Genomic DNA, 226,423 nt, shown 5'->3' with positions numbered 1-226,423 from the left:
GTATACAGCCCCTCTGGAAGAGAGGGAGATGATTCATGGTTACTCAGAAGATCTCGAAGGCGCCATTGAATGAGCAGGACATTGCGATCGTTCGCATTGCGCCCGAGGCAAGTTTCAAGAACAAGGCTTATGACGCTTTGAAAGAAGCCATCCTCAAAATGGACATCTACGCCAGCCCCGAGCCCGTCATGCTCGATGAGCGCGCACTGTCCGAGCATCTGGGTGTCAGCCGCACCCCGATCCGCGAAGCGATCGCGATGCTGGAGCAGGATGGTTTCGTGAAGACAGTTCCACGCCGTGGCATTGTTGTTGTGCGCAAGACCAAGGCCGAAATCGTAGACATGATCCGGGCATGGGCTGCGCTCGAGAGCATGGCCGCGCGCCTCATCACCACGACGGCGCGCAAGAAAGACATTTCCGCGCTGCGCAACTTCTTCAAGGACTTCAACAAGGACCGGCTGCCGCAGGATCACATCGAAGAGTATTCGAAAGCGAACATCGCGTTCCATCAGGCGCTGATCTCGCTGAGTGAATCCCCTGTTCTGGTCGACATGACCAACGACATCCTGCTGCATGTGCGCGGCTACCGGCAGTTGACGATCGGGCGGGTGGAACGCACTGCGGTGTCCCTGCCGGAACATCTTGCCATCATTGAAGCGCTCGAGGAGCGCGACACCGAGCTCGCTGAAAAGCGCGCCCGCGACCACACGCTTGGGCTTGCGACCTACGTCGAAACCCATGGACAGGAAATCTTCACGTAGACCAAATGATCAAAAAAAGAGACCAGGGAGGCCACCGATGCTGACGGCAGCGAGCAAGTTAGAGGCGACGACTGCGAATGATGCAGAGCAGGAATTGACAGATGGTTTTCATCTGATCATCGACGCACTCAAACTTAACGGCCTCAATACCATCTACGGCGTGCCTGGGATTCCGATCACCGACTTCGGCCGGATGGCCCAGGCAGAAGGCATTCGTGTTCTTTCATTCCGTCATGAACAGAATGCCGGTTACGCTGCGTCGATTGCGGGTTTTCTGACGAAGAAGCCGGGCGTCTGCCTCACAGTGTCAGCGCCGGGCTTCCTCAACGGCCTCACTGCGCTTGCACACGCCACGACCAATTGCTTCCCGATGATTCTGATTTCCGGTTCGTCGGAACGCGAAATCGTTGATCTTCAGCAGGGCGACTACGAAGAAATGGATCAGCTTGCGGTTGCAAAGCCGCTGTGCAAGGCCGCGTTCCGTGTGCTGCATGCGCAGGACATCGGGATCGGTGTCGCGCGCGCGATCCGCGCGGCGGTCTCGGGTCGTCCGGGCGGTGTCTATCTCGATCTGCCGGCGAAGCTGTTCGGGCAGGTCATGAATGCGGACGCCGGCAAGAAGTCGCTGGTGAAAGTGATCGATGCTGCGCCGGCCCAAATTCCGTCACCTGAATCCGTGAAGCGCGCACTCGATGTGCTGAAATCGGCGAAGAAGCCGCTCATCATTCTCGGCAAGGGTGCAGCTTACGCTCAGGCTGATGATGAAATCCGCGCATTGATCGAAAAGAGCGGCGTTCCGTTCCTGCCGATGAGCATGGCGAAGGGGCTTCTGCCTGATACTCATCCGCAGTGCGCCGGTGCGGCGCGCTCGACCGTGCTGAAGGATTCCGATGTCGTCATGCTGATCGGAGCACGCCTCAACTGGCTGCTGTCGCACGGCAAGGGCAAGACATGGGGCGACGCGCCGAAGAAGTTCATCCAGATCGACATCGAGCCCAAGGAAATGGACTCCAACGTCGAGATCGTTGCGCCTGTGGTGGGCGATATCGGCTCGTGTGTCTCAGCTCTCTTGCAGGGCATGGGCGGTAACTGGGCGGCACCGTCTGCGGACTGGACCAAAACTGTACAAACCAAGCGCGACGATAACATCGCCAAGATGGCACCGCGCCTGATGAACAACAACTCGCCGATGGACTACCACGGCGCGCTGGGTGTCCTGCGCACCATCATCAAGGAGCGTCCCGACGCAATCCTTGTTAACGAAGGCGCAAACACGCTCGATCTGGCGCGCGGCATCATCGACATGTATCAGCCGCGCAAGCGTATCGATGTCGGCACCTGGGGCATCATGGGCATCGGCATGGGCTACTCGATCGCTGCTGCGATTGAGACCGGCAAGCCGGTGCTTGCGGTCGAGGGTGACAGCGCATTCGGCTTCTCGGGGATGGAGGTCGAGACGATCTGCCGTTACAAGCTGCCAGTCTGTGTTGTCATCTTCAACAATGACGGCATCTATCGTGGCACCGACGTCAATCCCTCGGGCGGTCCGGATGTAGCGCCGACGGTATTCGTGAAGGGCGCGCGTTACGATAAAATGATGGAGGCTTTCGGCGGAGTCGGGGTCAACGCGACGACCCCTGATGAGTTGAAGCGCGCGGTCAATGCGGCGATGGATTCTGGCAAGCCGACACTCATCAATGCCGTGATCGATCCTGCTGCGGGCAGCGAGAGCGGGCGCATCGGCAATCTCAATCCGCAAAGCGTCTTGAAGAAGAAATGATGAACTCACACGGCTGGAAGCCTATTGCTTCCAGCCGATTTTTAGTCCTCGCACTCGGCGTCAGAAGGCGTCCGACCGATACGGAGTATTAAACGATGACACAGGCGCTGAAGGGCGTTCGGATTCTCGATTTCACCCATGTTCAGTCAGGTCCGACATGCACGCAGTTGCTGGCATGGTTCGGCGCTGACGTGATCAAGGTGGAGCGTCCCGGCGTCGGTGACATCACCCGCGGCCAGCTCATGGATGTTCCGAACGCGGACAGCCTCTATTTCACAATGCTCAATCACAACAAGCGTTCAATCACGCTCGACACCAAAAACCCGAAGGGCAAGGAAGTCCTCACCGAGCTGATGAAGAAGTGCGACGTGCTGGTCGAGAATTTCGGACCTGGCGTGCTCGATCGCATGGGCTTTCCCTGGGAGACCATCCAGAAGATCAATCCGAAGCTCATTGTGGCGTCGATCAAGGGTTTCGGCCCCGGCCCGTATGAGGACTGCAAGGTCTACGAGAACGTTGCCCAGTGCACCGGCGGTGCGGCATCGACCACAGGTTTCCGTGATGGTCTTCCCCTGGTGACGGGCGCGCAGATCGGCGACAGCGGCACCGGCCTGCATCTGGCGCTCGGTATTGTGACTGCGCTCTATCAACGCACCGTGACCGGCAAAGGGCAGAAGGTCACGGCAGCGATGCAGGATGGTGTGCTCAACCTCGCCCGCGTGAAACTGCGCGATCAGCAGCGGCTCGCTCATGGCCCGCTCAAGGAATACAGCCAGTTTGGTGAAGGCATTCCGTTTGGTGACGCGGTGCCGCGCGCCGGCAACGACTCTGGCGGTGGCCAGCCCGGCCGCATTCTGAAGTGCAAGGGCTGGGAGACCGATCCGAACGCTTATCTCTATTTCATCACTCAGGCTCCAGTCTGGGAAAAGATCTGCGACGTGATCGGCGAGCCTGGCTGGAAGACGCATCCGGATTACGCCAAGCCAGCGGCGCGTTTGCCGCGCCTGAACGAGATTTTCGGGCGTATCGAACAGTGGACCATGACCAAGACCAAGTTCGAGGCGATGGAAATCCTCAACAAGGACGACATCCCGTGTGGCCCGATCCTGTCGATGAAGGAAATCTCCGAGGACAAATCTCTCTATGCCACCGGTACGCTCGTCGAGGTCGATCATCCGACCCGCGGCAAGTACATCTCGGTCGGGAATCCGATCAAACTGTCGGACAGCCCGACGGTGGTGACGCGCTCGCCGCTGCTGGGTGAGCACACCGATGAGATCCTGAAGCAGGTGCTGGGCTTCAACGACAATCAGGTTGCGGAGACCCATAATTCGGGTGCTCTCTCGCCACCCCGCAAGGTCGAAGCAGCCGAGTAAGTTATCTACAACTTGCGAGGAAAAGGCCGGCGTATTCCGCCGGCCTTTTTTATGGTTCCTGGCTACCTTTCAGCGCAGCGTCGCTGTGTGGGAAAGTTGAGGCATTTTGTCGCGTGGAAAGCCGATATTGCGATGCAATGCAGCAAATGCTGCTATGCAAAATCTCACATTGAACCTGGCATCTGGTATACCTAAATTGATTGTGACGCAGCGCAATATCAACGCTGAAATCATCGGTTTCGAAAGGTCCTCCAATGTCCAAGACTGCCTCTGTCGGGTTCGCTTCTTCAAACGGGCTGTTTCGTCAGATCATTGCTTTCGTTGACCATTTTCTAATGAAGAGCGCTCAGATTTCCGTGAAGAATGGAGATCTGCCGAGGTTTGGGCTCTGAGCATTAAGCTACTGAGAGTTCGCGGATAATCCGCAGGTTCCATCTCTGAGAATGTCATAAAAGGCCCCGGTTTTCCGGGGCTTTTTTGTTGTGCTGGCCATAAGTCAATGCCGCAACGCCGCACAGCGCTGTCTAGAATAACCCTTGTGCTCTGGCATATCGCATACAACGATACGCCTCAGGCAGCCGCTGTCGGTCTTCAATGGAACAGCGCGCCTTGGGAGAGGGACCATGGCTGATACCGTTCTTGCGGTGTCCACGCGGCTGCGCCGAAAGGCGGGCGACGAAGCCATGGCTGTTGGCGTGAATTTCCCCAGGACCATTTTTGCTGACCTGTTGCCGCAGCGTGGCTGTGAAGTTGCCATGCAGCGTGCATCGGAACCAGACATGACTACTCTTCACAAACATTCCTGGAGGCAACCTAACAGACGTCACTAGGGATCGATTATCCGCAGACTGCCCGCGAGGCAGATCTTGGGAATTAAGCCGCCGTTGAGCGGCATAAAACAACGGGTGGGAGAAACGCAATGAAGTGGTCGTCTTATCGAACATTGGGTGTTGCACTGGGTGTTGCAGCTTCGCTGGGGGTGGGGTTCGCATTCAGCCCTGCTTCAGCGGCATGGGAGCCGACGCGGCCCGTTGAGATCGTCGTCCCTGCAGGTACTGGGGGCGGCGCTGACCAGATGGCCCGCACCATTCAGGGCATCATCACCAAGCACAATCTCATGAAGCAGCCGCTGGTGGTGGTGAACAAGGCTGGCGGCGCCGGCGGCGAAGGGTTCCTTGATGTCAAAGGTTCGGCAGGCAACCCGCACAAGCTGGTGATTACCCTGTCCAACCTTTTCACAACGCCATTGGGAACCGGCATTCCATTCAGCCACAAGGATCTCACGCCGGTTGCGATGATGGCGCTCGATGAATTCATCCTCTGGGTGAACGCGGACAGCCCCTACAAGTCCGTGAAGGACTACATCGAGGCCGTGAAGGCGAAGCCCGGTGAGTTCAAGATGGGCGGCACCGGATCGAAGCAGGAAGACCAGATCATCACGGTGGCGATCGAGAAGGCATCCAACACCAAGTTCACCTACATCCCATATCGCGGCGGTGGTGAAGTCGCCGTCCAGCTCGTTGGCAAACACGTGGACTCCACGGTCAATAATCCGATCGAAGCAGTCGCACAGTGGCGCGGCGGAGCTGTTCGCCCGCTGTGCGTGTTCGACGCCAAGCCGCTTCCCTACAAGGACGCTGTCGCCGATGGAAAATCATGGGGCGACATTCCGACCTGCAAGTCGCAAGGGCTCGATGTCGAGTACGTCATGCTGCGCGGCTTCTTCACATCGCCAAGAGCGACCAAGGAACAGGTCGATTATTACGTAGACGTGTTCAAGAAGGTTCGTGAAACACCCGAATGGCAGAGCCTGATGAAGGATGGCGCCTTCAATCAGACCATGATGGTTGGCCCTGAGTATTCGGCGTGGGTCGATAACGAACAGAAGCGGCACCAGGCGTTGATGAAGGACGCCGGCTTTCTGGCTGCGCCGCAATAACGTCAACAACGATGCTGCCGGCGGATCATGTTCCGCCGGCAAAGCTTCAGCGTGGGGAAAAAGATGAGCGAGCATTCTTCCGGTGTTGGCCAGCGCGGACCGTCGCATCGATGGACAGAGTTCGGCGTTGGCGTGTTCTGCATTCTGTTCGGCGTGATCACGATTATCGGCAGCATGAAGGCTGGAGCGGGGTGGGGGGCGGACGGTCCCAAATCCGGATTCTTTCCCTTCTATGTCGGCATCATCATTGTGCTGGCGAGTTGCGTGAACTGCATCCAGCTTCTGATGGAGCCGGACGATGGCCAGCTTTTTGCCGATTGGGCGCAGCTTCGCCAGGTTCTCTGCGTTCTCGTTCCGACCACCATCTACGCTTTGATGATTCCTTATCTCGGCATCTATGTCTCGTCGATCATCCTCATTGCCCTGTTTATGAAGTGGCTGGGCAAATATCCATGGACCACCACGGCCGCCGTGGCACTCGGCACGCCGTTCGCGGTCTACATGTTCTTCGAAAAATGGTTCCTCATTCCGCTGCCAAAAGGCCCGCTGGAAGAGTTGCTTGGTCTCTAAATTCCCGCTGCGGCTGAGGACATTGACATGGAAGAAATTGCAAATCTGTTTCACGGCTTCGCGACGGTACTGCAGCCGTTCAACATCCTGGTCATGGTGATCGGGATCGTTCTCGGCGTGGTGATCGGAGTTCTGCCCGGTCTCGGTGGTGCGAACGGTGTGGCGATCCTGCTGCCGCTGACATTCAGCATGTCTCCGACATCGGCGATCATCATGCTGTCGTGCATCTATTGGGGCGCGCTGTTCGGAGGCGCCATTACGTCGGTGCTGTTCAATATACCCGGCGAGCCCTGGTCCGTTGCCACGACATTCGACGGTCATCCGATGGCGCAGAAGGGCAAGGCCGGCGAGGCGCTCACCGCGGCATTCACGTCGTCATTCGTCGGTGCACTGTTTGCCGTGATCATGATCACGCTGGTTGCGCCGCTGGTTGCGAAATTTGCCCTTCAATTTGGCCCGGCGGAAAAATTCGCGGTGTTCTTCATCGCATTCTGCAGTTTTATCGGCATGGGCAAGGAGCCGCCGTTCAAAACAATTGTCGCCATGATGATTGGCTTCGCGCTGGCTGCTGTTGGCCTTGACAGCATAACGGGACAACTTCGCCTGACCTTCGGTTTCTCCGAGATGCTCAGCGGGTTCGACTTCCTGATCGCAGTCATCGGCCTCTTTGGTATCGGCGAAATCCTTCTCACCATGGAGGAGGGGCTCAACTTCAGGGGCAAGCCTGCGAAGATCAATGCGCGGGTGGTGTGGGATACGTGGAAGGAACTCCCGCGCTATTGGGCGACATCACTGCGCTCGTGCCTCATCGGCGTGTGGATGGGCGTTTCTCCGGCCGGCGCGACGCCTGCATCGTTCATGAGTTATGGCATCGCCAAGCGCATGTCCAAGCAGGGCAAGAATTTCGGCAAGGGTGAAATCGAAGGCGTGGTCGCGCCCGAAACTGCCGCGCATGCGGCAGGCACGGCTGCGCTGCTGCCGATGCTGTCGCTCGGCGTTCCGGGCTCGCCGACGGCAGCGGTGCTGCTCGGCGGCCTGCTGATCTGGGGATTGCAGCCTGGGCCTCTGCTGTTTGTCGAGCAGAAGGAATTCGTTTGGGGACTGATTGCCAGCATGTATCTCGGTAACTTCGTCGGGCTGCTTGTGGTGCTGACCTGCGTGCCGCTGTTCGCTGCGATCCTGCGTATTCCGTTCAGCATCATCGCGCCGGTCATTCTCGTCCTCTGCGCCATCGGTGCGTACACCGTGCACAACAACACCTTCGACGTCGTGATGATGATGGTATTCGGCGTGGTCGGTTACGTGATGAAGAAGTGCAACTATCCGATGGCGCCGCTGGTTCTTGCCATCGTGCTGGGCGACAAGGCGGAGGAGGCCTTCCGCCAAGCACTGCTTGGATCGCAGGGCAGCCTCGGCGTCTTCTTCTCCAACGGTCTTGTCGGATCGATCATGACGCTGGGATTGATTGCGCTGTTCTGGCCCCTGATCTCGAACGGGTGGGCGCGACTGTTGTCGCGCGCGCCGAAAACGGCAATGTAAGTAAGGAGAAGGGAGGGACTGCGTTCCGGATCAGTCACGTCCGCTGCATCCTCTCCCTGACATGTTATTCTCCTATCGAATGGCTCCGGCGCTTGCCGGGGCCATTTTTTTCGAAATCCATGATCAAAGTGCATAGCTAAAAAGTCGCAGGTTCCTTCGAATACCTCTTGCATTCTGGCATATCATATACCAGCCTCCGCGCCGTAGCGTCTGCCGAACTTTAACTGAGCAAGGGCGCACTCGGAGGAACGATGACGGATACTGTTCATACGGCGGCCCCGGCGGCTGCACGCGTCAGCGATACGTATCGCTGGGTCCAGTTGGCGATCGGCGTTGGCGCCATGGTGATGATCGCGAACTATCAATACGGCTGGACGTTCTTCGTCCCCGATATTCAAAAACAATTCGGATGGGATCGCGCATCGATCCAGTGGGCGTTCACGCTGTTCGTGCTGTTCGAAACGTGGTTGGTCCCGATCGAAGGCTGGTTCGTCGACAAGTATGGTCCGCGCATCGTTGTTCTCGTCGGCGGCGTTCTGTGCGCGGTTGGCTGGGCGATCAATGCGAAGGCGACCTCGCTCAACGGTTTCTATCTTGGCATGATCATCGCGGGTATCGGCGCCGGCGCCGTCTACGGCACCTGCGTCGGCAATGCACTGAAGTGGTTTCCCGACAAGCGCGGTCTGGCGGCCGGTATTACCGCTGCTGGGTTCGGCGCAGGCTCGGCGCTCACCGTTGCGCCGATTCAGGCCATGATCAAGAACGATGGTTTCCAGCACACGTTCCTTTACTTCGGTCTGGGGCAGGGCATCGTCATCATCATTCTGTCGTTCTTCCTGTTTGCACCGAAAGCAGGTCAGGTGCCGCCGCCGGTGATAAATGCAGCGCTTCAGCAGACGCGCCGCAACTACGCGCCGACCGAAGTTCTCCGCCATCCGATTTTCTGGCTGATGTACTTCATGTTCGTCATCGTCGGCGCAGGCGGATTGATGGTCACCGCCAATCTCAAGCCGATCGCGGTTGACTGGAAGGTCGACAGCGTCCCGGTCACGCTGATGGCGATGACGATGACTGCGGTGACGTTCGCTGCGACCATCGATCGCGTGCTCAACGGCCTGACACGGCCGTTCTTCGGATGGATCTCCGACATGATCGGCCGCGAGAACACCATGTTCATTGCGTTCGGCATGGAAGGCATCGGCATCTACCTGCTGTACCTCTGGGGCCACGATCCGCTCTGGTTCGTGCTGCTGTCGGGCTTCGTGTTCTTCGCCTGGGGTGAGATCTACTCGCTCTTCCCCTCGACCTGCACGGACACGTTCGGATCGAAGTTCGCGACCACCAATGCGGGCCTGCTGTACACCGCGAAAGGAACGGCAGCGCTGCTCGTCCCCGTCGCGAACTACATGCAGCAAAGCTCGGGCACGTGGGACATGGTCTTCATCGTGGCGGCCGGTGCGAACATTCTCGCCTCGCTGCTTGCCATCATCGTGCTGAAGCCATGGCGCAAGGTCGTGGTCGCCAAATCACAGCACATGGCCTGATACGATCGGCGAAGACAGCCTCAACAAGCGCGCTCATCTGCGGGATGGGCGCGCTTTTTCTTTTTCCGACCCGATTGACTCCCATGGAGCGGCTAGGCAATCTCTGGTATACATAATACAAGAAGGTAAAACTGATCTCATAAGCCCTGAAAACAGGGTGTTTTTGGCCTCGGCCATGACGGGAGGAATCCGATGAATATCCACGAATACCAGGGCAAGGCAGTCCTGAAGAGTTTTGGAGTCACCGTGTCGGCGGGCGCGCCGGCGTTCACTGTCGATGAAGCGATTGCCGCTGCGAAGTCGCTGCCGGGTCCGGTCTATGTCGTGAAATCGCAGATCCATGCCGGCGGCCGCGGCAAGGGCAAGTTCAAGGGATTGCCGGCGGACGCGAAGGGCGGCGTGCGGCTGGCGAAGTCGATCGATGAGGTCGCAAGCTTCGCCAAGGAAATGCTCGGACGTACGCTTGTAACCGAGCAGACCGGGCCGGCAGGCAAGCAGGTCAATCGGCTTTACATCGAGGACGGCTCGGAGATCGCGAAGGAATTCTATCTCTCGATGCTGGTCGATCGCGAAACCTCGCGGATCGCATTCGTGGTGTCCACCGAAGGCGGCATGGACATCGAGAAGGTGGCGCACGATACGCCGGAAAAGATCGTGACGTTCTCCATCGATCCTGCGACCGGTGTGATGGCGCATCACGGCCGCAAGGTTGCGCAAGTCCTCGGCCTGAGTGGCGATCTGGCCAAGCAGGCCGAAAAACTCACGGCGCAGCTCTACAACGCCTTCCTGTCGACCGATATGGCGATGCTGGAGATCAATCCGCTGGTGGTGACGAAGCAGGGCGACCTGCGTTGTCTCGACGCCAAGATCAATTTCGATTCCAACGCGCTGTACCGTCACCCTGAACTGATGAAGCTGCGCGACCTCACCGAAGAGGACGAGAAGGAAATCGAGGCGTCGAAGTACGACCTGAACTACATCGCGCTCGAAGGCACCATCGGCTGCATGGTCAATGGCGCCGGACTCGCGATGGCGACCATGGACATCATCAAGCTCTACGGCGCCACGCCGGCGAACTTCCTCGATGTCGGCGGCGGTGCGACCAAGGAAAAGGTCGCCGCAGCTTTCAAGATCATCACCTCCGATCCGAACGTGAAGGGCATCCTGGTCAATATCTTCGGCGGCATCATGCGCTGCGATGTCGTCGCCGAAGGCGTGGTGGCCGCGGTGCGCGAGGTCGGCCTCGGCGTGCCGCTGGTGGTGCGGCTGGAAGGGACCAATGTTGAACTCGGCAAGAAGGTCATTGCCGAGTCCGGACTGAATGTCGTTGCCGCGGACGATCTTGACGACGCCGCGCAGAAAATCGTTCGCGCCACACGGAAGGAAGCCGCGTAATGGCCATTCTTATCGACAGCAATACCAAGGTGATTTGCCAAGGTTTTACGGGCAAAAACGGCACCTTCCATTCCGAACAGGCGGCGCTCTACGGCACGCAGATGGTGGGCGGCACCTCGCCCGGCAAGGGTGGCTCCACGCATCTCGGCCTGCCGGTGTTCGAGACGGTGGCGCAGGCGCGTGAGGCCACCGGCGCGGACGCCAGCGTGATCTATGTTCCGCCGCCGGGCGCTGCGGATGCGATCTGCGAGGCGATCGACGCCGAAGTGCCGCTGATCGTCTGCATCACCGAAGGCATTCCGGTGACCGATATGGTGCGCGTCAAGCGCGCGCTTGAAGGTTCGAGTTCGCGGCTGATCGGTCCGAATTGTCCCGGCGTGATGACGGCGGGTGAATGCAAGATCGGCATCATGCCCGGAAATATTTTCAAGAAGGGCAACGTCGGAATCGTGTCGCGCTCCGGCACGCTGACCTACGAGGCGGTGTATCAGACATCCGCCGAAGGTCTCGGCCAAACCACCGCGGTCGGCATCGGCGGCGATCCTGTGAAGGGTACCGACTTCATCTCGATGCTCGAACTGTTTCTTGCCGACCCGGACACCAAGTCGATCGTGATGATCGGCGAGATCGGCGGTTCGTCGGAAGAAGATGCCGCTCAGTTCATCAAGGACGAAGCGAAGCGCGGCCGCAAGAAGCCGATGGTCGGTTTCATTGCCGGACGCACCGCGCCTCCGGGCCGCCGCATGGGCCATGCCGGAGCGATCATCTCCGGCGGCAAGGGTGATGCCGAATCCAAGATCGCCGCGATGGAAGCGGCCGGCATCCGTGTCTCGCCGTCGCCGGCGCGCCTCGGCAAGACTCTGGTGGATGTGCTGAAGGGGTAAGCGTTCGCGCGAGTGATCGCGCGACGACGGACCCCTGATCTTTTTCATCCGTTGCGATTCATCAAAATGCCCGGGCTCGTCCCGGGCATTTTTGTTTGCGATTGATCCCGCTGTGTCATTGAGAGCGCAGCGAAGTGATCCAGGTAAATCATCATCACGCGAAGACTGGATTGCTTCGTCGCTCCGCTCCTCGCAATGACGAGGAAACGCATCGCATCTGTTGATTTCGCATCATTCTTCCACTTCTAGCAGACGAGAGACGATTGCTGTGCGCCTTCAACGTCTTGGCATCGGATCACAGCGCGCATCGCTGCATAAGGCGAAGTGGTGGCGAACCCCGCCGCAAAGGGCGGAGTGGTGACCGCATGATGGCCGCCGTTTCGTCCGCGAAAACCGGCCGGGTCCGCCGGTGGGATACCACCGCAATTAGGAATTCGTTCCGATTGACTCTTGGCATAATGTATACCAATCTCAGCCCATCAGAGAGGACATGGCTGTCCTCCAGCATGAACCGTCCACGGGGAAGGTCATCCCCACCAGCGAGGAGGTTGTGATGAGAGTCGGAGACATCCTGAACAGGAAGAGCACCCGTATCGCCACCGTCCGCATGAACGAAACCGTCGCCACTGCCGCGCGGCTGCTGCGCAACGACAATGTCGGCGCGCTTGTCGTGAAGGACGTCTGCCGCACCGAGGGCAATGTTGCCGTCGGCATGTTCTCGGAACGCGACGTGGTGCGCGCCGTCTCCGAGCACGGGCAGGCCGGCCTTGCCATGAAGGTTTCCGCGCTGATCTCGGTTCAGAAGCTGGTGTCGTGCCAGTCCACCGACTCGATCGAACACGTGCGCGAACTGATGATCGACAATCACATCCGGCATGTGCCGGTGATCGACGACCACACACTGATCGGCGTGATCAGCATCCGCGATATCAACGCCGTGGATGGCCTTATTGCAATTCCCGAACTCGAAGCGACCCAACCTGCGTTTGTTGTCTGACGGTTCTCCCTGCAGAGCGCGATCACATGATCTCCCCGGTGGTGTGATTGCGCTCTGATCTTTTTTCGCTTCGCGATATTTCGGGAAACACCATGAAGATCTGTATTTACGGCGCGGGCGCGATCGGAGGTTATCTCGGCGTGCAGCTCGCGCGGGCGGGCGCTGACGTCAGCCTGGTGGCGCGCGGCGCGCATCTCGCAGCGATGAAGGCCAACGGATTGAAGCTCCTGATCGGCGACGAGGAGCGGGTGGTTCATCCGCGCTGCACCGACAATCCCGCCGAGCTCGGTCCGCAGGATTTCGTCATCATCTGCCTCAAGGCCCATTCGATCACCGGCGTGATCGAGGCCATGCAGCCGCTGCTCGGGCCGAAAACCCGCATCGTCACCGCGGTGAACGGCATTCCGTACTGGTACTTCTACAAGCACGGCAACGAGTGCGAAGGCTCGGCGCTGGAGAGCATCGATCCCGGCGGCCGTCAGTGGAAAGAACTTGGACCGGAGCGCGCCATCGGCTGCGTGGTCTATCCCGCGACCGAGATCGAAGCGCCCGGCGTCATCCGCCATGTCTATGGCGACCGCTTCCCGCTCGGCGAGCCCTCCGGCGAGAAGAGCGCCGATGTCGAGGCGCTGTCGGCGATGTTCGTCAAGGCCGGGCTCCAGGCGCCTGTGCTCGAGAACATCCGCGACGAAATCTGGCTCAAGCTGTGGGGCAACGTCTGCTTCAACCCGATCAGCGCGCTGACCCATGCCACGCTCGATGTGATCGGCAGCGATCCGGGCACGCGGGCGGTTGCGAAGTCCATGATGGTGGAAGCCCAGACCATCGCCGAGAAATTCGGCATCAGATTCCGCGTCGATGTCGAACGCCGCATCGAAGGCGCGCGCAAGGTCGGCGCGCACAAGACCTCGATGCTGCAGGATCTCGAACGCAGCCGGCCGATGGAAATCGATCCGCTGGTCACGGTGGTTCAGGAGATGGGCACACTGTCGAAAATCCCGACGCCATCGATCGACATTGTGCTGGCGCTGGTGGCGCAGCGCGCCAAGATCGCGGAACTTTATTGAGCGTGTAAGAGCCAACTCTCTGTGGTCGTCCCGGCGAAGGCCGGGACCCATACTCCCTGAAGTTAGCTGTGATGCGCGATGCGTTTTCTATCGTGAAGCCGGTGGTTATGGGTCCCGGCCTTCGCCGGGACGACGATGAAGGTTTGGAGGTTTTACCGTGACGAGTTGGGTTCGCTTTCGCCATCAGGATCAGATCGGGTTCGGCACGCTGTCGGATCAGAACATCACCGTGCATCACGGCGACATGTTCGACAGCCCGAAGGCGAACGGCAAAACGCTCGCGCTGGCCGATGTCGAGCTACTCGCGCCCACCACGCCGTCGAAGATCGTGGCGCTGTGGAACAACTTTCACGCGCTGGCGGCGAAGCTTGAAAAGCCCGAGCCGCCGGAGCCGCTCTATCTTTTGAAGGCGCCGACCACAGCGGCTTCACCCAATGCGGTGGTGCGGAAGCCCGCCTGGTACGACGGCAAGGTGGTCTATGAGGGCGAACTCGCCATCGTGATCGGGAAGGTTTGCCGCGCGGTTTCGGTCGAAGAGGCCGACGATTTCATCCTGGGCTACACCTGCGTCAACGACATCACCGCCGCGGACATTCTCAACAAGGACCCGACCTTTCAGCAATGGGCGCGCGCCAAGGGCTTCGACGACTTCTGCCCGTTCGGCCCGGCCATCGTGACCGGTATCGACCCTGCGTCGCTCACGGTGCGCACCGTTCTCAACGGCGCTGAGCGGCAGTCCTACAAGATCTCGGACATGATCTTCTCGGCGCAGGAGCTGGTCAGCAAGATCTCGCACGACATGACGCTGCTGCCCGGCGACATCATCGCCTGCGGCACGTCGCTCGGCGTCGGCGTGATGAAGGAGGCGGTGAATTCCATCACCGTCGCCATCGACGGCGTCGGCGAGCTGACCAACGAATTCAGGAACTAGCCGTCATTGCGAGGAGCGGAGCGACGAAGCAATCCATACTTTCTTTTGAAGAGTGGATTGCTTCGCTTCGCTCGCAATGACGTTGCGGGATATCACCGCGAATTCTCAGGTTCGTTCTTCGTCATCTTGGTGCCGGTGAGTTCGGCGAACGCCGGGCCGAGACCCGCCATGCGCACGAGAAGCGCGAGATCGTTCTTCTGAGTGCCGTTGAGTTGCGAATAGAATGCGCGCGTTGCGGTCTTCAGGCGGGCGATGGCGTCGCTTTCGGTGTCGAACGAATCGTCGCGATCCTTCTTCAGCCGCTTCTGATAGTCCTCGATCTGCAGCGTGACCTCGCGCATCGCGCTTTCCACCGGCTGCCAGTATTTTTGCTGCGCAGGCGTCAGGTTGAGCCGCTTCTTGATGCCGGCGATCTGGGTGTCGTTCAGGAACAGCCGCGACGGCTTCTCGGATTTCGCGGTCAGCCGGCGCGGCAGCGTCACCGGCGCGTTGAGCCAGGCGCGCGCGGTCTCGACCATGTCATTCGGCAAACCGGCGTCCGTGCTCTCGGCAGGGGCAGGCGAGGCGATCACGCGGTCCTGCTTCATCATCGCGTTGGAGACCGGATACCGAGCCTCGAACACAGGCTCGTCCGGCGTCAGCGAGGCCGATGCCTGCTGGAAGAACAACTGGTCGCCGAGCAGCCATCCACCCACGGCGGCAAGGGTGCCTGCGCCGCATATCAGCACGAGATATGTTGTCCTGATCGCCAATGGGTTTCTCGATCGCGGGTTTCCGGTCGCGGAAAGCCGTCAAGTCTGCCGCAAAATGTTGAACAATTGTGGCTTTCCGAGGCTCCGTCCCAGCAGGCCTTAGCGCCTCCTTGCCAATATCGGGTAAATTAGCCCATTGGGGCCACTTTCGCAGCGCAAGACAGGGCAGCCCGGATCGGTTAAAGGGAGCGCAGTAGCGACAGGTTCCCCCGTTTCGGGATCATCACCTCGTCCCGGAGAACATCAATGAGCGACAAGAAACAGGACGCCGTCAGCGCAATGGCGCAGTACGACGCAGAAGGCCGCGCGGTGCGCGCCAATATGGAAAAACTGCGCGCGCTGCGGCTCGCCAAGGAGGCTGCGGAAGCGGCATCGGCGCCCCCGCCCAAGGCGAAACGGGCAGCAGCGGCGAAGCCCGCCAAGAAGGAAGCTCCGGCGAAGCTGTCCGACTGGCTCGCCAATCAGCAGAAGGGCGGATTCCGCACCTGAGGAGCATGATCCTGAAAAGCGGGAACCGGTTTTCGGATCAGCTCATGCCCCCACAGCAAGCGGCATGACGGGAGAGCGCCATTGACGACGGTCTACGATTTCTCGGCTGCGACGCTGGACGGCGAAGATCGTCCGCTCAGGACCTATGAGGGGCAGGTGCTGCTGATCGTCAACACCGCGAGCGCGTGCGGGTTCACGCCCCAATACGCGCAGCTCGAGGAGCTGCAACGCACGCTCGGCCCGCGCGGCTTTTCGGTGCTGGGTTTTCCGTGCAACCAGTTCGGCGGGCAGGAGCCGGGCAGCGCGCAGGAGATCGCGGCGTTCTGCTCGCAGAAATACGACGTGACGTTTCCGATGTTCGCCAAAATCGATGTCAACGGCGACAAGGCGCTGCCGCTGTTCGATCATCTCAAGCGCGAGAAGCCGGGGCTGCTCGGCGCCTCGATCAAATGGAATTTCACGAAATTCCTTGTCGACCGCGCCGGCAAGGTCGTCGCGCGGTACGGCTCGACCACCTCGCCCAGCGCGCTGAGCCGCGATATCGAAAAGCTCCTGTCAACCGGGACGCTGTGATTTAAGACCGCTGTAACTTCAGAATAACAAGAAACAGGATACGACGATGAGCGAATTGCCCGACCGCCTCTCCACCGACCCCCGCAGCCCGTATTACAACGCCGAGGTTCTCTCGCGCGATGTCGGCATCCGCTTCAAGGGCGTCGAAAAGAACAACGTGGAGGAGTACTGTGTCAGCGAGGGATGGGTGCGCGTGACCGCAGGCTCGTCCAAGGACCGCTACGGCAATCCGCTGACCATCAAGCTGACCGGCCCGGTCGAGCCGTATTTCCGCGACGAGCAGTAAGTTCGATTCTGCCGCTGCCCCTTTGCGGGCGGCGGCTAATGGCGGCGCGCGTTGGCCGCTTCGGCGCGCTGCCGTGCCGTCTCGAAAGCCGCTGCGGATTCGTCGTGCCGCTCAAGCTTCTGCAGGCTGAGGCCGATGGCCGCCCAACTGTCGATCAGGCCGGGCATCAGCGCCACCGCGCGCTGATACGCCGCCAGCGCGTCTTCATAACGGGCGAGGCCGGACAGCGCGTTGCCTCTGTTGTGATGGGCCAGCGCATAGTTCGGCTGGAGCGCGGTCGCCTTGTCGAAATCGGCCAGCGCAGCCTCAAAGTTTTTCAGATCGTTGTAGACCGTGCCGCGATTGCTCAGGGTTTCGGCGTCGTCGGGATTGATCGCGAGCGCCTGCGTGAACTGCGTCAGCGCTTCGTCGGAACGGCCCAGCGCCTTGAGCGCGAGCCCATGGTTGTAGAGTGCGACATGAGCGCCCGGATTGAGCTTCACCGAGGACCGCAGGAACCGCTCGGCTTCGTCGTATTTTCCGGTGCCGACAAGAATGGCGCCGAGCACACTGAGCGCCAGCGGATGATCGGACGTCCTGCGCACCAGCTTGCGAAGGGTCTTCTCGGCCTCGCGCGTGCGCCCGGCCTGAAGAAACGAGATCGCTTCACTGAACAGGATGTCGGTCGAGGCGGCCACTGTCGATCTCGCTGGAATTGATGTGGAGTTGATGTCGGCCGGTGCCGCCGGGTCCGCCGCGAACCGCGGCAGGCCGGCGCTTATGGTTGGACGATATAGTATCCGCCGACGACGAGGATGAGCGCGAGCACCACGATGATGCCGAGGACGGCAGCGATGATCGCTCCCAGTCCGTGCGAATCCAGCCAGTTCTGAAGTGCTCTGCCCGCTCTCATGGCGGTCTTCTAGACCAATTTGCGCGGAGATGGAAACCGGGGTGCGGCAAAAAGGACCGGACGGTTACCGGGCCTTCTTGTTGTCCACGACTTCGGTGACTGGCCGGTCGGTGCCCCGGACGGTTTCCTCGCGCCAGTTGCCCTGGCCGTCCTCGAACTGGATGACCTCGGTCCGGCCGGGCACCCGCTGTTCCGCCGCGGCGCGGGTGGCGGCCGCGCGCGCCGCCTCGTGGGTCGGAAAGGTCTCCGAAAACACGTTGTTGAACTTGTACGCCCAGCCGCCGTCGTGCTCGACTATCTCGTAGACCACCTTGACCATGCTGGCACCTCAAGTTTGCGGCTGGCGAAAACAAGACCCTTAACTTGATATCTGGCGTCGCCGATTTCAACGCCTTGGCTGCACCGGGTTCCAGCCCGGATGGCTAGCCGAGCCCGCCCAGGACACCTTCGACGATCTTGCGTTCCTCAGGCGTGAGCGGCGTTTGCGGCGCAATCGGATCGCCCACGGCATAGCCCTGCATCTCGAGCCCCGCCTTGATGCAGGCGGCGAGATTGAACCGCGCGAACACCTCGTTGACCCGCCACAGCTTGCGCTGAAGCGCGATCGCTTCGTCCCAGCGTCCCGCCTTGCACAGGTCGTAGAGCTTCACGCTTTCGCGCGGCACGATGCAGGCCGGTCCCGCCATCCAGCCGACGCCGCCGATCAGCATCACGGCAGCGGGAATATGCGCCGATGCCGCGAACACTTTCATCTTGTCGCCGCAGCGGTTGATGATGGAGAGCAGGCGCCCGGTGTTGTTCGAGGCATCCTTGATGTACTGGATGCGCGGATGCTCGGCGAGGCGCGCGATCACGTCGAGGGTGAGATCGGAGCGCTGGAAGTTCGGATTGGTGTAGATCACCACCGGAATGTCGACGGCGTCCGCGATGGCGCGGAAATACGCCTCGACCTGCGCGTCCTTCACCGGGAAGTACGCTTCGAGAATGGCGAGAATGCCGTCCACGCCGAGCGCCTGATAGGCCTTCGCCTGCGCGACCGCGTCCGCTGTCGATGTCGAGGCAACGCCAGCGATCACCGGCACGCGCCTGGCTGTGGCCTCCACCGTCGCCTTCACCACGATGGCGCGCTGTTCGCGGCCGAGATAGGCGAACTCGCCGGTGGAGCCGAGCGGCGTCAGCCCGTGAACACCGGCCTTGATCATGTCGTCGCAGAGCCTGCCCAGAACATCGGTCTTGATGCTGCCGTCGGTTGCGGTGGGCGAGACGAGGTAGGGAAACACACCGTGCAAGTCTTTTGGCAGGTCTTTTGGCAAGTCTCTTGGCAAGTCTGTTCGCTGGTCGGTCATTGCGGGCTTCGCTCTCTTTGGGGGCGTTAACGATTGATGGCCTGTTTTCAACGTTTCGATTGAACTTCGCAACCCTCGCACAGCATGATGTGGACGCGCTGCGTGCATGCGACACAAGATGTCGGTCAGCCATCTGACCAGCGTGGTATGAATCGCTGATTCGGGCGCGTTTCGTTCCACCCGCGTTCCAAACCTTAAGATCGCGCAAGGTCTCGGCTGGTTACCCCGTCACGTTATGAGACAGTTTGCGCCGGATGCGCGGAAACGTGCACGATGCAGCAAGGCTTTGAGGAGGTCGGACATGGTGAGATTCCTGATTGGCGCTGCGCTGCTGACGCTGATGCCGCACGGAGCGATGGCGCAGGACGTGCCCGGCATCGAAATCTGCACCGCCGAGAAAACCATGGAGCGCCGCACCGGCTGTCTTCAAAGCAATGTGAATTTCCTGAAAGCCTCGCTGACCAAGGCCTCGCTGGAGAGCCAGCAGAAGATCGACGCCGCCAACCGGCAGATCGACGCGCTCAAGGCCGCGGTGACGGGGCTGCAGGCCACCGTCGCGCAATTGCAGGGGCAGGTGCAGGCGCTCAGCAAGCAGCCGAACGGCGCAGCCAAGGACGCGCCGAAGGAAGCGCCAAAGGCGCCCGGCGCGAAGTGACACGGGCCGCCGCTAGATATTCAATGTCGTCCCCGCGAAGGCGGGGACCCATAACCACCGGGCGGAACGTTCGGGAGAAATTTTTCAACCATCCCGTGCAAACTCGACGTCAGGGAGTATGGGTCCCCGCCTTCGCGGGGACGACGTGTGGTGGGTTCATGCCATGAGCTCTGCTTCTTCATCAAAATCGAAGCGTCCCACGCGAAAAAAACCCGCCGCCTTCGTCTATGTGCTCGGCAGCTTTCACAAGGGCCGTTACATCTCCTACGTCGGCTGGACCAATGACGTGACGCAGCGGCTTGCGAAGCATAACAACGGCACCGGCGCGCGCTCGACACGCGGCCGGGCCTGGATGCTGCTGCACACCGAACCGTTCCAGACGCGCAACGAAGCCATGAGCCGCGAATGGCACCTCAAGCGCGACCGGGCCTTCCGGAAGAAGCTGATGGACGCGGTGAGGGCGGGGCAGAGCGCGTCTTCACCTCGCCCCGTTCTTACGGGGAGAGGTCGGATTGCGAAGCAATCCGGGTGAGGGGCGCTTTCGCGAAATCGTGATTATTTGCAATATGCCCCTCACCCCAACCCTCTCCCCGCAGGCGGGGAGAGGGAGCGCGTCCGCGAGATTCTCGGAAACTGTAAATGACCCCGGCCACCCCATCTCCCATCGTCATCGATGCCGCGCGCACCCGCGCTAGCCTGCCGTTCGACCGCCTGATCCCGGCGCTGCGCGAGGCATTCACCGAGGGTGCGGACGTGCCGCTGCGCCACCATCATTTCATGCCGCAGCCCGACGGCTCGACCGCGACCATTCTCATCATGCCGGCATGGCAGCGCGCCTTCATCGGCATCAAGATCGTCACGATCTTTCCGGAGAACGGCAAGCGAGCGCTGCCGGGGCTGTTTTCGAGTTATCTGCTCTGCGACGGGGAGACCGGGCAGCATATCGCGCTGATCGACGGCAACGAGATCACGTCGCGGCGCACCGCGGGCATCGGCGCACTCGGCGCGGACTTTCTCGCACGCAAGGATGCGACGAAATTGCTGGTGGCCGGCTCAGGCCGGATCGCGAGCCTCACAGCGGATGCGTTTCGCGCGGTGCGGCCGATCGAGACCGTCGCGGTGTGGAATATCAATGAGGCAGGCGCGGCGCGGCTGGTGTTCGATCTCCGCGCCAGAGGCATCGACGCCCATGTCGCGACCGATCTGGAGCGCGCGGTGAGCGAGGCGGATATCGTGAGCTGCGCGACGCTCGCGCACAAGCCGATCATCAAGGGTGAATGGCTGAAGCCCGGCGTGCATCTCGATCTGGTCGGCAGCTTCACGCCGTTCATGCGCGAGGCCGACGACGAGGTGTTCCGGCGCGGGCGCGTCTGGCTCGACACCTACGACGCGCTGAAGGAAAGCGGCGAACTGCTCGACCCGATCCGCGACGGCGTGATCGCGGCCGAGGATATTCGGGGTTCGCTCAATGAGCTGTGCAAGGGCGAGCGCAAGGGCAGGACCAGCGATAGCGAGATCACCGTGTTCAAGGCGGTCGGCAATGCGCTGTCAGATATTGCGGCAGCCGGGCTGGTGTATCGGGATTTTTCTGCGAAGGAATGACGTTCTTCACCTCTCCCCGTTCTTACGGGGAGAGGTCGGATCACCATTAGCGCGTTTACGCGCGTCTTCGACGCGCTATGGTGATCCGGGTGAGGGCATCTTTTTGGTGCACGATAAACCTGGCCCCTCACCCCACCCTCTCCCCGCAAGCGGGGAGAGGGAGCAGATCGTGCCCGGACTTCGACAACTCACCCCTGCATCCACGCACTGGTCATCGCTGAATCCGCGCGATAGGTTTCGCGCGTCAAAATCAAAAACACTGTCCGGGAGGTCTTCATGTCTAACGTCCGTGTCATCGCAACCGGTCTCGAGTTTCCCGAAGGGCCGGTGGTGATGCCCGATGGCTCCGTGGTGCTGGTGGAAATCCGCCGCCAGACCCTGACGCGGGTTTATCCCGACGGGCGCAAGGAGATCATTGCGAAAATTCCCGGCGGGCCGAACGGCGCGGCGCTCGGCCCCGACGGCAAGATGTACATCTGCAACAACGGCGGCTTCTCCTGGGCGCCGGGTCCGGGCGGCAACATCATGCCGGGCGCGCCGCGTCCGTCGGAATATATCGGCGGCTCGTTGCAGCGTGTCGATCTCTCAAACGGCAAGGTCGAGACGCTGTTCACCCATTGCGGCGAACGGCAGCTCAAGGGACCCAACGACCTCGTGTTCGACAGGGAGGGCGGGCTCTGGTTCACCGATCTCGGCAAGCGCCGCGCGCATGATCTCGATGTCGGCGCCGTCTACTACATGAAGAAGGGCGGCACAGAACTTGTCGAGGCTGTGCCGCACATGCTGCCCGCCAACGGCATCGGCCTCTCGCCGGACGAGAAGACCGTCTATGTCGCCGAGACGCCGACGGCACGGCTGTGGGCGTTCGCCATCGGTGCGCCGGGACAGATCGCGCCGGTTGAGCCGATCTATCGCGGCGAAATGGGCAGGCCGATTTCCGGCCTCGGCGGCTATCAGATGTACGACTCGCTCGGTGTCGAAGCCTCCGGCAACGTCTGCGTCGCGACGCTGATCTCCGGCTGCATCTCGGTGATCGCGCCGGATGGCAAGCTGGTCGAGCAGGTGCCGACAGGCGACAATGTCACCACCAACATCGCCTTCGGCGGGCCGGAGCTGAAGACCGCGTACATCACGCTGTCCGGCAGGGGCGAACTGGTGGCGATGGACTGGCCGCGCGGCGGCCTGCCGCTGAATTTTCTGAATAAGTAATTTTGTCATTGCGAGGAGCGTAAGCGACGAAGCAATCCAGCTTTTGTAGACCTTAAGATGGATTGCTTCGCTTCGCTCGCAATGACGAATCCGGTTGATCGAGGAATACACATGACCTGGCTTTCTCCCGTCACACTCAGTGGCCCGCACGCAACGCTCGAGCCGCTGTCGCGCGATCACAAGGATGGCCTGGTGGAGGCCGTGAAGGACGGCGAGTTGTGGAAGCTCTGGTACACCTCGATCCCGTCGCCGGAGGCGATGCCGTCCGAGATCGAGCGTCGTCTCGGTTTGCAGGCGGCGGGATCGATGCTGCCGTTCACGGTGAAGGATGCCGATAGCAAGGTCGCCGGCATGACGACCTACATGAATGTCGATGCCGCCAACCGGCGGGTCGAGATCGGCTCGACATGGTATGCAAAGCGTGTCCAGCGGACTGCGCTGAATACCCAGTGCAAGCTGCTGCTGCTCACCCATGCGTTCGAGAAGCTGAACTGCATCGCGGTCGAGTTCCGCACGCATTTCTTCAATCATCAGTCGCGGCGCGGCATCGAGCGGCTGGGCGCGAAGCTCGACGGCGTGCTGCGCAGTCACCAGATCGCACCGAACGGCACCCTGCGTGACACTGTCGTGTACAGCATCACCGCTTCGGAATGGCCGACGGTGAAAGCGCACCTGACCTATCAGTTGCACGAGAAGACGCGGTAACGCGCGGCCGTCGCCACACCGTCATTGCGGAGAGCGCAAGCGACGAAGCAATCCAGTTTGATGAGTGGATTGCTTCGCGTCGCTCGCAATGACGCGGAGCGCCCTCGTAGATGCCGTTTCGGTTCCGGAATTAACCTGCGCGGCGGCCATTAAGGTTTAAACGCAGGTTTCGTTGCGCGCGCAAACCGTCGGACTAACGTCGGATTGCGGACAATTGCCCCATGTCCGTTAACGACAAGACGGGGTCGTCGGCCGGTATACTGCGATCGGCGGCCCTCGCCATGAGGCAACCATGTCCGAGGCTGTATTCGTTCTTGTTCTGGTGTTCGTGGCCGGTTTTGGCATCGGCTACGGTGTGCGATCCCAGATGGTCATCCTGCGCCGAGCCAAGGCCCGCCGCAGGATGTGACGTGCCCGCCGCGCGGAAGCGTGACGCGCCCGCGGCGCCGGCGTGCAGCGCAAGCGAACCGATGAATTCAGGTGACGCCGAGGAACCGGCGGATCTCGTCGAGAAAGATCGGCAAGCCCGGATCCTGTTGGAGCGGGATATGATTTTTGCCCGGCAGCGTGACGAGGCGTGCGCCGGGGATACCTGCTGCAAGCTCCCGGCCTGACGCAATCGGCACCCTTCGGTCATCGCGGACATGCATGACAAGGGTGGGCACCTTGATTTGCGGCAGCAGATCGCGGACATCGAAGTTGATCACCGTTTCCAGATATCTGACGGCGCATTCAGCTGACGCGCTGACCCGCTGGGCTTCGTTGAAGGCGTCCATCTGTTCCCTCGTCGCAGTGGGGATCATCGACGCTGTGAAGAGTTGCCGGAAGGTTGGCTCGTTCGCGCCCCAGCCGAGTTTCATCAGGACCTTCATTGCGTCGAACTGCTCGCGTGCGGCGGGCGTCACGTTCGGGCTCTTGTAGACGCCGGCGGCAAATCCTCCATAAAGGATCAGATGCGAAACCCGTTCCGGATGCCGGATCGCGAAGGCGATCGCCACCGCGCACCCCTGAGACAATGCAAGAATCGGAAACCGCTCGAGTCCCGCCGCGTCAGCAACACTCTCCATGTCGCTCACCCAGTGATCCAGCGAGATGTTGCCGACGTCCCAATCCGACAGCCCGTTGCCTCGCGCGTCGAAACGGACCAGCGAAAAGCTCGAGGCCAGTTCGAGCAGGAGACCGCGGAAGATCGGCAGCTCCCAGTCGTATTCGAGATGCCCCAGCCAGTGTGCCGTGCGCAGCAATGGCGGGCCGTTGCCGACCTTCGCGAAAGCCAGCCGGACGCCGTCCGCCGCCTTGCAGTAGCGGATCTCCTGTTGAAGATTCGCGCCGGTCAGAATACGCGCGGCCTTGGATGCGCCGTCATGGAGATCGATCGCAAAGACCTCGATCGGCCGTGCGATGTTCTTCAGGTTCTGGCGGCCCATTTCGCGGAACTGAAGCCTGAGCTTGCCTTCGATCTGATCGAGCACCTGCCGGGAAATACAGACGCCGCCCCTCGGCGCGATACTCTCCAGCCGCGCCGCGACATTGACGCCATCGCCGAAGATTTCGCCGCCGTCCTCGATGACATCGCCGATGTTGATGCCGATGCGGAATTCGAGCCGGCTCTCCTCGGGCACGTTCACGTTCCGTGTAATCATCGCGCGCTGGATTTCGATCGCGCAGCGCACGGCTTCAACCGCACTGGCAAATTCCGCCAGCAGGCCGTCACCGGCGGTGTTGATGATGCGGCCGCGATGTTTCCTGATCCGCCGGTCGATCAGGTCGTGGCGGTGCGCCTTCAACTGTGCGTGGGTGCCTTCCTCGTCGGCGCCCATCAACCGGCTATAGCCGGCGACGTCCGCGGCGAGAATGGCTGTCAGGCGGCGATCGACGTGCTTCTTGGTCACGCGGCACCTCGCATCCGAGGCGGGCAGTCTAGGCGGCTCAGGGTGCGGTGGCCAGCATGGCGTCGCGCTTCATTCTGACCCGGTGGCAAAGGCCTTGTTCCCGCGCGGGCGCGCTCAGCATTCCGCGTCGTCCCCGCGAAAGCGGGGACCCATAATCACCTAATTCACGTTAAAGCGAGATGCCTGCGCCGCCGTTTCAGCGCCAAGCCAGAACGATGGGCTGGGGTGTCTGGGTCCCCGCTTTCGCGGGGACGACCAGTTGAGGAATGGTGCGTCGTTCGAGAACGCACGCCATTCAGCAAACAGAGACCGCGCTCAGACTTCCCGGCGGCTCAGGAACGCGAGGCGCTCGAACAGGTGCACGTCCTGCTCGTTCTTGAGCAGGGCGCCGTGCAGCGGCGGGATCAGCTTGCGCGGGTCGCGTTCGCGGAGCTGTTCCACCGTCATTTCCTCGTTGAGCAGCAGCTTGAGCCAGTCGAGCAGTTCCGAGGTCGATGGCTTCTTCTTCAGACCCGGCACGTCGCGCACCTCGAAGAAGATCTTCATCGCTTCCTGAACGAGGCGCTTCTTGATGTCGGGGAAGTGCACTTCCACGATGGCGTTCATGGTGTCGATGTCGGGGAACTTGATGTAGTGGAAGAAGCAGCGGCGCAGGAACGCGTCGGGCAGTTCCTTCTCGTTGTTCGAGGTGATCATGATGATCGGGCGCTGCTTCGCCTTGATCGTTTCGCCGGTCTCGTAGACATGGAATTCCATGCGGTCGAGTTCGAGCAGAAGGTCGTTCGGGAATTCGATGTCGGCCTTGTCGATTTCGTCGATCAGCAGGACCGGGCGCTTCTCGCTGGTGAAGGCGTCCCACAGCTTGCCGCGCTTGATGTAGTTGGAAATGTCGGAGACACGCGGATCGCCGAGCTGGCTGTCGCGCAGACGCGACACCGCGTCGTATTCGTAAAGGCCCTGCTGCGCCTTGGTGGTGGACTTGATGTGCCAGGTCAGCAGCGGCGCATCGAGCGCGCGCGCGACTTCTTCCGCGAGCACGGTCTTGCCGGTGCCGGGTTCGCCCTTCACCAGCAGCGGACGTTCGAGCACAATCGCTGCGTTGACCGCGACCTTCAGATCGTCGGTGGCGACGTAGTTTTTGGTACCGGTAAATTTCATCGACGTTTGCCTTGGTGAGTTTGTCTGAGTTCGTTTGTTCTGCTTCGCGTGATGCCGCGGGAAATCTCTTCAAACAAGAAGCGACCGCTTTATCGGCGGCCGCTTCCAGGAGCCTTTAAAACGTCATGCGCGCCGGATCAACGACAGGATGACCAGCACGACGATGCCGCCGATCGCTCCGTTGATGATCTCGCCGATCATGCCGGCGCCGAGCCGGATGCCGAGCTGCGGCAGCAGCCAGCCCGCGACCACCGCGCCGACGATGCCGACGACGATGTTGCCGAGAAGTCCGAAGCCCGCGCCCTTGACGATCAGGCCGGCCAGCCAGCCCGCGATCGCACCGACGATAATCCAAGCAATAATGCCCATGGACCAAACCCCTTGTTTAAAACGCTGCGACTCCCGCTGCGGGGTGTCGCGCGTCCCCGGTCAACGCCGCGAACTGTCTCCGGCCGGAGCAGTCCGGGAGGCGTCAAACAACAGTTTAAATGAAATGGCACACCAATCCAGACCGTGCCAGTGCTGTTTTCGAACGCAAGCCTGCCTTGCAGGGCGGTTTTCCGGGTGGGCGCAGGCAGACGAATGGCCCGCAACCCTGTAGTTTCATCACTCTAATCCCGTCACGAGGGCGACGCCCGCCCTTGACGGAAGCGGCTTCGGAGGCGATCTAAGTCCCATGTTTCTGCAATTCTTCACATCGCTGCGCGACGCGCAGGTTCCGGTCACGCTGCGTGAATATCTGACGCTGATGGAGGCGCTCGACGCCAACCTCGCGGATCAGAGCGTGGAGCATTTCTATTATCTGTCGCGCGCCTCGCTGGTGAAGGACGAGCGCAACCTCGACAAGTTCGACCGCGTGTTCGGCACCGTGTTCAAGGGGCTCGAGAGCCTGCTCGACGCCATGGAGAAGGCGGAGATTCCCGCCGAGTGGCTGCGCAAGGCCGCCGAGAAATATCTCACCGAGGAAGAGAAGAAGCAGATCGAGGCCATGGGCTGGGACAAGCTCATGGAGACTCTCAAGAAGCGTCTTGAAGAACAGAAGAAGCGCCATGAGGGCGGCAGCAAGTGGATCGGCACCGGCGGCACATCTCCCTTTGGTGCGGACGGCTACAATCCCGAAGGCATCCGCATCGGCCAGGAGAAGAACCGCAACTTCCGCGCGGTGAAGGTCTGGGACAAGCGCGAGTTCAAGGATCTCGACGGCAACGTCGAACTCGGTATCCGCAACATCAAGGTGGCGCTGCGCCGCCTGCGCAAGTTCGCGCGCACCGGTGCGCCTGACGAACTCGATCTCGACACCACGATCAAGGAAACCGCCAACCACGGTTATCTCGATGTCCACATGCGCCCCGAGCGGCGCAATGCGGTGAAGGTCCTGATCTTCTTCGACATCGGCGGATCGATGGACGGTCACATCGCGCAGGTCGAGGAACTGTTCTCAGCGGCGAAGACCGAGTTCAAGCACATGGAGTATTTCTACTTCCACAACTGCCTCTATGAAGGCGTCTGGAAGCAGAACAAGCGGCGCTTCTCCGATCGCACGCCGACCTGGGATATCCTTCACAAGTACCCGCACGACTACAAGGTCGTGTTTGTCGGCGATGCGTCGATGAGCCCATATGAAATTGTCGTCCCCGGCGGCTCCGTCGAACATGTCAACGAGGAGGCCGGGTCGGTCTGGCTCGAGCGCGTGACGCGGACCTATCCGCACGCGGTCTGGCTCAATCCCGTCGCGCGCAAGCACTGGGACTATTCGGAGTCCACCACCATCATCCGCAAGCTGTTCGCGGAGCGCATGTTCCCGCTGACCCTCGAAGGACTAGAGGGCGCGATGAAGGAATTGACGCGGTAGGCGCAAAGGTGAAGAAGGCCGGTTTGCTCGTCATTGCGAGGAGCGCAGCGACGAAGCAATCCATCTTTTTCGGGTGGCTGCCTCGCATGGATTGCTTCGCTTCGCTCGCAATGACGGGCCGTGAGCGATCATCGAAATTCAGATCAGCGTATCGTAGAGATCATCCCAGCCCGGATTCAGTGCTTGGATCAGTTGGATTTTGTCGTTCCGGCTTCCAGCCTTGATCTGCTTTTCACGGACAATCGCTGCTTCCATTGTGTCGTGATGTTCGTACCAGACCAGCCGCTTGCAACCGTACTTCTTTGTGAAACCGTCAATTAGTCCTTCGCGATGTTCATGGGCGCGGCGGGGCAAGTCCGACGTTACGCCAGTGTAAATTGTCCCGTTGTGCTGGTTGGCCACGATGTAGACGCAGGGTTGTTTCATCAGCGCGTCCTGTCATACGTTGACGGCAGGTGCAGAGTATCGTCATTGCGAGCGCGCCGAAGCAATCCATTCCGGCCTTCTCATGAGAAAAGATGGATTGCTTCGTCGCTGCGCTCCTCGCAATGACGGAGAGAGACGCTAGCTTTTAGAACTGATTAGCGGCACATTGCGGGTAAGACACTTCGTAAAGGACCGCCCCCAAATGCCCTCCACCATCACCCGCGGCTACAAGAAACTCCTCGACGAGGCCAACGCCCAGATCGAGACCATCAACGCGGCGGAAGCCGTCGAGCGTTTTCCGCAAGGCGGCGTGGGACAGAGCGAAGTCGTGATCGTGGACCTGCGCGATCCGCGCGAGATCGAGCGCGAGGGCCGCATCCCCGGCGCGTTTCACTGTCCGCGCGGCATGCTCGAATTCTGGATCGATCCGGAAAGCCCTTACGCCAAGCCGGTCTTTCAGGAAAACAAGAAGTTCGTGTTTCAATGCGCGTCAGGCTGGCGCTCGGCGCTGGCGGCCAAGACCGCGCAGGACATGGGCCTCTCTCCCGTGGCGCATCTCGGCGGCGGCTTCACCGGATGGAAGGCCGCCGGCGGTCCGATCGAGAAGGTCGAGCCGAAGAAGTAAGATTGAATTCGTCATTGCGAGCGAAGCGAAGCAATCCAGAAGCAAAAGCAAGCCTGGATTGCTTCGTCGCTGCGCTCCTCGCAATGACGCTGTGTGAAGCGATAGCTTGCAGGAAATTGGAGATACAATGCCCGCCACCGATCCTCTCGTCTCCACCGAATGGCTTGCCGCGCATCTGAACGATCCGCAAGTGAAGGTTCTCGATGCGACGTTCAAGTTGCCCGGCATCCTGCCGCTGCCGAAGGACGACTATCTGGCGCAGCACATTCCGGGCGCTGTGTTCTTCGACGTCGATGCGGTGTCGGATCACTCATCGTCGCTGCCGCATATGTTTCCGTCCGCCGAGCAGTTCGGTCGCGATGTCGGCGCGCTCGGCATTTCCAACGATGACACCGTGGTGCTGTACGATGCGGGCGGATGGGTCGCCGCCCCGCGCGGGTGGTGGATGTTCCTGTCGTTCGGCCACAACAACGTTCGCGTGCTCGACGGCGGCCTGAAGAAGTGGCTGGCGGAAGGCCGCGCGGTCGAGGGTGGCGAGGCCAAACCGAAGCCCGCGTCATTCAAGGCGGCGCTCGATGCCAGGCGTGTGCGCAGCATCCAGCAGTTGATCGGCAATCTGGAGAGTAGGGCCGAGCAGGTGATCGATGCGCGGCCGAGCGCGCGCTTTGAGGGCAGCGTGCCCGAGCCGCGTCCCGGCTTGCGCGGCGGGCATATTCCGGGCGCGCGCAGCGTTCCCTATGCGGGACTGTTCGATGCCAGCACAGGCGCGATGAAGCCGCTCGATGATTTGCGGGCGGCGTTCACCGGCGCGGGCGTGGATCTCGCCAAACCCATCGTCACGAGCTGCGGCTCCGGCGTATCGGCAGGCGTGCTGACGCTGGCGCTCTATCGCCTCGGCATTGCCGACACCGCGCTCTATGACGGATCATGGGCGGAGTGGGGCGAGCAGGGCGGCCCGCCGGTGGCGACAGGGCCGGTGTAACCAGCCTTAGCCGCCGAACAGCGGAAATGCTTTTTGCTGTTGGCGCAGCTGTTCGGCCCGCGCGCGTTCCTCGGCGCGGGCGCGTGCGATCTGACGCCGGTGTGCGATGGCGAGCGTGTTGACGCGGCGGGTTTTCTTCGCCGCAGGCCGGGGGATCGTCGCGGAGGCCGTCGCTTCCGTCGATCGCTCGACAGACGCGACCGTCTCGGTCGATCGCGGCTCGGACGCTTCGGTTACCGAAGATTTGGTCTCTGAGGATATGGCCTCGGTCGGCTTCGGATCAGCCAGTCCGGGTTCGGATTTTGCGTCGACGGCTTTCGCTTCGGAGATCCGGAGCTCGGAGGCCTTCACGCCCGCCGGCGCGGCTTCCTGAGGCTTCACGTCCGGAACCTTCGCTTCGGTGGCGCTGGCTTCGGAGGTCTGGGTATCCGAGGGCTTGGCATCCGCGGCCGGCGCTTCCGCTGCCGGAGCTTCCGCTGCCGGAGCTTCTGTGCTGGCCTTTGCGCTCAGAGCTGCGGACGTCTCCGGGGCCGGAGCGGGTTCGGCCGGTGCCTGTTCGGCTTCCCTGAGTGTGTCGCCGGCGTCCTGCTTTACGGTTTCGGCCGGTGGCAGTTCGCGCGGAATGTCGCGGATGATGGCCTGCTGGCGGATGGTCCGGTCCGGGGATGGCTTCGCCGTCAGCGCCTCGACCCGCAGCATCGCCAGTGTCGGTCCGCTGAGTTCGAACTGCGGCGCCAGCATCGGCTGCTGCGCCAGCCGCCACGACGGCATGCTCGCGAATTCCTCGTGCGCCGCGCGCAGCAGCGCGGCCGCGCCGAGGCCGAAGATCAGAATCGAGATCGCCAGCACGGTCGTCGCAAACAGGATTCGAAATCCGGGGAGCATTGTGACGTGTCCTGCCTTCGGCGGTGGAGGCGCGAAGGTCTCGAGCCAAAACGAAACGCATGTGAACGCTGGAGAAGCGAAAACTGAACGCCGGAAGCGCGGCTGAAGGCCACGAATCAAGCCTCCGGGAAGGATACCGCAGGCCATGAATTTGCCTGAAAAAACTTCGGCCGGGGCTGGGGATGGCGTCACATTGGCGGGAACCTGTTGCCCGGCTGCAATCTCGCGAAAAAGTCAGCCGTTTTCGGGCACTTTTTTCAACGATTGTCTTGAATGCGCCGCTATCCTGCGCGAATTGCCGTTAACGATACGGTGGCGGGTTCGCGCTATATAAGGGGCATGATGTTCAATCGCGTTTCCAAGGGTTTTTCTGCCAAGTCCTTCACGACGGCTTTTGCGGTTTCCGCGGTGGCCGGTCTGGCAGGTGCATCTGTTGCACTGGCGCAGTCCTATCCGCCGCCTCCGGGCTATTCGCAGCCGCTCCAGCCAGCGCCCTACGCGCGGGACGACCGCAGCGTGCCGGATTTCGACCGCCTCGATGGCGATGACCGTGGCACGGCGCTGTCGCCTCCGGGCTACCAGCAGCAGCCGAATTACCAGCAGCCGCCCGCTCCGCAGCAGCAGAGCTACCAGCAGCAGCCGGGCCTCGACCCGCGCGGCCCGGTGATGTCGCCGGACGATCCGCGTTACGGCCGCCCGACCGCTTACACCCCGCCGGCGCCCGGTTATTCCGATCGCGGCCCCGCGCCGATCTACAGCGACCGCGGTCCGCCGCAGGGCACCGATTTTACCGACCGCCCGCGTCCGCCCGGCGTGGTCGATGGCGCGCCGACGGGTGCGCTCGATCTGCAGGCGCCCGGCACGGCGCAGGGCGCCAACGGCCGCTCCGTGATGTCGGCATTGCCGCCTGAAGAGCAGCCCGAAACCGGCCCGCGCAAGGAATTGCCGCCGAACCTGCGGCGCACCGAGGTCAATTATCCGACCAAGGAGCCGCCGGGCACCATCATCGTCGATACGCCGAACACGCATCTCTATTACATTCTCGGCAATGGCCGCGCGATCCGCTACGGCGTGCGCGTCGGCCGCGACGGCTTCACCTGGACCGGCGTGCAGAAGATCACCCGCAAGGCGGAATGGCCGGACTGGCATCCGCCGACGGAAATGATCGAGCGCCAGCCTTACCTGCCGCGCTTCATGGCCGGCGGTGACGGTAATCCGCTCGGCGCGCGTGCGATGTATCTCGGCTCGACCGTGTACCGCATCCACGGCACCAACCAGCCGTCGACCATCGGCCAGTTCGTGTCGTCTGGCTGCATCGGCATGCTGAACGAGGATGTCACGGATCTGTTCGAGCGCACCAAGGTCGGCACCCGCGTTGTGGTGCTGCCGGGCGGCAAACCGCCGGCCTTGCCGCAGCCTCAGCCGGTCACCGCGTCTGCCCAGCCGCAGCCGTATCAGGGCGGACCCGCTCCCGCGCCGATGGCGAACGGTGCGCCTCCGCAGCGCCCGACCGCGTCGATGGGCGTGGCCAATCAGGGACCGACGGCTGTGCCGCCGCTGCCCGCGCCGGTCACGATCCGCTAAATCAGGATTTTCAGATCACATGAAAATGCCCGCGCATGTCGCGGGCATTTTTGTTTGGGCTCGCAGTGTCGAAGAAGCCTATCGACAGAGTTCCACGCTGTTGCCCGCGCGCTACAGTAACGACCTTCGACTCTCCCTAAGGTGCAGCCAGATTTTGTTGGATGTTTTTGAGGAATTTCATGAAAATGCTTTTGGCCGCCGCTGCGGTTGCCGCTCTTGGCGCAACCGGCGCACACGCTGCTGACATCGCGGCGCGCTCCTATACAAAAGCGCCTCCATTGGCGGCTGTCTCAAGCTGGACGGGCTTCTACGCCGGCCTCAACGTCGGCTATGGCTTTAACGATCCGGTTGCGACCTTTGCGCCCAATGACCCTGTATCCGCGAACGTATTCAACTTTTCCAATCCAAACCCGGCGGCTTCGGTTGCATACGACGTCAAAGGCGTTCTTGGCGGCGCGCAGGCTGGTTACAACTGGCAGGTCTCGCCCAATTGGCTGATTGGTCTGGAAGCGGATTTTCAGGGCAGTGACATCAAGGGATCGGCGGCCACGCCCTACGCGCTCATCGGTCGACCCGGGCAGGTTAACGCCGAGCAGAATGTTGAATGGTTCGGAACGCTGCGCGCGCGCGCTGGATGGCTCGCGACTGACAAACTCCTCGTTTACGGAACGGGCGGCCTGGCTTACGGCTCGGTCCACGCAAACTCGACCCTCAGCAACACGATAGGCTATACCGCAACGGGCGGTGGCTTCGGTGCCGCATGTCCTCCTGCTTCGGGAGCTTGCTACACGGGACCAACGACAAAAGTGATGACCGGGTACACCGCTGGTGGCGGCTTTGAATACGCGGCCTGGCGAAATGTTTCTTTCAAAGCTGAGTATCTCTACGTCAATCTTGGAAGCAGCAGTATCACTTCGGCTGCCCCCGGCGTTCCGGGTAACGCAATTTCATCTTACAACACGCACTTCAGCGATCTTGACTTCCATGTCGTGCGCATCGGCGCGAACTATCACTTCTGATTTTTTGATCCGTTAAACAAAAGCCCGGCCAAGACCTTAAGGTTTTGCCGGGCTTTTTATTGCGCATGACATGCAACCTTTGCAAATTTGCGATCTTGATGGAGTGACAACGACCGAGGAAGGAACCCGCATGGCCAAGAACAAGAGCACGATCTGCGTCTGGTACGACAAGGATGCGGAAGAGGCCGCGACGTTTTATGCGAGCGTATTTCCGGACAGCAAAGTCAACGCCGTGCACAAGGCGCCGACCGATTATCCCTCCGGCAAGAAGGGCGACACCATCACGGTGGATTTCACCGTGGCGGGCATTCCCTATATCGGCCTGAACGGCGGGCCGATCTTCAAACACAACGAAGCGTTCTCGATCTGCATCGCAACCGACGATCAGGCGGAGACGGACAAGTACTGGAACGCCATCGTCGGCAACGGCGGCCAGGAAAGCGCCTGCGGCTGGTGCAAGGACAAATGGGGCATCTCGTGGCAGATCACGCCCCGCGTCCTGACGGACGCGATGGCCAAAGGCGGCGAGGAAGCCAGGCGCGCATTCACCGCGATGATGGACATGAAGAAGATCGACGTGGCCGCGATCGAGGCCGCGATCCGCGGGTGAAGGCTCATCCATTCGTCATTGCGACGAGCCATATCTTCTCCCTCTCCCCGCCTGCGGGGAGAGGGTTGGGGTGAGGGGCAAGCTGTCCACATCACGGATGCGTCCGCCCCTCACCCGGATCGTTTCACGATCCGACCTCTCCCCGTAAACGGGGAGAGGTGAACACTACGTCATCACCCGCACCGGCGCGCCGCTGAGCCACGCGGCGATGTCCTCGACCATGTCGCCATAGTAGCGCCGGTAGTTGTTCTCGGTGACGTAGCCGAGATGCGGCGTCAGGACGACATTGCCGAGCTTGCGCAGGGGATGATCGATCGGCAACGGCTCCACTGAAAACGTATCGAGGCCCGCACCGGCGATCGCCTTGCGCTGGAGCGCGTCGAGCAGCGCGGCTTCATCCACGATCGGGCCGCGTGCGGTGTTGACCAGATAGCTGGTCAGTTTCATGCGTGCGAGATCGTCGCGCGTGATGAGCCCGCGCGTGCGCTTGCTCAGGATGACGTGAATGGTGACGATATCGGCAGCGGCGAATAGCTCGTCCTTGCTGGCGTAGGCGACGCCCGCCGCGGCGCAGGCCTCCGGCGTCAGGTTCTGGCTCCAGGCGATCACGTTCATGCCGAGCGCCTTGGCGATCGTGGCGACCTTCGTGCCGAGCTTGCCGAGCCCGACGACGCCGAGCGTCATGCCCTCGACGTCCTGCCCCATGGTGGTCTGCCATTGCTCGCCGGCGTGCATGCGCGCGTTCTCGAAGCCGATCTTGCGGGTCAGTTCCAGCATCAGTCCGATGGTCAGTCCCGCTGTGGCGTTGCCGACGCCGCCGGTGCCGCACACCGTGACGCCGCGCTCTTTCGCGGCCTCAAGGTCGAACGAAGCGTTGCGCATGCCGGAGGTCAGCAGCAGTTTCAGCTTCGGCAGCGCGGTCAGCATCTCGCGCGGAAACGGCGTGCGCTCACGCATGGCGCAGACGATCTCGAAATCCTGCAACGCGCGCACGGCTTCGTCCTGTGAGGCAAACGGCTTGTCGAACACGGTGATGTCGATCTGGTCCTTGAGCGATGACCAGTCCGCAAACTTGAGCGCGATGTTCTGGTAGTCGTCGAGAATGGCGCAGCGCAGGGGCATTTGTTTGCTCTCTTTGTTATGTCCGCAAGAAATCGCGATGCACTCCCTCTCCCCGTTTGCGGGGAGAGGGTTGGGGTGAGGGGCGCACGCGCGGCTTGCCCCTTACTCGGATCGTTTCACGATCCGACCTCTCCCTGCAAGCGGGGAGAGGTGACGCATGTCGTAAGCGGCGCGCAGTCGTCATCCTTCGAGGCTCGCAAGTGCTCGCACCTCAGGATGACGAACGATTGTCTTGGAAATTTTACTTCGCGGTCTTGCCGAGTTTCCGCGCGCAGGCCGGACCCGGGCCGCGCATATAGTGCTGTTCCGGGTGGTAGGGGTCGAAGGCCGCCTTGATGAAGGTGCGCCAGAACTCGGCGATCTCGGCCAGCAGTCCCTTGGATGGGGCCGTGCGGGGTGCGGACATTTCCGCGATATGGATCGGTGTGCTGTGCGTCGTCATGGCTTCTGCTCGACGATCTGTAGTGCTGATTCTTGACGCCTGAATATTGGTCGCGGCGCGTCTGTCCGCGGTTCGAACCGGTAAGTTGCGCGGATTCGATTAAAAAGCCGTTTTCGTCGCGGCAAGGGCCTCAGATCGCTGGAAAATTCTCTCGGCAGCCTTTCCAAAACCCTACCTTTGGAGGGCCGCGCCGGTTGCCCTTTGCGGTTCCCGCCGCTACATCAACGGCAGCAAATTTCCCCGCACAACGAAGGTTTTCCGGAACCGTCAAAGGATCACGATGGCTCGCCAGTTCGTCTACTTCATGCAGGGTCTGACCAAGGCCTACCCGACCCGCAAGGTGCTCGATAACGTGCATCTGTCGTTCTATCCCGACGCCAAGATCGGCGTGCTCGGCGTCAACGGCTCGGGCAAATCGACGCTGCTGCGGATCATGGCCGGCATCGACAAGGACTATAACGGCGAAGCCTGGGTCGCCGAGGGCGCGCGGGTCGGCTACCTCGAACAGGAGCCGCAGCTCGACGCCACCAAGACCGTGCGCGAGAACGTCATGGAAGGCGTCGCCAAGCAGAAGGCGATCCTCGATCGCTACAACGAACTGGCGATGAACTACTCGGACGAGACCGCCGACGAGATGACCAAATTGCAGGACGAGATCGAGGCCGCGGGCCTGTGGGATCTCGACAGCAAGGTCGATCAGGCGATGGACGCGCTGCGCTGCCCGCCGGACGATGCCGATGTCACCAAGCTCTCGGGCGGTGAGCGCCGCCGCGTCGCGCTGTGCCGCCTGCTGCTCGACCAGCCGGACCTGCTGCTGCTGGACGAACCGACCAACCATCTCGACGCCGAGTCCGTGTCGTGGCTGGAAGGCCATCTGCGCAACTATCCCGGTGCGATCCTGATCGTGACCCACGACCGCTACTTCCTCGACAACGTCACGGGCTGGATTCTCGAACTCGACCGCGGCCGCGGCATTCCCTACGAGGGCAACTATTCGCAGTGGCTGGTCCAGAAGCAGAAGCGCCTGGAGCAGGAAGGCCGCGAGGACGCCGCGCATCAGAAGACGCTCGCCCGCGAGCAGGAGTGGATCGCCTCATCCCCGAAGGCACGTCAGGCCAAATCCAAGGCGCGCTATCAGCGCTATGAGGACCTGCTCAAGCAGGCCAGCGAGAAGCAGACCCAGACCGCGCAGATCATCATTCCGGTGGCCGAGCGTCTCGGCAACAACGTGGTGGACTTCGAGGGACTCAGCAAAGGCTTCAACGATCGCCTTCTGATCGACAATCTCACCTTCAAGCTGCCGCCGGGCGGCATCGTCGGCGTGATCGGCGCCAACGGCGCGGGCAAGACCACGCTGTTCAAGATGATCACCGGACAGGAAAAGCCGGATGCCGGCACCATTACGGTCGGTGAGACCGTGCATCTCGGCTACGTCGATCAGTCACGCGACGCGCTCGACGGCAAGAAGACCGTGTGGGAGGAAATTTCCGGCGGCAACGACCAGATCCTGCTCGGCAAGAAGGAAGTGAACTCGCGCGGTTACTGCTCGGCGTTCAACTTCAAGGGCGCGGACCAGCAGAAGAAAGTCGGCGCGCTGTCCGGCGGTGAACGCAACCGCGTGCATCTCGCCAAGATGCTGAAGTCCGGCGCCAACGTCCTGCTGCTGGACGAGCCGACCAACGATCTCGATGTCGATACGCTCCGCGCGCTGGAAGAGGCGCTGGAGGATTTCGCCGGCTGCGCCGTGATCATTAGCCACGATCGCTGGTTCCTCGACCGCATCGCGACGCATATCCTCGCCTTCGAGGGCGACAGCCATGTCGAATGGTTCGAAGGCAACTTCCAGGACTACGAGAAAGACAAGATGCGCCGTTTGGGTCAGGATTCGGTGATCCCGCATCGCGTGAAATACAAGAAACTGACGCGGTAGCGCAGCAAGGGTGGCCGGGGGCAAATGGGGGACGACGACAAGGCACTGACGTCTGAGGAAATCAGCGCGTCCGCGCCGGTCACATTCCATCAGAGCGAATGCACGATCGATGCGCAGGAGCGCGCCGCACTGGCCATCGATGTCGCTTACGTTCAGTGGCGTGCGGACTTTCGGCGCACGGTGATCGCCGCCGGCGTGCTGAACCGGCCATGGCGCAGCGTGTTCGAGGCCGACATGATGTTCAGCATCGTGGCGCATCGCTGGCTGGCCGAGCGTCCGATCACGCACAAGGAGCTCGCGACCTATTTCGAGATCTTCGTGACCGAAGCGACAGTCTCGCGACATCTCGATGACATGGAAGAAAGCGGCATGATCGTGCGTCAGACCGATCCCGATGACCGCCGCCGGATCTTTCTGCTGCCGACGCGGCGGCTGGAGACCATCGGCCACGGTTATCTCCAGGCGAGAATCCGTCTCATGCGCGAACACGGTTTTGTCTGGGTGGGACGCAACGAAGCCGCCAGCGATCTCGCTTGAACCGGCGCTGAAGGGCAGACGTCGCGCTCGGGTAATCTGGCCATCGCTGGCCGGGTGACGTAGAAAGGTCATCCGAAAGCGTGGAGCGTCACGATGGCCGACTGGGATGCGCAGCAATACCTCAAATTCGAGGACGAGCGGACGCGGGCGGCCCGCGACCTGCTGGCGCAGATTCCGGTTCAGGACGCGCGGGGTGTTGTGGACATCGGCTGCGGGCCCGGAAACTCCACCGAGCTTCTTGCCAGGCGCTGGCCGCAGGCGAAGATCACCGGCATCGATACCTCCGCGGACATGCTGCGTCAGGCCCGCGAGCGGCTGCCGCAGCACACCTTCATCGAAGCCAATATCTCGCACTGGGCGCCGCCGGCCGGCACCGACGTGCTGTTCGCCAACGCGATCTTCCAGTGGGTGCCGAACCACATCAAGCAGCTGATGCGTCTTGCCATGGCGTTGCCGGACGGCGGCGCGATGGCCGTCCAGATGCCGGACAATATGGACGAGCCGTCGCATGTGCTGATGCGCGAGGTTGCGCGCCTGCCGCAATTCCATACCCAACTCGCGCATGCGCTGGAGGCGAGGGGCGAACTGCCGGGCCCCGGCGTTTATTACGACGCGCTGCGTCCGCTCTGCAGCCGCATCGATATCTGGCACACCGTCTATTACCATGTGCTCGATGACGCCGCCGCGATCGTCGAATGGGTCAAGGGCACGGGATTGCGTCCGTTCCTCGATCCGCTGGAGATCCCGGAGCGAAAGGAATTCCTTGAGGCCTATACGGCGCGCATCGCCGCAAGCTATCTGCCGCAGGCCGACGGCAAGGTGCTGCTGCGGTTTCCGCGGATTTTCATCGTGGTGGTGAAATAGCGCCGCAGCCTGACAAATCTGACGCGATGATGTCGAACGGGAAAATCCGCTGCGGTGAAAAGCCGCTGGAGCGCGCCTCGACAGAATCTGACATGTTCCTTAGCTGAGTACCGTCTGAAAACGGCCAGCCGGAGCACACATGTCCCTTACGCCCGATACACCCATGCCGCCACGAGGCGATACCTCGTTGCGTCCGATTCCGATGCTGATCTTCGGATCACGCTGGCTGCAATTGCCGCTCTATGTCGGTCTGATTGTGGCCCAGGGCGTTTACGTCATTCTCTTTCTGAAAGAACTCCTGCACCTCATCACCCATTCGTTCGATTTCTCCGAGCAGCAGATCATGCTCGTGGTTCTGGGTCTGATCGACGTGGTGATGATCTCCAACCTTCTGGTGATGGTGATCGTCGGCGGCTACGAGACCTTCGTGTCGCGGCTGCATCTCAAGGGCCATCCGGACGAGCCGGAATGGCTCAGCCACGTCAACGCCAGCGTGCTCAAGATCAAGCTTGCGATGGCGATCATCGGCATCTCCTCGATCCACCTGCTGCGCACCTTCATCGAGGCGGGCAATCTTGGCGGCGCTGGCCGCACCACCAATTACACCGAAGCCGGCGTGATGTGGCAGACCATCATCCACGGCATGTTCATCCTCTCCGCCATCGGCATCGCCTATGTCGACCGGATTTCGAACGGGCCGGTGCTCGCGCCGAACGGCGAAGCGGCGCATAACGGACACGGGGCGAAGGGCCATCACGGGCATTGATACCGTCACGCGAAAGCCGTCATTGCGAGCGACGGATGAACATGGAATTTCTCCTTCTTCCGTCATTGTGAGCGAAGCGAAGCAAATCCATATCGGACCCGCAGCGATGATCGATAAAAGACTGGATTGCTTCGTCGCTGCGCTCCTCGCAATGACGTTGTTTCTGATTCCGCATTCTTCACGCGCCGCCGACGCCGGCTTCACGAACTTCGTCGCCTCGCTCTGGCCCGAGGCGCAGAAAGCCGGTGTCTCGCGCGCGGTGTTCGAGCGCGAGACGCGCGGGCTGGAGCCGGACTACAAATTGCCGGATCTGCTGCTGCCTGGCCGGCCATCGACCGGCGCGCCGTCGCAGGCCGAATTCGTGCAGGTGCCGGCGGACTATCTGAAGGAGGCGAGCATCGCGCGGCTCGCCGCGCATGGCCGCACCCTGATGCAGCAGCATGCGGCGACGCTGAAAGCCATCGAGCAGCGCTTCGGTGTCCCCGGCACGATCATTCTGGCGATCTGGGGCCGCGAGACCGATTACGGCCGCTACGCGCTGCCGTATGACGGGCTGCGGGTGCTGGCGACGCAGGCCTATGTCGGGCGGCGCAAGGATCAGTACCGGGGCGAATTCATCGAGGCACTGAAGCTGATCCAGAACGGCGACGTGACGCGCAAGGATCTGCGGACCTCATGGGGTGGCGCAATGGGGCTGACGCAATTCCTGCCGTCGGAACTTCACAAGCACGGCGTCGATTTCGACGGCGACGGCCATATCAACATCTGGACCTCGGTGCCGGATGCGCTCGCTTCCGCCGCGCAGCAGCTGAAAAACAAGGGCTGGCAGCCGGGCCTGCGTTGGGCGTACGAGGTCCGTGCGCCGGCCAATGCCGACTGCGCGCAGGGCGTGCCGGAGGTGACCAAGCCGATCTCGCAATGGTTGCGCGAAGGCTTTGTGCCGGTGCGGGGCCTGCGCCTCTCCGCCGCCGAACAGGCGCAGGACGCATCGCTGCTGCAGCCGGAGGGCATCTATGGCCCGGCATTCCTGACCACGAAGAACTACTTCGTTATCAAGGAATACAATTTCTCCGATCTCTACGTGCTGTTCGTCGGTCATCTCGCTGACCGCATGGCGGGCGGGCAGCCGTTCGCCACGCCGTGGTCCGCGTCGACACAGTTGCGCAGCACCGATGTGGAAGCGATGCAGAAGCATCTGACGCGGATCGGCCTCTACAGCTCGAAACTTGACGGCAAGGCGGGGATGCAGACCCGCGCGGCGCTCGGCGCCTATCAAAAGCGGGCCGGGCTGAAGGTCGATTGCTGGCCGAGTGCGGACGTGCTGCGCGCGATGAGCGCGGGGCGATGACTCGTCATTGCGAGCGAAGCGAAGCAATCCACTCTTAAGAAGACAAGCTGGATTGCTTCGTCGCTGCGCTCCTCGCAATGACGGAGCTTCTTCAAAAAAACCCGGCCGCGAGGCCGGGTTTTGAAACTCATGTCTCACGACACAATCGTGAGAAGTTTCAGATCAATCGCAAACCTGAACGCGGCGAACACGCCAGCCGTAGCCGTCCCAGAAACGCTCGCGCACGAGGCGGCAGGCGGGTTCTTCGACGTACACGGGGCCCGGGGCGTAGCCGTAGCCGTAAGCCGGGCGGCTGTTGGCAATCGCGGCACCGGCGATTGCGCCGCCGAGAATGCCAAGGCCAACGCCGGCGGCAACAGCGCCGCCATCACGCGCCTGAGCGGCAGGCATCGCGGTTGCAAGCGAACCAGCGATCGTCGCGACCGCGAGGAACGCTGAAAGAACCTTCTTCATGTTTATCTCTCCTCAGATCACGCCAGAGCCCGGCGCAAGGCGATTGGTCTGCAAGAATCCAATGACGGACCTCAAGATAGCCCGATTTGGCCCCTGTTAGAAAGTACCGGCGTCATCCCCCACCGGCGATTCAGCATTGTCCCGGCGCCAATATAGCGGATTCTGGCGCGCGGGCCGTTAACAAAAAACGCTCCGGAGCGGCTTTTGCCGTCCGGAGTGTACCTTTCTTCCAAGCCCGGACGGCCAAAAAATGGCCGCCCGATGAACGATTGCGTCAGTTACAAACTTGGACGCGGCGGACGCGCCAGCCGTAACCGTCCCAGAAGCGCTCGCGCTGCCAATAGCAGGGGGCGCCGCCGTAATAGACGGGGCCGGCGCCGTAATAGCCGTAGCCTGGGCCGTAGTAACCGCCGCTGTTGGCAATGGCCGCGCCTGCGATGGCGCCGCCGAGAATGCCGAGGCCCACGCCGGCTGCGATACGTCCGCCGCGCGCTTCGGCCGGTGCCGGGGCTGCGAGGGCGGTGACGGCGACAGTGGCGGCAGCGGCAACTGCCAAGACGATCTTCCTAGCGCCGATCTTCTGCATGGCTTTCACCTTTCATCGTTGTGACCCTTAGATAACGGGTCCCGGCGATGAAGGTTTCACAGTTGCGTTGAACGGGAACTGAATGGAGGAGCCGGATTTCCGCCATCATCAGGCGCGGGCTTAAGAAAAACGGCGCCTCGCAAAAAGCGAAGCGCCGCCGGAATTTTCGAAAGCCGCGCGGAAAAAAGCCGCGTGGCCTGTGATCAGAACAGCGAAGCGTACTGCTGCAGACCCGCCTTCTGAACGAGGCCCATCGCGGTGCGCTTCTGGTCCTCATCGAGGCTGGCGAACAGCGCCGACGCGGCCGGCGCAAAGCGGCGAACGGCGGCTTCGTTGACCTGCGGCTCGCGTGCGAGAACGCGCAGCGCGTTGGCGACGGCGGGCCAGTACTTTGCCTGCTCGGCGCGCAGCTTCAGCGCCGCGCGATAGCGCATGATGGCGACTTCGCTCATCGCCGACTGGAACATCGAAACTTTCTTCTGAGGCGCAGCGGCTTCAGAGCCGACGGACGCAGTGAAGTCCTGGGCGGAAGCGGGGGCACTTACGGCAATTGCCAACGTGGCAACAACAGATGCAATCGCGATTGGCAATTTTCGCATGTTTCTCACTTCAAAATGGTGTGGATGATGGCGGGGACGTACGTGCCATATGTGACCAAAATGCGATGAGTTGGGTTAACAAACCCGGAAAATGGGGCGCTACCCTTTGTTAAGGTTTAGGGGGCGGATTTGTTCCGCAAAAACAACGCTGTTTTTGGCCCCGTAACATTCGCTCACGAAAGGTGAAGCGGGTTCCGTGGTTAATTCAGGAACCGCAATGGGCCCGAATCTGCCGATAAATGCTGGATAATCCGCATATCCGCGATTCGATGCAGTTTAGTTCAGCGCGGCGCGCCGATCGTTTCGGCGAACACTTCGAGCGCGCGAAATGCAAAGGCCCGCATGTTGGCGATGCGATTGCTGTCGCCGGTCTCGAGCGTAATGGCGCGCGCGAGCGGTCCCGCAACCGCCATGCACGAATGCCCTGCGGCGTCGCCGTAGCGGTTGCCGGACGGACCCGTCGCGCCGGTTTCGCTCAGGCCCCATGTCGTGTTGAGAAGTTCGCGCGCCCGGTTCGCGAGCAGGGTGGCATAAGGCTCGGTCGCGCCGCGATTGCCGATGGCCTCCATCTCATCTTTTGTGATGTTCACCAGCGCCGCGCGCGCACGCGGCGTGTAGATCACGCCGCCGCCGCGGTAGTAGGCCGATGCGCCGGGTACCGCGAGCAGCGCCGCCGAAATCAATCCGCCGGTGGAGGACTCCGCGATGGCGATGGTTTCCTTTCGCGCGATCAGGGATGCGGCGATTTTTTCCGCGAGCGGCAGCAGCTTGTCCATAACGGGACTTTCAGTATGAGGGCGACGTAAGGGGTACGAGAGGAGAGTCCTGATGCAAGATGATGTCTGTCTCTCCGCTCGTCCCCGCGAAAGCGGGGACCCAGAGATTGAGTACTGGATTCCCGCTTCCGCGGGAATGAGCCGATACTTGTATCGGCGCAGATCAGAGCTGCGTCTTGTAACGCGCTTCGACAGCGTCCTGACTTTCCGGCGTGCCCTGACCGGTCTGTTCGTGAATGACCTCGGAGATGCTCGGCTGCGCCGAGCGGGCGACACGCGAATCCGGCGACCAGAGCTTCGAGCGCATCAGCGCCTTGCCGCAGTGGAAATAGACTTCGCGCACGGCGATATCGAGTACGGCGCGCGGCAGCTTGCCGAACTCGATCATGGTGGCGAGCAGGTCTGCATCCGCCGAGAGCTTTGCATTGCCGCCGACGCGCAGCGTTTCGTCGAGGCCGGGCACGAAGAAGATCAACTGCACATAGCCGCTGCCGGACAGCACGTTGCGGAAGCTGTCGATGCGGTTGTTGCCGGGGCGATCCGGCATCAGGAGGCGCGTTTCGCCTTCGACATGCACGAAGCCGGGATTGCCGCCGCGCGGGGAGGCATCGACGGTGCCGTCGGGACCTGATGTTGCGAGTACGCAGAACGGTGACATGCCGATGAAGTGCGCGGCGTGGCGGTCGATGCGCGGAAGCTGTTTCGCAATCACCCGCTCGGTCGGCGCGGCGTAGATGGTGCCGAGGTCGTCAGGTCCGATATGCGTCACGCCAACCCTCCTTCGAATGCTAAGGATTTCTACTCCAACCGGCGGCAAGGTGCATTGTCCGCAGGAATGTTTTGCCGGTCAAAGGGTCCCAAAGAGTCCTGTGTTGTTGCTGTATTACTACATGTCTCGTGGCTCGGCGGTGCTAGGATAAGGCATATTTTTGATGGAATTTTGGGGCGCTGGATGAAGTTTCTCATCAAGGGAGTGCTCGCGGGCACGGTCATTTCACTGCTTGCGCTCGGGGGACACAGTGCGGCACGTGCTGCCGATCTTCCTGTGAAAGCGCCTCCGGTGCCGGCGGTTTATAGCTGGACCGGCTTCTACATCGGCGGTAGCGCCGGATACGGCTGGCGCGACAACCGCGCAACCACTTTCAATCAGGCCGATCCGCTCGTCACGCTCGTCACATGCGGCGGAGTTTTGGGTGGCACCTGCGCTCCCCCAACGTCTTCCAGTCTTAGCGGCGGTGTGTTCGGCATCCAGGCCGGCTACAATTGGCAATTCAATTCTCGCTGGGTGCTGGGGGTCGAAACCGACATCAACTTCACGAGCATCAGCGGCTCGGCGACAAGCGGGCGCTACAACCTCGGGCTTGTAACCGCGCAGAACAATATCGAACAAAATATCGAGTGGTTCGGAACGGTTAGAGCGCGACTGGGCTTTTTGGCGACTGATCGCTTCTTGGTCTACGGGACCGGCGGGTTTGCCTATGCGCAGGTCAGAGAGGGATCGACTGTGACTGCGCTCACCGAACAGGGCGCATTTGGCTTAGGGTCAGCATACGGCTGCCAGGCCATCACGAACTCCGCGCCGACATGTTTTCTGGGTGATTCATCCCGGACAGCCACCGGCTGGACGGCGGGCGGCGGCATCGAGTATGCGCTCTGGGACAACTTCACCCTGAAAGCTGAGTATCTTTACGTGAACCTTGGCCGCGGCTCCGTGAACGTGGTTGCGCTGGACAATTCCGTGTTTGGACCGGGAATTCCCAAGGCCTCCTTTACGGCGGCATTCGACAGACCCGATATCAACATCGTCCGTGTTGGCTTCAACTACAAGTTCGGCGCGCTCTAGCGCCGCGTGTGCGTTTACTCGCCAGTTCGCTATTCCGTCGATGAAACCGAGATTAGACTCATTCCAGACTAAGCCTGCGGCCAGTTTGGAATAGCTTAAAAGTGGCTGTTTTCCTTTTGCATCGGGGGCTCCGGTTTAATACCTGTTGGTCAACAGTCCTTACAGGTTCTCCAGACATCCATGATTGTTTGTTCCTGCAACGTCCTGACTGACCACGACGTGCGTAACGTTGTGACCCAGGCCAAGGATTTCCCGCGCACGGCCGGGCAGGTCTACGGCTGCCTGGGTTGCAGCGCCGAATGCGGCCGTTGCGCCCGAACCATCAAGAAAATCATGGACGAAGCGCTGGGCGCCTGCGCCAAGGCTTGCTGCTCTGGATGCCCCCACAGCCAGCATGAAGCGGCCAACGAGGACCAGCAGCCGGTTGTCCTTCTAGCCCAGGCCGCCTGCTAAACACCTTCAGACATTCAAATTTCCCCAGCCGATCCCGGTCCCCTCGGCCCGGGGTTGTAGTTGCCTGTAATCTCATTTAGAACGCTTCTAAATTGAATTGGGACTGTCAAGCGACGGTTCCGCAAGGGAGTGCAATATGAAGGGCGACCCCAAGGTCATCGACTATCTCAACAAAGGGCTGCGCAGCGAACTGACTGCGATCAACCAGTACTGGCTGCATTTCCGGCTGCTCAATCATTGGGGCCTGAAGAGCATGGCCAAGCATTGGCGCAAGGAGTCCATCGAGGAGATGCACCATGCCGACCGCTTCACCGACCGCATCCTGTTTCTCGACGGCTTCCCCAACATGCAGGTGCTGGATCCGCTGAGGATCGGCCAGAACGTCAAGGAAATCCTGGAATGCGATCTCGCCGCGGAAGTCGGCGCGCGCACGCTCTATCAGGAGGCGGCGACCTACTGCCACAGCATCAAGGACTACGTCTCGCGTGACCTGTTCGAGAGCATCATGAAGGACGAGGAGCATCACATCGACTTCCTCGAAACCCAGCTTGATCTCGTCGAGCGCATCGGAATCCAGCTTTACGAACAGAAGCATGTCGGCGATATCGGCGACGACAATCCGCCCGAAGGGGAGGGGCACTGATCGCTCCTGCCTCGATCCAATTGAAGACAAAGGCCCGGACCGCTTGATTGCGGCTCCGGGCTTTTCTTTTTGCGCTTCACCTCACCGCAAAATGCTCTAGCCTCGGCAACAACAAGAACATCCGGGAGAAACGCGATGACCTATGACTGGCCTGCGATTGTTGGTGACCTCGACTCGCTGCTGAAGCTGCGTTCGATCCCGTTCGGCATGAAGATGTTCGCGCGGCGCGAGGACATGGAAGCGATCCCGAAGATTCGCCGGCCGCAATCGGTGCACACGCTGGATCAGATCGTGGCGCAGGCGGCGCGGATCGGCTGGACGGTCGGCATCACCAGCGACGATCTGGTCGGCGCGCAATGCCGCGCGGTGGTCGGCCTCGGCGGTGCCAAGACCGAGGCGTGGCAATCCGGCCAGCACATGACCGGCGTCTGGTTTTCGACGCAGCAGGATGCGCAGGCGCATCAGGAAGCGATGCATTGCGTGCCGGACGGAAAATACGATGCGCTCGCGGTCGGGCCGCTGTCGTCGGGCAAGCTCGATCCGCCCGACATCGCGCTGTTCTACGCAACACCCGGCGCGATGATCTATTTCATCAACGGATTGCAGTGGTCGGGCTACAAGCGGTTCGACTGGAGCGTGGTCGGCGAATCCGCCTGTGCGGATTCATGGGGCCGCGCACTGACGACGCGCCTGCCGAGCCTGTCGATCCCGTGTTTCGCCGAGCGCCGCTACGGCGGCGTGCTCGACGAGGAAATGCTGATGGCGACTCCGCCGGAATATCTCGTCAGCGCCATCGCCGGGATGAAGGCGCTGTCGAAGAACGGTTTCCGCTATCCGTTCGCGCAGTATGGTGTGCAGCAGGACGTGCGCGCCGGCATGGCGGTGAGCTATCCGGGCAGGGCGTAGGGCGCATCTGAAGACCAACACTCGTCATTGCGAGGAGCCGTTAGCGCGTCTTCGACGCGCTTTGGCGACGAAGCAATCCAGCTCTTTCCTGTAGCTATGGATTGCTTCGCTCCGCTCGCAATGACGATCGGGAGACGCCTGCGTTCCTCACGACCCGTCAGCCGGCACGAAGCATGTGATCTCGATGTTGCCGCGGATCGTCACGTACCAGACCACGGCGCCGCCGGTAGGATTGCCGCCGGTGCGGATGATCGCTTTCTCCGGCACCATCCACCACTGCCCCTCGATCGGCACCCAGTAGCTGCCCTCGCGCACATCGTAGTCGGTGCGATGCCCGTCCGATACGTCGCAGCACGGCACGCCGGCCGGACTGCGCGCATCCTTGAACCATTTGCGGATGTGTTCGGGGACATCGCCGAATTGTCCGCGATCGACCGCGAGAGCCGAAGCAGCAGACAGCGTCAGCGGAATTATCAGGGCAAGGCGAGCAGGCCACCTCATGCGATCCTCCGCGATCAGAATCGTCCAGGTGAGTTTCCGACTTCGGGTTGAAGGCGTCCAGACAAACCCGCGCGAGCCGCGGTGTTCCTCCCGTGCGTAGTTGAGGCACGACGCAGCGCAGCATCGCTCACGCCTTCGCGCTGCGCTTCTTTTTCGTTTCAGGTTGCGGGGCAGGTGGCGTCAGCGGGCAACCGGCAAAGGCGGCTTCAAGCGCGGCAGGGGCGCCGTCGAGCCTGAATTCGGCGGTGGTGCGCCCCGCGGCAAGCGAGCGTATCCGGATGACGAGCACGTTCGACATCGAAAGTTCATTGGCGAACGTGGTCACCGCCGCGCGGTCTTCGATTACGACGGTGCGGTACTCCTGAAGGAAGCGCGCGGCGACATTGTCGTGGCCGGGCTTTTCGTCGAAGCGATAGCCGAGCGTCGAGTTCGGATCGGTGCCGACCTTGAAATCGAAGGCGAAGCGCACCATCGGCTTGCCGTCGAAACAGGTGAGCTGCATCGAGGCCGGCTGGGCGTAATCGGCAAAACTGTTCGAGGCGTTGTTGATGATCAGCATCGCGCTCGGCACCGGAACGCCGGTGATGCGATCGACCTGTTTTTCGATTTTCCAGTTGCCGGACGCCGTCGTGACCGGGGTCGCGACATAAGGATCGCGCGTGTAACACGCGCCCAACCCGGCGCACAGCAAGACGGCTATCATGGCGAACGCGATACGGCGCACAACGCAATCCCCGGCCCGCCCTTATCCTGCAACCGGGGCGGGTAGGGCGCAAGCGGCTTTATGCGGGGCGCGTTTCCTCGATCCGGATCACAGCGGCGGCAAGGCCGACGGCAACCGAGAGCGCGAGGCACCAGAAGCCGACATAGACATACATCACCGCGGCGACCGCGCAGCCGAGCGCAAAGAAGCAGATCGCAAGCGCGAGACGGCTGAAGCGGGTTCGTACCTGCGGCCGCTCTTCGGGCTTCGTGCCGGTGAGGAGGTCGACGGCATCGAGCGTGACCTGCACGGTGGAGCCGGTCATCATGGTGGACGGCGGCAGGCTGGCCAAATGCACACGCTGGACCGCGTTCTGCATCGCCATGGCGGCGACGCCGGCAAAGCCGGTCAGCAGCGCCATCGGGGTGTTGGCATCGGGAAACGGTCCGAACCGGACGGCGAGAAGAAAGAAGGCCAGCAGAAGCACGACCTTCACACCGAGCAGGATCTGCATCGCGGGGAGTTTGTGCGCGCGCAGCGCAATGCCCGCGAGCCGCGCCAGCGCGATCACCAGAATGAACTCGGGCAGCGCCAGAATCTTGCCGACGATGCCATGGCTGCCATGGACCAGCGCCGCGCCGAGCGTGACGAAATTTCCGGTGACATGTGCGGTGAACAGCCCCGCGAGACCGAGGAAGCCCGCGGTATCGACGAAACCGCCGTTGAACGACAGCAGGGCCGCAACGGTCAGGGAGCGAGCGACGGGACTACTCATGTGCGGATCCGGTTTGTGTACGGTCATTATCCAGACCGTTCACCGGCCCGCAAGGTGCCGCATCGCTTTGCCATGGCCGGGCGGTCACATCGGAATGCAGTGATTTGATCCCGGTCAAGGACGACGCGGCGGCGCGTGATACTTTGAAACACCGGATCGAAGCGGGGTGACGATGAGTGACGGCTGGCGTCTGTTTCTGATTTCGGCGGCGGTTCTGGGCGGGGCTTCTGCGCTTGAGAAGCTTTTCGTGCCAGGCATTGTGCCGGTTGCCTTCGCGGACGAACCGCAGCCGCTCTGGGCGGTGGAGACGGCCTTTGTCTTCCGCGCCATCGAGCTGATCGCCGCGGGCATCGCAATCATCTCTTTCACGCTGGCGATGACGGCGTCGATGAAGAGGCGACGGGACGGACCTTAAAAGTCATCCTGCGTGTCCCGGTTAGGCGTGCGCCGGTCTAGGTTTCATCATCTGCAACGAACAAACCAACCTCTTCGCGCACCGCGTCGATCGGCTGGATGGCCGCCGACCAGAAATCCCACTCCGGAGCGAACAGATCGGCGGTGGTGTCTTCACCGCGCGCCCAGGCATAGAAGAATTCCTCCGGCTCGAACGCACCGGTGGCGGAGCCCGCAACATCGTTGAGCGGAATGCCGAGGTGCCAGCTCAGGATCACCGGCAGCACATGCCCCGCCATCGCGTGAGCGCGATGCATGGTCGCCGTCAATGTCGACGTCAGCAGTTCGCCGCGCGGCGATGTGTCGTAACCGGCGAGGACGTGCGTAGAATCGTGCGGCACGGCGAACTCGAAGTTCAGTGCCGTCGGCTCGCCCGGATAGGCGTAGCCATTGGCCTGATAGAACGTCGCGAACGCATGGCCGAAGGTGGTCTCCGGCAGACGCGCCAGCGCATGGAAGCGTGTCGCAAGCGCGGGATCGGGCTCGGCATCGTAAGGCTGCAGCCACGGCGCCATCTCGGCAGCGGCCCAAGCGCGGCCGGTTATGCTCTCGAGATTGGCGTGGAGCATGTGGGTCTTGGCGTCTTTCAGATCGCCGAGCGCGATCCGCGCGAGATCGTGGACGAACTCGTCCTTGACGTTGAGGGAGTCCGCAAGTTTCACAACCCCGCTCAGCTTTGCGGGATTGATCGAGCCGCCAACGAACGCCATGACCGCGGCGAAGCTCACGGCTTGTGCGGCAAGGGCAGGATCGTCGGCGAGCTCAGCCTGCCGATAGGGGCTGAGCGGTGTCAGTCCGGCGAGGCCGAACTGCGGCTCGAGATGAAAAATGTAACGCGTGGCCGCGGCGATGGTCTCATGGTCGATTTCGGTCGGCAGTCCCTCGGTGGCGGCAATGCCGAGCATCACGGCGAGGGTGCTGCGGGCCTGATCCAGCGTCGCGGGAATGTGCATGGGCCCGCCGCGTTCCTATCTGAACTGCGTTCGGCAGAGCGGACTGAGCTTTCTGACGTTCTTCTGCATGCAGGCCGTGATGCGCTTCACGTCCGGGACGAACTCCCGGCAGTATTTCATCGCGTCCTTGCGGCAGGCACGGCGTTGCTCCGGCGTTCCCGCGGCCTGCGCCGATGAGGCGGCAATCAGCGCGATGGCCGCACAGGCAGCGAGGGCTTTAACGAGCGGTCGGGTCATGATCAGGTTCCTGGTGAGGGAACCGTAACCTGATCATTCCCGCCCATCAAACGGTAAACCCGATTGCGCGAATTCTAACTTTCCGCCTGGGCGCCACTCCGGTGCCCACGCTAGTGATGCGCAGGCACCTCGGCCCCGTCCGCCGAATACTGCCGGATCTTGTTGCGCAAGGTGCGCACCGAGACGCCGAGAATGCGGGCCGCATGGGTGCGATTGCCGTCGCAGCGCGCGAGCGTTTGCAGAACGAGTTCGCGTTCGATTTCCTGGACAGTGGCGCCGATGAGCAGCGGGACCACCTGGCCCGGTGCCACGGCCGGCGCATCGGGTAATACTTCCGGTGCGCGTACGTGCATTTCCTGGGTCATCGAGACCTCCTGACCACTGCTGCACCTGTCAGGGACGCAGACTATATCCAAGGTTCTCCGATCTCAGCCCGTTCAAAGGGTGGGCCGATATGGTTAACAGGACCTTAATTTCCGGGGTAACCCGTTCATGGAACTCACGAATTGGAACCGGATGGAACCGCCGGGGATCGTTTGGGAAAATCGGATCGGTGGCGCAGCACGCCTAAAATTTGCGCGCCCTACAGCCGGAAAATAAAGTGAAGTGCAGGCCCGCAGGGCGTGAAAGGGAAGAAGCTCCATGTGCCGCAACATCAAGACGCTGTTCAACTTCGAGCCGCCCGCCACTGAAGACGAAATTCATGCGTCGGCCTTGCAGTTCGTGCGCAAGCTCTCCGGGTTCAATGCGCCGTCGAAGGCGAATGAAGAAGCGTTCAATCGCGCCGTCGCCGAGGTGTCCGCCAGCGCACGCAAGCTGCTGACGTCGCTGCACACCCATGCGCCGGCGCGGGATCGTGAGGTCGAAGCAGAGAAGGCGCGGGAGCGGAGCCGGGCGCGGTTCGGCTAAACGCAAAACGGGCCAGCGCGAGCCGGCCCGTTTTCTTTTGCGTTGCGAAGTGCTTCAGGAGCGCGGCATTGCGATCGGCACGAACCTTGGATCGCTGGCGCGGCGGTCGATTGCCGCGACCCGCAGCAGGGCTTCAAGCTTCAATAAAAAGATTTCCGCCAACATTGTCATAATCCTTCCGATCGACCGTATGGCAGTTGGACGCCGACTCACCGCCGGGCGTTCAATGTCTGAAATAAAAGCTATGCCTCGCTGTTCACGTTCGCAATGGTCTTGCTGCCAGATCGCGACAAGTTAACCTTACGCAAGATCGCGCCCGCCCGGAGGCATTCGATGAAACATGTCGTCACGGCGCTGCTGTTGGCTATCTCGCTGGCCGGAGCGGTGTCCGTCGCGGAAGCCGACACCTCGGACCGCTTCGCCATGGGCGGCTGGATCGAGAAATTCCAGCCCGCCATCGATCATGCGAATGCCAGCGGCGAACTGTTTCGCATCCGCGGTCACTGCCAGTCGAACTGCACGCTGTTTCTCGGCGTCCGCAACGTCTGTGTCGAGCGCAGCGCGCGGCTGTTGTTTCACGCCGGTCACGGGCGCGGCCCCAACAGGTATGTCATCAACGCCGGTTCGACCCAGCGGATGCTGAATGCCTACAACGCCAAGCTGCGGCAGTACGTCGTCGCGCAAGGATATCTTGCGAGGCTGGAGTTCAGCACCATCTCCGGCGCACGGATCATCGACGAATTCGGCTACAGGGAATGTCCGCGCGGCGGCTGATGCCGCGCGTTACGCCGCGCGCCGCGCCAAAAAGCCCCAGTCCCACGGCAACTGCTTCGAGCCGCGCGGCTTGCGCAGGCCGTCCACCGACCAGGGATAATACACCTTGGCGATCCGGGTCATCTCAAAGCCGGTGCCCGAGACGGTGGAGACCAACTCGTCGCGCTCGTAGAATTTCTGCCAGACGCCGTCACGATGGACGAGGCCGCCCGCCTTGATCTTGTCTGCCGATGCGCCGAGCTTGTTGACCATCAATTGCGATTCCATCGACGGCACCACCACCAGCGCAAAGCCCGACGGCTTGGTGACATCGGCCATGGTCGACCACAGCGCGTCGCGCTTGGCCTGACGCGGCGAGGTGATGACATTCAGGCAGACCGTGAGATCGGCGACGGTGCCGAGGACCTTCGCCGACCGGGTGACATCCATCGCGAGCCACTTCGCATTCGGAATGTCCGCGCACCGCTTCTTCGCACGCGCGACGATGCGCGGCGCGAAATCGATACCGGTGATCCGCTCGAAGCGATGCCCGAATTTCTTGACGAAGCTGCCGACGCCGCAGCCGAGATCGACCAGTTCAAGATTCTTTCGCGAGCGGCAGGCTGCGGCGACGAAACGCGGCATCTGGCCACTCGTCTCGTCGGTGACGATATCGCACACCAGCGACTCGAACTTGGCCGCGTGCAGATCCCATTCAACTCGATTCACAGGAACCTCCCGTCGGTCATTGTGACGCCCGAATCGATTAAACAACAGAAATCCGCGCGGCGATACGCGTTGCGGGGCCGAATCTGTTGATCGATTTTCCGCTATAAGAGTTCCGCTTGCGCCATTAGCGTTTTGCGAATCCGCGTCATGGGCTAAACTTGATTCGGTTTTACCGATTCATTCGCGACATTCCTGCTCACACCTGTTGCCCAACATCCGGAGAACTCATCATGCGTCTGTCATCTGCCATTCGCGCCGCGCTGATCGCTGTGACGGCGCTCATCGGAGCCGGCCTCTCATCCGCTCATGCCGACAGCGGCACCGTCTCGCTCGTCATCTACAAGGCCGGATGGTTCATCGGTGGTTCGGGCGGCAGCGGCACGCTTAACTTCCGCGGCAGGAGCTATGCACTGTCCACCGGCGGCATCGATTATGGGCTGGTGTTCGGCGGATCGAAGACGGTGCTGCGCGGCCGGGTGAGCAACATCAACCGTCCGTCGGACGTCGCGGGTGTCTATGGCGCGGCGGGCGCCGGCATTGCGGTTGGCGGCGGCGCGCGCGCCATCGTGCTGACCAACCAGAAGGGCGCGGTGCTCGAACTGTCCGGCCGCCAGGTCGGGCTGATGGCGAACGCCGACCTCAGCGGACTTGCGATCACGTTGAAGTAAGCGCGCACCTGCGGCGCTCGCTGAATCATAAAGGCCGGGCACATGCCCGGCCTTTTTGCTTGATCAATGAACTATGGCCACAGGGAGCAGCGGAATACGGTGCCGCTACTTCTTGTCCTTGCGATGCTTCTTTTTCTTTTTGTGATGATCGTCGTCGTCATCGCCGTCATCATCATCTTGCACGCCAGCCGCTATGGCTGCGGCATAACGCGCGGCGGCTTCCTGCTCCTCGCGCTCCTTCGCTTCGCGCTCGCGCTTTTGGCGGTGCTCTTCCCACGCGTCGAAAATCGTTTCCAGCCATGGAAGAATTTCCTCGAACGAGGGCAGGCGGCCGGGCGGACCCTGCTCGCCGCGCGGGCCTTGCGCACCCACGGGGCCCTGCTTGCCCTGCGGACCTTGTTCGCCGCGCGCGCCTTGTGCGCCGGGCTTGCCTGCCGGTCCGGCTTCGCCGCGCTTGCCCTGCGGTCCTGCTTTGCCCGGCATCCCCGGCTTGCCGCGCGGACCTTCCGGCCCGGGCCGGCCCGGATGTCCTTGCGGTCCCGGCTTTCCGGGTTTTCCCTGCGGGCCTTGCGGTCCGCTCCGAGGTTGCCGTGTGGTCGCGTCGTTAGCCACGTCTGCACTCCAAGTTATTTGCTACAAGTGATTTGCTACGCTGTCTTTCTAGCAGCGTTTTCATGACTGCCATAATTCAGCGGAAGGCGCGGCCGATGGATCCGCCGGCGCTAGCCGTCTCCGCCTGCCGCAACAGTGGCTTGCGTGGTCTGTCGCGCCGATACGCGGGATCTGCTCCATGCATCATGACCCAGCATCCCGACCGCCATCGCGGCGACGAACACGATCACCGGCAGGCTGAGGCCAGCGAGATTGACCAGCGCCGGGCCGGGGCAGAGCCCGACCAGCCCCCAGCCGATCCCGAACAGTACCGCACCGGTGACCAGCGGCGCATCGATGTCCTTGCGCGTCGGCCAGAGAGATTGCGCGCCAAACACCGGCGCGCCCCGCCGCCGTGCGAGCACAAAGCCGATGCTCGAGACCGTGACCGCACCGGCCATCACGAAAGCCAGCGTCGCGTCCCACGCGCCGAAGATGTCGAGGAAGCCGAGCACTTTCGCTGTATCCGTCATGCCGGAGATCAAAAGGCCGGCGCCGAAAATGAGTCCGCAGACGAAACTCACGAGAACGAGCGGCATCGCATCAGCCTCCGATCATGTGGCGCGCGATGGCGACGGTGGCGATGGCTGCCGCCATGAAGATCGCGGTGGCGACAAGCGAGCGCGCGGACAGCCGCGCGACGCCGCAGACGCCGTGACCCGAGGTGCAGCCGCCGCCCATGCGGCTGCTGAAGCCGACCAGCAGGCCCGCAACGACAATCACGATCAGGCTCGCGGGCATTGCGGGCGAGGGAAGCGGCGTGCCGGTGGCGAGTGCCGCGGTCAGCGGCGCTGCGATCAGCCCCGCGATGAAAGCGAGCCGCCAGCCGCGATCGCTTGTCGCGGACGCAAGAAGCCCGCCGAAGATGCCGCTGATGCCCGCGATGCGTCCGGACAGCAGCATCAGCATGGCTGCGGCGAGCCCGATCAGCGCGCCGCCGATCAATCCGGAAAGAGGCGTGAGGTTGTGCATGGGCGGAGCCTATCACAATCAGCGACAGGATCGTAGCCCGTATGCAGCGCAGCGGAATACGGGGCAAGCGGCGCGATCCATCCCGGATTGCGCTTCGCTGCATCCGGGCTACGCTTGCTTATCGAATCTCTGAAAAGCGAACCTTGTAAGAGGGCGCGCACGTGTGACTATACTGACCAATCACAAGGGGCGCTGCCGGTTGTTGGGCGCACAAAGTTGGTTGACGGCGAACGTTGACCTCGACGGACTATCCATTACGTTGAAGTAGGACTGAGACATAGAAGGTATTCATGTCATCGCTTATTCAAGTCATAGATCACATTGCCGAGGAAGCTCGAAAACAAATAGATCCGAGCCTTAAGGTCGACGACTTCTTTGAACTTTTTGTGTCCGATCTTATCACTCGCGAATTTACCTTGGATTGGGACGATATTGAATCGGGGATAGTCGATGGAGAGGGTGATGGTCAAATCGACGCCATTTACATCTTAGTAGACGGGCTTCTAGTTCGGGAGAAGAAGGAATTTGACGCTGAAGATGCGCGTCGCAATGCGAATGTTCGGGTAATCGTTCATCAAACGAAAAACAGCAATTCTTTTTCGGAAAACTCCTTTGCCAAAATGAGGACTACTGTTTGTGACTTGTTTGATCTCGACAAAAAGATACCACAACTGAAAAAAGTCTATAACGCTTCGGTCGTGGCGCAGGCGGATTTGTTTCGTACCATCTATCTTGGAATGCAGGGTAAAAATCCGATTGTTCAATTTGATATTGTGTTTGCAAGTAAAGGTGAAAAAGCAACCGCGAGTCCCAAGATTCACAGCGATAGAGATGCCGTTATAAGTTTTTTGAAGGCGGGATATTTCAAATCTGATTCAGACGTGCGGTTGCTGGGCGCGCGTGAACTGATTGATTTGGCCAATCGGCCAAGGTTCATAAACAAGAAAATGACTTTCGCAGCCGCTCCAGCTTCTGATGGAGCAACTGATGGTTGGGTTGGTCTTGTTCAAATGAATGAGTTTTTTAGCCTCATAACCGGTGATGATAAAAAGCTTTTGACATCCATCTTCGAAGAGAATGTACGCGACTTCGAAGGCGACTCGGGGGTCAATAAAGAAATCGCTGAAACACTGAGCAAAGTTACAGATAAAGTCGATTTTTGGTGGCTCAATAATGGGATCACTTTGCTTTGTGATGAGATACAGCCCCATACGCAACGAGAATTTTCCTTAGATAGGCCGCTCATCGTGAACGGCCTTCAAACGGCAAATAAAATTTGGCAACATTTTCAGTTGCAAGGCGAGGTGGCGGACACTCGGCACGTTCTCGTTAGGTTAATCAAGTCGCAAGATGAGGATGTTCGCGATCGGATCATCCGAGCAACGAATAGGCAGACGCCGATCGGCCCATCGCAACTTAGAGCGACCGAGCAGCTTCATCGTGACATCGAGGGCTTTTTTAAATCTCGCGGTAAATTCTACGAGCGCCGCAAAAACCAATACAAAAATGCTGGCAGACCAAAGTCAGAAATATTTTCTATAAATGAACTTGCGCAGGCTGTGATCGCGATAGCTCTTGGTAAGCCAAACGATGCGCGAGCACGGCCCAGTTCACTTCTGAACACTCCGGAAGGCTATAAGGCAGTATTTCCAGATAGTGCCGATCTAAAGTTCTTCGCATTTTGCGCGGAATTGATAGGAAAAACTGAAGCTTATTTGACTTCGAAAACAGCCAGCAGAAAGGACCGCAATAATCTAAAGTACTATGTGGCTTATTTGGTGCCTCGTCTCGTGATAGGGAGAGAGCAGCTTGCAAGAAAGGACTTGGTTGGCCTTCTTGAGAAGTCGATGGATGCAGCACTGGCTGTTGCGTACGCCGAGTGTAAGAAAATATTCGAGAAATTAGGCGGGGACGATGATGCGTCGCGGGGGAGTGACTTCATCACGATGATAAAAACTTCTCTTCCCACCATTTTGAAATCAAATGCAAAGCTAAAAATCAAAAAAATAACGAAGAAATAAATTTCCTCGTTACGGGCACCCCGATATTTGATCGGGGTGCCCGTAGTCGGCAATCAAAACGCCTTGTTGCTCTCTTTCACCGCTTCCGCCTCGACATAGACCTGTCCGCCCATCTTGACGAACTTCTCGCTCATCTGCGCCATGCCGTCGGCGATCACGCCCGAGATCGTCATGCCGACGCCGGGGAGCTTGCCGTCGAGATTGAGCGCGGCTTTCTCGTTGTCGCCGAGTGTCGCTGCGTAATCGCGTACGTCCTGCGTGATCTTCATCGAGCAGAACTTCGGTCCGCACATCGAGCAGAAATGCGCGACCTTGTGGGCTTCCTTCGGCAGCGTCTCGTCGTGATAGCTGCGTGCGGTGTCCGGATCGAGGCCGAGGTTGAACTGGTCCTCCCAGCGGAAGTCGAAGCGCGCGCGCGACAGCGCATCGTCGCGGAGCTGCGCCGCCGGATGACCCTTGGCGAGATCGGAGGCGTGTGCCGCGATCTTGTAGGTGATCACGCCGACCTTGACGTCGTCGCGGTTGGGCAGACCGAGATGCTCCTTCGGCGTGACGTAGCAGAGCATCGCGCAGCCGAACCATCCGATCATCGCGGCGCCGATGCCCGAGGTGATGTGGTCGTAGCCCGGCGCGATGTCGGTGGTCAGCGGCCCGAGTGTGTAGAACGGCGCTTCGCCGCATTCCTTGAGCTGCTTGTCCATGTTGATCTTGATCTTGTGCATCGGCACATGGCCGGGGCCTTCGATCATCACCTGGCAGCCCTTGTCCCATGCGATCTTGGTGAGTTCGCCGAGCGTTTCGAGTTCGGCGAACTGCGCGCGGTCGTTGGCGTCGGCGATCGAGCCGGGACGTAGGCCGTCGCCCAAAGAAAATGAAACGTCATACTTGCGCATCAGGTCGCAGATTTCCTCGAAGTGCGTGTAGAGGAAGCTCTCCTTGTGATGGGCGAGGCACCACTTCGCCATGATCGAGCCGCCGCGCGAGACGATGCCGGTGACGCGGTTGGCGGTGAGATGGATGTAAGGCAGGCGCACGCCGGCATGGATGGTGAAATAATCCACGCCCTGTTCGCACTGTTCGATCAGCGTGTCCTTGTACAGCTCCCAGGTCAGCTTGACCGGATCGCCGTCGCACTTCTCCAGTGCCTGATAGATCGGCACGGTGCCGATCGGAATCGGCGCGTTGCGCAGAATCCATTCGCGGGTGGTGTGGATGTTGCGGCCGGTGGAGAGGTCCATCACGGTGTCCGCGCCCCAGCGGATCGCCCACACCATCTTGTCGACTTCTTCCTCGACCGACGACGTCACGGCGCTGTTGCCGATGTTGGCGTTGATCTTGGTCAGGAAGTTGCGGCCGATGATCATCGGCTCCAGTTCGGCGTGGTTGATGTTGCACGGGATGATCGCGCGGCCGCGCGCGATTTCGCTGCGCACGAATTCCGGCGTGATGAAGGCCGGAATGTCGGCGCCGAAGCTCTCGCCGTCCTTGAGTGCCGCTTCCGCACGCTCAAGCTGCTGCTTGCGCCCGAGGTTCTCGCGCGCCGCGACATAGATCATCTCCTTGGTGATGATCCCCTTGCGGGCGAATTCAAGCTGCGTGATCGGCGCGTCGCCGACGCCGCGGATCGGCTTGTGGTGCGCCTTGAAGGCGGCGGCCGCATGGGAGGCGCCGACATTGCCGTTGTCTTCCGGCTTGATCTGGCGGCCTTCATACTCCTCGACGCCGCCGCGTTCCTTCACCCATGCAAGGCGATGGCGCGCCAGGCCGGCGTTGACGTCGATGATAACGTTCGGGTCGGTGTAGGGGCCGGAGGTGTCGTATACGGGCAGATTGGGTTCACCCGCGCCCTCGGACAGAATGATCTCGCGCAGGGGGACGCGCAGGTCCGCTGCCTCGTCGGGCGTCACATAGATCTTGCGCGACGACGTCAGACCGCCGGTGGTGACGGCGGGCTTGATGTCGGCCGTGTTGATTTGTTTGTTCATGGCGTCCTCCTTTGAGGTGTGTTTGTCGATCCTGGGTCGTCATTGCGAGCGAAGCGAAGCAATCCATTCTTATGAAGAACGGATGGATTGCTTCGTCGCTTGCGCTCCTCGCAATGACGGTTGTTTCCTGTTCGCATCACGCCAACTCCGCGGCCGCGTCGAGCCAGGCGCGCACGCGCGCGTCCGGATCGGCGTTCTGGGTGACGTCGCTGACGACGGCGATGGAGTTCGCGCCCGCGGCAAAAATCATTTCGGCCTGTTCGAGCTTGATGCCGCCGATGGCGACCAGCGGAATGTCGCCGATCAGCAATTTCCATGCTGTGATGCGCTCAACGCCCTGCGGCGCGAACCTCATCTTCTTCAGCGTGGTCTCGTAGATCGGGCCGAGCGCGATGTAGTCGGGCTTGTAGGCCAGCGCGTTGTCGAGCTCGGCTTCGTCATGAGTGGAGAGGCCAAGCGTCAAGCCCGCGCGGCGGATCGCATGCACATCGGCGGTGTCGAGGTCTTCCTGGCCGAGATGCAGATGCTGTGCGCCGGCGTCGATGGCGGCGCGCCAATAGTCATTCACCACCAGTTTGGTCGGCGTGCCCTTGGTGACGGCGAGGGCTTCGCGGACGATGGCGAGCGCCGCTGCGTCGTCGAGATTCTTCGCCCGCAACTGCACGGTGCCGACGCCGAGCTTTGTCAGCCGCGCGACCCACGCGACGCTGTCGACCACGGGATAGAAACGATCAGGATACGGCATGCCAGAACGGTGTCCCAATGACAGGGGTTGAAGGAGAAGCGAAATCGCGTGCGCCCATCAGGCCCGCTTGGTATCCCGCGCGGCCGGCTTCGGCGGCGAGGCGGAAGGCGTTGCCCATGGCGACCGGATCGTCGGCCTTGGCGATGGCGGTGTTGAGCAGCACGGCGTCATAGCCAAGCTCGAAGGCCTGAGCGGCGTGCGACGGCGCGCCGATGCCGGCGTCGACCACAAGCGTGATGTCGGGCAGGCGGGCGCGCAGCAGCTTCAGCGCGTCGCGGTTGGTGATTCCGCGTGCGCTGCCGATGGGAGAGGCCCAGGGCATCACAACCTTGCATCCGGCATCGACCAGACGCGAGGCGACACTCAAATCTTCGGTGCAGTAGGGGAACACCTCGAAGCCGTCCTTGATCAGAATGGAGGCCGCTTCGACAAGGCCGACCACGTCGGGCTGCAGCGTCTCGTCGTCGGCGATGACTTCCAGCTTGATCCACGGGGTGTTGAACAGTTCGCGCGCGAGTTTCGCTGTGGTCACAGCCTCACGCACGCTCTTGCAGCCGGCGGTGTTCGGCAGCACCGTGACTTTCAGTTCGCGGATCAGCGACCAGAACTGGTCGCCGGTCTTGCCGCCCGCGGTTTCGCGGCGCACGGATACCGTGACGATTTCGCTGCCTGCGGCGCGAATCGCGTCCTGCATGATCTTCGGCGAGGGATACAGCGCGCTGCCGATCAGCAGGCGCGAGGAGAATTCGCGGTCGTAGAATTTCAGCATGGGGCGTACCTCGCGCGACTCCCTCCCCCCTTACGGGGGAGGGTTGGGGAGGGGGGTGAGCTGCAAGGACGGTAGTTGTGATACCCCCACCCCCGACCCCTCCCCACAAGGGGGAGGGGAGCAGATGGTGCGAGCCTTCGCGGAGACGACGTGGAGTGATTTTTCATTTCAGCCTCCCTGCCGCGGCGTGAGGATTTCAACCGCGTCGTTGTCGTTGAGCGGCGTCTCGGCCCAGCGTGCGCGCGGCACCACGTCGTAGTTCACGGCGACCGCGAGGTGGGTGCCTTCATAGTCGAGCTCGGCCAGCAGCGCGTCGACGCGCGTAGCCTTGGTCTCGACGCGTTCGCCGTTGACGATCAGGAACATTGCATCACCTCGTTGTCGATGGCGCCGCGCTCGACATAGGCCAGCGTCAGTTCCGCAAGAGCAGGGGCCAGCAGGAAGCCGTGGCGATAGAGCCCGTTGACGGAAATGCGCTTCGCGTCGATCGCGATACGCGGCAGGTTGTCAGGGAAAGCCGGGCGCAGGCCCGCGCCGAATTCGAGAATGCGCGCTTCGCCGAACGCCGGATGCACCGCATAGGCCGCCGTGAGCAGTTCAAGCGCCGAACGCACGCTGACGCCGGTGTCTTCGGCTTCGACAGTGGTTGCGCCGATCATGAAGCGGTTGCCGTCGCGCGGGATGATGTAGAGCGGCCAGCGCGGATGTATCAGCCGAACCGGACGCGACAGTTGCACCTCCGGCGTCTCGATGATCACCATCTCGCCCTTGACGCCGCGCAGATCGCGCGTGCCGGATTCTCTGGCAGCAAGTCCGCGGCAATCGATGACGATACCGTTTTTGATTTCTTGGGCGATCTTGTCGGGTTCGCAGTCGCTTTCGAATTTGATCGCGGCGCCGGCCTCGGTCAGTTTCGCATGCAGCTTCGGCAGCACGGTGCGCGGCTCGACATGGCCTTCGCCGGGAAAGAACAGCGCCTCGCGGAAACGTCCGTCGAGGGATGGTTCGAGGCTCGCAATGCCGGAGGCATCGAGGCGCTCATGATCGGTTGTCAGCCTGGCAAAGCGCTCGAAATCGGTGCGGTCGCGGGGATGTGACACCACCAGCGAGCCGTTGAACGGCGTCTCCGGAAGCTGTTCGCGCCACAGATCGAGCGAACGGATGCCGAGGCGGGTGATGACCGGTTCGGAAGCTTCGCGCTCGCACCACGGCGCCAGCATGCCGCCGGCCCAGTGGCTGGTCGCCTGCATCATGGCGGCGTCGCCGCGCTCGTGCAGCGTGACGTCGTAACCGGCGCGCGCGAACAGCAATGCCTGCCATGAGCCGGCAATGCCCGCACCGATAATATTGATGGAAGATTCCCCTTGCGGAGATTTGACGCTCTGTAACATCCCTGTCCCTTCGCCGGCATGACCCGGATCAGGTTCAAAGGGTCACCGCGCATTGTGCGGTATCTCAGCTCCACGCCGGAGCCCCCCTCGGAACATCAATACGATAGACCTGATGATCCTGCGTTTCAATGGCTGGACCCGCGATGTGGCATGGCTTTTCCGCATCGTGGAAACGCGTTTTCGCATTTCGCATCGCGAAGGCAGCGCCGAGCGGCGGGCGAGTAAGGGTTCGTTGACCTTGCGGTGACGCAATTCGAGGCCGTTTTGTGCCTGTTCCGGGCAAGATCGGCAGCCCGAGTTTACCCGGAATTATGCCGCCGGTGGTTAGGTCGCGGAAACAGGTTCCGCGCTTCAGGATCAATAATGAGTATCGCCGGTCTCGATCACATCGGGCACAAGCCGGGCACGGCCGAAAGGATCTTCGGCCAGGTGCCGGCATGGCTGTGGTTCGGCGCCGGGCTTTTCCTGCTGATGGTGATCGGCGGCAACCGGTCGCTGCAGGACGCCGACACCTACTGGCAGATCGTGGTCGGGCAATCGATCATCGATCATCGCGCGCTGCCGCATACTGATGTGTATTCGTTCACGAGATTCGGCGCACCGTGGATGTCGTCGTCCTGGCTGGCGCAGGTTCTCTATGCCGCATCATACGCGGCGGCAGGCTGGGCTGGGCCGGTCATCCTTGCAGCGCTTGGAACGGCGGCGGCGTTCGCGCTGCTGGTTCACATCCTGTGCCGGTATTTTTCGGCGGTGCATGCGATCATCGTGGCGATGGCCGCGGTGCTGATGTCCGCGCATCATTTCGTCGCGCGCCCGCATTTGCTGGCGCTGCCGGTGATGGTGGCGTGGGTTTACGGTCTAGTGAAGGCCAGCGATGCGCGCAGGGCGCCGTCACTCTGGCTGCTGCCGCTCATTATACTGTGGGCGAACCTGCACGGCGGCTTCGTGCTTGGGCTCGCCTTGATTGCGCCGTTTGCGCTCGATGCGCTGTGGAACGCGCAATCGCCGCAGAGATTTTCGTTGGCGCTGCGATGGGCGGCATTCGGCATCTGTGCGCTGGTTGCAAGCTGGATCACGCCCTACGGCTGGAACTCGCTGCTGGCCGCGCGCCAGATTCTCGATCTCGGTCCCGCGATGCCGCTGATCGCCGAATGGCAGGCTGCCGACTTCAGCAGTCTCGGCGTCTTCGAGATTTGCCTCTTTGCCGCCGTGGCCGGTGCGCTCTGGCGCGGCATCGTGCTGTCGCCGCCCCGCATCCTGCTGGTGCTCGGCCTGCTGCACATGGCGCTTTCGCACAATCGCAATATCGAAGTGTTCGCGCTGCTGACGCCGCTGGTGGTCGCCGGTCCGCTCGCTGCGCAACTCGGAAGAGCTGAAGCTGTTGCGCGGACGAGAAGCTGGATTGGCGTTGTCGCTGTTGTTCTCGGTGTCGTGGGGGCGACCACGGCCTTTGTCGTGAGCCATACCTTCACGCCAATGGCCGCCCAGACGCCGGCTGCCGCGGTCGATGCGCTGAAGGCGCGCAAGGCATCGCGAATTCTCCACAACGCCGGCTTCGGCGGCTATCTTATCACACAGGGCATTCCGACCTTCTTCGACGGACGCGGCGAACTTTATGGCGCGCCGTTCCTCGTCAAGACGTTCGATGCGCTCGCGCTCCGGGACGTCGACGGATTTCTCGGCCTGCTCGACCGTTACAGGATCGACGCGACGCTGCTGACGCCGGACACGCCCGCGGCCGGACTTCTCGACCGGCTCGATGGCTGGCAGCGCATCCATACCGACGGCATCGCCGTCGTCCACGTGCGCAAGTCCGGCACGGCCAATCCAGCAATCAAACCGGAGGGCGCTGCGCGATGACCGCACAGGCAATCGACGCAGCACCGGCGGAGCGCTGCACGCTGCCGATATGGGTCGGCCTTATCGTCTATGCCGTGCTGCTGAGCACCGGCAACCGGCTGCTGATCGATCCCGATACATTCTGGCAGGTCGCGGTCGGGCAGTGGATGGTCGATCACCGCACGGTGCCGGTGACAGATGTGTATTCGTTCACGATGCAGGGTGAGCCATGGATGTCGACGCAGTGGCTGGCGCAGGTGATCTTCAGCCAGGTCCATGGATGGTTCGGCTGGGCGGGGCTCGTCGCGCTGACGGCGCTGGCGATCGCCGTGACGTATATGCTGCTGACGCGCTTTCTGGTCCGCTATTTCGGCGACACGCCGGTGATGATCCTGCTTCCGGTCTCGTTCCTCATCGGACTGCCGCATTTCTACGCGCGGCCGCATGCTCTGGCGTTGCCGGTGATGGTGGCATGGGTTGCCGGATTGCTCTCGGCCGCTGAGCGGCGGCAAGCGCCGCCGTTCGTCTTGGTCTTGCTGATAACGCTGTGGGCGAACCTGCATGGCGGTTTCGTTCTCGGTCTCATGCTGATCGGCCCGATCGCGCTGGATGCGGTGCTGAACGCCGAAGCCCCGGCGCGGCTACGGCTGTTGCTGCGCTGGTTCGTGTTCGGGCTTGTCGCGCTCGCGGCGAGTTGCCTCACACCCTATGGCTGGAATTCGCTGCTGGCGGCGCGCGCCATTCTCAATCTCGGCGAGGCGCTGACCCTGATCCGCGAATGGGCCCCGGCCGATTTCAGTTTCCTCGGCCCGCTGGAAGCGGGCGCGCTGCTGATCATCGTGCTTGCGTTTCTCAAGGGTGTGAAGCTGCCCTTGATGCGCACGGTGCTGTTTGTCGGCCTGCTGTATATGGCGCTGGCGCATATCCGCAACGCGGACGTGTTTGCACTTCTCGGGCCGATGGTGGTTGCCGCGCCGCTGGCCGCGCAGTTCGGCGGACGCAGCGACGCCGGCCTGACCTTTCCGCAGTCTCCAGGACTCGCGGCAGCGCTCACGGTGGTGCTGATGCTCGGGATGACAGTGGCGGCGCTTGCCATGGGGCAATATCGCCCGGCAGCGAACATGTCGCCGGTCGCGGCGGTGCAGGCATTGAAGCAGTATCACGTGCAGCGGGTGTTCAACGATTATGATTTCGGCGGTTACCTGATCTCGCAGGGTGTCGCACCGTACATTGATGGCCGGACTGAACTGTACGGCGAGAAATTCGTGGTGGAGCACAGTGCGGCAAGAGGCTTGCGCAATCCGGCAAGCTTCTTCGACCTGCTGGAGCGCCACAAGATCGACGCGACCCTGCTGCGCAGAAAGACGCCGGCCGCGCTGCTGCTCGATCAGATCGATGGGTGGCGCAAGGTGTTCGCCGACGACGATGTGGTCGTCCATGTCCGCGATGCAGCCGCGCGCCACACCGTCCAGCCCAACGTCAAGCCGCCGGAAGGCGCAGCGCGATGACGACGCAGGCCAGCGGCGTTCCGGCAAGGTGGTTGTCGTTGCCGCTGGTGACGGGCGTCTGCATCTACGCGGGATTGCTTACGCTCGGCAACCGGATGCTGGCCGATCCCGACACGTTCTGGCAGATCAAGGTCGGCCAGTGGATTCTCGATAACGGGGCTGTTCCGCAAGCCGACATCTTTTCCTTCACAATGCAGGGCCAGCCCTGGATCTCGACGCAGTGGCTGGCACAGGCCTGTTACGCGCTTGCTTTCTCGACCGCGGGCTGGGCCGGGCCCGTCGTCCTGACCGCTGCGTCGATCGCGGCGGCATTTGCACTGCTTGCGTGGTTTCTCGAACGGCGTCTGGATACGTCCGTCGTGCTCGTTCTTCTGATGGCCGCGCTCGCGATTGCGTCGCCGCACTTTCTGGTGCGGCCGCACGCCCTCGCCATGCCGGTAATGGTGGCCTGGGTTGCGGGCCTGATTGCAGCGGCCGACCGCGGCGTTGCGCCGTCACTCTGGCTGCTGCCGCTGATGACCCTCTGGGCCAATCTTCACGGCAGTTTTGTCTTCGGTCTCGTGCTGGTCGGGGCGATTGCGCTCGACGCCATGATGAACGTAGAGCGTCCTGCACGCGCTCCGTTGCTGATGCGCTGGTTCGTGTTTGGTTTGATCGCGCTGGCGGCGAGTTGCATCACGCCCTATGGCTGGAATTCGCTGCTCGCGGCCCGCAACATTCTCAATCTCGGCGCGGCGTTGTCGATGATTACCGAATGGCGGCCCGCCGACTTCACGCGCTTCGGCGCTTTCGAGGGCGTTCTGCTGCTTGGGCTGGGAGCGATCCTGTTCAAAGGATTGAAGCTCCCCTTGATGCGGATCGTGCTGACGCTTGGGCTGCTTCACATGGCGCTGGCGAGCGCGCGCAATGCCGCCGTGCTGGCGTTGCTGCTGCCGATCGTGCTGGCTGCGCCACTGGCGGCGCGTTTCGGACAGGCGGCGATACTGCTGGCGAATGGCACACGGCCAAGGTCGATGGTTGCAGTGGCGGGGCTGGTGCCGGTTATCGCGATAACAGCATTTGTGATAGCGACCGGCCGATATGCGCCGCCGTCCGGTATTGCGCCGGCCGTCGCCGCATTGAAGGATCGTGGCGTATCGCGGGTACTGAACGATTACGACTTCGGCGGCTACTTGATCTGGTCGGGAGTGCCGGTTGCGATTGACGGGCGAACCGAACTGTACGGCGAACGCTTCATGGTCGATCTCGATCGCGCCATGATGCTGAAGAATCCGGACGTGCTGTTCGACATGCTCAAGTCAGAACGCATCGACGCGACGCTGCTGTGGCGGCGAACCCCGGCCGCGCAACTGTTCGATCATGTGGATGGCTGGAAGAAGGTTTTCGCCGACGACAACGTCGTGGCGCATGTGCGCGATCCATCGGTGCGCCACTTGGCCGAGCCAGAAATAAAGCCGGCTTCAAACTGAAGCCGGCTCTACATTCTAGTCAGGCGGCCTTGCGTCAGTGACGATGACGCCGATGCTTGCGCGGAATTTCCTGCGCGTTCGCGTCGAACAGTGTGATGCCTTCCGGCGCGGCGTTGGCCGCCTGCCGTTGTAACAATCCCTGCCGCTTCGCTGCATAGTAGTAGCCGCCCGCATAATAGGCCACCGCGCGGTTGTGGTTGCCGCCCGCCGCCTGATAGGCGCCGGCGAGATACTTCACGGCGTAGGTGAGATTGGTGTCCGGATCGAGCAGGCCCTGCGCGGTGCCGGTGTAGCCAAGGCCGCGCGCGGTCGCGAGCTTGATCTGCATCATGCCGTAGTTGCCCTTGCTGACAGCGCGCGGATTGTAGCGGCTCTCGCGCACGATCACGCGATGCACCAGTTCCGCAGGAACGCCGTTTGCGGCAGCGTGGCTCGCAACCATCGATTCGTAGTTGGCGCGCTGTGCGCTGGCGGGATGAATCAGCATCATCGCCGCGGCTGCGGCGAGCAGGACTCGTTTCATGATGTAAATCCTCAGCGATGAATTCTTGGAGATGGGTTCAGCGCGGGCATCTGTGCCGGCGCGACGGCTGGCCCGGCTCAACGGCAACGGGCGCGAGCGGTTCCAATGCGGAGCAAATGTGGAGAGAACGTGTCCTAAGAATTAACGCGGGAACTCGCGGAAATTAATGCACTGATATGAGCGGCTTGCAGCTATGCGAATGCGCGGGCGAGCTATGCGTCGGCGTTCACTGCAGGTTCGGCAGCGATGTCACGGCGACGCTGATCGAACCTTCCGCTTCGGCGATGATGCGCAGTGTGTTGGAGTCGAACGCAATGCTGCCAAGGCGCACGCTCGACACCGATGCCTCGACGCGAATGCCGTCATCGTTCTTGCGGAAGTCTGCGACGATCCCGGAAATCTTCTGCTGCGCGTTGGCGGCGAATGTTTTCAGATCGATGGTGGCGCGCTGCTCGAGCGCGCGTTGCAGGTAGGGGACCGCAGGCCGCGCGGCTGCGCCCAGCAGTCCGAAAGCGGAATCGGATTCGACGGCGAGTTCGAGATCGGTCAGCCGCAGAATCTGCTGCGCCTGATCCAGGACGGGACGGCCCCAGATGTGGATCGTCGCTTCGCCGCCGAGGCCAAGCCAGCTTTTCTTCTCTTTCGCGTTGACGAGCAGCGATATCAGCAGCCGCTGACCGGCGGCTGAGACGCTTGCGCTTTTCACCGTGACATCGACCGAACCGCTGCCGTCCTCGGGGAAGGTGCGGCCCTTCAACTGCGTTTCAACGATCTTGTTGACCTCGGTGAAGGGCAGATCGATCGGCACGCCGATGGCGACGCGGCCGCGATCGGGCGGCGGAACGATGTCGAGATTGGCGGGGAAGGGGCAATCCGGTTTGGTCTCGGTCGGAAGAACGCGCGTCTCCGCCTGCAAGCCGAGCATGAAGTTCACCGAGTTGGGATCGATACGCGGCTGCGCGGCCATCGCACGAACCGGGCGCATCTCCAGCCAGAGCGTCGGCATTCCGGCTGCAGCCGGTGGCAACGGAATCGAGCGGCAGAGTTTCGCCCATTCGCGCCGCGCATTCTGTTCGAGCGAGCGGTCGTTGCGCAGCCGCGCCTGCAACTGCGCCATCTGCTCGTTGACCGTCTTGTCGATCATCGGCTTGACCTGCGCGGGCACCGCGACTTTGGCGCCTGCGATGGTGAGACTGCTTTCGCCGAGCGTGACTTGCGCGGTCAACTTCGGATCGATCCGCCATTCCCGCAGGACTTCAGGGCGCGAGGTGATCGCGACATTGCCGTGGATCGCGGCATTGGCATTCAGCTGTTTGATATTCACGCTGCCGAGCTGCTTGACGGCGTTGCTGCCGAGAACATTTCCCAGCGCGTTGCCGAGTGCGGTGCCGCTTGCTGCGGACAATGAGCCAAGCACGGTCAGCTTGCCATCGAGTGGCGTCGACAGGGACAGCGCGTTCTGCACGCCGCTGGCGGCAATCGGCCCGCGCGCCACCGTCCAGTTGATGTCGGCATTCTGGAGAATCTGGCTGACCGGATTGTCCGCCTTGCCGCCGACATTGCGCGGCGCGGCGCGATCGAGCCCGTCGCGGAGCGCCGCGATCGAGATGGAAATCGGCGTCAGGATTTCGGAATTGCGCGAGACCGGCGGTAGCGGCGGCAGTTTTGTCAGCACGGGCTTCTGAACTTCAGCCGGCCAGAATTTGTTCATCGCATAGAGACTGGCGGCGAACGATGCGACAAGCACCGCCAACCCGAGCAGGATGAATTTCAAGCGCATAACGACTCCGGCAGCATCACGACAGCGATGCTACAGGCGGTGTCCGCGGCACGCCACCCCACGTATCAGAGGAGGCCGGATCGACTTACCGCAACAACTCTTTCGGAAGCGGCTTGTCCTTTGGTGTTTGCGGCAGCTTTTTCTGCAAGGCAGGGACTGCGGGCTGGCCTGGACGCGGCACCGCGGAGGGCACCTGCGGAATGCCGAGACGGTTCGGCACGCCGAGCCGGTTGAGAATTCCTGCCGGGCCTTGCAATCCAGGTGCGCTTGGCGAAGCCGTCGGCCGCTGGAATCCGCCCGGCACTCCGGGCTGTTGAATGCCGGGCCGCGCAAGTCCCGGCTGGTTCGGAAGCGGTGGCCCAGAACCGAGCTGACCCGGCGCACCGGGCGTGCGCTGGAATCCATTTGGTGGTGCACCGGGCGGCCGTTGCAGTCCGCCCTGGTTCGGCAAGCCGGGCCGTCCCGGCTGACCGGTGCCCGGCTGCAAATTGCCGCGTTGCCCCGGCGGGTTTTGCAGACCCGGCTGGCCGGGTTGATTCACGCCCGGACGATTAGGCTGCCCCGGCTGATTGCGTAGTCCCGGCCGGTTAGGCTGTCCCGGCCTGTTGTTCAGGCCTGGCTGGTTGATACCGCCGCGTTGACCCGGTTGATTCAGGCCGGGGCGTTGGCCGGGCTGGTTAAGCCCGCCGCGCTGCGGAGCGTTCGGATTGAAGCCGGGCCGTCCGAAAGCCGGCGGACGATTCGGATTCTGCATGCGGAAATTGCGCTGCTGCAAGACGATGTTGCGTCCGATGCCCTGCATGGTGTGAACGCGCTGCATGAAGCCGCGATCGCGCGCGATCATCTGCGCGGACATCACCATCGGCATCGCCGACATGCGCATGCCGAAGCCCGGCACCATCGTGCCGCGCACGGTGAATCCGCTCGCGGCCTGTGTCAGCATGCCGAGCGGTGCGCCGTCGCGCGCCCTGACTTCGATGCGGCCGACCTTGCCGTCGGCGTCGGGATAAAGCTTGATCCCCACATTGTTGGCATTGGCTGCCGTGGCAGTTGCGCCTTCGGGCACTTCGACGACGCCGGTCGTGCCGCGAATGCCGAGCGTTGCTGTCGGCGTCTCAATCTTCATGTCGCCGGTCTTGGCGACGGCGGCTGCGACGAAGGCCATGGTGCCGCGCGTGACATTGAGAAGCGCGGCGTTGTCCTTAGCCCCTTCCTGATAGACGAAATTGTCCACGACAACGCGTGAACTGGCGGAGAGATTGAGCGTGGTGTCATCGCTGAACGTGACGCCGAGCGTCGAGTTCTTGCCGGTCTGAAGAATATCGCCCTTGAAGATGTCGTCTTGCAGTTTCAGCGGACCGGTCATGCCGTTGCGGGTGACCGTGGCCGTGCCCTTCAGCGTGGCGACGTTTCCAGCCGGTTCTTCGGTGTCGGTTGCAGGCTGATCGGCGGATGGTGGCTGGCCCGCTTGCGCAGGCGGTGCGGACGAATCCGCCGGTGCGGGTGCGGGGCTCGCCGGTTGTGCGGGAGTTGCCTGTGCGAGCTGGATGATTGGTTCTGCATGGGCGGGCACAACGGCGAGGCCGCACAGCATCGATGCAACGAGCAGGGCAGAGCGCATCAAGATATTCACCTGCTCGAGGAGCAATCTGAAAGGCCGCACAATGGCATCATTTTTGACAGCCCTCGCAGGACGATGCAACGCCACGCGCTCTGGCAGCGGGATTTTTCATTGCAATTGTGATGCGAAAGAGGTCGAGGTTCAAACCCCGCGCGTCATCGCTCGGGCGCGATCCGGCCGCCGGCGACGCGCCAGGCCTCGATGCCGCCCTGGATATGGCGGGCGGTGGTGAGCCCGGCTTCCTGCGCGGCCTGCACAGCCATCGCGGAGCGTTCGCCGAACGCGCAATAGAACAGCAACTGATTGCTGGTGGTGGTGCCGAGCTGGTGAAGAATGCCGCCGGGTTTCACATTATCTTCGAGGGCGGGGTAGGGCGCATGCAGCGAGCCCGGAATAACGCCGTGCTTCTCGCGCTCGCGGCGTTCGCGCAGGTCGATGAGCACGACGTCGGACCGGCCCGCGATTTCTTGGGCTTGCGACGCTGTCAGCGCCCAGCCGCGCCGCGCGACTTCGTCCTGCGCCAAACCCATGTGCAGGTTGGCCGGCACCGCCACGTCCATCATCTTCGGATTCGGCAGGTGCAGGCTGTTCATCAGGTCGACATACTGTTCCATCGACTTGACCTGAAGCCGCGGGTTACAGGCTTTTTCCTCGCCGATGGTCGAAACCGTGTCGCCCTTGTAGTCGTGCGCCGGAAAGATCAGCGTTTGGTCGGGCAGCTTCAGCAGCCGGCCGAAGATCGACTCGTATTGCGCGCGCGGGTCGCCGTTCTGGAAGTCGGTGCGTCCGGTGCCGCGAATGAGCAGCGTGTCGCCGGTGAAAACGCGATCGGGCAGGATGAAGCTGTAGGAATCATCGGTGTGGCCCGGCGTGTAGAGCACATCGAGGCTGAGGCCCTCGATGTCGATCTTGTCGCCGTCGGAGACGCGCATCGAGACGACATCGACGCCGCTCTGCTCGCCCATCACGGTAATGCAATGGGTCTTGTCGCGCAGTGCGCCGAGGCCGGTGATGTGGTCGGCATGGATATGCGTATCGACCGCCTTGATCAGCTTGAGATCGAGGTCGTGCAGAAGCTGGATGTAACGGTCAACCTTTTCCAGCACCGGATCGATGATCAGTGCTTCGCCGCCGCGGCGGCTCGCAAGAAGATAGGTGTAAGTGCTGGAAACGCTGTCGAAGAGCTGACGGAAAATCATGGAACCATGATTGCAGATTCCTGTGAGCGATCAAGGGTGGACCGCGTCACTCAATCTGATGATTCGCTTGGCGGACAATATCTCTAGAACATGCCCAGCACGATCGCGCCGACCAGAATAAACGACGCATACGCTGCAACGACGCTCAGAGGTCCGACGATGGTCATGGGGAATCTCCCTTGGCTCAACGCTGGGTCATGTAACGCGGACGCTACCAAGACGTTCCCCATTCAAAAAAGTCAGACCTGCTGACGGATCATCGGCCGGGCGCGTCAACATGGTTAAAAAACCTTGAATAACAATGCGTTGAAGAGTCCTTAATTATCTTCAGTGAACTTGCGCGGATGACGCGTGGAGTGAGTTGGTTCGTCGTCGGCTCCCTTGTCCTTGTTGCGCTGGCGGGTTGCGGCCGCGGTTTCATGACCGCCGAACGCGAACCCTGGCGGGCTGAGGCGGAGAAGGCGTGCCTGAAATCCGGTGCGGTCAAGGAGACTGCCGATCTCGTCCGCATCGATCCGATTTCCGGCCCTGGCGCGTGCGGTGCTGAATTCCCGCTGAAAGTGGCGGCACTCGGCGAGCCGATGAGCAGCCTCGGTTACGCCGACGACCTGCGTCCGCCCGGCAGCATCGGCAATCAGCCGCGCTGGCCGGCATCGCAACCGCAGTCTCCGTCCTATCAGCCGTCTTACTCGTCGTCGCAGCCGCCATCATATCCGTCGTCTTATCCATCGCAGCAGCCGTATCCGGCAGCGCGTTCGCCGTCGTATCCAGAGCAGGCCGGGGCGCCGATGCGATTGAATGCGCCGGGAACAGAGCCGCCTGACGAGGAAGATCTGGCGGCGGCTCCCGACTCTGCGGCGCCGACAATCAGCCGCCCGCAAACCCGTGCGCCCTATGCGGCGCAGCCGTATCCCCCCGCGAGCCAGCCTTACACGCCGCCGCGCTTCGGCCCATCTCAGGGCTCGCCGGTGAACAGGTTCGGCGCGGTCGCCGTGAAGCCGGCTGCGACGCTGGCGTGCCCGATCGTATCCGCGCTTGACCGCTGGCTGGCGGACGCGGTTCAGCCAGCCGCCCAGCGCTGGTTCGGCTCGCCGGTCGCGGAGATCAAGCAGATTTCGGCCTACTCATGCCGCGGCATGAACGGCAATTCGCGCGCGCATATTTCAGAGCACGCGTTCGGCAACGCGCTCGACATCGCCTCGTTCACGCTGGCGGACGGCCGTCGCATCTCGGTCAAGGATGGCTGGAAGGGATTGCCGGAAGAGCAGGGCTTCCTGCGCGACGTGCAGGCCGCCGCATGTCAGACGTTCAACACCGTGCTGGCGCCGGGATCGAACGTCTATCACTACGATCATATTCACGTCGATCTGATGCGCCGCGCGAGCGGGCGCATCATCTGCCAGCCGGCGGCGGTGTCCGGCGAGGAGATCGCCCAGCGCGCCGCGCCGCGCGGTTATGCGCTGCGCGATGGCGGCGTTACCGGTTCGATCGGGCAGCGTGTGAAGCGGATGTTCGCGCGTGGTCCGCTGTCGAAGGAAGATCGCGACTCGATCGAAGACGAATCCCGCGTCCGGGAGCGCTGATTATTTCTGGCGGGCGCGGTAAGCGGCAAGGAAAACCCGCGTCGCACTGTCGACCACCGTTGCGATCTGCTCTTTGGTCGGGGCTGGCTTGACCTGAAAGACGTAAGGCTGAAACAGCGTCGCCTGGCACATCATGATGAATTGGGCGGCGGCCAGATAGCAGTCGTCGATTGCGAGTTCCTTTGCCTTGACCCGTGCTCCGAGATAGTCCGCGAGGAGCCGCATCGTGTGCGCGATGACATGGTCGTAAAAGCGGCGGCCGACATCGGGCATCCGTTCCGCGATAGCCATTACGGTTCGGACCGCTGAGCCACCATCGGGCCGGCAGATGATTTCGATGTAAGCGCGGCCGAATGCTTTCAGGCTGGTTTCGGCATCCAGCGTGGGGTCGAAATTGAACGCCTTCTTGCCATGATCGAGGCTTTCCTGCTCGACGATGGCCTCGAACAGCCGATTCTTGTCGTTGAAGTAGACATAGAGCGTTCCCTTGGAAACGCCGGCGGCCCGCGCGATCTCGTTCATGCTAGCGCCGTCGAAACCCAGATCCATGAAAACACGCCGCGCACCATCCATGATCTGATGGCGTTTCGCGCTGTCCTCGTCACCGGAGGCGACCGTGAGATGGGTCTGTGAAACCATTCGTTTAGTCTGTTCTTTCGTTTCGCTGTGGATCGCGCCGCCGGAAAGGATGCGGGAACCCGGATCGAGGTATCCAAGTATCGATTCAAATTTACAATTGACCGAACCGTTCGGTCAATGATAATTTTGTCGCAGGTTGGGTGCTGTCAGCGGTGCCCGATGTTTGCCGCATGCGTTTGAGTTTGAAAATTTAAGGAGGCCGTGATGGCCGTGCCTGCCCGAGACCAGGTTGCAAGGGTCGTTCACCCTGAGCCTGACGCATCTGACACCGATGCATCGCACGCCGTTCCGGCGGCGGAGATCGAGCAGCGTTCACGTCCTGCGGAACAGCCGGCTCCCGAAGCGCCGGTGGCGGATGGATCGGATGATGCCGTCGGGCAATCCGCCAAACCGAAATCCAAAACCCGCAAGAGAGTTCTGGTCGGCGTCGGCGCGGTTGCCGCGCTTGCCGGCATCTATTTCGGCTACCACTACATGGTCATCGGCCGTTACATGGTGACCACCGACGACGCCTATGTCCGCGCCAACAACTCCACCATGGGCGCGAAGATCGCCGGGCACATCTCGAAGGTGATGGTCGGCGACAATGCGCGCGTCGGCGCCGGCAATGTCGTTTTCACGATTGATGACGGTGACTATCAGCTCGCTGTCGAAAGCGCGCGCGCCAAGGTTGCGACCCAGGAAGCCACCATCGAACGTATCGGACGGCAGGTCGCGGCGCAGCAAAGCCAGGTCGATCAGGCAAAGGCGCAACTGGTTTCCGCCGAGGCCGGGATCAAGCGCGCACAATCTGATTTCGAACGTCAGGAATCGCTGAGCACGAAGGGCTTCGCCTCGAAGGCGACCTTCGACGTCTCGCAGGCGGGACGCGATCAGGCCGTCGCCGCCGTGCAGGCTGCACGGGCCACGCTAGAGGCTGCGGAAACGCAGGTCGATGTCATCAAGTCGCAGAAGGCCGAAGCCGAGGGCCAGTTGCAGGAACTGCGCGCGGCGCTTGCGAAAGCCGTGCGCGATCTGTCGTTCACCATTGTGCGCGCGCCGGTCGACGGTATTTTCTCCAACCGCATCGTCAATGTCGGCGATTATGTGCAGCCTGGACAGCGGCTCGCCAATGTCGTGCCGATCGATGATGTCTACATCGACGCCAACTACAAGGAAACGCAGCTTGGCCGCCTGAAGCCGGGACAGCCGGTGTCGATCACTGTCGACGCGGTGTCGGGACGCACCATCAAGGGCGTCGTCGACAGCCTCGCGCCTGCCTCAGGCTCGGTGTTCACGCTGCTGCCGCCGGACAATGCCACCGGCAATTTCACCAAGGTGGTTCAGCGTGTGCCGGTTCGCATCCGCGTGCCGTTCTCGGTGGCGCGTGAAAACCTTCTGCGGCCCGGTATGTCGGTGATCACCACGGTGAACACCAAGCCAAATCCGGACCACGTCGATCCGATCACCGCACGATAACCGCGTGCGAGGTTCCGCATCGCGGGCCTCAAGGAAAGAGTGATGGCGTCAAACACCGCATCACCAACCATGAACGGCGCCCCGGCCGCGCCGGCTCCTGCGGAAACGATCAGCACCCGCCGGCTGATCGCGTTCCTCATCATGGTGTTCGGGATGTTCATGTCGATCCTGGACATCCAGATCGTCTCGGCATCGTTGAATGAAATCCAGGCCGGCCTGTCGGCCAGCACCAGTGAAGTCGCATGGGTGCAGACCTCGTACCTGATCGCCGAAGTTATCGCGATCCCGCTTTCGGGATTCCTCTCGCGGGCGTTCGGCACGCGACTGCTGTTCGCGATTTCCGCCGCGGGTTTCACCTTTGCGAGCTTCATGTGCGGCCTGACCTCGACCATCGAACAGATGATCCTGTGGCGCGCGATCCAGGGCTTCGTCGGCGCGGGCATGATCCCGACCGTGTTTGCGTCGGCCTACACGGTATTTCCGCGCAGCAAGTTTCATATCGTCGGTCCGATCATCGGTCTGGTCGCGACGCTGGCACCCACCATCGGCCCGACTGTCGGCGGCTACATCACCGACCTGATGTCGTGGCACTGGCTGTTCTTCATCAATGTCGTGCCCGGCATCGGCATCACCATCGGCGTTTTGGCGCTGGTGGATTTCGACAAGCCGAACTTTGCGCTGCTCGAGCATTTCGACTGGTGGGGCCTGATCTCGATGGCCGGCTTCCTCGGTTCGCTCGAATACGTGCTGGAAGAGGGGCCTCGCAACGACTGGCTGCAGGATGAGTCGATCTTCTTCTTTGCGATCGTTTGCGTTGTGTCCGCCGTAGTCTTCTTCTATCGCGCGCTGACGCAGAAAGAGCCGATCGTCGATATCCGCGCCTTCACCGACCGCAACTTCGCGCTTGGCTGCATGTTCTCGTTCTGCGTGGGCATCGGACTTTATGGCCTGACCTACATCTATCCGCGCTATCTCGCCGAAGTGCGCGGCTACAGCGCGCTGATGATCGGCGAGACGATGTTTGTTTCGGGTGCGGCAATGTTCGTCAGCGCGCCGATTATCGGGCGGCTGATGACCAAGGTCGATCTGCGCCTGATGATCGCCGCCGGGCTGGTTATTTTTGCAATCAGCTCCTGGATGATGACCGGCATCACCCGCGATTACGATTTCTATGAACTGCTGGTGCCGCAGATCCTGCGCGGCGTCGGCATCATGATGGCGATGGTGCCGGTCAACAATATCGCGCTCGGCACGCTGGCGCCCGCGCGGTTGAAGAACGCCTCGGGTCTGTTCAATCTGACACGCAATCTCGGCGGTGCTGTCGGACTAGCCGTCATCAATACGGTGCTCGATCACCGGACCGATCTGCATATCTCGCGGCTGCATGACCGGGTCACCTGGGGCAATTCGATGGCGGTCGAGACGCTCAACATGCTGACCCAGAAATTCCAGGGCGCGGGCAACGCCTCGCTGATGGCGCTGAAGCAATTGTCGATGATCGTGCACCGGCAGGCGGTTGTCATGAGCTTCGGCGACGCCTTCTTCATCCTCACATGCTTCTATCTGGCGCTCAGCGTGCTGGTGTTCTTCGTCAAGAAGCCGAACATGATGGGCCCGCCGCCGGACGCGCATTGAAGTCCGGCCGTGGCCATGGCACATCAGTCACGGACATGGCAAAGGCAAGCGCGGGCACATGAGCTTCATCAGCGGCGTCGGATTGACGTCTTTCGGAAAACACGAAGGCCGCTCGACGCTCGATCTGATGACCGAAGCGGCTGAGGCCGCGCTGTCGGATGCCGGCCTCAGGCGCGCGAACATCGACGGTCTGTTGACCGGGTACTCCACCACCATGCCGCACCTGATGCTGGCAACCGTGTTCGCCGAACACTTCGGTGTGCAGCCGTCCTATGCCCACGCCATTCAGGTCGGCGGTGCCACGGGTCTGGCTATGGCGATGCTGGCGCATGAACTGGTCGAGGCGGGAGTCGCAAAAACCATTCTCGTCGTGGCAGGCGAGAACCGACTGACCGGACAGGCGCGCGACTCGGCGATGAGCACGCTGGCGCAGGTCGGTCATCCTGACTACGAAGTGCCGCTCGGCCCGACCATCCCGGCCTATTATGGATTGCTCGCCTCGCGTTACATGCACGACAACGGGCTGACGCAGGCCGACATGGCGGAATTCGCGGTGCTGATGCGCAATCATGCGATGCTGCATCCCGGCGCGCAATTCCATGATCCGATCACGGTTGCCGATGTGCTGGCGTCGCGCGAAATATCCTCGCCGCTGAAGCTGCTCGATTGCTGCCCGGTGTCGGACGGCGGCGCGGCCTTTATCGTCAGCCGCGAGCCGACCGGCGATCGTCATGTCCGCATCATGGGTTGCGGGCAGGCGCATCTGCATCAGCACGTCACGGCGGCGAAATCGTTGTCCGATGTCGGTGCAGCAGTTGCGCTGAAGCGGGCGCAGGCAAAGGCAGGCTTGGATCCGCGCAGCATCAAGTATGCCGGCATCTATGACAGCTTCACCATCACGCTGGCGATCCTGATCGAGGAGCTCGGCCTCGCGCAACGCGGCGAGTCCGCCGCGCGTGCGCGCAACGGCGATTTCGGCGTCAAGGGCGCGCTGCCGCTCAATACCCATGGCGGACTGTTGAGTTACGGTCACTGCGGTTGCGGCGGTGCGATGGCGCATCTGGTCGAGACGCAATTGCAGATGACGGGACGGGCAGGGAAACGGCAGGTGCGCGACGCCTCGCTGGCGCTGCTGCACGGCGACGGCGGCGTGATGTCGTCCCATGTCAGCATGTTTCTGGAGCGCGTGCGATGAGCGAGGCGACAGAACTCAGGGGCTGGACCGACGGCGCCGATGCGATTCTTTATCAGTTGTGCGGCGCGTGCCGTCATCTCTGGTATTTCCGCCGCGCATTCTGTCCGTCCTGCGGAAATGCTTCGCCGCATGTCCACAAGGCGAGCGGGAACGGTGTGCTCTACGCCGCGACGGTGGTGCGCCGTGCGGCAACGCCGGAGGCGAAAGCTCATGTGCCGTATGCGATCCTGCTGGTCGATATGGCGGAAGGCTTTCGCATGATGGCGCATGGCGACATTGATCTGAGCATCGGCGATAACGTCACCGCGGAATTCAGGCCATTTACGAACTTGCGCACCCCGTATTTCGTCAAGGCGTGAGCATGTGCGGCGTGTCGCCGCGCCGACATTGCCGGATTTTAAGCGGCCGGTACAAAATTTGCCGCAATTATTGCCCAAAACATCATCAGCGGCTTACGCAACGTAAGTCTGCATGACTCGAACACGGGAGGATCGCATGGATTTGAAGTTTGCGTTTATCGCGACCCCGCGAGTCATGCGCATTCGCGCCTCGGCGTCCGGATACCCCATCGGTTAACCCCGCGGTCCTCCGCGCAAGGTTGCCGGCTGCCATCGGTTTTCCGATGGCCTGTCCGAGGTCGTCCGGTTCGCGTTGTCGCGGACCCTGCTGACCAGCTTCCACAACCTGTTTCTTTGACACGTGACGATTGCCTGCGGCGTGGCCGCTGCGTCGTCCAAAATTTCTGGAGTCGGCTTGCGCCCGCGCAGCCGAAACATGCCATGACTCTGTCTCGTAATAAAAAGTCCGCCTTACGCGCGGTGCTTCCGTTCGTCTTCCGCCACTGGACTCATCAGCCGGTGCGCCTCTCCGTGGTTGCCGGTGGCCTGATCGCCGCAGCGGCGGCGGATGTGTTCATGCCGCTGTTCGCCGGAAAGCTGGTGGACGCCATCGCGCTGACCGATCCGGCTGCCGCAAAGCGCGGCGCGATGATTGCCTTCGGTGCCATCGTCGCACTCGGCCTTGCGGCGATGATTACGCGCTTCATCGGTTTGAAGGCGATCATTCCGTTCACGCTGCGCATCATGTCGGATGTGGCGCAGAATGCCTTCGTGCGAATCCAGCGCTTCTCGACCGACTGGCACGCCAACAGCTTTGCCGGTTCGACCGTGCGGAAGATCACGCGCGGCATGTGGGCGCTCGACCTGCTCAACGACACCATCCTGATGGCGCTGATCCCGTCGCTGGTGGTGCTGCTCGGCTCGACCATCCTTGTCGGCTGGCACTGGCCGGTGCTGGGTGCGGTGATTGCCCTGATGACAGTGATCTATGTGGGCATGACGGTTGCGCTGACCACCAACTACATCGCGCCGGCGGCGCAACTGTCCAACGCGCTCGACACAAAAGTGGGCGGCACGCTGGCGGATGCGCTGACCTGCAATGCGGTGGTGAAGTCGTTCGGTGCAGAAGCACGGGAGGACGAGCGTCTCGGTGGCGTGCTCGGCAAGTGGCGTCGCCGCGCGACCCGGACATGGTCGCGCTACACCTATGTCGGCACGGCGCAGCATGCCGTGCTGGTGTTGATGAGCGTGACTGTGATCGGCGGCGTGCTGCTGCTGTGGGCCGCGGGCCGTGCGACGCCGGGTGAGGTGGCCTATGTGGTGACGACCTACTTCGTCATTCACGGCTATCTCGGCGACATCGGCCAGCACATCAGCCATCTCCAGCGTTCGGTGAACGACATGGAGGAACTGGTGGCGATGCACGACGAGGTGATCGGCATTGCCGATGCGCCCGACGCGAGGCCGATCAAGGTCGCTGGCGGCGGCATCGTGTTCGACGATGTGACGTTCCACTATCGTGGACACGACACGCCGCTGTACGACCGGCTTGCGGTCAGCATCAGGCCCGGCGAGCGCGTCGGTCTGGTCGGCCGCTCCGGCTCCGGCAAGACGACCTTCGTCAAGCTGGTGCAGCGGCTGTACGACGCAACCGGCGGCCGCATCCTGATCGACGGTCAGGATGTCGCGAAGGCCACGCAGCAGTCGCTGCGCAGCCAGATCGCCATCGTTCAGCAGGAGCCGACCCTGTTCCATCGCTCGCTCGCGGAAAACATCGCCTACGGGCGGCCGGGCGCGAGCATGGCGCAGATCGAGGAAGCGGCGCGTCTTGCCAATGCGCATGACTTCATCATGCGGCTGCCGAAGCGCTACGAGACGCTGGTGGGTGAGCGCGGCGTGAAACTGTCGGGGGGCGAACGTCAGCGTGTGGCGCTGGCGCGTGCCTTCCTCGCGGACGCGCCGATCCTGATCCTGGACGAGGCCACGTCAAGTCTCGACTCGGAATCGGAAGCCTTGATTCAGGAGGCGATGGACCGCCTGATCCAGGGCCGCACCGCGATCGTGATCGCGCATCGTCTGTCGACCGTGCGCAGCCTCGACCGCATCCTCGTGTTCGACCGGGGCCGGATCGCGGAAGAGGGGACGCATGCATCGCTCGCGCGGCGTCCCGGCGGCATCTACCGTTCGCTGTTCGAGCGGCAGGTGCTTGAACTCGACCGCATGTCGGCGGCCGAATAAGCCCTCGTCGCACAACAATACGAGGCCGGAATCGCGAGATTCCGGCTTCGTTATTTCGCCCGTGTGGGTCTGTTAGACCAGTGACATTTACGGCACGCGGGTGACGTGGTCGGCAATCGCGCGCGCAGAGTCCTCGGCGTGAGTCAGGATCATGAAATGCGACGCGCCTTCGGTCGTCACCAGCGAAGCGCCCTTGATGTAAATGCTCAGCAGTTCGTTGGCGCGCTTCACGGCCGGATGGCTTTCTCCGCCTCGCAGGACCATGACGGGGATGTCGACACCGGCAAGCTCCGAGGGAAATAGCGGGAAAGCATATGCGCTCGCCCAATCGAGAATGTTGACGTGTGTCGTCTCCATTGCATAGGCGCGGACACGGGACGGCCATGACGCGAAGGTGCCGCTGCCCCCGTAGAAGTCGATCATCGATGAAATTGCTTCTCTGTCTCCGCCGCGGAAGGCCGCGAAATAGGCATCGGACATTTCCCGGAACGTGCGGTAGTGCCGGTACTCCCCGATTTCGCGCAGGATGTTGACCGCCGGAGCCTCCATGATCGTCAGGCTCTGGAGCGGCACCTTTCCGCGGAGCGCGACAGCAAGTGATGCGAGGCCGCCAAACGAATGACCGACCAGGTGAACCGGGCCGCCCGTCCGCCGGATGACGGCTTCGATCACTTCGGCCTCATGAGAGATCGAGGGATCGCGTGTGGTGCGGCGCTCAGTGGTTCCGCCATAGCCGAGCAGGCTCGTGGTCACACAGTGAAAATGGCCGTTCAGTGCGGAGATCACCGGCCGCCAGGCGGCGCCGGTGCTGCACGATCCCGGCACGAACACGACAGTCGGTCCATCGCCGCTTTCGTCATAGTCAATATCGTCAATGAGCTGTTCGGCTATCATCTGGTTTTCCTGACATCAGTTATATCGCGCGGGGCGACGAGACGGGCTGCTGATCACGTGAAAGCTTCGCAGCCCGTCCCCTTTTTCAGCGCTTGTTGATGACGATCTCGAGGTATTCGCTGGGCACGACCACGGTGTGATCCCCCGAGCGATTGAACTGGGCGAGAAGCGCTCTGATATCGCGCTCGAGAGCCGATTGCGCCGTCCCCTCCAGTGCCGCGAACGCCTTGAGCACAGGCCCGTAGTAGGTCCTGAAGATCTCCAGCCAATGGTCCGCCGAGCGATATCGGAAAACGAAATTCCGCTGCGCGGTCACGATCGACGACGCGTGCGGTTCGAACATCTCCTTGATCCGCTCCCGCGTGCCCCACAGCGCTGGCGACCTGACGCCGGCCGGCGGCGGCACGTGCTTGCCGATGGTCTTGAACAACTGGCCGATGAAGCCATCGGGTGTCCAGTTCGCGAGACCGATTTTGCCGCCCGGCTTGCAGGCACGAACCATCTCGCTCGCGGCGAGGTCATGGTCGGGGGTGAACATCACTCCAAAGGTCGAGACCACCACGTCGAAGCTGTCATCCGGAAACGGCAAGGCCTCCGCATCGGCCTCACGGATCGTGAGGTTGAGCCGATCGGCCGCTGCCCGCTCCCTGGCGCGCTCGAGCAGCGCGGCCACATAGTCGGTCGAGGTGACGTCGCACCAGCGGCGCGCGGCGGCGAGCGACACGTTGCCGTTCCCGGCTGCGACATCAAGCACCGTTTGCCCTGCGCGTATGTCGAGTGCTTCACACAACTGCTCGCCGACGATCTGTAGAGTGGTGCCGACAACGGCGTAGTCGCCGGACGACCAGGCTCCTTGCTGGCGGGCCTTGACCGCCGTAAAGTCGATCGCTGGCTTGCTAACGGTATCGACGGAAGTCAGCATGGTTCTTCTCCGATTGTCCTGGGATAGCCCCGCGAGCGGAGCATTGGATCCGGCCATCTGCGCCATTTCCTCGACATACCGTAGCGGCCGTACATGGAGACGAGCGTGGTAGCCGGCGTGGAAAAGCACGTGGAATTGGGGCGCGCCGGCCGCGGTGATTTGTCGCTGCATGTGCAGTTGCTTGGCGCTCTGACGATCTCCCGAAACGGCGCTGCGCTGAAGTTGCCGGCGTCGCGCAAGGTGCGCGCGCTTCTCGCCTATCTGGCGCTGGCTCCGCATGCTGTGCCGCGAAGCCAGCTTTGCGAATTGCTGTGGGACGTCCCGAACGATCCGCGCGGCGAGCTGCGCTGGTGTCTCAGCAAACTGCGTGGCGTGGTTGACCAGCCGGATCGGCCGCGCGTTGTGACCGATGGAGATACTGTCGCGTTCGATCTGACGGATTGTCTCATCGACGCGGTCGAGATCACACGGGCGACACAGGAGGGACTGGAGACGCTGCGGCCTGAGCGGCTGCGGTCGCTGTTGTCCCTGTGCCATGGTGAATTTCTCGATGGCTTCGAGATTGACCGAAACCCCGCGTTCAATGCCTGGCTCACCGCGCAGCGCCGCCAGTTTCGCAGCCGCCACGCCGCCTTGCTTGAACGGCTCGTTGAAAGCGAAGCCGGTGATGACGTGTTCGGATATCTCGAGAAATGGCTGGAGCTCGCGCCGTTCGATCTGCGCGTTCATGAAAATCTCCTGAGCGCGTTCGCCCGCCGTGGCCGGATTCGTGAAGGGGAAGACCATCTGTCGGCGACAGCGCGGCTGTTTGAAGCCGAAGGTCTCGACTGTGCGCCGATCCGGGAGGCCTGGCGCGCTGCGCGTGCGCACGGAGAATTGCCGAAGCTTCACGTTCAGGCGGTTGAGCCGGCGGTTGTCGTGTCAACTGGCGCTGGTGTGACACCTGCCGAGAGCATCATCACATCACCTCGCCGTGCGTCCATCGCCGTGATGCCGTTTCTCGAACGGAGCGCTGAGGCGCCGATCACTCCCGGAGGACCTGCCGGTGGCCTCGCCCACGACCTGATTACAAGGCTCGCGAAGCTGCGAAGTCTTTTTGTCATTGCGCAGGGCTCCGTCTTCGCCCTGAACGAGCGGCACGTCGGGCCGGAAGAAGCCGGCCGCATGCTCAACGTCGACTATGTCGTCAGCGGATCGTTGCAGCGCCGGGACAATCGCCTCGCCGTTACGGTCGAGCTGGCCGAGACCCGCACCGCCCGCGTGGTCTGGGCAGAAGTCTTCGATCAGAAGGTGGACGACGCCTTCCTTGTCCTTGGCGAAATCGGTGACCGGATTGTCGCGTCCATCGCCAACGAGATCGAGATGATCGAGCGCAACCGCGCGATGCTGAAGCCGCCCAACTCGCTGGATGCGTGGGAGGCCTATCATCGCGGCCTGTGGCACATGTACCGATTCAACAAAGGCGACAACGAGCGGGCTCAACAGTTTTTCCAGACGGCGGTGCATCTCGATCCCACCTTCTCGCGGGCATATGGCGGCTTGTCCTTCACGCATTTCCAGAACGCGTTTCAGGGGTGGACCCAGCGCGAGCCGGAGGTGGAGCGCGCGTTCGATGCTGCCGGGCAGAGCCTGATGGCCGACGACCGCGATCCCGGGGCGCACTGGGCCATGGGCCGCGCACTGTGGCTGCGCGGCCATCAGGACCAGTCGCTGATCGAGCTGGAGCAGGCGATCGATCTCAGTCCGAACTTTGCCCTCGGCCACTACACGCTCGCATTCGTGCATTCGCAGGGTGGCGATCCGCGCGCGGCCGTCAGGTTCTCCGACCATTCGCGTCACCTGAGTCCGTTCGATCCCTTGCTGTTCGGCATGCTCGGCGCGCGGGCGATGGCGCTGGTGCGGCTCAAGCAGTTTGACGAAGCCGCCGAGTGGGGCGTCAAGGCGGCCGCCCGTCCCAATGCGCACGTGCATATTCTGGCGATTGCTGCCTATTGCCTCGCGCTGGCAGGCCGCCTTGAAGAGGCGCGTACTCAAATGGCTGCGATCCGCAAACGATTTCCCGGATACCGCGTCGATGATTTTCTGACCGCCATGCAGTTCGCGCCGGAGAGCGCCGAACTGTTCCGGCAAGGGGCACGGCGCATCGGCTGATCTGCGGCTCAGCGCAGTTTGACGGTCTTGCGGCTGACCGCGTTGTGATCCTGGAAGTCGTCGCCGTCGTTCAACGAGGGGACCAGATGCGGTGCGACGGTGTAGACGGCGTAGCCGCTTCTCGTTCGTTTGGCCTGATAGAGCGCCTGATCGGCGCGGGCGAGCAATTCGTCCGGCGTGAGTTGCTCGCTTGTCAGCAGCGCGATGCCGACACTGGTGCCGATCTCAATGGTGTAGCCGTTGATGTTATAATAGCTTCCAATGTCCTCGACGATGCGTGACGCCAGTCCGGTGGCCTGTTCGCGCTCCGCGACGCCGGTCTGCACCAGCACGAATTCGTCGCCGCCCAGCCGCACCAGGAGATCGCTTGAGCGCGTCAGGCGTGTCAGCCGCCGTGCGACCTCTCTGAGAATTGCGTCGCCAGCTGGATGGCCATAAAGATCGTTCGCCGCCTTGAAGCGATCGAGGTCGAGGCTGTGCACGGCGAGGCCATAGCCGTTGCGCTGTGCATCCGCGATGATGGTTTCGAGGTTTTCGGCGAGGCCGAGCCGGTTTGCGAGGCCGGTGAGGGCGTCGAGTTGCGCGAGGCCCGCGAACTTTCGCTTGAGGGTCAATTGGCTGACCGCCGTCGCATAGGCATGCTTGACGATATCGAACGCGCCGAAGAGGAACATGAACGTGATGAGCCCGAGGCAGATATAGATCAGGCCGCCGTTCAATATGCAGGCGATGCTTGGTGGAATGGCGACGATGAAGATATTCAGCAGTGCCAGCCGCGGGCGATACGCCACGCGTGTCACCGTGCCTGCGGCATAGGTGAAAATGACTCCGCTGATCAGCATGTGAACGGTCGGGTCCGGGAGCATGAAGCAGCGAACGCCCATCGCACTGACCGTCACAGCGGTCGCGATGCTGCGGATCGCGAACCGGCGCTCCCAGATCATGGCTGCGTCGCGCGAAAGCGGTCGTCCGGCGGCGGCTCGATGATAGCGGCGGATCATCCAGATGCGTTCCAAGGAAATCAGCACCGCAATGACTGTCAGCGCCAGAATGTACGGATCACGCGTCTGTGCGAAGATGGTCGCGCCGATGACGCACTGGCTCAGCAAGAAGACGACAATCGACGGCGTTGCACTGAAGAGATCGTTGATGATCTCGACATAGATGCCATCCGGAAGCCGGTGAGGCCGGAGCAATTGCAGCGGTGAAATGGCCATCGGACGCAATTCTTCCTGCAGCCCCGTTATCGAGGCCCGGCGCCACTCTTATCCGCACCCGGTAAAATGAAGGGTCCGCGGAAGGCTCAAAATTGAGGGAACTGGAACCTGGTTCCAAAATTGGCGAGGGGTCCGGCGTATTCCGCCGAACCCCTCCTTCTTTCGCATGATCCTATCGGGATCATGCGATCAATATCAGCCAGCCTGTAAGCCGGGTTCTGTAGGGCCTGAATGGTTCGCACCACGCAGACGTGACGGCCATTCCTCTGGGACGCAAGTTGCGTTGCGCCTCGAGCAACCTACCCGGACAGCGGGCTTGACATCGCCCCGCGGAGTTATCGCCCGAGAGCGAACTTTCCACTGTGCCGTCCCTATTCGGTTTTGCTCCCGGTGGGGTTTGCCATGCCGTCTCTATTGCTAGAAACGCGGTGCGCTCTTACCGCACCTTTTCACCCTTACCTTCACGGAGTGAAGGCGGTTCGTTCTCTGTGGCACTTTCCCTGGGGTCGCCCCCGCCGGGTGTTATCCGGCACCGTATGTCGATGGAGCCCGGACTTTCCTCCCCGGCGACCTTTCGATCCTTGCCGGAGCGGCCGTCCAGCCGACTGACAGATGAGGACATGAGCGTTCCCGGCAGTCGCGTCAAGTCAAATGCGGTGCGGCGGACCTCTCAAATAATTTATGCTGAAGATGTCGTTCGGGCCTCGGTCCGTTCGTCTAGGGTTACGGCGAATGGCGCCGGTCAAACGGAGTGACCCACATGCAGTATTTGTTGCTGATCTATCGAAACGAAGCAGATGAGGCCAAACGGAGCGAGGCTGAAGCCAAGGCAATGACCGACGAATACGGCGCGTTCACGCAATCCATTATCCAGAGCGGGAACTTCAAGGGCGGCGACCGGCTGCACCCGACGTCGATGGCGACCACGGTGCGCGTGCGTGACGGAAAAACCCTGACCACCGACGGCCCGTTTGCGGAAACCCACGAGCAACTCGGCGGATACTACATTGTTGACGCGAAGGATATCGACGCGGCGCTGGCGATTGCAGCCCGAATCCCGGGTGCCCGGGTCGGTTCGATCGAAGTCCGGCCGATCTACATGTACAACAGCTAGCAGGCGGTGCCGGTTCTGATTGGCGAGGCGATGGAGACCTCGGACATCGAAAACATATTCCGCAACGAGGCGGGTCGCGCGCTTGCGACGCTGATCCGCCTCGTCGGAAGTTTCGATCTCGCCGAGGATGTGTTGCAGGAAGCGTTTGCGGCTGCGCTGGAACGCTGGGCGGAGAACGGCGTGCCGTCAAATCCGCGCGCGTGGCTTATCACGACCGGCCGCAACAAGGCCGTCGACCGCATCCGACGCGAGACCGCGTTTCGTGCGAAGCAGGGCCAGATCGTTCAGGAGACGGAGCTGCTTGGAGCCGATGTTGCGGACGGCGATGGTGTGACGGACGCCGTCGATGACGACGCGCTGCGGCTGATCTTCACCTGCTGCCATCCTTCGTTCGCTATCGAGACGCAGGTCGCGCTAACTCTGCGCACGATCTGCGGGCTAACCACGGCGGAAGTCGCCCGCGCGTTTCTTGTTAACGAGGACGCGATGGCGCAGCGCCTGACCCGCGCGAAACAGAAGATTCGCCTCGCCGGAATTCCCTATGAAGTGCCGCAGCACGATGCGCTGGGCGCGCGGCTGCGCGGCGTGCTCACCGTGGTTTATCTTGTTTTCAACGAAGGCTATGCCGCGACCGCAGGCGAGAAGCTGATGCGGCCTGACCTCGCGCGGGAAGCGATACGGCTCTGTCGTCTGCTCGACGTCTTGATGCCGGGGCGAAGCGAGATTCATGGCCTGCTCTCGCTGATGCTTCTGCACGACGCGCGGCGTACCAGCCGCGAGACGGCAGAGGGCGATATCGTGCTGCTGGAGCATCAGGATCGCACGCTGTGGGATCATGTCCAGATTGCGGAAGGGCTGCGGCTGGTCGAGGAATCGCTGTCGTCGCCGGGCCGTCCTGATCCTTATGTCGTGCAGGCTGCCGTTGCGGCGCTTCACGCGCGCGCGCCGAGTTTTGCCGAGACCGACTGGCCGCAGATCGCAGGGCTCTATGAAGTGCTGGTGCGGATTGCGCCTTCACCGGTGGTCGCGCTCAACCACGCCGCGGCCATATCGATGGTCGATGGACCGGCCAAGGCGCTGGTGCTGGTCGACACGCTTGCCGCGCGTGGTGAACTCGACGGCTATGGCCTGCTGCCCGCTGTCCGTGCGGACTTGTTGCGGCGGCTGAAACGTGTCGACGAAGCGCGCGCTTCCTATATGCAGGCACTTGAGGCGACCAGTCTCGAACCGTTGCGGCGTCTGTATCTTCGGCGCCTCTCTGAACTGAACTAGGGCCGTCGCTCAGCTCACAAGCGCTTCTTTCGGCATGAGCGCGAGCAGATCGTTCAATGTGGTCAATGTTGACTGATCGGCGATGCCGTCGATCCGCTCCGGCCGGAAGTGCCGCTGGAAAGCTGTAACAACATCCATGGTGGCGGCGTCATAGAGTCCGTTCAGCGGCACGCCGTAACCGAAGCTCGCCAGCAGCTTTTGCAGGTCGAGGACGTCGTCGCCGGATTGTCCGAGCATGGTCTGCACGCCGCGGACGATCGGCGCGGGTTCGACCCAGAGGCCGACGCCGGAATCCGCCAGCAGCCGCCACGGAAATTTCTCGCCGGGATCCTTCTTGCGGCCCGGCGCGACGTCCGAATGTCCGAGAATGCGATGCTTCGGAATATCGCGGCGGATCATGATGCCTTTGCACAGGGCGATCACCGCCGCGGTCTGCCGCAGCGGGAAATCGGTGTAGCCGAGGTCGTGACCGGGATTGACGATCTCGATCCCGATCGAAAGGGAATTGATATCGGTTTCGTTGCCCCATGACGACGCGCCCGCATGCCATGCGCGATCCGATTCGCGCACGCACTGCACGATGTTGCCGTCCTCGAGCACGACATAATGAGCGGAGACCTCCGTTCCCGTCGTGCACAGCCGGACGATCGCGCTCGCGGCATCGGCCATCCCGGTGTAGTGCAGCACGATCATGTTCGGCGACAGCAAGCCCTTGCGGTCGCCGTAGTTCGGCGATGGCGTGACATTCGAGACGACAGACGAATCCGGCACGAAGTTCGGCATTTCAGCAGGTTCCCCCAGGTGAACAATCGGGACGCTGACGCTTCGAACCAAATCCAGCAGACTCAAACGATCCTCGCGGCATAGAGGTACTCAAAACGGGGCGAGAGAAGGGCGGTAGTCGGCTAGTGATAGGGTAATGCACACCCGGCGCAATCGGGCCGGTTCCATAGCCCCCAGAACATTGCGCATGGCCGGGTTGCTCGCCGGCGCTGGGAAAACACCTTCTTCAAAGGCAATCCTCTGCGTCAACCATTCCTTAACGATAACTGCCGCCAATGAAGGGTGGAGAGTCGCGCCGGAAGGGTGCGGCTGTGGTCCTTAAATGCGCAAAAAGCCCCGCGAAAAGCTCGATGGCTGGCCAGAAAATCCCATGCGGAACCTCGAATTTAAGGCGGGTCATCGCCAGCGCCTCCGCGTTCAGGTCGATCTGGATGCCGGAAAGGGCCAATCTGGGGCTGTACGGCCGCGATCTCGCGGATCGGCCCGGATATTCCGGCCGGCATGCGGCCGTCTTTCACCGGCAGGCGTTTGAAATGTCGCCCGACGATGCACCTGTACGCCACGTTCCGGTTCTCGGCCGCGAAGCGGTTGAGGCGCTCGCGCCGCGCGACGGAGGCGTTTACGTGGACGCGACGTTCGGAGCCGGCGGTTACAGCCGCGCGATCCTGAAAGTTCCCGGCACCCGCGTGATCGGCATCGATCGCGACCGCACCGCAATCGCCGGCGGCTTCGATCTCGTGGACTCCTTGGGCGGGCGGCTGACGCTGGTCGAGGATCGCTTTTCCAATCTGGCGGATGTCTGCGCGTCACAGGGCATCACCTCCGTCGATGGCGTAGTGATGGATGTCGGGGTCTCATCCATGCAACTCGACCAGTCCGAGCGCGGCTTCTCGTTCCGCCTCAACGGCCCGCTCGACATGCGGATGGGCCAGGACGGGCCGACCGCGGCCGATGTGGTCGCGAAGGCGTCCGAAACCGACCTCGCCAATATCATTTATATCTTCGGCGAGGAGCGGCATTCGCGCGCTGTCGCCCGCGCCATCGTCGCGGCCCGGAAAGAAGCGCCAATTACAACGACACGCGCGCTGGCCGACATCGTCTCGCGCGTGGTCCGCTCCAAGCCGAATGAAATTCATCCCGCGACGCGGACGTTCCAGGCGCTGCGCATCTTCGTCAACGAAGAGCTGGACGAGTTGCACGCGGCGCTGGTTGCGGCCGAGAAGATGCTCAAACCTGGCGGCCGGCTGGCGGTGGTGTCTTTCCATTCGCTCGAAGACCGCATCGTCAAGAATTTCCTCAACGAGCGCGGCAAGCGCGGCGGCGGCTCACGCCACCTGCCCGACGTCAAGCAGGCGCTGCCGAGCTTTGAAATTCTCACCAAGCGCCCGATCGTGGCGGACGATGAGGAAGTCGCGGACAATCCGCGTGCACGCTCTGCGAAGCTGCGCGCCGCCGCACGTACCGATGCGCCCGCGCAGTCCGAGACCGCGTCATTCGACTGGCCGCAACTCGCCGATGTGATGAGGGGAGGCTGACATGCGGTTCGTCCACCTCTTCGTAATCTGCGCATTGGTCTTCGGCGCGGCTTACGTCTACCGCATCAAGATGGAATCGACGGTGCGGACTGAAAGCGTCTTGCGGCTGCGTGCCGACATCCGCAAGGAGCGCGACGCCATTGCCAGCCTCAAGGCGGAATGGGCCAAGCTCGAATCGCCGAAGCGATTGCAGGAGCTGGCCTCGCGTCACCTGTCGCTGCGTTCGATTGAAGCCACACAATATGACTCGCTGAAAAACCTGCCGCCGCGTCCGCCGAGTTTCGTCAAGCCGGGCGATCCCGATCCGATCGGGACCATGATCGAAAGTGTCGATCTGGAAGCGCTCGCCAAGGCTGCGTCGGAAGATGAATCGCTCACCGGTTCGATTCCCAAACCGGAGGGCGCGCAGTGACCGAGCAAATCACACGGCCTCCGGAACCCTGGCGGCAGCGGCTGATCCGCACCCTGCTTTACGGAAAGAACGTGGACCGCTCGGCCAAGGCGCGCGCGCGCGTCGGCCTTGCGATCATCGCTTTCGCCGCGGTTTACGCGATCATTGCCGGCCGCCTCGTCATGTTCGCGATCGGCGGCGATGGTCACGGCACGCGGCGCACGGCCTCGCAGGATGCCGTCGCCACGGCCCGGCCCGATATCCTTGATCGCAACGGGATGATCCTCGCCACCGACGTGAAGACGCCGTCGCTGTTCGGTGAGCCTCGCCGCATCATCGACAAGGACGAGGCCATCGAGCTTCTCACCGGAACGCTGCCGGACCTTGACGCGGGCGAAGTGCGTGACCGTCTCTCGTCCAAAAAAGGCTTCGTTTGGCTGAAGCGCGAAATTACGCCAACGCAGCAGAAGGAAATCTATCGTCTGGGTCTGCCCGGCGTCGGGTTCCTGCGGGAGAACAAGCGCGTGTATCCGAGCGGCCCCGTGGTGTCGCATCTGATCGGCCATGTGAACATCGACAACCAGGGCATTGCCGGGATCGAAAAGTGGCTGGACAGCAACGGCCTTGCCGATCTGCACCGGGCCGGCTTCGCCACCGACCGGCAACAGGAACCTGTGCGGCTCGCGGTCGATCTGCGCGTCGAACATGCGCTGCGCGATGAACTGCTCAAGGCCAAGGACAAGTTCAAGGCGAAGGCGGCCGCGGGTCTCGTCTCGAACGTGAACACCGGTGAAATCATCGCGATGGTCTCGGTGCCGGATTACGATCCCAACAATCCGCGCGAAGCCAACGATCCGACCCGCATCAACCGCCTGACGACCGGCGTGTTTGAAATGGGTTCGACCTTCAAGTCGCTGACACTTGCGATGGCGCTGGATTCCGGCCGCGCCACCGTCAACACGCTCTACGACGCGCGTGCGCCGCTGACCTACGGCAAGTTCAAGATTCATGACACCCACAATCTGGGGCGTGCGGTGCCGATGTGGGAGGTGTTCACTGAATCGTCGAACGTCGGCGCGGCGCGTGTCGCGCTGTCGATGGGCGTTGAGGCGCACAAGGCGTTCCTGCGCAAACTGGGACAGCTCTCGCGGCTTCGCACCGAACTGCCCGAAAGCGCGGAGCCGCTGGTGCCGAAACGCTGGGGCGAACTGAACACCATCACCATCGCGTTCGGACACGGCATGGCCGTGGCGCCGTTGCAGGCTGTGATGGGCATCAACGCGCTGGTCAATGGCGGCTATCTGATCCCGCCGACATTCCTGAAGCGATCGCGCGAGGATGCCATGCAACTCGCCAAGCAGGTCGTGAAGCCGGAGACCAGCGCCAGCATGCGCTACATGATGCGGCTGAATGCGGAGCGGGGCACAGCGCGCAAGGCCGACGTCAAAGGTTATTATGTCGGCGGCAAGACAGGCACCTCGGAAAAGGTCGTCAACGGCCGCTATTCCAAGAAGCAGGTGCTGAATTCCTTCACGGCCATCATGCCGGCGGACAATCCGCAGTATCAACTGCTGATCATGCTTGACGAGCCGCAGCCGCTGCCCGAAACCCACGGCTTCATCACCTCGGGCTGGAACACGGTCCCGACCGGCGGCAAGGTCATCGAGCGAATCGCCCCGCTGCTCGGGATGGTGCCGCGGTTCGATCTGCCGCCGTCCGACCGCCTTATTCTTGCGGCATCGAAGGAAAGCCGCTAACCGCTCACGGGTTCTTGTGTGGACGTATTCCGCAACGCGGGCGCCGGTTTTGCGGTTAGAATACGCTGTGCTTTCAAGTCCGGGGTGAGATGAGGTTACGCGACCTTTTTAGCGGAGATGCCGTGGTCGGCGCGCAACATGCCGATGTTGCGGTCGCGGGCATTGCCATGGACAGCCGGGCGGTGAAGCGGGGCGATGTTTTCTTCGCGCTGGCCGGTGTCAAGACCGATGGTGCGCGCTTCATCGATCAGGCGGTTGCGTCCGGCGCTGTCGCTGTCGTCAGCGACCGTATTCCGGAGGGCGACGGTCGCGTTGCATTTATTGCCGTGCCGAATCCGCGCCGCGCGCTGGCGCTGGCCGCGGCGAGATTCTACCCACGTCAGCCCGCGACCATTGCGGCGGTCACCGGCACCAGCGGCAAGACCTCCGTCGCCGTATTCACGCGGCAGATCTGGCAGCGTCTCGGTTATGCAGCCGCGAGCATCGGGACCATTGGCCTCGTGTCGCCGAAGCGCAATGTCTACGGCTCGCTGACCACGCCCGATCCGATCGCGTTGCATCGGTCACTCGACGAGATCGCGGGCGAGGGCGTGACCCATCTGGCGTTCGAGGCGTCGTCGCATGGTCTCGACCAGCATCGCCTCGACGGAGTGCGGGTGAGTGCGGGCGCCTTTACGAACCTGTCGCGTGACCACATGGATTATCATCCGACTGTCGAGCATTATCTCGCTGCCAAGCTGCGGCTGTTCACGGATCTGGTCGTCGATGGCGGCGCGGCGATCATCGCCGCCGATCACGACCATTCGCAGGCGGTGATTGATGCCGCGCGCATCCGCAAGCTGCGGATCATCACGGTCGGCCGCAAAGGCGAGGGCATCAAGCTCATTGATGCGGCTGTCGATGGCTTTGCGCAGAAGCTGACGCTGGAGCATGACGGCAAGCGCACTCAGGTGCGGCTGCCGCTGGTCGGAGAATTCCAGATCGAGAACGCGCTGGTTGCGGCTGGACTTGTGATTGCCGCCGGCGGCGATGCGGAGCGTGTGTTCGCGGCACTTGAGCATCTTGAAGGAGCGCCGGGGCGCCTCGAACTGGTCGGCGAGCGTAACGGTGCGCCAGTGTTTGTCGACTACGCACACAAGCCCGATGCGCTGGCGAAAGCGCTCGAAGCTCTGCGTCCCTATACGAAGCGCAAGCTCGTGGTGGTGTTCGGCGCGGGCGGTGACCGCGACGCTGGCAAGCGTCCGCTGATGGGCGCGATCGCCGCTGAGAACGCAGATACTGTCATCATTACCGATGATAATCCCCGATCGGAGGACCCCGCCTCGATCCGGGCCGCCATCATGGCGGCTGCGAAAGGCGCCAAGGATATCGCCGACCGCAATGAGGCGATCCGCGCCGCCGTCGCAGGCCTGCAACAGGGCGATGCGCTGCTGATCGCGGGCAAGGGTCACGAGACCGGACAGATTGTTGGAGATAAAGTGTTGCCGTTCAGCGATCACGACGCCGCCATGGCGGCACTGGCGGAGCACGCCGCATGAGCACGCCACTGTGGACAAGCACGGCGATGGCGAAGGCGATGCAGGCCTCGACGCGCGGCGCATTGCCCGATGCGATCACCGGCATCTCGATCGATAGCCGCACACTGACGCCGGGCGAGGCTTACTTCGCCATCAAGGGCGACGTACACGACGGGCACGATTTCGTTGAGGCGGCGCTGAAGAACGGCGCGGGGCTCGCCGTGGTCTCGAAGGCGCATGCGGACAAGTTCGCCGCGGATGCGCGGTTGCTCGTGGTGGACGATGTGCTCGCCGGGCTGGGGGACCTCGGCTGCGCGGCACGGGCCCGGCTCGGCGGAAAAGTCATCGCGGTGACCGGATCGGTCGGCAAGACCTCGACCAAGGAAGCGTTGCGCGCGGTGCTCGGCGCGCAGGGCGAGACCCATGCATCGGTTGCGTCCTTCAACAATCACTGGGGCGTGCCGCTGACGCTGGCGCGTTGCCCGGCGTCGTCCCGGTTTGCGATCTTCGAGATCGGCATGAACCATGCGGGAGAAATCGAGCCGCTGGTGAAGATGGTGCGCCCGCATGTGGCGATCATCACCACCGTTGAGCCGGTGCATCTGGAATTCTTTTCCGGGATCGAGGCGATTGCCGACGCCAAGGCTGAAATCTTCTTAGGCGTCGAGCCGGGTGGAGCCGTTGTGCTCAATCGCGACAATCCGCAATTTGCGCGCCTGACCAAGAGCGCCAAGGCAGCGAAGATCGAACGCATCGTTTCGTTCGGGAGTGACGAAAAAGCCGATGCGCGGCTGATCGACGTCTCGCTGCATCCCGCATGCTCGGCGGTGCACGCCAGCATTCTTGGCCAGGATATTACCTACAAGATCGGTATGCCAGGACGGCACATGGCGATGAACTCGCTGGCGGTGCTTGTCGCAGCCTCGCTCGCGGGTGCCGATCTCGCACTCTCCGCACTGGCGCTGGCGCAGCTCAAGCCCGCCACCGGGCGCGGTGTGCGCGAGGTGCTTGCCCTCACGGAGGGCACCGCCACACTGATCGATGAAAGCTACAACGCCAATCCGGCTTCGATGAAGGCTGCGATCAATGTCCTCGGTCAGGCCGAGGTCGGCCCGCGCGGACGGCGAATCGCGGTGCTCGGCGACATGCTGGAACTCGGCGTCACCGGACCGGATCTGCACCGCGGCCTCGCCGACGCCATCAAGGCGAATAATATCGATGCGGTATTTTGCTGTGGTCCGCTGATGCTCAATCTCTGGGAGGCTCTTCCTTCCGCCAAGAAGGGCGGCTATGCCGATCATTCCGCCGCGCTCGAACAGCAGGTTGTCGCCGCTGTCGGCGCCGGCGACGCCATTATGGTCAAGGGTTCGCTTGGTTCTCGTATGAAATTGATTGTGACTGCGTTGCAGAAGCGTTTTCCAGAAAAGGCCGCGCTCGACGGCGCCACACACTAAGGCAATTGGAATGTTTTATTGGCTCACTGAATTGGCCGGCACCATCCCCGGCATCAATGTGTTCCGCTACATCACCTTCCGCACCGGCGGCGCGATGGTCACCGGTGCGCTGTTCGTGTTCATGTTCGGGCCCTGGATTATCGACCAGCTTCGTCTGGCGCAGGGCAAGGGTCAGCCGATCCGTGCAGACGGTCCGCCGACGCATCTGGTGACCAAGAAGGGCACGCCCACCATGGGCGGGCTGATGATCCTGTCGGGACTGATCGTCTCGACACTGCTGTGGGCCAACCTGCGCAATGCGTATGTCTGGATCGTGCTGCTGGTCACGCTCGGCTTCGGCTTTGTCGGTTTCTATGACGACTACCTGAAAGTCTCCAAGCAGACCGACAAGGGATTCTCCGGACGCTCGCGCCTCGCGGTCGAAGGATTGATCGCGCTGATCGCGTGCACCTGCATCGTCTGGTTCGGCCGCGACGCGACCGTCACGGCTGTATCGATCCCCTTCATCAAGGAATTCCTGCTCAACATCGGCTGGTTCTATGTGATGTTCGGCATGTTCATTATCGTCGGCGCCGGCAACGCGGTGAACCTCACCGACGGCCTTGATGGTCTCGCGATCGTGCCGGTGATGATCGCGGCCGCGAGCTTCGGCATGATCGCCTATCTCGTCGGCAACGCGGTGTTCGCGGAGTATCTGCAAATCCGTTACGTCCCCGGCACCGGCGAACTCGCTGTGCTCTGCGGTGCCGTGCTCGGCGCGGGCCTCGGATTCCTCTGGTTCAATGCGCCGCCGGCCTCGATCTTCATGGGCGACACAGGATCGCTCGCGCTCGGCGGCATGCTCGGCGCGATCGCGGTCGCCACGAAGCATGAAATCGTGCTGGCGGTGATCGGCGGGCTGTTCGTGGTCGAGGCGCTGTCCGTCATCGTGCAGGTGGCGTCTTTCAAGCTGACCGGCAAGCGTTTCTTCCGGATGGCGCCGATCCATCATCACTACGAGCAGAAGGGCTGGACCGAACCGCAGATTGTGATCCGCTTCTGGATCGTTTCCGTGATGCTGGCGCTCGCCGGTCTCTCCACGCTCAAGCTGCGGTGAACGCGTGACGCCTGTCACTTCCTTCAAGGGCAAGACGGTTGCCGTGTTCGGCCTCGGCGGATCGGGGCTTGCAAGCTGTCATGCGCTGAAGGCGGGTGGCGCGGAGGTGATCGCCTGTGACGACACACTGGCGAAGATGGCGGAAGCGGCGAGGGCCGGTTTCATCACCGCGGATCTGCGGACGGTCTCCTGGGCGAATTTCGCAGCGCTGGTGCTGACGCCGGGCGTGCCGCTGACCCATCCCCAGCCGCACTGGACCGTGGTCGCCGCGAAGCAGGCTGGCGTCGAAGTGATCGGCGACATCGAACTGTTCTGCCGCGAGCGCAAGCGCCATGCGCCCGATGCGCCGTTCGTCGCCATCACCGGCACCAACGGCAAGTCCACCACCACGGCGCTGGTCGCGCACCTGATGCGCGAGGCAGGCTACGACACCCAGATGGGCGGTAACATCGGCACCGCGATCCTGTCGCTGGAGCCGCCTGCGACGGGTCGCGTTCATGTGATCGAGATGTCGTCGTACCAGATCGATCTCACGCCGTCCCTCGATCCGAGCGTTGGCATCCTGCTCAATGTCACCGAAGATCATATCGACCGTCACGGCAGCATCGAACATTACGCCGCAGTGAAGGAGCGGCTGGTGGCGGGCGTGCAGCGGAACGGCACCTCGATCGTCGGTGTCGACGATCACTGGTGCGCGGCGATTGCCGACCGCGTGGCGCAGGCGGGCAAGAATGTTGTCCGCGTGTCGGTGAAGCATCCGGTGGCCGACGGCATTTGTCTCGAAGGCGACACCATTGTTCGCGTCGACAGCGGAGCCCGGTCGCGGATCGCGAGCATCAATGAGATCGGTTCGCTGCGCGGACTACATAACGCGCAGAACGCGGCGTGTGCGTCGGCCGCGGTGCTGGCGCTCGGCGTCAGTCACGAGATGTTGCAGCAGGGACTGCGCAGCTTTCCGGGCCTTGCGCACCGCATGGAGCAGATCGGGCGCCAGGGCAAGGTGCTGTTCGTCAACGACTCCAAGGGCACCAATGCCGACGCCGCGGCTCGCGCATTGTCGTCGTTCAAGGACATTTTCTGGATTGCCGGCGGCAAGCCGAAGACCGGCGGCATCGAATCCTTGCGCGAATTCTTTCCGCGCGTCCGCAAGGCCTATCTGATCGGCGAGGCGGCGCACGAGTTTGCGGCGACGCTGGGCGATGTGCCGCACGAAATCAGCAAGACCCTTGAGGAAGCGGTGCCGCATGCTGCACGCGATGCGCAAGCGTCTGGTGTGGGAGAGCCGGTTGTCTTGCTGTCCCCGGCCTGCGCCTCTTTCGACCAGTTTCCGAATTTCGAGAAGCGGGGCGACCGTTTCCGCGAAGTCGCCAACGCGCTGCCGGGCGGCCTGACGCCTCCCTGAGGCAAGCCTCCCGTTATCCCGTTGCACTTTGACGAGATTTTTTCTCGTATTTGCCCATCCTTAACCCTCCGGAAACCATGATGCGGGAGTAATACCCCGTTAACCTCTGGCAAGATGGCGGACGGCCCATGATCTCCCGCGAACAACGCACACCCTTGAGCGAATGGTGGTGGACGGTGGACCGGCTGCTGGTGGCTGCGTTCATCACGCTCATGCTCGGCGGCGTTATCCTGTCGCTGGCCGCGAGTCCGCCGGTGGCGGCACGCATCGGCCTCGATCCGTTTCACTTCTTTAACCGGCACGTGCTGTTTCTGGTGCCGTCACTGATCGTGATGCTCGGCGTGTCGTTCCTGTCGCCGCGTCAGGTGCGCCGCACCGCGCTGGTCGTGTTTACGGTCAGCATCCTGCTGGTCCTGGCGACGCTGCTGTTCGGGCCGGAGGTGAAGGGCGCCAAGCGCTGGATCACCATCCTCGGCATCAACATTCAGGCCTCGGAATCCCTGAAGCCGGCTTTCGTCGTTCTCGTCGCGTGGCTGTTCGCGGAATCCGCCAAGCGGCCCGAAATGCCGGCGACGTCGATGGCGCTCGGCTTGCTGCTGATGACAGTCACGCTGCTGGTGCTGGAGCCGGACTTCGGCCAGACCATGCTGATCCTGATGGTGTGGGGCACGCTGTTCTTTATCGCCGGCATGCGGATGATCTGGGTGTTCGGGCTGATGGGCGCGGGCGCGGTCGGATTGTTCGGCGCCTACATGATGGTGCCGCACGTGGCAGGCCGCATCAAACGCTTCATGGACCCTGCGTCGGGTGACACCTTTCAGGTCGACACGGCGATGGAAGCTTTCACCCATGGCGGCTGGTTCGGGCAGGGGCCGGGGGAAGGCACGGTGAAACGCATTCTTCCCGATAGCCATACCGACTTCGTGTTCGCCGTGGCGGCCGAGGAATTCGGCATCATCCTGTGCCTCGCGCTGCTGGCGCTGTTCGCTTTCATCGTGATCCGCGCGCTGTCGCGGGCCTATGCCAGTGAGGATATGTTCGCGCGCTTTGCCGCTGCGGGCCTTGCGATCATGTTCGGTATCCAGGCGTCGATCAACATGGCGGTGAACCTGCACCTGATGCCGGCCAAGGGCATGACCCTGCCGTTCATTTCCTATGGCGGCTCGTCGATGATCTCGCTGGCCTACGGCGTCGGCATGCTGCTCGCGCTGACGCGGCAGCGTCCGCGCGTCGAAATGGAATCGATCGGCGCTGCCAACGCCGCGCACGGCTTCGCCTGACGAGGCGATTATGCCCAACAGACCTTTGATTATGCTGGCGGCGGGCGGAACCGGCGGGCACCTGTTTCCCGCCGAGGCGCTCGGCGTGGCGCTGATGAAGCGCGGCGCGCGCGTGCGGCTGATGACGGACTCGCGCGCGGTGCGCTACGGCGGAATGTTCACTCCCGACATGATGGATGTGGTGCCGAGCGAAACCGTCCGTGGGCGCACGCCGTGGGCGCTCGCGCGCACCGGCGCAATGCTCGCGGCCGGCGGCGCTATGTCGCTTGCGCTGCTGTTGCGGCAGAAGCCGAAAGCCGTGATCGGGTTCGGCGGCTATCCGACACTGCCACCTTTGATCGCGGCGAAACTGCTCGGCATCCCGACGATCATTCACGATTCCAACGCCGTGCTCGGCCGCGCCAATCGCTTGCTGTCGACGCGGGTCAGCGCGATCGCGACATCGCTGCCTGGTGTGCTCGACCGCGATCCGGCGCTGGCTGGAAAAGCGACGGTCACCGGCACGCCGATGCGGCCTGCCATCCTCGCTGCCGCTGCGGTGCCTTACGCTTCGCCGGATCCAACGGGGCCGTTGCGTCTGCTCGTTGTCGGCGGCAGTCAGGGCGCGCGCATCATGGCGGACATCGTGCCGCCTGCGATTGAGAAACTTGAGCCGGCGCTGTGGCGCAGGCTCAGTCTTGTGCAGCAGGTGCGCGAGGAAGACATGACGCGCGTGCGCGCGGTCTATGATCGTCTCAAGATCGAGGCCGAACTGGCGCCGTTCTTCGCCGATCTGCCAGCGCGGCTCGCAGCAACGCATCTGGTGATCTCGCGTTCGGGCGCTGGCACTGTGGCCGAACTCGGAGCGATCGGTCGTCCGTCAATTCTGGTGCCGCTCCCCGGCGCAATCGATCAGGACCAGTTCGCTAACGCCGGCGTGCTGGAGAAAGCAGGCGGCGCGATCCGGATTCCGCAAAACGAATTCACGCCGGATCGTCTGGCGTCGGAAATCTCTACGCTTGCGGCCGATCCGGCGCGGCTGACCACGATGGCGACCAGCGCGCGTTCGGTCGGACGCCTCGATGCCGCGGAACGGCTCGCCGATCTCGCCGCGAAGATTGCGGGAATTTAGCTAAAGCTTCACGTGTTCAACCAGGTAATCCAGAAAGGCCCGCACCCGCGCCGGCAGTTGTCCGCCATGGCCGACGAACACCGCATGGATCGGTTCGAGATCGCCCGGATTGAAGTCTTCGAGCACCGGCACAAGGCGGCCCGCCTTGATATCCGCATCGACATGAAAACGGGCGAGCCGGGAGAGACCTGCGCCTGCAACGGTCAGCCGTTGCATGGCCTCGCCGTCGGAGACCAGTGCGGTGCCGACCGGTGGCACCGAGACGATGCCGCCGCTGCTGTCACGAAACGGCCAGCCGTCGATCTGCTTTGAAAAGCAGAAGCCGAGCATATTGTGCTTGGCAAGATCGGCGGGCGTGCGCGGCGTGCCGTGGTCCGCGAGATAGCCGGGCGCTGCGACCACGACCATCCGGCTCTCGCCGAGCTTGCGCGCGAGCAGACGGGACTCGCGCAGCGGGCCGACGCGGATGGCGATGTCCGCGCGCTCTTCCATCAGGTCCACCACCGTATCGGTCAGTGCCACGTCGACGCTGACGCCGGGATGCAATTTGAGAAATCCGGGCAGCAGCGGCAGCAGCCAGTGGAGCCCGAACGGCACGCTGGTGTTGACGCGGACGCGGCCGCGCGGGGTTGCGCCGATTGCGGCTTCCCGCTCCGCCGTATTGATGTCGTCGAGAATGCGGATGCTGCGGTCGTAATAGGCCGTGCCTTCCGGGGTCAGTTGCAGCTTGCGGGTCGACCGGTTGATAAGGCGCACGCCGAGCCGGGTTTCCAGCCGCGCCACCAGCTTGCTCACGGCCGACGGAGTCATCCGGAAAGCGCGCGCGGCGGCCGAAAAGCCGCCCAGTTCCACCACACGGGCGAACACTTCCATTTCGCCGGATCGGTTGACGTCCTGACGTACCATTGTGACTTTGTTTCACAAATATTGTTACTTACGGCAGTCTAGTTCACGAATGGCTTTGCGTCCACTTCTCCGAAGTCGCCGGCGGTTGGCCGGATTCGCCTGAGGGATGCTCCATGCCACTCGCACTTTATGCGCTTACCGCCGGCGCTTTCGGAATCGGCGTCACTGAATTCGTCATTATGGGTCTGCTGATCCAGGTCGGCGCCGATCTCGGCGTCTCCATTCCGGCTGCGGGCCTGCTGATCTCGGGTTATGCGCTCGGCGTCGTGGTTGGTGCCCCGATCATGACCATCGCCACCGCCCGCTGGCCACGGAAGACGGCGCTGCTGGTGCTGATGGCAGTCTTCACCATCGGCAATCTGGCCTGCGCGCTTGCCCCGAACTACTGGACCCTGATGGCCGCACGTGTGCTGACGGCCTTCGCGCATGGCACCTTCTTCGGCGTGGGCTCGGTGGTCGCGACTTCATTGGTCGCCTCCGACAAGAAGGCATCGGCCATTGCGATCATGTTCACGGGCCTGACCGTTGCCACCATTCTCGGTGTGCCGTTCGGGACATGGCTCGGCCAGCATTTCGGCTGGCGCGCGACATTCTGGGCCGTCACGCTGGTCGGCGTGGTTGCTTTTGCGATCATCGCGCTGCTGGTACCTGCCAGCAAGGAGGCGCCTGAAGCCTTCAATCTCAGGGAAGACTTTGCGGTTCTCAAGCGCGGTCCCGTGCTTGCAGGACTGCTCACCACCGTTCTTGGATGGGTTGGTGTGTTTGCTGTCTTCACCTATCTCGCGCCGCTGCTGACCAAGGTCACCGGCTTCACGGATGCTGCTGTGTCGCCGATGCTGCTGTGTCGCCGATGCTGCTGGTGGTCGGCATCGGATTGCTGATCGGAAACCTGCTCGGTGGACGGTTCGCCGACAAGCGGCTCATGCCTACTGTATTTGGCAGTCTGTTCGCGCTCTCGGTTGTGCTCGCACTGATGACATTCGCGGTTCACAACAAGATTGCAGTGGTTGCCTTTGCCGCTCTGTTCGGCGTCGCCGCATTTGCGACCGCACCGCCGCTCCAGATGTGGGTACTGGACAAGGCGCATGGTGCCGGGCAATCGCTGGCGTCGAGCTTCAACATCGCCGCTTTCAATCTCGGCAACGCCATCGGAGCGTGGCTCGGCGGGACTATTATCGACCACGGGCCGGGCCTTGAGTCGGTGCCGTGGATCGCGGCGCTGGTGCCGCTGGCTGGTCTCGTGCTCGCAATGGCGAGCTATCGGGCCGAAATGCGGCGCGCCAGGCTGGTTCCAGCGGTTGTCTGCCCAGCGGCCGCCGAGTAGCGGACGGGTTGGGCCTTTCCGGCCTGATTTGAAAAGAATCGTGTATTTTTCCGAGCTGGCCGGGCTTGTCCCGGCCAGCTTCGTCTGTTTGAAGGGGCGCTCACGAGACATCCTGGCGGGTGAAGCCCCGCCGACGACTGAAAGAAGCATTGATGAGACTGCCGCGCGAGATCGGACCCATTCACTTCGTCGGTATAGGTGGCATCGGCATGAGCGGCATCGCCGAGGTGCTGTGCAATCTCGGCTATACCGTACAGGGTTCGGACGCCTCGGAGAACGCCAACGTCACCCGGCTTCGCGACAAGGGCGTCAAGATCAGCATCGGCCACAAGGCCGAGAACGTGAACGGCGCGGACGTGATGGTGGTGTCCACCGCGATCAAGCGCGACAATCCCGAACTGATGGCCGCGCGCGGATTGCGCATTCCGGTGGTGCGCCGCGCCGAAATGCTCGCCGAGCTCATGCGGCTCAAGAGCTGCATCGCCATCGCGGGCACCCATGGCAAGACCACCACGACCTCGATGGTCGCGACGCTGCTCGATGCCGGTGCTCTCGATCCAACCGTCATCAACGGCGGCATCATCAACGCCTATGGCACCAATGCGCGGCTTGGGGCCGGCGAGTGGATGGTGGTGGAAGCCGACGAGAGCGACGGCACGTTCCTCAAGCTGCCCGCCGACGTCGCCATCGTCACCAATGTCGATCCCGAACACCTCGATCACTTCAAGACCTTCGATGCCGTGCAGGACGCGTTCAAGGCCTTCGTGGAGGGTGTGCCGTTCTATGGCTTCGCGGTGATGTGCATCGATCATCCGGTGGTGCAAACGCTGGTCGGCAAGATCGAAGACCGCCGCATCATTACCTATGGCGAGAACCCGCAGTCCGACGCGCGGCTGGTCGATCTCGTGCCGTTCAGCGGAGGTTCGAAGTTCAAGGTGGCGTTCCGCCACCGCAAGACCGATGCCACGCACGAGATTTCGGATCTGGTGCTGCCGATGCCGGGCCGTCACAACGCGCTGAATGCGACGGCGGCGATCGCCGTCGCGCACGAGATCGGCATTTCCGATGAGGCTATCCGCAAGGCGCTGGCGGGCTTCGGCGGCGTGAAACGCCGCTTCACCCGCACCGGCGAATGGAACGGCGTCACCATCATCGACGATTATGGCCATCATCCAGTGGAGATCGCCGCGGTGCTCAAGGCCGCCCGGGATTCCACCAAGGGCAAAGTGATCGCCGTGGTGCAGCCACATCGCTACACCCGGCTTCAGTCATTGTTCGAGGAGTTCTGCACCTGCTTCAACGACGCGGATACGGTCATCGTCGCGGACATCTATGCGGCGGGTGAAGATCCGATCCCCGGCATTGATCGCGACGCGTTCGTGCTCGGACTGCGTGCCCACGGTCATCGTGAAGTGATTCCGCTGCCAGGCGTCGACAAGCTCGCGTCGGTCGTGCGCGATGTCGCAAGGCCGGACGACTTCGTCGTCTGTCTCGGCGCGGGCAACATCACGCAATGGGCTTATGCTCTGCCGGGCGAATTGCAGGCGTTGAAATAACGCGAGATGCCGATGGCCGTTCTCAGCGACGAGTCCTGGCGCCGGCACGCCAATCCATGGAGCGTGTGGACGCGTTATGCTGCGTTCCCGGTGCTGGTCGCGGCAATCTGGAGCCGTCTGTGGCTGGGCTGGTGGGCCGTCGTTCCGGTCGCAATCGTTGTTGCATGGCTGATCTGGAATCCCCGCGCGTTTCCACCTCCGGCTTCCACGAACAACTGGGCTTCGAAAGCGGTGCTTGGCGAGCGTATCTGGGTCGGACTGAGGCGTGGCGAGGTGCCCCCGCAGCATCGCATCGCCCCTCGCGTTGCAACTCTTTTTTCGGCGACAGGCGCGCTTGCGCTGATCTGGGGCCTCGTCGCTTTCAATGCGCCCGTAACTGTTTTGGCGATGCTACTGGTGATCGCCGCCAAGACGTGGTTTGTCGATCGCATGGTATGGTTGTTTGACGATATGAAAGACACCAAGCCGGAGTATCGTTCTTGGCTGTACTGACTTTTCCCGACATCAGCGCCGATCTGAAGTCTGCGATGCCCGATCTGCGCGGGCGTCTGCTGGCGAATGAATCCCTCGCACCTCTCACATGGTTTCGCGTCGGCGGCCCTGCGCAGATTCTGTTCACCCCCGCTGATGAAGACGATCTCGCCTATTTCCTGTCGAAACTGCCGGAGGACATTTCTGTCTACACGGTCGGCGTTGGCTCGAACCTGATCGTGCGTGACGGCGGCGTGAGCGGTGTGGTTATCCGTCTCTCGCCGCGTGGCTTTGGCGAGGTCAAGGCAGAGGGCGATACGGTGCGCGCGGGAACGGCTGCGCTCGACAAACGCGTCGCGGAAGCTGCCGCAGCAGCCAATATCGGCGGGCTCGAGTTCTACTTCGGGATTCCGGGGTCGATCGGCGGAGCGCTGCGCATGAACGCAGGCGCCAATGGCGGCGAGACCAAGGATGTTTTGGTCGAGGCGAGGGGCATTACGCGCGCAGGCGAGAAGGTCACGTTCTCAAATGCCGACATGAAGTTCGTCTATCGCAATTCAGGCGTCGACACGTCGGTCATCTTCACCTCGGCGCTGTACCGGGGCCGCGTGACAGATCCCGAGACCATCCGCGCGCGCATGGCCGAAGTGCAGAACCACCGGGAAACCGCGCAGCCGATCCGCGAGAAGACCGGCGGTTCGACATTCAAGAACCCGCCGGGCCACAGCGCGTGGAAACTGATCGATGCGGCGGGGATGCGCGGCTATCGGGTCGGCGGCGCGCAGGTGTCCGAGATGCACTGCAATTTTCTGATCAACACCGGTGACGCGACCGGTCACGACATTGAGACGCTGGGCGAGACCGTGCGCGCGCGGGTGATGGAGAATTCAGGTATCGATCTGCATTGGGAGATCAAGCGGATCGGCGTCGCGCTGCCCTAGTTCAGAGGACGCGGCGTGATCGCTTCGGGCAGCGACAGGAGCTGCGCCAGAGGCGCCGGCGAGACCCTGAATGCGCCGTTGAAAGGATATTCCTGCAGCGCGATGATTCCCAGTGTGACGATCACCGCGCTTGAAAACACGGTCATCGAAGCAGCGAATGCGCGCGGGCGTTCGAGGTGAACGAGGGCGATCGCCACCTGCGTGAACAGCGCCAGCAGGATCACGACGAGCCATTTCAGGTCGTTCGTGTGGTCCGACGAGATGGCCACGCGCTCGTTTCGCGTTGTGCCGATGCGCAGTGCGGAGCCAAGCATTGCGGATTGGACGGCAGAGCCCGACGCTTTTCCGATCGATGGGACACTTACTTCGTGCAGCAGGTCGTCGTATGCGGCCCCCGTGATCGGCGACGTCTGGCCCCTGTCGAGCGTCGGCCACTCGTCGGTGACGACCGATGTGACATACACTTTGATGGCTCTGCGAATGGACTGCATGTCCGAGACCGACGCCACGCTCAGCGTATGAAGGTTGTGTATTTCACCGGCTTCCGTTTCGACGGCGCGATGGGCGCGGCGGTTGCGTTCGCTGACATCGTTGGCGAGGAAGCCGGTCAGGAGCGCGAACAGGATTGCAACCGAACCGAAGAATGGCGCGACCACGCCGGTCAGCGATTGCACGTGCCGGGCCAAAGGGCTGCGAAAAGAGATCAGCGCCAGAAACAGCGAGAAGCCGAAATAAAGCACGATAAGGACGGCGAAAATTCCGATGGCGGACAGGTCGAGCCAGGCTCGGATCATGAAAATAGCCTTCTTGTTGAGCCCCGCTGCCGGCTCCAATTGCTGTGTCGCGGCGACAATACCTGAATTGCTGCGGCTTGGTCATCGGCTCAAATCAGCGTAGGTAGGCGTATCGGGAGAGATCATGAATCAATTCAAACACGTCGCAGTGCTGATGGGCGGATGGTCGTCGGAGCGGGAAGTCTCGCTGCGCTCTGGCAAGGCTTGCGCCGATGCGCTGGAGCGCAAGGGCTACCAGGTCACGCGCATCGACGTGAAGCGCAACATCGCGACCGTTCTCGAGCAGTTGAAGCCGGATGCGGCGCTGGTGATGTTGCACGGCAAGCCCGGCGAGGACGGCACCATACAGGGCGTGCTCGAAACGCTCGGGATTCCCTATTCGCACTCCGGCGTGCTGTCGTCGTCGCTGGCGATGCAGAAGGATCTCGCCAAGACGGTGATGGCGACAGCGGGGGTGCCGGTGCCGGAAGGGCTGACGCTGACCCGCGCCGAAGTGGCCAAGGGGCACGCCATGGCGCCGCCTTATGTCATTAAGCCGGTGGCGGACGGCTCCAGCGTCGGGGTTTTCATCGTCACCGAGGCCCATGCCCACCCTCCGCAGGAGCTGTTCCGGGAGGACTGGCCCCATGGCGACCAGCTTCTGGTCGAGAAATACATCGCGGGGAAGGAACTCACCTGTGCCGTCATTAACGGCGAGCCGACCGGGGTGATCGAGATCGTACCTTTAATCAAATTCTACGATTACGAGGCAAAGTACTCTCCGGGCGCATCAAAACACATCCTGCCTGCACCTATTTTACCTTTTGTTTACCAGGAAGTCCGAAGGTTAACGCTGGCGGCGCATGTGGCGCTTGGCTGCCGGGGCGTAAGCCGTGCGGATTTCCGTTACGACGATCGCATCGAGGGAACAGGGGGACTGACCTGCCTCGAGGTAAATACCCAACCCGGCATGACCGAGACGTCACTTGTTCCAGAGCTTGCGGCTCACGCAGGCGTAACATTTGACGAGTTGGTGCAATGGATGGTGGAGGACGCCTCTCTCGATCGGTGAGATCGCAGAGGCCCCAATCTAATCCTCAGACGAGGGGCGCTTCAGCAGCCCAGCGTCCGCGCGCCCGCGCGCAGGGTGCGGCCCGCCGTGGCGGTAATGCACCCGTCACCCGATACGAAGAACCGCATTGGATCGCTGCGCTCGAGCGCCGTCGTCCGCGCGGTTTCGGACTTTTCGCAACCGCGGTGGTGCTGATCGGCGCTGCCGTGCTGGGCGTGGTCAAAGGCGGTCACACTGACGAGGTGCTCGGCGCGCTGAGCGACGCCCGCAACGCTGCGGCCAATTCCGTCGGCTTCCGAATCACCAGCGTCGCGATCACCGGCCGCAAACAGCTCACGCAGGACGAAATCCTCGCCGTCGGCGGCGTCAATGGCCGCTCGTCGCTCCTGTTCCTCGATGCCGCGACTGCGCGCGACAAGCTGAAGGCCGATCCGTGGATCTCTGACGCCACCGTGCAGAAGCTTTATCCGGGCCGCCTGCAGATCGACATCACCGAGCGCTCGCCCTTCGCGCTGTGGCAGGAAAACGGACGCGTCTCCGTGATTTCGGCCGACGGCACTGTGCTTGAGCCCTATGTGGCGCGGCGTTTCGTGTCGCTGCCGCTGGTGGTGGGCAAGGGGGCGGAAACCCGCGCCAGGGATTTCCTCGGGCTGTTGGCGCAATACCCGCAGGTGCGGTCGCAGGTGAAGGCGATTGTGTTTGTCGGTGAGCGGCGATGGAATCTGCGGCTCGCCGACGGCGTTGATGTTCGCCTGCCGGAATTCGAGGTTGAGAAGGCGCTGGCAACCCTGTCCAAGATGGACAAGGAGACCGGCCTGTTCTCGCGCGACATCACCGCCATCGACATGAGGCTGCCGGATCGCCTGACCGTTCGCCTGTCGGAGGACGCGGCGAAGGCGCGCAACGACCTGCTCAAGGACAAGAAAACACCGAAGAAGGCTGGAAGCGCATGACCAGTCTCGATGGCGTTCAGACCCCGAAGACCCGCCAGATGCCGCCGAACAAGACGGCGCTGGTCGCGGCGCTCGACATCGGCACCAGCAAGATCGCCTGTCTGATCGCGCGGCTGAAGCCATGCCCGCCGAGCGATGCGCTGCGCGGCCGGACCCATGCCGTCGAACTGATCGGGCTGAGCCACATCCAGTCGCGCGGGGTCAAGGCCGGCGCCGTGGTCGATCTCAATGAGTGCGAACAGGCTGTGCGTCAGGCCGTGGCGCTGGCGGAGCGGATGGCCAAGGTCCGCGTCGAATCGGTGCTGCTGTCGGTCTCCGCCGGCCGCCTGCAAGGCGCTATGGTCGAGGCCTCCTCGGAATTGCGCGGCGGCGCGGTAACACCCGCCGACATGAGCCGTGTCATCAGCGCCGGAATGCATCATGCGACGCCGCGGGGGCGCACCGTGCTCCATGTCCTGCCGGCCACTTACTCGCTGGACGGCGTCAGGGGCGTCCGCGATCCCAGCGGTATGGTCGCCCGCCACTTCGGCATCGACATGAATGTCATCACCGCTGACGCTACGGTGGCAAAAAACCTGATGCTGGTGGTCGAGCGTTGTCATCTCAACGTCGAAGCCATGGCCTGCGCACCTTACACGGCCGGATTAGCGGTCCTGACCGACGATGAAGCCGATCTTGGCGCTGCCGTGGTCGAGATGGGCGCGGGCACCACGACGATCGCGACCTATTCGAGCGGCCAGTGCGTCCATGCCAGCGGGTTTGCGGTCGGCGGGCAGCATGTGACGATGGATTTGGCGCGCGGGTTAGGTGCGTGCATTGCGGATGCCGAGCGAATCAAGACGTTATATGGCACCGTGCTGACCGGCGGTTCTGACGCGCGCGAAGTCATGAGTGTGCCGACGGTGAGCGGTCACGACGGTGACGCGCCGCAGATTGTTTCCCGCGCCACGATCGCGAACATCGTGAAGCAGCGGGTCGAGGAGATTTTTGAGATGGTCCGGGACCGGCTCGCGGATTCCCCTTTTGCGGCAGAGCCGCGGGCGCGAGTGGTGCTGACCGGCGGTGCATCGCAGCTCACCGGCATTCCGGATCTCGCCAGCCGCATTCTCGGCCGCGAGGTCCGCATCGGCCGTCCGCTCGGCTTCGGCCGGCTGCCCAACGAGGCCAAGAGCGCATCGTTCGCGGTGCCGGCCGGTCTCCTAGTCTACCCGCAATTCGCACATCTTGAACACGTCGAACCGCGGCACACGCGGCAGCTCATGACAGGGACCAACGGCTATTTCGGAAAGGTCGGCAGATGGCTTCGAGAGGGCTTCTGATGATCTCAACACCGGATCGGATCAATCCATCAACCGCTTTGGCGTGCAGCCCAAGCCCCCACGCGCGCGCATAATCGAGAGGCAACCATGACCATCAATCTCACACCCCCGGATGTTCGCGAGCTGAGGCCACGCATCACCGTGTTCGGCGTCGGCGGCGCGGGCGGTAACGCTGTCAACAACATGATCTCCGCCGGTTTGCAGGGGGTCGATTTCGTCGTCGCCAACACCGACGCGCAGGCCCTCACCATGTCGAAGGCCGAACGTATCGTGCAGATGGGCACGCAGGTCACCCAGGGTCTCGGCGCGGGTTCGCAGCCGGACGTTGGCGCCGCGGCTGCCCAGGAGGTCATCGATGAGATCAAGGATCATCTCTCGGGCGCGAACATGGTGTTCGTCACCGCGGGCATGGGCGGCGGCACCGGCACCGGCGCGGCACCCGTGATTGCAGCCACCGCGCGCGAGATGGGCATCCTCACCGTCGGCGTCGTCACCAAGCCTTTCCACTTTGAGGGCCAGCGCCGCATGCGCACCGCGGAGTCCGGGATCGCCGAACTCCAGAAGGTCGTCGATACGCTGCTGATCATCCCGAACCAGAACCTGTTCCGCGTGGCCAACGAGAAGACCACGTTCGCCGACGCCTTCGCGATGGCCGACCAGGTGCTCTACTCGGGCGTTGCCTGCATCACCGACCTGATGGTCAAGGAAGGCCTCATCAACCTCGACTTCGCCGACGTCCGCGCCGTGATGCGCGAAATGGGCAAAGCGATGATGGGTACCGGCGAATCGACGGGCGAGAAGCGTGCGCTGACCGCGGCGGAAGCTGCGATCGCCAACCCGCTGATCGACGACAGCTCGATGCGCGGCGCACGCGGGCTTCTGATCTCGATCACTGGCGGCAAGGACCTGACGCTGTTCGAAGTCGACGAAGCCGCAACCCGCATCCGTGAAGAAGTCGACAACGACGCCAACATCATTGTCGGCGCGACGTTCGACGAGAGCCTCGACGGCATCATCCGCGTGTCGGTGGTCGCCACGGGCATCGACACTGTCGCCGCCAGCCGCGCCGCGCCGGCGCCGGTGGTCACTTCGGGCGCGCCCGAAAGCCGCCTGGCCGAGCTGACCGCGCGTCTGCGTGCCGACAATCAGCGCATGCAGGAGCGTGCCCAGCAGCAGAAGGCCGCCGCGGCACCTGCGCCGGTGCGTGCCACCGCCGACCAGATCGACCGCGCGGCGCTCGCCGCCATCGCGGAAGCCGTGTCTCCGACCGAGCGTCCGGCTCCGGCGCCGATGCAGCCCGCCGCCTATGGCGACGTCAGCGTGCGTCCGATTCCGCCGAAGCCCTCGCTGTTCCCGGATCACGATGAGCCGATGAACCTTCAGGAGGCCGCGCCGCCTGCGTCCTTCATTCCGCAGCCTGCCGAGCGTATGCCGCTCCGTGCGCCGCGTATGCCGCAGTTCGAGGAATTGCCGGTTCCGGCGCAGAACCAGATCCGGCAGGCGCGCGGCGAGACCGCCGAGGAGCATCCGCCGCAGAAGCGTGCTTCGCTGCTGCAGCGCCTGGCCAATGTCGGCCTCGGCCGTCGTGACGAGGAAACCGAAGCCCCGATCGCCGCCCGTGCGTCCGGCCCGGCCATGCCGTCAATGCCGCCGCTGCCGGAGCGCAAGCCGCAACGTCCGGTTCCGGCTGAGTTCGGCGGACCCGGTGGACCGGTATCTGAGTATGCTCGCCGTCCGGCACCTCAGGGCCTTGATTCGCACGGCCGTCCGGCTCCGGCCGCGCCGCAGGGCGGCGGGGAAGACCATCTGGATATCCCCGCCTTTTTGCGGCGTCAGGCCAACTGACGATTGTTACAATCGCTGAACGCAATAATGCCCCGGTCACAAGCCGGGGCATTATTCATGAGGCGCCGTCGTAGGCGACGGAATGTAAATTAAATATTTGTTTTTCCTGATAAAATTATTTGGTTACAGGCTGCCCTGAACCGGGGTGAAAGCCGTCCCCGCGACCGGGAAAATGGCCAGACCGGCGGCGTGATTGCGGCGAGTTTGGGGTAACAATCTGTAAACAAGCGTGAGTGGCGCTCTTTGTTGCAGAGGTTAAGGTTCTCGCACTTGGGGACGATCCACGGTCGCACCGCCGGCTCAACAGGCGAAACCAGTTCGGTTACAGCGACTTGGGATGACTAAAACTTTGGGCAATCGGGAATGAAATCGAGTCGGCAGACAACGCTCCGGTCGCAGGTCACCGTGACGGGCATCGGCGTTCATTCTGGATCTCCGGTCAGTGTGACGATCGGACCAGCCGAAATCAATTCAGGTTTTATCTTCACCCGCGCTGATCGTGAAGTGACCGCCATCGCGGCCTCCGTCATCGCCACCGATTTCGCGACCGTGCTGGGAGACGACCAGGGTCCGCTCGTTTCCACCGCCGAACATGTTCTGGCCGCGCTGCGCGGCATGGGCGTCGATAACGCCACCATCGAAGTCGACGGGCCTGAAGTGCCGATCATGGACGGCAGCGCCGCTCCCTTCGTGGATGCGATTGATAGAGCCGGTATCGTTCAGCAGAACGCAGCTCGCCGTTTCATCGAAGTTTTGAAGCCCGTAAAGGTCGAGATGGGCGAATCGTTCGGCGAACTCCGCCCCCATGCCGGCGGGTTCCGCGCCGAGCTGGAAATCGACTTTGCCAATTCTTCAATCGGCCGACAGGCTTACGCCTTCGACCTCGACGCCGGCAGCTTCCGCCGCGATATCTGCCGCGCCCGGACCTTCGGCTGCGTCGGCGACGTCAACAAGCTCTGGAGCGCGGGCTACGCCCTCGGCGCTTCGCTTGAGAATTCCGTCGTGTTCGACGACACGCGCGTGCTGAACACCGAAGGCCTGCGCTACGCCGACGAATGCGTCCGTCACAAGGTTCTCGACGTGGTGGGCGATCTGGCGCTGGCCGGCCTGCCGCTGATCGGCCTCTATCGTTCGGTGCGTGGTGGCCACAAGCTCAACCATGCCGTGCTCACCGCGCTGATGGCCGACCGTCACGCCTGGCGGATCGTGGAAGCTGTCGAGCCGGTGCTGGAACGCCCGGCCGTTGCCCGCCGCGCCGCGCGGGGCCACGCCGATGTCGCGGGCGGCATGGTCGCCGTAGCCTACGGCCCGGACGTCTCCTGAGCGTTTGCCGTTTGCGCGCTGACGGTTTCGGAACTTCCGGTCTAACCAGTTCGTCGTTTGACGAGGGTACCGTTTAACCAAGCCATTGTTGAACTGCCGAAATCCGCCTTAATCCCGGCGAATTGTCCTCCTATCCGGTTGGTTAAGGCCCGTTTTTCAGTTACATAGGCGCGCTGGACAAGCCTTGGGGATTGCTTCGGGATTGTTTTTTGCCGCGATGGCGGCCGCAGGCTGGTCAGCGACCCAAACCACGTCGGATTCATATTCAGGTCGGCCCAAACGTATGACGCTCGAACTGCGCAATAGTCCCGACCCGTCCCTGATGAGCCGTATCGGCCGTCGGGCACGCCTTGCGTTCGGCCTGATGGTTCTGGCCGTGCCACTCAGCGGCTGCGGCACCGGCGCCCTGTGGGACAAGTATTTCGCCAAGGAAGAAACCTTCGTCGATGAACCGGCGGACAAGCTCTACAACGAGGGCTTGTACCTGATGAACAAGAAGGGTGACCGCAAGTCGGCGATGAAGAAGTTCGAAGAGGTCGACCGCCAGCATCCGTATTCGGAATGGGCGCGTAAATCTCTGCTGATGTCGGCCTACGCCGCTTACGAGAATGGCGACTACGACGAGTGCATTTCGTCCGCCAACCGTTATGTCGCATTGCATCCGGGCAGCCCGGACGCCGCCTATGCGCAGTATCTGATCGCCGCCTCGAACTTCGACCAGATTCCGGACGTTTCGCGCGATCAGGGCCGCACCGAGAAGTCCATCGCTGCGCTTGAGGAAGTGATCCGCAAGTATCCGACCTCGGAATACGCCAGCAGCGCCAAGCGGAAGATCGAAGCCGCCCGCGACCAGCTCGCCGGCAAGGAAATGACCGTCGGCCGCTACTATATGGACAAGAAGGACTACACGGCGGCGATCAACCGCTTCAAGGTGGTGGTGACTCAGTACCAGACCACGCGCCACGTCGAAGAGGCGCTGGCGCGTCTGACCGAGGCCTATATGGCGATCGGCATTGTCGGCGAGGCGCAGACCGCCGCCGCCGTGCTTGGCCACAACTTTCCTGACAGCCGCTGGTACAAAGACGCCTACAATCTTGTAAAGTCCGGCGGTGTCGAACCGGCCGCCAACAAGGATTCGTGGATGACCCGCGCATTCAAGAAGGTTGGCCTCGGCTGATTTTCTTGTTGCAGGACTAACCCCGCATGCTGGCCCGGCTTTCGATCCGCGACATCGTCCTGATCGAGCGGCTCGATATCGATTTCCTCAAAGGTCTGGCTGTCCTCACCGGTGAAACCGGCGCGGGCAAATCCATCCTGTTGGACGCATTCGCGCTGGCGCTTGGCGGGCGCGGCGATGCGAGTCTGGTGCGCAACGGCGCCGAGCAGGGCCAGGTGACGGCCGTGTTTGATGTGCCGAAGAAGCATCCCGCCAGCGCCATCCTCCGCGAGAACGGCTTTGAGGATACCGGCGAGATGATCCTGCGGCGGGTGCAACTCTCCGACGGACGCACCCGCGCGTTCCTCAACGATCAGGCGATCAGCGTGCAGACCCTGAAGGCGGTCGGGACCACACTGGTGGAAATCCACGGCCAGCATGACGAGCGGGCGCTTGTGGATACCGCCACGCATCGGCGGCTGCTCGATGCTTTCGCGGCCCTCGAGAAAGACGTGAGCGCCGTCGAAGCACTCTGGGATGCGCGCCGCACCGCGCGCACGGCGCTGGACGAGCATCGCGCCGGGATGGAACGCGCTGCCCGCGAGGCGGACTATCTGCGCCACGCCTCGGATGAATTGAAGAAACTCAATCCCCTGGAAGGCGAGGAGACCTCGCTGGCGGAACGCCGCACCGTGATGATGCAGGGCGAGAAAATCGCCGAGGATTTGCGCGAGGCGCAGGCCGCGGTCGGCGGCCCGCAGTCGCCGGTCTCGTCGCTGGCGGCTGCCGTGCGCCGGCTGGAGCGCCGTGCGGGAACCGCGCCCGCGCTGATCGAGCCCGCGGTGAAGGCGATGGACGCCGCGATCAACGCGCTGGAAGAAGCCGACCAGCATCTCCATGCGGCGCTGATCGCCGCCGACTTCGATCCGCTCGAACTTGAACGCATCGAAGAGCGGCTGTTTGCATTGCGCGGAGCCGCGCGAAAATACTCGACACCGGTCGATGGGCTGGCGGCGCTGGCGCAGCGTTATGCGTCGGACGTCGCGCTGATCGATGCTGGTGCGGACCAATTGAAGGTTCTGGAAAAGGCGGCCTCCGCCGCCGACAAGGCTTATGACGCGGCTGCGCAGAAGCTTTCAGCCGCGCGCAGCAAGGCCGCCGAGAAGCTGAACAAGGCCGTCAACTCCGAACTCGGGCCGCTCAAGCTCGACCGTGCGAAATTCTCGACGCAAATTGAATCTGATCCGGCCTCACCCGGCCCGCAGGGCTTCGACCGCGTCGAATTCTGGGTGCAGACCAATCCGGGCACCAAGCCGGGCCCGCTGATGAAGGTCGCGTCCGGCGGCGAGCTGTCACGCTTCCTGCTGGCGCTGAAAGTCGTGCTTTCGGACCGTGGTTCGGCGCCGACGCTGGTGTTCGACGAAATTGATACCGGTGTGGGCGGCGCCGTGGCCGACGCCATCGGCGCGCGGCTGGCGCGGCTCGCCGAAAAGGTTCAGGTGATGGCCGTGACCCACGCACCACAGGTGGCGGCGCGGGCGGATCAGCACCTGCTGATTTCCAAGGATGCGCTCGACAAGGGTAAACGCGTTGCCACGCGGGTCGCGCTGCTTGCCAAGGATCATCGCCGGGAGGAAATCGCGCGGATGCTCGCTGGGGCGGAGATCACCGCCGAGGCGCGTGCTGCCGCCGAACGGCTGCTCAAAGCCGCGGGTTAGAGCGTTTTCGAGTGGGAATTGGAAACCGGATCGCGTGAAAAATGCGTCAAAACAAAAGGCTCTAGTGCTTCGATCCTCGCCGCGGGCACGCCGGAACAGCAATGCCTAAAGTTAAAACCGACAAGACCCCCGTTGCGCTCCTGACGCGGAAGCAGGCAAGTGCCGAGCATGCGCGGCTGGCAACGGATATTGCCGCGCACGACAAGCGCTACTACCAGCAGGACCGGCCGAGCATCACCGACGCCGAATACGACGACTTGCGCCGGCGTTATAACGCGATCGAAGAGCGCTTCCCGGAATTGCGCACGCTGGAGTCGCTGTCGCTAAAGGTGGGCGCGGCACCGAGCGGTCGATTCAAAAAGGTGCGCCACGCGGTGCCGATGCTGTCGCTCGACAATGCGTTCGCCGAGCAGGACGTCACCGATTTCGTCGGCCGCATCCGCCGTTTTCTCAAGCTCGGCGACACCGAGGCCATTTCGTTCAGCGCCGAGCCGAAGATCGACGGCCTGTCGATGTCACTGCGTTACCAGGACGGTGAACTTATCACCGCCGCGACCCGCGGAGACGGCGCGGAAGGCGAGGATGTCACCGCCAATATCCGCACGCTGCACGACGTGCCGCACAAACTGAAAGGCCGCAACATTCCGGCGGTCTGCGAGGTGCGTGGCGAGGTCTATATGACCAAGGCCGCCTTTCTGAAGCTTAACGAGCGGCAGAAAGAGGCGGGCGAGACGATCTTCGCCAATCCGCGCAATTCGGCCGCCGGTTCGCTGCGCCAGAAGGATCCGGCGGTTACCGCCTCGCGCCCGCTCGGCTTCTTCGCCTATGCCTGGGGCGAGATGAGCGACATGCCGGCTGATACGCAATCGGGCATGATCAAGTGGTTCGAGCATTGCGGCTTCAAGACCAATCCGCTGACGAAGGTCTGCCGCTCGGTGGAGGAACTGCTTGCGTTTCATAGGAAGATCGAAACGCAGCGCTCGCATCTCGACTATGACATCGACGGCGTGGTCTACAAGGTGGACCGGCTCGATTGGCAGGAACGCCTCGGCTTCGTCTCGCGTACGCCGCGCTGGGCGATCGCGCACAAGTTTCCGGCCGAGCGCGCCACGACCGTGCTCAAGGACATCGAAATCCAGGTCGGCCGCACCGGCGCGCTGACGCCTGTCGGCAAGCTCGAACCCGTCGGTGTCGGCGGCGTCATCGTGCAGAACGTGACGCTGCACAACGAGGACTACATCAAGGGGATTGGCGGCAAGGGCGAGGTGCTGCGCGAGGGGCGCGACATCCGCATCGGCGACACCGTCATCATCCAGCGCGCGGGCGACGTGATCCCGCAGGTTGTCGATGTGGTAATGGACAAGCGGCCGAAGGGCGCGAAGGAATATCACTTCCCGAAAAAGTGTCCGTGCCCGTTACACACTGAAGTGGTCCGCGAAGAGACGGCGACCGGCGAGGAAGGATCTCGCACACGCTGCACCGGCGAATTCGCCTGTCCGTTCCAGAAGATCCAGCACCTGATGCTGTTCGTGTCGCGCCGCGCGTTCGATATCGAGGGCTTTGGCGAAAAGCAGATCGAGTATTTCTTCGAGCAGGGCTGGGTGAAGGAGCCCGCCGACATCTTCACCCTGGAGGCGCGCAACAGGACGCTCAAGCTTGAGGAGATCGAAGGCTACGGCGAAACCTCGGTGCGCAACCTGTTCGACGCCATCAACGAGCGGCGTGACATCGGCCTCGACCGTTTCATCTATGCGCTCGGCATCCGCCATGTCGGCGAAACTACCGCGCTGGCGCTGGCGCGGGGTTACGGCTCATGGGAGGCTTTTCACGACGCCTGCGTGAAAGTCGCCAAGGGCGATGAGCAGGCCGTCGGGGAGATGGACGACCTCGACCAGATCGGCGACACGGTGATCCAGGCGGTGGCGGCATATTTCGGCGAGAGCCACAATCGCGGCATTGTCGAGCGGTTGACCAAGCAGGTAAAGATCCGCGACGCCGAGAAGCCGAAGAAGGACACCGCCATCGCGGGCAAGACGGTGGTCTTCACTGGCTCACTGGAGAAATTCACCCGCGATGAAGCCAAGGCCACCGCAGAACGTCTCGGCGCCAAGGCGTCCGGCTCGGTGTCGAAGAAAACCGACTATGTCGTCGCCGGGCCGGGCGCTGGCTCGAAACTCGCCGAGGCCAAGAAGCTCGGCGTCAAGGTGCTGACCGAAGACGAGTGGCTGGCGCTGGTGGGTGGTGCTTAACCCCACCTCTCCCGTGGGAGAGGTCGACTTCGCGGCAGCGAAGTCGGGTGAGGGCGTAGAATCTCTCGATAGATCCAGAGCCCCTCACCCCAACCCTCTCCCCGCCGGGGAGAGGGAGTAACAGCATCGACGTGGCGAAGCCTCGATCTAAAGGGAAGTGGTTGCCCTAGATCAGTCCCGTCTCTTCGCCTTCCGCCTCGATGATTTTTTCAGTTGTCACCGGGACGTGCGTTCGTGGCACGAGCAACACGATCACGACGGCGCATGACGCCGAGATGATCAGGATCGCGATATTGAGCGGCAGCGGTGTCGCGAACTGACCGCCGAGGAACGCCCCGAGCTGCGAGCAGAGCGAACCGAAGCCCATTTGCAGAAATCCCATCGCGCCGGCTGCCGTGCCCGCAGCTTGCGGACGAATGCTGATGGCGCCGGCGGACGCGTTGGCCATCGCAAACGCATTGCCGAACATCACGATCATATGGGTGCCGAACAGCCATGACGGCATCTGGTTGAGGCCGGTGACGCCCCAGATGACATTGAGGATCGATCCGCCGATTTGGAGCGCGATCCCGAGCCAGATCATGCGGTCGATTCCGTGACAGGGCGAGAGGCGCACCGAGACCAGATTGCCAAGCAGGTAGGCCAGGCCCGACGTTGCAAACCACAAGCCGTACTCTGCGGTGGAGCGGTGCATCTGGTTGACGACGATATAGGGGCCGCCGCCCGCGAAGGTGAAGATGATCGCTGACGCCAGCATCTGGCACAGCACATAACCGATGAACACACGGCTCGCCGACAGTGCACGGACGTCCTTGAAGAACCCACTGTCCTCAGCCGGTCCCCGTGCGGGGCGAGTCTCCGGCAGACCCAGCGCGATGCCGGCCGCGATCGCGACCGATGTTGCCGCCATGAAATAGAAAATCGCGCGCCAGCCGAAGCTGGTTTCCAGCAAACCGCCGATCAGCGGGCTGAGAAGCTGCGCAATCATCATCACCGCGATGACGAGGCTGATCATCCCGCCAACGCGTTCGCGCGGATAGAGATCGCGGATGATCGCGCGGCTCATCACCATGCCGGTGGCGCCGCCCAGGGCCTGCAGGAAACGCCCGGCAATCAGTTGCGGCAGGGTCTGCGCGAACATGCAGATGACGGTCGCAATCACCGCAAGGCCGAGCCCCGCCAGCAGCACCGGCCGCCGCCCGAAGCGATCCGACAATGACCCGGTCACGAGTTGCGAGATCGCCAGCCCAACCATGAACAGCGAGACATTGAGCTGCACGGCGGAGACGTCGCTGTTCAGTGTCTTTGCGAGGATCGGCAGCGCCGGCACAAGGATGTAGAGCGAGACCGGCGCGAGGCCGTTCATCGCCACCAGCATCAGCAGCAGTTTCCACGAGGTTGGGTTTGCCGCTTTCACGGCCGCGGTCCTTGGATCGGTCACGTTGTCCGGATCTTTTTGGTTGTCGTCAGCGTGTAGCTTCCGTCATCTCTCGTGTGTCATGGGTTCGGTTGCCGCGTCGAGCCACACTTTTGTCGCCTCGTCGACCAGCGGGCGGATCTCCTGCCGCACCCGCGCGTGATAATCGTTGAGCCAGCGCAGTTCCTGTTTGCTGATGCGGTTGGCGTTGATCAGCCGCCGGTCGATGGGCGCAAGCGTCAGCGTCTCGAACGCGTTCATCGGCTTTTCGGCGCCCTCGATCTTCGCCTCGACCACCAGTTCGAGGTTCTCGATGCGGATGCCGAAGGCATCGGTCTTGTAGTAACCGGGCTCGTTGGACAGGATCATGCCGCGCTTCAGTGGCGTGGTGCCGAGCTTGGAAATGCGTGCCGGGCCTTCATGCACCGACAGGTAGCTGCCGACGCCGTGACCGGTGCCGTGATCGAAGTCGATGCCGGCGTGCCACAAAAACTGCCGCGCGAAAGCGTCGATCTGCGCTCCGGTGACGCCGTCGGGAAACACCGCACGGGAAATCGCGATATGTCCGCGCAGCACGCGGGTGAAGCGGTCGCGCATCTCGTCCGTTGGCTCGCCGACAGCGATGGTGCGGGTGACGTCGGTGGTGCCGTCCTCATACTGCGCGCCGGAATCGATCAGCAGCAGGTCGCCCGGTGCGATGCGGCGGTTGGACTTGCGGGTCACGCGATAATGCACAATGGCCCCGTTCGGGCCAGTGCCGGAAATGGTCGGGAACGACACGTCCTTCAGCGCGCCGGTTTCGCGGCGGAAGGTTTCCAGGGCTTCGACGGCGTCGATCTCGGTGAGTTTGCCGGATGGTGCTTCCTTGTCGATCCACGCCAGAAACCGGACCAGCGCTGCGCCGTCGCGTTTATGCGCTGCGCGAGTGCCCGTCATCTCGGCGGCGTTCTTCACGGCCTTCAGCATGGCGACCGGATCGGTCACACGCACCGGCTTGCCGCCTTCGGCGACAATCATCCGGCTCAGTGCATCGGCGGCCGTTGCGGCATCGAGACCGATGTCGGCCTTGGCGCGTGCCAGTTCGGCAAGCCGGGGCATCAGCGCATCGGGCTCCTCGACACCCGCATTCTTTTCGAGGTGATCGCGTACGCTGTTCGACAGTTTGCGGTGATCGATGAAGATCGTCGGCCTGCCGTCTTTTGGCACCAGCGCGTAGGACAGCGGCAGCGGCGTGTGCGCGACGTCCGCACCGCGGATGTTGAAGGTCCATCCCACCGCGTGAGAATCCGACAAGACCAGCGCGTCGACATTGAGCTTGGCGATTTCGTTGCGGATGCGCGCAAGCTTGTCGCTCTCGCTCTCCCCGGCGAACTGGGCAGGGTGGACTTTCACCGCCCCGAGCGGCGCGGCGGGACGGTCAGTCCAGATCGAATCCACCGGATTGCTGTCCACCGCGATCAGCTCCGCCCCGGCCTTTTCGCAGACCCTGGCAAGGCGTTCGGCTGCCGCCGAAGTGTGCAGCCAGGGATCAAATCCAAGGCGGTCACCCGGTGACAGGTTCGCGGTGAGCCAGGTTTCCGGCGGCGGTTCGATCAGGGATTCGATGGTCCAGGCTTTCGTATCGACCTGCTTCGCGGCCTGGATCGTGTAGCGCCCGTCCACAAAAACGGCAGCCTTTCCCGTCAGGACGGCGGCCAACCCGGCCGAGCCCGTGAAGCCCGTCAGCCATGCCAGCCGCTCGTCGGAGGGCGGCACATACTCGTTTTGCTGGCTATCGGCGCGGGGAATCACGAACCCTGTCAGTTGCCGGCGCAGCAATTCCTCGCGGAATGCCGACAGACGCGCGGTCAGCGCGACGCCGCCTTCGGGCTCGTCGAATGACTGGAACTGGGCTTCGAACATCTGGCGACCTTAGAATTCCGGGGCGGGGGCGGCAATGCGCTGCCCCTCAATGGTGGCATGACTTGTGCTTGACACAGAATTAACCCCGCATCCAACGACGGCTGTGGGGACTAACAGGTGACGGGGAACGATTTGGCGACTGCAACTGTTGAGGTTACTGCGCCGCCAGGAAGCGCGAAGGGGTGTGTTTTTCAACTCAATGAAGAGGGGATAGGGCATGCCAGCATTTATGTTTGAGAAGATTTCGCCGCCGTTACATCAGGCGAGCGGCATTCCAGCGGTCACGATCAAGGAGCCGCGCGGGGTCATCGTCCAGATGCTTGATCGCCTGACGGAAAGCCGGTTGCGGCGCGAGGCACGGCGGGCACGATTTGAAGCTGGCTATACCGAGGCCGACATCACACCGCATCGGATGAAACGGGAATAACGTCTGCAAGTCGGCGAGACTTAGCGCCGTTGCATCAAGAGGCTGCTCCAGCCGTCGATCTGGATTGGCTTGAGCAGCTTCAAGCCTGCGCCGCGGTAGGCGGCGACCACGCTGTTCGCCTGATGCGGCAGCAATCCCGACAGGATCACGAATGCACGCGGCGCCAGATGCCGCGCCATGTCGGGCGCAAGCCGCCGTAGCGGGTTGGCGAGGATGTTTGCCATCACCAGACCGAAGGGGCCATTCGCCGCGAAGTGAGGTGAATGGAAGCCTGTCGCATGGACGGCCTCGACCCAGTTTCCGACGCCGTTGAGATGCGCGTTCTCATCCGCCACGATCACCGAACGGAAGTCGATATCGCTGGCCAGAATCCGCCGGCGCAGCGCCTTCGCTGCGGCGATGGCGAGCACGCCGGTTCCCGAGCCGAGGTCGAGAATCCGCTTGGGGGTTCGCTGGCTCAGCACCTGATCGAGCAGCAGGAGGCATCCACGTGTGGTGCCGTGGTGGCCGGTCCCGAAGGCCAGCGCGGCTTCGATCTCGATCCCGAGCTTGTTGGGGGGCACCCGGTCGCGGTCATGGCTGCCATGGACCACGAATCGCCCGGCGCTGACCGGCACCAGATCTGCGAGGCTCGCCTTGACCCAGTCCTTGGTCTCGACCGTACCGAAGACGATCGACCGGGCCGCCGCGTCTCCCGCAGTCTCTGTGACCAGCGCCCGGATGAAGTCCTCGTCCGGAGCTTCGGCGAAATGCATGGTGATGTCCCAGCGGCCGCCCGGCGCCTCGAAGGCAGCGATGGCGAGGTCATGGCTGGGGTAGCGCTCGGTGATGGCATCCACGATGCGGCTGGCCGTGCGTTCGTCGCCGATGGCGAAGGTGGCCTGCGTCGCGGGCGAGGGGGAGGATGAGGTCACGGGCGGGTCCAGCGGGCTGAGGATCGTGATTGCATCGCCCATTTTCCCACGCTCTGTCCACCGGTTACGCACCGAACATACCGGGGTTCTTCACACTTTGTTAACCAGAGTTTTCCACACGTTAGTAAAGCTTTAACCAGGCGGAAATCCACTGATTATCCACAGGGTTATCTACAGCTTTTCAACAGCCGGTGGGCGCTCTTTCCCCAGCCCTTCAAGAGAAGATTCCCTGATGGTCCCGGAGGATAACGGCTGCCGCGTTGTGTCCCGGCGCGCCGGTGACGCCGCCGCCCGGATGGGCTCCTGATCCGCAGTGATAGAGACCCTTGAGCGGCCCGCGGTAGTCGGCATGGCCGAGCATGGGGCGAGCGGAGAACAACTGATTGAGCGACAGCGCGCCGTGGAAAATGTCGCCGCCGAGCAGTCCGAATTCCCGTTCCAGATCGAGCGGCGACAGCACCTGCCGCTCGATGACGCTGCGGGCAAATCCCGGAGCGTAGCGATCCACGGTGGCGATCATCAGGTCGGCAACCTCGTCGCGATGATCGTCCCAGGACCGGCCGCCCGGAAGCTGAGGCGCGACATGCTGGCAGAACAGGCTGGCGACATGCTTGCCGGACGGGGCCAGCGAGTCATCGAGCGTGGAGGGGATCAGCACCTCGACCACCGGTTCGCGGCTCCAGCCGTGCTGGCGCGCGTCGAGCCAGGCGCGGTCCATGTAGGCGAGGCTCGGCGCGAGGATGATGCCCGCGGTGAGGTGGTCGCCGGGGCCGGGCAGCGCCTTGAACGAGGGCAGCGCCGACAGCGCCACATTCATCCGGAAGGTGCCGGAGCCGTTGCGCCAGTTCGCGATGCGGTCGAGGAACGGCTTTGGCAACGCGTCCGCCGGGACCAGCCTGGTGTAGAGCAGCTTCGGATTGAGGCCGGAGACAACATAGCGCGCGCGGACCGTTTCGCCGTTGTCGAGGACCGTTCCGACGGCACGGTCGTTCTCGACGATCACCTCCCGCACGCCGGCGCCGGTCTGGATCTCCGCACCGTGGGCGCGCGCCGCCGCAGCCATCGCTTGCGTGATCGCCCCCATTCCGCCGATGGCATGGCCCCACAATCCCTTCCGGCCGTTCACCTCGCCGAACGCGTGATGCAGCATGACGTAGGCCGAGCCCGCCGCGTAGGGGCTGGCATAGTTGCCGACAATGGCGTCGAAGCCGAACAGCGCCTTGACCAGATCGCTCTCAAAACGGTCATCGAGCATGTCGCCTGCGGACCGCGTGAACAGGTCGAGCAGGGTTCGCTGGCTCTCCAGCGTCAGTCCGCGCAGGATGTTGGCGCTGCTGAAAGCATTGAAGGCCTCACGGATCGCCTGCACGCCGAAGCCTTCGACGATGTTTGGGGGCGCGCGGAGCACGAAGGCGCGCAGCACGTCGGCAATGGTTTCCAGTTCCCGGTTGAAATCGTCGATCTGCAACGCGTCGCGTTCGCTGAATTTGGCGATCGACTGATGCGTGCGGCCGTCGCCGGTCAACAGATAGCGACCGTCCGGCGCGGGCAGGAAGTTCTGCGCGCGCCGCTCCACAATCCGCAAGCCATGATGGTGCAGCCGCAGGTCCGCGATGACTTTCGGATTGAGCAGGCTGACCGTGTAGGCCGCCACCGAATTACGGAAGCCCGGATGGAATTCTTCAGTCACCGCCGCGCCGCCGACCACCCCGCGGCGCTCGATCACCCTGACGCGCAGGCCATTCATCGCGAGATAGGCCGCGCAGGTCAGGCCGTTATGGCCAGCGCCGATGATGAGCGCATCATAGTCCGACATGCCTCAGTCATAATCGCGGGTCGCGTCACGCGCGAGTGATTTCTGTCACGCGCATGTTATTGCCCGCTTGTGAAGGCTATGCTCCACTCCAGTCCCGCGTCCGGTGATTTGCCGGATCATTCCGGAGCTTCCATGATTTCAGTGCCGTCCGACACCGCGAGCCAGTCCACCGGCGCGAGAAATACGCTTGTGCTGGTGGTTTACACAGTGGCAATTTTCACCAGCGCCCTGCTGTTGTTTTCGGTCCAGCCGTTGTTCACGAAAATGGTGCTGCCGCGGCTCGGCGGTTCGCCCGCGGTATGGTCGGTAGCGATGGTGTTTTTCCAGTCGCTGTTGCTCGGCGGCTACGCCTATGCCCACTATTTGATGACCTTGAAGAACAGGACTGCTCCCGTCGTCATCCATCTTATGCTGCTGACCGCCGCGCTGCTCACCTTGCCGCTGTCGATTGCGAGCGGGTGGGGGGAGCCGCCGGCCAGCGGCTATGCGTTCTGGCTGCTCGGCCTGTTCGCTGTCTCGATCGGGCTGCCGTTCTTCGCGCTCGCCGCCAACAATCCGATGCTGCAGGCCTGGTTCGTCCGTACCGGACATCCTGACGGCCCCGATCCGTATTTTCTTTACGCATCCTCGAACATCGGCAGTTTCCTCGCGCTGTTGTCCTATCCGGTGCTGTTCGAACCGATGTTTTCGCTGCGAACACAGAACGTGATCTGGACCGGTGGCTATGCATTACTCATCGTCCTGATCGCGGCCTGCGGCGTTTTGCTGCTGCGCTCGCCGCCGATGACGGTTGACGCTGTCAGCGCAACGGATGGGGACGCACCCGCGCCAAGCTGGCCGACACGGCTGCGCTGGATCTTTCTGGCCGCCGTGCCGTCTGGTCTTCTGATCGCGGTGACGGCGCACATATCCACCGACGTCGCGGCCGCGCCGCTGCTGTGGGTGCTGCCGCTGTCGCTGTATCTTCTGACATGGGTGCTGGTGTTCCAGTCGCGCCCGCTGTTGCCGCATTGGCTGATGCTGCTTCTCCAGCCACTCGCTATCGCGGGCGTGATGATCCTTCTGGTGATCGGCGGCGAACAGAATCTGCTGCTGACGCTTGGCGGGCATCAGCTTTGTTTCTTCATCATTGCCATGGCCTGCCATGGTGAATTGGCGCGTACGCGGCCTGCCGCGCGCTATCTTACGGGCTTTTACGTTGCGCTGTCGTTTGGCGGCATGGTCGGCGGATTGTTCGCGGGCCTGATAGCGCCTTACACCTTCTCGTGGATCGCCGAATATCCGATCCTGCTGGCGCTGGCTGCGCTGTGCCGCCCGGCCGGCGCACCGACCGAGCGCGGCGGTTTCAGCCTCTGGGTGCTCGCGGCGATCGCGGGCCTTGGTCTGATCGCGTTGGCCTACCGGCAGGGGACGGTTACCGAATTCCTGGAAACCAACCGGGTCTGGATGGTCACGGCCTTTGCGTGCGCCATGATGGTGCTCGCGGTGCTGTTGAAGATCGGGCGCTGGCAAATCACCGCGCTGGTTGTGTTGGGACTGATCCTGATCCGGGTTTATCCCGCCGATGACGGACGCGTCGAGACGGTGCGCAGCTTCTTCGGCGTCCACAAGATCGTGGTGACCTCGAACGGCCAGTATCACGTGCTGATGCACGGCACGACAATTCACGGCGCGGAGAAATTCCTGGAAGACGACGGCTCGCCGGTAAAAGGCCGCCCGGAGCCGATCAGCTACTATCATAAGGACGGCGGCATGGGCCGCGCGATCGCCGCGATCCGGGAGCGCAAGGGCGGTCCGATCCGCGTTGCCGTGATCGGTCTCGGCGCCGGCACGCTTGCCTGTCAATCGCAGCCCGGCGAAGACTGGAAGTATTTCGAGATCGACCAGACCATGGTCGATACCGCGCGCGATCCGAAATACTTCACCTACGTCAGCGCATGCGACCCTGGCATGAAGCCGGTGATCGGCGATGCGCGGCTGACCTTCGCCAAGGAACAGGACGGCGCCTACGACCTCATCATCGTCGATGCCTATTCATCGGATGCGATTCCGATTCACCTGGCGACCGAAGAAGCAATGGCGATCTACAAGGCCAAGCTCGCGCCGCAGGGCGCGGTGGTGATGCATGTTTCCAACCGGCATCTCGAACTGGCGAGCGTTGTCGTCGGCATCGCCGAGGAGAACGATCTCAAGAGCTGGGTCTACAACGAGGATTCCGGACGCGACGCCGATTACATCTTCACCACGAATGTCGTGATCTCGGCGCGCGAGGAGGCCGATGTCGGCAAGATCGCGTCGGACGAAAAGTGGGTGCTGACGGAAGCCACCGAAGGTCAGCGGGTCTGGACCGACGATTATTCCAACGTGCTCGGCGCCGTATGGCGCAGGCTCAGGAATCCCGACGAGTAGCGGTTCGTCCGCTTACTCAGTCGGCGTAGTAATAATAGCCGCCGCGAGGAGACTGAACGCGCCGCTGATAGCGTGCGTCCTGCTCATAACCCTGGGCGTAGCCCTGATAGTATCCGCCCTGCGACTGGTAGATGCGGCGCTGCATCGGGCCCGCGTCGCTTGGGCCGTAATAGGCCTGGTCCTGCGCGTAGGTTGAATCGCGATAGACGCGATCGGGCGAGGCTTGGCGCGCGCGGGTGTTGGCGTTCAGGTCTTCGCTATAGACGTCCTGTCCGCTGGGTGCGATCTGCAACGGCCGCCCGTACGCATCGACGTCGCCGCGTGTGGTTGCGACATTCGTGCGCGGCTTCGGATTGCGCGCAAGAGCGACCCGCGACGATCCTGTAAGCGTCACCGTGGTGGTGAGCAGTCCTTCAGCCTTGACGAGATCCCAAAGCTTCAGCGCATTGGCGCGCGACAGCCGCACGCAGCCGTGTGATGCCGGGGTGCCGAGGCGGCTCACGGCATCGGTGCCGTGGATGGCATGACCCTGTTTGGTGAAGAAGATCGCATTCGGCATCGGCGCGTCATCGAACTCCTTCGAGTAGTGATCCTCTTCCATGCGGAAGGTCTTGAAGCTGCCGTTGGGTGTTTCGTGCGATGGATTTCCGCTGGAGACCGGCCAAGTGTAGCGCTGCACGCCGTCGACCGAGACGGTCATCTGCTGCGTGTCCTTGTTGACGAGGATGGATACCGCAGCCTGCGCCGCGCTGCCGGAAAGCAGCATCAGGCCTGTAACCGAAATCAATACCGCACGCATGACTGTCGCCTCGTCTCTGCCCCTCGCTCTTAATAGAGCATGGAAAGCGGCTTTTTTAACAGTGTCTTCGTCTTAAGGTTGACGGAAGCGGCCATACGGTGTCGTGAACGGCGCACGTTTGTGGCGTCTTTTCGCCAAACTTGACGCAACTTTCCGGCGGTTAAGGCGTTGCAAGATGGGTCAAAGTTCGCCCGCTCATGGAGATTTTCAGGATGAAGACGAAGACTGAGGCTTTGTTCATGTTCACCGCGGCGCATCGCCGCCTTACGTTTATCGCGGCGGCTCTAGCGATCCTTGCATTGCCGATGGCTGCACCTGCGCAAGGTGTCTTCAGAGGCATGGAGGGCGGGGCGAACGAGGGTGCCTATCGCGGCAATCGCGCAGCAGGGCCGGTCGGTGGTGTTGTCGGCGGTGCGGTTGGCGCAGGTGTCGGCGGTGTCGTCGGAGGGGTGAACGGTGTGCTCGGTATCGACAATCGCCGCAGTTACCGCAGCCGCCACTATCGCAGCCGGCACTATCGCCATCACAGGCGTTATCGCTAACCTGATGTAAGATCATTTCAAATGGCGCGTCCGGAAAGGGATGCGCCATTTTCATGTCCCGATCTTGTGGGCCGGCCCGGCGGATCACGGCTTTAGAGCTAAATTTGAGGTGAGATACGGCGCAGCCGCGGATTGTGTTTCTCCCGAACCTGACGCAACCTTGACGCTGCTGATTTGCTTCAGGGCAGGCCGGGATTCGGCCGGGCAGGGAGGTTTCCTCACATGAGAATTGCAGCTTCATTCATATCGATTTCGGTGGTGGCGTTTCTCGCAGTGCCTGCCGCCGCTCAGCAGCAGGACCCCATCAACGGCGCCATCAGCGGCGCTGCACAAGGAACGTATCAGGGTAAGACCGCGGCCGGACCGGTCGGCGGGCTGGTCGGCGGTGCGCTTGGCGCAGGTGTCGGCGCTGTGGCCGGCACGCTCAACGTGGTCGGCACCGGTGTGAGCAATGCCGTGCAGCCGACGACGGTGCCTCCGCCTCCAGGTACAGGCCCGAGCGGCTATTACGACAGCAACGGAAACTGGCGCCCGAACTAAGCGAGCCGCACGACCGATTTCCAATACGCCCCGCTTGCGGGGCGTATTTCGTTTGGGGTCAGGTCTTGAGCCGATAACCGGTGCGGAAAATCCACCACACCACGATCATGCACAGGGCGAGAAAGCCCAGCGTCATGCCGAGGCTGATGGCTACGCTGACGTCGGCGATCTCGAAGAAGCTCCACCGGAAGCCGCTGACGAGATAGACCACCGGGTTGAACAGCGTCACGGTCTGCCAGACCGGTGGCAGCATGTGGATGGAATAGAAGCTGCCGCCCAGGAATGTCAGCGGCGTGATCACCAGCAGCGGGATCACCTGCAGTTTTTCAAAGCCGTCGGCCCAGATGCCGATGATGAATCCGAACAGGCTGAAGGTCACCGACGTCAGCACCAGAAACGTCAGCATCATGAACGGGTGCGCGATCTTCAGCGGCACGAACAGGCTTGCAGTCGCGAGAATGATGAGCCCGAGGATGATCGACTTGGTTGCTGCTGCGCCGACATAGCCGACCACGGCTTCGAACGACGAAACCGGCGCCGAGAGCAGCTCATAGACGGTGCCGGTGAATTTCGGGAAGTAGATCGCGAACGATGCGTTGGCGATGCTTTGCGTCAGTAGCGACAGCATGATCAGGCCCGGCACGATGAACGTGCCGTAGCTGACGCCGTCGATCTCGGTGATGCGCGAGCCGATCGCCGAACCGAACACGACGAAGTACAGCGATGTCGAGATCACCGGCGAGACGACGCTCTGCAGCAGCGTGCGGAAGGTGCGCGCCATCTCGAATTTGTAGATCGCGCGAATGGCATAAAGGTTCATTATTGATGCACCAGACTGACGAAGATTTCTTCGAGCGAACTTTGAGTGGTGTTGAGATCGTTGAAGCGGACACCGGCAGCGCTCAGGTCGTTCAGAAGCGCCGTGATGCCGGTGCGTTCGCCCTTGGTGTCATAGGTGTAGGTAAGCTCCTCGCCATCCGGCGACAGCTCGAGATGATGCGCGGCGAGGGCGGCAGGAATTTCGGCGAGCTTCGATTGCAGATGCAGCTTGAGCTGCTTCCTGCCAAGCTTCTGCATCAGCTTGGCCTTCTCCTCGACCAGTACGATCTCGCCCTTGTTGATGACGCCGACGCGGTCGGCCATCTCTTCGGCTTCCTCAATGTAATGCGTGGTGAGGATGATGGTGACGCCCGAGGCGCGCAGTTCGCGCACCACGTCCCACATCGCCTTGCGCAGCTCGACATCGACACCTGCTGTCGGCTCATCGAGAAACAGGATCTGCGGCTCGTGTGCCAGCGCTTTGGCGATCATCACGCGGCGCTTCATGCCGCCCGAGAGAGTGATGATCTGGCTCTTCCGCTTGTCCCACAGCGAGAGCTCCTTGAGCACCTTCTCGATATGCGCGGGATTGCTCGGCTTGCCGAACAGGCCGCGGCTGAACGAGGCGGTCGACCATGGCGATTCCCATGCGTCGGTATGCAGTTCCTGCGGCACCAGCCCGATCAGCGAGCGGGCAGCGCGGTAATCCTTGACGATATCGTGCCCATCGACCGTCACAGACCCTGCGGTCTGGACCGCGAGACCGCAGATCACGCTGATCAGCGTGGTCTTGCCGGCGCCGTTCGGGCCGAGCAACGCGAAGATCTCGCCGCGGCGAATATCGAGATTGATATTCTTCAGCGCGGTGAAGCCGGACGCATAGGTCTTCGAGACGTTGGAAACCGAGATGATGGGGGACATGGGAACAATCTGTCGAGGCGGGAGCATGAGATAGGCGCGCGCAAGCCAGTGCGCAATACATAATGCCTCTTGCGGGGCTGATGCGCGCACTGAAAATTCTATGGCGACGTATTCAAATTTGTCATGCGCCGCGGTCGCGCCCGCTATGCGCGCGTCACGAAACTGTCGACGACCTTCTTTTCGCCCGCCTTCTCGAAAGCGATGGTCAGCTTGTTGCCGTCCACCTTGGCGACATGGCCGTAGCCGAACTTCTGATGGAATACGCGATCGCCGGGGGAGAACTCGGAATTCGCGCCGGTGGATTTGGCGATCAGTTCGCCCTCGATCACCGTCGGCTTGCGGCTGAAGCCGCCACGCGAACCGGAGTCATATCGCGCGCCGGTTTCATCAAATCCCTTGCCGCCGGTGCGGGCGCGATTGGCCTGCGCGCGCTGCCAGCCTGGCGTCGTGTAGGTCGAGCCGAACGATTCCACGTTGTCGAAGCGCGATGCGCCGTAGCCGCCAGATCCGCCCCATCCCGAGCCGCCCTTGCTCTCGGTGATCTCGACATTGGCCGACGGCAATTCATCGAGGAAGCGCGAGGGAATGGTGGTTGTCCATGATCCATGGATGCGCCGGTTGGTGGCGAAGTAGAGCATGGCGCGCTTTCGCGCGCGCGTGATGCCGACATGTGCCAGGCGGCGTTCTTCCTCAAGCCCCGCGCGCCCCTGTTCGTCGAGGGTGCGCTGGCTCGGAAACAGGCCTTCTTCCCAGCCGGGCAGGAACACGTTGTCGAACTCCAGGCCCTTCGCCGAATGCAGGGTCATCAGCGACACCGCATCGTCATCGGCCCCGCCTTCGCGGTCCATCACCAGCGAGATGTGTTCGAGGAAGCCCTGCAGGTTCTCGAATTCTTCCATCGAGCGCACGAGTTCCTTCAGGTTGTCGAGGCGGCCGGCAGCGTCGGCGGAACGGTCTTTCTGCCACATCTCGGTGTAGCCGGATTCATCCAGCACGATTTCCGCAAGCTGCGTGTGCGGAACGATATCGCGCTGCGCGCGCCAGCGGTCGAAGCTGGTCATCACGTCGCGCAGGCTACCGCGCGCCTTCGGCTTCAACTCATCCGTCTCGATCACAGCGCGGGCGGCTTCGGTCAGCGGGATACGGCGCTTGCGCGCGACATCGTGCAGCATCTGCACGGTGGCGTCGCCGAGGCCGCGTTTCGGCACATTGACAATGCGCTCAAAGGCGAGATCGTCGGCAGGCGAATTGATGACACGCAGATAGGCCAGCGCATCCCGGATTTCCGCGCGCTCATAGAACCGCGGGCCGCCGATCACGCGATAGGGTAGTCCCAGCGTAACAAAACGGTCTTCGAACTCGCGCATCTGGAATGAGGCGCGCACCAGAATGGCGATCTCGTTCAGCTTCTGCCCGGCGCGCTGAAGTTGCTCGATCTCCTCGCCGATGCCGCGGGCTTCCTCTTCCGAGTCCCACGCGCCGGTGACGGTGACCTTCTCGCCATCGACATCCTCGGTGCGCAGCGTCTTGCCAAGGCGGCCTTCGTTGTAGGCTATCAGATGCGAGGCAGCGGCGAGGATATGGCCTGTCGAGCGGTAGTTGCGCTCGAGGCGAATGACCTTCGCACCGGGGAAATCGTGCTCGAAGCGCAGGATGTTGTCGACCTCGGCGCCGCGCCAGCCGTAGATCGACTGGTCGTCGTCGCCGACGCAGCAGATGTTTCTGGGTGCGGCGAGGGGGGCGACTTTTTCTCGATTGTCATCCCCGGGCCGACGCGAAGCGTCGAGACCCGGTGATCCATCTTGTGAAGATTCGATGGATTGCCGGGTCAAGCCCGGCAATGACGACTGCGACGGCGCCTGTGCGAGCAGCCGCAGCCAGAGATACTGCGCGACGTTCGTGTCCTGGTACTCGTCGACCAGAATGTATTTGAAGCGGTTCTGATACTGCCGCAGCACATCGGGATGTTCGCGAAACAGCCGGATGTTCTCCAGCAGCAAATCGCCAAAGTCGGCGGCGTTGAGAATCTTCAGCCGCTCCTGATAGGTCGCATAGAGCTTGCCGCCCTTGCCGTTGCCGAACACGGCGGCTTCACCCCCCGGCACCTGCGAGGGTGTCAGTCCGCGATTTTTCCAGCCATCGATCAGCCCGGCCAGCATGCGTGCGGGCCAGCGCTTGTCATCGATGTTCTCGGCCTGCAGCAACTGCTTCAGCAGACGGATCTGGTCATCGACGTCGAGCACGGTGAAATTGGATTTCAACTGCACCAGTTCGGCGTGATAGCGCAGGATTCGCCCGCCGATGGAGTGGAAGGTGCCGAGCCACGGCATGCCTTCGACTGCCTGACCGAGCATCTGGCCAAGCCTGTGCTTCATCTCCCGCGCCGCCTTGTTGGTGAAGGTGACGGAGAGAATTTCGTGTGGCCGCGCGCGGCCGGTCGAGAGGATATGCGCGATGCGCGAGGTCAGCACCCGCGTCTTGCCCGTGCCTGCGCCCGCCAGAACCAGAACCGGCCCGTCGAGCGTCTCGACCGCCTCCCGCTGCTCGGGATTGAGCGCGGTCAGGTATTGCGGTGCGGCCGACGCCCGTGCCCGCGCAGCGATGCCGCCAGCGGCTGGCTGGTGGCTCGGCACGGCGCGGGACAGGTCTGACGGCGGCAGCTTGTTCGGTTCGGTCATGCGATTCGTCTTTGCCGTCACGATGGCATCGCGACGCCCGAAAGGGGAGGCTTCATATCAGGGTACGGAGACATATAGGCATGATTAGGCTTGCCTGACACCGCTGTTTTCTCCGTCAACAGGCGGGCCGGGAGGCTGTCCCGCCCTTTTTGTTCCATTCCTGCTTGATTTTTGACCTTCCGGGCGTGGCCCCGGAGCTGGAACTCCGGCGCTTCTGGCGGATTGTTTTCTCAGTCGGAGCGCCGTTCTCGCGCTCGAAACGAAACGCAGGAGCGTGTCATGATGAGTTGGGTGGTTACATTCCTGATTATTGCGCTGGTCGCGGCTCTTCTGGGCTTTGGCGGGATCGCGGGCGCGTCAATCGAAATCGCCAAGATCGTTTTCTTCGTCGCCCTGATCCTGTTCGTGATCTCGGCGGTGGTGAGCCTCGCTCGCCGCAGCAGCGGTCCGTGATGCGACGGCCAGCGGTGCGGTGGCGTTATTTGGCCGGCATGGCGATGCGCCGGCCGATGCCATCGGGCCGTGTGACCGTTCCGTGCGCTGCGACAACGTCGCGAATGCGCGCGGCGATGTCCGGAGGAAACGGCGCGGTTTTGCGCGCGTTCATGTCCATATGAAGCGTCATGTTTTCGGACGTTGCAGAGAGCCAGCCTTCAGTTGCGTGGCGCAGCTCCTCGAAGGTGTGGATGCGCTTGTCGTCTGCCTCAATCAGATAAACCGACACCTGCACCGGATCGCCCAGATGAACTTCCCGCAGGTAGCGCACATGCGCCTCGGCCGTGAAAGTCGATCCGTTGCGTGACTTCTTGTAGTCGGGACCGATGCCGAGTTCGAGCCACATCTCGTCGATGCCGCGGTCGAACAGCACGTTGTAATAGGCCATGTTCAGATGGCCGTTGTAGTCGATCCATTGCGGTTCGATCTGCATCACCGTGGTGAGAAACGGCGCAGCGATATGTTGCGGCGCATTGTTTTTCTGAGGGGTGCTTGATGTCATCTCAATTCCCGGGTGGCGTCGGCATTCTCTTGACCGGCAATATATCCTTTGCCACCGTCCCCGCCACAACCGCCTCGAAGAAAAGAAACGAGCAGCCGTGGCCTTTTCCAACGCAGTCCTGACACGTCCCGCACCATCCGCGCTCTCCGCCGCCATCGAAGCGCTTGCTGCACGGTTCGGTAACAATCTGATCACGTCACAGGCGGTGCGCGAACAGCACGCCCATACCACCACCTGGCTGCCGATGCAGCCGCCGGACGCGGTGGTAATGGCGCGGACCACGGAAGACATTCAGGATGTGGTGCGGATTTGCGCGAAGCACCGCGTTCCGGTGATTCCATTCGGCACCGGCACCTCACTGGAAGGGCAGGTCAATGCGCCGGCGGGCGGCGTCTGCATCGATCTGCGCGAAATGAACCGCATTCTCGCGGTGCATGCCGACGATCTCGATTGCGTGATCGAGCCGGGCGTGACACGCAAGGCGCTCAACGAGCACCTGCGCGATCAGGGTCTGTTTTTCCCGATCGATCCGGGCGCCGATGCGTCGATCGGCGGGATGGCGTCCACCCGTGCATCGGGCACCAACGCCGTGCGCTATGGCACGATGAAGGACAACATTCTCGCGCTGAAGGTCGTGCGCGCCGACGGTGAGATCATCACCACAGGCACGCGCGCCAAGAAATCCTCGGCCGGCTACGATCTCACGCATCTGTTTATCGGCGCGGAGGGGACACTGGGCATCATCTCCGAAATCACGCTCAAGCTGCGCGGCATTCCCCAGAGCATCGCCGCTGCGTCATGTTCGTTCGCAAGCGTCGAGGGGGCGTGCAACGCCACCATTCTCGCGATCCAGACCGGCATTCCGGTGGCACGCATCGAATTGCTGAACGCCGCACAGGTGAAGGCCTGCAACGCTTATTCAAAGCTGTCGCTGCCTGAAACGCCGCTGCTGCTGCTGGAATTCCACGGCACCGAGGCCGAGGTCGCCGAGCAGTCGAAGATGTTTGCCGAGATTGCCGCTGAATGCGGCGGTGGTGGATTCGAGTGGGCGACGCGTCCGGAAGACCGCACCCGGCTTTGGCAGGCGCGGCATGATGCCTATTGGGCCGTACGCGGGCTTCGCCCCGGTGCGCAGGCGGTGGCGACCGACGTGTGCGTGCCGATCTCGCGGCTGGCGGAATGCGTGGTGGAGACCGAAAAGGATCTGGAGACTGTCGGTCTCCTGTCCCCGATCGTTGGTCATGTCGGCGACGGTAATTTCCACTGCTCGATGCTGGTCGATGTCAACGATCCGGACGAGATGCAGCGCGCGGATGGATTTCTCCATCGCCTGGTTGAGCGGGCTCAGGCCATGGGCGGCACCTGCACCGGCGAACATGGCATCGGGCAGGGCAAGCAGCAGTATTTGGAAACAGAACTCGGGCCCGAAGCCGTGCAGGCGATGCGCGCGCTCAAGGCCGCCCTCGACCCGCATAACATTCTGAACCCCGGCAAGATCCTGCCGTCGTGACCGATACGATAGCCATGGATGTGAACAGCGTCGACACCGAGGCGTGCTCGGTCAGGCTCGCCAGATTGCCCCGTTCAGGTAATCCGCTCGGCAGTATCGGCGTCCGGTTCAGTTGAAGGCCAGCGATCAGTATTTCTTCCGGAAGCTGTAACGCATCAGGCTGACCATGCCGGCACGGAAGCCGCCGGCGGACATCCTCAGGTAGCGGCGGAACTCATCGGTGTTCGACTTGCCGACCAGCGCGACCGCCTTGTCGTAGTTGGCGAGCAGGTTCTGCTCCCACAGCACCAGCGTCCGATAGTAGTGATCGGCGTCGTTGCGCGCGGCGATCAGGCTGAAGGTGCCTTCGGCGGCCGCGATCGGCTCCCACTCCAGCGGCAGATCGCTTTCCGGAAAGGTTTTGTCCAGCAGCGGCTGGACTTTGGTCCGTTCGGAGTAGGCGATGGTCTGCAGCGAAACCTTTCCGTTGATCGCAAGCACGTTGTCGCAATAAGCGAAGAATTCGCGATAGGCTTTGAGCTTTGCCGCAGGGTCGAGCCCCTTCTGGACGAAATGCTCGAATGCCCCAACCGAAATGATGGCGTCGTAACGGCGCTCAGGCTTGTGGTCGCGCCAGTCCTGTTCCAGCACCTCGATTTTGGGATTCCTGCCATCGCGGATCCAGGCGGCCTGCGACGGGCTGAGCGTCAATCCGACCGCATGGGCGACGCCGGCATGGTCGACCAGCCGCCGGAGCATCGCGCCCCATCCGCAGCCGATGTCGAGAACCCGCGCGGTGTTCGCTGCACCGGCGGCTTCGATATGGTGATCGAGTTTGCGCCGCTGCGCCGTAATGAGATCGTCGCCATCTCCGAATAGCGCGCACGAGTAAATCATCTCGGGATCGAGCACGAGTTGGAAAAAGTCATTGCCCATGTCGTAATGCGACATGATTGCCTCGGGTGAGGCGCCGGTTCTTTCCGCTGGCCGCGCAATCTTCTCGGACATCTTCCCCACGGGGTTACAGGGTTGTGAACGAAGCCTGTTAAACTTAGTATTCTAACCCACACACAGGTTCAATATTCGTGCCATCCGATGTCCGATCCCACTGAGGAAAGACCTTGCAGACCACGCTGCTCGGACTGGCCATTGCCTTCATTCTTGCGCTAATCGCAGCGCTGGTCGGTCCCTATTTCGTCGACTGGAACCAGTTCCGCCCTCAATTCGAGGCGGAGGCGTCCCGCATCGTCGGTGCACCGGTGCGCGTCGGCGGCAAACTGGATGCCCTTCTGCTGCCGACGCCGACACTGCGGCTGCGGTCGGTTGCCATCGGCGGCGACAACGATCCGGCCAGGGTCCGGGCCGGGAAACTGGACGTCGAATTCAGCCTCGGGTCATTGATGCGCGGCGAGTGGCGTGCCAGCGAGCTGTCGCTGGACGGGTTTATGCTCGACCTCGGCCTCGACCGTCAGGGCCGCTTCGAGTGGCCCTCGACGGCGGGCCGCTTCAACCTCGGCTCGCTCGCCATCGACCGGATGAATGTCGCCGGGCGGATCGCGCTGCATGATGCGTCGAGTGGCAAGACGCTGCTGATGGACGATCTGAAGTTCAGCGGCGACGTGCGCGCGCTGGCCAGCAGCCTGCGCGGGGATGGGTCGTTCACGCTGCTCGGAGCGCGGACGCCATTTCGCATTTCGTCGGGGCAGAGCAGTGACGGCAAGGGGACGCGTGTGCGGTTCGTTGTTGAGCCGGGAGAGAGGCCGCTGCTGGCCGATCTCGACGGCGTGCTGACATTCGATAGCGCCGTGCCGAGTTTCGAGGGCGGCCTGACGTTGGCGCGGCCGGCCGATGCCAAATCCACCGAATCCGGACAACCGTGGCGGCTGACATCGCGTGTGAAAGCCAGTCCGTCGTCAGCGGCGTTCGAGCAGGTCGAAGCTGCGTATGGCCCCGAAGACCATGCACTGCGGCTGACGGGTAGCGGCGATATCAGGTTCGGTGCATCGCCGCTGCTGCATCTCGTCTTGTCGGCGCGTCAGCTCGATGCCGATCGGTTGTTGGCGAAAGGGGCTACGAACGCCGAACCGCTGCGGCTATTTCCCGCGCTGCGAACGCTGGTAACGTCGCTGCCGGTGATGCCGCTTCCGGCGCAGATCGAAGCCAGTGCCGATCAGATCGCGCTCGGCGGGCGGCCGCTCCAGAATGTTGCCGTCGAACTGCGCGGCGACGAGCAGGCGTGGACCATCGTAAAACTGGAGATGCGCGCACCCGGTGCGACGCGTGTTTCGGCGAACGGCACCGTTGCGCAACCGGGTGCATCAGCGCGCTTCACGGGGCCGGTCAGCATCGAATCGTCCGATCCGGATGTGCTCGCAGCATGGCTGCAGGGCCGGAGCGACGCGACGTATCGCAATCAGAAGCCACTGCGTCTGCGCGGCGATGCGACGGTCGCAGCGGATCGCGTCGCATTCGATGGCATCAAGGCGGACGTCAATGGCGGCACGATGGAGGGCCGCCTCGCGCTGTTGAATGTCGCTGACGGCAAGACGCGGTTTGAGGCGGTGCTGAAGGCTCCGAGCTTCGATCTCGATGCGATGTCGCCGCTTGTAGGTGCGCTGGCGGGTCCACAATCCGGATGGCCGGACGAGGGGCAAGTCACGCTCAATGCCGAGAGCGCCGTGCTGGCTGGAGAGACGGTTCGTCCGGTCGCAGTCAGTCTGAGTTACGGTCCCACAAAGTTCGCACTCGATCGCATTGAGATTGGCAATGCGAACAGCGATCTTGCCGTCAGCGGCACAGGATCGTTCGATCGCGCTGAGGGGGGAGGCAAGCTTGGGCTGTACGCATCGGCTTCATCGCTGGAGCGGGTTGGAAGCCTCGTCTCGCCCTTCGCTCCCGCGCTGGCCGAGCGGCTGGCAGCGGTTCCGAAGGAGCCCGGATCCGCGGTGATGCTGGTGGCCGCCACACTTGGCAAGGCGAAGGACCGTTCCGGCCTTAGCGATGCGGAAGCTGTGCTCAACATCGAAGCGCCGCAGCTCAAGGGTACGATTACGCTAAAGGGATCTCCGAGTATCGATCTCGCGCGCGGGCTTGATCTTGCGGCGTTGCGAGGCAACCCATTCAATCTGGAAACCAGCCTGACGGCGAACCAGACTTCAACCATCGTGGCATCGCTCGGCCTGGACCGGATCATTTCGCCGGGTGATGGCCCCGCGCAATTTGAATCGTCGGTCGCCGGCGTCTGGGGTTCGCCGCTGCAACTGAAAGCCAAGCTGACGGGGGCGGGTGTCGATGGCGACATTCAAGGCACCGGCAATCCATGGGCGGACCAATCGACGGCCGCGTTGACCGTCGCAGTGCGCCGCGCCGATCTCGCCGCGCTGTTCGATCTGCAACGTGGGAGCATGCCAGCGCCAGGCGTTTCGCTGTCGTCGCGCCTCGGTGTCGCGGGCAACACCTTCACATTCGATGATCTCGACACCACCGTGGGTGGATCGCGAATCCGCGGCCGGCTCGTGTTGACGCGCGGTGATGAGATCGGCGTCGACGGGGAGGTTGGTCTCGACACGCTTGACGTCGCGGCGGTGACCGGCGTTGCGTTCGGAGCAATCGGCCGTGATGCCTCAGCGCCGCTCGGCCGGGGATGGTTGCGCGGCTGGCGCGGACGTCTCGCGTTTCAGGCCTTGAGCGGGGTGTTGCCCGGAGGCGGAGAGTTGCGTCCTGTCAGCGGCGCGATCAAGGGCGACGGACAATCCCTCGTGCTGGAGAATGTCAAAGCGAGCATCGGCGGCGGTGAAGCAGCGATCGATCTCGATGCGCGGCAGGCCGCGCAGGGAACGGGTCAGGGAACGTCGTTCAATGCGCGTGTGCAATTGACCGGTGTCGATGGCGCGGCGCTTCGCTACCGCAGCCTTGCGGTGCCGGAGGGCAAGGCTGCGCTGCAAATGACGCTGTCGGGGCAGGGCCGCAGCGCCGCCGGATTGACCGGTGCGCTGTCGGGCGCAGGCGCGCTGACGCTCACCGACGCGCGTATCGCGGGGCTTGATCCGCGTGCGTTCGAAGCGGCGGTTCGCGCCAGCGATGGTGGCCAGGCGACTGACGATATCAGGCTGAAGGAAATCGTCGAACCGGTGCTGGTTGCGGGGGCGTTGAAGGTGCCGTCCGCGCAGATACCCTTCACCATCAAGGACGGCCGTTTGCGTGTCGAAGCTGCGACCCTCGATGCGTCGCGCGCCCGTGTTGCGATTGCCGGTGGATACGACCTATTGGCGGATCAGGCCGATATTCGCGCAGTGATGTCGCCGGTCACCACGCGGCCGATTCAAGGGCGCCCGGAAATTCGCGTCGACCTGAATGGCTCGCCGGACAGGCTGGCGCGTACGGTCGACGTGGCAGCGCTGTCGTCATGGCTCGGCATGCGTGCGATCGATCGTGAAACACGGCGGCTCGATCAGCTGGAGCGTGGTGTTGCGCCGTCGCTGGACCCTGACGGCTTGTGGGAAGAGGAATTGCCGAAGGCCGAGCCTATCCCGCCGTCGGAGGTGAAGATTCCGAATCGCGATCCGCGGCGCAAGAATTCAGGGGCGAAGGCTGCCGTGCCTCGCGCACCGGTCGCTTCGCCTGCGGTCACGCCGCCCGCGGTGCCACCGCCGGTCGCGCAACCTGCTCCCGCTTCGAGCGGAGGCCCGCTGGTGCAGCCGCTGCCGCCGCCGATCGACATCAAGCCGGCCCCCGGCGCCATGAGGTTGCCGAAGCAGCGCCCGGCTCCATCATCGCCGGCCGGGACGTTTTGATCCCGCAGCAATCTGGGAGGTGAATCAACTTGTTGGCGCGATGCTCGGAGACGGCAGCCGTTCGCCAATGAAGACCGACGTGACAGCGCGCGCGCGGAAATGATCCAGTACGAACAACCGGATCGCGGACGACAGGTTGCTGGTCTTGCGGGTTCGATCGATGGCGTCGATCTGCGTCGACAGCGGGAGACCGCGGCGGGTCGCGATGTCTTTCAGGCTGGTCCAGAAGGCGTCCTCGAGACTGACGCTTGTTTTGTGGCCGCCGACCACGACGGAGCGCTTGACCACCGCGAATTCTTTCACGCCGCGGGGCCGGACGCCTTCTGCGGCGTCCAGGTCCTGCATCATCGTATCGTCCTGCATCGAAGGATCCTCCACCGGCCAGGCATCCGCACGCGGCGAGACGATGTCTCGCCGGAGATGAGCCTCTGGCGCTATTGCAAGATGTTCGCTCGAACCGCGCGGATCAGAATACAGACCGCTGTCGCGAAAACTGTATGGCCGCCCCCGCAGCCGGTCCCGAAACAGTATGTGGTTCGAGACACGGGTACATAGTAACTGAAACCAGCTACCTGCGGTATTCGTGCGAAAACTTACGGCGGAGTCAGGATCGTAGCTGCGTTGTGCGCAAAACTACGGATGGGAGTCTTCCACCTGCATCCGGCCGCTGCCGTTTCCTGCCGCAGGGAGTGCCCGCGAACGGAAATAGTCCAGCACAAACAGCCGAATTGCGGAGGACAGGTTGCCCTGCTGGCGACCGCCATCGATCTCGCCGACAAGCTCGGACAAGGTCAGGCTTCTCACCGAAGCAATTTCCTTCATACCGTTCCAGAAAGCCTCTTCGAGACTGACGCTGGTTTTGTGGCCGGCGACGACGATAGATCGTTTGACGACAGGCGATTTCATGCTGGCGTCCCATCATCGATGCGATGCTGGTCGAGGACGTTGCTCGCACGCTGCGCCTGACGCTCGTCGCGGCTGCGCTCGCCCTTGGTGCGGCCGAAGCGAATGCGATTGGTCTCGGCCTGCTTGTCTGCTTCTTCGCGCGCAATGCGCTTTTTGATTTGTTTCAGGTTGACCAGGTCGCCCATGACGCCTCCTTCATTTCACAACAGCAACAAAGAGCGCGAGATGTAATGGCGCGGGTTTGTTGTGTTCTGCGACTCGTTGAGCTGCGTTGCTCAGACGGGTCCGTTCAAAAAGTCATTCGTGGTTGGTGTGCACATGCAGTGCGGCAGCACCGAAAAGTTAGCATGCGATAACTAGTAGGTGGTAGCCAATTGGCGTAGGACTTTAGGCGGTGCGACGAGATGTCCGAAATGTTACGGCGAGTTAATGTACGCAAAGATTCATTCTAACTAGCCGGGATGCGTCATTTTTTCGGGCTTCACGAGCCGATCGAATTCAGCTGCCGACACGAAGCCGAGTCGCACAGCCTCTTCCTTCAGCGTCGTGCCGTTCGCGTGAGCGGTCTTCGCGACCTTCGCGGCATTGTCGTAGCCGATCTTCGGCGCCAGCGCCGTCACCAGCATCAGTGAACGCCGCATCAGTTCATCGATGCGTTTCTCATCAGCGCGAATGCCGAGGATGCAGTGTTCGGTAAGCGAACGTGCGGCATCCGCCATCAACTGGATCGATTGCAGCATGCAATGTGCGAGCACCGGCTTGTAGACGTTGAGTTCGAAATGACCCTGGCTGCCGGCGACGGTGATAGCCGTTTCATTGCCGAAGATCTGGCAGCACACCATGGTTATCGCTTCGCACTGGGTCGGATTGACCTTGCCGGGCATGATCGATGATCCCGGTTCGTTTTCCGGAAGAATCAGTTCGCCAAGTCCGGAGCGCGGTCCTGAGCCGAGCAGCCGGATGTCGTTGGCGATCTTGAACAGGCCGGTGGCCATCGAATTGATCGCGCCGTGCACGAACACGTAGGCGTCGTTCGATGCCAGAGCCTCGAATTTGTTCGGCGCGCTGGTGAAGGGCAGCTTCGTCAGCGTAGCGACCTGTTTGGCGAACAGTTTGGCAAATCGCGGCTTGGAGTTAAGGCCGGTCCCTACCGCCGTTCCGCCCTGCGCCAGCGGGTAGAGGTCCTTCGCGGCGGCGCGGATGCGCGCGATACCGCTCTCCACCTGAGCGGCGTAACCGGAGAATTCCTGACCGAGCGTCAGCGGCGTCGCGTCCTGGGTGTGGGTGCGTCCGATCTTGACGATCCTGGCGAAGGCTTTTTCCTTCTGGCGCAGCGCCTTCAGCAACAGGGTCAGCGCGGGAATCAGATCGTGCGTGATGCGCTCGGCGGCTGCGATATGCATCGCGGTCGGGAACGAGTCGTTTGACGACTGGCTCATGTTGACGTGATCGTTCGGATGCACCGGCTTCTTGGTGCCGGGTTCGCCGCCGAGCAATTCGCTGGCGCGATTGGCGATCACCTCGTTGAGGTTCATGTTGGATTGCGTGCCCGAGCCGGTCTGCCAGACCACCAGCGGAAAATTGTCGTCGAGCTTTCCGTCGATGATTTCCCGGGCGGCGCGGACGATGGCGCGGGCGCGGCGCTGGTCGAGCAGGCCGAGCTCAAGGTTCGTCTGCGCCGATGCAAGCTTGACGATGGCGAGTGCGCGGACGATCGGCATCGGCATGCGCTCATTGCCGATCTTGAAGTTGTGTTTCGAACGCTCGGTCTGTGCGCCCCAGTAGCGGTCCGCCGGCACTTCGATCGGTCCGAATGTGTCGGTTTCGGTGCGCGTTGTTTTCTTCTGGGTGGCCATGATGTTTTTCCGGTGCGTTTTGGTGAATGCCGAAGTTTAGGACTTCGTAACAGGCGCACGCAACCGCTGCGCGCTCCCGCATGTGTGGAAACGCGTGCTTGAATTTAGAAATGCTTCAAGATGGTGGAAGGGAAGGCGTCTGCGCCGGATTACTTCTTGCGGAAGCGATCGAGCCGCACGACTTCGGCGCCTTCACCCTGCTTGACGGGCTCGTCGCCAGCTTCAGCAGGAGCCTCGGAGGCGGCTGCAACCGGCAGCGTCTCCACAGTCGGCGCATCGGCCGCCGCGGCGGATTCCTCGACGGGCTCGAATTGCAGTCCGAACTGAACGGAGGGATCGAAGAAGCTCTTGATCGCGCTGAACGGAATGACGAGGCGCTCGGGAATTCCGTTGAACGACAGCCCGACCTCGAAACGATCGTCGGTTACCACGAGATCCCAGAACTGGTGCTGGAGGATCACGGTCATTTCCTGCGGATACTGCGAGAGCAGGCGCGGGGACAGTTTCACCCCTTCGGCCTTAGACAGGAATGTGATGTAAAAGTGATGTTCGCCCGGCAGGCCATGCTCGGCGGCGTCCGCGAGCACATGCTTCAGCACGCCGCGCAGGGCGTCGCGTGCAAGGACGTCGTAACGAATGTGATCGGTCGCCATCAGGTAGTCCTGTCGAAGTGTGGTCTCGTCGAAATTCAGTCGCTTGACGTGAACGTTCCGACTCGCGGTTTGATCCATGCTATCCGGTCATGACCCGCAGGTCAGCACCTGCGCCCGGCAGATCGCAGATATTCTCACACGCCGCAACGCGTCCGCCTGACAAATTCAATGCAACAAGATGAAAGTGGAGGCTTCTGTTGCCAGGTGCCTCCGAACCCCGCCTAGAGGGGCTTAATCCCCTAGGACTTTAGACTTGGTTTTTCAAACTGCGTTACGCAGCCTGAGCAACCGGAGCATAGTTGTCGTTTGCAACTATTGCATAGCCCGATAACGGCGGAACCATACCGAGAAAAAGCGAGCCCTTTACGCCCTCGTCGATCCTGTTTCGCCCCCGCCAAAACCCGCCCTTTCAGGCCGGGAAATCCGGGCTTTGGTGGAGGCGCCGGGTGCTGCCCCCGGGTCCGAATGGTTTATTACGACGGCCATTTATTTCCATAGCCGGCGAACCGGCACCCTCAATATAGGGGGCAAACCCCGACGACAAAAGGCCCCTATTCCGCTTTCGCGAACAGGCCAGCGGGACGGCATCACGCGGCGTGAGGTTTGCGTTCGTCCCCGATACGCGCCCAGCGCATGCGCCCAGCACCGGAATAGCGTTTGGCCGCCACCAGCGGCCATTCTAAATCGGGCCATGTCTCAAGACACCGCTTCCGCGATTCCCCAATCTCCTGATGCATTGACGCCTGAGCGTCCGGGGCTGCTCGAACTGTTCGTTGCGTTCGCGAAGATGTCACTGGCCGGCTTTGGCGGGGTCCTCGTGTGGGCGCGGCGCGCCATCGTCGACCAGCACCGCTGGATGACGCCTGACGAATTCAATGAAGCCTTCGCGCTTTGCCATTTCCTGCCGGGCCCGAACATCGTCAATCTGTCCGTGGTGTTCGGCGCGCGCTTTCGCGGCATTCCGGGGAGCATCGCCGCATTTCTCGGGCTGGTCGGCCCGCCGGTGGTGATCGTGACGGTCCTCGCCGCGATCTACGCGCGCTATGGAGAGACCCCTGCGCTGCAACGCACACTGACAGGTGTGTCGTGTGCCGCGGTCGGACTGTTCCTCGCGGTCATCCTGCGCATGATGATGCCGCTCTTGAAGAAGCGCGATCCTGTTGCTCTTGCATTGCTTGCCGCCGTGTTCATTGCCATCGGATTGTTGCGGCTGCCGCTGGTGGCGGTTCTGCTCACGGCGATCCCGCTCAGCATCGTTGTGACCTTCCTGATGAGAAGAAGGGCCGCGTCGTGAATTCGCCCGCGGGAACGCTTCTGACGCTGGCATGGACATTCGGCCTGATGTCGCTGCTTGCGATTGGCGGTGCCAATTCCACGATTCCGGAAATGCATCGGGTCGCTGTCGATGTGCAGCACTGGCTGTCGAACGCGCAGTTCGCAGACATGTTCGCAATCGCGCAATTGTCGCCGGGGCCGAATGTGCTGATCGTGACGCTGATCGGCTATCATGTGGCTGGCATTGCGGGCGCGCTGGTCGCGACATTCGCCATGTGCGGTCCGTCCGCGGTGTTTGCCTATTTCGTCAGCAACATGCTGACGCGGTCTAGCCAATCGATCTGGCCTGCGATCCTGCAGGCTGCGCTGGTTCCAATCTCGATCGGGCTGATGTGCGCCAGCGGGCTCATTCTGGCACTCACGACCGGTGGTACATGGGTTGCGGCGTGCCTTATCGTTGGCGCTGCAGCGCTTGCATTGGCCACCCGGCTCAACCCACTGTGGATGCTGATTGTGGGCGGCATTCTCGGTTTTGCTGGCGTCGTCTGACGAAAATCGATAAGCAAAGTGCGCAGGGGACAGCCTGCCCGACAAGAATAGACCGGGCTCAAGCCCGTGACTTAAGGGGGATGACGATGAGTGAAGCGCCAGATAGCGCTGCGGGAAAACCCGCGCCGGGGCTTATCAAAGGACCACAGGACTTCTACGGCGGCCTGGCGCTGATGGCGATCGCGCTGTTCGCCCTGTGGGCATCGAGCGATCTGGCGGGGATGCGGGGATTTTCATTCGGTCCCGGCACCGCGCCGCGCATGTTCGCTTATCTCCTTCTGGCGCTTGGTGCGGGCGTTGCCCTGACAGGTTTCCTCGTTGAAGGTCCACGGCTGCAGCGCTACGGCATTCGCGGTCCCGTCTTCGTGACGCTGTCGATCCTGGCTTTCGCTGTCGCAATTCGTCCGCTCGGTCTGATTGTTTCTGCATTCGTGAGCTTCCTGATCGCGGCGATGGGAAGCGACGAGACGCGGTGGAAGGAAGCCGTCATCGTCGGGATATTCCTGACGATCGGATGTGCGCTGCTGTTCCCGTATGCGCTCGGGCTTCCGCTCGATCTCTTCCCACGCGTTTTGCGCTGAGGCCGTCATGGATATTTTTGCAAATCTCGCGCTCGGCTTCGGCGTTGCGTTCTCACCCGTCAATCTTGGTCTCTGCCTGATCGGCGCGCTGGTCGGCACGCTGGTCGGCGTGCTGCCCGGAATCGGCACCATTGCCACGGTGGCGATGCTGCTGCCGATCACGTTCGGACTGCCTCCTGTCGGTGCGCTGATCATGCTCGCCGGCATTTATTACGGTGCGCAGTACGGTGGTTCGACCACATCGATTCTGGTGAACATCCCCGGCGAAGCCGGCTCGGTGGTCACCGCGCTCGACGGCTTCCAGATGGCCAAGCAGGGCCGCGCCGGTCCGGCGCTGGCAATCGCCGCGATCGGCTCGTTCTTTGCGGGCTGCGTTGCAACCGTTCTCATCGCGCTGCTCGGCGCACCGCTGACCAAGCTCGCGCTGGCGTTTGGCCCCGCCGAATATTTCTCGCTGATGGTGCTTGGCCTGATCTTCGCTGTCGTGCTGGCGAAGGGTTCGGTGCTCAAGGCCATCGCGATGATTGCATTCGGTGTGTTGCTGTCGATGGTCGGATCCGACATCGAAACCGGCGCCTCGCGCATGTCGTTCAACATTCCTGAACTCGCCGACGGTCTTGGCTTTGCCACCGTGGCGATGGGTCTGTTTGGTTTTGCCGAGATCATCCGCAATCTCGATCCCGGCGCCTCGATGGAACGCAGCCTGGTCCAGCAGAAAATCTCCGGACTGATGCCCACAAAAAAGGATTTGAAGGATTCCGCGCCAGCGGTTCTGCGCGGCACGGTGCTAGGCTCGATCCTCGGCATTCTGCCCGGTGGCGGCGCGGTGATCGCGTCGTTCGCCGCGTACACGTTCGAAAAGAAGATCTCGAAGAATCCGCAGCGCTTCGGCCGCGGTGCGATCGAAGGCGTGGCTGCGCCCGAAAGTGCCAATAACGCAGCGGCGCAGACCTCGTTCATTCCGCTGCTGACCCTCGGCATTCCGCCGAACGCGGTGATGGCGCTGATGGTCGGCGCGATGACCATTCACGGCATCGTTCCCGGTCCTCAGGTGATGCAGAAGCAGCCGGAACTGGTGTGGGGCATGATTGCCTCGATGTGGATCGGCAACCTGATGCTGCTGGTCATCAACCTGCCGCTGGTCGGCATCTGGGTGCGATTGCTGCGGGTGCCTTACCGGCTGCTGTTCCCGTGCATCGTGATCTTCTGCGCGATCGGCATCTACTCGGTGAACAATGCGCCGATGGACGTGGTGCTGACGGCGGCCTTCGGCCTCGTCGGCTACTGGCTGGTGAAGCACGACTTCGAGCCGGCCCCGATGCTGCTCGGCATGGTGCTTGGCCCGCTGATGGAGGAGAACCTGCGCCGTGCGCTGCTGATCTCGCGCGGTGACTGGTCGGTGTTCCTGACCCGCCCGCTCTCCGCCACCCTGATGGCCGTCGCAGCATTCCTGCTGATCCTCTCGCTGCTTCCTGCATTGCGCAAAAAACGCGATGAGGTCTTCGTCGAGTCCGAGAACTGAGAACAGGAGGTGCGGCGTTGCGCCGCGCCTCTTTGCCTCTTCTAGGTATCAAGTTGAATGGACTCATCCAGCCCGGTGATGCTGAGACTGCGGGCAGGACGCATCTATCCATAATCAATAACATTCGGGAGAACGTTATGAATTTGCTTAAACGTATGCTCGCGACGTGCGGTTTCTCGGCACTGGCTGCGGCCGGCCTGGCTGCTGCGCCCGCGCAGGCGCAGGACTATCCGACGCGCAACATCACGATGATCGTTCCGTTCGCGGCCGGTGGTCCGACCGACGTCATCGCCCGCATCGTGACCGGCCATATGCAGCAGACGCTCGGCCAGTCGATCATCATCGAAAACGTGGTTGGCGCCGGCGGCACCACCGCATCGACGCGCGCCTCGAAGGCCGCGCCGGACGGCTACACGCTGATCACCGGCCACATGGGCACGCACGCCGCATCGGTGCCGCTGTATCCGAAGCTGGCCTATCATCCGTCGAAGGACTTCGAGCCCGTCGGTTTGATCGCCGGCACGCCGATCCTGATCCTTGCACGCAAGGATTTCCCGCCGAAGGATCTCAAGGAATTCGTGGCCTACCTGAAGGCCAACACCGACAAGCTCAATGAAGCCCACGCCGGCGTCGGCTCGGTGTCCTATTCGTCGTGCCAGTTGCTGGACTCGGTGCTGAAGATCAGCCCGACCGGCGTTCCGTTCAACGGCACCGGCCCGGCGATGAATGCACTGGTCGGCGGCCAGGTCGATTACATGTGCGACCAGATCGTCAACGCCGTGCCGCAGGTCAAGGGCGGCACCATCAAGGCCTATGCCGTCGCAACGCCGGAGCGCAATCCGTCACTGCCGGACGTCCCGACTACCGCCGAGGCCGGCCTGCCTGAGTATCAGGCACAGGCCTGGAACGCGATTTTCGCGCCGAAGGGCACCCCGGCGCCGATCGTCGCCAAGCTCAACGCCGCGCTGGTGAAGGCGCTGGATGACGAGGGTGTCAAGAAGCGCCTGCTCGAGCTCGGCAGCGTCATTCCGAAGCCGGCCGAGCGCACCCCGGAATCGCTGAAGACCCTGGTCGACAGCGAAATCACCAAGTGGTCGGGCGTGCTGAAGCCGCTTTCGAACTGATATTGTTGAAATCTAACGGGTTTGGCAGGGGCGGGACGCGAGTTCCGCCCCTTGTCTTTGCGCCGCAGGAGGCCATTTTTCGGGGTATAATTACCCGGCGGGAATCAGATCGCCGCAGACGCGAACCGGGTTGCACGGCTAGATAACCCCCATGAACCAGTATCACGACCTGCTCGAACGCATTCTCGCCGACGGTGCGGAAAAGACCGACCGCACCGGGACAGGGACGTTGTCCGTGTTTGGCCATCAGATGCGCTTCAACCTGGCATCCGGCTTCCCGATGCTGACGACCAAGAAGCTCCATCTGAAATCGATCGTCCATGAGCTGCTCTGGTTTCTGGCCGGCGACACCAACATCAAATACCTGAACGACAACGGCGTTCGCATTTGGGACGAGTGGGCGGACGAGAAGGGCGACCTCGGTCCGGTTTATGGATCGCAGTGGCGTTCATGGCCCGCGCCGGACGGCGGCACGATCGACCAGATTTCCAATGTGATCGAGATGATCCGGAAAAATCCGGACTCGCGCCGTCTGATCGTCAGTGCCTGGAATCCGGCTGAAGTGGACAAGATGGCGCTGCCTCCGTGCCATTGCCTGTTTCAGTTCTATGTCGCGAACGGCAAACTGTCGTGCCAGCTTTATCAGCGCTCGGCCGATGTGTTTCTCGGCGTGCCGTTCAACATCGCGTCCTACGCTCTGCTCACGATGATGGTGGCGCAGGTGACGGGGCTGAAGCCGGGTGATTTCGTGCATTCGTTCGGCGATACGCACCTCTATCTGAACCATATCGAGCAGGCGCGGCTGCAACTGACGCGTCCGACGCGAGCGCTGCCGACGATGAAGATCAATCCCGATGTGAAGGATATCTTCTCGTTCCGCTACGAGGACTTCAAACTCGAGAACTACGACCCGCATCCGCACATCAAGGCCGAGGTCGCGGTTTGAACGCGCCGACAGCTTCACGTCCGCATATCGTCTTTGTCGTTGCCGTCGCGGAGAACGGCGTCATCGGCCTCGATAATGCGATGCCGTGGCATCTTAGCTCCGACCTTAAACGTCTCAAGGCGATTACGTTGGGGCACCCTGTCATTATGGGCCGCAAGACATTCGCGTCGATCGGCCGGCCACTGCCGGGGCGGACCAACATTGTCGTGACCCGTGACAAGGACTTTCAGGCGCCGGGTGTTGTCGTTGCGACGTCTCTTGAGGCCGCGCATGACATCGCGCTCGGCGATGCGCTGCGGCGTTTGGTCACTGAGATCATGGTGATCGGCGGCGCCGATATCTTTGCGCAATGGCTGAGCAAGGCGGATCGTCTCGAAATCACCGAGGTTCATGACAAGCCTGAGGGCGACACCTTCCTTCCGCCGGTCGATCCGGCGAAATGGGAAGAAACCGCACGCGCACGTCATTCCAAAGCGGACGGCGATACGGTCGATTTCTCCTATGTCAGCTATCGGCGGCGCGGCTGAACACCGCATTTCACGCAACCGCTATCCTTGGCATTAACTGCAAACAGCATGTTTGCATTGACAAATTCGCCCTGCGCCATAGCTGTCGTGGGCGGGTGTCCTGCGTTGTAAGGACCGGGCGCGTCCCCTATAAGGCCCCAAGAGTTTGCGGAGCGTGAGCTTCGCGCGGAGGAGATCGACGATGCCGTGGAAGAATCAAGGCGGAGGCCCCTGGGGCTCCGGTCCGAAAGGTCCCTGGGGCTCCGGACCGCAATCACCGGGACCGAAGCCGCCCGATCTCGAGGATCTTCTGCGCCGCGGCCAGGACAAATTGCAGACGATGCTGCCCGGAGGAAACTTCAGCGGCATGGGCATCGCGCTGATCCTCGTCGCCGCACTGGCGATCTGGGGATTGTCCGGCTTCTTCCGCGTGCAGTCCGAAGAACTCGGCGTGGTGCTGCGCTTCGGCAAGCACGTGCGCACGGTTCAGCCCGGTCTGAACTATCATCTGCCTTATCCGATCGAGACCGTGCTGCTGCCGAAGGCGCTGCGTGTTTCGACTCTCAGCATCGGCATGCGCGTTGTCGATGACTCGCGCCGCGGCGGTGGCACCACCATCCGCGACGTTCCCGAGGAAAGCCTGATGCTGACCGGCGACGAGAACATCGTCGACGTGGACTTCACTGTGCTCTGGCGCATCAAGCCTGACGGCGTCGGCGACTTCCTGTTCAACATCCAGAATCCGGAAGGCACCGTGAAAGCGGTTGCCGAGAGCGCGATGCGCGACATCATCGGCCGTTCGCAGATCCAGCCGATCCTCACCGGCGCGCGCACGCAGACTGAAGCGGCTGTGCTCGAACTGATGCAGAAGACGCTCGACAGCTACGGCTCAGGCATTCTGATCCAGCAGGTGCAGATGCAGAAGGTCGATCCGCCGTCGCAGGTCATCGACGCATTCCGCGACGTTCAGGCGGCCCGCGCCGACTTCGAGCGTTTGCAGAACGAAGCACAGACCTACGCCAACCGCGTCGTTCCTGATGCACGCGGCCGGGCTGCGCAGATCCTGCAAGTCGCGGAGGGTTACAAGGAGCAGGCGGTGGCGGAAGCCAAGGGCCAGAGCGCGCGCTTCCTGAAGGTCTATGAGGAATACAAGAAGGCGCCGGACGTCACGCGGCAGCGCCTCTATCTTGAAACGATGGAGCGGGTGCTCGGCGGATCCGACAAGCTCGTGCTCGATCAGGGCGCGAACGCATCGGCACCGGGCGTCGTGCCTTATCTGCCATTGAGCGAGATTGGACGCCGCACAACGCCGGCAGCGCCGCAGCAGGGCGGGAGCAACCGATGAAAAACGGCATCGCAGGTATCGTCGCTCTTTTCGTAGTTCTGGTCGCCGTTGTCGTCGGCTACAGCTCGCTGTTCACCGTGAGCGAGACGCAGCAGGTTCTGCTTGTGCGCCTCGGCGAGCCGGTGCGCGTGGTGACCACGCCGGGTCTGAACTTCAAGGTGCCGTTCATCGACACCGTGATCAGCATCGACAAGCGTATTCTCGACCTGGAAAACCCGGCGCAGGAAGTGATCGCGTCGGACCAGAAGCGCCTCGTGGTGGATGCCTTCGCCCGTTATCGCATCAAGGACGCGTTGCGCTTCTATCAGACCCTCGGCTCGATCCAGGCGGCCAACATCCAGCTCACCACGCTGCTGAACGCGGCGATGCGCCGTGTGCTGGGTGAAGTGACCTTCATCACCGTGGTCCGGGATGATCGCGATGCGCTGATGAGCAAGATTCGCACCCAGCTCGACCGCGAAACCACCAGCTACGGCATTTCGGTGGTGGACGTCCGTATTCGCCGCGCCGATCTGCCCGAGCAGAACAGCCAGGCGGTCTATCAGCGCATGCAGACCGAACGTCAGCGTGAAGCGGCCGAGTTCCGCGCGCAGGGCGGCCAGAAGGCGCAGGAAATCCGCTCCAGGGCCGACCGCGAAGCGACGGTGATCATCGCCGACGCCAACTCGCAGGCCGAACAAGTCCGCGGTGAGGGCGACGGCGAGCGCAACCGCCTGTTCGCAGAGGCCTATGGCAAGGACGCGGACTTCTTCGCGTTCTATCGCTCGATGACCGCTTACGAGAACAGCCTGAAGAGCAACGATACGCGCTTCCTGCTGCGGCCGGATTCGGAGTTTTTCCGGTACTTCGCAAATCCGGCGGGCAAGCCTCCCGCCGCTGCGGGTTCCGCGCGTTAATATGCGGCGCGGAGAGCGGGATCAGGCAGGAGCCGTGTTCGGATGAAATCGATCGGGTACGGCGACCTCCTTGTCGGGGTCGGGGTCATGCTGGTTCTGGAGGGCCTGCTGTTCACGGCGCTCCCGAACTGGATGCGTTCGGCGATGAAGAGCGCGCTGTCCTCGCCGGACAACATCCTGCGCGCCGTCGGGCTTGTCTCGGCGGTGGTAGGCTTGCTTTTGATCTGGCTGGTGCGGCACCAGGGCTGACCTAAAGCCGGGTTTTCGCCGTAATCGGCAGGTTGATCGCTGGAATGCCGCGCAATGGTGGTGCTTGCGCACCCGTCGCGTTCAGGCGCAATCTGGATGCAAATGATCCGCCCCTTTCAGGAGACTTTTCGACCATGTCCGATGCGTTTCAAGCATTGAGCCGCCGCCTGTTGCCGCTCGCCGCGGCTGTGGGCTTCGCCATCGTTGCGACGCCTGCGCTGGCCCGCGGACCGGAAGGCATCGCCGACGTCGCGGAGAAGGTGATCGACGCGGTCGTCAACATTTCCACCTCGCAGACCGTCGACGCCAAGAACAACGACAGCGACAGGGGCAGTGACGAGCGCGGCAACAAGCGCGGCGCCAATCCGCAACTGCCGCCGGACTCGCCGTTCAGCGAGTTCTTCGACGAGTTCTTCAAGAACCGCCGGGGCGGTCCGGACTCCAGGGGCAACTCGCCGCGCAAGGTGAACTCGCTCGGCTCCGGCTTCATCATCGATACCGACGGCACCGTGGTGACCAACAATCACGTCATCGCCGATGCCGACGAGATCAACGTCATTCTCAACGACGGTACCAAGATCAAGGCTGAGCTGATTGGCCGGGACAAGAAGAGCGACCTCGCGGTCCTGAAGTTCACGCCGCCCGAGAAGAAGATCACCGCGGTGAAGTTCGGCAATTCCGACAGCCTGCGTCTCGGCGAGTGGGTGATTGCCATCGGCAACCCGTTCAGCCTCGGCGGCACGGTCACCGCCGGCATTGTCTCGGCGCGCAACCGCGACATCAACTCGGGGCCGTATGACAACTACATCCAGACCGACGCGGCGATCAATCGCGGCAACTCCGGCGGCCCGCTGTTCAATCTCGACGGCGAAGTCATTGGCGTGAACACCGCGATCATCTCGCCGTCGGGTGGCTCGATCGGCATCGGCTTCGCCGTGCCGTCGAAGACCGTGATGGCGGTGGTCGATCAGCTCCGCCAGTTCAAGGAAGTCCGCCGCGGCTGGCTCGGCGTCCGCATTCAGCAGGTCACCGACGAAATCGCCGAGAGCCTCAGCATCAAGCCGGCTCGCGGCGCGTTGATCGCGGGCGTCGATGACAAGGGTCCTGCCAAGCCTGCCGGCATTGAACCGGGTGATGTTGTCGTCAAGTTCGACGGCAAGGACATCAAGGAGATGAAGGATCTCCCGCGCGCCGTCGCCGACTCGCCGGTCGGCAAGGCCGTGGACGTCGTCATCATCCGCAAGGGCAAGGAAGAAACCAAGAAGGTGACCCTCGGCCGTCTCGACGATGGCGAGAAGCCGGTCGAAGCCTCCGCCAAGACCACTAGCCCGGTCGAAGCCGAAAAGCCTGTGACGCAAAAGGCGCTGGGCCTCGATCTCGCCGGTCTCAGCAAGGACCTGCGCGCGCGCTACAAGATCAAGGACAGCGTCAAGGGCGTGATCGTGACCGGCGTTGACGATGGGTCGGATGCTGCTGAAAAGCGGCTCAGCGCCGGCGATGTCATTGTCGAGGTCGCGCAGGAGGCGGTGACGAATGCCGCTGACGTCAAGAAGCGGGTCGACCAGCTGAAGAAAGACGGCAAGAAGTCCGTGCTGCTTCTGGTGTCCAACGGCAGCGGTGAGCTGCGCTTTGTGGCGTTGGCGGTGAAGTAACGCGCCAGATCAACATAATAAAAAATGCCCGGCCAATGTGCCGGGCATTTTCGTTTTCGGGCGGCGATCGATATGCGGTTTCAGCCCGCAACGAACTCGCTGCGCTTGTAACCTTGCATGTACAGCAGCGCGGAGAGATCGCCGTGATCGATCCGCGCGCCGGCGGCAGCCGCAACAGTGGGCTTGGCATGATAGGCGACGCCCGTGCCGGCCTGCTCGATCATGGCGAGATCGTTGGCGCCGTCGCCAACCACCATGGTGTCGAGATTGTCGAGATCGAAGGACTCGCGCAGGTCGACCAGCGTCGCGAGCTTCGCTTCGCGTCCCAAAATTGGCTCGGCCACCTGGCCGGTCAGCTTGCCGTCCTCGACCAGCAGCACGTTGGCGCGGTTTTCCTGAAACCCGATCATCTCAGCAACAGCTTTCGTGAACAGCGTGAAGCCGCCCGAGACGAGGCAGGTGTAGGCGCCGTGCGCGCGCATGGTGCCTACGAGGGCGACCGCGCCCGGTGTCAGCGTAATGCGGCTCTTGAGAACTTCATCGACCACGGTGACCGGCAGGCCTTTCAGCAGCGCCACGCGTTCGCGCAGCGCCGGTTCGAACTCGATCTCGCCGCGCATGGCGCGCTCGGTGATCGCGGCGACGTGCTTCTTGAGGCCCGCGAAGTCGGCGAGTTCGTCGATGCATTCCTGGCCGATCATGGTTGAATCCATGTCCGCTAGGAGCAGTTTCTTGCGCCGGTCGATCTGCGGCTGCACCACCACATCGACGCGGATGTCGCTCATCGCCTGGCGCAAACGATCTGAAATTGTGCGAATGTCCTCGGTGCTGCTAAAGCGGATGTCGGCCGCGACGCCTTCGAACAGCCAGTCGCCATGTTCCGGCGAAGTCAGCGCGGAGCGGGCGGCATCGATCGCGGTGGAGTCGAGCTCGGGCTCGGCGGGATTGCAGATCAACGTGGCGACGAGAGACATGACGGCTCGATGTTGAGGGATGACGGAGACGGGAAGGGCGGCACCAAGGCCGTGCTTATCGCAGGGCCGACGGCCAGCGGCAAGTCGGCGCTGGCGCTCGCCCTTGCAGAGGCGACCGGCGGCGTCGTCATCAATACCGATTCCATGCAGGTTTATCGTGACTTGCGGATCATCACGGCGCGGCCCTCACCGGAAGAAGAAGCGCGTGTTCCGCACCGGCTGTATGGATACTGCGATGCTGCGGTGAACTGCTCAGCGGGCACATGGGTTGCGGACGCGGCGGCGGCGCTGGCGGAGGCAAGGGCAGCTAACCTTCTGCCGATCTTCATCGGCGGCACGGGGCTTTATTTCAAGGCGCTGACGCGGGGACTCTCGGCAGTCCCGCCGATCCCGCAGAGGGTGCGTGATGATGTGCGGGCGCGGATGGAGCGCGATGGCGTCGAAGCGTTGCATGCTGAGTTGGTGCAGCGCGATCCGGTGTCCGGCGAAAAACTCAAGCCTCGCGACAGTGCGCGCATCGCGCGTGCGCTGGAGGTGATCGAGGCGACAGGGCGCGCATTGCCGGACTGGCATAGCGAAGGTCTGCCGCCGCTGCTCGAGCCGGACGGCGTTGTCGCGGTGTTTCTCGCGCCGGACCGCAAGGAGCTTTATGCGCGGATCAATGCGCGCTTCGAAAGCATGCTCGAGAAGGGAGCGCTGGACGAAGTCGCGGCGCTGGCCGCGCGCAAGCTCGATCCGATCCTGCCGGCGATGAAGGCGCACGGGGTGCCGGCCCTGATCCGGCATCTTGCGGGTGAGATTACGCTGGAACAGGCGATCTACACCGGCCAGATCGACACCCGTCATTACGCCAAGCGGCAGTTCACCTGGTTCAGGCACCAATTGCCGGAGTTTGAATGGGTGGCCCCCGATGCGGCCCGGGAATGGCTCACCCATGCACTTTCGCTATCGCCAAATGCAATGAAACCGATAAGCTCCGAAACCTGAGTGCGGGCTTGACTTTCGACCTGTGGGTCGTATAACCCGCGCAACCTTTGGAAACGCTTAGACGATCATGCGTAATAAAATTACCAGCCTTCTTATTACCGTCGTACCCTGGCGCACCGCTGGGGGTAGCTGACGGCTACCCACGAGAAGGCGGTGTGCGAAGGGTCCCTCTCGGGCCCTTTTTTGTTTTTGCGCATGACCCCGAGAGTTTGAAGCAGTTTCAAATCAGGTCATGCGGTAAGGAAGCCTCGACCAAATCAGCGCCAGCGGCGCCCCGGAGCGAACCATGAGTGACAGCAAGACACACGACTCCAACCAGATGACCGGCGCGGCGATGATCGTCCGCGCGCTCAAGGACCATGGGGTCAAGCACATCTTCGGTTATCCGGGCGGCGCGGTGCTTCCGATCTATGACGAGATTTTCCAGCAGAGCGATGTCGAGCACATCCTGGTGCGGCACGAGCAGGGCGCGGGCCATGCGGCCGAAGGTTACGCGCGCTCCACCGGTCTGCCCGGCGTTGCGCTGGTGACGTCCGGTCCGGGCGCCACCAACATGGTGACGCCGCTGACCGACGCGCTGATGGACTCGATCCCGCTGGTCTGCATCACCGGACAGGTGCCGACGCACCTGATCGGCAATGACGCGTTCCAGGAATGCGACACCGTCGGCATCACCCGGCCCTGCACCAAGCACAACTGGCTGGTGCGGCGGATCGAGGATCTGCCGAAGGTGCTGCATGAGGCATTCTATGTCGCGACCACCGGCCGTCCCGGCCCGGTGGTGGTGGACGTGCCGAAGGACGTGCAGTTCGCGACCGGCACCTATCATCCGCCGCGCAAGTCCGACGTGCATGTTTCCTACGCCCCGCGCGTGAAGGGCGATGCCGCGCAGATCCGCAAGGCGGTGGCGTTGCTCGCCTCGGCCAAGCGTCCCGTGATCTATTCCGGCGGTGGCGTGATCAATTCCGGCCGGGAAGCCTCGAAGCTGCTGCGTGAGCTCGTCGAGGTCACCGGATTCCCGATCACCTCGACGCTGATGGGCCTCGGCGCCTATCCGGCGTCGGGCAAGAACTGGCTCGGCATGCTCGGCATGCACGGCACCTACGAAGCCAACATGGCGATGCACGACTGTGACGTTATGCTGTGCATCGGCGCGCGTTTCGATGACCGCATCACCGGCCGCACCGACGCGTTCTCGCCGAATTCGAAGAAGATTCACATCGATATCGATCCATCGTCGATCAACAAGAATATCCGCGTCGATGTGCCGATCATCGGCGATGTCGCCAATGTGCTCGGCGACATCCTGACGGTGTTCAAGGCGGAAGCGAAGAAACCGAAGATCGATCCGTGGTGGTTCGAGATCGGGCGCTGGCGCGCGCGCAACTCGCTGGCCTACAAGAAGAACGACGACATCATCCTGCCGCAGTATGCGATCCAGCGGCTGTTCGAACTGACCAAGAAACACGACACCTACATCACGACGGAAGTCGGTCAGCATCAGATGTGGGCTGCGCAATTCTTCGGCTTCGAGGAGCCGCACCGCTGGATGACCTCCGGCGGTCTCGGCACCATGGGTTACGGCCTGCCGGCCGCGCTCGGCGTGCAGGTGGCGCATCCGGACAGCCTCGTGATCGATATTGCCGGTGATGCCTCGGTGCAGATGACGATGCAGGAGATGTCCTCGGCGGTTCAGTATGAACTGCCGATCAAGATCTTCATCCTGAACAACCAGTACATGGGCATGGTGCGCCAGTGGCAGCAGTTGTTGCACGGTAACCGGCTGTCGCATTCGTATTCCGAGGCGCTGCCGGATTTCGTCAAGCTCGCGGATGCATTCGGCTGCGTCGGACTTCAGGTGATGAAGCCCGCCGACCTCGACGGTGCGATCGATGAGATGATCAAGATCAAGAAGCCGGTGCTGTTCGATTGCCGTGTCGCCGCACTGGAAAACTGCTTCCCGATGATTCCGTCGGGCAAGGCCCATAACGAAATGCTGCTTCCGGCAGAAGCAAACGAAGAAGCAACGACCGCGGCGTTCGCCGGCGGCAAGGCGCTGGTGTGACAATGAAAGCAGATACAATGGAACAGCCCGCATCCGCGTACTTCATGGAGGAGCGTCACGATCCGAACGAGACGCACACGTTGTCCGTGCTCGTGCAGAACGAGCCGGGTGTGCTTGCGCGCGTGATCGGACTGTTTTCCGGCCGCGGCTACAACATCGACAGTCTCACGGTGTCGGAGACCGAACACGCCAAGCACATGTCGCTGATCACGATTGTCACGACCGGTACGCCGATGGTGATCCAGCAGATCAAGCATCAGCTCGACCGCATGATTCCCGTCTATCGCGTGGTGGACATGACGCTCACCGGCCGCGCCATCGAGCGCGAACTGGCGATGGTGAAGGTCAAGGGCACCGGCGATCTTCGCATGGAGGCGCTCCGGCTGTCGGAAGCGTTTCGTGCGCGGGTGATCGACGCCACCACCGAGAGCTTCGTGTTCGAGATCACCGGCGGCACCGCCAAGATCGACCAGTTCATCAACCTGATGGTACCGCTCGGGCTTGTCGAAGTGTCGCGCACCGGCGTCGCCGCCATCTCGCGCGGTCCGGAAAAAATGTAATCCCGCGCGCGCATCCTGCCCATGAAACCGATCGACATCGCACTCGCAATCGCGATTGCCGTGATCTGGGGAGTTGGCTTCGTGCTGACCCGGTTCGCGGTCGAAGAGATGTCGGCGACGCTGCTGACGACGCTGCGCTTCGGAATTACGGCGCTGCCATGCCTGTTTCTGCCGCGCCCGAAGCTGTCATGGGGGCTGATCATCGCGATCAGCTGGTTGCTGGTGGCGCAGTTCCTAGCGCAGACCTACGGCCTGGCGCATGGCGTGCCGGCCGGTCTGACTGCGGTGATCGTGCAGAGCCAGGCTCTGTTCACCGTCGCCTTCGCGGCGATTTTCCTGCGTGAGCTACCGACGCGGCTTCAGATGCTCGGCATCGCGATCGCGATGTGCGGGTTGCTGCTGATCTGCTTCACAGTCGGTTACGATTTCAGCGTCTGGGCGTTTTCGGTATCGATGACCGCGCCAATCAGCTTTGCGGTCTCCAACCTGATGCTTCGCCGCGCGCAGGATGTGTCGATGCTCGACCTGTTCGCATGGATTGGTCTCTTGGCAATGCTGCCGCTGCTCGTGGTTCTGTTCACCGTCGATGGGCCGGCCGTCACATGGCATGCACTGACGCACATGTCTCTTCTGGCGGCTTCGTCTGTGCTGGCGCTGGCGCTGCTCGGAACCACACTGGGTTACTGGATCTGGGGCCGGCTGCTGCGGAGGTATTCCGCCGCGCAGGTGGTGCCGTTTGCGCTGCTGGTGCCGTTTTTCGGCGCGGGTGCATCGAGTATCGTTTTCGGCGAGACGTTCGGGACGCTGCGCCTGACCGGTATGATCGTCGTTGTGTTCGGGATTGCGGTGATGCTGCTGTCGCGCCGCCCGCCGCCGCTGGTGGAAGTGGCCTGAACCATGATCTCTCAGCAACTCGCCATCGCCTTCATCGCCTTTGCTGCTGCGGCGCTGTTCACGCCGGGGCCTAACAACATCATGCTGATGGCGTCTGGGCTGAACTACGGATTTCGGCGAACATTGCCGCATGTCGCCGGTGTCACCATTGGATTCTCGTTTCTGGTGGCGGTGATCGGGCTCGGGCTTGGTGCGGTGTTCGCGGCCTACCCGGTGCTGCATACGATCCTGAAATATGCCGGCGCGGCTTATCTGATTTACCTTGCCATCGTGATTGCGATGTCTGGTCCCGCCGATACCGATGGAGCGGGTGAGGGCAAGCCGATGACGTTCCTCGGTGCGGCGATGTTCCAGTGGGTCAACGTCAAGGGCTGGGTGATCGCGGTGGGCGCCATTACCGCCTATGCCGCCATAGCAGCCTATCCGTTGAACATCGCGGCGCTTTCGATCCTGCTGTTCCTGATCGGCCTGGGGTCGTCGCTGACCTGGGTGCTGCTCGGGACCTCGCTGCAGGCGGTGGTGAAATCCCCCCGTGCGGTCCGCATTTTCAACGTCGTCATGGCCCTGCTTTTGCTGGCCTCGCTTTACCCCGTTCTGAAGGAGCCCTGATTTAGTTGCACTGCAGAAATGGGGCTTACGGGCTTGTCTCGTAGCACCAGCCGCCCTACACAACGGCGGCAATTCATCCGGGCCCTGGCCCGATCCCATCCGAAAAACGCACGAACAAGGCCAATCGTGGCCGCCTGAGAAGGAAAACGAAAATGCGTGTTTACTACGATCGCGACGCCGACCTGAACCTGATCAAGGGCAAGAAGGTGGTCATCGTCGGTTACGGCAGCCAGGGCCACGCCCACGCGCTGAACCTGAAGGACTCGGGCGTCAAGGATGTCGCTATTGCGCTGCGCAAGGGCTCTGCCACCGTCAAGAAGGCCGAGAACGCCGGCTTCAAGGTGATGGAAGTTGCCGACGCCGCAAAATGGGCCGACGTTGTGATGATGCTGACGCCTGACGAATTGCAGGGCGACATTTATCGCGATCATCTGCACAACAACATGAAGCAGGGCGCTGCGCTGCTGTTCGCCCACGGCCTCAACGTGCACTTCAACCTGATCGAGCCGCGCGCTGACCTCGACGTGCTGATGGTTGCGCCGAAGGGCCCCGGCCACACCGTCCGCTCCGAGTACCAGCGTGGCGGCGGCGTGCCGACCCTGATCGCGATCCACAAGGATTCGTCGGGCAACGCGCATGACCTCGGCCTGTCCTACGCCTCTGCCATCGGCGGCGGCCGCGCCGGCGTCATCGAAACCACCTTCAAGGAAGAGTGCGAGACCGACCTGTTCGGCGAGCAGGCTGTTCTTTGCGGTGGCACCGTCGAACTGATCCGCGCCGGCTACGAGACGCTGGTGGAAGCAGGTTACGCGCCGGAAATGGCCTACTTCGAGTGCCTGCACGAACTGAAGCTGATCGTGGACCTGATCTATGAAGGCGGCATCGCCAACATGAACTACTCGATCTCCAACACCGCCGAGTACGGCGAGTACGTCACCGGTCCGCGGATCATCACCGCCGAGACCAAGGCTGAGATGAAGCGCGTGCTGACCGACATTCAGTCGGGCAAGTTCACCCGCGACTGGATGCTGGAAAACAAGGTCAACCAGGCGTCGTTCAAGGCGACCCGCGCCCGCGCCAACGCGCACGACATCGAAGCGGTCGGCGCCAAGCTCCGCGACATGATGCCGTGGATCAAGGAAAAGGCGCTGGTCGACAAGACCAAGAACTGATCTCTCCTCCTTTCGGGAGGTCGGGCCGGCTGCCGCGAGGTAGCCGGCCTTTTCTTTTGGGGCAGCTGAACACCGGCTGAATGTCGGCCTTAACCGAACGAAATATGTCGCAGGGTCAGTCCCTTGTGGTTTCATGACGGTTCTATTACGTTTTTGTGACACGTCGCGGTTTCCGGCCGCGCGGTTGGCCTCCTGGTCTTCGCCAGCCAAGGCCTCGGACAGTGCCGGGTTTAGTTCGCGTCGAGGCAATGTTGCCGCTGCTGACACCAGCTTCTCCAGCGATGAATTCGATGGCCGCCCGCCGTCGCGTTCTGCCGTAGCGGAGCGCACCGTGTCCGTGATCACCACATCGACTCCGGCCTGCGGCAGGGTTCAACTTTGGCTGAAACGGCTCGGCGATACCGGGTGGCTCTGGCGTCTGCGTGTTGCGCTGATCGCGGCGATACATCTCACCGCTGTCTATGTTCTGGCGTCGGTCGAGTACGGCCCATTCGCGATGACGCTGGCGTTGCTGACATGGGGGCTGCTGAACTTCCTCTGGCTGGTCGCGTTCCGCCGTCCCGGCGTGTCCGCGGCGTTGTCGCTGGCGCTGGTCGCAGCCCTGATCGTGCTGTCGCAGTTCAAGTACGGGATCACGCAGCTCACGCTGACGTTTCTGGATTTTCTGATCATCGATCGCGACACGGTTTCGTTTCTGCATTCGATCTTTCCGCAGCTTAAGACGCAGTCCGTCCTGCTCGCGGCCATCGCTGTGCCTGTGATTTGGCTGATCTGGCGCGCCGACCCGTTCCGCATTCGCCGCGCGACGGCCGCTGCCGGTGCAGGCGTCTGCATGCTTGGCGTCGTCGGCCTGTCGGTAGCCAATCCCGAACAGCCGTGGGAGCCGTTCCAGGGCGTCAATCACATTTCCAATCTTGCGCGATCCGGGGTCGTCTCTGTGTCGCATCTGACATCGACGACAGGATGGATCGAGGCGGACTCGAAAAGCCTTGTCGGGTCCGCGCAGGCCACACCGCTCACCACCTGCGCGCCGCGCGGGAAGCGTCCGAACATCATCATGGTGCTGGACGAATCCAGCTTCGACATCACGGCTGCTCCCGGCATCAAGGTGCCTGAGGACTATCGGAACTATTTCAAATCCTCCGACGGGCAGAGGCGCTCGTTCGTCACGGAATCCAGCGGCGGACCGACCTGGTACACCGAGTTCAACGTGCTGACCGGCCTGTCGGCGCGGTCGTTCGGCAAGATGAAGTTCTATGTGACGCGAATTACGGCGGGGAAGATTTCACGCGGACTGCCGCAGGCGTTGCAACGCTGCGGCTACCGGACATTCTCGCTGTATCCGACGTACGGGAATTTCCTCAGCGCACGGAATTTCCAGACCTCTGCCGGTGTCGGGAAATTCATCGACATGGCCGACATGGGCGTCAGCGAGGACATGCAGCCCGACAAGTTCTACTTCGATCAGGCGTTGCAACTGATCGCGCGGGAGCGCAAGACCGAGCAGCCGATGTTCGTCTTTGTCTACCTGACCGCCAATCATTTTCCATGGACGTCGACCTATCGCTCCGATCTCACGCCGGCTGGGTGGAAGGCGCCGGGCAATACGGCTGAAGTCGACGAATACATCCGCCGCCAGACCATGACGGCATCGGACTATGCGAGCTTCGTGGCGCGGCTGAAGAGCGAGCATCCGGATGAGCCGTTCCTGCTGGTGCGGTTCGGCGACCATCAACCCGCGATCTCGCAGAAGCTGCTGGAGCCGAAGCTGCCGCAGCCGCTGCTCGCCGATCGCATCATGACGCACGATCCGCGCTACTACAAAACCTACTATGCGATCGACGCACTCAACTACAAGCCGGACATGTCGTCGGCTCTGGAGACGCTTGATGCGGCTTATCTGCCGCTTGCGATTCAGGATGCAGCAGGTATCCCGCTCGATCCGTCGTTCATCGAGCAGAAGAAGATCATGCTCCGCTGCCGGGGCCTGTTCTATTCGTGCAAGGATGGCGCGGAAGCGAGGCGCTTCAACCGCCTGCTGATGGACGCCGGGTTCGTGAAGAATCTCTAGCGCTTTCCAATTTTCTCCCACAGCCACCGCGCCACCGCATCCGGCGAACTCGTACCGTTACCGTTGCTGGCACGCAGGTTGGCCTCGCGCATGGTGGCGATATCGATCTTGCCGAGCAATGGTTGCAGTGCGTCGCGCAGCTTCGTGTCGCCGGCGCGTTTCGGCGCAATCAGCACGACAGCGTCATAGGGCGGGATTGCAGCCTTCGGATCGTTCAGCACGACGAGATCGTATTTCGCGATCAGCCCGTCGCTGGTGTAGCCCGCAATCACATCCACCTCGCCGGATGCAACCGCCGCGTACATGAAGTCGGGCTGCATCTGCCGCTGCTGGCGAAAAGCGAGATTGTAACTCCGGCGCAGCGCCGCCCATTCCGGCCGAGAGAAGAACTCATAATCGCCCGCGATCGAGAGCGAGGATGCGCGCGGCGCGAGATCGGCAATGGTACGGATGCCGAGTTCTTCGGCGCGCTTGCGCGGCATCACCAGCGCATAGGCATTCTCAAATCCAAGTTCGCCGAGCAGGGAAATCCCGTATTTGTCTTTGAGCGTTGTTGCCAGGTCGCTCAGCAATTCCTTGCGGGGCTTGATGTCGATGCGCGTGAGCTGGTTGGCCCACAGCGTGCCGGAATAATCCACATAGACGTCGATGTCACCGGAGGCGAGTGCTTCGAAGATCACATTGGAGCCGAGGCCTTCGCGCGGCGTGGCCGACAGCCCCGCGGCCTGCAAGCGCTGGGCGATCAGCGAGGAGAGAATGTACTGCTCGGTGAAAGTCTTAGCACCGACGACATAGCTCGTTTTGCCGCGAGCCATTGCAGGCACCAGCGTCGCCGCGATCAAGGCGACAAGGCCAAGACAGCCGGCAATGATGCGCGTGCGGCTGTTCAGTTTCACGCCGCCTTCGATCAGCGCCAGCAACTGATCGACTGCGAGGGCCAGCAAAGCCGCGGCGGCGCAGCCGAACAGCACGAATACCCAGTTCTGCGTCTGCAATCCGGCGAAGATGTAGTTGCCAAGGCTTGTCTGGCCGATCGGCGTCGAGAGTGTTGCCGTGCCGATCACCCAGACGGCAGCAGTGCGGATACCGGCCATGATCACCGGCAGCGCCAGCGGAAGCTCAACCATCGTGAGCGATTGCCGCTGTGTCATGCCGACACCTTCCGCGGCTTCCATGATCGCAGGATCGATCCCCTGCAATCCGGTGATGGTGTTCCGTAGCACCGGCAGCATGCTGTAGAGCGCCAGCGCCAGAACCGATGGCAGGAACCCGAAGGCCGAAAAGCCATGGCCGAACCATTGCAGCGACAGTCCGGCCAGCGCTAGTAACAACGGATAGAACAGCGCGAGAAGGGCGAGGCCTGGCACGGTCTGCACGATGCTGGCGACGCCGAGCGCGATGTCACGCGGCAACGGCCGCTTTCGGACGATCAGCGCAAGGGGAAAGCTGATCACGAGCCCGAGCGCCAATGCCGTCAGGCTGACGCGGACGTGACTGCCCAGATAGTCGGGCAGGCGCGTCAGGGCGTCGCTCCAGCGCGGATCGGACCAGAAATTCATGCCCGATCCTTTGGCAATAATTCCTGCAATCGCTCGGCCTGCCGGCGCGGGGCGTTGAGCAGTTCGCCGACATAGGCGTCGCGGCTGTTCGATAACTCCCGCGCCGCGCCTTGCGCGACCAGACGCCCGGCGCACATGACTGCGACGCGGTCCGCGAGCAGCAGCGCTTCCGTCATGTCGTGAGTGATCATCACCGTGGTTAGCCCGAGGCTGCGATGCAGTGCGCGATAATCTTCGCCAAGCGCATCGCGGGTGAGGGGATCGAGCGCGCCAAACGGCTCGTCCATCAAAACGATCCTTGGATTTGCTGCCAACGCGCGCGCCACGCCGACGCGCTGGCGCTGGCCGCCAGAAAGTTCGTGCGGAAACCGGTCTTTGTGCGCCCGCTCCAGTCGGACCAGATCGATCAATTCATCGACGCGCGCGGAAATCTTTTGAGCCGGGGTGCCCAGCAGCCGCGGTGTGATGCCGATATTGTCTGCGACGGTCATGTGCGGAAAAAGTCCGCCGCTCTGGAATACGTACCCGATGCTTCGGCGAAGCGCGATGGGATCGAGTCCGCGCACATCGTCGCCGTGAACGCGCACAGTGCCGCTGTCGGGTGCGATCAGGCGATTGGCCAGCCGCAGCAGCGTGGTTTTGCCGGAGCCGGAGCCGCCGACGACGGCCAGAAATTCTCCGGCCGTCACATCGAGCGAGACGCCGTCGATGGCCTTGATACGGCCTCGCTCGAAGCTCTTGCCGACATTGTCGTAGGCGATGGACGGCGCGGCACTGGTCATGCCGCATGATGGACCATCGGTGCTAGGCTGTCGACGGGCCGAGCGCCGCCGTGTAGCGTGCCGCGATCAATCGGAGAGTTATCGTCATGGCCAGGAACGGCAAGTCCGCGCAACCGAGCGTGAAACAGTTGAAGTCCTATGTGGACCCGTTCCGGGTCGATGGTTCGCAGGAATTTCACCTTAAATCACACAAGCCCGGCGAGAAGGGCGGCCTCGACAAGGACGCGGCGCGCGCGCTCGTCGACGCCAATCGCGGAAGAATGCGCGAGCTGCAGGAGAAGCTTTATGCGCAGGATCGCTGGTCGGTGCTGCTGATCTTCCAGGGCATGGATGCCGCCGGCAAGGACAGCGCTATTGAAAACGTGATGTCGGGCATCAATCCGCAAGGCTGTCAGGTCTATTCGTTCAAGCAGCCATCCACGAAAGAGCTCGATCACGATTTCATGTGGCGGACCTCGAAGTGCGCGCCCGAGCGCGGGCGGATCGGCATCTTCAATCGTTCCTATTACGAAGAGGTGCTGGTGGTTCGTGTGCATCCAGAGATTCTGGCGAAGCAGCGGATTCCGCCTGAACTGGTGACGAAGAATATCTGGCGCGAACGCTTCGAGGATATTACGTCGTACGAAAGATATCTTGCGCGCAACGGCACGCTGATCCTGAAATTCTTTCTCAACATTTCCAAGGAGGAACAGCGCCAGCGTTTTCTCGATCGGCTCGATCAGCCGGCGAAGAACTGGAAGTTCTCGCTCGGCGATGTGGCTGAGCGCAAATTATGGGACAAGTATCAGGCGGCCTATCAGGATCTGATCCATCATACGTCGGCAAAGCATGCGCCATGGATTGTCGTGCCAGCCGACCACAAATGGTTTGCCCGCCTCGTGATCAGCTCAGCCATTGTGACCGCGATTGAAAAACTCAACCTGAAATTTCCTGAAGCCGACAAAGGCGACGCAGGTGAACTGAAAGAGGTGAAGATCGCCCTCGAACGAGAGGGACAAGGCGCGGCCGTTCGTGTGCCGAAAGCAAAGGTTGCGCCCTCGAAAAAGGGAACTGTTTGATAGGATTGCGACCCGTTTCGGTCTGCCCCCATAATTCACAGTTCCCATATTGCGGGTTGCCGAGAGCGCCTGCCGAAAATATTATGCAGATGGGCGAGGATTCCTTCTGTGGCTAACCTGCGTACGCTTGTTTTCTTGTTGCTCTTGATCGGCCTCGGCGCCGCATTGAGTCCGATGGCGCATGCCGAGTGGTGGAAGTTTTACACTCCAAAAGACTTCGAGGAGTGTTCCCAAAGCGCGGGACAGCCAGGACTTTCGAAGGATGCCCAGGAAAAGATCATCTCGGGATGCGATTCAAAATTCGCAGGTCGGCGCAAGGCGGGCGGCGGCTACACGTATTTCGATTTCATGCAAAACCGTCACTTCGACATCGCCGGTCCAAATCCCACACCGCAGGAATTGAAGCGGATGGATCAGGAATATCTGGCCTATCTTGAGGTGAACCCTGAGCCTCCCGTTGAGGTTGCTGACGCAGGTCAGGCCATCGCGGCGATCAATAATCAGATGAGGCCTGTCAGCCAGAACCCGGCGCAGCCCGCGGTTGCCGCAAAGCAGCCTGTTGCCGCTCCTCCGGTGCGGGCTCGCAAAAAGCCGGCCTGCAAGGACGATGCATTGGCCTGCGGGCTGGCAAAAATCACGGCCACCGTGACGGATCTGAAGCACGCCTTGCTGGGCGCGGATGCCAAACGAGAGGCGCCTCAGCCTGCCGCCATCCGCCCGCCCAGGGCGATAGGGCAGCCTTCCTGACCAATCTTTGGCGTTGCGGGACCTCGCCGTTCTCGTCTAGAACGGCCTGACGGAACGCTTCGGCAACCATCCATCAATGATTTTGGGCCGATTATGCGGTTTCGAGGATGAAATCGATGATTCGCTACGGCATTCAGGGACAGCAGGGAACGGTGGCATTCGCCGCCGGGCTCGACGCGATTCCTGCTGCGCCGATTTCGTCCCTTCTTGGCGGGCTTCTGCTTCTTATCTGCCCCTGAGGGCCGTCTGGGCATTTGCGCCTGGGCACTCAGGGGTTCGACGACAGCACCGAAACCCGAGCGCCCTGACGTGGCGCATCTGACCAAAGGATTTTCCCAATGAATACCGCGAACAAGTCCGACAAGGACCGCGTCGTTATCTTCGACACCACCTTGCGTGACGGCGAGCAATGCCCCGGAGCGACAATGACCTTCGAGGAAAAGCTCGAGGTCGCGGATTTGCTCGACTCCATGGGCGTCGACATCATCGAGGCCGGTTTTCCGATCGCCTCCGACGGCGATTTTGAAGCCGTCCGCGAAATCGCCAAGCGCACGAAGAACGCTGTGGTTTGCGGTCTCTCCCGCGCGGCCCACAAGGACATCGACCGCTGCGCCGAGGCAATCCGTCCGGCGCGCCGCGGCCGCATCCACACCTTCCTGTCCACCTCGCCGGTGCACATGAAGTACAAGCTGCAGATGGAGCCGGCGGATGTGCACGAACTGGTGATCTCGCAGGTCACGAGGGCGCGCAATCACACCGATGACGTCGAGTGGTCGTCGGAAGACGGCACCCGCACGGAATTCGACTTCCTGTGCCGCTGCGTGGAATCGGCGATCAAGGCTGGTGCCACCACCATCAATATCCCGGACACCGTCGGCTACAGCGTGCCGGAGGAATACTACGACCTGTTCAAGCGCGTGCGCGAGACGGTGCCGAATGCCGACAAGGCGGTGTTCTCGGTGCATTGTCACAACGATCTCGGCATGGCGGTGGCGAATTCGCTGGCCGGTGTCCGTGCGGGTGCGCGGCAGATCGAATGCACCATCAACGGCATCGGCGAGCGTGCGGGCAATGCCGCGCTCGAGGAAGTCGTGATGGCGATGCGCGTGCGCAACGACAAGTTGCCGTACTGGAACAACATCGACACGACGATGCTGACGCGCGCATCGAAGTCGGTGGCTGCGGCGACGTCGTTCCCGGTGCAGTACAACAAGGCCATCGTCGGTCGTAATGCCTTCGCGCACGAAAGCGGCATCCATCAGGACGGCATGCTCAAGAACGCGCAAACCTACGAGATCATGCTGCCGGAGACGGTCGGCGTGAAGCAGACCTCGCTGGTGATGGGCAAGCATTCCGGCCGCCATGCCTTCATCCACAAACTGGAGGACATGGGCTACAAGCTGGCGCAGAACCAATTGGAAGACGCCTTCGTGCGCTTCAAGGCTTTGGCCGACCGCAAGAAGGACATCTACGACGAAGACATCGAGGCGCTGGTCGATCAGGAGATCGCCCATTCGCACGACCGGATTCATCTCGTGTCCCTGACGGTGATAGCCGGCACGCATGGACCGCAGCGCGCGACCATGAAGCTCGATATCGATGGTCAGGTCAGAATCGAGGAAGCCGAGGGCAACGGTCCGGTGGACGCCACGTTCAACTGCATCAAGTCGCTGGTGCCGAACGAAGCAAAGCTGGAACTCTATCAGGTCCATGCGGTAACTGCCGGCACCGATGCGCAGGCCGAGGTCTCCGTGCGGCTGTCGCAGGACGGGCGTTCCGTCACGGCGCGTGCTGCGGATCCTGACACGCTGGTGGCTTCGGCGAAGGCGTATCTCAGTGCGCTGAACAAGATTGTCATGAAGAAGCAGCGTGACACGTCTGCGGTGGCTGCCGCGGGTCACTGATCGTCTCTTCACCTGCGAATAAACGAAACGCGGTGCATCTTGGTGCACCGCGTTTTGCGTTGCAGCAATCGCGACGGCGCGCCCCCTTCTAACGGGCAATGGTCTTGACCACGCCAGTCTGCGATGATCCGGTTTGGTCCGGAATTAAGCCTCGGAACAACCGCGGCTCAACAATGCCTTTGGGAGGTAACATGAAAAAACTCATTCTGGCTGCGGCTTCAGTCGCCGTGCTTGCGCTCGTTGGACCTGCCACGGCGCAATCGCCGATCGTCATCAAGTTCAGCCATGTCGTCGCGCCGAACACGCCGAAGGGGCAGGGCGCCGAGAAATTCAAGCAGCTTGCCGAGAAGTACACGAACGGCAAGGTGAAGGTTGAGGTCTATCCGAACTCCCAGCTCTACAAGGACAAGGAAGAGGTCGAAGCGCTTCAGCTCGGCGCCGTGCAGATGCTGGCGCCGTCGCTTGCCAAGTTCGGTCCGCTCGGCGTGAAGGAATTCGAGGTGTTCGATCTGCCTTACATCCTTCCGGACAAGGCGGCGCTCGGCCGCATCACCAAGGGTCCGGTGGGGCAGGGGTTGCTCGCCAAGCTTGAGCCGAAGGGCATCAAGGGACTGGCGTACTGGGACAACGGCTTCAAGATCATGACGGCCAACAAGCCGATGCATAAGGTTGCTGATTTCCAGGGCCTGAAGATGCGCATCCAGTCGTCGAAGGTGCTGGAAGCCGAGATGCGCGCGCTCGGCGCCATCCCGCAGGTGCTGGCATTCTCCGAAGTCTATCAGGCGATGCAGACCGGCGTTGTCGACGGCAACGAGAACACGCCGTCGAACGTCTACACCCAGAAGATGCACGAAGTGCAGAAGCACGCCACCATCTCGAACCACGGCTACATCGGCTATGCGGTGATCGTGAACAAGAAGTTCTGGGATGGCCTTCCGGCGGACGTGAAGCCGCAAGTCGAGAAGGCGATGGCGGAGGCGACGGAGTTCGCCAACGACATTTCGCAGAAGGAAAACGACGACGCGCTGGCGGCGATGAAGAAGGCGGGAACCACCACCTTCTACGAATTGACCCCCGCGGAGCGTGCCGAGTGGATGAAGGCCCTCGAGCCGGTCACCAACGATATGGCGTCGCGCGTCGGCAAGGATCTGATCACGGCGTTCCAGAAGGAAGCCAACGCCAAGACGAATTGAGACAGCTTTCGTGACAGGAAAGTGGTCCGGGATCGACCCGGGCCACTTTCGTCTGATAGGATGATGCGGGGCGTCAGCTGAATATCGGACCGCGCGAAGACGCGGCCGCTGCGGGTGGGGACAAACTTGAAATCATTCATGCGCATCCTCGATCGCCTCGAGGAAACCCTGATCGCGACGCTGATCGCGGCCGCAACCATCGTGATCTTTGTGGCCGTTGCGCATCGCTACACCACGGATTTCGTGGTCAGCCATCGCAGCTGGCCCGGCGCGGTGCCCGCTTATGTGTTTCTCAGCAAGATTCATCTGTCCTGGGCGCAGGAGCTTTGCATCTACATGTTCGTGTGGATGGCGAAGTTCGGCGCGGCCTATGGCGTGCGCACCGGCATTCACGTCGGTGTCGACGTTCTGGTTCTGGCGCTGAGTCCGAAGTGGCGGAAGTGGACCATCCTGTTCGGCTTGCTGTGCGGCGCGCTGTTCACCGGCATCATCGGCACCATGGGCGCCAGTTTCGTTTACGGCCTGTCGCACACCGATCAGACCTCGCCCGATCTCGAACTGCCGAGTTGGATCGTTTATCTCTGCATTCCGCTCGGATCGTATCTGATGTGCTTCCGGTTCCTGCAGGTCGCGTTCTCCTACTGGAAGACCGGCGATCTGCCGCATCACGATCATACGCACGTTGAAGGTATTGAAGTCGATACTGCGGTTGGTCCGACGCCGGAGGGCGTCCGATGACAACCGTAATCATTTTCGCGCTTCTCATCGCCTTGATGCTGACGGGTATGCCGATCTCGATCGCGCTCGGCCTGACGGTTCTCACGTTCCTGTTCTTCCTGACCAGCGTGCCGATCGAAGCGGTGGCGCTGAAGCTGTTCACGGGCATCGAGAACTTCGAGATCATGGCGATCCCGTTCTTCATCCTTGCCGGCAACTTCCTCACTCACGGCGGCGTCGCCAAACGCATGATCAATTTCGCGACCTCGATGGTCGGGCATTGGTATGGCGGCCTCGGTCTCGCGGGCGTGATGGCCTGCGCTCTGTTCGCGGCGATTTCCGGATCATCGCCTGCCACTGTGATCGCGATCGGCTCGATTTTGATGCCGGCAATGGTCGCGCAGGGCTTTCCCAAGCGCTTTGGCGCCGGCGTCATCACGACCTCGGGCGCGCTGGGGATTCTGATTCCCCCATCCATCGTGATGGTGATCTACGCGGTCGCGACCGGCGGCAGCGTAGCCTTCGGTCCCGGCGGCGAACGCGTAACATCGGCATCGGTCGGACAGTTGTTCATGGCGGGCGTGATTCCCGGACTGATGCTGGCCTCGCTGCTCGGTCTGACGACGGTCTACCGCGCATGGAAGTTCGATTATCCGCGGCTGCCCCGCGCGACATGGGTCGAACGGTTCAAGGCATTCCGCGAGTGCATCTGGGGCCTGCTGCTGATCGTGATCGTGCTCGGCGGCATTTACGCGGGCCTGTTCACGCCGACGGAAGCGGCGGCCATGAGCGCGGTCTATGCGTTCGTGATCGCGGTGTTCGTCTACAAGGACCTGACGATCAAGGACGTGCCGCGCGTGCTGCTCGGCTCCGCCAGCATGAGCGCGATGATTCTCTACATCATCACCAACGCCGTGCTGTTCTCGTTCCTGATGACCAGTGAGCAGATTCCGCAGCAACTGACCGCATGGATGCTGGAGAAGGGCGTCAACTGGGTCACCTTCCTGATCTTCGTCAATGTCCTGCTGCTGGTGGCAGGCAACGTGATGGAAGCCAGCTCCATCGTGCTGATCACCGCGCCGATCCTGTTCCCGATCGCGGTGAAGCTCGGCATTCATCCGGTGCACCTCGGCATCCTGATGGTGGTCAACATGGAGGTCGGCATGTGCCACCCGCCGGTGGGCCTCAATCTCTATGTCGCGTCCGGCATCGCCAAGATGGGCATCACTGAGCTCACGATCGCGGTGTGGCCGTGGCTGCTGACAATGCTGATGTTCTTGTTGGCCGTGACCTTCGTGCCGGAAATCTCGCTGTGGTTGCCGCGAACGTTGGGGATGCTGAATTAATGCGCGTTCACCTAGCTGTCCAAAGCTTAAGTTGAAAGCGGCGCGGCGGGTGTCATCTTCGGGGGAGTTTCACCCGGAGATGCCCCCATGAAAAAAGCTATCCTCGCCGGCGTCGCGGCAGTTGCGATCATTGGCTCGACCGCCGTTTACGCGCAGCATCGCCATCATCATCACCGCATGAGCATGGAAGATCGGGCGGCCTTCGTCGATGCGAAGATCGCGTCGGTGAAAGCCGGTCTTCAGCTCACGCCGGACCAGGAAAAGCTTTGGCCGCCGGTCGAGGCGGCGGTACGAGATTTCGCCAAGCAGCGCATGGCGCAGGCCAATGCACGCGCCAGCGAACGCGATGCGCGCCGCGCCGAACGCGACCAGAAGGGCACTCAGGACGGCAAGCCGTCAGCCCCCGATCAGACCCGCGATCCGGTCGCCCGGCTCCGTGAGCGCGCCGATCGGATGGCCGAGACCGCTGCCGGTCTGAAGAAGATCGCCGATGCCGCCGACCCGCTCTACAAGACCCTCAACGACGGCCAGAAGCGCCGGCTGGCGGTGCTGACCCGGATGGGCGGCCATCATGGCTGGCGCGGACGGGGCTTCGAGCGCGGGCTGGACGGCGACCGATTCGACCGGGATCGCCGTCCTGACCGTGATCGCGGCGCAGGCGGCTCCGAACGCCTCTGAGAGACCGGCTGAAAGCCTGTCGTTAAGGTAAAAAACCGCCGGTTTTCCGGCGGTTTTTCTCGTTCGGAACCACTCCGATTTTCCCGCCGCCCAAGGCCGGGAAAACCTTGCAACCTTGCTGGACATGGCCGTTTCGCTTTGCTAAACGACGCCGTCCTCAACGGACATCCGGATTGGATCCGGGCGCATAGCTCAGTTGGTAGAGCAGCTGACTCTTAATCAGCGGGTCCCAGGTTCGAGCCCTGGTGCGCCCACCAAACAAATCAAACAGGTTGTTGTTTTGGATTGGTGAGGGCGAGTCGATGTTTCGGCTTAGCCGACCGGTTTGTCCGGGCGGCGGATGCGTCAGAACTGCCCGGCCACCGTCAGGCGAACTGCAAGCGGTTCGACGGGATGCAGAACCCGGTCCATGACTCCATTCGCGCACACAGCCGCTGGCGGTATGCCCGCCTGGCATTGCGCGAACAGCGCGTCGGTCTTCAGCAGCGAGCCATAGGCGTAGGTGATCTGGTCGGACTTGCTGTCGGTCAGATTGTAGGCGTCGAGTTGAATGCGCCATCCGTTCTCAAACCGGTAGCCGACCTGGCCGTTGAGAAGACCTGTCGCCGGTGAAACGAAAGCGCCGTCTTCCGTGAGCGGCCGCGGCCCAAAATAACGATACCGCAATGCGCCAAACCATCCTGTCCGCTCGCCGATTCTGACACCGGCAGATGCGATCATGTTGGGCGCACCTGGAATGTAATTGCCTGGCGCATTTCCGATCTGGGCCGCGGGATAACCCGCCAGTTCGGCATAGGCCGGGGGCTGATCCGGATTGGTGCCGCGGAAGCGCGCATGCGTGACGGCAATGTCGCCGTCGAACGCCAGCCATGAGGCCGGCTGATAGTGATTGGTCCATTCGACGCCATAGCGCCGGCTGGGACGGCTCGGCTCGGTGTCGCCGGCGTCGCCGACGAACAGAATTTCGGATGCGGAATCCAGCACGAACAGACTTAGAGAACTGTCCAGACCGGGAATAAGCTTGGTGCGGATTCCGACCTCAGCTCCGCGCGTCTTGACCAGGAACGGTGATGACGACACGGCTTCGCTTGGGTCGGTTGGTGATACCTTGATGGTCACGCCTCTGGCGTCATTGCTGTGGAAGCCTTCGCCGGCGTTGATGAAGAATTCCGTCTTGGCGAACGGTCCGAACACGATGCTGGCCTTTGGGCTGCCGATTGCGGACGTCGCCTTGCCGGAATTCACCGGATTGAGAAGTGAATTGACATTGGTCGCATAGAAATCGCCGCGATAGCCGACAATGGTTCTCAGCCAGTTGGTCCAGTAAACGGTATTTTGTATGAACAGGCCGGTGCTGCCTTCCTGCACCTTGTCGTCTCGCGTGCCGGACAGGAATTGGCGCTGAACCGTGTTCGAGAGTCCGACCCTGATGGAATCGTAGCGGTTCTGTATGCCGACCTCTGTTTGCATGGGCAGGCCGGCGAAGGTGTGGTTGAACGTATGAGATGCGTTCAGACCGCCGATCACGCGACTGTCGCGCTGATGGAACTGATCCCCATTGAGAGGATCGCCGGGAGGCACCATGGCGTCGTTCAAGAAATAGGTGAAGTTGTTGTAGAGGTCGAGCGAACTCCTGATGACGTAGAAGTTGACCTTCGTGGTTCCCTCCGCCTCGGTCTTCCTGAACTGGCCAGAAATCGAGAAGCGATTGGATCTGCCGCCGTCGGTAGGATCGAGCGCGCCGTAAAGGCCGATCAGTCCTTGCGAGATCGCGCGCAGCGGAATCTGGTCGGTCGAATTCCAGCTGTTGCTGTAAGCCATGCCGGTCAGCGAGAAGCCGTTATCGGGCGTGCCCTGCGTGTAGCGGACAACGCTGTTGAGCTTGCGCACCTTGTCCGGATTGTCCCACGGGCCGTTGTAGGTGCCGGCTTCACCGGCCACGAGCAGCGTGCCGTCTCCAACTTTCCCGGATGTGATTCCGAGCATCCGGCGATACCCGAAGCTGCCGATGGTGGATGACAGCGTCGATTTCGCGATGCTGTCGATGAGATTGATGTGGACCGCACCCACCGAGGAGAAGTCGCCTTCATCGGCGAAGTAGGGGCCCTTCCTGATGTTGACCGAATGGATCAGTTCCGGGATCAGAAAATTCAGATCGGCATAGCCCTGTCCGTGGCCATGGGTGCGCATGTTGACAGGCATCCCGTCGACGGAAATGGCGAGATCCGTCCCGTGGTCGAGATTGAAGCCGCGCAGAAAGTACTGGTTGGCTTTGCCCTCGCCGCTGTGCTGCGTGATCATCAGGCCGGGAACAACCTCAAGGGCCTCAGCGGGGCGCGAGATGGGTCGTGCGTTGACCTCTTCACCACTGACATTCTTTTCGCTGGCCGAGGAAACCGGCTCGCCCATCGATGCGTCAGTGGACGGCGGCGTATTGTTGACTCTCGTTGTTGAAACGTTGCTCCGCCGATTGCCGACCACTTCGATCGAAGGAAGCGTGCTGGCGGCGGGAGCAGACGCCTGCTGAGCCGCAGTTTCGGATGCGAGCATGAGCGAGGAAACGAGGGCGACAAGTCCGGCCTGTGCGGCGTCGGTCTTGATGCGCCGCATCAGAGGCGAGCGGAAGGTTTCTTTGAAAATGGAAGGTTCGATCTCGCCCACGGCCTGTCTGCACTCAGTAATATAAAGTCGCGCCAGCCATGCTGGCGAGTATGACGATATTTCTAAATCATCATACACGAGGAAGGCAATCGAGCGAGCTCATAAAGTCGGCACCGGATGCACTGTCTGGCTCGCTCGAGCTGGGTAACCGCTCCGTTGCGGCAGCATCCGTTAAACTACGGATGCGCTGTCAGTGGCTGCTCATAAGTCGTTCTACGGCTTCGCTTTCTGTGGTGGTGCATGACAGACAACGGATAGGGCGCCAACGGCACGCTTGATATGCGCGCCGCCCGATGTCTAGAGTTGGGGAGTTTTTGAATTTCTGATTTTTCAAATTTTTCAATCAAAAGAGATTTTTCATGCTGGGTCAGATCTATCAGGTCTTTCGCGATTCAAAGTGGATGATCGCGATTACGCTGCTGCTTTGCGGCGCTCTGTTGTTGCCGAACCAGGTCATCGAACTTTATCGCATCGCGGCGATCGAAGGCGGAATTGTCGCGCTCTTTATGTTCGGAGCGGTAGCCCTTATCGGTTTGGCGATCTGGCTGGGCGCGATACAGATTGCTGCGCAAACACAGTCGTCAGGCAGTATAGCAGATCCCTGCGCGGCCAAGCTGAACAACTATCTGCCTGTCGTACTGGGAACGTTCCCGCTTTTATGCGCTGCCATCGCTCTGTTCCGCTCCCGGCCGTCACTGGACAAAGTGTCGGAGGAGGCGCGGCAGGTCGGAAGCGTGCTCCGTGTGCAGTACGACACGCTGGTCGTGGTCAAGGACACGCTCCTGATTTACGGATTCGTGTTTCTCGCGATGGCCTGTCTGATCGCAGCAGCGATGTCCATGCTGAACAGCCGCATACTCGCAGTTTCCATCAAGACAAACCGGGTCTACTTTGCAAGGCGGCGGTTCCTTGCTGCGACGGCGATTATCACCATCCTGCTTGCGGTTCTGTTCGTCCGCTACCCTGTCGGCTTTGCGAGCGCTCTCGGGAGCTTTGGCGTCCTTGCGCTGTTCACGGTCTGCCTGACCGCCGTATGCGTTCATCTCTCGTTGATCACCATCAGGGATCGCATCCCGTACATCCCGCTGATCCTGATTGGCGTGCTGCTCATTTCGCTGTTTGATCTCAACGACAATCATGTGATCAGGACGCTGCCGGCAAAATCGCCTGCGGACGGCGAAACCAGCATGCCGAAGCGCCTGAACGCCAGCGCGGCGTTTGAGACGTGGCTCGCTCAGCGCGGTCTGCCGATTGGAGGGCCCTACAACAAGAGCCCGTATCCGGTGTTCGTCGTCACGGCACAGGGCGGCGGAATTTACGCGGCGTACAACGCCGCCATATTTCTCGCTCGCATGCAGGATCTTTGCCCGACCTTTCACCATCATCTGTTCGCAATCAGCGGGGTATCTGGCGGCAGCATAGGAGCATCCACCTTTGCGGCGGCGCTGGACGCGGCAGGCAAGGCGGGTCCTCAGCCGGGCGATGTTTCGCCGGACCCCTGTCCACGAATGAGGCGCTTTCTGTCGAACGCACATGCCGACAATCTGGACATCATCGGGAACACCGAGGCGAACGTAGACCTCGCCCTGTCTTCCGATTTTCTGTCTCCGCTCCTGGCGTCAACGCTGTTTCCCGATTTCATGCAATCGCTGATTCCAAGACCCGTTGGCTCGCTTGATCGTGCCCGGGCGCTGGAGTTCACGCTCGAGTCGGCGGCGCAACAGATGTATGCGCGCAAGCAATCACCGATCGGGTCCAGTGACAGCAAGACGGTCCTGACATCGGGAAAGCCGCGAAATCTTCTGGAGGACAGTTTTCAGGCTCACTGGAGCCCATCAGGAGCGATTCCGGCCCTTCTGCTGAATGCGACCGACAGTGGTTCCGGCAAGCGCATCGTCATGTCGCCGTTCGACCTCGACAAGGCGAAGTCCGAGGCGTCTGATATTTGCGTTCTAGCGCCGGCGAAGCGCGCCGATGACTTTGCGCTCAGCACAGCGGCCTTCATTAGTGCGCGATTTCCGTGGGTGACGCCCGCGGCGACGACGCGTCTGCTCGACCCCAATCCCTGCATTGCAGACAAGCTCGTCAAGAAGATCAGGCTTGTCGACGGCGGCTACATCGACAACTCGGGCGTCGAGACTGCGCTTGATCTGGTGACCGAGATGAAGAGAGCGGTGAGGGACAAGGGTGGAGACACCGGCGGAGATCCGTTCCCGATTTATCTGATTTCCCTGTCGAGCGGTGATTTCCCGAGCAAGCGCGATTACTCCATGAACGAGTTGATGGAGCCCATCCGTGCATTGCTGAACGGGCGGGAAGCGCGGGCGGCGATCGCTCTCAACAGGGCCCGGACGGAATCCCAGATCGTAAAGGTGAGCGGCCAGCCGGAGCTGCCGCGGTTCAACCGCACCAATTTGCGGAGTTACTTCTATGATCTTCCGCTTGGCTGGGCGATGTCCGACAAGACGCGCGACATCATTGCGCTCGACAGCGGGCGGTTTTGGGATTGCCAGCCCAGTACGAGTTTTGTGCAGACAAACGTCAACCTGAGCAACGCAGATTGCGTCCAGCTTCAGATCTATCACCTGCTCAACGGTTCAGCGACTTCCGCACTGGCCGGCCTTGAACAGGCAAACAAGATAGCAGCCCGCATGGCTGACCTTGCGAAGGCGGAAGGCGACCCGCCGAAGCGTGTCGATCATGAAAATCTGCTGAGTTGCTATGAGCGTGGATGGCAGGACGAAAAGTTCAGGGAATGGGAGAAGGTCAAGGGGACGACGCTGACGCCCTACAAGAAGAATTATCTTTCCCACAATCAGGCGGAGCATGTCAGAGAATTGCTTCGTGAATGGGATCGGCTCAACACTCTCACGGACCCGTCGGTCCTGTCCGGTGTCAAGGATCCGGCCGTCCTCGCATATGTCCTCGGATCACTGTCCTACGACAGCAATGATTTCCGGCGGCTCACCGAGAATGTGACTTTCAAGTCCGCCAGCCAGATCGAGGCAAGCCCATGGTGGTCGCGAATCCAGCGGATAAACAAGATTCGCAAGGATGCGAACCCATCCGCGCAAGACGTTGATGTCAGTACGTTGATTAACAAGCCAGAGGATCTGGCCGAACTGGTTTGGGGATGGGAGAAGAATATCTTCGGCAATAACTTTCAGAGCGGGGTCTATAATTCAGCACTTAAAGAGGGCTGGAAGTACAGGCCTCGCGGCGTCTATCAGATCATCGGACGTGAGCAATACGAATCAGAAGGCCGCCGGTTGAAATTGCTCAACAAGGAGCTTGATGACAAGTTCTTGCTCAATGAGCCGGACGCGCTCTGGGACAAGAGAATTTCCGCCAAGGTTGCTTTTGCGCATTTTCTGAACTGGAGAAGCTCGAAGGTCGCTCAGGGCACGTCTGACGAGCGAGCGAAGAAGCGCAGGGATGCCGGTCTGGAAAGCAAGGCATTGCCTGCTGTTCTTGCCGAACATCCAGACGGATTTGAGCTTGCGCGCCGCAACCAGCACGACATGGGCGACGGAAAGGACGAGGATATCGTTTCCAGGCAGAGCAAGTTGTTCAAGACCTGCATTCAGCAAGCCCGGATCAAGTAGCAGCGGGTCACTCGCCGATTGACCGGTGCCCTGGCAGATGCGAATTCAGGCAACTGCCTGGAGAGATGCTATGCCTCACATCGTCTGCCATTACTCCGCATCGTCCGATATGCCGCCGCTTGGTGATGTGATGCTGGGGCTTCATCGCGCCGCCGCCTCGACCGGCGTGGTTCAGGCCGATGATCTCAAGATCCGGGCGCAGTCGTTCGCGGATTATCTCGTCGCCGGCGAGGAGCGATCGTTCTTCCATGTCGCGCTGTATCTTCTGGCCGGGAGGACCCCAGAACAGAAGGAGCGTCTCAGCATCGCGCTGCGGCAGGAACTCTCGGAGCTTTTGCCGGGCATCACCAGCATCAGCATCGACATCCGCGATATGGATCCGCTGGCTTACAAGAAACGGCTGCTCGACATTCCGTCCCGTTCCGCACGGCAGGCCTAAACCAGCAGCGGTTTGGCCGTCACGGCCATGTCCTTGAGCAGCGGAAGGAAGCGGTCGATCATCTCGCCGGTGGTGATGCGGTCGACATGCGCGCCGATATTTGCCGCCGCGACCACCGTGCCATCGTAGCGATGGATCGGCACCGAGATCGAGCGGAAGCCGGGCTCGGCCTCGCGATCGACCAGCGAATAGCCCTTGCTGCGGTCGCTGATGATGGTGGCGATGACGGTGGATTTGTCCGTGACGGTTTCCGGTGTCTGCGCCGTCAGGGTCATGGCGCCGATGGCCGACGTCAATTCGTCATTGGAGAGGCGGCCGAGCAGAACACGGCCGACCGACGTGCAATAGGCCGGCAGCCGGTAGCCGATGTCGATGCCGGCGGAAAAAACCCGCGCTGGACTGGCTCTGGCAACGAACACGGCTTCCTGTCCATCCAGAATCGCGAGCGAGCAGACTTCCCTCGCTTTCGTGGAAATATCGTCCATCAGCGGCTGCAAGACGGCGACGATCTGGTTGGACGACAGATAGGCCGAAGCCAGCGCCAGCACGCGCGGTGTCAACGAAAACAGCCGCTCGTCGCCTGCGACGAAGCCGGATTTCTGGAGGGTCAGCAGAATTCTGCGGGCGGTGGCGCGCGGCAGATTGGATGCCTTGGCGATATCGCTCAGGGTCATCGGGCGGTGTTCGGTGCCGAACGACTGCAGCACCCGAAGGCCGCGGTCGAGGCTTTCGATGAACTCGCCGCCGTCGCGTCTGGCTTCTTCTTCCTCTGCGGTGCGCTTTACGCGGGGCATGCTCGGTCGGCCGTTCTTTCCGGTCATGAGTCGATCTGCCCAGACGAGACCATAATTCGCCGAATTATGCACCCACCGCTTTGATTGGTGTCAAAAGCGACTTGAAGTCGAAGGAGAGGTCAGCCGCCTGGTCCGGCGTCGGCGAAATGCCGCTGCCAATCAGCCGCCTGGCGGCCATCTGATCGCCGGCGCGGTTGACGCTGTCCACGGCGCACAGCTTGTCCTGGCGATAGTAGAAAACCGAGAATTGCCCGTCTTCCAGCGACCCGCGAATGGCGTACCGGTTGAAATTCCGGGACAGTCCGACGGTCTGCAATTTCGCGTCGTATTGATCCGACCAGAAGCGCGGCACGCTGTCGTAAGGTCCGGTTTTTCCCGCGATGGCGAGTCCGGCCGCCTTCGCTTGATCCTGTGCATTCTGGACGGATTCCAGACGAAGCCAGCCCTGCGCGTGGGCGTTGTAGTGATTGGCGCAGTCGCCGGCTGCAAAGATATCGGGATCGCTGGTCAGGCCGTGGTCGTCGACGACGATCCCGTCGGTGCAGTTCAACTGAGCATCGCGCGCCAGTTGGTCGTTCGGAACGCCGCCGATTCCCACCAGAACGAGATCCGCGCGCAGCCGTGCGCCGCCTTGCGTGGTCACGAAGCCCGCGCGGCCATTGTGCTCTTCGATTCCCGCGACGCTCTCGTTGAGCCGCACATCGACGCCGTGCCGGCTGTGCAAGTCGAGCAGGAATTGCGAGACGACCGGCGAGACGGAACGTTCGAGCAGCCGCGAAGCACTTTCGATGATGGTGACTTTCTTGCCGAGCTTGCTGGCCGATGCCGCGACCTCAAGGCCGATGAAGCCGCCGCCGATGACAACGATCTCGGCTGCATTGCGCAGCCGTTCTTTTAGTTCGATCGCGTCACGGATGGAGCGCAGATAGCATACGCCGTCGAGATTCGCGCCGGGAAGGGCCAGCCGCCGCGCGTGAGAGCCTGTGCCGATGAACAGCTTGTCGAAAGCGAGCGTTGTGCTGCCATTGATCGAAAGCTGCCGCGCATGCCGGTCGATCGCATGCACGCGCGTATCGAGAATGAGATTGATCTGCTTGAGCCTGAAGAATGCGTCGTCGCGAAGAACGAGGCCGTCTTGCGTGACCTTGTCGAGCAGGAAATCCTTGGATAGCGGAGGGCGCTGATAGGGCAGCAGATGATCGTCGGCGACGACCGTGATGCGCTCCGCGTATCCGCTGTCGCGTGCCGACAATGCGGCCTGGATGCCGGCGTACGATGCGCCCACGACAACGAGGCCGCTCATGATTGCGCCCCGGGAATATGGACGGTCAGGGCCGTGATCGATGGCGGGAGTTTCAACTGACAGCTCAACCGGCTGGTGGGTTTGCGGGTGGCGGTGACCGAGCCGAGCAGCTCGAGTTCTTCCGGCTGCGGTGGCGCCAGACCCCCCGAATGACTGACGTCTATGTAGACATGGCACGTGGCGCAGTCGAGGCAGCCGCCGCACTCTCCATCGATTCCAGAAACGCCATTTCGGATGGCGGCGAGCATGACGCTCGTGCCGCTGTCGACGTTCACGACACTCTCTGAACCATCGGGCTGAATGAATGTGATCCGGGCCATGACCATGTCCGTTGCTGAGCGCTGTCCATAAAGTTCATTTAACGAACATATGGGCGTTCAACGAACATATCAAGCGAGCGACGCATGAGATACCTTCTATTGGCTTCGCATTTGCAGCATAAATAGGCGATGACAGTCTGCAGATTGCGCTTGCACGTTTTCCAATTTGGAGACAGTCTAACAAATATCGCACATATGTTCGTTCATCGAACATATCGAAACGGGAGCGCGAACCCGAGAGCCAAAGCAAGGCTCTTGGCTGCGCGGCCAGGTGGGGGGAGTTGCTGCGTAAGGCAATTTTTCATCTGCCTGGGCTCGCGTGTTGCGGTGGAAAGGTTTTCAATCGTTGGAGCTTCACGGCTTCAATCTGGCCCTGCGCGGGTCATCGATGTTTTCGGCAAGAAAAATCGTCTCGGGACCGGAAGGAAGAAACGCCATGATGAGCCAAGAGCAGAACGATCTGATCACCCGCACGGGCCCGGCCGATCCTGCGGGAAAGCTGCTGCGGATGTACTGGCAGCCGGCGGCCCTGGTCGATGAACTCGAGGGCCCGCGGCCGATCAGGGCCGTCAGGTTGCTCGGCGAGAACTTCGTGCTGTTTCGTGACGAGCAGGGCCGTTACGGATTGATGGATCGCGACTGCCCGCATCGCGGCGCGGACCTCGCCTTCGGCCGGCTTGAAAACGGCGGCCTGCGCTGCGCCTTCCATGGCTGGCTGTTCGACGTTCAGGGTAATTGTCTTGAGACCCCGGCCGAGCCGGTCGGTTCGGTCCTGTGCAAGAACATCAAGCAGCGCGCCTATCCCGTCGTCGAGAAGGGCGGCATCCTGTGGGCCTATCTCGGTGAGGGCGAGCCGCCCGCGTTTCCGGAGATCGACTGTTTCGTCGCGCCGGACGCCTACACCTTTGCATTCAAGGGTCTGATCGAGTGCAACTGGCTTCAGGCGCTTGAAGTCGGCATCGATCCGGCGCACGCCTCGTTCCTGCATCGCTTCTTCGAGGATGAAGATCTCGAAAAATCTTACGGCAAGCAGTTTCGCGGCGCGTCCGCAGGCAGCGATCTGCCGATGACCAAGATCCTGCGCGAATACGACCGCCCGATCATCAATGTCGAGAAAACCGAGTACGGTTTGCGGCTCGTGGCGCTGCGCCAGATCGATGACGAGCGCACTCATGTGCGTGTCACCAATCAGCTGTTCCCGCACGGCTTCGTCATTCCGATGAGCCAGGAAATGACGATCACGCAGTGGCACGTGCCGGTCGATGACACCCATTGCTACTGGTACGCGATCTTCACCAGCTACACGACGCCGGTCGACAAGAAGAAGATGCGCGAGCAGCGCCTCGATCTGTATGAACTGCCGGACTACAAGTCGCGCCGCAACAAGACCAACGATTACGGTTTCGATCCGCACGAGCAGGCCACCGAGACCTATACCGGCATGGGCCTCGACATCAACGTGCACGACCAGTGGGCCGTGGAATCCATGGGCGCGATCCAGGATCGCACGCGCGAGCATCTCGGGCAGTCCGACAAGGCGATCGTGCAATATCGCCGGCTTCTGCGTCAGGAGATCGAGAAGGCGGTTTCCGGCGGCAAACCGCTCCTGTTCCTTGACGAGGCGCATGCGCGTAGCATTCAGGGGCCTGCGACGATGGACGGCATCGGACCGACGCGCGGCTGGGAAATCTACTGGATGGAGGTCGATGTGAAGCGGCGGCGCGGTGCGCCGTGGGCTGCGCCGATCCCGACCGAGATCGCCGAGAAGGTGCCGCATCTCACCGCGGCCGAATAAGGATCTGCTGAGCCAATGTCAGGGAAAGCAACGTCATTGAGCTTTGTGGCGCGACATCGTCTTTGGTCGGAGGAGCAGAACGAAGCGGCGGTTCGCCTTCGGCGGATCGTTGAGGAGAAGGGTCTCGACACCATCCGTTTGTCGTTCCCCGATCAGCACGGGATTCTGCGCGGCAAGACGCTGGTCGCGAGCGAAGCTCTGCGCATCCTTGAAAACGGCTGTACGATCACGACGACGATGCTGGCGAAGGACACGTCACACCGAACGGTGTTTCCGGTGTTCACCGCCGGCGGCGGTTTCGGGATGACCGAAATGCAGGGCGCCGCCGACGTCCTGATGATACCCGATCCATCGACCTTCCGGGTGCTGCCCTGGGCGCCGACCACCGGCTGGATTCTGTGCGATGTTCATTTCGCCGACGGACGCGCGGTGCCGTTCGCAACGCGCGGTCTGTATAGGTCCGTGCTGAACAAGCTGTCCGCGCGCGGCTATGATTTCATGGCCGGGCTTGAGGTCGAGTTTCACGTCTTCAAGGTCAACGATCCGAAGATGCAGCCGGCCCATGCGGGCCAGCCCGGCGAGCCCCCGGATGTCAGCCTGCTGTCCCACGGCTATCAGTATCTGACCGAGCAACGCTACGACGAGATGGAGCCGGTGCTCGAACTGATCCGGCGCGACGTGGTGGCGCTCGGACTGCCGCTGCGCTCGATCGAGGTTGAGTTCGGCCCCAGCCAGTGCGAGTTCACCTTCGCTCCGACCGTTGGGCTTGATCCGGCCGATACGATGGTGCTGTTCCGCAGTGCGGTGAAGCAGATCTGTCACCGGCACGGCTATCACGCAACCTTCATGTGCCGCCCGCGCATTCCCAACGTCGTGTCGTCGGGATGGCATCTGCACCAGTCGCTGGTGTCGCGCGCCGATGGCCGCAATGCCTTTATGTCCGATGCTGACGGCGAATTCCTCTCGGACTTGGGCAAGGGTTATCTCGGCGGATTGCTCGAACACGCCCGCGCGGCGACCGTGTTCACGACGCCGACCATCAACGGCTACAAGCGTTACCGGTCCTATTCGCTGGCGCCGGATCGCGCGATCTGGGGACGGGATAACCGCGGCGTGATGATCCGCGTTCTGGGTGGGCCGAGGGACCCGGCCACGCGGTTCGAAAACCGGGTGGGCGAGCCTGCGGCAAACCCGTACCTTTACATGGCGTCGCAAATCCTGTCTGGGCTGGACGGCGTGGACCGCGGCATTGACCCCGGCCCCTCCGCCGATACACCTTATGAGACCAAGGCCAGCCTGCTGCCGAAGTCGCTGCGCGAAGCGGTTTTCGCGCTGAACGACGATCGCTTTTTCAGGAACGCAATGGGCGCGGAACTGGTAGACTATTACGTCCACATCAAGAACGCCGAGATCGAGCGCTTCCAGGCTGAAGTCACCGAATGGGAGCAGCGCGAGTATTTCGGGATGTTTTGATCGCTGGCGCCAAGCGAGATCGAATAAAACAAAAACAGGAGCAGGGGACCACAATGAAAAAGGCATTTAAATACGCGTGTGCGCTGACTGTCGCCGGACTGATGTCGGGAGCAGCCCAGGCGGATACGATCAAGGTTGGCGTCATCGGCACCATGTCGGGTCCCTATGCGCTGTTCGGCCAGAACTTCAAGGCGGGTATCGATGCCTGGGTGGCGGAGAACGGCTCGAAGGTCGCGGGTCACGACGTCGAGTTCATCTACCGCGACGAGGAATCGCCGAATCCTGCGAAGTCCAAGGCGCTGGCGCAGGAACTGATCGTCAAGGACAAGGTGCAGTACATCGCGGGCCTTTATTTCACGCCCGATGCCATGGCCGTCGCGCCGCTGCTTGAAGAAGCCAAGACGCCGATGATCGTCTTCAATGCTGCGACGTCTGCGATTGTCGAGAAGAGCCCGTACATCGTCCGCACCTCCTTCACCATGTGGCAGAACACGGTTCCTGCCGCGAAGGTCGCGAAGGCAAAGGGCGCGAAGAAGGTGGCGATCGCCGTCACCGATTACGGTCCGGGCATCGATGCAGAGGCCGCATTCAAAAAGACGTTTGAAGCCGATGGCGGAACGATCGTCGAAGCCATCCGCATGCCGATCGCCACCACCGATTTCAGCCCGATCATGCAGCGCATCAAGAGCTCGGGCGCCGACACCATCTTTACCTTCCTGCCGGCCGGACCTCCGACGCTTGGCTTCGTGAAGGGCTATATCGACAACGGTCTGAAGGCCGCCGGCGTCAAGCTGATCTCGACCGGTGACGTGGTGACCGAGCCCGACCTGCCGAACATCGGCGACAATGGCCTCGGCATCCTGTCCACCTATCACTATGCGGTGTCGCATGCCTCGCCGGAGAACAAGGCGTTCCTCGAGCGGCTGGCTAAGGTCGGAACGAATGCCGACAACGTCACGATGACGTCGGTGGCGGCCTATGACGGCGCACGCGTGATCTACAAGATGATCGAGGCCACCAAAGGCCAGCGCGATCCGGAGAAGGCCGTTGCCGCGGTCAAGGGCATGAAGTGGGTCAGCCCGCGCGGGCCGGTGTCGATCGACCCGACCACGCGGCACATCACGCAGAACGTTTACCTGCGCGAAGTGGCGAAAGAGAATGGCAAGCTGATCAACAAGGAGCTTCAGACGTTCGAGGCTCAGCCCGACTGGGCCTTGGTCAAGAACTGAGCCACATACTTGCCTCTCAAGGATTGGCGCGAGTTCGCTCGCGCCAATCTTTTAACTAACGGACATATTGGCCGAGCAATGCCGCACAGCCCGGACTCCCTGCGATTCATCAATGCGCGGATCTACCGATCCGCCGATGACACGCGGCCGGTCAATGCTCTTGTCACCCGAAAGGGGGCAATCCATTGGGCTGGGGATAGAGAGGACGCGCCGGAGGCGGCCCGCACCATCGACATGCAGGGCGCGACGATCATTCCGGGCCTGACCGATGCGCATGTCCATCTGTTCGCCATCGCCAATGAGCGGCAACAGATTTCGCTGAATGGACCGGACGTGCACAGCATTGCCAACGTCCTCCATCGCATTTCAGGAGCCGTGCGAAGTTCCGCACCCGCGCAATGGATCAGGGCGGTCGGGTTCGATGAGAACAATCTCGCCGAACATCGCTATCCCACACGCGATGAGATCGACGCGGTTGCACCCGATCATCCGGTCATTATTCGCCGCTTTTGCGGGCACACTGCGATCCTCAACAGCGCTGCGCTGAGGCTGCTTCAGATCGGCGATGGTGTTTCCGATCCGTCCAGTGGATCGTTCGGGCGCGATGCGCGCGGCCGGTTGGACGGCAGCGCCAAGGAAAGTGCTGCGGAAGCGGTGTTTCGCGCGATCCCGGCCGTTGATCCAGCCGCGATGGCTGCTTCCTTGCGTGAAACCATCGAAGACAGCATCCGCATGGGTCTGACCGCCGCTGTCGAGGCCGCCGTTGGCTTCACAAGCGGGTTCGACGATGAATTTGCGGTATGGAAGTTGCTTCGTCAGGAGGTCTCGTTTTCGCCGATCCGTCTTGGGTTCATGTATCAGCTCGATCCGAAAGATGCCGCCATGCGCGGTTTCACGCCGCGCCGCGATCCGGATTGGCAGGCGATGACGTTGAAGTTTTTCGCGGACGGTATTGTCGGCGCGCGCACTGCGGCAGTCAGCAAACCGTTCGCAGATACGAGCTCAACGGGTTTCTTCATGCGCGATGAAGATGATCTTGAACGGGTGATTGTCCAGGCGCATCTCGATGGCTGGCAGACGGCGATCCATTGCGTGGGCGACCGCGCATCCGCGCGGGTGATCTCCGCGTTTGAACGCGCCGAAAGGGCGCTGCCCGGACAACAGCCGCGTCACCGAATCGAGCACTATTTCGTTCCGCCGGACGGTGGCCTTGCACGCATGAAGGCGCTCGGCGCCTTGATCGTGACGCAGCCGAGCTTCCTGACGCGGATGCGACGCTCGATCCTGGAAGCATTCGGCCCGGATGCCCACAGCAAATATCCTGCACGATCGGTGATCGATGCCGGTGTCACCTATGTCGGAAGCTCCGACGCGCCGACCGGGCACGTCTCGCCATGGATCGGCATGGCGAATGCCGTGGACCGCGGAGTGTCGCTCGGTTCTCCGATTGGAGCGGATGAGGCTCTGACTCGCCGGCAGGCCGTCGGCAGTTACATCCATGGCGGCGCTGTCGCCATGAAGCAGGAAGACTGGCGCGGCGCGCTGATGCCGGGAATGGCCGCGGACTTCATCGCCATCGACCGTGATCCTTTCGATACATCCACCGATCTCGCCACCATCAACGTATTGATGACGGTGCTGCGCGGCGCTGTGCGTCACGATGCGCTGTCGGCCGTTGCCGAGATGCCGGCGGAGGTGCACTGATGCTGACCGTGGTGAGCATCCTGCTGGACGCGATTTCCTACGGAATGGTGCTGTTCACCATTTCCATAGGCCTGTCGATCATGATGGGACTGATGCGCGTGGTGAATCTCGCCCATGGCGCGTTCGCCATGATCGGCGGCTATCTCGCGTCGTATGCGCTCAAGACGATGGGCGTCAGCTATCCGATTGCTATCGTACTGGCTGTGATCGGCACGATCCTGATCTCGATTCCGTTCGAGGTTCTGCTGTATCGCCGCATCTATCGTCATTCGGATGCATTGACCCAGCTTCTCCTCACCATCGGAATTACTTTTGTCATCATTGGGCTGGCGAATTTCACGCTCGGCCCGACCTCGAAGCCGATTCCGCTACCGGCGGCGCTGAGCGGTCCGTTCGATCTTGGCTTCCGCATGATCTCGACGCACCGGTTACTGGTGATCGCCTGCGGGCTCGTGACGGCTTTGGCGCTATGGCTGCTGATCGACAAGACGGAGTTCGGTGTGCGCATGCGCGCTGCGGTCGATAATGGCGATATGGCGGAATCGCTCGGCATTCGGACACAGTGGATTTATTCGGCGACCTTTGCGCTGGCGGTGGGCCTCGCCGCATTCGGTGGTGTGCTGGGCGCAGAAATGCTGCCGATCGAACCGTTCTATGCGCTCCGCTACATGGTCACGTTTCTCGTGGTCGTGTCGGTGGGCGGCGCGGGGTCGATCCTTGGCGCACTGGCGGCATCGTTGTTTCTCGGGCTCGCGGATACCACCGGCAAATATCTGGCGCCGGAGTTCGGCGAGTTCTTCTTCTATCTTGCGGTGATCCTGACGGTGTTCCTGTTCCCGCGCGGTCTTCTCGGACGGGCGCACTGACATGACCGAGCAGGCCATCAAATACGACATGCCGCGGCCGGGATTTCCGCTCCAGCAGGAGATCCTTGGCCTTCTCACAGTCGCGGTCGTTGGCGCGATCGGCTATTTCGCGTTTCCCGATGATCTCGCATTCTTGACGCGGCTGATCAGCATCACGTTTCTGGTGCTTTCGCTCGATCTCGTGACGGGCTATTGCGGAGTTGCCACGCTGGGGCAAGCGGCGCTGTTCGGTGTTAGCGCCTATGCGGTCGGCAACGCTTGTATCGCCGGCATCACAAATCCGCTGATCCTGCTCGCCATTGGCGCCTTCACCGGCTCGGTGATGGGTCTGATCTCCGGCGCGCTGATCACGCGCTTTCATGGTTTGCCGCAGCTCGTGTTGTCGATTGCGATCGGCCAGCTCGTCAGTTCGCTTGCCAACAAGCTCTCCTCGCTGACCGGCGGCAGCGATGGCCTGTCCGGCATCACGCCGGGGAAAATCTTTGGCGTGTTCGCGTTCGATATGTACAGCCGGACGTCGTACATCTTCTCACTGGTAACGCTCGCCGTCGTGATGGCGCTGTTGCTGAGGTTTGTGCGCTCGCCCTTCGGCCTGCTGTGTCGCGGCATCAAGGACGACAGCCTCCGTGCGCTGATGATCGGGGCATCGGCTTATCCGCGGCTTGTCGTGATGTACGGCGTGTCCGGAATCGTTGCAGGAATCGGCGGAGCGCTGATGGCGATCAACACCGGCGTGGTCGGGCTGGACAGCGTCAGCTTCGAGCGGTCCGCCGAGGTGCTGGTGATGCTGGTGCTGGGCGGGGCAGGCAATCTGTGGGGCGCGCTCGCAGGTGCGGTGATCTTCCAGATTTTCGAACACATTGTGTCTGCGGCCAATCCGTTCCACTGGATGACACTGGTCGGACTTCTTCTCATCGTCATCGTAATCTTCGCGCCGGGCGGCCTCGGGCACAGCGTCGCCTCACTCTGGGCGTCGTTGTCACAGCGGAGGGCCGGATCATGAGTCCGCTGCTCGAACTGCGGAACGTCTCCAAGTCGTTCGGCGGTCTGCATGTCAACCGTGACATCTCTTTCAGTCTGGGCAAGGGTGATCGCGTCGCGCTGATCGGCCCGAACGGCGCGGGCAAGACGACGTTGGTCAACGTGATTTCCGGTGACCTCTCGCCATCCGACGGGAATATCTTCTTCGAGGGCAATGACCTGACGGCGGTGTCGATTCCCGGCCGCGTCCGGCAGGGGCTGGCGCGGACATTCCAGATCACCCGGCTGTTCACCAGTCTCTCGGTCGCCGAAAACGTCGCGCTGGCCGTCATGCAGCGCAAGGGTCTCACGCGCCGGTTCTTCTCGGTGGAGACGTTCGCGCCGCCGGTTCGCGACGAATGGATGCACATTCTGGGCATGCTCGGCATCGCGCATCTGGCGCAGCTTCCCGTCGCGAAACTGGCCTATGGCCAGCAGCGTCTGCTTGATCTCGCCATCGGTCTCGCGTTAACGCCGAAGGTGCTGATGCTGGACGAGCCGGCGGCGGGCGTTCCGCACGACGAAGCGCCGAAGATTCTCGACGCGATCAATCGCCTGCCGTCCGACATCGCCGTTCTGATGATCGAGCATGACATGGACCTTGTGTTCAGGTTCGCGAAACGCGTGCTCGTGCTGGCCAACGGCCGTCTGATTTTCGAAGGCAGTCCGCAGGACGTCACGAAGGATGATGAAGTCCGCCGCGCCTATCTGGGGAGCTACGCCGATGCCAGCCGCACGGCTTGAGGTCGAACGTCTGAGCGCGGGCTACGGCCCGACGCAGATCGTCTCGGATATGTCATTCGAGGTGCCGGCCGGCGGCCGTCTCGCGATCCTCGGACGCAACGGCGTCGGCAAGACGACGTTGCTGGCGACACTGATGGGACTGTCGACGCGGCATCGGGGACGCATTGTCGCGGACGGGCAGGACATCAGCGCCATGAGAACCTCCGCGCGTGCGCTGTGCGGCCTGGGTTATGTGCCGCAGACTCGCGATATTTTCGGTTCGCTTACCGTGGAAGAAAACCTCTCGACAGGATTCAAGACGCGCGAGCGGGACGGCCTTGCCGGGATTTATGAGATGTTTCCGCGTCTGGCGGAACGCCGCCGTCATCTCGGGCTGCAACTGTCCGGCGGCGAGCAGCAGATGCTGTCGATGGCGCGAACGTTGCTTGGAAAGCCGTCGATCCTGCTGCTGGATGAGCCGCTGGAAGGGCTTGCGCCGGTGATCTGCGACCAGTTGATGGAAACCATCTCCCGGCTCGCGACCAGCGGCGACATGACGATCATCCTAGTCGAGCAGCAGATCGAGCGAGCGCTCAACTTCGCGGATCGCGTCATGGTGGTCGAGCGCGGCCGCGCGGTCTGGGAAGGCCTGTCCGAGGAACTGAAATCGGACCGGGCGCTGGTGAACCGGTTGCTCGGTGTGGGCATCCACTGACTGAATTGATATGCTGGCGGGAACAACGAAAAGAAGACGCCCATGACTCTGATCTATCCGCGGGAAAGCAACGCCGCCCACGCGCCGCGACTGTCGCCGGCCTACAAGAGCACGGTGCTGCGTTCGCCGACGAAGCCGCTTGTCATTGTCCCGCATACGCTGTCGGAACTGACCGGGCCGGTCTACGGCCATGAGACGGTGCGCGAGAATGACAACGATCTCACCATTCAGCACAAGGGCGAGCCGCTCGGCGAGCGCATCATTGTCCACGGCCATGTGCGGGATGAGGATGGCCGCGGTGTGCCGAATACATTGCTCGAAGTGTGGCAGGCCAACGCCTGTGGACGCTACATCCACGTTGTCGATCAGCATCCCGCGCCGCTCGATCCGAACTTCACAGGCGCAGGCCGCGCGCAGACCGATGCTGACGGCTACTACAGGTTCATCACTATCAAGCCCGGCGCGTATCCGTGGGGCAATCATCCCAATGCATGGCGGCCCGCCCATATTCATTTCTCGGTGTTCGGGCATTCGTTCATCTCGCGCATCGTGACCCAGATGTATTTTCCGGGCGATCCACTGTTCGCTTACGATCCGATCTTCAATTCAGTGACCGACGAGAAGGCGCGGATGCGGATGGTGTCGAGCTTCGACCTTGAACACACCAAGCCCGACTGGGCGCTCTGCTACCGTTTCGACATTGTATTGCGCGGGCGCAACGCCACACCGCTGGATAACGACTGATGAGCAACATCACGCCTTCACAGACCGTCGGTCCTTATTTCAAGTACGGCCTGACGCCCGGCAACGATTACGCGTGGAATGACGCGTTCAGCAACGATCTGGTCACGCCGGATGTGTCCGGCGAACGCATCCGTGTTGTCGGGCAGGTGTTCGACGGCGAGGGAAAGGTCATCCCGGACTCCATGCTGGAGATCTGGCAGGCGGATGCGCAGGGGCGCTTCGCCGATCCGCAGGATGAACGCGCCGCTCCGAACGCCCCGTTCAAGGGCTTTGGCCGCTGCGGAGCCGATGCGAACGGCGGGTTTGAATTCCGCACCATCAAGCCCGGTCCGGTGCCGGATCCGGGCGGCAAACAGCAAGCTCCGCACATCCTTCTGGCGGTGTTCGCGCGTGGCATGACGCAGCAGGCGATCACGCGGATTTATTTCGAAGACGAGGCCGCCAACGCCGCCGATCCGATCCTTGCGCTTGTGCCGGCGGAGCGGCGCGCAACGCTGATTGCGAAACGCGAGCGGGGTGACGTCGCGACCTACCGGCTTGACGTCCATCTGCAGGGCGACAGGGAAACCGTGTTCTTCGATCTCTAGCGCGGCGTCAGACTGGCAGCGCGATCGAGTATTTCACCTGACTGAGCGCGAAGCTGGACTCGATCGAGGCGATGCCGTCGAGCCGTGTCAGTTTGGTCTTGAGGAACGCTTCATAGGACGGAAGGTCGGCGGTGACGACACGCAGCAGGTAATCGCGATTGCCGGTCATCAAGTAGCATTCCAGCACTTCTTCCCATTTCGAGATCGCCTTGGCGAAGCGGTTGAGATCCTCTTCCTTCTGCCGCTCAAGCTTGATCGAAATGAAGACGCTGACTGGAAGCCCGACCGACTTCTGGTCCACCATCGCGATGTAGCGCGAGATCACGCCGCGCTCCTCGAGCAGTTTCACCCGGCGGTGGCAGGGCGATACTGACAGTCCGACCCGATCGGCAAGGTCCTGCATGGTGACGCGGCTATCGGACTGAAGAATCGCCAGGATCTTGCGGTCGATTGCGTCGAGGTCTGTCATTGGTGCAAAATCTCAATAATTTGCGAAATATTGGTATGATATACCAATATTTCGATACCAGTCGAGATGATTTGAGATTTTTCAGCGCCCGGTGAGGACTAGCATTGGCGCCGGACCCCTTCATTCCGGTGAACGCCATGCCCATCGACCCCTCTCGTCTTGAAATCCTGTCCGCGCTCGCCCGCAAGGCGCTGTGGCTGTCGTCGTGGACCATCCATCATGCCAATCACATCCGTCCGGATTCCGATGGGTTGAAAGTCGGCGGCCATCAGGCCTCATCGGCGTCGCTGGCGACCATCATGTCGGCGCTCTATTTCGGCGTGCTCAAGCCTGAGGACCGCGTCGCGGTGAAGCCCCACGCCAGCCCCGTGTTTCATGCGATCCAGTATCTGCTCGGGCAGCAGACCCGCGAGAAGCTGGAGAATTTCCGCGGCTTCAAGGGCGCGCAGTCCTATCCCTCGCGCACCAAGGACATCGACGACGTCGACTTCTCCACCGGCTCGGTTGGCCTCGGCGTGGCGCAGACGCTGTTCTCGTCGCTGGTACAGGACTACGTGAAGTCCCATGGCTGGATGAAGGACCGGCCCGAAGGCCGCATGATCGCGCTGGTCGGCGACGCCGAGCTCGATGAAGGCAACATTTTCGAGGCGTTGCTGGAGGGCTGGAAGCAGGGCCTGCGCAATACCTGGTGGATCATCGACTACAACCGCCAGAGTCTCGACGCGGTGATCCACGAAGGATTGTGGGAAAAACTGGAGACCATGTTCCGCAATTTCGGCTGGGATGTGGTGATCGTGAAATACGGCAAGCTGATGCAGGCTGCGTTCGCGGAGCCGGGCGGGGAGGCGCTGCGCAAGTGGATCGATAGCTGCCCGAACCAGATGTATGCGGCTCTGTGCTTCCAGGGCGGTGCTGCATTTCGCAAACACCTGCTCGACGACATAGGCGATCAGGGCGCGGTGACGAAACTGATCGAGAAGCGCAGCGATGACGAACTGCTGGCGCTGATGTCCAATCTCGGCGGCCACGACATGGCGAGCATGCTGGAAGCCTTCGAGGCGATCGATCACGATCGGCCGGTGTGCTTCATCGCCTACACCATCAAGGGGGTCGGCCTGCCGTTCCAGGGCCACAAGGACAATCATGCCGGGCTGATGACGGTTTCTCAGATGGAAACCTTCCGCGCGGCGCAAAACATCCGTCCGGGTCACGAATGGGATCGGCTGGAAGGCTTGTCGCTCGATCATGCGCGCATCGAAAAATTCCTGAAGAATGTGACCTTCGCGCGGGATGGCGCACGGCGATTCGATGCACCGAAGATCGAGGTGCCTGCACAACTCAATGTGACGCTGACGCCGCGCATGGCGACGCAGCAGGGCTTTGGCCTGATCCTCAATGAACTGGCGCGCGGCGACACAAAACTCGCAGAGCGCATTGTCACCACGTCGCCAGACGTCACGGTTTCGACCAATCTCGGCCCGTGGGTGAACCGGCGCGGTCTGTTTGCGATGGCCGAGAACACCGACCTGTTCCGCAAGGAGAAGATCCCCTCGACCTTCGCATGGGACTATTCACCGAAGGGCCAGCACATGGAGCTTGGCATCGCTGAGATGAATCTCTTCATCATGCTGTCCGCGCTCGGCCTGTCCCATTCCATCAATGGCGAACGGCTCCTGCCGGTCGGCACGCTGTACGATCCGTTCATCGAGCGCGGCCTCGATGCGCTGAACTATGCCTGTTATCAGGATGCGCGTTTCATGGTGGCGGCGACGCCGTCGGGGATTACGCTGGCGCCGGAAGGCGGCGCGCACCAGTCGATTGCGACGCCCTTGATCGGCATGGCGCAGGATGGGCTCTCGTCATTTGAGCCTGCCTTTGTGGACGAACTTGCAGTCATCATGCGCTGGGGCTTCGAACACATGCAGCGCGACGAGGACGGAGGCTCGGTTTATCTTCGGCTGTCGACACGCACGCTGGATCAGCCGCAGCGAACGATGACGCCGGAACTTGCGAGCGACATTGCCGCGGGCGCTTACTGGCTGCGCAAGCCGGGGCCGAATGCCGAATTGGTGATCGCTTACACCGGCGCCGTTGCGCCGGAAGCCATCGAGGCGACGGGATTGCTTGGCGAGTCACGCCGGGACATCGGCCTGCTTGCGATTACGTCTGCGGATCGGTTGCACTCCGGCTGGAGCGCATCGCGGAAACTTCGCCGCAACGGAGGTCCGCGTGAACCGAGCCATATCGAGCGGTTGCTTGCGCCGCTGCCGCGCGACTGCGGGCTGATCACTGTGATTGACGGTCACCCGGCGACGCTGGCGTGGCTTGGCAGTGTGCATGGCCATCGCGTGGAGGCGCTTGGTGTCGAGAAGTTCGGCCAGACCGGCACTGTCGGTGACCTCTATGCGCACTACGGCCTCGATGCCAACACCATCATCGATGCGGCGGCGGGGCTCACGTTCGGTTCGCCGATCCGGCATCGCAAGATGGCGGTGTGATAGGCGCTCGGCGCGGCTTTTAACCACGCGAGGCATCCGCGAGGTGACCGGTGAAATGCCGAGTTGACCCGACGCGGCAACCGCAGCACCATTGGCCCATACGGGTTAAGGTGCTGAATGACCGAGCTTTCCAACCGCCAGTCCGACATCCTGAACATTGCGCGCGCCTCCGGCCGGGTGACGGTGGAGGACCTGGCGCGGCGTTTTGAAGTCTCGGCGCAGACCATTCGCAAGGACCTGAACGATCTGTGCGACCGCCGTTCGATGACGCGGGTTCATGGCGGCGCGATCATCGCCTCGGGCGTCGAAAACCTGGCCTACGAGGCGAGACGGTTCGTCGCGGCGGAGGAAAAGAAGGCCATCGGTGCGGCGGCGGCAGCGCAGATTCCCAATGGCTGCTCGCTGTTCATCAATATCGGCACCACGACGGAAGAGGTCGCCAGCGCGCTGACGGCGCATGAAGACCTGCTGGTCATTACCAACAACCTGAACGTGGCGATGCTGCTCTATCGCCATCCGCGCATCGAGGTGATTGTCGCCGGCGGCACGGTGCGCCGTGCGGACGGTGCGGTGATCGGCTCGACGGCGAACAATTTGATCACGCAGTTCAAGGTCGATTACGCCATCATCGGCGCATCGGCGATCGACGAGGAGGGCGCGTTGCTCGACTTCGACTATCGCGAGGTGCAGGCGGCGCAGGCCATCATCGCCAATGCGCGTAGCGTGATGCTGGTGGCCGACAGCACCAAGCTCAGCCGCAACGCGCCGGTTCGCATCGCGCATCTCAGCCAGATCCATACCTTCGTCACCGACCTGCCGTTGCCCGCCAGCCTCCAGGCCATTTGCAGCAGCCGGGGCATCGAAGTCATCGCGGCGATGCCCGACAAGCCCGCTGACGTGGCCTGACGGCCTTCAGCCGATTCCGCCGCGTGCTGGTTCGGCTTGTGGACAGTTGGCACTCGCTTCTTGCTTGTCTGGGGTTCTTGGAGCCGTAACTCCCTCACATATCTTCACTTTTCCCGAGTGCTGGCGCCTCTGCCTGCACATTCATCACGCTGCTTGCTTTCGTTTTAAGTTGTGATTTAATCCAATACGAAAGCGAAATCGCTATAAGTGAAAATAGCGAGCGCCGGGGAGAGACGTTGGACAAGGTTTTCGACCTCGCAATCATCGGCGGAGGCATTAACGGCTGCGGCATCGCCCGCGACGCCGCAGGCAGGGGCAATTCCGTGTTCCTGTGCGAGATGAACGATCTCGCCAGCGGCACCTCATCCTGGTCGAGCAAGCTCATCCATGGCGGCCTTCGCTATCTCGAGTATTACGAATTCCGCCTGGTCCGCGAGGCGCTGCTCGAGCGCGAGGTGCTTTGGCAGATTGCCCCGCACATCATTCGCCCGCTGCGTTTCGTGTTGCCGCATCACGCGGGACTGCGTCCGGCGTGGCTGCTGCGGCTCGGCCTCTTCATGTACGACTATCTCGGCGGACGGCGTTTGCTGCCGGCGACGCGCACCGTCAATCTGGCGCGCGATCCGGTCGGTCAGCCTCTCGCCCCCGGCCGATTCACCAAAGGCTTCGAATACTCCGACTGCTTCGTCGATGACGCGCGCCTTGTGGTTCTCAACGCGCGCGACGCGGCGGATCGCGGCGCAGTGATCCGCACGCGAACCCGCGCAGTCGAGGCGCGGCGGCTGGATGACTGCTGGCAGGTGATGCTCGCAGACACCGTCACCGGGGCACAGAGCAGCATCAAGGCGCGGGCGCTGGTCAATGCCGGCGGTCCATGGGTCGAGGATGTACTGAGCCGGCGTGCCGGTATCAACGCCAAGGCCAAGGTGCGTCTGGTGCAGGGCTCGCACATTGTCGTGCCGCGCCTGTACGACCACGATAACGCCTACACGTTCCAGAATGCCGATGGCCGCGTTGTGTTCGTCATTCCGTTCCAGAACGATTTCACGCTGATCGGCACCACCGATCGCGACTACGACGGCGATCCATCCAAGGTGAAAGCCTCGCCTGAGGAAATCGCCTATCTGTGCCAGTCGGTGAACGACTATCTCGCCAAACAGGTGACGCCCGCCGATGTCGTGTGGGCCTATGCGGGCGTGCGTCCGCTGTACGATGACGGCGCCAGCGAAGCGAAGGCTGCGACGCGCGATTATGTGTTCGAGTTCGATGCCCCGGGCGGGTTGCCGTTGCTGTCGATCTTCGGTGGCAAGATCACGACCTATCGCCGCCTGTCCGAAGAGGCGCTGGAACGGCTGGAGCAATATCTGCCCGGCGAGGCCAAACCCGCCGGCTGGACCGCCACCGCGCCGCTGCCCGGCGGCGATCTCGATGTGTCCGCGATCCCGGCACTGGCGGATGAATTGATCCGCGACAATTCGTTCCTGTCGCGCTCCCTCGCGCTTCGTCTCGCGCACGCCTATGGTACGCGCGCCAGCAAGGTTCTCGATAAGGCGTCGTCGGCGGCGGATCTCGGGCAGTTGTTCGGCGACACGCTGACGGAACGCGAAGTCCGCTATCTCATTGCGCATGAATTTGCGCGCACCGCCGAGGACATTGTCTGGCGACGGTCCAAGCTGGGCCTGCGTCTGTCCGCCGATCAAGTGAAGGCGCTCGACGACTGGATCGACACGCATCGCAGCGGCCTCGACCGGCCGCTGAAGGAAGCGGGAGGCCGTGCATGAGCGTCACCCTCGATAAGGTTTCGCGCGAGGTCAACGGGGTTCCCTGGATTCGGGATGTCTCGCTGACACTTGAGCGCGGAACATTGAGCGTGCTGCTTGGCCCGACGCTGGCGGGCAAGACATCGATCATGCGGCTGCTCGCCGGGCTCGACAAGCCGACATCCGGCCGCGTGCTGGTCGACGGCAACGACGTCACCGGCTTCGATGTGCGCAAGCGCTCGGTGGCGATGGTCTACCAGCAGTTCATCAACTATCCGACGCTGACGGTTTACGAAAACATCGCGTCCCCGCTGCGCGCGCAAGGCGTCGCGCGTGACGAGATCGAAACCCGCGTCAGGAGCGCAGCGAAGCTGCTGAAGCTCGAGCCCTATCTCAACCGGACGCCATTGCAGTTATCGGGCGGTCAGCAGCAGCGCACCGCCATCGCCCGCGCGCTGGTGAAAGGCGCGGACCTCGTGCTGCTCGATGAACCGCTCGCCAATCTCGACTACAAGTTGCGCGAGGAGCTGCGCACCGAACTGCCGCGCATCTTCGAGGAGTCCGGCGCGATCTTTGTCTATGCGACGACCGAACCCTCGGAAGCCCTGTTGCTGGGGGGCCGGACCATCTGCATGGGGGAAGGACGGGTGCTGCAGGCCGGTGCGACGCCGCAAGTCTACCGGCGTCCTAACACAGTAGAAGTGGCGGAGGTTTTTTCCGATCCGCCGCTCAACACCGTCGGCATCGAGAAGAAGAACGGATCAATCTTCTATTCCGGCGGCGAACGCGCGTCGGTGGCGGGTCTCTATGAGGGCTTGAGCGACGGCGCCTACAATGTCGGATTCCGCGCGCATCAGCTTGAAGTGGCGGCCCCATCCAACGGTCGCCATGCATTCGTCACCACCGTCAGCGTGACCGAGATCACCGGCTCCGAAAGTTTCGTGCATCTCAAGCGTGAAGGTTACAACTGGGTCGCGGTGCTGTCGGGCATCCACGAATTTCTGCCGGGGCAGGAACTCGATGCCGTGCTCGATCCGAACGACCTGTTCATTTTCGATCAATCCGGCCGGCTCGTCGCCGCGCCGGCGGCGCGGTGAGGGCATACCATGGCTCGCATCGATCTTGTCGATCTGGCGCATTCCTACGGCGGCAACGCTGCGGACCGGGCGTCCTATGCGCTGAAGCCGATGACCATGACCTGGCGGCAGGGCGGCGCCTATGCGCTGCTGGGTCCGTCCGGCTGCGGCAAGACCACGCTGCTGAATATTATCTCCGGGATCGTGACGCCGTCGCACGGCAAGGTGCTGTTTGACGGCAAGGACATTACTCACGCCACCACACGCGAGCGCAACATCGCGCAGGTGTTCCAGTTTCCGGTGATCTACGACACGATGACCGTGGGCGAGAACCTCGCGTTTCCGCTCAAGAATCGCGGGCTGCCGCGAAACGAGATCGATGCACGGGTGACAGAGATCGCCACGCTGCTCGACCTCAAGCCGTATGTGAACCGCAAGGCCGTGCGGCTCAGTCCCGACGCCAAGCAGAAGATTTCGCTGGGACGAGGCCTGGTCCGCTCCGACGTGGCGGCGGTGCTGTTCGATGAGCCACTGACGGTGATCGATCCGCATCTGAAATGGGAGCTGCGCTCGAAGCTCAAGGCGCTGCACCAGGCGCTCGATCTGACGATGATCTACGTCACTCACGATCAGACCGAGGCATTGACTTTTGCCGACACCGTCGTGGTGATGCACGACGGCAGCGTGGTGCAGAGCGGGACGCCGGAAGAACTCTTCGCAAAGCCCGCGCATACCTTCGTCGGCTATTTCATCGGGTCGCCCGGCATGAATATCGTGCCCGCCGAGGTGAAGGGCAATGAGGCGAGGATCGACGGTCACACCATCCGGCTGAACCGGACCTACGACAGCCTGCCGCTTGGCGCGAAAATCGAGATTGGCGTCCGGCCCGAATTCGTTCATGTCGCGGCGCCTGCGCCCGGTCTGCTGTCGGCGCAGATTGAGCGGATCGACGATCTTGGCCGCGTGCGTTTCGCGCGTGTGCGCATCGGCGATGTGAAATTCGCTGCCCGCGTGCCGAACGGTTTCTCCTTACCCGACAACACCGCCGGACTGGTGTTCGATCCAGCCCATATTCACGTCTATGCCGACAGTCGTCTGGTTGAAGGGCGCGCGTGATGGACAAGACGATCAACAACAAGGCCTGGTTCCTGGTACTGCCGGTATTCCTGATCGTGGCGTTCTCCGCGATCCTGCCGCTGATGACCGTTGTCAACTATTCGGTGCAGGACACTTTCGGGAACAATCAGTTCTTCTGGAATGGAGTCGGCTGGTTCAAGGAACTGCTCGATCCCTCGACCGACCTTGGGGACCGCTTCCTCGCGTCGCTCGGGCGCAACCTGCTGTTCTCGGCGATCATCCTCGCCATCGAGGTGCCACTCGGCATTCTGGTCGCGCTGTCGATGCCGCGCGAAGGCTGGCGGGTTGCGGCGTGCCTTGTGATCCTGGCGTTGCCGTTGCTCATTCCATGGAACGTGGTCGGCACTATCTGGCAGATCTTCGGCCGTCCCGACATCGGCCTGATGGGCTACGTGCTGAACAAGATGGGATTCGACTACAACTACGTGTCAAACAGCTTCGACGCGTGGTGCACCATCATCGTCATGGACGTCTGGCACTGGACCAGTCTCGTCGCGTTGCTGTGCTACGCAGGTCTGAAATCCATTCCCGATGCGTACTATCAGGCCGCGCAGATCGACGGCGCGTCGCGCTGGGCGGTGTTCACCGCGATCCAGATGCCGAAGATGAAGCGCGTGCTGCTGATCGCGGTGTTGCTGCGCTTCATGGACAGCTTCATGATCTACACCGAGCCGTTCGTCGTCACCGGCGGCGGTCCCGGAAATTCAACGACCTTTGTGTCCATCGAGCTGGTCAAGATCGCGCTCGGGCAATTCGACCTCGGCAAGGCGGCCGCGCTGTCGATCGTCTACAACCTCGTCATCCTGATCGTGTGCTGGGTGTTCTACACGGTGATGACGAACGCCGACAATGAACGCGCGCAACCGGCGGGAGGTGCATGATGCATACGATTCCCGGACGCCGCATCATTCTCGGACTGTTCCTGATTTTTCTACTGTTGCCGATCTACTGGCTCGTCAACATGAGCTTCAAGACCAACACGGAAATCGTCACAACCATGACGTTGTGGCCGAACAATCCGACGCTGGTTCACTACAAGCGCATCTTCACGGATTCGAGCTGGTACTCCGGCTACATCAATTCGCTGAAATACGTCCTCATCAACACCATTCTGTCGATCTCCTTCGCGCTGCCCGCGGCCTATGCCTTCTCGCGTTACCGCTTCCTCGGCGACAAGCATCTGTTCTTCTGGCTTCTGTCGAATCGTATGGCGCCGCCGGCGGTGTTCGCGCTGCCGTTCTTCAACCTGTACTCGGCGATCAATCTGTTCGATACGCCCTGGGCGGTCGCGCTGGCGCACTGCCTGTTCAATGTGCCGCTGGCGGTCTGGATTCTCGAAGGTTTCGTGTCGGGCGTTCCGAAAGAGATCGACGAAACCGCATTCCTCGACGGCTATTCGTTTCCGCGCTTTTTCGTGAAGATCCTGATGCCGCTGATCGCGAGCGGCATCGGCGTCGCGGCGTTCTTCTGCTTCATGTTCTCGTGGGTCGAACTGCTGCTGGCGCGCACGCTCACATCGGTGAACGCCAAGCCGATCGCCGCGACCATGACGCGCACGATCTCGGCATCCGGCATGGACTGGGGGTTGCTGGCCGCCGCCGGCGTCCTGACCATCATTCCCGGCGCACTGGTGATCTGGTTTGTCCGCAATTATATCGCGCGCGGCTTCGCGCTGGGACGGGTGTAACCATGGAACATATCGCATGGATGGCCTGGACGGCACCAACGGCGATCTTCTTCTGCCTGCTGGCGGGAACGCTTGGAGCCATGACCTGGCTCGCGGTGCGCTACCCCGAGGCCGAGCGCGTCGGAATCCTGCATATTCCGACCACGCGCGGCGACAGGCTGTTCATTTCGCTGATTGCCACGGCGGTCATTCATCTTTTGTGGATTGCATTTGCGGGCACGAACCCGATTGCGACGCTCCCGATCGGCGAGGGCGTCGAGGTCTCGAGTTTGTGGATCGCTACCGTAATTTCCATCGTGTCGGCCGTTGTCATATTTCGCAACGTCTAGCGGGTGGAGAAAAGGCAGATCCGTGGATCAACCCGGACCTGAAGTTGTGTTTTCAACGGAGGAAACCATGCGACACGTTACAAAAAGGAATCGTCTTTTGACGATGACAAGCGCGGTGGCACTGATTGCGGCGTCGGCCGCGATCAGCGCGCCGGCTTTCGCAGACGAAGCTGCGGCGAAGAAGTGGATCGATGCCGAGTTCCAGCCTTCGACGCTGTCGAAGGAAGACCAGATGAAGGAGATGCAGTGGTTCATCAAGGCCGCTGAGCCTTTCAAGGGCATGGACATCAATGTCGTCTCGGAAACGATCACGACGCATGAGTATGAAGCCGGTACGCTGGCGAAGGCGTTCACCGAAATCACCGGCATCAAGGTCAAGCACGACCTGATCCAGGAAGGCGACGTCGTCGAGAAGCTGCAAACGCAGATGCAGTCGGGCAAGAACGTCTATGACGGCTGGATCAACGACTCCGATCTGATCGGCACCCACTTCCGCTACAACCAGACCGTGGTTCTGTCGGATTACATGACGGGCGAGGGCAAGGACGTCACCGATCCGATGCTCGACGTCGATGATTTCATCGGCAAGTCGTTCACCACCGGACCGGACGGCAAGCTTTATCAGTTGCCGGATCAGCAGTTCGCGAACCTGTACTGGTTCCGGTACGACTGGTTCACCAATCCGGACTACAAGGCGAAGTTCAAGGCCAAGTATGGCTACGAGCTCGGCGTGCCGGTGAACTGGTCCGCCTATGAAGACATCGCCGAGTTCTTCACCAACGACATCAAGGAGATCAACGGCGTCAAGGTCTATGGCCACATGGACTACGGCAAGAAGGATCCGTCGCTCGGCTGGCGGTTCACCGACGCCTGGCTGTCGATGGCGGGCAACGGCGACAAGGGCATCCCGAACGGCAAGCCTGTCGACGAATGGGGCATCCGCATGGAAGGCTGCCGTCCGGTCGGTTCATCCGTCGAGCGCGGCGGCGACACCAATGGACCGGCGGCGGTCTACTCGATCGTCAAGTATCTCGACTGGCTGAAGAAGTATGCCCCGCCGCAGGCGCAGGGCATGACCTTCTCCGAAGCCGGCCCGGTTCCTGCGCAGGGCAATATCGCCCAGCAGATCTTCTGGTACACCGCCTTCACCGCTGACATGGTCAAGCCCGGTCTGCCGGTGGTGAATGCCGACGGCACGCCGAAGTGGCGCATGGCTCCGTCGCCGCATGGATCGTACTGGAAGGAAGGCATGAAGCTCGGCTATCAGGACGCCGGCTCCGTGACCTTGCTCAAGTCGACCCCGGCAGACCGCCGCAAGGCTGCCTGGCTCTACCTCCAGTTCATCAACTCCAAGTCGGTGAGCCTGAAGAAGAGCCACGTCGGTCTCACGTTCACCCGCGAGTCTGACATCTGGGACAAGTCGTTCACCGAGCGTGCGCCGAAGCTCGGTGGTCTGGTCGAATTCTACCGCTCGCCCGCGCGCGTGCAATGGACCCCGACCGGCAACAACGTGCCTGACTATCCGAAGCTGGCTCAGCTCTGGTGGCAGAACATCGGCGATGCGTCGTCCGGTGCGAAGACCGCGCAGGCTGCGATGGACTCGCTGGCGGCGGCCCAGGACTCGGTGCTTGAACGCCTCGAGAAGTCGGGCGTACAGGGCGCCTGCGGACCGAAGCTCAACAAGAAGGAAACCGCCGAGTTCTGGTTCGCCAAGTCGGAGAAGGACGGCAACATCGCTCCGCAGCGCAAGCTCGCAAACGAGAAGCCGAAGGGCGAGACCGTCGACTACGACACCCTGATCAAGTCTTGGCCGGCCACCCCGCCGAAGCGGGCCGAAGCGAAGTAAGCTCAACCAACCTCCCTGCGCTTAACAATTGCGCACAACTTGAAGGCCGGGAGAAATCCCGGCCTTTTTCCTTTTGATGCAGCGCACTCTTGCGGGTGTTGTTGACACGCCGTCACCGTTTGGGGTCTGATTGCTGAAAATGCTCGTGCAAAAACGCATAGCAAGTCGACACAAGAACTAAACAAGGCGATCGATAGGATCGCGGCGTGACCAAATGCGATCGCTAGAATCGCGGCACGTGGGGGAGGGTGACCAAGAATGCTGGACTTTGTTCAGCAGTTGGTGAGCGGTATTGCGCTCGGCTGTGTCTATGGCCTGATCGCGCTTGGCTTTGTTCTTGTTTACAAGGCCACCGAAGTCGTCAACTTCGCGCAGGGCGACCTGATGATGCTGGGCGGGTTCTTCGCCTTCACCTTCATCAGCCTTTTGGGTTTCAATTACTGGCTTGGCTTTGTCGCCGCTGTCGCGGCGATGGCACTGTTCGGCATGCTGGCCGAACGCCTCGTGGTGCGGCCGATCCTCGGCTATCCGCAGTTCTCCATCATCATGGCCACCATCGGTCTTGGTTTCTTCCTGCGTTCGGTCGCGGGCATGATCTGGGGAACCGACGATCTCAAGATCGAAACGCCGTTCAGCCATGGGGTGCTGCGGCTTGGCAGCCTGGTGCTGGCCCACGACAAGCTGTCTGTGATCGCTGCCACGGTCATTCTTTGCGGCGTGCTCTATCTCTTCTTCAACAAGACCACCCTCGGCACTGCGATGCGTGCAAGCTCCGAGAACATGCTCGCCGCCTATTACATGGGCATTCCGGTCAAGCGCGTGGTGTCGATCGTCTGGGCGATCAGCGCTGCGGTGGCGACCTGCGCGGGCGTGCTGCTTGCGCCCATCACCTTCATTCACTCGAATGTCGGGCTTGTACTCGGATTGAAAGCATTTCCGGCGGCCGTGCTCGGCGGATTCGGATCAATTCCAGGCGCAGTGGTCGGCGGAATCCTGATCGGCGTGATCGAGAGCATGGCCGGATTTTATCTGCCGCAGGGATGGAAGGACGTCGCCCCGTACATCGTGCTGCTCGCGGTCCTGCTGTTGAAGCCGGAAGGCATCTTCGGGATTCACGTGCGGAAGAAAGTCTGAGGGGCGCCGCATGCGGTTTTTGTTCAAGACCGATTACAACGACGATATCCGGCTGGTGCCGCATAGCGGTTACCTCTGGTCCTATGGGGCATTGCTGATCCTGCTGGTGATCGCGCCGTTCACGCTCTCAAGCTATCTGATGAGCCAGCTTGTGTTTGTCTGCATTTACGCCACCGTTGGCGTCGGATTGATGATCCTCACGGGTTTCACCGGGCAGGCGTCACTGGGGCATGCGGCGTTCCTCGCCATTGGCGCCTACACGACCGGGTATCTGCAACAGCTCGGCGTGTCGTTTCCGGTGTATTTCCTCGCCGCCGGCATCCTGACCGGGATCATCGGCGCGATGGTCGGATTTCCGGCGCTGCGGCTGCAGGGCATCTATCTCGTGATAGCCACGATTTCCTTCGCGTTGATCGTGGAAGAAGTGCTCGCGCGGTGGGAAAGCGTCACTCATGGCAATGACGGCATGCGGATCAAGACCATCCAGCTACTCGGCAACAGCGTGCCGCGCGACAGCCCGACATTCTACTACCTTTGCCTCGGGCTTCTGATCCTTGTCATAGTCGGCACGCTGAACCTGATGCGTTCGCCAACAGGCCGCGCGTTCGTCGCGATCCGGGACAGCGAAACCGCCGCCAAGAGCATGGGCATCAACGTTTCGCGCTACAAGGTGAAATCGTTCGCGCTGAGTGCGGCGATCACGGGTTTTGCGGGCTGTCTGTTCGCCCACAAGATGTCGTTCATCAGCCCGGAAATGTTCACGCTGCAGCTCTCCATCGAATTCATCATGGTGATTATCATCGGCGGCGTGCTCAGCCTGCATGGCGCCGTACTCGGCGCGATTTTCATCGTGATGGTCGATCCGTTCCTGACCTTCCTGAAGGACGATATCCCCGGCGTCATCGCGGGACTTGCGGCGACGTTCGGTGCGGGAGCCGAGCAGGCGGCGCATATCAAGGCGAACATCTCGGCGATTGCCTCGGCGAACGGCCTGAAGGGCGCGATCTACGGCCTGATCATCATGCTGTTTATTCTGTTCGAACCCTACGGCATCTATGGCCGTTGGCTGAAGATCAAGCTCTTCTTCCAGCTTTTCCCGCTCTACAAGCGCGCGACCTTCAAGCGGCAGAAGATCTACGTGAAGTCGGAGCGGAACCGATGAGCTGTTTCCGTGCCGAAAATCTCTCGCTGCACTTCGGTGGCCTGAAAGCGGTGGACTCGGTCAGTTTCGCCGTTGAGAAAGGTGAAGTCCTTTCCATCATCGGGCCGAACGGGGCGGGCAAAAGCTCGATCTTCAACCTGATTTCGCGGCTTTATCAGCCAACCTCGGGGAAGCTGTATTTCGAGGATCAGGACATCACCGCCGCACCGCCCTATGACATTGCGAAACTTGGCATTGCGCGCACCTTCCAGAACATTGAATTGTTCGAGAACGCCACTGTTCTGAGCAACCTTCTGGTCGGGCGGCACCGGCACTCGACCACGACCCTATGGCAGGAGCTGCTGTTCCTGCCGAATGTCCGCCGCGACGAAAAAGCGCATCGGCGCCGCGTAGAACAGGTGATCGATTTTCTTGACCTTGCCGCCCATCGGGACAAGCTCATCTCCGGGCTGCCGTATGGCGTGCGCAAGGTGATCGAACTGGCCCGCGCGCTGTGCACGGAGCCGAAGCTGATCCTGCTGGATGAGCCATCATCCGGGCTGAATGTGGAGGAGACCGACGACATGTCGTTCTGGATCCGCGACATGAAAACCGAACTCGGCATCACCGTGCTGATGGTCGAGCACGACATGACGCTGGTCAATCGCGTCTCCGACCGGGTGATCGCGCTGAACTACGGCCGTGTGCTGGCGATGGGCGCGCCCGCCGAGGTGCAGGCGCATCCCGATGTCGTCGCCGCGTATCTGGGCACATGAGGATTGAGCTCAGATGGTAAAGCGTAAACTATCGATTTTTTGCTTCACCTCTCCCCGGCGGGGAGAGGTCGGCGCGCAGCGCCGGGTGAGGGGGATCGATATTTCCGTTCTAGCATTGAACCCCCTCACCCCAACCCTCTCCCCCAAGGGGAGAGGGAGTACATTACGCCGCGTTCGTGTTGCGAGGACGATGTCATGAGCAGCCACGACATCATTCTCAAGCTGAGCAACATCGAAAGTTACTATGGGCCGATCATGGCCATCCGCGGCATCAGCCTTGAAGTGCCGCGCGGCAAGATCGTCACGCTGCTCGGCGCCAACGGTGCGGGCAAGACCACGGTGCTCAAGACCATCTCCGGCATTCTCGATCCGCAAAAAGGCTCCATCGAATTCAAGGGCCAGCCGATCCAGCGCATGGAAGCCGACAGGATCGTGCGCCTCGGCCTCAGCCATGTGCCGGAAGGCCGCGAGGTGTTTCCATTTCTCAGCGTGCGCGAAAACCTGATGATGGGTGCCTATCCGCGCAAGGATCGGGATGGCGTCGCCGCCGACCTTGAACGGGTCTACGGCTATTTCCCGCGCCTGCGCGAGCGCATCAATCAGCCCGCAGGACAACTCTCCGGCGGCGAGCAGCAGATGCTGGCCATCGGCCGCGCGCTGATGAATCGCCCGGCCTTGCTGCTGCTGGACGAGCCGTCGCTCGGCCTGTCGCCGCTGTTGGTGAAGGAGATCTTCACCATCATCAAGCGTGTCAACGAAGAGCAGGGCATGTCGATCCTGCTGGTGGAGCAGAATGCGAAGGTTGCGCTGGAAACGGCGCATTATGGCTATGTGCTGGAAATCGGCCGCGTGGTGATGAACGACACCTGCGAGCGGCTGATGCAGTCGCAGGACATTCAGGAATTCTATCTCGGCGCCAAGGAAGATGGCGCGCGTGGCGAGCGGCGCTGGAAGAAGAAAAAGACCTGGCGATAAAGACTGGCGATAAGGCTTGGCGATAAGCCAGGCGCGACGAGCTGAAGTCCGGCGACAAGACCGGATGGAAAAAAGACGGGAGAGAACGAGCGCCGCCTGATCCGCGGCGAAGACAGGGAGCGAGCTATGGCGAGACCCGCAGTGATCACCGTCGCGGACACCATCGCGAAGAGTTTTCTGCTGGCGGTTGAAACGCGCGGCGACAAGCCGGCGATCCGGGAAAAGCATCTCGGCGTCTGGCAGTCGACGAGCTGGCGGCAATGGCTGCAGACAGCGAAGGAAATCGCCTATGCGCTCCATGCGTCCGGCTTCAAGCCCGGCGACGTCGCATCCATCATCGCCAACGCCACGCCCGAATGGGTGTTCGCCGATATGGGCGTGCTCTGTGCGGGCGGCGTGTCATCCGGCATCTATCCCACGGACTCGGCCTCGCAGGTCGAATACCTGATCAACGATTCGCGAACCAAGGTGATCTTCGCCGAGGACGACGAGCAACTCGACAAGATTCTGGCCTGCCGCGCGCGCTGCCCGACGCTTGAAAAGATCGTCGTGTTCGACATGGAAGGCCTGAGCGGGTTCACCGATCCGATGGTGATGTCGCTGGACGAGTTCATGGCGCTCGGCCGCAATCACATGCAGGGCCGCGAGGCGCTGTGGAACGAGATGATCGACAGCCGCGGCCCGAACGATCTGGCCATCCTCGTCTACACGTCCGGCACCACGGGGCCGCCGAAAGGCGCGATGCATTCCAACCGCAGCGTCGTGCATCAGATGCGCCATGCCGATCATTTGCTGGTGCCGACCGATCATGAGGAGCGGCTGGTGTTCCTGCCGCTGTGCCATGTCGCCGAGCGGATCGGCGGCTACTATCTCTCCATCGCTGTCGGCTCGATCATGAATTTCGCCGAAAGCCCGGAAACCGTGCCGGACAATCTGCGCGAGGTGCAGCCGACGGCGTTCCTCGCGGTGCCACGAATCTGGGAGAAGTTCTATTCGGCGATCACCATTGCCCTGAAGGATGCGACCCCATTCCAGCAATGGATGTACCGCCATGCGCTCACCATCGGACAGCGCCTGACCGATTACAGGCTGGAAGGAGAGACGCCGCCGCTGCATTTGCGGTTGGCGGGGAAGGCAGCCTACTGGCTGGTGTTCCGCAACATCCGCCGGATGCTCGGGCTCGACCGCGTCCGCATCGCGTTTACCGGCGCTGCGCCGATCTCGCCCGATCTAATCCGCTGGTATCTCGCCATCGGCCTCGATATGAGGGAGGTCTATGGCCAGACCGAGAACTGCGGCGTCGCGACGCTGATGCCGAACGAGCGCATCAAGCTCGGCTCGGTCGGCAAGGCCGCGCCATGGGGTGAAGTGATGATCTGCCCGAAGGGAGAAATCCTTATCAAGGGCGATTATCTGTTCATGGGTTATCTGAATCAGCCCGAAAAGACCGCCGAAACCATCGACGAGAATGGCTGGTTGCACACCGGCGATGTCGGCACCATCGACAACGAAGGCTTCGTCAAGATCACGGACCGGATGAAGGATATTATCATCACGTCCGGCGGAAAGAACATCACGCCGTCGGAGATCGAGAACCAGTTGAAGTTCTCGCCCTATATTTCGGACGCGGTGGTGATCGGCGACAAGCGGCCGTACCTCACTTGCCTGGTCATGATCGACCACGAGAACGTGGAGAAGTTCGCGCAGGACTACGACATTCCGTTCACGAACTACGCAAGCCTGTGCCGCGCCCCGGAGATTCAGGATCTCATCAGAAAGGAAATCGAGGCGGTCAACGCGAACTTTGCCCGGGTTGAAACCATCAAGAAATTCCATCTGATCGAGCGGCAACTGACGCCTGAGGATGAGGAGCTAACGCCGACCATGAAGCTGAAGCGCAGCTTCGTGAACAGGTCCTATGCGGCCGAAATCGAGGCAATGTACCGGGCTGGGGCGATGGCGTAAGCTCCTCCGATCATTACGGCAACCAAGGAAAAGGATTCCGCGGCCTGCAAGGGCCGTTCAACGGCGAAGATAACAAGGCCCGGCCTTCGCTGAAAATGGGCCAACAGAGAGGAGACCGCTATGTCGAAATCGTTCAAGGCGTTGGGCCTTGCGGTGGGTGCGCTCGCGCTGACCCAGTCGCCGGCCTTCGCGCAGACCAAGGTGACAAACGAGGGCATTTCGCCGACCGAGATCGTGGTGGGTTCGCATCAGGATTTGTCCGGCCCGATCAAGGGCTGGGGCGTGCCGGTTGCCAACGGCCTGAAAATGGCGGCCGATGAGATCAATGCCGCCGGCGGCATCAACGGCCGCAAGATCAAGCTGATCGTGGAAGACTCTGGCTACGATCCGAAGCGCGCGGTGCTCGCCTCGCAGAAGCTGATCGAGAAGGACAAGATCTTCGCCATGGTCGGACCGATGGGCTCGCCCACCGTGCTCGCTGCGCAGGACATTTTGTTCGACGCGGGCGTGTTGCAGCTTTTCCCGCTGACCGCGGCCGAATTCACCTTCAAGTTCGATCCGGCGAAACCGCAGGAACGGCTGAAGTTCAACAACATTCTTCCTTATGTTGAAAGTACGCGTGCCGCGCTCAAGCACATGATCGAATGGAAGAAATTCGCCAAGCCCTGCATCATGCATCAGGATGACGAATACGGCAAAAGCGTGCTCGACGGCTTCAACCAGCAGACGGCTGCGATGAAGCTGACACCGGCTTCCGTCACCAGCTACAAGCGGGGCGCATCCGACTTCAGCGCGCAGGTTGCGAAGATGAAATCTGACGGTTGCGATCTCGTGGTGCTTGGAACCGTGATCCGCGAAACCATCGGCGCGATGGGTGAAGCCAAGAAGCTCGGCTGGGATGTGACGTTCCTCGGCGCAACACCGACCAACGTCCTCGAAGTTCCGGCGCTCGGCAAAGAGGCTGTCGAGGGTCTGTATGCCGCCGCCGGTTTCGAGATTCCCTATCCGGACACGGCGAAGGGCAAGGCCAAGGACTGGCTGGACAACTACAAGAAGGCGTTCGGCACTGACGCGAACACGCAGGCGATCATCGGCTACAATGCGATGATGACCTTCGCGCATTACGTTAACAAGGCGGGCAAGGATCTGACCGGCCAGAAGGTGCTCGATGCGATGGAATCCGGCGATGTGTTCCAGGATATCTTCGCTTCGCCGCCGACCAAGTTCTCCAAGACCAACCATCTGGCCAGCACGGTGACGCAGGTTCAGCAGGTCAAGGGTGGCCGCTGGGTTCTGGTGAAGGACGGCCTGATGTTCTGAGCAGGCCGCTCTGAAACGACATCGCGTGCGCGGTTGCCCGTGCACGCGATTTTATTTACGGTCCGGCTCCAGCAAGAGAGCCAACAAGCCCCGAAATCCAGATGACGATTGAAAGCGCGGTCAAGACCAGTGTCACGCGCTGGTTTCCGGGAGCCACAGGCATCGATCGTCTGGCTCAGCTCTCCGGCGGGGCAAGCCAGGAAACCTGGTCGTTCGACGTTCTGCATCCTGAACGAGACATCGCCGTCATTCTTCGCCGCGCGCCGTCGGGTTACGGCGCGGCTCCGGGCCGTGCAGCCGGGCTTGAGGCGGAAGCGGTGCTGATGCAGCAGGCTTATGAGGCGGGGATCCCGTCGCCGCGCGTGCGCCACGTTTTGCAAGCGGAGGACGGTCTCGGCAGCGGATTCATCATGGACCGCGTCCAAGGCGAAACCATTCCACGCAAGATCCTCCGCGATGCGGAGTTCGCCAATGCGCGCAAGGTTCTGGCGAGCCAGCTTGGCAGGGTGGTTGCGGACATTCACGCGCTGGACAAAGAGCGTCTCCCGAAGCTGCGGCTGATGACGGTGGCGGGCGAACTCGACGATCTGACCGCCGAATACAAATCCTTCGACTGGCCGCGCCCGGTATTCGATCTGGCGCTGCGCTGGCTGCGCGACCATGCGCCTGCCACGTCCGATACAATAACGCTGGTGCACGGCGATTTCCGCCACGGCAATCTCATCATCGGCCCCGAAGGTGTTCGCGCGGTACTCGACTGGGAACTGGCGCACTTCGGCGATCCGATGGAAGACCTTGGCTGGATCTGCGTGAACTCGTGGCGGTTCGGTGAGATCGACAAGCCGGTCGGGGGATTTGGGTCGCGTGAAGACTTGTTTGCGGCCTATGAAGCCGCATCCGGCCGTCCGGTGGATGTGGCGCGGGTGATGTTCTGGGAAACGCTCGGCACGCTGCGGTGGGGCATCATGTGCGGCGGCATGATGCAGCGGTTCCGCGCCGGTCCCGACCATTCGATGGAGCGCGCCATGATCGGCCGCCGCGCTTCAGAAACCGAAATCGATCTGTTGCGGCTGCTGGCGCCGCGACGCGCATAACGGAGGGGTGTGAGATGCAGGATCAACCCACACCGGTCGAACTGATCAACGCGGTCGCGGAGTTTCTTCGCGCCGATGTCGCGCCGCAGTTGTCCGGCCACGCCGCGTTCAAGCTGCGCGTCGGGCTGAACGCGCTCGATCTTGTCGTGCGTCAACTTACGCTTGAGACATGCGGCGACGCCGCCGAGCTTGAGCGGCTGTCAAAGCTGCTCGGCGCGTCCGGTTCGCTGGAGGACCTCAACCGTCTCTTGTCGGCGCGCATCGCGAGTGGCGAGATCGGATTCGATACGCCGGGACTGACCGAACATGTCTGGCAGACCACGCTGGACAAGCTCGCCATCGACCAGCCGAATTATGCGTCCTATCGCCGCGAGCGGGAGAGCGAGATTTGATGTGGATTCTTCCTTCACCTCTCCCGTGGGGAGAGGTCGGCACGCGAAGCGTGCCCGGTGAGGGCGTAGAATCTCTCGATAGATTTAGGGCCCTCACCCCAACCCTCTCCCCACCGGGGAGAGGGAGTCGACTTGCATTGCGTAAACTTACCGACCCTTCCACTGCGGCGGGCGCTTTTCCGCGAACGCCTTGGGGCCTTCGATGTAATCCTCGGATGCGGCCAGCGCCTTGACCGCCGGATAATCAAACTGTTCGGCCAGCGCCTGTTCCAGCGACACGCCGAGACCGCGATGCATGGTCTGCTTCGAGGCGCGGATCGACATCGGGCCGTTCTGCAGGATGAGATTGGCCCAGCGCTCGGCGCCAGCGAGTGCTTCGCCCTTCGGCACCACTTCGTTGACGAACCCAAGCTCCATGCCTTCCTTTGCGGAGACATGACGCCCGGTGAGGATCATGCCCATGGCGCGCTTGAGGCCGATCAGGCGGGGCAGGCGATGCAGTCCGCCGGCCAGCGCGGCGAGGCCGACGCGGGGCTCGGGCAGGGCGAAGGTTGCGTTTTCCGAGGCGATGATGAGGTCGCAGGCCAGCGCGATTTCAAAGCCGCCGCCCATGGCGACGCCGTTGACCGCGGCGATGATCGGCTTGTCGCAGTCGAAACGGTGGGTCAGCCCGGCAAAGCCGCTGGTGTCCCAGCCTCGCTGACCGCCCTGGGCCTGCCACTTCAGATCGTTGCCTGCGGAAAACGCCCGGTCGCCTGCGCCTGTGACGATCGCGATCCACTGATCGGGGTCCTTGTTGAATTCGTCAAAAACGCGATGCATTTCAAAGTGCATCGGCGAATGCACGGCGTTCATCACCTCGGGGCGATTGAGCGTGATGATGGTCAGCGGACCTTTGCGGTCCACTTTGGCGAATTCATAGGCCATGAGCGATTTCCTTACGCTGCGTTGCAACATTTGAGCGATGTTGTCGTGCCCGGAATAGACCAGCAAAGAAGCCGCTTCACAAATTAATTAAGCGCTTGACTAACGCCGTGGCCCTTATCTTAATTCGCCATCCGTCGCGGGCTCTCTCAAGCAGCGCGGCGCAATGAAAAAACCAGGTCCGGGATGGACGTTCGGGAGTCGCGCGTTGGATTTCTCGCTGCCTGACGATCTGACAGCGTACCTGTCCGAGCTCGATCGTTTCATCGATCAGACCATCAAGCCGCTTGAGCAGCGCGACGACAACATTCGTTTCTTCGATCACCGTCGCGAATGGGCGCGCACAGATTTCGACAAGGGCGGCCTGCCGCGCCATGAATGGGAAGACCTGCTGCGTCAGGCGAAGACTCTCGCCGACCAGGCCGGGCATCTGCGCTTCGCAATTCCTAAGCGCTATGGCGGCAAGGACGGCTCCAATCTCTGGATGGCGGTTATCCGCGAGCATTTCGCCGCCAAGGGCCTCGGCCTGCACAACGATTTGCAGAACGAGCATTCGATCGTCGGAAATTTTCCGCTGGTGACGATGTTCGATCGCTATGGCCGCGACGACCAGAAGGCGATGATCGAAGGCGCGCTCACCGGCAACTACCGCATTACCTTTGGTTTGACCGAGCCCGATCACGGCTCGGACGCGACCCACATGGAAACGAGCGCGGTGCGGGCCACGCGCGACGGCGTCAGCGGCTGGGTCATCAACGGCGAAAAGATGTGGACCACCGGCATGCATGTCGCCACCCACTGCGCGACCTTCGCACGCACATCGGGCAACGATGGCGATGCGCGCGGCATTACCTGTTTTCTCGTTCCGGCGAATACGAAGGGCGTGAAGGTCGAGGAATATCTCTGGACCTTCAATATGCCGACCGATCACCCGCGCGTTAGCTTCACGGACGTGTTCGTGCCGGATGATGCATTGTTCGGCGAGGTGGGACGTGGCCTGTCGCTGGCGCAGTGTTTCGTGCACGAGAACCGGATTCGTCAGGCCGCCAGTTCTCTTGGAGCAGCCGTCTATTGCATCAATGAGAGCGTGCGCTATGCGCGCGAGCGCAAGCCGTTCGGTCACGCGCTGTCGGAAAATCAGGCGATCCAGTTTCCGCTGGTGGAGCTTGCGACGCAGGCCGAGATGCTGCGTCTTCTAATCCGCAAGACAGCGTGGGAAATGGACCGCATGACCCAGGCCGATGTCGAGCATCAGCTCTCCGACAAGGTGTCGATGTGTAATTTCTGGGCGAACCGGCTGTGCTGCGAGGCGGCGGATCGCGCGATGCAGGTGCATGGCGGCATGGGATATTCGCGGCACAAGCCGTTCGAGCACATCTATCGCCATCACCGGCGTTACCGCATCACCGAGGGCAGCGAGGAAATCCAGAAGCGCAAGGTCGCCGGGTTTCTGTTCGGCTACATGGGTGCGGGAAAATTCGAGACGACGGAGAAAAGCCGTTAGTTCAGGTTTCACAAGAGGCGAACAATCGCCCGTGACGAATGTTTCTGGAGGAAACGATGCGCAGATCTACGTCCGGCCGGTCCGACCGGTTCATGCTGATCAGTTCGGAGCGGGTGTTCTACGCCGGGCTGCACGGCAAGCCCTCGGTGCGCACGCTCGGCGCACTGGCGATTTGCGTGCCACTGCATGGTACCGCATGCCTTGAGGTCGCTGATCAGCCGCCGCGCGTTGGCGAAATCCTTGCCGTGCCGGCATATCTGCCGCACAAGATCACCTCTGGGTCCCGTGAAATTCTCGGACTTCTGATCGAACCGGAGTCCGTTTGCGACGAGGATCTGGCCGAAATTATCCGTCAGTGCGACGATCCGGCGGCGGCAAGCCACCTTGCAGCCCGCTTCCGCGAAATCTACGCGACCATGGCGCTCAGCGGCACCAGCGGTTTCACGTCCGCCGATTTCGACCAGATCTTTCTCCAGCGCCGCCTGAAGCAGCGGGACTTGGATACGCGCATATCGACCGTCGTGTCGCGGTTTCAGGCGAAGCCGTCCAGCAGCATTTCGGGCGACGATTGCGCGAGCGGCGTCAAGCTCTCGCTGTCGCGCTTCCTGCATCTGTTCAAGGACGAGACCAGCATGAACTTCAAGACCTTTCGCGCCTGGAAGCGGGCGCGGAATATCCTGCATCATGTCAATGTCGAGCGAAACCTCGCGCATTTCGCGCTCGATGCCGGTTATCCGGATTCGACTCATTTCAGCCACTCGCTGCGCCGCATTTACGGACTTCAGCCGAGCGCGCTGTTTTCCGGATCGCGCCGCCTGCAGATTATCAACGGCAGGGATGTGGCGAGCGACGCAATCGGAATGCGTGCCTAGGTCCCAGCGGGGACTCTTGTCGCGACGCCTTGCTCGGCGCTGGCGCGATCCTGCGCGGCGATAGCCCTGCGGAATCCCTCACGCTGCTTCAGCCGCTCCCAATAGGCGGCGACGGCGGGCGTGAACTGCGCGGACAGTCCGTTGGACTGCGCGAACATCAACGCGTAGCCGACCGAAATATCGGCGGCTGTGAAGCGCCCGGCGCAGACCGTCTCGGAATTGGTGACCGCTGTCTCCAGCGCGCGCAGCCGGGCGAGAAACCATCGCGCATAGTCGGCGGCGGCCTGCGGGTTCTTCTTCTCGTCAGGCTCGAGCTGCGAATAGCGGAAGTAGATCGTCTGCGGGAAAGTCAGCGTCGCTTCGCCGAAGAACAGCCAGTTCAGATAAGCGCCATAGGCGGGTTCATCGACCGCGACATTGATCGGCGTCGGACCATACTTTGTTGCGAGATAGAGACAAATCGCGGATGACTCGGTCATCCGCGTGTCGCCGTCGATCAGGAACGGAATGGTGCCCAGCGGATTGAGTTCGAGATACTCACGCTTCAGGAACCGTGGCGGGAACGGCAGCATCTTCAGCTCGTACGGAATGCCGATTTCTTCCAGCGTCCAGAGCGGACGGAAGGAGCGGGCACTCGAACAGTGAAACAGCGTGAGCATATCGGCTTGTCCTGCGAAGATGTTCGGCGTTATACAGCGCGGAAAATGCTGGAACGCAAGCACTTACTGCTCCGGTAGCGTCCCCATGTATTTGCACAGGATGCTGAGCATCACTTCGTCCGCGCCGCCGCCGATGGAGGTTAAGCGGCGGTCGCGATAGGCGCGGCTGACGCGGGTTTCGTTCATGAAGCCCATGCCGCCCCAGTATTGCAGGCAGGCGTCCGGAATTTCGCGGCCCAGGCGCCCGGCCTTCAGCTTGCCCATGGTCGCCAGCGGCGTCACGTCGTTGCCGCCGATGTACTCCTCACAGGCGCGATAGAGCAGGGAGCGCAGCAGTTCGACCTCGGTCTTCAACTCGGCAAGACGGAAGTGAATCACCTGATTGTCGAGCAGCGGTTTTCCGAACGCCTTGCGCTGACGTGTGTAGTCGATGGTCTCATCGATGGTTTTTTCGTGGGACTTCAGGCAGGCGGCAATCGCCCACATCCGTTCTTCCTGAAACTGCATCATTTGGTAGGTGAAGCCCTTACCTTCCTCGCCGATGCGGTTGCGCTTGGGAATGCGCACATCGGTAAACTTGATTTCGGCGGTGTCCGAGCAATGCATCCCCATCTTGTCGAGCTTGCGCAGCACCTCGACACCCTTGGTCTTCATCGGCAGGCAGATCAGCGACTTGTTGCGGTGGACCGGACCATCGCCGGTATTGGCAAGCAGGCACATCCAGTCCGCCTGCGTGCCGTTGGTGATCCACATCTTGCCGCCGTTGATGATGTAGTCGTCGCCGTCGGACCGGGCCGTTGTCTTGATCGAGGCCACGTCGGAGCCCGCGCCGGGTTCGGACACGCCGATGCAGGCCACCATGTCGCCTGCAATGGACGGCGAAAGAAACTCGCGCTTCATCTCACCAGAGCCGAACCGCGCGAGTGCAGGCGTCGCCATGTCGGTCTGCACACCGATCGACATGCCGACGCCGCCTGCGTTGATGGCGCCGAGTTCTTCTGCCATCACCATGCCATAGCTGTAGTCGAGGCCAGCGCCGCCATATTCCACCGGCTTGCACAGGCCGAGCAGGCCAAGGTCGCCCATCTTCTTGAACACCTGATGGGCCGGATAGATTCCCGCGCGCTCCCAATCATCAACGAACGGGTTGATCTCGTTCTTGATGAACTGCTGCATGGTGCGGCGGATGCCGTCGTGTTCCTGCGTGAACTGCATTGCGTTTCCTGATGTTTTCTTTTGTTTTCCGGTATTCGGCTTTGGCTCAGTCGATTTGCTCGGATGTTGCTGCAAACGTGATCAACTCCCTCTCCCGTGGGGAGAGGGGCGGGGTGAGGGCGTAGAATCTATCGAGAGAGCGAACGCCCTCACCCGATGCACGTCGTGCATCGACCTCTCCCACGGGAGAGGTGAAGAAAGGTCTATGCTCTTGCATTCAATCCTCATGGCCGCGCGCTAAAGCCCCATCTGGCGGCTCGCCAGATCCTTCATGATTTCCTCGGTCCCGCCGCCGATGGCGTTGACCTTGACCTCGCGGTAGATGCGCTCGACCTTCGGCCCACGCATGAAGCCCGCGCCGCCGAAAATCTGCACCGCTTCGGAGGCGCAGAACGCCATCGTCTGCGTCGCCTGGTTCTTGCACATGCAGACTTCCGCGACCGGATTCTGACCCTGCTCCAGCCGCCAGATCAACATTTCCAGCATCGCCTGCGTCGCCGCCACACGCTGCGCCATGTCAACGATCTTGTGGCGGATCACCTGATGATCTGCGAGGCGCTTGCCGAAAGTCTTGCGCTCGCGCGCATAGGCAATGGCTTCCTCGACACAGACGCGCGCGAAGCCGGTGCAGCCGGCCGCAAGGCCGAGCCGCTCGCTGTTGAAGTTCTTCATGATCAGCTTGAAGCCGGCATTCTCGGTGCCGATCAGGTTGGCCACGGGGACGCGGCAATCATCGAAATAGAGCGTCGCGGTGTCGGAGGCCCACCAGCCCATCTTCTTCAACGACGTGCGCGAGAAACCCGGCGTGTCGCGCTCAATGAGCAATAGACTGACGCCGCCGGCACCTTCGCCGCCGGTGCGCACCGCGACGGTGTAATAATCGGCGCGCATGCCGGAGGTGATGAAGGTTTTCTCGCCCTTGACCACATAGTGGCCGCCGTCCCGTTTTGCAGTTGTGCGCAGGTTGGCCACGTCCGAACCGCCGCCGGGTTCAGTAATCGCGAGCGCGGAGATTTTCCGGCCCGCCAGAATATCCGGCAGCACGCGGGCCTTCAGTTCATCGGAGCCGCCATACACGATAGGCGGCGCGCCGATGGTGTGGCTTTTCAGGCTGGCACTGACGCCTCCGGCTCCGGCGCGGGCCAGCTCCTGCGCAGCGATCATGGACATGAAGCGGTCGCAGGGGACGCCGCCATACTCTTCAGGGAAGCCAAGCTGCAGCAGGCCGATGGAGGCGGCTTTCAGATAAAGCTCGCGGGGGAATTCCCCGGCCTCGTCCCATTGCGCTGCAAAAGGCTCGATCTCGGTCGCCACAAAGCGCCGCAGCATATCGCGGAACGCCAGATGTTCCGGGGTCAGAAAGGGGCTGGCCGAAGTCTCGGCAAACCGCTCGGGGGCATCCATTCTCATCCTCCATGTCGGAGATTTATGGCCCGTTCCCGCAGCGCAGACTTGCGTTAAGCCGCCATGTCTTCTGAAATTATGTGCCCGAAAATTGTGGCAAGCCCAGCTAGTTTTCACAAGACGCTGGCGGCCCCGGCCTCCTACCGTTTTGGAGCAACGTCGCGATCGAACCTGAGGACCCGGAATGGATAAAGCTGTCGTTACCTGCGCGCTCAATGGCGTGCTGACCAATCCGAAGCAGCATCATGTTCCGGTCACGCCCGAGGAAATGGCGCGGGAAGCGAAAGCGGCCTTCGATGCCGGCGCGTCGGTGATGCACATGCATCTGCGGCGGCAGGAGCCGGATCAGGGGCACATTCCGTCCTGGGACGTCAACCTGTCGAAGGAAGTGCAGCAGGCGATCCGCGAGGCGTGCCCCGGCGTCATCATCAATCATACCACCGGTGTCAGCGGCCCGAACTATCAGGGCGCGCTCGACTGCGTGCGCGAGACGGCGCCGGAAATGGCCGCGTGTAATGCCGGCTCGCTGAACTATCTCAAGGTGAAGGCCGACGGGTCCTGGGCCTGGCCGCCGCATGTGTTCGACAATCCGCCGGACAAGATCCAGAAATATCTCGACGTGATGAAGATCACGAAGACCTTGCCGGAGTTCGAGTGCTTCGACGTCGGCATCGTGCGCAGCGTCGCGATGTACAAGCAGAACGACATGTATTCCGGCCCGCTCGAATACAACTTCGTCATGGGCGTGGCCTCCGGCATGCCGGCCGATCCGGATCTGCTGCCGATCCTGCTCAAGCTGAAGCTGGCCGACTCCAACTGGAGCGTCACGGCGATCGGCCGCGAGGAAATCTGGCCGCTGCACCAGCGCTGCGCCGAACTCGGCGGTCATCTGCGCACCGGCCTTGAAGACACGTTCTATCTCGGCGACGGCACCAAGGTGACGTCGAACGGGCAGTTGATCGAAGGCATCGTCAAATGCGCGCGTAAAGCTGGCCGCGAAATCGCGTCACCAGCCGAGGCGCGGAAGATTCTCAAGCTGATGCATTGAGCCGAAGCGGCAAGAAAGCGCCGCAGGCTGACACGGGGAGATAACGTCATGAGCGATCTGACTGCAACGGGCGGCGTGCCCGGTCCCGGACGTATCGGGCGGGTGGCTGTCGGCGACATTTTGCGCCGCGCAGCTAAACGATTTCCCGATCGCATCGCGCTGACCGACGGTGCGCGGCAGGTAACGTTTACGGAGATCGATCACGACGCTAACCGTTTCGCCAACTATCTCCTCGCTCGCGGTCTAAAACCCGGCGACAAGATTTCGACCATCTGCAACAACTCGGTCGAATTCGTCAAAGCACTGTTCGGCATTCATCGCGCGGGCCTTGTCTGGGTGCCGATCAACACCATGCTCGGGCCGGGAGATATGGATTATATCCTCGGCCATGCCGAGGTGCGTTTCGCGCTGATCGACGACAATCTGCATGCACAGCCGGAGCGGCGTGCGGCGCTGGAGAAACGCGGCGTCGACCTCATTGCGGTGGACCTCACTGGCAAGGCGAAAGAGCAGGGTCTCGGAAGTTTCACCGATCTGATCAAGGCGCACTCCGACGTCGAGCCTGAGATCGCCTTCGACGACCGAGATCTGGCGATGATCATCTACACATCGGGAACGACCTCGCGGCCGAAGGGCGCGATGCATTGCCATCTCGCGGTGGTGATGGCGGCGATGAGCAACGCCATCGAAATGCATCTCGACCGCAATGACGGCATCACGGGACAGTTCCCGCTGTTCCATTGTGCCGCCCATGTCCTGCTGCTGACCTATCTGTCGGTTGGCGGGAAGATGGCCATCATGCGCGGGTTCGATCCCGTCGCCTGCATGGAAGCGATCCAGCGCGACAGGCTGACCATCTTCATCGGTCTGCCGGCGATGTATCAGGCGATCCTCGATCATCCGCGCCGCAAGGAATTCGATCTCTCGACCCTGCGCACCTGCGTTTACACCATGGCGCCGATGCCGCGTCCGTTGCTGGAACGGTGCATCGCAGAGCTTTGCCCGACATTTGTGCAGCCGAGCGGCCAAACGGAAATGTATCCGGCGACCACCATGTCGCAGCCAGACCGGCAGCTTGCGCGCTTCGGTAACTACTGGGGCGAGTCGATGATCGTCAACGAGACCGCCATCATGGACGACGAGGGCAATCTGCTGCCGCCCGGACAGATCGGCGAGATCGTGCATCGCGGGCCGAATGTGATGATGGGCTACTACAAGGACCCGGAAGCCACCGCCGCCGCTCGAAAGTTCGGCTGGCATCATACCGGCGATCTGGCGCTGATCGACGAGCACGGCGAGGTGCTGTTCATCGACCGCAAGAAGGACATGATCAAGTCCGGCGGCGAGAACGTCGCTTCGGTGAAGATCGAGGAAACGCTGCTGGCGCATCCTGCGGTGCTGAACGCCGCGGTGGTCGGCCTGCCGCATCCGCAATGGGGCGAGGCGGTCTCCGCCTTCGTCAAGCTCAAGCCGGGCACACAGACGGGCGAAGCCGAGATCATCGAGCATTGCCGCAAGTCGCTTGGCGGTTTCCAGATCCCGAAGCTGGTGCGGATTCTGGAGGAGATGCCGATGACCGCCACCGGCAAGCTGCGCAAGGTCGAACTGCGCCAGCAGTTCGTCGACCATTTCAACACGACATCGGCGGCCTGAAAGTCAATTATCCATGGCGGTGATCGAGAATTCCATTTCGCCTACGAGCGAGAGCTATCAGGCCAATCGTGCGGGGATGCTGGCGCAGATTGCGCGGGTCAATGCCGTGGTGGGGCGGACGGTTGCCGCGTCTGAATTGTCCAAAAAGCGCTTTCATGAGCGCGGGCAATTGCTGCCGCGTGAGCGCCTCGCGCTGTTGCTCGATGCCGGTGCACCGTTTCTCGAACTCTCGGCCCTTGCCGGATACTGTCTCGATACGCCGGACCCGGACAAGAGCATTCCCGGCGGCGGCACCATTGCGGGCATCGGTTTTGTCTCCGGCGTGCGCTGCATGGTGACGGCGAGCGATTCCGGCATCGAAGCGGGATCGCTGCAGCCGATGGGTCTCGACAAGCGGCTGCGCTCGCAGGAGATCGCGCTGGAGAACAAGCTGCCGTCAGTGCAACTCGTCGAGAGCGCCGGCGCCAACCTGATGCGCTATCGCGTCGAGGATTTCATTCGCGGCGGCACGACATTCCGCAATCTCGCGTTGCTCTCTGCGGCGGGCCTGCCGGTCATCACCGTGACCCATGGCTCGTCTACCGCAGGCGGTGCGTATCAGACCGGCCTGTCCGACTACATCGTGATGGTGCGTGGACGCACCCGCGCCTTTCTCGCAGGTCCTCCGCTGTTGAAAGCGGCAACCGGCGAGATCGCCACCGAGGAAGAGCTTGGCGGCGCGGAAATGCACACCAGCATTTCCGGTCTTGGCGATTATCTGGCGGAAGATGACCGCGAGGCGCTCGGAATCGCGCGCCAGATCATGGCCGATCTCAACTGGGACCGTGCGTCGCCTACGAGCGGTGAGCCGCCGCGTGCACCATTGTACGACACTGAAGAGTTGCTCGGCATCATGCCGATGGACCACAAGCGGCCCGTCGACATGAAGCAGATCATTGGGCGCATTCTTGACGGCTCGGATTTTCTTGAAATCGGCGCGAACTATGGCCCCGCGACGGTCTGCGGCCATGGCCGCATCGGCGGTCATGCCATCGGCATCATCACCAACAACGGCCCGCTGGACCCGAGCGGCGCCAACAAGGCGACGCATTTCATTCAGGCCTGCTGCCAGTCGCGCACGCCGATCCTCTATCTCAACAACACCACGGGCTACATGGTCGGCAAGGCCTATGAAGAAGCCGGCATGATCAAGCACGGCTCCAAGATGATCCAGGCCGTGACCAACGCCACTGTGCCGCAGATCACCATTTACTGCGGAGCATCGTTCGGTGCGGGCAATTACGGCATGTGCGGGCGCGGCTTTCATCCACGCTTCTGTTTTTCGTGGCCGAATGCCAAGACGGCGGTGATGGGCGGCGAGCAGGCGGCGGAGACCATGGCCATCGTTGCCGAAGCGGGTGCTGCGCGGAAGGGCAAGCCGATGGACCCCGCGAAACTTCAGGAGATGAAGTCGCGGATCATCACCGTATTCGACAGCCAGATGGATG

Annotated in this window: 211 protein-coding genes, 1 tRNA gene, 2 other RNA genes, 1 pseudogene and 1 riboswitch (1 of these 216 only partly in view); of the genes and pseudogenes, 143 read left to right on the top strand and 72 right to left on the bottom strand. The window is 62.0% G+C overall.

Features of this window, described 5'->3' with window-relative positions; translation table 11 throughout:
* Positions 1-35: 35 nt before the first annotated feature.
* The 13 genes from AC1Q67_RS05530 (at position 36) to AC1Q67_RS05470 (ending at position 14,783) form a co-directional block, all read left to right on the top strand.
* Positions 36-761 carry a GntR family transcriptional regulator gene (locus AC1Q67_RS05530; protein WP_024576469.1) on the top strand — a complete coding sequence of 242 codons (726 nt, stop codon included), beginning with the start codon at positions 36-38 and terminating at the stop codon, positions 759-761.
* 37 nt (positions 762-798) lie between these two features.
* Positions 799-2,541: an oxalyl-CoA decarboxylase gene (gene oxc, locus AC1Q67_RS05525; RefSeq protein ID WP_492234888.1), complete on the top strand. Its 1,743-nt coding sequence runs from the start codon at positions 799-801 to the stop codon at positions 2,539-2,541.
* Between the two features lie 95 nt (positions 2,542-2,636).
* A complete protein-coding gene (frc, locus tag AC1Q67_RS05520) occupies positions 2,637-3,917 on the top strand; it encodes a formyl-CoA transferase (protein WP_492234889.1) in 1,281 nt (426 codons plus the stop codon).
* A gap of 623 nt (positions 3,918-4,540) precedes the next feature.
* Positions 4,541-4,747: a hypothetical protein gene (locus tag AC1Q67_RS05515; protein WP_492234890.1), complete on the top strand. Its 207-nt coding sequence runs from the start codon at positions 4,541-4,543 to the stop codon at positions 4,745-4,747.
* Between the two features lie 89 nt (positions 4,748-4,836).
* On the top strand, positions 4,837-5,856 hold the full coding sequence (locus AC1Q67_RS05510) for a Bug family tripartite tricarboxylate transporter substrate binding protein (RefSeq protein ID WP_492234891.1): 1,020 nt from the start codon (positions 4,837-4,839) through the stop codon (positions 5,854-5,856).
* 63 nt (positions 5,857-5,919) lie between these two features.
* A complete protein-coding gene (locus AC1Q67_RS05505; RefSeq protein WP_492234892.1) occupies positions 5,920-6,426 on the top strand; it encodes a tripartite tricarboxylate transporter TctB family protein in 507 nt (168 codons plus the stop codon).
* 27 nt (positions 6,427-6,453) lie between these two features.
* Positions 6,454-7,965: a tripartite tricarboxylate transporter permease gene (locus AC1Q67_RS05500; protein WP_492234893.1), complete on the top strand. Its 1,512-nt coding sequence runs from the start codon at positions 6,454-6,456 to the stop codon at positions 7,963-7,965.
* Between the two features lie 251 nt (positions 7,966-8,216).
* Complete coding sequence (gene oxlT, locus AC1Q67_RS05495) at positions 8,217-9,509, top strand: oxalate/formate MFS antiporter (protein WP_492234894.1); 1,293 nt, start codon at positions 8,217-8,219, stop codon at positions 9,507-9,509.
* Between the two features lie 192 nt (positions 9,510-9,701).
* Entirely contained in the window at positions 9,702-10,904 is a 1,203-nt protein-coding gene (gene sucC, locus AC1Q67_RS05490; protein WP_492234895.1) for an ADP-forming succinate--CoA ligase subunit beta, read from the top strand.
* Complete coding sequence (sucD, locus tag AC1Q67_RS05485) at positions 10,904-11,788, top strand: succinate--CoA ligase subunit alpha (RefSeq protein ID WP_492234896.1); 885 nt, start codon at positions 10,904-10,906, stop codon at positions 11,786-11,788. The genes sucC and sucD overlap by 1 nt, the downstream gene beginning before the upstream one ends.
* A 553-nt stretch (positions 11,789-12,341) precedes the next feature.
* A complete protein-coding gene (locus AC1Q67_RS05480) occupies positions 12,342-12,785 on the top strand; it encodes a CBS domain-containing protein (protein WP_024576460.1) in 444 nt (147 codons plus the stop codon).
* A 92-nt stretch (positions 12,786-12,877) separates the two neighbouring features.
* Positions 12,878-13,852: a 2-dehydropantoate 2-reductase gene (locus AC1Q67_RS05475; RefSeq protein WP_492234897.1), complete on the top strand. Its 975-nt coding sequence runs from the start codon at positions 12,878-12,880 to the stop codon at positions 13,850-13,852.
* Positions 13,853-14,009: 157 nt separating this feature from the next.
* Positions 14,010-14,783, top strand: a complete 774-nt coding sequence (locus AC1Q67_RS05470) for a fumarylacetoacetate hydrolase family protein (RefSeq protein ID WP_492234898.1) — start codon at positions 14,010-14,012, stop codon at positions 14,781-14,783.
* A 92-nt stretch (positions 14,784-14,875) separates the two neighbouring features.
* Here AC1Q67_RS05470 and AC1Q67_RS05465 read toward each other — a convergent pair whose 3' ends face one another.
* The gene (locus AC1Q67_RS05465; RefSeq protein WP_492234899.1) at positions 14,876-15,535 is read right to left on the bottom strand and encodes a hypothetical protein; all 660 of its coding nucleotides are present in this window, start codon (positions 15,533-15,535) and stop codon (positions 14,876-14,878) included.
* Between the two features lie 246 nt (positions 15,536-15,781).
* Here AC1Q67_RS05465 and AC1Q67_RS05460 point away from each other — a divergent pair, with 246 nt between their 5' ends.
* From AC1Q67_RS05460 to AC1Q67_RS05450, 3 genes are all read left to right on the top strand, one after another.
* Positions 15,782-16,024 (top strand): hypothetical protein, encoded by a 243-nt coding sequence (locus tag AC1Q67_RS05460; RefSeq protein ID WP_024576456.1) that lies wholly within the window; start codon positions 15,782-15,784, stop codon positions 16,022-16,024.
* A gap of 81 nt (positions 16,025-16,105) precedes the next feature.
* Positions 16,106-16,597 (top strand): glutathione peroxidase, encoded by a 492-nt coding sequence (locus tag AC1Q67_RS05455; RefSeq protein ID WP_492234900.1) that lies wholly within the window; start codon positions 16,106-16,108, stop codon positions 16,595-16,597.
* 46 nt (positions 16,598-16,643) lie between these two features.
* Entirely contained in the window at positions 16,644-16,883 is a 240-nt protein-coding gene (locus AC1Q67_RS05450; protein WP_006021805.1) for a DUF3297 family protein, read from the top strand.
* Positions 16,884-16,918: 35 nt separating this feature from the next.
* Here the strand turns inward: AC1Q67_RS05450 and AC1Q67_RS05445 are convergent, their stop codons facing one another.
* From AC1Q67_RS05445 to AC1Q67_RS05430, 4 genes are all read right to left on the bottom strand, one after another.
* Positions 16,919-17,560, bottom strand: a complete 642-nt coding sequence (locus AC1Q67_RS05445) for a tetratricopeptide repeat protein (RefSeq protein WP_492234901.1) — start codon at positions 17,558-17,560, stop codon at positions 16,919-16,921.
* 80 nt (positions 17,561-17,640) lie between these two features.
* On the bottom strand, positions 17,641-17,775 hold the full coding sequence (locus AC1Q67_RS05440; protein ID WP_492234902.1) for a hypothetical protein: 135 nt from the start codon (positions 17,773-17,775) through the stop codon (positions 17,641-17,643).
* A gap of 64 nt (positions 17,776-17,839) precedes the next feature.
* A complete protein-coding gene (locus tag AC1Q67_RS05435) occupies positions 17,840-18,094 on the bottom strand; it encodes a DUF2188 domain-containing protein (RefSeq protein WP_006021802.1) in 255 nt (84 codons plus the stop codon).
* A 103-nt stretch (positions 18,095-18,197) separates the two neighbouring features.
* Positions 18,198-19,121, bottom strand: a complete 924-nt coding sequence (locus tag AC1Q67_RS05430) for a dihydrodipicolinate synthase family protein (RefSeq protein ID WP_492234903.1) — start codon at positions 19,119-19,121, stop codon at positions 18,198-18,200.
* A 301-nt stretch (positions 19,122-19,422) separates the two neighbouring features.
* Between AC1Q67_RS05430 and AC1Q67_RS05425 the strand changes: the two genes are divergently transcribed.
* The 5 genes from AC1Q67_RS05425 (at position 19,423) to AC1Q67_RS05405 (ending at position 23,292) form a co-directional block, all read left to right on the top strand.
* Positions 19,423-19,776: a hypothetical protein gene (locus AC1Q67_RS05425; protein WP_492234904.1), complete on the top strand. Its 354-nt coding sequence runs from the start codon at positions 19,423-19,425 to the stop codon at positions 19,774-19,776.
* Positions 19,777-19,939: 163 nt separating this feature from the next.
* Positions 19,940-20,308 carry a GIY-YIG nuclease family protein gene (locus tag AC1Q67_RS05420; RefSeq protein WP_492234905.1) on the top strand — a complete coding sequence of 123 codons (369 nt, stop codon included), beginning with the start codon at positions 19,940-19,942 and terminating at the stop codon, positions 20,306-20,308.
* A gap of 107 nt (positions 20,309-20,415) precedes the next feature.
* Positions 20,416-21,378 (top strand): bifunctional Delta(1)-pyrroline-2-carboxylate/Delta(1)-piperideine-2-carboxylate reductase, encoded by a 963-nt coding sequence (gene lhpI, locus AC1Q67_RS05415; protein ID WP_492234906.1) that lies wholly within the window; start codon positions 20,416-20,418, stop codon positions 21,376-21,378.
* A gap of 276 nt (positions 21,379-21,654) precedes the next feature.
* On the top strand, positions 21,655-22,587 hold the full coding sequence (locus AC1Q67_RS05410) for an SMP-30/gluconolactonase/LRE family protein (RefSeq protein ID WP_492234907.1): 933 nt from the start codon (positions 21,655-21,657) through the stop codon (positions 22,585-22,587).
* Positions 22,588-22,698: 111 nt separating this feature from the next.
* On the top strand, positions 22,699-23,292 hold the full coding sequence (locus tag AC1Q67_RS05405; RefSeq protein WP_492234908.1) for a GNAT family N-acetyltransferase: 594 nt from the start codon (positions 22,699-22,701) through the stop codon (positions 23,290-23,292).
* A 476-nt stretch (positions 23,293-23,768) separates the two neighbouring features.
* Here the strand turns inward: AC1Q67_RS05405 and AC1Q67_RS05400 are convergent, their stop codons facing one another.
* The 3 genes from AC1Q67_RS05400 to AC1Q67_RS05390 form a co-directional block, all read right to left on the bottom strand.
* The gene (locus AC1Q67_RS05400) at positions 23,769-25,184 is read right to left on the bottom strand and encodes an alpha/beta fold hydrolase (RefSeq protein ID WP_492234909.1); all 1,416 of its coding nucleotides are present in this window, start codon (positions 25,182-25,184) and stop codon (positions 23,769-23,771) included.
* Positions 25,185-25,499: 315 nt separating this feature from the next.
* Positions 25,500-26,342, bottom strand: a complete 843-nt coding sequence (locus AC1Q67_RS05395) for an AAA family ATPase (protein WP_024576445.1) — start codon at positions 26,340-26,342, stop codon at positions 25,500-25,502.
* 123 nt (positions 26,343-26,465) lie between these two features.
* A complete protein-coding gene (locus AC1Q67_RS05390) occupies positions 26,466-26,711 on the bottom strand; it encodes a GlsB/YeaQ/YmgE family stress response membrane protein (RefSeq protein ID WP_024576444.1) in 246 nt (81 codons plus the stop codon).
* Positions 26,712-27,018: 307 nt separating this feature from the next.
* Here AC1Q67_RS05390 and AC1Q67_RS05385 point away from each other — a divergent pair, with 307 nt between their 5' ends.
* The gene (locus tag AC1Q67_RS05385; RefSeq protein ID WP_024576443.1) at positions 27,019-28,194 is read left to right on the top strand and encodes a vWA domain-containing protein; all 1,176 of its coding nucleotides are present in this window, start codon (positions 27,019-27,021) and stop codon (positions 28,192-28,194) included.
* A 138-nt stretch (positions 28,195-28,332) separates the two neighbouring features.
* Here AC1Q67_RS05385 and AC1Q67_RS05380 read toward each other — a convergent pair whose 3' ends face one another.
* Entirely contained in the window at positions 28,333-28,620 is a 288-nt protein-coding gene (locus tag AC1Q67_RS05380) for a GIY-YIG nuclease family protein (protein ID WP_024576442.1), read from the bottom strand.
* 202 nt (positions 28,621-28,822) lie between these two features.
* On the opposite strand from AC1Q67_RS05380, the gene AC1Q67_RS05375 reads away from it, so the two are divergent.
* Both AC1Q67_RS05375 and sseA read left to right on the top strand, forming a co-directional pair.
* Positions 28,823-29,245, top strand: coding sequence for a rhodanese-like domain-containing protein (locus tag AC1Q67_RS05375; protein ID WP_024576441.1), 423 nt, complete (start codon positions 28,823-28,825; stop codon positions 29,243-29,245).
* Positions 29,246-29,372: 127 nt separating this feature from the next.
* The gene (sseA, locus tag AC1Q67_RS05370) at positions 29,373-30,227 is read left to right on the top strand and encodes a 3-mercaptopyruvate sulfurtransferase (protein WP_492234910.1); all 855 of its coding nucleotides are present in this window, start codon (positions 29,373-29,375) and stop codon (positions 30,225-30,227) included.
* A 6-nt stretch (positions 30,228-30,233) separates the two neighbouring features.
* Here the strand turns inward: sseA and AC1Q67_RS05365 are convergent, their stop codons facing one another.
* Positions 30,234-31,112: a hypothetical protein gene (locus AC1Q67_RS05365; protein ID WP_492234911.1), complete on the bottom strand. Its 879-nt coding sequence runs from the start codon at positions 31,110-31,112 to the stop codon at positions 30,234-30,236.
* Positions 31,113-31,454: 342 nt separating this feature from the next.
* On the opposite strand from AC1Q67_RS05365, the gene AC1Q67_RS05360 reads away from it, so the two are divergent.
* The 3 genes from AC1Q67_RS05360 (at position 31,455) to AC1Q67_RS05350 (ending at position 34,325) form a co-directional block, all read left to right on the top strand.
* Positions 31,455-32,696, top strand: a complete 1,242-nt coding sequence (locus AC1Q67_RS05360) for a L,D-transpeptidase (RefSeq protein WP_492235702.1) — start codon at positions 31,455-31,457, stop codon at positions 32,694-32,696.
* A gap of 179 nt (positions 32,697-32,875) precedes the next feature.
* Positions 32,876-33,715 (top strand): outer membrane protein, encoded by an 840-nt coding sequence (locus AC1Q67_RS05355; protein ID WP_492234912.1) that lies wholly within the window; start codon positions 32,876-32,878, stop codon positions 33,713-33,715.
* A 130-nt stretch (positions 33,716-33,845) separates the two neighbouring features.
* Positions 33,846-34,325: a VOC family protein gene (locus AC1Q67_RS05350; RefSeq protein ID WP_492234913.1), complete on the top strand. Its 480-nt coding sequence runs from the start codon at positions 33,846-33,848 to the stop codon at positions 34,323-34,325.
* A 165-nt stretch (positions 34,326-34,490) separates the two neighbouring features.
* Here AC1Q67_RS05350 and AC1Q67_RS05345 read toward each other — a convergent pair whose 3' ends face one another.
* A complete protein-coding gene (locus AC1Q67_RS05345; protein WP_492234914.1) occupies positions 34,491-35,447 on the bottom strand; it encodes a D-2-hydroxyacid dehydrogenase family protein in 957 nt (318 codons plus the stop codon).
* Positions 35,448-35,688: 241 nt separating this feature from the next.
* Positions 35,689-35,889, bottom strand: coding sequence for a hypothetical protein (locus AC1Q67_RS05340; RefSeq protein ID WP_492234915.1), 201 nt, complete (start codon positions 35,887-35,889; stop codon positions 35,689-35,691).
* 280 nt (positions 35,890-36,169) lie between these two features.
* Here AC1Q67_RS05340 and ettA point away from each other — a divergent pair, with 280 nt between their 5' ends.
* The 5 genes from ettA (at position 36,170) to AC1Q67_RS05315 (ending at position 41,334) form a co-directional block, all read left to right on the top strand.
* Positions 36,170-37,819, top strand: a complete 1,650-nt coding sequence (ettA, locus tag AC1Q67_RS05335) for an energy-dependent translational throttle protein EttA (RefSeq protein ID WP_492234916.1) — start codon at positions 36,170-36,172, stop codon at positions 37,817-37,819.
* A 24-nt stretch (positions 37,820-37,843) separates the two neighbouring features.
* Positions 37,844-38,356, top strand: a complete 513-nt coding sequence (locus AC1Q67_RS05330) for a MarR family transcriptional regulator (RefSeq protein WP_492234917.1) — start codon at positions 37,844-37,846, stop codon at positions 38,354-38,356.
* Positions 38,357-38,449: 93 nt separating this feature from the next.
* Entirely contained in the window at positions 38,450-39,220 is a 771-nt protein-coding gene (gene tam / locus AC1Q67_RS05325; RefSeq protein WP_492234918.1) for a trans-aconitate 2-methyltransferase, read from the top strand.
* A 139-nt stretch (positions 39,221-39,359) separates the two neighbouring features.
* The gene (locus AC1Q67_RS05320) at positions 39,360-39,986 is read left to right on the top strand and encodes a TIGR00645 family protein (RefSeq protein WP_492234919.1); all 627 of its coding nucleotides are present in this window, start codon (positions 39,360-39,362) and stop codon (positions 39,984-39,986) included.
* A gap of 106 nt (positions 39,987-40,092) precedes the next feature.
* Positions 40,093-41,334 carry a lytic murein transglycosylase gene (locus AC1Q67_RS05315; RefSeq protein WP_492234920.1) on the top strand — a complete coding sequence of 414 codons (1,242 nt, stop codon included), beginning with the start codon at positions 40,093-40,095 and terminating at the stop codon, positions 41,332-41,334.
* A gap of 162 nt (positions 41,335-41,496) precedes the next feature.
* Here AC1Q67_RS05315 and AC1Q67_RS05310 read toward each other — a convergent pair whose 3' ends face one another.
* The 5 genes from AC1Q67_RS05310 to AC1Q67_RS05290 all read right to left on the bottom strand — a co-directional run bounded on the left by AC1Q67_RS05310 (position 41,497) and on the right by AC1Q67_RS05290 (position 44,517).
* The gene (locus AC1Q67_RS05310; protein WP_006021775.1) at positions 41,497-41,787 is read right to left on the bottom strand and encodes a hypothetical protein; all 291 of its coding nucleotides are present in this window, start codon (positions 41,785-41,787) and stop codon (positions 41,497-41,499) included.
* 274 nt (positions 41,788-42,061) lie between these two features.
* Positions 42,062-42,373, bottom strand: a complete 312-nt coding sequence (locus AC1Q67_RS05305) for a hypothetical protein (RefSeq protein ID WP_006021774.1) — start codon at positions 42,371-42,373, stop codon at positions 42,062-42,064.
* 203 nt (positions 42,374-42,576) lie between these two features.
* Positions 42,577-42,972: a hypothetical protein gene (locus tag AC1Q67_RS05300; protein ID WP_492234921.1), complete on the bottom strand. Its 396-nt coding sequence runs from the start codon at positions 42,970-42,972 to the stop codon at positions 42,577-42,579.
* Between the two features lie 281 nt (positions 42,973-43,253).
* Positions 43,254-43,748 (bottom strand): CinA family protein, encoded by a 495-nt coding sequence (locus AC1Q67_RS05295; RefSeq protein ID WP_492234922.1) that lies wholly within the window; start codon positions 43,746-43,748, stop codon positions 43,254-43,256.
* Between the two features lie 163 nt (positions 43,749-43,911).
* The gene (locus tag AC1Q67_RS05290) at positions 43,912-44,517 is read right to left on the bottom strand and encodes a pyridoxamine 5'-phosphate oxidase family protein (protein ID WP_492234923.1); all 606 of its coding nucleotides are present in this window, start codon (positions 44,515-44,517) and stop codon (positions 43,912-43,914) included.
* Here AC1Q67_RS05290 and AC1Q67_RS05285 point away from each other — a divergent pair.
* From AC1Q67_RS05285 to AC1Q67_RS05270, 4 genes are all read left to right on the top strand, one after another.
* Entirely contained in the window at positions 44,509-45,591 is a 1,083-nt protein-coding gene (locus AC1Q67_RS05285; RefSeq protein WP_492234924.1) for an outer membrane protein, read from the top strand. The genes AC1Q67_RS05290 and AC1Q67_RS05285 overlap by 9 nt on opposite strands.
* A 180-nt stretch (positions 45,592-45,771) precedes the next feature.
* Positions 45,772-46,044, top strand: a complete 273-nt coding sequence (locus AC1Q67_RS05280; RefSeq protein ID WP_006021770.1) for a (2Fe-2S)-binding protein — start codon at positions 45,772-45,774, stop codon at positions 46,042-46,044.
* A 136-nt stretch (positions 46,045-46,180) separates the two neighbouring features.
* Positions 46,181-46,687: a bacterioferritin gene (gene bfr, locus AC1Q67_RS05275; protein WP_006021769.1), complete on the top strand. Its 507-nt coding sequence runs from the start codon at positions 46,181-46,183 to the stop codon at positions 46,685-46,687.
* A gap of 135 nt (positions 46,688-46,822) precedes the next feature.
* On the top strand, positions 46,823-47,593 hold the full coding sequence (locus AC1Q67_RS05270; RefSeq protein WP_024576421.1) for a DUF169 domain-containing protein: 771 nt from the start codon (positions 46,823-46,825) through the stop codon (positions 47,591-47,593).
* 147 nt (positions 47,594-47,740) lie between these two features.
* Here the strand turns inward: AC1Q67_RS05270 and AC1Q67_RS05265 are convergent, their stop codons facing one another.
* The 3 genes from AC1Q67_RS05265 to AC1Q67_RS05255 form a co-directional block, all read right to left on the bottom strand.
* Positions 47,741-48,094, bottom strand: a complete 354-nt coding sequence (locus AC1Q67_RS05265; protein ID WP_024576420.1) for a hypothetical protein — start codon at positions 48,092-48,094, stop codon at positions 47,741-47,743.
* Between the two features lie 127 nt (positions 48,095-48,221).
* A complete protein-coding gene (locus AC1Q67_RS05260; RefSeq protein ID WP_492234925.1) occupies positions 48,222-48,818 on the bottom strand; it encodes a hypothetical protein in 597 nt (198 codons plus the stop codon).
* A gap of 58 nt (positions 48,819-48,876) precedes the next feature.
* Positions 48,877-49,572: a YoaK family protein gene (locus AC1Q67_RS05255; RefSeq protein ID WP_492234926.1), complete on the bottom strand. Its 696-nt coding sequence runs from the start codon at positions 49,570-49,572 to the stop codon at positions 48,877-48,879.
* Positions 49,573-49,744: 172 nt separating this feature from the next.
* On the opposite strand from AC1Q67_RS05255, the gene AC1Q67_RS05250 reads away from it, so the two are divergent.
* A complete protein-coding gene (locus AC1Q67_RS05250) occupies positions 49,745-49,987 on the top strand; it encodes a hypothetical protein (protein WP_024576417.1) in 243 nt (80 codons plus the stop codon).
* A gap of 37 nt (positions 49,988-50,024) precedes the next feature.
* On the opposite strand, the gene AC1Q67_RS05245 is transcribed toward AC1Q67_RS05250, so the two are convergent.
* The 3 genes from AC1Q67_RS05245 to AC1Q67_RS05235 form a co-directional block, all read right to left on the bottom strand.
* Positions 50,025-50,978: a hypothetical protein gene (locus AC1Q67_RS05245; RefSeq protein WP_492234927.1), complete on the bottom strand. Its 954-nt coding sequence runs from the start codon at positions 50,976-50,978 to the stop codon at positions 50,025-50,027.
* Positions 50,979-50,993: 15 nt separating this feature from the next.
* A complete protein-coding gene (locus AC1Q67_RS05240) occupies positions 50,994-51,215 on the bottom strand; it encodes a hypothetical protein (RefSeq protein WP_492234928.1) in 222 nt (73 codons plus the stop codon).
* 110 nt (positions 51,216-51,325) lie between these two features.
* Entirely contained in the window at positions 51,326-51,580 is a 255-nt protein-coding gene (locus tag AC1Q67_RS05235; protein ID WP_024576414.1) for a helix-turn-helix domain-containing protein, read from the bottom strand.
* Between the two features lie 277 nt (positions 51,581-51,857).
* Here AC1Q67_RS05235 and AC1Q67_RS05230 point away from each other — a divergent pair, with 277 nt between their 5' ends.
* Both AC1Q67_RS05230 and AC1Q67_RS05225 read left to right on the top strand, forming a co-directional pair.
* Positions 51,858-52,124 (top strand): DUF2277 domain-containing protein, encoded by a 267-nt coding sequence (locus AC1Q67_RS05230; protein WP_024576413.1) that lies wholly within the window; start codon positions 51,858-51,860, stop codon positions 52,122-52,124.
* Positions 52,125-52,457: 333 nt separating this feature from the next.
* Entirely contained in the window at positions 52,458-52,898 is a 441-nt protein-coding gene (locus AC1Q67_RS05225) for a hypothetical protein (RefSeq protein WP_492234929.1), read from the top strand.
* 9 nt (positions 52,899-52,907) lie between these two features.
* Here the strand turns inward: AC1Q67_RS05225 and AC1Q67_RS05220 are convergent, their stop codons facing one another.
* Positions 52,908-53,606 (bottom strand): class I SAM-dependent methyltransferase, encoded by a 699-nt coding sequence (locus AC1Q67_RS05220; protein ID WP_492234930.1) that lies wholly within the window; start codon positions 53,604-53,606, stop codon positions 52,908-52,910.
* Positions 53,607-53,836: 230 nt separating this feature from the next.
* Between AC1Q67_RS05220 and AC1Q67_RS05215 the strand changes: the two genes are divergently transcribed.
* On the top strand, positions 53,837-54,274 hold the full coding sequence (locus AC1Q67_RS05215; RefSeq protein WP_024576410.1) for a hypothetical protein: 438 nt from the start codon (positions 53,837-53,839) through the stop codon (positions 54,272-54,274).
* A 105-nt stretch (positions 54,275-54,379) separates the two neighbouring features.
* On the opposite strand, the gene AC1Q67_RS05210 is transcribed toward AC1Q67_RS05215, so the two are convergent.
* The 3 genes from AC1Q67_RS05210 to AC1Q67_RS05200 form a co-directional block, all read right to left on the bottom strand.
* Positions 54,380-54,886: a collagen-like protein gene (locus AC1Q67_RS05210; protein ID WP_492234931.1), complete on the bottom strand. Its 507-nt coding sequence runs from the start codon at positions 54,884-54,886 to the stop codon at positions 54,380-54,382.
* Between the two features lie 110 nt (positions 54,887-54,996).
* Complete coding sequence (locus AC1Q67_RS05205) at positions 54,997-55,464, bottom strand: DUF6691 family protein (protein WP_492234932.1); 468 nt, start codon at positions 55,462-55,464, stop codon at positions 54,997-54,999.
* A 4-nt stretch (positions 55,465-55,468) separates the two neighbouring features.
* Positions 55,469-55,897: a YeeE/YedE family protein gene (locus tag AC1Q67_RS05200; RefSeq protein WP_492234933.1), complete on the bottom strand. Its 429-nt coding sequence runs from the start codon at positions 55,895-55,897 to the stop codon at positions 55,469-55,471.
* 290 nt (positions 55,898-56,187) lie between these two features.
* On the opposite strand from AC1Q67_RS05200, the gene AC1Q67_RS05195 reads away from it, so the two are divergent.
* Positions 56,188-57,918 (top strand): AIPR family protein, encoded by a 1,731-nt coding sequence (locus AC1Q67_RS05195; RefSeq protein ID WP_492234934.1) that lies wholly within the window; start codon positions 56,188-56,190, stop codon positions 57,916-57,918.
* A 53-nt stretch (positions 57,919-57,971) separates the two neighbouring features.
* Here the strand turns inward: AC1Q67_RS05195 and thiC are convergent, their stop codons facing one another.
* The 5 genes from thiC to AC1Q67_RS05170 all read right to left on the bottom strand — a co-directional run bounded on the left by thiC (position 57,972) and on the right by AC1Q67_RS05170 (position 62,808).
* The gene (thiC, locus tag AC1Q67_RS05190) at positions 57,972-59,903 is read right to left on the bottom strand and encodes a phosphomethylpyrimidine synthase ThiC (protein ID WP_492234935.1); all 1,932 of its coding nucleotides are present in this window, start codon (positions 59,901-59,903) and stop codon (positions 57,972-57,974) included.
* Positions 59,904-60,039: 136 nt separating this feature from the next.
* Complete coding sequence (locus AC1Q67_RS05185; protein ID WP_492234936.1) at positions 60,040-60,648, bottom strand: thiamine phosphate synthase; 609 nt, start codon at positions 60,646-60,648, stop codon at positions 60,040-60,042.
* Complete coding sequence (locus AC1Q67_RS05180; RefSeq protein WP_492234937.1) at positions 60,635-61,417, bottom strand: thiazole synthase; 783 nt, start codon at positions 61,415-61,417, stop codon at positions 60,635-60,637. The genes AC1Q67_RS05185 and AC1Q67_RS05180 overlap by 14 nt, the downstream gene beginning before the upstream one ends.
* A gap of 168 nt (positions 61,418-61,585) precedes the next feature.
* Complete coding sequence (thiS, locus tag AC1Q67_RS05175; protein ID WP_019198452.1) at positions 61,586-61,783, bottom strand: sulfur carrier protein ThiS; 198 nt, start codon at positions 61,781-61,783, stop codon at positions 61,586-61,588.
* Positions 61,774-62,808, bottom strand: a complete 1,035-nt coding sequence (locus tag AC1Q67_RS05170; protein WP_492234938.1) for an FAD-dependent oxidoreductase — start codon at positions 62,806-62,808, stop codon at positions 61,774-61,776. The genes thiS and AC1Q67_RS05170 overlap by 10 nt, the downstream gene beginning before the upstream one ends.
* Positions 62,797-62,906, bottom strand: a riboswitch (TPP riboswitch). It overlaps the preceding gene by 12 nt.
* 14 nt (positions 62,907-62,920) lie before the next feature.
* Here AC1Q67_RS05170 and AC1Q67_RS05165 point away from each other — a divergent pair.
* The 4 genes from AC1Q67_RS05165 (at position 62,921) to AC1Q67_RS05150 (ending at position 67,624) form a co-directional block, all read left to right on the top strand.
* Positions 62,921-63,055, top strand: coding sequence for a hypothetical protein (locus AC1Q67_RS05165; protein WP_492234939.1), 135 nt, complete (start codon positions 62,921-62,923; stop codon positions 63,053-63,055).
* A gap of 116 nt (positions 63,056-63,171) precedes the next feature.
* A complete protein-coding gene (locus tag AC1Q67_RS05160) occupies positions 63,172-64,668 on the top strand; it encodes a hypothetical protein (RefSeq protein ID WP_492234940.1) in 1,497 nt (498 codons plus the stop codon).
* On the top strand, positions 64,665-66,155 hold the full coding sequence (locus AC1Q67_RS05155; protein WP_492234941.1) for a hypothetical protein: 1,491 nt from the start codon (positions 64,665-64,667) through the stop codon (positions 66,153-66,155). Before AC1Q67_RS05160 ends, AC1Q67_RS05155 begins: the two co-directional genes overlap by 4 nt.
* Entirely contained in the window at positions 66,152-67,624 is a 1,473-nt protein-coding gene (locus AC1Q67_RS05150; protein ID WP_492234942.1) for a hypothetical protein, read from the top strand. The genes AC1Q67_RS05155 and AC1Q67_RS05150 overlap by 4 nt, the downstream gene beginning before the upstream one ends.
* Before the next feature lie 34 nt (positions 67,625-67,658).
* Here the strand turns inward: AC1Q67_RS05150 and AC1Q67_RS05145 are convergent, their stop codons facing one another.
* From AC1Q67_RS05145 to AC1Q67_RS05130, 4 genes are all read right to left on the bottom strand, one after another.
* Positions 67,659-68,147 (bottom strand): transglycosylase SLT domain-containing protein, encoded by a 489-nt coding sequence (locus AC1Q67_RS05145; RefSeq protein WP_492234943.1) that lies wholly within the window; start codon positions 68,145-68,147, stop codon positions 67,659-67,661.
* A 226-nt stretch (positions 68,148-68,373) separates the two neighbouring features.
* Positions 68,374-69,927 (bottom strand): DUF4403 family protein, encoded by a 1,554-nt coding sequence (locus tag AC1Q67_RS05140; RefSeq protein WP_492234944.1) that lies wholly within the window; start codon positions 69,925-69,927, stop codon positions 68,374-68,376.
* Between the two features lie 85 nt (positions 69,928-70,012).
* A complete protein-coding gene (locus AC1Q67_RS05135) occupies positions 70,013-71,548 on the bottom strand; it encodes a FecR domain-containing protein (RefSeq protein ID WP_492235703.1) in 1,536 nt (511 codons plus the stop codon).
* Positions 71,549-71,703: 155 nt separating this feature from the next.
* Positions 71,704-72,747: an MBL fold metallo-hydrolase gene (locus AC1Q67_RS05130; protein ID WP_492234945.1), complete on the bottom strand. Its 1,044-nt coding sequence runs from the start codon at positions 72,745-72,747 to the stop codon at positions 71,704-71,706.
* Positions 72,748-73,091: 344 nt separating this feature from the next.
* Between AC1Q67_RS05130 and AC1Q67_RS05125 the strand changes: the two genes are divergently transcribed.
* Positions 73,092-74,330, top strand: coding sequence for an extensin-like domain-containing protein (locus AC1Q67_RS05125; RefSeq protein WP_492234946.1), 1,239 nt, complete (start codon positions 73,092-73,094; stop codon positions 74,328-74,330).
* Here AC1Q67_RS05125 and AC1Q67_RS05120 read toward each other — a convergent pair whose 3' ends face one another.
* Entirely contained in the window at positions 74,331-74,969 is a 639-nt protein-coding gene (locus tag AC1Q67_RS05120) for a TetR/AcrR family transcriptional regulator (protein WP_024576390.1), read from the bottom strand. It abuts the gene before it with no gap.
* Between the two features lie 204 nt (positions 74,970-75,173).
* Here AC1Q67_RS05120 and AC1Q67_RS05115 point away from each other — a divergent pair, with 204 nt between their 5' ends.
* The 5 genes from AC1Q67_RS05115 to AC1Q67_RS05095 all read left to right on the top strand — a co-directional run bounded on the left by AC1Q67_RS05115 (position 75,174) and on the right by AC1Q67_RS05095 (position 81,833).
* Entirely contained in the window at positions 75,174-76,427 is a 1,254-nt protein-coding gene (locus tag AC1Q67_RS05115; RefSeq protein WP_492234947.1) for an HlyD family secretion protein, read from the top strand.
* A 42-nt stretch (positions 76,428-76,469) separates the two neighbouring features.
* The gene (locus AC1Q67_RS05110; protein WP_492234948.1) at positions 76,470-78,062 is read left to right on the top strand and encodes a DHA2 family efflux MFS transporter permease subunit; all 1,593 of its coding nucleotides are present in this window, start codon (positions 76,470-76,472) and stop codon (positions 78,060-78,062) included.
* Between the two features lie 58 nt (positions 78,063-78,120).
* A complete protein-coding gene (locus AC1Q67_RS05105; RefSeq protein ID WP_492234949.1) occupies positions 78,121-79,257 on the top strand; it encodes a thiolase family protein in 1,137 nt (378 codons plus the stop codon).
* On the top strand, positions 79,254-79,616 hold the full coding sequence (locus AC1Q67_RS05100) for a Zn-ribbon domain-containing OB-fold protein (RefSeq protein WP_492234950.1): 363 nt from the start codon (positions 79,254-79,256) through the stop codon (positions 79,614-79,616). Before AC1Q67_RS05105 ends, AC1Q67_RS05100 begins: the two co-directional genes overlap by 4 nt.
* Positions 79,617-80,036: 420 nt before the next feature.
* Positions 80,037-81,833 carry an ABC transporter ATP-binding protein gene (locus tag AC1Q67_RS05095; protein ID WP_492234951.1) on the top strand — a complete coding sequence of 599 codons (1,797 nt, stop codon included), beginning with the start codon at positions 80,037-80,039 and terminating at the stop codon, positions 81,831-81,833.
* A gap of 87 nt (positions 81,834-81,920) precedes the next feature.
* Here AC1Q67_RS05095 and AC1Q67_RS05090 read toward each other — a convergent pair whose 3' ends face one another.
* On the bottom strand, positions 81,921-82,727 hold the full coding sequence (locus AC1Q67_RS05090; RefSeq protein WP_492234952.1) for an alpha/beta fold hydrolase: 807 nt from the start codon (positions 82,725-82,727) through the stop codon (positions 81,921-81,923).
* A gap of 85 nt (positions 82,728-82,812) precedes the next feature.
* The gene (locus AC1Q67_RS05085) at positions 82,813-83,649 is read right to left on the bottom strand and encodes a class I SAM-dependent methyltransferase (RefSeq protein WP_492234953.1); all 837 of its coding nucleotides are present in this window, start codon (positions 83,647-83,649) and stop codon (positions 82,813-82,815) included.
* Positions 83,650-83,742: 93 nt separating this feature from the next.
* Between AC1Q67_RS05085 and AC1Q67_RS05080 the strand changes: the two genes are divergently transcribed.
* Complete coding sequence (locus AC1Q67_RS05080; protein ID WP_492234954.1) at positions 83,743-85,800, top strand: transcriptional regulator; 2,058 nt, start codon at positions 83,743-83,745, stop codon at positions 85,798-85,800.
* Positions 85,801-85,808: 8 nt separating this feature from the next.
* Here AC1Q67_RS05080 and AC1Q67_RS05075 read toward each other — a convergent pair whose 3' ends face one another.
* Entirely contained in the window at positions 85,809-87,017 is a 1,209-nt protein-coding gene (locus tag AC1Q67_RS05075) for a diguanylate cyclase domain-containing protein (protein ID WP_492234955.1), read from the bottom strand.
* Positions 87,018-87,208: 191 nt separating this feature from the next.
* An RNA gene (gene rnpB, locus AC1Q67_RS05070) (RNase P RNA component class A) lies at positions 87,209-87,626 on the bottom strand.
* A gap of 151 nt (positions 87,627-87,777) precedes the next feature.
* On the opposite strand from rnpB, the gene AC1Q67_RS05065 reads away from it, so the two are divergent.
* Together AC1Q67_RS05065 and AC1Q67_RS05060 are read left to right on the top strand one after the other, a co-directional pair.
* The gene (locus AC1Q67_RS05065; protein ID WP_024576380.1) at positions 87,778-88,131 is read left to right on the top strand and encodes a YciI family protein; all 354 of its coding nucleotides are present in this window, start codon (positions 87,778-87,780) and stop codon (positions 88,129-88,131) included.
* A 30-nt stretch (positions 88,132-88,161) separates the two neighbouring features.
* Entirely contained in the window at positions 88,162-89,403 is a 1,242-nt protein-coding gene (locus AC1Q67_RS05060; RefSeq protein ID WP_492235704.1) for an RNA polymerase sigma factor, read from the top strand.
* Between the two features lie 9 nt (positions 89,404-89,412).
* Here the strand turns inward: AC1Q67_RS05060 and AC1Q67_RS05055 are convergent, their stop codons facing one another.
* Positions 89,413-90,186, bottom strand: a complete 774-nt coding sequence (locus AC1Q67_RS05055; RefSeq protein ID WP_492234956.1) for an N-acetylmuramoyl-L-alanine amidase — start codon at positions 90,184-90,186, stop codon at positions 89,413-89,415.
* Positions 90,187-90,536: 350 nt separating this feature from the next.
* Here AC1Q67_RS05055 and rsmH point away from each other — a divergent pair, with 350 nt between their 5' ends.
* From rsmH to murG, 9 genes are all read left to right on the top strand, one after another.
* On the top strand, positions 90,537-91,721 hold the full coding sequence (rsmH, locus tag AC1Q67_RS05050; RefSeq protein WP_492234957.1) for a 16S rRNA (cytosine(1402)-N(4))-methyltransferase RsmH: 1,185 nt from the start codon (positions 90,537-90,539) through the stop codon (positions 91,719-91,721).
* Position 91,722: 1 nt separating this feature from the next.
* The gene (gene ftsL, locus AC1Q67_RS05045) at positions 91,723-92,133 is read left to right on the top strand and encodes a cell division protein FtsL (protein ID WP_492234958.1); all 411 of its coding nucleotides are present in this window, start codon (positions 91,723-91,725) and stop codon (positions 92,131-92,133) included.
* The gene (locus AC1Q67_RS05040; protein WP_492234959.1) at positions 92,130-93,869 is read left to right on the top strand and encodes a peptidoglycan D,D-transpeptidase FtsI family protein; all 1,740 of its coding nucleotides are present in this window, start codon (positions 92,130-92,132) and stop codon (positions 93,867-93,869) included. Before ftsL ends, AC1Q67_RS05040 begins: the two co-directional genes overlap by 4 nt.
* A gap of 89 nt (positions 93,870-93,958) precedes the next feature.
* A complete protein-coding gene (locus tag AC1Q67_RS05035; RefSeq protein WP_492234960.1) occupies positions 93,959-95,407 on the top strand; it encodes a UDP-N-acetylmuramoyl-L-alanyl-D-glutamate--2,6-diaminopimelate ligase in 1,449 nt (482 codons plus the stop codon).
* Complete coding sequence (locus AC1Q67_RS05030; protein ID WP_492234961.1) at positions 95,404-96,840, top strand: UDP-N-acetylmuramoylalanyl-D-glutamyl-2,6-diaminopimelate--D-alanyl-D-alanine ligase; 1,437 nt, start codon at positions 95,404-95,406, stop codon at positions 96,838-96,840. Before AC1Q67_RS05035 ends, AC1Q67_RS05030 begins: the two co-directional genes overlap by 4 nt.
* Positions 96,841-96,850: 10 nt before the next feature.
* On the top strand, positions 96,851-97,936 hold the full coding sequence (gene mraY / locus AC1Q67_RS05025; RefSeq protein WP_024576372.1) for a phospho-N-acetylmuramoyl-pentapeptide-transferase: 1,086 nt from the start codon (positions 96,851-96,853) through the stop codon (positions 97,934-97,936).
* A gap of 4 nt (positions 97,937-97,940) precedes the next feature.
* Entirely contained in the window at positions 97,941-99,338 is a 1,398-nt protein-coding gene (gene murD, locus AC1Q67_RS05020) for a UDP-N-acetylmuramoyl-L-alanine--D-glutamate ligase (protein ID WP_492234962.1), read from the top strand.
* Between the two features lie 128 nt (positions 99,339-99,466).
* Complete coding sequence (gene ftsW, locus AC1Q67_RS05015) at positions 99,467-100,618, top strand: putative lipid II flippase FtsW (RefSeq protein ID WP_492234963.1); 1,152 nt, start codon at positions 99,467-99,469, stop codon at positions 100,616-100,618.
* A gap of 10 nt (positions 100,619-100,628) precedes the next feature.
* The gene (gene murG, locus AC1Q67_RS05010; protein WP_492234964.1) at positions 100,629-101,729 is read left to right on the top strand and encodes an undecaprenyldiphospho-muramoylpentapeptide beta-N-acetylglucosaminyltransferase; all 1,101 of its coding nucleotides are present in this window, start codon (positions 100,629-100,631) and stop codon (positions 101,727-101,729) included.
* Here the strand turns inward: murG and AC1Q67_RS05005 are convergent, their stop codons facing one another.
* Complete coding sequence (locus AC1Q67_RS05005; protein ID WP_492234965.1) at positions 101,730-102,635, bottom strand: LysR family transcriptional regulator; 906 nt, start codon at positions 102,633-102,635, stop codon at positions 101,730-101,732.
* Between the two features lie 113 nt (positions 102,636-102,748).
* Between AC1Q67_RS05005 and AC1Q67_RS05000 the strand changes: the two are divergent.
* The 4 genes and pseudogenes from AC1Q67_RS05000 (at position 102,749) to murB (ending at position 106,927) form a co-directional block, all read left to right on the top strand.
* Positions 102,749-103,959, top strand: a pseudogene (locus tag AC1Q67_RS05000) (MFS transporter).
* 152 nt (positions 103,960-104,111) lie between these two features.
* Positions 104,112-105,515 carry a UDP-N-acetylmuramate--L-alanine ligase gene (murC, locus tag AC1Q67_RS04995; RefSeq protein WP_492234966.1) on the top strand — a complete coding sequence of 468 codons (1,404 nt, stop codon included), beginning with the start codon at positions 104,112-104,114 and terminating at the stop codon, positions 105,513-105,515.
* 12 nt (positions 105,516-105,527) lie between these two features.
* Positions 105,528-106,007 carry a DUF6653 family protein gene (locus AC1Q67_RS04990; protein ID WP_492234967.1) on the top strand — a complete coding sequence of 160 codons (480 nt, stop codon included), beginning with the start codon at positions 105,528-105,530 and terminating at the stop codon, positions 106,005-106,007.
* On the top strand, positions 106,004-106,927 hold the full coding sequence (gene murB / locus AC1Q67_RS04985) for a UDP-N-acetylmuramate dehydrogenase (RefSeq protein ID WP_492235705.1): 924 nt from the start codon (positions 106,004-106,006) through the stop codon (positions 106,925-106,927). The genes AC1Q67_RS04990 and murB overlap by 4 nt, the downstream gene beginning before the upstream one ends.
* Here the strand turns inward: murB and AC1Q67_RS04980 are convergent.
* Entirely contained in the window at positions 106,924-107,721 is a 798-nt protein-coding gene (locus AC1Q67_RS04980) for a bestrophin-like domain (RefSeq protein WP_006021711.1), read from the bottom strand. The genes murB and AC1Q67_RS04980 overlap by 4 nt on opposite strands.
* A 124-nt stretch (positions 107,722-107,845) precedes the next feature.
* Here AC1Q67_RS04980 and AC1Q67_RS04975 point away from each other — a divergent pair, with 124 nt between their 5' ends.
* The 8 genes from AC1Q67_RS04975 (at position 107,846) to ligA (ending at position 119,335) form a co-directional block, all read left to right on the top strand.
* On the top strand, positions 107,846-108,772 hold the full coding sequence (locus AC1Q67_RS04975; RefSeq protein WP_006021710.1) for a D-alanine--D-alanine ligase: 927 nt from the start codon (positions 107,846-107,848) through the stop codon (positions 108,770-108,772).
* Positions 108,739-109,725, top strand: coding sequence for a cell division protein FtsQ/DivIB (locus AC1Q67_RS04970; protein WP_492234968.1), 987 nt, complete (start codon positions 108,739-108,741; stop codon positions 109,723-109,725). Before AC1Q67_RS04975 ends, AC1Q67_RS04970 begins: the two co-directional genes overlap by 34 nt.
* Complete coding sequence (ftsA, locus tag AC1Q67_RS04965) at positions 109,722-111,044, top strand: cell division protein FtsA (RefSeq protein ID WP_492234969.1); 1,323 nt, start codon at positions 109,722-109,724, stop codon at positions 111,042-111,044. Before AC1Q67_RS04970 ends, ftsA begins: the two co-directional genes overlap by 4 nt.
* Positions 111,045-111,131: 87 nt before the next feature.
* On the top strand, positions 111,132-112,889 hold the full coding sequence (gene ftsZ, locus AC1Q67_RS04960; protein ID WP_492234970.1) for a cell division protein FtsZ: 1,758 nt from the start codon (positions 111,132-111,134) through the stop codon (positions 112,887-112,889).
* 363 nt (positions 112,890-113,252) lie between these two features.
* Entirely contained in the window at positions 113,253-114,212 is a 960-nt protein-coding gene (gene lpxC, locus AC1Q67_RS04955; protein ID WP_492234971.1) for a UDP-3-O-acyl-N-acetylglucosamine deacetylase, read from the top strand.
* 283 nt (positions 114,213-114,495) lie between these two features.
* Positions 114,496-115,389, top strand: coding sequence for an outer membrane protein assembly factor BamD (locus tag AC1Q67_RS04950; protein ID WP_024576357.1), 894 nt, complete (start codon positions 114,496-114,498; stop codon positions 115,387-115,389).
* A 26-nt stretch (positions 115,390-115,415) separates the two neighbouring features.
* Positions 115,416-117,086: a DNA repair protein RecN gene (gene recN, locus AC1Q67_RS04945; protein ID WP_492234972.1), complete on the top strand. Its 1,671-nt coding sequence runs from the start codon at positions 115,416-115,418 to the stop codon at positions 117,084-117,086.
* Positions 117,087-117,187: 101 nt separating this feature from the next.
* The gene (gene ligA, locus AC1Q67_RS04940; RefSeq protein ID WP_492234973.1) at positions 117,188-119,335 is read left to right on the top strand and encodes an NAD-dependent DNA ligase LigA; all 2,148 of its coding nucleotides are present in this window, start codon (positions 117,188-117,190) and stop codon (positions 119,333-119,335) included.
* Positions 119,336-119,501: 166 nt separating this feature from the next.
* Here the strand turns inward: ligA and AC1Q67_RS04935 are convergent, their stop codons facing one another.
* The gene (locus tag AC1Q67_RS04935) at positions 119,502-120,776 is read right to left on the bottom strand and encodes a multidrug effflux MFS transporter (RefSeq protein WP_492234974.1); all 1,275 of its coding nucleotides are present in this window, start codon (positions 120,774-120,776) and stop codon (positions 119,502-119,504) included.
* A gap of 42 nt (positions 120,777-120,818) precedes the next feature.
* Complete coding sequence (locus AC1Q67_RS04930) at positions 120,819-122,654, bottom strand: aminopeptidase P family protein (protein ID WP_492234975.1); 1,836 nt, start codon at positions 122,652-122,654, stop codon at positions 120,819-120,821.
* A 217-nt stretch (positions 122,655-122,871) separates the two neighbouring features.
* On the opposite strand from AC1Q67_RS04930, the gene AC1Q67_RS04925 reads away from it, so the two are divergent.
* Positions 122,872-123,081, top strand: coding sequence for a hypothetical protein (locus AC1Q67_RS04925; RefSeq protein ID WP_492234976.1), 210 nt, complete (start codon positions 122,872-122,874; stop codon positions 123,079-123,081).
* Positions 123,082-123,101: 20 nt separating this feature from the next.
* Here the strand turns inward: AC1Q67_RS04925 and AC1Q67_RS04920 are convergent, their stop codons facing one another.
* Together AC1Q67_RS04920 and AC1Q67_RS04915 are read right to left on the bottom strand one after the other, a co-directional pair.
* Positions 123,102-124,037 carry a 50S ribosomal protein L11 methyltransferase gene (locus AC1Q67_RS04920; protein WP_492234977.1) on the bottom strand — a complete coding sequence of 312 codons (936 nt, stop codon included), beginning with the start codon at positions 124,035-124,037 and terminating at the stop codon, positions 123,102-123,104.
* A gap of 172 nt (positions 124,038-124,209) precedes the next feature.
* Positions 124,210-125,811, bottom strand: coding sequence for a phytoene desaturase family protein (locus tag AC1Q67_RS04915; RefSeq protein WP_492234978.1), 1,602 nt, complete (start codon positions 125,809-125,811; stop codon positions 124,210-124,212).
* Between the two features lie 132 nt (positions 125,812-125,943).
* Here AC1Q67_RS04915 and AC1Q67_RS04910 point away from each other — a divergent pair, with 132 nt between their 5' ends.
* Entirely contained in the window at positions 125,944-128,220 is a 2,277-nt protein-coding gene (locus AC1Q67_RS04910) for a spermidine synthase (RefSeq protein WP_492234979.1), read from the top strand.
* 16 nt (positions 128,221-128,236) lie between these two features.
* Here AC1Q67_RS04910 and AC1Q67_RS04905 read toward each other — a convergent pair whose 3' ends face one another.
* Positions 128,237-129,019, bottom strand: a complete 783-nt coding sequence (locus AC1Q67_RS04905; RefSeq protein WP_024576348.1) for a L,D-transpeptidase — start codon at positions 129,017-129,019, stop codon at positions 128,237-128,239.
* A 212-nt stretch (positions 129,020-129,231) separates the two neighbouring features.
* Between AC1Q67_RS04905 and AC1Q67_RS04900 the strand changes: the two genes are divergently transcribed.
* A complete protein-coding gene (locus tag AC1Q67_RS04900) occupies positions 129,232-129,561 on the top strand; it encodes a hypothetical protein (RefSeq protein WP_492234980.1) in 330 nt (109 codons plus the stop codon).
* A 222-nt stretch (positions 129,562-129,783) separates the two neighbouring features.
* Positions 129,784-130,101 carry a hypothetical protein gene (locus tag AC1Q67_RS04895; protein ID WP_492234981.1) on the top strand — a complete coding sequence of 106 codons (318 nt, stop codon included), beginning with the start codon at positions 129,784-129,786 and terminating at the stop codon, positions 130,099-130,101.
* A gap of 58 nt (positions 130,102-130,159) precedes the next feature.
* Here the strand turns inward: AC1Q67_RS04895 and AC1Q67_RS04890 are convergent, their stop codons facing one another.
* From AC1Q67_RS04890 to AC1Q67_RS04880, 3 genes are all read right to left on the bottom strand, one after another.
* Complete coding sequence (locus tag AC1Q67_RS04890) at positions 130,160-130,921, bottom strand: ABC transporter permease (RefSeq protein WP_492234982.1); 762 nt, start codon at positions 130,919-130,921, stop codon at positions 130,160-130,162.
* Positions 130,921-131,841 (bottom strand): ABC transporter ATP-binding protein, encoded by a 921-nt coding sequence (locus AC1Q67_RS04885; protein WP_024576344.1) that lies wholly within the window; start codon positions 131,839-131,841, stop codon positions 130,921-130,923. The genes AC1Q67_RS04890 and AC1Q67_RS04885 overlap by 1 nt, the downstream gene beginning before the upstream one ends.
* 143 nt (positions 131,842-131,984) lie before the next feature.
* Positions 131,985-134,519 (bottom strand): ATP-dependent helicase, encoded by a 2,535-nt coding sequence (locus AC1Q67_RS04880; protein WP_024576343.1) that lies wholly within the window; start codon positions 134,517-134,519, stop codon positions 131,985-131,987.
* Positions 134,520-134,798: 279 nt separating this feature from the next.
* Between AC1Q67_RS04880 and AC1Q67_RS04875 the strand changes: the two genes are divergently transcribed.
* Entirely contained in the window at positions 134,799-134,972 is a 174-nt protein-coding gene (locus tag AC1Q67_RS04875; protein ID WP_024576342.1) for a DUF1328 domain-containing protein, read from the top strand.
* A gap of 25 nt (positions 134,973-134,997) precedes the next feature.
* Here AC1Q67_RS04875 and AC1Q67_RS04870 read toward each other — a convergent pair whose 3' ends face one another.
* Complete coding sequence (locus AC1Q67_RS04870; RefSeq protein WP_024576341.1) at positions 134,998-135,516, bottom strand: thioesterase family protein; 519 nt, start codon at positions 135,514-135,516, stop codon at positions 134,998-135,000.
* 97 nt (positions 135,517-135,613) lie between these two features.
* On the opposite strand from AC1Q67_RS04870, the gene AC1Q67_RS04865 reads away from it, so the two are divergent.
* Positions 135,614-137,026 carry an FAD-binding oxidoreductase gene (locus tag AC1Q67_RS04865; RefSeq protein WP_492234983.1) on the top strand — a complete coding sequence of 471 codons (1,413 nt, stop codon included), beginning with the start codon at positions 135,614-135,616 and terminating at the stop codon, positions 137,024-137,026.
* 126 nt (positions 137,027-137,152) lie between these two features.
* Here the strand turns inward: AC1Q67_RS04865 and AC1Q67_RS04860 are convergent, their stop codons facing one another.
* Positions 137,153-137,956 (bottom strand): class I SAM-dependent methyltransferase, encoded by an 804-nt coding sequence (locus AC1Q67_RS04860; protein ID WP_492234984.1) that lies wholly within the window; start codon positions 137,954-137,956, stop codon positions 137,153-137,155.
* Positions 137,957-138,126: 170 nt separating this feature from the next.
* On the opposite strand from AC1Q67_RS04860, the gene AC1Q67_RS04855 reads away from it, so the two are divergent.
* On the top strand, positions 138,127-141,798 hold the full coding sequence (locus tag AC1Q67_RS04855; protein ID WP_492234985.1) for an AsmA family protein: 3,672 nt from the start codon (positions 138,127-138,129) through the stop codon (positions 141,796-141,798).
* A gap of 24 nt (positions 141,799-141,822) precedes the next feature.
* Here AC1Q67_RS04855 and AC1Q67_RS04850 read toward each other — a convergent pair whose 3' ends face one another.
* The 6 genes from AC1Q67_RS04850 to ssrA all read right to left on the bottom strand — a co-directional run bounded on the left by AC1Q67_RS04850 (position 141,823) and on the right by ssrA (position 145,763).
* A complete protein-coding gene (locus AC1Q67_RS04850; RefSeq protein WP_029659535.1) occupies positions 141,823-142,161 on the bottom strand; it encodes a ribbon-helix-helix domain-containing protein in 339 nt (112 codons plus the stop codon).
* Positions 142,162-142,431: 270 nt separating this feature from the next.
* Positions 142,432-142,704 carry a ribbon-helix-helix domain-containing protein gene (locus AC1Q67_RS04845; protein WP_024576336.1) on the bottom strand — a complete coding sequence of 91 codons (273 nt, stop codon included), beginning with the start codon at positions 142,702-142,704 and terminating at the stop codon, positions 142,432-142,434.
* A complete protein-coding gene (locus AC1Q67_RS04840; RefSeq protein WP_492234986.1) occupies positions 142,701-142,889 on the bottom strand; it encodes a DUF4169 family protein in 189 nt (62 codons plus the stop codon). The genes AC1Q67_RS04845 and AC1Q67_RS04840 overlap by 4 nt, the downstream gene beginning before the upstream one ends.
* A 267-nt stretch (positions 142,890-143,156) precedes the next feature.
* The gene (gene fumC, locus AC1Q67_RS04835) at positions 143,157-144,560 is read right to left on the bottom strand and encodes a class II fumarate hydratase (RefSeq protein WP_492234987.1); all 1,404 of its coding nucleotides are present in this window, start codon (positions 144,558-144,560) and stop codon (positions 143,157-143,159) included.
* Between the two features lie 149 nt (positions 144,561-144,709).
* Positions 144,710-145,213: an SspB family protein gene (locus tag AC1Q67_RS04830; RefSeq protein WP_024576333.1), complete on the bottom strand. Its 504-nt coding sequence runs from the start codon at positions 145,211-145,213 to the stop codon at positions 144,710-144,712.
* Between the two features lie 183 nt (positions 145,214-145,396).
* Positions 145,397-145,763, bottom strand: a transfer-messenger RNA (tmRNA) gene (gene ssrA, locus AC1Q67_RS04825).
* A 141-nt stretch (positions 145,764-145,904) separates the two neighbouring features.
* Here ssrA and AC1Q67_RS04820 point away from each other — a divergent pair.
* The 11 genes from AC1Q67_RS04820 to AC1Q67_RS04770 all read left to right on the top strand — a co-directional run bounded on the left by AC1Q67_RS04820 (position 145,905) and on the right by AC1Q67_RS04770 (position 155,858).
* Complete coding sequence (locus AC1Q67_RS04820) at positions 145,905-146,507, top strand: chromate transporter (protein WP_492234988.1); 603 nt, start codon at positions 145,905-145,907, stop codon at positions 146,505-146,507.
* Positions 146,504-147,037, top strand: a complete 534-nt coding sequence (locus AC1Q67_RS04815; RefSeq protein ID WP_492234989.1) for a chromate transporter — start codon at positions 146,504-146,506, stop codon at positions 147,035-147,037. Before AC1Q67_RS04820 ends, AC1Q67_RS04815 begins: the two co-directional genes overlap by 4 nt.
* Before the next feature lie 86 nt (positions 147,038-147,123).
* The gene (locus AC1Q67_RS04810) at positions 147,124-147,618 is read left to right on the top strand and encodes a tripartite tricarboxylate transporter TctB family protein (RefSeq protein WP_492234990.1); all 495 of its coding nucleotides are present in this window, start codon (positions 147,124-147,126) and stop codon (positions 147,616-147,618) included.
* Between the two features lie 7 nt (positions 147,619-147,625).
* A complete protein-coding gene (locus AC1Q67_RS04805) occupies positions 147,626-149,140 on the top strand; it encodes a tripartite tricarboxylate transporter permease (RefSeq protein ID WP_492234991.1) in 1,515 nt (504 codons plus the stop codon).
* A 137-nt stretch (positions 149,141-149,277) separates the two neighbouring features.
* The gene (locus AC1Q67_RS04800) at positions 149,278-150,264 is read left to right on the top strand and encodes a tripartite tricarboxylate transporter substrate binding protein BugD (RefSeq protein WP_024576328.1); all 987 of its coding nucleotides are present in this window, start codon (positions 149,278-149,280) and stop codon (positions 150,262-150,264) included.
* A gap of 151 nt (positions 150,265-150,415) precedes the next feature.
* Positions 150,416-151,210, top strand: a complete 795-nt coding sequence (locus tag AC1Q67_RS04795; protein ID WP_492234992.1) for a thymidylate synthase — start codon at positions 150,416-150,418, stop codon at positions 151,208-151,210.
* Positions 151,207-151,737 (top strand): dihydrofolate reductase, encoded by a 531-nt coding sequence (locus AC1Q67_RS04790; protein WP_492234993.1) that lies wholly within the window; start codon positions 151,207-151,209, stop codon positions 151,735-151,737. Before AC1Q67_RS04795 ends, AC1Q67_RS04790 begins: the two co-directional genes overlap by 4 nt.
* Positions 151,738-151,918: 181 nt before the next feature.
* Positions 151,919-153,061 carry an FtsH protease activity modulator HflK gene (gene hflK / locus AC1Q67_RS04785; RefSeq protein ID WP_492234994.1) on the top strand — a complete coding sequence of 381 codons (1,143 nt, stop codon included), beginning with the start codon at positions 151,919-151,921 and terminating at the stop codon, positions 153,059-153,061.
* The gene (gene hflC / locus AC1Q67_RS04780; protein WP_024576324.1) at positions 153,058-153,957 is read left to right on the top strand and encodes a protease modulator HflC; all 900 of its coding nucleotides are present in this window, start codon (positions 153,058-153,060) and stop codon (positions 153,955-153,957) included. The genes hflK and hflC overlap by 4 nt, the downstream gene beginning before the upstream one ends.
* A gap of 42 nt (positions 153,958-153,999) precedes the next feature.
* On the top strand, positions 154,000-154,206 hold the full coding sequence (locus AC1Q67_RS04775; protein WP_024576323.1) for a DUF2065 domain-containing protein: 207 nt from the start codon (positions 154,000-154,002) through the stop codon (positions 154,204-154,206).
* Between the two features lie 134 nt (positions 154,207-154,340).
* A complete protein-coding gene (locus tag AC1Q67_RS04770) occupies positions 154,341-155,858 on the top strand; it encodes a DegQ family serine endoprotease (RefSeq protein WP_492234995.1) in 1,518 nt (505 codons plus the stop codon).
* Positions 155,859-155,938: 80 nt separating this feature from the next.
* Here AC1Q67_RS04770 and serB read toward each other — a convergent pair whose 3' ends face one another.
* Positions 155,939-156,832: a phosphoserine phosphatase SerB gene (serB, locus tag AC1Q67_RS04765; RefSeq protein WP_492234996.1), complete on the bottom strand. Its 894-nt coding sequence runs from the start codon at positions 156,830-156,832 to the stop codon at positions 155,939-155,941.
* A gap of 9 nt (positions 156,833-156,841) precedes the next feature.
* Between serB and miaA the strand changes: the two genes are divergently transcribed.
* The 7 genes from miaA to AC1Q67_RS04730 all read left to right on the top strand — a co-directional run bounded on the left by miaA (position 156,842) and on the right by AC1Q67_RS04730 (position 165,190).
* Positions 156,842-157,819 carry a tRNA (adenosine(37)-N6)-dimethylallyltransferase MiaA gene (gene miaA, locus AC1Q67_RS04760; RefSeq protein ID WP_492234997.1) on the top strand — a complete coding sequence of 326 codons (978 nt, stop codon included), beginning with the start codon at positions 156,842-156,844 and terminating at the stop codon, positions 157,817-157,819.
* 286 nt (positions 157,820-158,105) lie between these two features.
* Entirely contained in the window at positions 158,106-159,884 is a 1,779-nt protein-coding gene (locus AC1Q67_RS04755) for an acetolactate synthase 3 large subunit (protein ID WP_492234998.1), read from the top strand.
* 17 nt (positions 159,885-159,901) lie between these two features.
* Positions 159,902-160,444 carry an acetolactate synthase small subunit gene (gene ilvN, locus AC1Q67_RS04750; RefSeq protein WP_006021663.1) on the top strand — a complete coding sequence of 181 codons (543 nt, stop codon included), beginning with the start codon at positions 159,902-159,904 and terminating at the stop codon, positions 160,442-160,444.
* A gap of 21 nt (positions 160,445-160,465) precedes the next feature.
* Positions 160,466-161,338 (top strand): EamA family transporter, encoded by an 873-nt coding sequence (locus AC1Q67_RS04745; RefSeq protein ID WP_492234999.1) that lies wholly within the window; start codon positions 160,466-160,468, stop codon positions 161,336-161,338.
* Between the two features lie 3 nt (positions 161,339-161,341).
* Positions 161,342-161,947, top strand: coding sequence for a LysE family translocator (locus AC1Q67_RS04740; protein ID WP_029659534.1), 606 nt, complete (start codon positions 161,342-161,344; stop codon positions 161,945-161,947).
* Positions 161,948-162,099: 152 nt separating this feature from the next.
* A complete protein-coding gene (ilvC, locus tag AC1Q67_RS04735) occupies positions 162,100-163,119 on the top strand; it encodes a ketol-acid reductoisomerase (protein WP_024576316.1) in 1,020 nt (339 codons plus the stop codon).
* 331 nt (positions 163,120-163,450) lie between these two features.
* Positions 163,451-165,190, top strand: coding sequence for an LTA synthase family protein (locus tag AC1Q67_RS04730; RefSeq protein ID WP_492235000.1), 1,740 nt, complete (start codon positions 163,451-163,453; stop codon positions 165,188-165,190).
* Here the strand turns inward: AC1Q67_RS04730 and AC1Q67_RS04725 are convergent.
* Together AC1Q67_RS04725 and AC1Q67_RS04720 are read right to left on the bottom strand one after the other, a co-directional pair.
* On the bottom strand, positions 165,187-166,749 hold the full coding sequence (locus AC1Q67_RS04725) for a glycine betaine ABC transporter substrate-binding protein (protein ID WP_492235001.1): 1,563 nt from the start codon (positions 166,747-166,749) through the stop codon (positions 165,187-165,189). The two genes, AC1Q67_RS04730 and AC1Q67_RS04725, sit on opposite strands and share 4 nt — an antisense overlap.
* Entirely contained in the window at positions 166,746-167,531 is a 786-nt protein-coding gene (locus AC1Q67_RS04720) for an ATP-binding cassette domain-containing protein (protein WP_492235002.1), read from the bottom strand. The genes AC1Q67_RS04725 and AC1Q67_RS04720 overlap by 4 nt, the downstream gene beginning before the upstream one ends.
* An 86-nt stretch (positions 167,532-167,617) precedes the next feature.
* Between AC1Q67_RS04720 and AC1Q67_RS04715 the strand changes: the two genes are divergently transcribed.
* The 9 genes from AC1Q67_RS04715 (at position 167,618) to AC1Q67_RS04675 (ending at position 175,431) form a co-directional block, all read left to right on the top strand.
* Positions 167,618-168,589: a polyphosphate kinase 2 family protein gene (locus tag AC1Q67_RS04715; protein WP_492235003.1), complete on the top strand. Its 972-nt coding sequence runs from the start codon at positions 167,618-167,620 to the stop codon at positions 168,587-168,589.
* 108 nt (positions 168,590-168,697) lie between these two features.
* Positions 168,698-169,336: a hypothetical protein gene (locus AC1Q67_RS04710; RefSeq protein ID WP_492235004.1), complete on the top strand. Its 639-nt coding sequence runs from the start codon at positions 168,698-168,700 to the stop codon at positions 169,334-169,336.
* 107 nt (positions 169,337-169,443) lie between these two features.
* Entirely contained in the window at positions 169,444-169,575 is a 132-nt protein-coding gene (locus AC1Q67_RS04705) for a hypothetical protein (protein ID WP_492235005.1), read from the top strand.
* Between the two features lie 99 nt (positions 169,576-169,674).
* The gene (locus tag AC1Q67_RS04700; RefSeq protein WP_492235006.1) at positions 169,675-171,240 is read left to right on the top strand and encodes a 2-isopropylmalate synthase; all 1,566 of its coding nucleotides are present in this window, start codon (positions 169,675-169,677) and stop codon (positions 171,238-171,240) included.
* Positions 171,241-171,431: 191 nt separating this feature from the next.
* Positions 171,432-172,433 (top strand): TRAP transporter substrate-binding protein, encoded by a 1,002-nt coding sequence (locus AC1Q67_RS04695; protein ID WP_024576309.1) that lies wholly within the window; start codon positions 171,432-171,434, stop codon positions 172,431-172,433.
* Positions 172,434-172,571: 138 nt separating this feature from the next.
* Positions 172,572-173,171, top strand: coding sequence for a TRAP transporter small permease (locus AC1Q67_RS04690; RefSeq protein ID WP_492235007.1), 600 nt, complete (start codon positions 172,572-172,574; stop codon positions 173,169-173,171).
* Positions 173,168-174,496, top strand: coding sequence for a TRAP transporter large permease (locus tag AC1Q67_RS04685; protein ID WP_492235008.1), 1,329 nt, complete (start codon positions 173,168-173,170; stop codon positions 174,494-174,496). Before AC1Q67_RS04690 ends, AC1Q67_RS04685 begins: the two co-directional genes overlap by 4 nt.
* A gap of 87 nt (positions 174,497-174,583) precedes the next feature.
* Positions 174,584-175,174, top strand: coding sequence for a Spy/CpxP family protein refolding chaperone (locus AC1Q67_RS04680; RefSeq protein WP_492235009.1), 591 nt, complete (start codon positions 174,584-174,586; stop codon positions 175,172-175,174).
* A gap of 181 nt (positions 175,175-175,355) precedes the next feature.
* A tRNA-Lys gene (locus tag AC1Q67_RS04675) sits at positions 175,356-175,431 on the top strand.
* An 88-nt stretch (positions 175,432-175,519) separates the two neighbouring features.
* On the opposite strand, the gene AC1Q67_RS04670 is transcribed toward AC1Q67_RS04675, so the two are convergent.
* On the bottom strand, positions 175,520-177,583 hold the full coding sequence (locus AC1Q67_RS04670) for a TonB-dependent receptor (protein ID WP_492235706.1): 2,064 nt from the start codon (positions 177,581-177,583) through the stop codon (positions 175,520-175,522).
* 611 nt (positions 177,584-178,194) lie between these two features.
* On the opposite strand from AC1Q67_RS04670, the gene AC1Q67_RS04665 reads away from it, so the two are divergent.
* Both AC1Q67_RS04665 and AC1Q67_RS04660 read left to right on the top strand, forming a co-directional pair.
* Positions 178,195-181,440 carry a hypothetical protein gene (locus tag AC1Q67_RS04665; protein ID WP_492235010.1) on the top strand — a complete coding sequence of 1,082 codons (3,246 nt, stop codon included), beginning with the start codon at positions 178,195-178,197 and terminating at the stop codon, positions 181,438-181,440.
* Positions 181,441-181,510: 70 nt separating this feature from the next.
* Positions 181,511-181,879, top strand: a complete 369-nt coding sequence (locus tag AC1Q67_RS04660; RefSeq protein ID WP_024576303.1) for a 5-carboxymethyl-2-hydroxymuconate Delta-isomerase — start codon at positions 181,511-181,513, stop codon at positions 181,877-181,879.
* Here AC1Q67_RS04660 and AC1Q67_RS04655 read toward each other — a convergent pair.
* From AC1Q67_RS04655 to AC1Q67_RS04645, 3 genes are all read right to left on the bottom strand, one after another.
* Positions 181,876-182,673: an IclR family transcriptional regulator domain-containing protein gene (locus AC1Q67_RS04655; protein WP_024576302.1), complete on the bottom strand. Its 798-nt coding sequence runs from the start codon at positions 182,671-182,673 to the stop codon at positions 181,876-181,878. The genes AC1Q67_RS04660 and AC1Q67_RS04655 overlap by 4 nt on opposite strands.
* A gap of 64 nt (positions 182,674-182,737) precedes the next feature.
* Entirely contained in the window at positions 182,738-183,976 is a 1,239-nt protein-coding gene (locus AC1Q67_RS04650) for an NAD(P)/FAD-dependent oxidoreductase (RefSeq protein WP_492235011.1), read from the bottom strand.
* Entirely contained in the window at positions 183,973-184,296 is a 324-nt protein-coding gene (locus tag AC1Q67_RS04645) for a 2Fe-2S iron-sulfur cluster-binding protein (RefSeq protein ID WP_492235012.1), read from the bottom strand. Before AC1Q67_RS04645 ends, AC1Q67_RS04650 begins: the two co-directional genes overlap by 4 nt.
* Before the next feature lie 436 nt (positions 184,297-184,732).
* On the opposite strand from AC1Q67_RS04645, the gene AC1Q67_RS04640 reads away from it, so the two are divergent.
* The 10 genes from AC1Q67_RS04640 (at position 184,733) to pcaG (ending at position 195,152) form a co-directional block, all read left to right on the top strand.
* Complete coding sequence (locus AC1Q67_RS04640; protein ID WP_492235013.1) at positions 184,733-186,091, top strand: aromatic ring-hydroxylating dioxygenase subunit alpha; 1,359 nt, start codon at positions 184,733-184,735, stop codon at positions 186,089-186,091.
* A gap of 15 nt (positions 186,092-186,106) precedes the next feature.
* Positions 186,107-187,564: a glutamine synthetase family protein gene (locus tag AC1Q67_RS04635; protein WP_492235014.1), complete on the top strand. Its 1,458-nt coding sequence runs from the start codon at positions 186,107-186,109 to the stop codon at positions 187,562-187,564.
* 53 nt (positions 187,565-187,617) lie between these two features.
* Positions 187,618-188,793 (top strand): ABC transporter substrate-binding protein, encoded by a 1,176-nt coding sequence (locus AC1Q67_RS04630; protein ID WP_492235015.1) that lies wholly within the window; start codon positions 187,618-187,620, stop codon positions 188,791-188,793.
* Positions 188,794-188,871: 78 nt separating this feature from the next.
* On the top strand, positions 188,872-190,497 hold the full coding sequence (locus tag AC1Q67_RS04625) for an amidohydrolase (RefSeq protein WP_492235016.1): 1,626 nt from the start codon (positions 188,872-188,874) through the stop codon (positions 190,495-190,497).
* Positions 190,497-191,363, top strand: coding sequence for a branched-chain amino acid ABC transporter permease (locus AC1Q67_RS04620; protein WP_492235017.1), 867 nt, complete (start codon positions 190,497-190,499; stop codon positions 191,361-191,363). The genes AC1Q67_RS04625 and AC1Q67_RS04620 overlap by 1 nt, the downstream gene beginning before the upstream one ends.
* A 1-nt stretch (position 191,364) precedes the next feature.
* A complete protein-coding gene (locus tag AC1Q67_RS04615) occupies positions 191,365-192,366 on the top strand; it encodes a branched-chain amino acid ABC transporter permease (RefSeq protein WP_492235018.1) in 1,002 nt (333 codons plus the stop codon).
* Positions 192,363-193,127: an ABC transporter ATP-binding protein gene (locus AC1Q67_RS04610; RefSeq protein ID WP_492235019.1), complete on the top strand. Its 765-nt coding sequence runs from the start codon at positions 192,363-192,365 to the stop codon at positions 193,125-193,127. Before AC1Q67_RS04615 ends, AC1Q67_RS04610 begins: the two co-directional genes overlap by 4 nt.
* Positions 193,108-193,821 carry an ABC transporter ATP-binding protein gene (locus AC1Q67_RS04605; protein WP_492235020.1) on the top strand — a complete coding sequence of 238 codons (714 nt, stop codon included), beginning with the start codon at positions 193,108-193,110 and terminating at the stop codon, positions 193,819-193,821. The genes AC1Q67_RS04610 and AC1Q67_RS04605 overlap by 20 nt, the downstream gene beginning before the upstream one ends.
* A gap of 42 nt (positions 193,822-193,863) precedes the next feature.
* Positions 193,864-194,565 (top strand): protocatechuate 3,4-dioxygenase subunit beta, encoded by a 702-nt coding sequence (gene pcaH / locus AC1Q67_RS04600; protein ID WP_492235021.1) that lies wholly within the window; start codon positions 193,864-193,866, stop codon positions 194,563-194,565.
* Complete coding sequence (gene pcaG, locus AC1Q67_RS04595; RefSeq protein ID WP_492235022.1) at positions 194,565-195,152, top strand: protocatechuate 3,4-dioxygenase subunit alpha; 588 nt, start codon at positions 194,565-194,567, stop codon at positions 195,150-195,152. The genes pcaH and pcaG overlap by 1 nt, the downstream gene beginning before the upstream one ends.
* A 7-nt stretch (positions 195,153-195,159) precedes the next feature.
* Here the strand turns inward: pcaG and AC1Q67_RS04590 are convergent, their stop codons facing one another.
* Positions 195,160-195,621, bottom strand: coding sequence for an Lrp/AsnC family transcriptional regulator (locus AC1Q67_RS04590; protein WP_024576289.1), 462 nt, complete (start codon positions 195,619-195,621; stop codon positions 195,160-195,162).
* A 137-nt stretch (positions 195,622-195,758) separates the two neighbouring features.
* On the opposite strand from AC1Q67_RS04590, the gene AC1Q67_RS04585 reads away from it, so the two are divergent.
* The 17 genes from AC1Q67_RS04585 to AC1Q67_RS04505 all read left to right on the top strand — a co-directional run bounded on the left by AC1Q67_RS04585 (position 195,759) and on the right by AC1Q67_RS04505 (position 215,657).
* On the top strand, positions 195,759-198,119 hold the full coding sequence (locus AC1Q67_RS04585; protein ID WP_492235023.1) for a thiamine pyrophosphate-binding protein: 2,361 nt from the start codon (positions 195,759-195,761) through the stop codon (positions 198,117-198,119).
* 117 nt (positions 198,120-198,236) lie between these two features.
* Complete coding sequence (locus AC1Q67_RS04580) at positions 198,237-199,025, top strand: DeoR/GlpR family DNA-binding transcription regulator (RefSeq protein WP_492235024.1); 789 nt, start codon at positions 198,237-198,239, stop codon at positions 199,023-199,025.
* 236 nt (positions 199,026-199,261) lie between these two features.
* On the top strand, positions 199,262-200,806 hold the full coding sequence (glpD, locus tag AC1Q67_RS04575) for a glycerol-3-phosphate dehydrogenase (protein WP_492235025.1): 1,545 nt from the start codon (positions 199,262-199,264) through the stop codon (positions 200,804-200,806).
* On the top strand, positions 200,803-201,882 hold the full coding sequence (locus AC1Q67_RS04570) for an ABC transporter ATP-binding protein (protein WP_492235026.1): 1,080 nt from the start codon (positions 200,803-200,805) through the stop codon (positions 201,880-201,882). Before glpD ends, AC1Q67_RS04570 begins: the two co-directional genes overlap by 4 nt.
* 9 nt (positions 201,883-201,891) lie before the next feature.
* Positions 201,892-202,977 carry an ABC transporter ATP-binding protein gene (locus AC1Q67_RS04565; protein WP_024576284.1) on the top strand — a complete coding sequence of 362 codons (1,086 nt, stop codon included), beginning with the start codon at positions 201,892-201,894 and terminating at the stop codon, positions 202,975-202,977.
* On the top strand, positions 202,977-203,879 hold the full coding sequence (locus tag AC1Q67_RS04560; protein WP_492235027.1) for a carbohydrate ABC transporter permease: 903 nt from the start codon (positions 202,977-202,979) through the stop codon (positions 203,877-203,879). Before AC1Q67_RS04565 ends, AC1Q67_RS04560 begins: the two co-directional genes overlap by 1 nt.
* A complete protein-coding gene (locus AC1Q67_RS04555) occupies positions 203,879-204,685 on the top strand; it encodes a carbohydrate ABC transporter permease (RefSeq protein ID WP_006021619.1) in 807 nt (268 codons plus the stop codon). Before AC1Q67_RS04560 ends, AC1Q67_RS04555 begins: the two co-directional genes overlap by 1 nt.
* A gap of 2 nt (positions 204,686-204,687) precedes the next feature.
* A complete protein-coding gene (locus tag AC1Q67_RS04550; protein WP_492235028.1) occupies positions 204,688-205,014 on the top strand; it encodes a DUF2160 domain-containing protein in 327 nt (108 codons plus the stop codon).
* Between the two features lie 103 nt (positions 205,015-205,117).
* A complete protein-coding gene (locus AC1Q67_RS04545) occupies positions 205,118-206,860 on the top strand; it encodes an ABC transporter substrate-binding protein (protein ID WP_024576281.1) in 1,743 nt (580 codons plus the stop codon).
* A 258-nt stretch (positions 206,861-207,118) separates the two neighbouring features.
* Positions 207,119-207,994, top strand: coding sequence for a branched-chain amino acid ABC transporter permease (locus tag AC1Q67_RS04540; protein ID WP_492235029.1), 876 nt, complete (start codon positions 207,119-207,121; stop codon positions 207,992-207,994).
* A 10-nt stretch (positions 207,995-208,004) separates the two neighbouring features.
* Positions 208,005-209,156, top strand: a complete 1,152-nt coding sequence (locus AC1Q67_RS04535) for a branched-chain amino acid ABC transporter permease (RefSeq protein WP_492235030.1) — start codon at positions 208,005-208,007, stop codon at positions 209,154-209,156.
* Positions 209,153-209,911 (top strand): ABC transporter ATP-binding protein, encoded by a 759-nt coding sequence (locus tag AC1Q67_RS04530; RefSeq protein WP_492235031.1) that lies wholly within the window; start codon positions 209,153-209,155, stop codon positions 209,909-209,911. The genes AC1Q67_RS04535 and AC1Q67_RS04530 overlap by 4 nt, the downstream gene beginning before the upstream one ends.
* A gap of 195 nt (positions 209,912-210,106) precedes the next feature.
* Positions 210,107-210,886, top strand: a complete 780-nt coding sequence (locus tag AC1Q67_RS04525; protein WP_492235032.1) for an ABC transporter ATP-binding protein — start codon at positions 210,107-210,109, stop codon at positions 210,884-210,886.
* Between the two features lie 126 nt (positions 210,887-211,012).
* Positions 211,013-212,851 (top strand): AMP-dependent synthetase/ligase, encoded by a 1,839-nt coding sequence (locus tag AC1Q67_RS04520; protein ID WP_492235033.1) that lies wholly within the window; start codon positions 211,013-211,015, stop codon positions 212,849-212,851.
* A 120-nt stretch (positions 212,852-212,971) separates the two neighbouring features.
* Positions 212,972-214,171: an ABC transporter substrate-binding protein gene (locus tag AC1Q67_RS04515; RefSeq protein WP_024576275.1), complete on the top strand. Its 1,200-nt coding sequence runs from the start codon at positions 212,972-212,974 to the stop codon at positions 214,169-214,171.
* 101 nt (positions 214,172-214,272) lie between these two features.
* The gene (locus AC1Q67_RS04510; RefSeq protein WP_492235034.1) at positions 214,273-215,265 is read left to right on the top strand and encodes a phosphotransferase family protein; all 993 of its coding nucleotides are present in this window, start codon (positions 214,273-214,275) and stop codon (positions 215,263-215,265) included.
* A 14-nt stretch (positions 215,266-215,279) separates the two neighbouring features.
* Positions 215,280-215,657 carry a DUF6285 domain-containing protein gene (locus AC1Q67_RS04505; RefSeq protein WP_492235035.1) on the top strand — a complete coding sequence of 126 codons (378 nt, stop codon included), beginning with the start codon at positions 215,280-215,282 and terminating at the stop codon, positions 215,655-215,657.
* 147 nt (positions 215,658-215,804) lie between these two features.
* Here the strand turns inward: AC1Q67_RS04505 and AC1Q67_RS04500 are convergent, their stop codons facing one another.
* Entirely contained in the window at positions 215,805-216,584 is a 780-nt protein-coding gene (locus AC1Q67_RS04500) for an enoyl-CoA hydratase-related protein (protein WP_425990462.1), read from the bottom strand.
* A 205-nt stretch (positions 216,585-216,789) separates the two neighbouring features.
* Here AC1Q67_RS04500 and AC1Q67_RS04495 point away from each other — a divergent pair, with 205 nt between their 5' ends.
* Together AC1Q67_RS04495 and AC1Q67_RS04490 are read left to right on the top strand one after the other, a co-directional pair.
* Positions 216,790-218,085 carry an acyl-CoA dehydrogenase family protein gene (locus AC1Q67_RS04495; protein ID WP_492235036.1) on the top strand — a complete coding sequence of 432 codons (1,296 nt, stop codon included), beginning with the start codon at positions 216,790-216,792 and terminating at the stop codon, positions 218,083-218,085.
* A 56-nt stretch (positions 218,086-218,141) separates the two neighbouring features.
* Positions 218,142-218,957 carry a helix-turn-helix domain-containing protein gene (locus tag AC1Q67_RS04490; protein WP_492235037.1) on the top strand — a complete coding sequence of 272 codons (816 nt, stop codon included), beginning with the start codon at positions 218,142-218,144 and terminating at the stop codon, positions 218,955-218,957.
* Here the strand turns inward: AC1Q67_RS04490 and AC1Q67_RS04485 are convergent.
* The 3 genes from AC1Q67_RS04485 to AC1Q67_RS04475 all read right to left on the bottom strand — a co-directional run bounded on the left by AC1Q67_RS04485 (position 218,954) and on the right by AC1Q67_RS04475 (position 222,235).
* On the bottom strand, positions 218,954-219,616 hold the full coding sequence (locus AC1Q67_RS04485; protein WP_492235038.1) for a glutathione S-transferase family protein: 663 nt from the start codon (positions 219,614-219,616) through the stop codon (positions 218,954-218,956). The two genes, AC1Q67_RS04490 and AC1Q67_RS04485, sit on opposite strands and share 4 nt — an antisense overlap.
* 63 nt (positions 219,617-219,679) lie before the next feature.
* Positions 219,680-220,831, bottom strand: a complete 1,152-nt coding sequence (locus AC1Q67_RS04480; protein WP_492235039.1) for an acyl-CoA dehydrogenase family protein — start codon at positions 220,829-220,831, stop codon at positions 219,680-219,682.
* 237 nt (positions 220,832-221,068) lie between these two features.
* A complete protein-coding gene (locus AC1Q67_RS04475) occupies positions 221,069-222,235 on the bottom strand; it encodes an acyl-CoA dehydrogenase family protein (RefSeq protein WP_492235040.1) in 1,167 nt (388 codons plus the stop codon).
* Between the two features lie 184 nt (positions 222,236-222,419).
* Between AC1Q67_RS04475 and AC1Q67_RS04470 the strand changes: the two genes are divergently transcribed.
* The 3 genes in view from AC1Q67_RS04470 to AC1Q67_RS04460 are tightly spaced (at most 48 nt apart) and all read left to right on the top strand, a layout consistent with a single transcriptional unit that may run on beyond the window.
* The gene (locus tag AC1Q67_RS04470) at positions 222,420-223,283 is read left to right on the top strand and encodes a beta-keto acid cleavage family enzyme (protein WP_492235041.1); all 864 of its coding nucleotides are present in this window, start codon (positions 222,420-222,422) and stop codon (positions 223,281-223,283) included.
* A 48-nt stretch (positions 223,284-223,331) separates the two neighbouring features.
* On the top strand, positions 223,332-224,936 hold the full coding sequence (locus tag AC1Q67_RS04465; protein ID WP_492235042.1) for an AMP-binding protein: 1,605 nt from the start codon (positions 223,332-223,334) through the stop codon (positions 224,934-224,936).
* 13 nt (positions 224,937-224,949) lie between these two features.
* On the top strand, positions 224,950-226,423 hold the 5' portion of the coding sequence (locus tag AC1Q67_RS04460; RefSeq protein ID WP_492235043.1) for an acyl-CoA carboxylase subunit beta. It continues 146 nt past the right edge of the window; the window shows 1,474 of its 1,620 coding nt (coding positions 1-1,474); its start codon is at positions 224,950-224,952; the stop codon falls past the right edge of the window.

The organism is Afipia sp. GW823-FHT06G09 (assembly GCF_058794875.1).
This window is presented reverse-complemented; position numbering and strand designations above follow the sequence as displayed.

Excerpts from the sequence above, each read along its gene's own strand:
- AC1Q67_RS05530 (WP_024576469.1), top strand. The coding sequence starts at position 36 with ATGGTTACTCAGAAGATCTCGAAGGCGCCATTGAATGAGCAGGACATT.
- oxc (WP_492234888.1), top strand. The coding sequence starts at position 799 with ATGCTGACGGCAGCGAGCAAGTTAGAGGCGACGACTGCGAATGATGCA.
- frc (WP_492234889.1), top strand. The coding sequence starts at position 2,637 with ATGACACAGGCGCTGAAGGGCGTTCGGATTCTCGATTTCACCCATGTT.
- AC1Q67_RS05515 (WP_492234890.1), top strand. The coding sequence starts at position 4,541 with ATGGCTGATACCGTTCTTGCGGTGTCCACGCGGCTGCGCCGAAAGGCG.
- AC1Q67_RS05510 (WP_492234891.1), top strand. The coding sequence starts at position 4,837 with ATGAAGTGGTCGTCTTATCGAACATTGGGTGTTGCACTGGGTGTTGCA.
- AC1Q67_RS05505 (WP_492234892.1), top strand. The coding sequence starts at position 5,920 with ATGAGCGAGCATTCTTCCGGTGTTGGCCAGCGCGGACCGTCGCATCGA.
- AC1Q67_RS05500 (WP_492234893.1), top strand. The coding sequence starts at position 6,454 with ATGGAAGAAATTGCAAATCTGTTTCACGGCTTCGCGACGGTACTGCAG.
- oxlT (WP_492234894.1), top strand. The coding sequence starts at position 8,217 with ATGACGGATACTGTTCATACGGCGGCCCCGGCGGCTGCACGCGTCAGC.
- sucC (WP_492234895.1), top strand. The coding sequence starts at position 9,702 with ATGAATATCCACGAATACCAGGGCAAGGCAGTCCTGAAGAGTTTTGGA.
- sucD (WP_492234896.1), top strand. The coding sequence starts at position 10,904 with ATGGCCATTCTTATCGACAGCAATACCAAGGTGATTTGCCAAGGTTTT.
- AC1Q67_RS05480 (WP_024576460.1), top strand. The coding sequence starts at position 12,342 with ATGAGAGTCGGAGACATCCTGAACAGGAAGAGCACCCGTATCGCCACC.
- AC1Q67_RS05475 (WP_492234897.1), top strand. The coding sequence starts at position 12,878 with ATGAAGATCTGTATTTACGGCGCGGGCGCGATCGGAGGTTATCTCGGC.
- AC1Q67_RS05460 (WP_024576456.1), top strand. The coding sequence starts at position 15,782 with ATGAGCGACAAGAAACAGGACGCCGTCAGCGCAATGGCGCAGTACGAC.
- AC1Q67_RS05450 (WP_006021805.1), top strand. The coding sequence starts at position 16,644 with ATGAGCGAATTGCCCGACCGCCTCTCCACCGACCCCCGCAGCCCGTAT.
- AC1Q67_RS05440 (WP_492234902.1), bottom strand. The coding sequence starts at position 17,775 with ATGAGAGCGGGCAGAGCACTTCAGAACTGGCTGGATTCGCACGGACTG.
- AC1Q67_RS05435 (WP_006021802.1), bottom strand. The coding sequence starts at position 18,094 with ATGGTCAAGGTGGTCTACGAGATAGTCGAGCACGACGGCGGCTGGGCG.
- AC1Q67_RS05430 (WP_492234903.1), bottom strand. The coding sequence starts at position 19,121 with ATGACCGACCAGCGAACAGACTTGCCAAGAGACTTGCCAAAAGACCTG.
- AC1Q67_RS05425 (WP_492234904.1), top strand. The coding sequence starts at position 19,423 with ATGGTGAGATTCCTGATTGGCGCTGCGCTGCTGACGCTGATGCCGCAC.
- AC1Q67_RS05420 (WP_492234905.1), top strand. The coding sequence starts at position 19,940 with ATGAGCTCTGCTTCTTCATCAAAATCGAAGCGTCCCACGCGAAAAAAA.
- lhpI (WP_492234906.1), top strand. The coding sequence starts at position 20,416 with ATGACCCCGGCCACCCCATCTCCCATCGTCATCGATGCCGCGCGCACC.
- AC1Q67_RS05410 (WP_492234907.1), top strand. The coding sequence starts at position 21,655 with ATGTCTAACGTCCGTGTCATCGCAACCGGTCTCGAGTTTCCCGAAGGG.
- AC1Q67_RS05405 (WP_492234908.1), top strand. The coding sequence starts at position 22,699 with ATGACCTGGCTTTCTCCCGTCACACTCAGTGGCCCGCACGCAACGCTC.
- AC1Q67_RS05395 (WP_024576445.1), bottom strand. The coding sequence starts at position 26,342 with ATGAAATTTACCGGTACCAAAAACTACGTCGCCACCGACGATCTGAAG.
- AC1Q67_RS05390 (WP_024576444.1), bottom strand. The coding sequence starts at position 26,711 with ATGGGCATTATTGCTTGGATTATCGTCGGTGCGATCGCGGGCTGGCTG.
- AC1Q67_RS05385 (WP_024576443.1), top strand. The coding sequence starts at position 27,019 with ATGTTTCTGCAATTCTTCACATCGCTGCGCGACGCGCAGGTTCCGGTC.
- AC1Q67_RS05380 (WP_024576442.1), bottom strand. The coding sequence starts at position 28,620 with ATGAAACAACCCTGCGTCTACATCGTGGCCAACCAGCACAACGGGACA.
- AC1Q67_RS05375 (WP_024576441.1), top strand. The coding sequence starts at position 28,823 with ATGCCCTCCACCATCACCCGCGGCTACAAGAAACTCCTCGACGAGGCC.
- sseA (WP_492234910.1), top strand. The coding sequence starts at position 29,373 with ATGCCCGCCACCGATCCTCTCGTCTCCACCGAATGGCTTGCCGCGCAT.
- AC1Q67_RS05365 (WP_492234911.1), bottom strand. The coding sequence starts at position 31,112 with ATGCTCCCCGGATTTCGAATCCTGTTTGCGACGACCGTGCTGGCGATC.
- AC1Q67_RS05360 (WP_492235702.1), top strand. The coding sequence starts at position 31,455 with ATGTTCAATCGCGTTTCCAAGGGTTTTTCTGCCAAGTCCTTCACGACG.
- AC1Q67_RS05355 (WP_492234912.1), top strand. The coding sequence starts at position 32,876 with ATGAAAATGCTTTTGGCCGCCGCTGCGGTTGCCGCTCTTGGCGCAACC.
- AC1Q67_RS05350 (WP_492234913.1), top strand. The coding sequence starts at position 33,846 with ATGGCCAAGAACAAGAGCACGATCTGCGTCTGGTACGACAAGGATGCG.
- AC1Q67_RS05345 (WP_492234914.1), bottom strand. The coding sequence starts at position 35,447 with ATGCCCCTGCGCTGCGCCATTCTCGACGACTACCAGAACATCGCGCTC.
- AC1Q67_RS05340 (WP_492234915.1), bottom strand. The coding sequence starts at position 35,889 with ATGACGACGCACAGCACACCGATCCATATCGCGGAAATGTCCGCACCC.
- ettA (WP_492234916.1), top strand. The coding sequence starts at position 36,170 with ATGGCTCGCCAGTTCGTCTACTTCATGCAGGGTCTGACCAAGGCCTAC.
- AC1Q67_RS05330 (WP_492234917.1), top strand. The coding sequence starts at position 37,844 with ATGGGGGACGACGACAAGGCACTGACGTCTGAGGAAATCAGCGCGTCC.
- tam (WP_492234918.1), top strand. The coding sequence starts at position 38,450 with ATGGCCGACTGGGATGCGCAGCAATACCTCAAATTCGAGGACGAGCGG.
- AC1Q67_RS05320 (WP_492234919.1), top strand. The coding sequence starts at position 39,360 with ATGTCCCTTACGCCCGATACACCCATGCCGCCACGAGGCGATACCTCG.
- AC1Q67_RS05315 (WP_492234920.1), top strand. The coding sequence starts at position 40,093 with ATGATCGATAAAAGACTGGATTGCTTCGTCGCTGCGCTCCTCGCAATG.
- AC1Q67_RS05310 (WP_006021775.1), bottom strand. The coding sequence starts at position 41,787 with ATGAAGAAGGTTCTTTCAGCGTTCCTCGCGGTCGCGACGATCGCTGGT.
- AC1Q67_RS05305 (WP_006021774.1), bottom strand. The coding sequence starts at position 42,373 with ATGCAGAAGATCGGCGCTAGGAAGATCGTCTTGGCAGTTGCCGCTGCC.
- AC1Q67_RS05300 (WP_492234921.1), bottom strand. The coding sequence starts at position 42,972 with ATGCGAAAATTGCCAATCGCGATTGCATCTGTTGTTGCCACGTTGGCA.
- AC1Q67_RS05295 (WP_492234922.1), bottom strand. The coding sequence starts at position 43,748 with ATGGACAAGCTGCTGCCGCTCGCGGAAAAAATCGCCGCATCCCTGATC.
- AC1Q67_RS05285 (WP_492234924.1), top strand. The coding sequence starts at position 44,509 with ATGCGTCACGCCAACCCTCCTTCGAATGCTAAGGATTTCTACTCCAAC.
- AC1Q67_RS05280 (WP_006021770.1), top strand. The coding sequence starts at position 45,772 with ATGATTGTTTGTTCCTGCAACGTCCTGACTGACCACGACGTGCGTAAC.
- bfr (WP_006021769.1), top strand. The coding sequence starts at position 46,181 with ATGAAGGGCGACCCCAAGGTCATCGACTATCTCAACAAAGGGCTGCGC.
- AC1Q67_RS05270 (WP_024576421.1), top strand. The coding sequence starts at position 46,823 with ATGACCTATGACTGGCCTGCGATTGTTGGTGACCTCGACTCGCTGCTG.
- AC1Q67_RS05265 (WP_024576420.1), bottom strand. The coding sequence starts at position 48,094 with ATGAGGTGGCCTGCTCGCCTTGCCCTGATAATTCCGCTGACGCTGTCT.
- AC1Q67_RS05255 (WP_492234926.1), bottom strand. The coding sequence starts at position 49,572 with ATGAGTAGTCCCGTCGCTCGCTCCCTGACCGTTGCGGCCCTGCTGTCG.
- AC1Q67_RS05250 (WP_024576417.1), top strand. The coding sequence starts at position 49,745 with ATGAGTGACGGCTGGCGTCTGTTTCTGATTTCGGCGGCGGTTCTGGGC.
- AC1Q67_RS05245 (WP_492234927.1), bottom strand. The coding sequence starts at position 50,978 with ATGCACATTCCCGCGACGCTGGATCAGGCCCGCAGCACCCTCGCCGTG.
- AC1Q67_RS05240 (WP_492234928.1), bottom strand. The coding sequence starts at position 51,215 with ATGACCCGACCGCTCGTTAAAGCCCTCGCTGCCTGTGCGGCCATCGCG.
- AC1Q67_RS05235 (WP_024576414.1), bottom strand. The coding sequence starts at position 51,580 with ATGACCCAGGAAATGCACGTACGCGCACCGGAAGTATTACCCGATGCG.
- AC1Q67_RS05230 (WP_024576413.1), top strand. The coding sequence starts at position 51,858 with ATGTGCCGCAACATCAAGACGCTGTTCAACTTCGAGCCGCCCGCCACT.
- AC1Q67_RS05225 (WP_492234929.1), top strand. The coding sequence starts at position 52,458 with ATGAAACATGTCGTCACGGCGCTGCTGTTGGCTATCTCGCTGGCCGGA.
- AC1Q67_RS05215 (WP_024576410.1), top strand. The coding sequence starts at position 53,837 with ATGCGTCTGTCATCTGCCATTCGCGCCGCGCTGATCGCTGTGACGGCG.
- AC1Q67_RS05205 (WP_492234932.1), bottom strand. The coding sequence starts at position 55,464 with ATGCCGCTCGTTCTCGTGAGTTTCGTCTGCGGACTCATTTTCGGCGCC.
- AC1Q67_RS05200 (WP_492234933.1), bottom strand. The coding sequence starts at position 55,897 with ATGCACAACCTCACGCCTCTTTCCGGATTGATCGGCGGCGCGCTGATC.
- AC1Q67_RS05195 (WP_492234934.1), top strand. The coding sequence starts at position 56,188 with ATGTCATCGCTTATTCAAGTCATAGATCACATTGCCGAGGAAGCTCGA.
- thiC (WP_492234935.1), bottom strand. The coding sequence starts at position 59,903 with ATGAACAAACAAATCAACACGGCCGACATCAAGCCCGCCGTCACCACC.
- AC1Q67_RS05185 (WP_492234936.1), bottom strand. The coding sequence starts at position 60,648 with ATGCCGTATCCTGATCGTTTCTATCCCGTGGTCGACAGCGTCGCGTGG.
- AC1Q67_RS05180 (WP_492234937.1), bottom strand. The coding sequence starts at position 61,417 with ATGCTGAAATTCTACGACCGCGAATTCTCCTCGCGCCTGCTGATCGGC.
- thiS (WP_019198452.1), bottom strand. The coding sequence starts at position 61,783 with ATGTTCCTGATCGTCAACGGCGAACGCGTCGAGACCAAGGCTACGCGC.
- AC1Q67_RS05170 (WP_492234938.1), bottom strand. The coding sequence starts at position 62,808 with ATGTTACAGAGCGTCAAATCTCCGCAAGGGGAATCTTCCATCAATATT.
- AC1Q67_RS05165 (WP_492234939.1), top strand. The coding sequence starts at position 62,921 with ATGATCCTGCGTTTCAATGGCTGGACCCGCGATGTGGCATGGCTTTTC.
- AC1Q67_RS05160 (WP_492234940.1), top strand. The coding sequence starts at position 63,172 with ATGAGTATCGCCGGTCTCGATCACATCGGGCACAAGCCGGGCACGGCC.
- AC1Q67_RS05155 (WP_492234941.1), top strand. The coding sequence starts at position 64,665 with ATGACCGCACAGGCAATCGACGCAGCACCGGCGGAGCGCTGCACGCTG.
- AC1Q67_RS05150 (WP_492234942.1), top strand. The coding sequence starts at position 66,152 with ATGACGACGCAGGCCAGCGGCGTTCCGGCAAGGTGGTTGTCGTTGCCG.
- AC1Q67_RS05145 (WP_492234943.1), bottom strand. The coding sequence starts at position 68,147 with ATGAAACGAGTCCTGCTCGCCGCAGCCGCGGCGATGATGCTGATTCAT.
- AC1Q67_RS05140 (WP_492234944.1), bottom strand. The coding sequence starts at position 69,927 with ATGCGCTTGAAATTCATCCTGCTCGGGTTGGCGGTGCTTGTCGCATCG.
- AC1Q67_RS05135 (WP_492235703.1), bottom strand. The coding sequence starts at position 71,548 with ATGCGCTCTGCCCTGCTCGTTGCATCGATGCTGTGCGGCCTCGCCGTT.
- AC1Q67_RS05130 (WP_492234945.1), bottom strand. The coding sequence starts at position 72,747 with ATGATTTTCCGTCAGCTCTTCGACAGCGTTTCCAGCACTTACACCTAT.
- AC1Q67_RS05125 (WP_492234946.1), top strand. The coding sequence starts at position 73,092 with ATGACGCGTGGAGTGAGTTGGTTCGTCGTCGGCTCCCTTGTCCTTGTT.
- AC1Q67_RS05120 (WP_024576390.1), bottom strand. The coding sequence starts at position 74,969 with ATGGTTTCACAGACCCATCTCACGGTCGCCTCCGGTGACGAGGACAGC.
- AC1Q67_RS05115 (WP_492234947.1), top strand. The coding sequence starts at position 75,174 with ATGGCCGTGCCTGCCCGAGACCAGGTTGCAAGGGTCGTTCACCCTGAG.
- AC1Q67_RS05110 (WP_492234948.1), top strand. The coding sequence starts at position 76,470 with ATGGCGTCAAACACCGCATCACCAACCATGAACGGCGCCCCGGCCGCG.
- AC1Q67_RS05105 (WP_492234949.1), top strand. The coding sequence starts at position 78,121 with ATGAGCTTCATCAGCGGCGTCGGATTGACGTCTTTCGGAAAACACGAA.
- AC1Q67_RS05100 (WP_492234950.1), top strand. The coding sequence starts at position 79,254 with ATGAGCGAGGCGACAGAACTCAGGGGCTGGACCGACGGCGCCGATGCG.
- AC1Q67_RS05095 (WP_492234951.1), top strand. The coding sequence starts at position 80,037 with ATGACTCTGTCTCGTAATAAAAAGTCCGCCTTACGCGCGGTGCTTCCG.
- AC1Q67_RS05090 (WP_492234952.1), bottom strand. The coding sequence starts at position 82,727 with ATGATAGCCGAACAGCTCATTGACGATATTGACTATGACGAAAGCGGC.
- AC1Q67_RS05085 (WP_492234953.1), bottom strand. The coding sequence starts at position 83,649 with ATGCTGACTTCCGTCGATACCGTTAGCAAGCCAGCGATCGACTTTACG.
- AC1Q67_RS05080 (WP_492234954.1), top strand. The coding sequence starts at position 83,743 with ATGGAGACGAGCGTGGTAGCCGGCGTGGAAAAGCACGTGGAATTGGGG.
- AC1Q67_RS05075 (WP_492234955.1), bottom strand. The coding sequence starts at position 87,017 with ATGGCCATTTCACCGCTGCAATTGCTCCGGCCTCACCGGCTTCCGGAT.
- AC1Q67_RS05065 (WP_024576380.1), top strand. The coding sequence starts at position 87,778 with ATGCAGTATTTGTTGCTGATCTATCGAAACGAAGCAGATGAGGCCAAA.
- AC1Q67_RS05060 (WP_492235704.1), top strand. The coding sequence starts at position 88,162 with ATGGAGACCTCGGACATCGAAAACATATTCCGCAACGAGGCGGGTCGC.
- AC1Q67_RS05055 (WP_492234956.1), bottom strand. The coding sequence starts at position 90,186 with ATGCCGAACTTCGTGCCGGATTCGTCTGTCGTCTCGAATGTCACGCCA.
- rsmH (WP_492234957.1), top strand. The coding sequence starts at position 90,537 with ATGGCTGGCCAGAAAATCCCATGCGGAACCTCGAATTTAAGGCGGGTC.
- ftsL (WP_492234958.1), top strand. The coding sequence starts at position 91,723 with ATGCGGTTCGTCCACCTCTTCGTAATCTGCGCATTGGTCTTCGGCGCG.
- AC1Q67_RS05035 (WP_492234960.1), top strand. The coding sequence starts at position 93,959 with ATGAGGTTACGCGACCTTTTTAGCGGAGATGCCGTGGTCGGCGCGCAA.
- AC1Q67_RS05030 (WP_492234961.1), top strand. The coding sequence starts at position 95,404 with ATGAGCACGCCACTGTGGACAAGCACGGCGATGGCGAAGGCGATGCAG.
- mraY (WP_024576372.1), top strand. The coding sequence starts at position 96,851 with ATGTTTTATTGGCTCACTGAATTGGCCGGCACCATCCCCGGCATCAAT.
- ftsW (WP_492234963.1), top strand. The coding sequence starts at position 99,467 with ATGATCTCCCGCGAACAACGCACACCCTTGAGCGAATGGTGGTGGACG.
- murG (WP_492234964.1), top strand. The coding sequence starts at position 100,629 with ATGCCCAACAGACCTTTGATTATGCTGGCGGCGGGCGGAACCGGCGGG.
- AC1Q67_RS05005 (WP_492234965.1), bottom strand. The coding sequence starts at position 102,635 with ATGGTACGTCAGGACGTCAACCGATCCGGCGAAATGGAAGTGTTCGCC.
- murC (WP_492234966.1), top strand. The coding sequence starts at position 104,112 with ATGAGACTGCCGCGCGAGATCGGACCCATTCACTTCGTCGGTATAGGT.
- AC1Q67_RS04990 (WP_492234967.1), top strand. The coding sequence starts at position 105,528 with ATGGCCGTTCTCAGCGACGAGTCCTGGCGCCGGCACGCCAATCCATGG.
- AC1Q67_RS04980 (WP_006021711.1), bottom strand. The coding sequence starts at position 107,721 with ATGATCCGAGCCTGGCTCGACCTGTCCGCCATCGGAATTTTCGCCGTC.
- AC1Q67_RS04975 (WP_006021710.1), top strand. The coding sequence starts at position 107,846 with ATGAATCAATTCAAACACGTCGCAGTGCTGATGGGCGGATGGTCGTCG.
- AC1Q67_RS04970 (WP_492234968.1), top strand. The coding sequence starts at position 108,739 with ATGGATGGTGGAGGACGCCTCTCTCGATCGGTGAGATCGCAGAGGCCC.
- ftsA (WP_492234969.1), top strand. The coding sequence starts at position 109,722 with ATGACCAGTCTCGATGGCGTTCAGACCCCGAAGACCCGCCAGATGCCG.
- ftsZ (WP_492234970.1), top strand. The coding sequence starts at position 111,132 with ATGACCATCAATCTCACACCCCCGGATGTTCGCGAGCTGAGGCCACGC.
- lpxC (WP_492234971.1), top strand. The coding sequence starts at position 113,253 with ATGAAATCGAGTCGGCAGACAACGCTCCGGTCGCAGGTCACCGTGACG.
- AC1Q67_RS04950 (WP_024576357.1), top strand. The coding sequence starts at position 114,496 with ATGACGCTCGAACTGCGCAATAGTCCCGACCCGTCCCTGATGAGCCGT.
- recN (WP_492234972.1), top strand. The coding sequence starts at position 115,416 with ATGCTGGCCCGGCTTTCGATCCGCGACATCGTCCTGATCGAGCGGCTC.
- ligA (WP_492234973.1), top strand. The coding sequence starts at position 117,188 with ATGCCTAAAGTTAAAACCGACAAGACCCCCGTTGCGCTCCTGACGCGG.
- AC1Q67_RS04930 (WP_492234975.1), bottom strand. The coding sequence starts at position 122,654 with ATGTTCGAAGCCCAGTTCCAGTCATTCGACGAGCCCGAAGGCGGCGTC.
- AC1Q67_RS04925 (WP_492234976.1), top strand. The coding sequence starts at position 122,872 with ATGCCAGCATTTATGTTTGAGAAGATTTCGCCGCCGTTACATCAGGCG.
- AC1Q67_RS04920 (WP_492234977.1), bottom strand. The coding sequence starts at position 124,037 with ATGGGCGATGCAATCACGATCCTCAGCCCGCTGGACCCGCCCGTGACC.
- AC1Q67_RS04915 (WP_492234978.1), bottom strand. The coding sequence starts at position 125,811 with ATGTCGGACTATGATGCGCTCATCATCGGCGCTGGCCATAACGGCCTG.
- AC1Q67_RS04910 (WP_492234979.1), top strand. The coding sequence starts at position 125,944 with ATGATTTCAGTGCCGTCCGACACCGCGAGCCAGTCCACCGGCGCGAGA.
- AC1Q67_RS04905 (WP_024576348.1), bottom strand. The coding sequence starts at position 129,019 with ATGCGTGCGGTATTGATTTCGGTTACAGGCCTGATGCTGCTTTCCGGC.
- AC1Q67_RS04900 (WP_492234980.1), top strand. The coding sequence starts at position 129,232 with ATGAAGACGAAGACTGAGGCTTTGTTCATGTTCACCGCGGCGCATCGC.
- AC1Q67_RS04895 (WP_492234981.1), top strand. The coding sequence starts at position 129,784 with ATGAGAATTGCAGCTTCATTCATATCGATTTCGGTGGTGGCGTTTCTC.
- AC1Q67_RS04890 (WP_492234982.1), bottom strand. The coding sequence starts at position 130,921 with ATGAACCTTTATGCCATTCGCGCGATCTACAAATTCGAGATGGCGCGC.
- AC1Q67_RS04885 (WP_024576344.1), bottom strand. The coding sequence starts at position 131,841 with ATGTCCCCCATCATCTCGGTTTCCAACGTCTCGAAGACCTATGCGTCC.
- AC1Q67_RS04880 (WP_024576343.1), bottom strand. The coding sequence starts at position 134,519 with ATGACCGAACCGAACAAGCTGCCGCCGTCAGACCTGTCCCGCGCCGTG.
- AC1Q67_RS04875 (WP_024576342.1), top strand. The coding sequence starts at position 134,799 with ATGATGAGTTGGGTGGTTACATTCCTGATTATTGCGCTGGTCGCGGCT.
- AC1Q67_RS04870 (WP_024576341.1), bottom strand. The coding sequence starts at position 135,516 with ATGACATCAAGCACCCCTCAGAAAAACAATGCGCCGCAACATATCGCT.
- AC1Q67_RS04860 (WP_492234984.1), bottom strand. The coding sequence starts at position 137,956 with ATGTCGCATTACGACATGGGCAATGACTTTTTCCAACTCGTGCTCGAT.
- AC1Q67_RS04850 (WP_029659535.1), bottom strand. The coding sequence starts at position 142,161 with ATGCAGGACGATACGATGATGCAGGACCTGGACGCCGCAGAAGGCGTC.
- AC1Q67_RS04845 (WP_024576336.1), bottom strand. The coding sequence starts at position 142,704 with ATGAAATCGCCTGTCGTCAAACGATCTATCGTCGTCGCCGGCCACAAA.
- AC1Q67_RS04840 (WP_492234986.1), bottom strand. The coding sequence starts at position 142,889 with ATGGGCGACCTGGTCAACCTGAAACAAATCAAAAAGCGCATTGCGCGC.
- fumC (WP_492234987.1), bottom strand. The coding sequence starts at position 144,560 with ATGGCCACCCAGAAGAAAACAACGCGCACCGAAACCGACACATTCGGA.
- AC1Q67_RS04830 (WP_024576333.1), bottom strand. The coding sequence starts at position 145,213 with ATGGCGACCGATCACATTCGTTACGACGTCCTTGCACGCGACGCCCTG.
- AC1Q67_RS04820 (WP_492234988.1), top strand. The coding sequence starts at position 145,905 with ATGTCTCAAGACACCGCTTCCGCGATTCCCCAATCTCCTGATGCATTG.
- AC1Q67_RS04810 (WP_492234990.1), top strand. The coding sequence starts at position 147,124 with ATGAGTGAAGCGCCAGATAGCGCTGCGGGAAAACCCGCGCCGGGGCTT.
- AC1Q67_RS04805 (WP_492234991.1), top strand. The coding sequence starts at position 147,626 with ATGGATATTTTTGCAAATCTCGCGCTCGGCTTCGGCGTTGCGTTCTCA.
- AC1Q67_RS04800 (WP_024576328.1), top strand. The coding sequence starts at position 149,278 with ATGAATTTGCTTAAACGTATGCTCGCGACGTGCGGTTTCTCGGCACTG.
- AC1Q67_RS04795 (WP_492234992.1), top strand. The coding sequence starts at position 150,416 with ATGAACCAGTATCACGACCTGCTCGAACGCATTCTCGCCGACGGTGCG.
- hflK (WP_492234994.1), top strand. The coding sequence starts at position 151,919 with ATGCCGTGGAAGAATCAAGGCGGAGGCCCCTGGGGCTCCGGTCCGAAA.
- hflC (WP_024576324.1), top strand. The coding sequence starts at position 153,058 with ATGAAAAACGGCATCGCAGGTATCGTCGCTCTTTTCGTAGTTCTGGTC.
- AC1Q67_RS04775 (WP_024576323.1), top strand. The coding sequence starts at position 154,000 with ATGAAATCGATCGGGTACGGCGACCTCCTTGTCGGGGTCGGGGTCATG.
- AC1Q67_RS04770 (WP_492234995.1), top strand. The coding sequence starts at position 154,341 with ATGTCCGATGCGTTTCAAGCATTGAGCCGCCGCCTGTTGCCGCTCGCC.
- serB (WP_492234996.1), bottom strand. The coding sequence starts at position 156,832 with ATGTCTCTCGTCGCCACGTTGATCTGCAATCCCGCCGAGCCCGAGCTC.
- miaA (WP_492234997.1), top strand. The coding sequence starts at position 156,842 with ATGTTGAGGGATGACGGAGACGGGAAGGGCGGCACCAAGGCCGTGCTT.
- AC1Q67_RS04755 (WP_492234998.1), top strand. The coding sequence starts at position 158,106 with ATGAGTGACAGCAAGACACACGACTCCAACCAGATGACCGGCGCGGCG.
- ilvN (WP_006021663.1), top strand. The coding sequence starts at position 159,902 with ATGGAACAGCCCGCATCCGCGTACTTCATGGAGGAGCGTCACGATCCG.
- AC1Q67_RS04745 (WP_492234999.1), top strand. The coding sequence starts at position 160,466 with ATGAAACCGATCGACATCGCACTCGCAATCGCGATTGCCGTGATCTGG.
- AC1Q67_RS04740 (WP_029659534.1), top strand. The coding sequence starts at position 161,342 with ATGATCTCTCAGCAACTCGCCATCGCCTTCATCGCCTTTGCTGCTGCG.
- ilvC (WP_024576316.1), top strand. The coding sequence starts at position 162,100 with ATGCGTGTTTACTACGATCGCGACGCCGACCTGAACCTGATCAAGGGC.
- AC1Q67_RS04725 (WP_492235001.1), bottom strand. The coding sequence starts at position 166,749 with ATGAATTTCTGGTCCGATCCGCGCTGGAGCGACGCCCTGACGCGCCTG.
- AC1Q67_RS04720 (WP_492235002.1), bottom strand. The coding sequence starts at position 167,531 with ATGACCAGTGCCGCGCCGTCCATCGCCTACGACAATGTCGGCAAGAGC.
- AC1Q67_RS04715 (WP_492235003.1), top strand. The coding sequence starts at position 167,618 with ATGGCCAGGAACGGCAAGTCCGCGCAACCGAGCGTGAAACAGTTGAAG.
- AC1Q67_RS04705 (WP_492235005.1), top strand. The coding sequence starts at position 169,444 with ATGAAATCGATGATTCGCTACGGCATTCAGGGACAGCAGGGAACGGTG.
- AC1Q67_RS04700 (WP_492235006.1), top strand. The coding sequence starts at position 169,675 with ATGAATACCGCGAACAAGTCCGACAAGGACCGCGTCGTTATCTTCGAC.
- AC1Q67_RS04695 (WP_024576309.1), top strand. The coding sequence starts at position 171,432 with ATGAAAAAACTCATTCTGGCTGCGGCTTCAGTCGCCGTGCTTGCGCTC.
- AC1Q67_RS04690 (WP_492235007.1), top strand. The coding sequence starts at position 172,572 with ATGCGCATCCTCGATCGCCTCGAGGAAACCCTGATCGCGACGCTGATC.
- AC1Q67_RS04685 (WP_492235008.1), top strand. The coding sequence starts at position 173,168 with ATGACAACCGTAATCATTTTCGCGCTTCTCATCGCCTTGATGCTGACG.
- AC1Q67_RS04680 (WP_492235009.1), top strand. The coding sequence starts at position 174,584 with ATGAAAAAAGCTATCCTCGCCGGCGTCGCGGCAGTTGCGATCATTGGC.
- AC1Q67_RS04670 (WP_492235706.1), bottom strand. The coding sequence starts at position 177,583 with ATGGGCGAGCCGGTTTCCTCGGCCAGCGAAAAGAATGTCAGTGGTGAA.
- AC1Q67_RS04665 (WP_492235010.1), top strand. The coding sequence starts at position 178,195 with ATGCTGGGTCAGATCTATCAGGTCTTTCGCGATTCAAAGTGGATGATC.
- AC1Q67_RS04660 (WP_024576303.1), top strand. The coding sequence starts at position 181,511 with ATGCCTCACATCGTCTGCCATTACTCCGCATCGTCCGATATGCCGCCG.
- AC1Q67_RS04655 (WP_024576302.1), bottom strand. The coding sequence starts at position 182,673 with ATGCCCCGCGTAAAGCGCACCGCAGAGGAAGAAGAAGCCAGACGCGAC.
- AC1Q67_RS04650 (WP_492235011.1), bottom strand. The coding sequence starts at position 183,976 with ATGAGCGGCCTCGTTGTCGTGGGCGCATCGTACGCCGGCATCCAGGCC.
- AC1Q67_RS04645 (WP_492235012.1), bottom strand. The coding sequence starts at position 184,296 with ATGGCCCGGATCACATTCATTCAGCCCGATGGTTCAGAGAGTGTCGTG.
- AC1Q67_RS04640 (WP_492235013.1), top strand. The coding sequence starts at position 184,733 with ATGATGAGCCAAGAGCAGAACGATCTGATCACCCGCACGGGCCCGGCC.
- AC1Q67_RS04635 (WP_492235014.1), top strand. The coding sequence starts at position 186,107 with ATGTCAGGGAAAGCAACGTCATTGAGCTTTGTGGCGCGACATCGTCTT.
- AC1Q67_RS04630 (WP_492235015.1), top strand. The coding sequence starts at position 187,618 with ATGAAAAAGGCATTTAAATACGCGTGTGCGCTGACTGTCGCCGGACTG.
- AC1Q67_RS04625 (WP_492235016.1), top strand. The coding sequence starts at position 188,872 with ATGCCGCACAGCCCGGACTCCCTGCGATTCATCAATGCGCGGATCTAC.
- AC1Q67_RS04620 (WP_492235017.1), top strand. The coding sequence starts at position 190,497 with ATGCTGACCGTGGTGAGCATCCTGCTGGACGCGATTTCCTACGGAATG.
- AC1Q67_RS04615 (WP_492235018.1), top strand. The coding sequence starts at position 191,365 with ATGACCGAGCAGGCCATCAAATACGACATGCCGCGGCCGGGATTTCCG.
- AC1Q67_RS04610 (WP_492235019.1), top strand. The coding sequence starts at position 192,363 with ATGAGTCCGCTGCTCGAACTGCGGAACGTCTCCAAGTCGTTCGGCGGT.
- AC1Q67_RS04605 (WP_492235020.1), top strand. The coding sequence starts at position 193,108 with ATGCCAGCCGCACGGCTTGAGGTCGAACGTCTGAGCGCGGGCTACGGC.
- pcaH (WP_492235021.1), top strand. The coding sequence starts at position 193,864 with ATGACTCTGATCTATCCGCGGGAAAGCAACGCCGCCCACGCGCCGCGA.
- pcaG (WP_492235022.1), top strand. The coding sequence starts at position 194,565 with ATGAGCAACATCACGCCTTCACAGACCGTCGGTCCTTATTTCAAGTAC.
- AC1Q67_RS04590 (WP_024576289.1), bottom strand. The coding sequence starts at position 195,621 with ATGACAGACCTCGACGCAATCGACCGCAAGATCCTGGCGATTCTTCAG.
- AC1Q67_RS04585 (WP_492235023.1), top strand. The coding sequence starts at position 195,759 with ATGCCCATCGACCCCTCTCGTCTTGAAATCCTGTCCGCGCTCGCCCGC.
- AC1Q67_RS04580 (WP_492235024.1), top strand. The coding sequence starts at position 198,237 with ATGACCGAGCTTTCCAACCGCCAGTCCGACATCCTGAACATTGCGCGC.
- AC1Q67_RS04570 (WP_492235026.1), top strand. The coding sequence starts at position 200,803 with ATGAGCGTCACCCTCGATAAGGTTTCGCGCGAGGTCAACGGGGTTCCC.
- AC1Q67_RS04565 (WP_024576284.1), top strand. The coding sequence starts at position 201,892 with ATGGCTCGCATCGATCTTGTCGATCTGGCGCATTCCTACGGCGGCAAC.
- AC1Q67_RS04560 (WP_492235027.1), top strand. The coding sequence starts at position 202,977 with ATGGACAAGACGATCAACAACAAGGCCTGGTTCCTGGTACTGCCGGTA.
- AC1Q67_RS04555 (WP_006021619.1), top strand. The coding sequence starts at position 203,879 with ATGCATACGATTCCCGGACGCCGCATCATTCTCGGACTGTTCCTGATT.
- AC1Q67_RS04550 (WP_492235028.1), top strand. The coding sequence starts at position 204,688 with ATGGAACATATCGCATGGATGGCCTGGACGGCACCAACGGCGATCTTC.
- AC1Q67_RS04545 (WP_024576281.1), top strand. The coding sequence starts at position 205,118 with ATGACAAGCGCGGTGGCACTGATTGCGGCGTCGGCCGCGATCAGCGCG.
- AC1Q67_RS04540 (WP_492235029.1), top strand. The coding sequence starts at position 207,119 with ATGCTGGACTTTGTTCAGCAGTTGGTGAGCGGTATTGCGCTCGGCTGT.
- AC1Q67_RS04535 (WP_492235030.1), top strand. The coding sequence starts at position 208,005 with ATGCGGTTTTTGTTCAAGACCGATTACAACGACGATATCCGGCTGGTG.
- AC1Q67_RS04530 (WP_492235031.1), top strand. The coding sequence starts at position 209,153 with ATGAGCTGTTTCCGTGCCGAAAATCTCTCGCTGCACTTCGGTGGCCTG.
- AC1Q67_RS04525 (WP_492235032.1), top strand. The coding sequence starts at position 210,107 with ATGAGCAGCCACGACATCATTCTCAAGCTGAGCAACATCGAAAGTTAC.
- AC1Q67_RS04520 (WP_492235033.1), top strand. The coding sequence starts at position 211,013 with ATGGCGAGACCCGCAGTGATCACCGTCGCGGACACCATCGCGAAGAGT.
- AC1Q67_RS04515 (WP_024576275.1), top strand. The coding sequence starts at position 212,972 with ATGTCGAAATCGTTCAAGGCGTTGGGCCTTGCGGTGGGTGCGCTCGCG.
- AC1Q67_RS04510 (WP_492235034.1), top strand. The coding sequence starts at position 214,273 with ATGACGATTGAAAGCGCGGTCAAGACCAGTGTCACGCGCTGGTTTCCG.
- AC1Q67_RS04505 (WP_492235035.1), top strand. The coding sequence starts at position 215,280 with ATGCAGGATCAACCCACACCGGTCGAACTGATCAACGCGGTCGCGGAG.
- AC1Q67_RS04500 (WP_425990462.1), bottom strand. The coding sequence starts at position 216,584 with ATGGCCTATGAATTCGCCAAAGTGGACCGCAAAGGTCCGCTGACCATC.
- AC1Q67_RS04490 (WP_492235037.1), top strand. The coding sequence starts at position 218,142 with ATGCGCAGATCTACGTCCGGCCGGTCCGACCGGTTCATGCTGATCAGT.
- AC1Q67_RS04485 (WP_492235038.1), bottom strand. The coding sequence starts at position 219,616 with ATGCTCACGCTGTTTCACTGTTCGAGTGCCCGCTCCTTCCGTCCGCTC.
- AC1Q67_RS04480 (WP_492235039.1), bottom strand. The coding sequence starts at position 220,831 with ATGCAGTTCACGCAGGAACACGACGGCATCCGCCGCACCATGCAGCAG.
- AC1Q67_RS04475 (WP_492235040.1), bottom strand. The coding sequence starts at position 222,235 with ATGGATGCCCCCGAGCGGTTTGCCGAGACTTCGGCCAGCCCCTTTCTG.
- AC1Q67_RS04470 (WP_492235041.1), top strand. The coding sequence starts at position 222,420 with ATGGATAAAGCTGTCGTTACCTGCGCGCTCAATGGCGTGCTGACCAAT.
- AC1Q67_RS04465 (WP_492235042.1), top strand. The coding sequence starts at position 223,332 with ATGAGCGATCTGACTGCAACGGGCGGCGTGCCCGGTCCCGGACGTATC.